209 protein-coding genes, 1 rRNA gene, 2 pseudogenes and 1 riboswitch are annotated in these 225,466 nt (G+C 66.1%); of the genes and pseudogenes, 121 read left to right on the forward strand and 91 right to left on the reverse strand.

Annotation, left to right across the window (positions count from 1 at the left end; genetic code table 11):
• The first annotated feature begins 140 nt into the window (after positions 1-140).
• A 5S ribosomal RNA gene (gene rrf, locus OC373_RS09325) occupies positions 141-255 on the forward strand.
• A gap of 645 nt (positions 256-900) precedes the next feature.
• Here rrf and OC373_RS09330 read toward each other — a convergent pair.
• Both OC373_RS09330 and OC373_RS09335 read right to left on the reverse strand, forming a co-directional pair.
• A complete protein-coding gene (locus OC373_RS09330; RefSeq protein WP_070426467.1) occupies positions 901-2,631 on the reverse strand; it encodes a M28 family metallopeptidase in 1,731 nt (576 codons plus the stop codon).
• Positions 2,632-2,685: 54 nt separating this feature from the next.
• On the reverse strand, positions 2,686-3,348 hold the full coding sequence (locus OC373_RS09335; RefSeq protein ID WP_046272917.1) for a hypothetical protein: 663 nt from the start codon (positions 3,346-3,348) through the stop codon (positions 2,686-2,688).
• Here OC373_RS09335 and OC373_RS09340 point away from each other — a divergent pair.
• From OC373_RS09340 to OC373_RS09350, 3 genes are all read left to right on the forward strand, one after another.
• A complete protein-coding gene (locus tag OC373_RS09340; protein ID WP_156785732.1) occupies positions 3,347-4,771 on the forward strand; it encodes a peptidoglycan DD-metalloendopeptidase family protein in 1,425 nt (474 codons plus the stop codon). The two genes, OC373_RS09335 and OC373_RS09340, sit on opposite strands and share 2 nt — an antisense overlap.
• A 127-nt stretch (positions 4,772-4,898) precedes the next feature.
• Positions 4,899-6,380 (forward strand): S41 family peptidase, encoded by a 1,482-nt coding sequence (locus OC373_RS09345; RefSeq protein ID WP_261997567.1) that lies wholly within the window; start codon positions 4,899-4,901, stop codon positions 6,378-6,380.
• A 21-nt stretch (positions 6,381-6,401) separates the two neighbouring features.
• Positions 6,402-6,839: a hypothetical protein gene (locus OC373_RS09350; protein ID WP_070426470.1), complete on the forward strand. Its 438-nt coding sequence runs from the start codon at positions 6,402-6,404 to the stop codon at positions 6,837-6,839.
• Between the two features lie 22 nt (positions 6,840-6,861).
• Here OC373_RS09350 and OC373_RS09355 read toward each other — a convergent pair whose 3' ends face one another.
• On the reverse strand, positions 6,862-7,554 hold the full coding sequence (locus tag OC373_RS09355) for a rhomboid family intramembrane serine protease (RefSeq protein WP_019186003.1): 693 nt from the start codon (positions 7,552-7,554) through the stop codon (positions 6,862-6,864).
• 226 nt (positions 7,555-7,780) lie between these two features.
• Between OC373_RS09355 and OC373_RS09360 the strand changes: the two genes are divergently transcribed.
• Both OC373_RS09360 and OC373_RS09365 read left to right on the forward strand, forming a co-directional pair.
• Positions 7,781-9,124 carry an outer membrane protein transport protein gene (locus tag OC373_RS09360; RefSeq protein WP_070426471.1) on the forward strand — a complete coding sequence of 448 codons (1,344 nt, stop codon included), beginning with the start codon at positions 7,781-7,783 and terminating at the stop codon, positions 9,122-9,124.
• 184 nt (positions 9,125-9,308) lie between these two features.
• Complete coding sequence (locus tag OC373_RS09365) at positions 9,309-9,953, forward strand: hypothetical protein (protein ID WP_019186001.1); 645 nt, start codon at positions 9,309-9,311, stop codon at positions 9,951-9,953.
• Between the two features lie 92 nt (positions 9,954-10,045).
• Here OC373_RS09365 and putA read toward each other — a convergent pair whose 3' ends face one another.
• Positions 10,046-13,285, reverse strand: a complete 3,240-nt coding sequence (gene putA, locus OC373_RS09370; RefSeq protein WP_261997568.1) for a bifunctional proline dehydrogenase/L-glutamate gamma-semialdehyde dehydrogenase PutA — start codon at positions 13,283-13,285, stop codon at positions 10,046-10,048.
• 276 nt (positions 13,286-13,561) lie between these two features.
• Between putA and OC373_RS09375 the strand changes: the two genes are divergently transcribed.
• The 6 genes from OC373_RS09375 (at position 13,562) to OC373_RS09400 (ending at position 18,286) form a co-directional block, all read left to right on the forward strand.
• A complete protein-coding gene (locus OC373_RS09375) occupies positions 13,562-14,038 on the forward strand; it encodes a DUF2244 domain-containing protein (protein ID WP_019185999.1) in 477 nt (158 codons plus the stop codon).
• An 11-nt stretch (positions 14,039-14,049) separates the two neighbouring features.
• Entirely contained in the window at positions 14,050-14,985 is a 936-nt protein-coding gene (gene coxB / locus OC373_RS09380; RefSeq protein WP_261997569.1) for a cytochrome c oxidase subunit II, read from the forward strand.
• A 64-nt stretch (positions 14,986-15,049) separates the two neighbouring features.
• A complete protein-coding gene (gene ctaD, locus OC373_RS09385) occupies positions 15,050-16,660 on the forward strand; it encodes a cytochrome c oxidase subunit I (protein WP_019185997.1) in 1,611 nt (536 codons plus the stop codon).
• A gap of 8 nt (positions 16,661-16,668) precedes the next feature.
• Complete coding sequence (locus tag OC373_RS09390) at positions 16,669-16,803, forward strand: hypothetical protein (protein ID WP_257785228.1); 135 nt, start codon at positions 16,669-16,671, stop codon at positions 16,801-16,803.
• Positions 16,800-17,390 (forward strand): cytochrome c oxidase assembly protein, encoded by a 591-nt coding sequence (locus tag OC373_RS09395; protein WP_019185995.1) that lies wholly within the window; start codon positions 16,800-16,802, stop codon positions 17,388-17,390. Before OC373_RS09390 ends, OC373_RS09395 begins: the two co-directional genes overlap by 4 nt.
• Before the next feature lie 20 nt (positions 17,391-17,410).
• A complete protein-coding gene (locus tag OC373_RS09400; RefSeq protein WP_019185994.1) occupies positions 17,411-18,286 on the forward strand; it encodes a cytochrome c oxidase subunit 3 in 876 nt (291 codons plus the stop codon).
• Positions 18,287-18,326: 40 nt separating this feature from the next.
• Here OC373_RS09400 and OC373_RS09405 read toward each other — a convergent pair whose 3' ends face one another.
• The gene (locus OC373_RS09405; RefSeq protein WP_019185993.1) at positions 18,327-18,545 is read right to left on the reverse strand and encodes a twin transmembrane helix small protein; all 219 of its coding nucleotides are present in this window, start codon (positions 18,543-18,545) and stop codon (positions 18,327-18,329) included.
• Positions 18,546-18,602: 57 nt separating this feature from the next.
• Between OC373_RS09405 and OC373_RS09410 the strand changes: the two genes are divergently transcribed.
• From OC373_RS09410 to OC373_RS09430, 5 genes are read left to right on the forward strand one after another with little or no spacing between them, the layout of a single operon-like run.
• Complete coding sequence (locus OC373_RS09410) at positions 18,603-19,337, forward strand: SURF1 family protein (protein ID WP_070426475.1); 735 nt, start codon at positions 18,603-18,605, stop codon at positions 19,335-19,337.
• A gap of 27 nt (positions 19,338-19,364) precedes the next feature.
• Entirely contained in the window at positions 19,365-19,940 is a 576-nt protein-coding gene (locus OC373_RS09415; RefSeq protein WP_026070219.1) for a hypothetical protein, read from the forward strand.
• Positions 19,941-19,950: 10 nt separating this feature from the next.
• A complete protein-coding gene (locus tag OC373_RS09420) occupies positions 19,951-21,162 on the forward strand; it encodes a COX15/CtaA family protein (RefSeq protein ID WP_261997570.1) in 1,212 nt (403 codons plus the stop codon).
• A 3-nt stretch (positions 21,163-21,165) separates the two neighbouring features.
• Positions 21,166-22,059, forward strand: coding sequence for a heme o synthase (gene cyoE / locus OC373_RS09425; RefSeq protein WP_261997571.1), 894 nt, complete (start codon positions 21,166-21,168; stop codon positions 22,057-22,059).
• A gap of 59 nt (positions 22,060-22,118) precedes the next feature.
• Positions 22,119-22,949, forward strand: coding sequence for a calcium-binding protein (locus OC373_RS09430; protein WP_261997572.1), 831 nt, complete (start codon positions 22,119-22,121; stop codon positions 22,947-22,949).
• A 53-nt stretch (positions 22,950-23,002) separates the two neighbouring features.
• On the opposite strand, the gene OC373_RS09435 is transcribed toward OC373_RS09430, so the two are convergent.
• From OC373_RS09435 to OC373_RS09450, 4 genes are all read right to left on the reverse strand, one after another.
• A complete protein-coding gene (locus OC373_RS09435) occupies positions 23,003-24,001 on the reverse strand; it encodes a bile acid:sodium symporter family protein (RefSeq protein ID WP_261997573.1) in 999 nt (332 codons plus the stop codon).
• Positions 24,002-24,053: 52 nt separating this feature from the next.
• Positions 24,054-24,524 carry a sulfur transferase domain-containing protein gene (locus OC373_RS09440; RefSeq protein WP_261997746.1) on the reverse strand — a complete coding sequence of 157 codons (471 nt, stop codon included), beginning with the start codon at positions 24,522-24,524 and terminating at the stop codon, positions 24,054-24,056.
• 74 nt (positions 24,525-24,598) lie between these two features.
• On the reverse strand, positions 24,599-26,329 hold the full coding sequence (gene dnaG / locus OC373_RS09445; RefSeq protein ID WP_019185985.1) for a DNA primase: 1,731 nt from the start codon (positions 26,327-26,329) through the stop codon (positions 24,599-24,601).
• 63 nt (positions 26,330-26,392) lie between these two features.
• Entirely contained in the window at positions 26,393-27,307 is a 915-nt protein-coding gene (locus OC373_RS09450; RefSeq protein ID WP_019185984.1) for a YihY/virulence factor BrkB family protein, read from the reverse strand.
• A 147-nt stretch (positions 27,308-27,454) separates the two neighbouring features.
• On the opposite strand from OC373_RS09450, the gene OC373_RS09455 reads away from it, so the two are divergent.
• Complete coding sequence (locus OC373_RS09455) at positions 27,455-28,390, forward strand: hypothetical protein (protein ID WP_235318883.1); 936 nt, start codon at positions 27,455-27,457, stop codon at positions 28,388-28,390.
• Between the two features lie 69 nt (positions 28,391-28,459).
• Here OC373_RS09455 and OC373_RS09460 read toward each other — a convergent pair whose 3' ends face one another.
• On the reverse strand, positions 28,460-28,906 hold the full coding sequence (locus OC373_RS09460; protein WP_070426478.1) for a GatB/YqeY domain-containing protein: 447 nt from the start codon (positions 28,904-28,906) through the stop codon (positions 28,460-28,462).
• Positions 28,907-29,042: 136 nt separating this feature from the next.
• Positions 29,043-29,258 carry a 30S ribosomal protein S21 gene (rpsU, locus tag OC373_RS09465; protein WP_002808376.1) on the reverse strand — a complete coding sequence of 72 codons (216 nt, stop codon included), beginning with the start codon at positions 29,256-29,258 and terminating at the stop codon, positions 29,043-29,045.
• Positions 29,259-29,425: 167 nt separating this feature from the next.
• Between rpsU and tsaD the strand changes: the two genes are divergently transcribed.
• A complete protein-coding gene (gene tsaD / locus OC373_RS09470) occupies positions 29,426-30,451 on the forward strand; it encodes a tRNA (adenosine(37)-N6)-threonylcarbamoyltransferase complex transferase subunit TsaD (RefSeq protein WP_070426479.1) in 1,026 nt (341 codons plus the stop codon).
• A 24-nt stretch (positions 30,452-30,475) separates the two neighbouring features.
• On the opposite strand, the gene OC373_RS09475 is transcribed toward tsaD, so the two are convergent.
• Complete coding sequence (locus OC373_RS09475) at positions 30,476-30,679, reverse strand: hypothetical protein (RefSeq protein ID WP_261997574.1); 204 nt, start codon at positions 30,677-30,679, stop codon at positions 30,476-30,478.
• A gap of 838 nt (positions 30,680-31,517) precedes the next feature.
• Here OC373_RS09475 and folB point away from each other — a divergent pair.
• From folB to OC373_RS09495, 4 genes are all read left to right on the forward strand, one after another.
• Positions 31,518-31,886, forward strand: a complete 369-nt coding sequence (folB, locus tag OC373_RS09480) for a dihydroneopterin aldolase (RefSeq protein ID WP_019185979.1) — start codon at positions 31,518-31,520, stop codon at positions 31,884-31,886.
• Positions 31,887-31,912: 26 nt separating this feature from the next.
• Complete coding sequence (locus tag OC373_RS09485; RefSeq protein WP_261997575.1) at positions 31,913-33,187, forward strand: mechanosensitive ion channel family protein; 1,275 nt, start codon at positions 31,913-31,915, stop codon at positions 33,185-33,187.
• Between the two features lie 137 nt (positions 33,188-33,324).
• The gene (locus OC373_RS09490) at positions 33,325-35,499 is read left to right on the forward strand and encodes a glycoside hydrolase family 3 N-terminal domain-containing protein (protein WP_070426483.1); all 2,175 of its coding nucleotides are present in this window, start codon (positions 33,325-33,327) and stop codon (positions 35,497-35,499) included.
• 115 nt (positions 35,500-35,614) lie between these two features.
• Positions 35,615-36,274 (forward strand): hypothetical protein, encoded by a 660-nt coding sequence (locus OC373_RS09495; protein WP_315985456.1) that lies wholly within the window; start codon positions 35,615-35,617, stop codon positions 36,272-36,274.
• Positions 36,275-36,343: 69 nt separating this feature from the next.
• Here OC373_RS09495 and OC373_RS09500 read toward each other — a convergent pair whose 3' ends face one another.
• The 7 genes from OC373_RS09500 to OC373_RS09530 all read right to left on the reverse strand — a co-directional run bounded on the left by OC373_RS09500 (position 36,344) and on the right by OC373_RS09530 (position 43,686).
• Positions 36,344-37,492, reverse strand: a complete 1,149-nt coding sequence (locus OC373_RS09500) for a PQQ-dependent sugar dehydrogenase (protein WP_070426484.1) — start codon at positions 37,490-37,492, stop codon at positions 36,344-36,346.
• A 136-nt stretch (positions 37,493-37,628) separates the two neighbouring features.
• On the reverse strand, positions 37,629-37,976 hold the full coding sequence (locus OC373_RS09505) for a hypothetical protein (protein ID WP_019185974.1): 348 nt from the start codon (positions 37,974-37,976) through the stop codon (positions 37,629-37,631).
• A 113-nt stretch (positions 37,977-38,089) separates the two neighbouring features.
• Positions 38,090-39,391 (reverse strand): amino acid permease, encoded by a 1,302-nt coding sequence (locus tag OC373_RS09510; protein ID WP_070426485.1) that lies wholly within the window; start codon positions 39,389-39,391, stop codon positions 38,090-38,092.
• Complete coding sequence (locus OC373_RS09515; protein WP_261997576.1) at positions 39,388-40,146, reverse strand: L,D-transpeptidase family protein; 759 nt, start codon at positions 40,144-40,146, stop codon at positions 39,388-39,390. Before OC373_RS09515 ends, OC373_RS09510 begins: the two co-directional genes overlap by 4 nt.
• Positions 40,147-40,163: 17 nt before the next feature.
• Positions 40,164-41,012, reverse strand: a complete 849-nt coding sequence (locus OC373_RS09520) for a MurR/RpiR family transcriptional regulator (protein ID WP_019185971.1) — start codon at positions 41,010-41,012, stop codon at positions 40,164-40,166.
• Between the two features lie 121 nt (positions 41,013-41,133).
• Positions 41,134-42,240 (reverse strand): dipeptide epimerase, encoded by a 1,107-nt coding sequence (locus tag OC373_RS09525; RefSeq protein ID WP_019185970.1) that lies wholly within the window; start codon positions 42,238-42,240, stop codon positions 41,134-41,136.
• Positions 42,241-43,686, reverse strand: coding sequence for an SH3 domain-containing protein (locus OC373_RS09530; protein WP_261997577.1), 1,446 nt, complete (start codon positions 43,684-43,686; stop codon positions 42,241-42,243).
• Positions 43,687-43,820: 134 nt separating this feature from the next.
• Here OC373_RS09530 and OC373_RS09535 point away from each other — a divergent pair, with 134 nt between their 5' ends.
• The 9 genes from OC373_RS09535 (at position 43,821) to OC373_RS09575 (ending at position 54,720) form a co-directional block, all read left to right on the forward strand.
• Positions 43,821-45,305: a transglutaminase domain-containing protein gene (locus OC373_RS09535; protein WP_261997578.1), complete on the forward strand. Its 1,485-nt coding sequence runs from the start codon at positions 43,821-43,823 to the stop codon at positions 45,303-45,305.
• Positions 45,306-45,348: 43 nt separating this feature from the next.
• Positions 45,349-48,375, forward strand: coding sequence for a TonB-dependent receptor (locus tag OC373_RS09540; protein WP_070426490.1), 3,027 nt, complete (start codon positions 45,349-45,351; stop codon positions 48,373-48,375).
• Positions 48,376-48,470: 95 nt separating this feature from the next.
• On the forward strand, positions 48,471-50,048 hold the full coding sequence (locus OC373_RS09545; protein ID WP_261997579.1) for a serine hydrolase domain-containing protein: 1,578 nt from the start codon (positions 48,471-48,473) through the stop codon (positions 50,046-50,048).
• On the forward strand, positions 50,002-50,736 hold the full coding sequence (locus OC373_RS09550; protein WP_261997580.1) for a M15 family metallopeptidase: 735 nt from the start codon (positions 50,002-50,004) through the stop codon (positions 50,734-50,736). Before OC373_RS09545 ends, OC373_RS09550 begins: the two co-directional genes overlap by 47 nt.
• A 43-nt stretch (positions 50,737-50,779) precedes the next feature.
• Positions 50,780-51,157, forward strand: coding sequence for a hypothetical protein (locus OC373_RS09555; RefSeq protein WP_088434576.1), 378 nt, complete (start codon positions 50,780-50,782; stop codon positions 51,155-51,157).
• 220 nt (positions 51,158-51,377) lie between these two features.
• Complete coding sequence (locus tag OC373_RS09560; protein ID WP_019185963.1) at positions 51,378-51,794, forward strand: EF-hand domain-containing protein; 417 nt, start codon at positions 51,378-51,380, stop codon at positions 51,792-51,794.
• A gap of 109 nt (positions 51,795-51,903) precedes the next feature.
• A complete protein-coding gene (locus OC373_RS09565) occupies positions 51,904-52,656 on the forward strand; it encodes an HAD family hydrolase (RefSeq protein WP_019185962.1) in 753 nt (250 codons plus the stop codon).
• Complete coding sequence (locus OC373_RS09570; RefSeq protein ID WP_261997581.1) at positions 52,653-53,204, forward strand: hypothetical protein; 552 nt, start codon at positions 52,653-52,655, stop codon at positions 53,202-53,204. The genes OC373_RS09565 and OC373_RS09570 overlap by 4 nt, the downstream gene beginning before the upstream one ends.
• 142 nt (positions 53,205-53,346) lie before the next feature.
• The gene (locus tag OC373_RS09575) at positions 53,347-54,720 is read left to right on the forward strand and encodes a VOC family protein (protein ID WP_261997582.1); all 1,374 of its coding nucleotides are present in this window, start codon (positions 53,347-53,349) and stop codon (positions 54,718-54,720) included.
• A gap of 177 nt (positions 54,721-54,897) precedes the next feature.
• Here the strand turns inward: OC373_RS09575 and OC373_RS09580 are convergent, their stop codons facing one another.
• Positions 54,898-56,412 (reverse strand): acetyl-CoA hydrolase/transferase family protein, encoded by a 1,515-nt coding sequence (locus tag OC373_RS09580; RefSeq protein ID WP_261997583.1) that lies wholly within the window; start codon positions 56,410-56,412, stop codon positions 54,898-54,900.
• Positions 56,413-56,785: 373 nt separating this feature from the next.
• Here OC373_RS09580 and glnE point away from each other — a divergent pair, with 373 nt between their 5' ends.
• Positions 56,786-59,620 (forward strand): bifunctional [glutamate--ammonia ligase]-adenylyl-L-tyrosine phosphorylase/[glutamate--ammonia-ligase] adenylyltransferase, encoded by a 2,835-nt coding sequence (gene glnE / locus OC373_RS09585; protein ID WP_261997584.1) that lies wholly within the window; start codon positions 56,786-56,788, stop codon positions 59,618-59,620.
• Between the two features lie 59 nt (positions 59,621-59,679).
• Here glnE and OC373_RS09590 read toward each other — a convergent pair whose 3' ends face one another.
• The 6 genes from OC373_RS09590 to OC373_RS09615 all read right to left on the reverse strand — a co-directional run bounded on the left by OC373_RS09590 (position 59,680) and on the right by OC373_RS09615 (position 63,995).
• Complete coding sequence (locus OC373_RS09590) at positions 59,680-60,306, reverse strand: hypothetical protein (protein ID WP_156785734.1); 627 nt, start codon at positions 60,304-60,306, stop codon at positions 59,680-59,682.
• A gap of 59 nt (positions 60,307-60,365) precedes the next feature.
• Positions 60,366-60,920, reverse strand: a complete 555-nt coding sequence (locus OC373_RS09595; protein ID WP_261997585.1) for a queuosine precursor transporter — start codon at positions 60,918-60,920, stop codon at positions 60,366-60,368.
• Positions 60,921-60,996: 76 nt separating this feature from the next.
• On the reverse strand, positions 60,997-61,521 hold the full coding sequence (locus OC373_RS09600) for a hypothetical protein (RefSeq protein WP_070426498.1): 525 nt from the start codon (positions 61,519-61,521) through the stop codon (positions 60,997-60,999).
• A gap of 42 nt (positions 61,522-61,563) precedes the next feature.
• Complete coding sequence (locus tag OC373_RS09605; protein WP_070426499.1) at positions 61,564-62,067, reverse strand: hypothetical protein; 504 nt, start codon at positions 62,065-62,067, stop codon at positions 61,564-61,566.
• Positions 62,068-62,102: 35 nt separating this feature from the next.
• Positions 62,103-62,966 carry a DUF2145 domain-containing protein gene (locus OC373_RS09610; protein ID WP_261997586.1) on the reverse strand — a complete coding sequence of 288 codons (864 nt, stop codon included), beginning with the start codon at positions 62,964-62,966 and terminating at the stop codon, positions 62,103-62,105.
• Positions 62,967-63,023: 57 nt separating this feature from the next.
• Positions 63,024-63,995, reverse strand: coding sequence for a mitochondrial fission ELM1 family protein (locus OC373_RS09615; RefSeq protein ID WP_261997587.1), 972 nt, complete (start codon positions 63,993-63,995; stop codon positions 63,024-63,026).
• 128 nt (positions 63,996-64,123) lie between these two features.
• On the opposite strand from OC373_RS09615, the gene OC373_RS09620 reads away from it, so the two are divergent.
• Both OC373_RS09620 and OC373_RS09625 read left to right on the forward strand, forming a co-directional pair.
• A complete protein-coding gene (locus OC373_RS09620; protein ID WP_019186197.1) occupies positions 64,124-64,714 on the forward strand; it encodes a malonic semialdehyde reductase in 591 nt (196 codons plus the stop codon).
• 86 nt (positions 64,715-64,800) lie between these two features.
• Positions 64,801-65,502 (forward strand): YceI family protein, encoded by a 702-nt coding sequence (locus tag OC373_RS09625; RefSeq protein ID WP_261997588.1) that lies wholly within the window; start codon positions 64,801-64,803, stop codon positions 65,500-65,502.
• Positions 65,503-65,727: 225 nt separating this feature from the next.
• Here OC373_RS09625 and OC373_RS09630 read toward each other — a convergent pair whose 3' ends face one another.
• From OC373_RS09630 to OC373_RS09645, 4 genes are all read right to left on the reverse strand, one after another.
• On the reverse strand, positions 65,728-66,165 hold the full coding sequence (locus OC373_RS09630; protein ID WP_046272874.1) for a hypothetical protein: 438 nt from the start codon (positions 66,163-66,165) through the stop codon (positions 65,728-65,730).
• Between the two features lie 57 nt (positions 66,166-66,222).
• Positions 66,223-67,020, reverse strand: coding sequence for a siderophore-interacting protein (locus tag OC373_RS09635; protein WP_046272875.1), 798 nt, complete (start codon positions 67,018-67,020; stop codon positions 66,223-66,225).
• A gap of 90 nt (positions 67,021-67,110) precedes the next feature.
• Positions 67,111-67,614, reverse strand: a complete 504-nt coding sequence (locus OC373_RS09640; RefSeq protein ID WP_019186201.1) for a PadR family transcriptional regulator — start codon at positions 67,612-67,614, stop codon at positions 67,111-67,113.
• Positions 67,615-67,779: 165 nt separating this feature from the next.
• The gene (locus OC373_RS09645) at positions 67,780-67,968 is read right to left on the reverse strand and encodes a hypothetical protein (RefSeq protein WP_261997589.1); all 189 of its coding nucleotides are present in this window, start codon (positions 67,966-67,968) and stop codon (positions 67,780-67,782) included.
• Positions 67,969-68,083: 115 nt separating this feature from the next.
• Between OC373_RS09645 and aceE the strand changes: the two genes are divergently transcribed.
• The 4 genes from aceE (at position 68,084) to OC373_RS09665 (ending at position 74,148) form a co-directional block, all read left to right on the forward strand.
• Positions 68,084-70,771, forward strand: a complete 2,688-nt coding sequence (aceE, locus tag OC373_RS09650; RefSeq protein ID WP_261997590.1) for a pyruvate dehydrogenase (acetyl-transferring), homodimeric type — start codon at positions 68,084-68,086, stop codon at positions 70,769-70,771.
• Between the two features lie 170 nt (positions 70,772-70,941).
• Positions 70,942-71,649, forward strand: a complete 708-nt coding sequence (locus OC373_RS09655; protein WP_261997591.1) for a hypothetical protein — start codon at positions 70,942-70,944, stop codon at positions 71,647-71,649.
• Between the two features lie 427 nt (positions 71,650-72,076).
• A complete protein-coding gene (locus tag OC373_RS09660; protein ID WP_261997592.1) occupies positions 72,077-72,679 on the forward strand; it encodes a DUF4326 domain-containing protein in 603 nt (200 codons plus the stop codon).
• A 329-nt stretch (positions 72,680-73,008) separates the two neighbouring features.
• On the forward strand, positions 73,009-74,148 hold the full coding sequence (locus tag OC373_RS09665; protein ID WP_261997593.1) for a YncE family protein: 1,140 nt from the start codon (positions 73,009-73,011) through the stop codon (positions 74,146-74,148).
• 84 nt (positions 74,149-74,232) lie between these two features.
• Here the strand turns inward: OC373_RS09665 and OC373_RS09670 are convergent, their stop codons facing one another.
• Entirely contained in the window at positions 74,233-74,991 is a 759-nt protein-coding gene (locus OC373_RS09670) for an HNH endonuclease (protein WP_261997594.1), read from the reverse strand.
• 116 nt (positions 74,992-75,107) lie between these two features.
• The gene (locus tag OC373_RS09675) at positions 75,108-75,962 is read right to left on the reverse strand and encodes a serine hydrolase domain-containing protein (protein WP_261997747.1); all 855 of its coding nucleotides are present in this window, start codon (positions 75,960-75,962) and stop codon (positions 75,108-75,110) included.
• Positions 75,963-75,973: 11 nt separating this feature from the next.
• Here OC373_RS09675 and OC373_RS09680 point away from each other — a divergent pair, with 11 nt between their 5' ends.
• From OC373_RS09680 to OC373_RS09700, 5 genes are all read left to right on the forward strand, one after another.
• On the forward strand, positions 75,974-76,231 hold the full coding sequence (locus OC373_RS09680) for a macro domain-containing protein (RefSeq protein ID WP_261997595.1): 258 nt from the start codon (positions 75,974-75,976) through the stop codon (positions 76,229-76,231).
• A 148-nt stretch (positions 76,232-76,379) separates the two neighbouring features.
• On the forward strand, positions 76,380-76,700 hold the full coding sequence (locus OC373_RS09685) for a hypothetical protein (protein WP_261997596.1): 321 nt from the start codon (positions 76,380-76,382) through the stop codon (positions 76,698-76,700).
• Positions 76,701-76,729: 29 nt separating this feature from the next.
• Positions 76,730-77,935 (forward strand): PfkB family carbohydrate kinase, encoded by a 1,206-nt coding sequence (locus OC373_RS09690; protein ID WP_261997597.1) that lies wholly within the window; start codon positions 76,730-76,732, stop codon positions 77,933-77,935.
• On the forward strand, positions 77,932-78,537 hold the full coding sequence (locus tag OC373_RS09695) for a 7-cyano-7-deazaguanine synthase (protein WP_261997598.1): 606 nt from the start codon (positions 77,932-77,934) through the stop codon (positions 78,535-78,537). Before OC373_RS09690 ends, OC373_RS09695 begins: the two co-directional genes overlap by 4 nt.
• A 214-nt stretch (positions 78,538-78,751) precedes the next feature.
• The gene (locus tag OC373_RS09700) at positions 78,752-79,189 is read left to right on the forward strand and encodes a hypothetical protein (protein WP_261997599.1); all 438 of its coding nucleotides are present in this window, start codon (positions 78,752-78,754) and stop codon (positions 79,187-79,189) included.
• On the opposite strand, the gene OC373_RS09705 is transcribed toward OC373_RS09700, so the two are convergent.
• Positions 79,130-79,975, reverse strand: a complete 846-nt coding sequence (locus tag OC373_RS09705) for an 8-oxoguanine DNA glycosylase (protein WP_261997600.1) — start codon at positions 79,973-79,975, stop codon at positions 79,130-79,132. The genes OC373_RS09700 and OC373_RS09705 overlap by 60 nt on opposite strands.
• 829 nt (positions 79,976-80,804) lie before the next feature.
• Here OC373_RS09705 and OC373_RS09710 point away from each other — a divergent pair.
• The 4 genes from OC373_RS09710 (at position 80,805) to OC373_RS09725 (ending at position 85,029) form a co-directional block, all read left to right on the forward strand.
• The gene (locus tag OC373_RS09710) at positions 80,805-81,317 is read left to right on the forward strand and encodes a hypothetical protein (protein ID WP_261997601.1); all 513 of its coding nucleotides are present in this window, start codon (positions 80,805-80,807) and stop codon (positions 81,315-81,317) included.
• 94 nt (positions 81,318-81,411) lie between these two features.
• A complete protein-coding gene (locus tag OC373_RS09715) occupies positions 81,412-81,882 on the forward strand; it encodes an NIF family HAD-type phosphatase (protein ID WP_261997602.1) in 471 nt (156 codons plus the stop codon).
• 2 nt (positions 81,883-81,884) lie between these two features.
• Complete coding sequence (locus OC373_RS09720) at positions 81,885-83,153, forward strand: metallophosphoesterase (protein WP_261997603.1); 1,269 nt, start codon at positions 81,885-81,887, stop codon at positions 83,151-83,153.
• 322 nt (positions 83,154-83,475) lie between these two features.
• Positions 83,476-85,029, forward strand: a complete 1,554-nt coding sequence (locus OC373_RS09725; protein WP_261997604.1) for an HNH endonuclease — start codon at positions 83,476-83,478, stop codon at positions 85,027-85,029.
• A gap of 166 nt (positions 85,030-85,195) precedes the next feature.
• On the opposite strand, the gene OC373_RS09730 is transcribed toward OC373_RS09725, so the two are convergent.
• Together OC373_RS09730 and OC373_RS09735 are read right to left on the reverse strand one after the other, a co-directional pair.
• Positions 85,196-86,200: a hypothetical protein gene (locus OC373_RS09730; protein WP_261997605.1), complete on the reverse strand. Its 1,005-nt coding sequence runs from the start codon at positions 86,198-86,200 to the stop codon at positions 85,196-85,198.
• A 288-nt stretch (positions 86,201-86,488) separates the two neighbouring features.
• Positions 86,489-87,472: a threonine/serine dehydratase gene (locus OC373_RS09735; RefSeq protein ID WP_261997606.1), complete on the reverse strand. Its 984-nt coding sequence runs from the start codon at positions 87,470-87,472 to the stop codon at positions 86,489-86,491.
• A 50-nt stretch (positions 87,473-87,522) separates the two neighbouring features.
• Here OC373_RS09735 and OC373_RS09740 point away from each other — a divergent pair, with 50 nt between their 5' ends.
• From OC373_RS09740 to OC373_RS09750, 3 genes are all read left to right on the forward strand, one after another.
• Positions 87,523-88,152: a PAS domain-containing protein gene (locus tag OC373_RS09740; protein ID WP_261997607.1), complete on the forward strand. Its 630-nt coding sequence runs from the start codon at positions 87,523-87,525 to the stop codon at positions 88,150-88,152.
• On the forward strand, positions 88,149-89,093 hold the full coding sequence (locus OC373_RS09745; protein WP_261997608.1) for a hypothetical protein: 945 nt from the start codon (positions 88,149-88,151) through the stop codon (positions 89,091-89,093). Before OC373_RS09740 ends, OC373_RS09745 begins: the two co-directional genes overlap by 4 nt.
• Before the next feature lie 306 nt (positions 89,094-89,399).
• Positions 89,400-90,407: a hypothetical protein gene (locus OC373_RS09750; RefSeq protein WP_261997609.1), complete on the forward strand. Its 1,008-nt coding sequence runs from the start codon at positions 89,400-89,402 to the stop codon at positions 90,405-90,407.
• A gap of 78 nt (positions 90,408-90,485) precedes the next feature.
• Here the strand turns inward: OC373_RS09750 and OC373_RS09755 are convergent, their stop codons facing one another.
• A complete protein-coding gene (locus OC373_RS09755) occupies positions 90,486-90,872 on the reverse strand; it encodes an MbcA/ParS/Xre antitoxin family protein (protein ID WP_261997610.1) in 387 nt (128 codons plus the stop codon).
• 258 nt (positions 90,873-91,130) lie between these two features.
• On the reverse strand, positions 91,131-91,793 hold the full coding sequence (locus tag OC373_RS09760; protein WP_261997611.1) for a hypothetical protein: 663 nt from the start codon (positions 91,791-91,793) through the stop codon (positions 91,131-91,133).
• A gap of 625 nt (positions 91,794-92,418) precedes the next feature.
• Between OC373_RS09760 and OC373_RS09765 the strand changes: the two genes are divergently transcribed.
• A complete protein-coding gene (locus OC373_RS09765; protein WP_261997612.1) occupies positions 92,419-93,726 on the forward strand; it encodes an RES family NAD+ phosphorylase in 1,308 nt (435 codons plus the stop codon).
• Positions 93,727-94,236: 510 nt separating this feature from the next.
• On the opposite strand, the gene OC373_RS09770 is transcribed toward OC373_RS09765, so the two are convergent.
• The 3 genes from OC373_RS09770 to OC373_RS09780 all read right to left on the reverse strand — a co-directional run bounded on the left by OC373_RS09770 (position 94,237) and on the right by OC373_RS09780 (position 96,811).
• Positions 94,237-94,707: a serine hydrolase domain-containing protein gene (locus tag OC373_RS09770; RefSeq protein WP_261997613.1), complete on the reverse strand. Its 471-nt coding sequence runs from the start codon at positions 94,705-94,707 to the stop codon at positions 94,237-94,239.
• A 155-nt stretch (positions 94,708-94,862) separates the two neighbouring features.
• Positions 94,863-96,419 carry a M56 family metallopeptidase gene (locus OC373_RS09775; RefSeq protein ID WP_070426510.1) on the reverse strand — a complete coding sequence of 519 codons (1,557 nt, stop codon included), beginning with the start codon at positions 96,417-96,419 and terminating at the stop codon, positions 94,863-94,865.
• Positions 96,416-96,811 carry a BlaI/MecI/CopY family transcriptional regulator gene (locus tag OC373_RS09780; RefSeq protein ID WP_070426511.1) on the reverse strand — a complete coding sequence of 132 codons (396 nt, stop codon included), beginning with the start codon at positions 96,809-96,811 and terminating at the stop codon, positions 96,416-96,418. The genes OC373_RS09775 and OC373_RS09780 overlap by 4 nt, the downstream gene beginning before the upstream one ends.
• Before the next feature lie 572 nt (positions 96,812-97,383).
• Between OC373_RS09780 and OC373_RS09785 the strand changes: the two genes are divergently transcribed.
• The gene (locus OC373_RS09785) at positions 97,384-98,196 is read left to right on the forward strand and encodes an alpha/beta hydrolase (RefSeq protein WP_070426512.1); all 813 of its coding nucleotides are present in this window, start codon (positions 97,384-97,386) and stop codon (positions 98,194-98,196) included.
• 114 nt (positions 98,197-98,310) lie between these two features.
• The gene (locus OC373_RS09790; protein WP_172838047.1) at positions 98,311-98,487 is read left to right on the forward strand and encodes a hypothetical protein; all 177 of its coding nucleotides are present in this window, start codon (positions 98,311-98,313) and stop codon (positions 98,485-98,487) included.
• A 12-nt stretch (positions 98,488-98,499) separates the two neighbouring features.
• Here the strand turns inward: OC373_RS09790 and OC373_RS09795 are convergent, their stop codons facing one another.
• Positions 98,500-99,342, reverse strand: coding sequence for an MnmC family methyltransferase (locus tag OC373_RS09795; RefSeq protein ID WP_261997614.1), 843 nt, complete (start codon positions 99,340-99,342; stop codon positions 98,500-98,502).
• A gap of 194 nt (positions 99,343-99,536) precedes the next feature.
• On the opposite strand from OC373_RS09795, the gene OC373_RS09800 reads away from it, so the two are divergent.
• Complete coding sequence (locus OC373_RS09800) at positions 99,537-100,022, forward strand: transposase (protein WP_019185716.1); 486 nt, start codon at positions 99,537-99,539, stop codon at positions 100,020-100,022.
• 154 nt (positions 100,023-100,176) lie between these two features.
• Here the strand turns inward: OC373_RS09800 and OC373_RS09805 are convergent, their stop codons facing one another.
• Entirely contained in the window at positions 100,177-100,596 is a 420-nt protein-coding gene (locus OC373_RS09805) for a hypothetical protein (protein ID WP_019185717.1), read from the reverse strand.
• A gap of 203 nt (positions 100,597-100,799) precedes the next feature.
• On the opposite strand from OC373_RS09805, the gene OC373_RS09810 reads away from it, so the two are divergent.
• Entirely contained in the window at positions 100,800-101,084 is a 285-nt protein-coding gene (locus OC373_RS09810; RefSeq protein WP_070426514.1) for a hypothetical protein, read from the forward strand.
• Positions 101,085-101,098: 14 nt separating this feature from the next.
• Here OC373_RS09810 and OC373_RS09815 read toward each other — a convergent pair whose 3' ends face one another.
• On the reverse strand, positions 101,099-101,470 hold the full coding sequence (locus tag OC373_RS09815; RefSeq protein ID WP_046272885.1) for a MerC domain-containing protein: 372 nt from the start codon (positions 101,468-101,470) through the stop codon (positions 101,099-101,101).
• A gap of 70 nt (positions 101,471-101,540) precedes the next feature.
• On the opposite strand from OC373_RS09815, the gene OC373_RS09820 reads away from it, so the two are divergent.
• Complete coding sequence (locus OC373_RS09820) at positions 101,541-102,869, forward strand: GTP-binding protein (RefSeq protein WP_070426515.1); 1,329 nt, start codon at positions 101,541-101,543, stop codon at positions 102,867-102,869.
• Between the two features lie 10 nt (positions 102,870-102,879).
• On the opposite strand, the gene OC373_RS09825 is transcribed toward OC373_RS09820, so the two are convergent.
• Positions 102,880-104,490 (reverse strand): ABC-F family ATP-binding cassette domain-containing protein, encoded by a 1,611-nt coding sequence (locus OC373_RS09825; protein WP_261997615.1) that lies wholly within the window; start codon positions 104,488-104,490, stop codon positions 102,880-102,882.
• Between the two features lie 175 nt (positions 104,491-104,665).
• Positions 104,666-105,568: a LysR family transcriptional regulator gene (locus tag OC373_RS09830; protein ID WP_261997616.1), complete on the reverse strand. Its 903-nt coding sequence runs from the start codon at positions 105,566-105,568 to the stop codon at positions 104,666-104,668.
• A 195-nt stretch (positions 105,569-105,763) separates the two neighbouring features.
• On the opposite strand from OC373_RS09830, the gene OC373_RS09835 reads away from it, so the two are divergent.
• The 3 genes from OC373_RS09835 to OC373_RS09845 all read left to right on the forward strand — a co-directional run bounded on the left by OC373_RS09835 (position 105,764) and on the right by OC373_RS09845 (position 108,733).
• Positions 105,764-106,231, forward strand: a complete 468-nt coding sequence (locus tag OC373_RS09835) for a hypothetical protein (protein ID WP_261997617.1) — start codon at positions 105,764-105,766, stop codon at positions 106,229-106,231.
• 245 nt (positions 106,232-106,476) lie between these two features.
• Positions 106,477-107,679: an MFS transporter gene (locus OC373_RS09840; RefSeq protein ID WP_261997618.1), complete on the forward strand. Its 1,203-nt coding sequence runs from the start codon at positions 106,477-106,479 to the stop codon at positions 107,677-107,679.
• 106 nt (positions 107,680-107,785) lie between these two features.
• A complete protein-coding gene (locus tag OC373_RS09845; protein WP_261997619.1) occupies positions 107,786-108,733 on the forward strand; it encodes a polysaccharide deacetylase family protein in 948 nt (315 codons plus the stop codon).
• A gap of 9 nt (positions 108,734-108,742) precedes the next feature.
• Here OC373_RS09845 and OC373_RS09850 read toward each other — a convergent pair whose 3' ends face one another.
• Positions 108,743-110,347 (reverse strand): EAL domain-containing protein, encoded by a 1,605-nt coding sequence (locus OC373_RS09850; RefSeq protein WP_261997620.1) that lies wholly within the window; start codon positions 110,345-110,347, stop codon positions 108,743-108,745.
• 236 nt (positions 110,348-110,583) lie between these two features.
• Between OC373_RS09850 and cycA the strand changes: the two genes are divergently transcribed.
• The 3 genes from cycA (at position 110,584) to OC373_RS09865 (ending at position 115,126) form a co-directional block, all read left to right on the forward strand.
• Positions 110,584-111,963, forward strand: coding sequence for a D-serine/D-alanine/glycine transporter (cycA, locus tag OC373_RS09855; protein WP_046272893.1), 1,380 nt, complete (start codon positions 110,584-110,586; stop codon positions 111,961-111,963).
• Positions 111,964-112,067: 104 nt separating this feature from the next.
• Positions 112,068-112,841, forward strand: a complete 774-nt coding sequence (locus OC373_RS09860) for a lytic transglycosylase domain-containing protein (RefSeq protein ID WP_070426523.1) — start codon at positions 112,068-112,070, stop codon at positions 112,839-112,841.
• A 245-nt stretch (positions 112,842-113,086) separates the two neighbouring features.
• A complete protein-coding gene (locus OC373_RS09865) occupies positions 113,087-115,126 on the forward strand; it encodes an SMP-30/gluconolactonase/LRE family protein (protein ID WP_261997748.1) in 2,040 nt (679 codons plus the stop codon).
• 6 nt (positions 115,127-115,132) lie between these two features.
• Here the strand turns inward: OC373_RS09865 and OC373_RS09870 are convergent, their stop codons facing one another.
• Positions 115,133-115,507 (reverse strand): YciI family protein, encoded by a 375-nt coding sequence (locus OC373_RS09870; protein ID WP_019185729.1) that lies wholly within the window; start codon positions 115,505-115,507, stop codon positions 115,133-115,135.
• 187 nt (positions 115,508-115,694) lie between these two features.
• Here OC373_RS09870 and OC373_RS09875 point away from each other — a divergent pair, with 187 nt between their 5' ends.
• The 7 genes from OC373_RS09875 to OC373_RS09905 all read left to right on the forward strand — a co-directional run bounded on the left by OC373_RS09875 (position 115,695) and on the right by OC373_RS09905 (position 122,248).
• Positions 115,695-116,114: a YciI family protein gene (locus tag OC373_RS09875; protein ID WP_019185730.1), complete on the forward strand. Its 420-nt coding sequence runs from the start codon at positions 115,695-115,697 to the stop codon at positions 116,112-116,114.
• Positions 116,115-116,141: 27 nt separating this feature from the next.
• On the forward strand, positions 116,142-116,564 hold the full coding sequence (locus OC373_RS09880; protein WP_261997621.1) for a VOC family protein: 423 nt from the start codon (positions 116,142-116,144) through the stop codon (positions 116,562-116,564).
• A 70-nt stretch (positions 116,565-116,634) separates the two neighbouring features.
• On the forward strand, positions 116,635-117,888 hold the full coding sequence (locus tag OC373_RS09885; RefSeq protein ID WP_261997622.1) for a sigma-70 family RNA polymerase sigma factor: 1,254 nt from the start codon (positions 116,635-116,637) through the stop codon (positions 117,886-117,888).
• A gap of 69 nt (positions 117,889-117,957) precedes the next feature.
• Complete coding sequence (locus OC373_RS09890; RefSeq protein WP_261997623.1) at positions 117,958-119,607, forward strand: M28 family metallopeptidase; 1,650 nt, start codon at positions 117,958-117,960, stop codon at positions 119,605-119,607.
• 244 nt (positions 119,608-119,851) lie between these two features.
• Positions 119,852-121,111 carry a histidine kinase gene (locus tag OC373_RS09895; protein ID WP_261997624.1) on the forward strand — a complete coding sequence of 420 codons (1,260 nt, stop codon included), beginning with the start codon at positions 119,852-119,854 and terminating at the stop codon, positions 121,109-121,111.
• Positions 121,101-121,874 (forward strand): LytTR family DNA-binding domain-containing protein, encoded by a 774-nt coding sequence (locus OC373_RS09900; RefSeq protein WP_019185736.1) that lies wholly within the window; start codon positions 121,101-121,103, stop codon positions 121,872-121,874. The genes OC373_RS09895 and OC373_RS09900 overlap by 11 nt, the downstream gene beginning before the upstream one ends.
• A gap of 29 nt (positions 121,875-121,903) precedes the next feature.
• Positions 121,904-122,248: a hypothetical protein gene (locus OC373_RS09905; protein WP_261997625.1), complete on the forward strand. Its 345-nt coding sequence runs from the start codon at positions 121,904-121,906 to the stop codon at positions 122,246-122,248.
• 39 nt (positions 122,249-122,287) lie between these two features.
• Here OC373_RS09905 and OC373_RS09910 read toward each other — a convergent pair whose 3' ends face one another.
• Complete coding sequence (locus OC373_RS09910) at positions 122,288-122,902, reverse strand: hypothetical protein (protein WP_026070179.1); 615 nt, start codon at positions 122,900-122,902, stop codon at positions 122,288-122,290.
• Between the two features lie 317 nt (positions 122,903-123,219).
• On the opposite strand from OC373_RS09910, the gene OC373_RS09915 reads away from it, so the two are divergent.
• Complete coding sequence (locus OC373_RS09915; RefSeq protein ID WP_261997626.1) at positions 123,220-124,137, forward strand: oxygenase MpaB family protein; 918 nt, start codon at positions 123,220-123,222, stop codon at positions 124,135-124,137.
• Positions 124,138-124,268: 131 nt separating this feature from the next.
• Here OC373_RS09915 and OC373_RS09920 read toward each other — a convergent pair whose 3' ends face one another.
• Complete coding sequence (locus OC373_RS09920) at positions 124,269-126,389, reverse strand: M13 family metallopeptidase (protein ID WP_261997627.1); 2,121 nt, start codon at positions 126,387-126,389, stop codon at positions 124,269-124,271.
• 306 nt (positions 126,390-126,695) lie between these two features.
• On the opposite strand from OC373_RS09920, the gene OC373_RS09925 reads away from it, so the two are divergent.
• Positions 126,696-129,644, forward strand: coding sequence for an EAL domain-containing protein (locus OC373_RS09925; protein ID WP_261997628.1), 2,949 nt, complete (start codon positions 126,696-126,698; stop codon positions 129,642-129,644).
• A 36-nt stretch (positions 129,645-129,680) separates the two neighbouring features.
• Here the strand turns inward: OC373_RS09925 and OC373_RS09930 are convergent, their stop codons facing one another.
• The gene (locus OC373_RS09930) at positions 129,681-130,562 is read right to left on the reverse strand and encodes a LysR family transcriptional regulator (protein WP_261997629.1); all 882 of its coding nucleotides are present in this window, start codon (positions 130,560-130,562) and stop codon (positions 129,681-129,683) included.
• 111 nt (positions 130,563-130,673) lie between these two features.
• On the opposite strand from OC373_RS09930, the gene OC373_RS09935 reads away from it, so the two are divergent.
• Both OC373_RS09935 and OC373_RS09940 read left to right on the forward strand, forming a co-directional pair.
• Positions 130,674-131,483 carry a class III extradiol ring-cleavage dioxygenase gene (locus OC373_RS09935; protein ID WP_261997630.1) on the forward strand — a complete coding sequence of 270 codons (810 nt, stop codon included), beginning with the start codon at positions 130,674-130,676 and terminating at the stop codon, positions 131,481-131,483.
• Between the two features lie 131 nt (positions 131,484-131,614).
• Positions 131,615-133,258 carry a Na+/H+ antiporter gene (locus OC373_RS09940; RefSeq protein ID WP_070426533.1) on the forward strand — a complete coding sequence of 548 codons (1,644 nt, stop codon included), beginning with the start codon at positions 131,615-131,617 and terminating at the stop codon, positions 133,256-133,258.
• A gap of 144 nt (positions 133,259-133,402) precedes the next feature.
• Here OC373_RS09940 and OC373_RS09945 read toward each other — a convergent pair whose 3' ends face one another.
• On the reverse strand, positions 133,403-133,654 hold the full coding sequence (locus tag OC373_RS09945) for a DUF3297 family protein (protein WP_019185745.1): 252 nt from the start codon (positions 133,652-133,654) through the stop codon (positions 133,403-133,405).
• A 136-nt stretch (positions 133,655-133,790) separates the two neighbouring features.
• Here OC373_RS09945 and OC373_RS09950 point away from each other — a divergent pair, with 136 nt between their 5' ends.
• Positions 133,791-134,333, forward strand: coding sequence for a hypothetical protein (locus OC373_RS09950; RefSeq protein ID WP_019185746.1), 543 nt, complete (start codon positions 133,791-133,793; stop codon positions 134,331-134,333).
• A gap of 42 nt (positions 134,334-134,375) precedes the next feature.
• Here the strand turns inward: OC373_RS09950 and OC373_RS09955 are convergent, their stop codons facing one another.
• The 5 genes from OC373_RS09955 to msrB (OC373_RS09975) all read right to left on the reverse strand — a co-directional run bounded on the left by OC373_RS09955 (position 134,376) and on the right by msrB (OC373_RS09975) (position 137,652).
• On the reverse strand, positions 134,376-134,651 hold the full coding sequence (locus OC373_RS09955) for a DUF4031 domain-containing protein (RefSeq protein ID WP_261997631.1): 276 nt from the start codon (positions 134,649-134,651) through the stop codon (positions 134,376-134,378).
• A gap of 14 nt (positions 134,652-134,665) precedes the next feature.
• Positions 134,666-135,178 carry a hypothetical protein gene (locus OC373_RS09960; protein WP_019185748.1) on the reverse strand — a complete coding sequence of 171 codons (513 nt, stop codon included), beginning with the start codon at positions 135,176-135,178 and terminating at the stop codon, positions 134,666-134,668.
• A 103-nt stretch (positions 135,179-135,281) separates the two neighbouring features.
• Positions 135,282-136,229 (reverse strand): flagellar motor protein MotB, encoded by a 948-nt coding sequence (gene motB / locus OC373_RS09965; protein WP_046272907.1) that lies wholly within the window; start codon positions 136,227-136,229, stop codon positions 135,282-135,284.
• Positions 136,230-136,238: 9 nt separating this feature from the next.
• Positions 136,239-137,093 carry a flagellar motor stator protein MotA gene (gene motA, locus OC373_RS09970; protein WP_019185750.1) on the reverse strand — a complete coding sequence of 285 codons (855 nt, stop codon included), beginning with the start codon at positions 137,091-137,093 and terminating at the stop codon, positions 136,239-136,241.
• A 91-nt stretch (positions 137,094-137,184) separates the two neighbouring features.
• Positions 137,185-137,652: a peptide-methionine (R)-S-oxide reductase MsrB gene (gene msrB, locus OC373_RS09975; protein WP_019185751.1), complete on the reverse strand. Its 468-nt coding sequence runs from the start codon at positions 137,650-137,652 to the stop codon at positions 137,185-137,187.
• Positions 137,653-137,717: 65 nt separating this feature from the next.
• On the opposite strand from msrB (OC373_RS09975), the gene OC373_RS09980 reads away from it, so the two are divergent.
• Together OC373_RS09980 and OC373_RS09985 are read left to right on the forward strand one after the other, a co-directional pair.
• Positions 137,718-138,200 (forward strand): classical arabinogalactan protein 4, encoded by a 483-nt coding sequence (locus tag OC373_RS09980; protein ID WP_261997632.1) that lies wholly within the window; start codon positions 137,718-137,720, stop codon positions 138,198-138,200.
• 174 nt (positions 138,201-138,374) lie between these two features.
• The gene (locus OC373_RS09985) at positions 138,375-138,545 is read left to right on the forward strand and encodes a lana protein (RefSeq protein WP_261997633.1); all 171 of its coding nucleotides are present in this window, start codon (positions 138,375-138,377) and stop codon (positions 138,543-138,545) included.
• A 68-nt stretch (positions 138,546-138,613) separates the two neighbouring features.
• On the opposite strand, the gene OC373_RS09990 is transcribed toward OC373_RS09985, so the two are convergent.
• Positions 138,614-139,093, reverse strand: a complete 480-nt coding sequence (locus OC373_RS09990) for an Lrp/AsnC ligand binding domain-containing protein (RefSeq protein WP_046272909.1) — start codon at positions 139,091-139,093, stop codon at positions 138,614-138,616.
• A gap of 149 nt (positions 139,094-139,242) precedes the next feature.
• Here OC373_RS09990 and OC373_RS09995 point away from each other — a divergent pair, with 149 nt between their 5' ends.
• Entirely contained in the window at positions 139,243-140,553 is a 1,311-nt protein-coding gene (locus tag OC373_RS09995; RefSeq protein WP_070426536.1) for a D-amino acid dehydrogenase, read from the forward strand.
• Complete coding sequence (gene alr, locus OC373_RS10000; protein WP_019185756.1) at positions 140,532-141,605, forward strand: alanine racemase; 1,074 nt, start codon at positions 140,532-140,534, stop codon at positions 141,603-141,605. The genes OC373_RS09995 and alr overlap by 22 nt, the downstream gene beginning before the upstream one ends.
• 75 nt (positions 141,606-141,680) lie before the next feature.
• On the opposite strand, the gene OC373_RS10005 is transcribed toward alr, so the two are convergent.
• Positions 141,681-142,247, reverse strand: coding sequence for a DUF3016 domain-containing protein (locus OC373_RS10005; protein WP_070471638.1), 567 nt, complete (start codon positions 142,245-142,247; stop codon positions 141,681-141,683).
• A gap of 232 nt (positions 142,248-142,479) precedes the next feature.
• Here OC373_RS10005 and OC373_RS10010 point away from each other — a divergent pair, with 232 nt between their 5' ends.
• Both OC373_RS10010 and OC373_RS10015 read left to right on the forward strand, forming a co-directional pair.
• On the forward strand, positions 142,480-144,465 hold the full coding sequence (locus OC373_RS10010) for an ATP-binding protein (RefSeq protein ID WP_261997634.1): 1,986 nt from the start codon (positions 142,480-142,482) through the stop codon (positions 144,463-144,465).
• A gap of 81 nt (positions 144,466-144,546) precedes the next feature.
• The gene (locus OC373_RS10015) at positions 144,547-144,837 is read left to right on the forward strand and encodes a DUF3247 family protein (RefSeq protein WP_046272912.1); all 291 of its coding nucleotides are present in this window, start codon (positions 144,547-144,549) and stop codon (positions 144,835-144,837) included.
• A 28-nt stretch (positions 144,838-144,865) separates the two neighbouring features.
• Here the strand turns inward: OC373_RS10015 and OC373_RS10020 are convergent, their stop codons facing one another.
• Entirely contained in the window at positions 144,866-145,129 is a 264-nt protein-coding gene (locus OC373_RS10020; protein WP_019185760.1) for a hypothetical protein, read from the reverse strand.
• Between the two features lie 142 nt (positions 145,130-145,271).
• Here OC373_RS10020 and OC373_RS10025 point away from each other — a divergent pair, with 142 nt between their 5' ends.
• The 3 genes from OC373_RS10025 to OC373_RS10035 are packed head-to-tail and all read left to right on the forward strand — an operon-like array spanning position 145,272 to position 147,774.
• Positions 145,272-146,393, forward strand: a complete 1,122-nt coding sequence (locus OC373_RS10025) for a class I SAM-dependent methyltransferase (protein WP_261997635.1) — start codon at positions 145,272-145,274, stop codon at positions 146,391-146,393.
• A complete protein-coding gene (locus OC373_RS10030; protein ID WP_070426539.1) occupies positions 146,390-147,094 on the forward strand; it encodes a pseudouridine synthase in 705 nt (234 codons plus the stop codon). The genes OC373_RS10025 and OC373_RS10030 overlap by 4 nt, the downstream gene beginning before the upstream one ends.
• Positions 147,091-147,774: an HAD family phosphatase gene (locus tag OC373_RS10035; RefSeq protein ID WP_261997636.1), complete on the forward strand. Its 684-nt coding sequence runs from the start codon at positions 147,091-147,093 to the stop codon at positions 147,772-147,774. The genes OC373_RS10030 and OC373_RS10035 overlap by 4 nt, the downstream gene beginning before the upstream one ends.
• Positions 147,775-147,880: 106 nt before the next feature.
• On the opposite strand, the gene fabB is transcribed toward OC373_RS10035, so the two are convergent.
• Both fabB and fabA read right to left on the reverse strand, forming a co-directional pair.
• Positions 147,881-149,089, reverse strand: coding sequence for a beta-ketoacyl-ACP synthase I (gene fabB, locus OC373_RS10040; RefSeq protein WP_019185764.1), 1,209 nt, complete (start codon positions 149,087-149,089; stop codon positions 147,881-147,883).
• Positions 149,089-149,604: a 3-hydroxyacyl-[acyl-carrier-protein] dehydratase FabA gene (fabA, locus tag OC373_RS10045; RefSeq protein ID WP_019185765.1), complete on the reverse strand. Its 516-nt coding sequence runs from the start codon at positions 149,602-149,604 to the stop codon at positions 149,089-149,091. Before fabA ends, fabB begins: the two co-directional genes overlap by 1 nt.
• A gap of 231 nt (positions 149,605-149,835) precedes the next feature.
• On the opposite strand from fabA, the gene dinB reads away from it, so the two are divergent.
• Positions 149,836-150,918 (forward strand): DNA polymerase IV, encoded by a 1,083-nt coding sequence (gene dinB / locus OC373_RS10050; protein ID WP_261997637.1) that lies wholly within the window; start codon positions 149,836-149,838, stop codon positions 150,916-150,918.
• Positions 150,919-151,305: 387 nt separating this feature from the next.
• On the opposite strand, the gene OC373_RS10055 is transcribed toward dinB, so the two are convergent.
• Both OC373_RS10055 and OC373_RS10060 read right to left on the reverse strand, forming a co-directional pair.
• On the reverse strand, positions 151,306-152,220 hold the full coding sequence (locus OC373_RS10055; protein WP_261997638.1) for an MBL fold metallo-hydrolase: 915 nt from the start codon (positions 152,218-152,220) through the stop codon (positions 151,306-151,308).
• Positions 152,221-152,336: 116 nt separating this feature from the next.
• Positions 152,337-152,975, reverse strand: coding sequence for an NAD(P)H-binding protein (locus OC373_RS10060; RefSeq protein ID WP_261997639.1), 639 nt, complete (start codon positions 152,973-152,975; stop codon positions 152,337-152,339).
• Between the two features lie 96 nt (positions 152,976-153,071).
• Here OC373_RS10060 and OC373_RS10065 point away from each other — a divergent pair, with 96 nt between their 5' ends.
• Complete coding sequence (locus OC373_RS10065; RefSeq protein ID WP_261997640.1) at positions 153,072-153,974, forward strand: LysR family transcriptional regulator; 903 nt, start codon at positions 153,072-153,074, stop codon at positions 153,972-153,974.
• 84 nt (positions 153,975-154,058) lie between these two features.
• Positions 154,059-154,709 carry a phosphoglycolate phosphatase gene (gene gph / locus OC373_RS10070; protein ID WP_261997641.1) on the forward strand — a complete coding sequence of 217 codons (651 nt, stop codon included), beginning with the start codon at positions 154,059-154,061 and terminating at the stop codon, positions 154,707-154,709.
• A 109-nt stretch (positions 154,710-154,818) separates the two neighbouring features.
• Here the strand turns inward: gph and btuB are convergent, their stop codons facing one another.
• Positions 154,819-156,660, reverse strand: coding sequence for a TonB-dependent vitamin B12 receptor (gene btuB, locus OC373_RS10075; protein WP_261997642.1), 1,842 nt, complete (start codon positions 156,658-156,660; stop codon positions 154,819-154,821).
• Positions 156,661-156,780: 120 nt separating this feature from the next.
• Positions 156,781-157,013, reverse strand: a riboswitch (cobalamin riboswitch).
• A 152-nt stretch (positions 157,014-157,165) separates the two neighbouring features.
• Here btuB and OC373_RS10080 point away from each other — a divergent pair.
• On the forward strand, positions 157,166-157,744 hold the full coding sequence (locus OC373_RS10080) for a histidine phosphatase family protein (RefSeq protein WP_261997643.1): 579 nt from the start codon (positions 157,166-157,168) through the stop codon (positions 157,742-157,744).
• 36 nt (positions 157,745-157,780) lie between these two features.
• Here OC373_RS10080 and OC373_RS10085 read toward each other — a convergent pair whose 3' ends face one another.
• A complete protein-coding gene (locus OC373_RS10085; protein ID WP_070426546.1) occupies positions 157,781-158,152 on the reverse strand; it encodes a TfoX/Sxy family protein in 372 nt (123 codons plus the stop codon).
• Positions 158,149-158,631 carry a GAF domain-containing protein gene (locus OC373_RS10090; protein ID WP_046273812.1) on the reverse strand — a complete coding sequence of 161 codons (483 nt, stop codon included), beginning with the start codon at positions 158,629-158,631 and terminating at the stop codon, positions 158,149-158,151. Before OC373_RS10090 ends, OC373_RS10085 begins: the two co-directional genes overlap by 4 nt.
• Before the next feature lie 119 nt (positions 158,632-158,750).
• Between OC373_RS10090 and bioD the strand changes: the two genes are divergently transcribed.
• Positions 158,751-159,434 carry a dethiobiotin synthase gene (gene bioD / locus OC373_RS10095; protein WP_261997644.1) on the forward strand — a complete coding sequence of 228 codons (684 nt, stop codon included), beginning with the start codon at positions 158,751-158,753 and terminating at the stop codon, positions 159,432-159,434.
• Between the two features lie 3 nt (positions 159,435-159,437).
• On the opposite strand, the gene OC373_RS10100 is transcribed toward bioD, so the two are convergent.
• The 4 genes from OC373_RS10100 to msrB (OC373_RS10115) form a co-directional block, all read right to left on the reverse strand.
• Positions 159,438-160,868, reverse strand: a complete 1,431-nt coding sequence (locus tag OC373_RS10100) for a PLP-dependent aminotransferase family protein (RefSeq protein ID WP_261997645.1) — start codon at positions 160,866-160,868, stop codon at positions 159,438-159,440.
• A 154-nt stretch (positions 160,869-161,022) separates the two neighbouring features.
• Entirely contained in the window at positions 161,023-161,766 is a 744-nt protein-coding gene (gene msrA, locus OC373_RS10105; protein ID WP_070426548.1) for a peptide-methionine (S)-S-oxide reductase MsrA, read from the reverse strand.
• 11 nt (positions 161,767-161,777) lie between these two features.
• On the reverse strand, positions 161,778-163,538 hold the full coding sequence (locus OC373_RS10110; RefSeq protein WP_261997646.1) for a cytochrome c biogenesis protein DipZ: 1,761 nt from the start codon (positions 163,536-163,538) through the stop codon (positions 161,778-161,780).
• A gap of 36 nt (positions 163,539-163,574) precedes the next feature.
• The gene (gene msrB, locus OC373_RS10115; RefSeq protein WP_070426550.1) at positions 163,575-164,081 is read right to left on the reverse strand and encodes a peptide-methionine (R)-S-oxide reductase MsrB; all 507 of its coding nucleotides are present in this window, start codon (positions 164,079-164,081) and stop codon (positions 163,575-163,577) included.
• Positions 164,082-164,226: 145 nt separating this feature from the next.
• Here msrB (OC373_RS10115) and OC373_RS10120 point away from each other — a divergent pair, with 145 nt between their 5' ends.
• Positions 164,227-164,949 carry a response regulator transcription factor gene (locus OC373_RS10120; RefSeq protein ID WP_070426551.1) on the forward strand — a complete coding sequence of 241 codons (723 nt, stop codon included), beginning with the start codon at positions 164,227-164,229 and terminating at the stop codon, positions 164,947-164,949.
• On the forward strand, positions 164,946-166,412 hold the full coding sequence (locus OC373_RS10125; protein ID WP_070426552.1) for a HAMP domain-containing sensor histidine kinase: 1,467 nt from the start codon (positions 164,946-164,948) through the stop codon (positions 166,410-166,412). The genes OC373_RS10120 and OC373_RS10125 overlap by 4 nt, the downstream gene beginning before the upstream one ends.
• 93 nt (positions 166,413-166,505) lie before the next feature.
• Here the strand turns inward: OC373_RS10125 and OC373_RS10130 are convergent, their stop codons facing one another.
• Together OC373_RS10130 and queD are read right to left on the reverse strand one after the other, a co-directional pair.
• Positions 166,506-166,871 (reverse strand): phasin family protein, encoded by a 366-nt coding sequence (locus OC373_RS10130; protein ID WP_070426553.1) that lies wholly within the window; start codon positions 166,869-166,871, stop codon positions 166,506-166,508.
• A gap of 199 nt (positions 166,872-167,070) precedes the next feature.
• Complete coding sequence (queD, locus tag OC373_RS10135) at positions 167,071-167,424, reverse strand: 6-carboxytetrahydropterin synthase QueD (RefSeq protein ID WP_046273820.1); 354 nt, start codon at positions 167,422-167,424, stop codon at positions 167,071-167,073.
• 188 nt (positions 167,425-167,612) lie between these two features.
• Here queD and OC373_RS10140 point away from each other — a divergent pair, with 188 nt between their 5' ends.
• The 4 genes and pseudogenes from OC373_RS10140 to OC373_RS10155 all read left to right on the forward strand — a co-directional run bounded on the left by OC373_RS10140 (position 167,613) and on the right by OC373_RS10155 (position 176,564).
• Positions 167,613-170,258 carry a TonB-dependent receptor gene (locus OC373_RS10140; protein ID WP_070426554.1) on the forward strand — a complete coding sequence of 882 codons (2,646 nt, stop codon included), beginning with the start codon at positions 167,613-167,615 and terminating at the stop codon, positions 170,256-170,258.
• A gap of 124 nt (positions 170,259-170,382) precedes the next feature.
• Positions 170,383-172,946 (forward strand): annotated as a pseudogene (locus OC373_RS10145) (M14 family zinc carboxypeptidase).
• A gap of 288 nt (positions 172,947-173,234) precedes the next feature.
• Complete coding sequence (locus OC373_RS10150) at positions 173,235-174,086, forward strand: EF-hand domain-containing protein (protein ID WP_261997647.1); 852 nt, start codon at positions 173,235-173,237, stop codon at positions 174,084-174,086.
• A 174-nt stretch (positions 174,087-174,260) separates the two neighbouring features.
• A complete protein-coding gene (locus tag OC373_RS10155) occupies positions 174,261-176,564 on the forward strand; it encodes a TonB-dependent hemoglobin/transferrin/lactoferrin family receptor (RefSeq protein ID WP_261997648.1) in 2,304 nt (767 codons plus the stop codon).
• A 138-nt stretch (positions 176,565-176,702) separates the two neighbouring features.
• Here the strand turns inward: OC373_RS10155 and OC373_RS10160 are convergent, their stop codons facing one another.
• Positions 176,703-178,091, reverse strand: a complete 1,389-nt coding sequence (locus tag OC373_RS10160; RefSeq protein ID WP_070426556.1) for a DEAD/DEAH box helicase — start codon at positions 178,089-178,091, stop codon at positions 176,703-176,705.
• Between the two features lie 443 nt (positions 178,092-178,534).
• Here OC373_RS10160 and OC373_RS10165 point away from each other — a divergent pair, with 443 nt between their 5' ends.
• Together OC373_RS10165 and maiA are read left to right on the forward strand one after the other, a co-directional pair.
• Positions 178,535-179,524, forward strand: a complete 990-nt coding sequence (locus tag OC373_RS10165) for a fumarylacetoacetate hydrolase family protein (RefSeq protein WP_046273781.1) — start codon at positions 178,535-178,537, stop codon at positions 179,522-179,524.
• Positions 179,525-179,544: 20 nt separating this feature from the next.
• Positions 179,545-180,198: a maleylacetoacetate isomerase gene (gene maiA, locus OC373_RS10170; RefSeq protein WP_070426557.1), complete on the forward strand. Its 654-nt coding sequence runs from the start codon at positions 179,545-179,547 to the stop codon at positions 180,196-180,198.
• A 95-nt stretch (positions 180,199-180,293) separates the two neighbouring features.
• On the opposite strand, the gene OC373_RS10175 is transcribed toward maiA, so the two are convergent.
• Positions 180,294-181,421: a PilT/PilU family type 4a pilus ATPase gene (locus OC373_RS10175; RefSeq protein ID WP_046273783.1), complete on the reverse strand. Its 1,128-nt coding sequence runs from the start codon at positions 181,419-181,421 to the stop codon at positions 180,294-180,296.
• A 97-nt stretch (positions 181,422-181,518) separates the two neighbouring features.
• Between OC373_RS10175 and OC373_RS10180 the strand changes: the two genes are divergently transcribed.
• The 11 genes from OC373_RS10180 (at position 181,519) to OC373_RS10230 (ending at position 195,550) form a co-directional block, all read left to right on the forward strand.
• On the forward strand, positions 181,519-181,902 hold the full coding sequence (locus tag OC373_RS10180; RefSeq protein ID WP_070426558.1) for a DUF4398 domain-containing protein: 384 nt from the start codon (positions 181,519-181,521) through the stop codon (positions 181,900-181,902).
• Positions 181,903-181,964: 62 nt separating this feature from the next.
• Entirely contained in the window at positions 181,965-182,798 is an 834-nt protein-coding gene (locus OC373_RS10185) for a hypothetical protein (RefSeq protein ID WP_237393598.1), read from the forward strand.
• Positions 182,799-183,162: 364 nt separating this feature from the next.
• Complete coding sequence (locus OC373_RS10190) at positions 183,163-183,381, forward strand: YdcH family protein (protein ID WP_019182593.1); 219 nt, start codon at positions 183,163-183,165, stop codon at positions 183,379-183,381.
• Between the two features lie 192 nt (positions 183,382-183,573).
• Positions 183,574-184,944, forward strand: a complete 1,371-nt coding sequence (locus OC373_RS10195) for a pyridoxal-phosphate dependent enzyme (protein ID WP_019182592.1) — start codon at positions 183,574-183,576, stop codon at positions 184,942-184,944.
• 118 nt (positions 184,945-185,062) lie between these two features.
• On the forward strand, positions 185,063-186,256 hold the full coding sequence (locus tag OC373_RS10200) for a cystathionine gamma-synthase (RefSeq protein ID WP_261997649.1): 1,194 nt from the start codon (positions 185,063-185,065) through the stop codon (positions 186,254-186,256).
• Between the two features lies 1 nt (position 186,257).
• Positions 186,258-187,052 carry an ABC transporter permease gene (locus OC373_RS10205; protein ID WP_046273785.1) on the forward strand — a complete coding sequence of 265 codons (795 nt, stop codon included), beginning with the start codon at positions 186,258-186,260 and terminating at the stop codon, positions 187,050-187,052.
• Positions 187,042-188,406, forward strand: a complete 1,365-nt coding sequence (locus OC373_RS10210) for an ABC transporter ATP-binding protein (protein ID WP_046273786.1) — start codon at positions 187,042-187,044, stop codon at positions 188,404-188,406. The genes OC373_RS10205 and OC373_RS10210 overlap by 11 nt, the downstream gene beginning before the upstream one ends.
• On the forward strand, positions 188,403-191,963 hold the full coding sequence (locus OC373_RS10215) for a glycosyltransferase (protein WP_261997650.1): 3,561 nt from the start codon (positions 188,403-188,405) through the stop codon (positions 191,961-191,963). Before OC373_RS10210 ends, OC373_RS10215 begins: the two co-directional genes overlap by 4 nt.
• A 97-nt stretch (positions 191,964-192,060) precedes the next feature.
• On the forward strand, positions 192,061-194,250 hold the full coding sequence (locus OC373_RS10220; RefSeq protein ID WP_261997651.1) for a hypothetical protein: 2,190 nt from the start codon (positions 192,061-192,063) through the stop codon (positions 194,248-194,250).
• On the forward strand, positions 194,247-194,714 hold the full coding sequence (locus OC373_RS10225) for a GtrA family protein (RefSeq protein WP_070426563.1): 468 nt from the start codon (positions 194,247-194,249) through the stop codon (positions 194,712-194,714). Before OC373_RS10220 ends, OC373_RS10225 begins: the two co-directional genes overlap by 4 nt.
• Positions 194,714-195,550, forward strand: coding sequence for a glycosyltransferase family A protein (locus OC373_RS10230; RefSeq protein ID WP_070426564.1), 837 nt, complete (start codon positions 194,714-194,716; stop codon positions 195,548-195,550). The genes OC373_RS10225 and OC373_RS10230 overlap by 1 nt, the downstream gene beginning before the upstream one ends.
• A gap of 97 nt (positions 195,551-195,647) precedes the next feature.
• On the opposite strand, the gene OC373_RS10235 is transcribed toward OC373_RS10230, so the two are convergent.
• From OC373_RS10235 to OC373_RS10250, 4 genes are all read right to left on the reverse strand, one after another.
• Positions 195,648-196,604 carry a glycosyltransferase family 2 protein gene (locus tag OC373_RS10235; RefSeq protein WP_261997652.1) on the reverse strand — a complete coding sequence of 319 codons (957 nt, stop codon included), beginning with the start codon at positions 196,602-196,604 and terminating at the stop codon, positions 195,648-195,650.
• On the reverse strand, positions 196,594-197,349 hold the full coding sequence (locus OC373_RS10240) for an NAD-dependent epimerase/dehydratase family protein (protein ID WP_261997653.1): 756 nt from the start codon (positions 197,347-197,349) through the stop codon (positions 196,594-196,596). The genes OC373_RS10235 and OC373_RS10240 overlap by 11 nt, the downstream gene beginning before the upstream one ends.
• A 118-nt stretch (positions 197,350-197,467) precedes the next feature.
• Entirely contained in the window at positions 197,468-198,409 is a 942-nt protein-coding gene (locus OC373_RS10245; protein WP_261997654.1) for an electron transfer flavoprotein subunit alpha/FixB family protein, read from the reverse strand.
• Positions 198,409-199,155 (reverse strand): electron transfer flavoprotein subunit beta/FixA family protein, encoded by a 747-nt coding sequence (locus OC373_RS10250; protein WP_070426566.1) that lies wholly within the window; start codon positions 199,153-199,155, stop codon positions 198,409-198,411. The genes OC373_RS10245 and OC373_RS10250 overlap by 1 nt, the downstream gene beginning before the upstream one ends.
• 260 nt (positions 199,156-199,415) lie before the next feature.
• Between OC373_RS10250 and rfbB the strand changes: the two genes are divergently transcribed.
• Genes rfbB through rfbD form a run of 4 tightly spaced genes read left to right on the forward strand, consistent with a single transcriptional unit; the run spans position 199,416 to position 202,831 of the window.
• A complete protein-coding gene (gene rfbB, locus OC373_RS10255) occupies positions 199,416-200,471 on the forward strand; it encodes a dTDP-glucose 4,6-dehydratase (RefSeq protein ID WP_070426567.1) in 1,056 nt (351 codons plus the stop codon).
• Between the two features lie 31 nt (positions 200,472-200,502).
• Entirely contained in the window at positions 200,503-201,390 is an 888-nt protein-coding gene (gene rfbA, locus OC373_RS10260; protein ID WP_070426568.1) for a glucose-1-phosphate thymidylyltransferase RfbA, read from the forward strand.
• On the forward strand, positions 201,387-201,944 hold the full coding sequence (rfbC, locus tag OC373_RS10265) for a dTDP-4-dehydrorhamnose 3,5-epimerase (RefSeq protein ID WP_070426569.1): 558 nt from the start codon (positions 201,387-201,389) through the stop codon (positions 201,942-201,944). Before rfbA ends, rfbC begins: the two co-directional genes overlap by 4 nt.
• Positions 201,941-202,831: a dTDP-4-dehydrorhamnose reductase gene (gene rfbD / locus OC373_RS10270; protein ID WP_070426570.1), complete on the forward strand. Its 891-nt coding sequence runs from the start codon at positions 201,941-201,943 to the stop codon at positions 202,829-202,831. Before rfbC ends, rfbD begins: the two co-directional genes overlap by 4 nt.
• Positions 202,832-202,968: 137 nt before the next feature.
• Here the strand turns inward: rfbD and OC373_RS10275 are convergent, their stop codons facing one another.
• Together OC373_RS10275 and OC373_RS10280 are read right to left on the reverse strand one after the other, a co-directional pair.
• Positions 202,969-204,372: a mannose-1-phosphate guanylyltransferase/mannose-6-phosphate isomerase gene (locus OC373_RS10275; protein WP_261997655.1), complete on the reverse strand. Its 1,404-nt coding sequence runs from the start codon at positions 204,370-204,372 to the stop codon at positions 202,969-202,971.
• A gap of 15 nt (positions 204,373-204,387) precedes the next feature.
• Positions 204,388-205,737, reverse strand: coding sequence for a phosphomannomutase/phosphoglucomutase (locus tag OC373_RS10280; protein WP_019182574.1), 1,350 nt, complete (start codon positions 205,735-205,737; stop codon positions 204,388-204,390).
• A 160-nt stretch (positions 205,738-205,897) separates the two neighbouring features.
• On the opposite strand from OC373_RS10280, the gene OC373_RS10285 reads away from it, so the two are divergent.
• Genes OC373_RS10285 through OC373_RS10295 form a run of 3 tightly spaced genes read left to right on the forward strand, consistent with a single transcriptional unit; the run spans position 205,898 to position 207,915 of the window.
• A complete protein-coding gene (locus tag OC373_RS10285) occupies positions 205,898-206,632 on the forward strand; it encodes a CoA transferase subunit A (protein WP_070426573.1) in 735 nt (244 codons plus the stop codon).
• 1 nt (position 206,633) lies between these two features.
• Positions 206,634-207,266, forward strand: coding sequence for a CoA transferase subunit B (locus OC373_RS10290; protein ID WP_019182572.1), 633 nt, complete (start codon positions 206,634-206,636; stop codon positions 207,264-207,266).
• A 58-nt stretch (positions 207,267-207,324) separates the two neighbouring features.
• Positions 207,325-207,915, forward strand: a complete 591-nt coding sequence (locus OC373_RS10295; protein ID WP_070426574.1) for an alpha-ketoglutarate-dependent dioxygenase AlkB — start codon at positions 207,325-207,327, stop codon at positions 207,913-207,915.
• Here the strand turns inward: OC373_RS10295 and OC373_RS10300 are convergent.
• Genes OC373_RS10300 through OC373_RS10315 form a run of 4 tightly spaced genes read right to left on the reverse strand, consistent with a single transcriptional unit; the run spans position 207,893 to position 211,425 of the window.
• Positions 207,893-208,552, reverse strand: a complete 660-nt coding sequence (locus tag OC373_RS10300; RefSeq protein WP_070426575.1) for an ABC-type transport auxiliary lipoprotein family protein — start codon at positions 208,550-208,552, stop codon at positions 207,893-207,895. The genes OC373_RS10295 and OC373_RS10300 overlap by 23 nt on opposite strands.
• Entirely contained in the window at positions 208,549-209,475 is a 927-nt protein-coding gene (locus tag OC373_RS10305; RefSeq protein WP_019182569.1) for an MlaD family protein, read from the reverse strand. Before OC373_RS10305 ends, OC373_RS10300 begins: the two co-directional genes overlap by 4 nt.
• 3 nt (positions 209,476-209,478) lie before the next feature.
• On the reverse strand, positions 209,479-210,309 hold the full coding sequence (locus OC373_RS10310) for an ABC transporter ATP-binding protein (RefSeq protein WP_019182568.1): 831 nt from the start codon (positions 210,307-210,309) through the stop codon (positions 209,479-209,481).
• Between the two features lie 3 nt (positions 210,310-210,312).
• On the reverse strand, positions 210,313-211,425 hold the full coding sequence (locus tag OC373_RS10315; protein WP_070426576.1) for an ABC transporter permease: 1,113 nt from the start codon (positions 211,423-211,425) through the stop codon (positions 210,313-210,315).
• Positions 211,426-211,584: 159 nt separating this feature from the next.
• On the opposite strand from OC373_RS10315, the gene OC373_RS10320 reads away from it, so the two are divergent.
• Entirely contained in the window at positions 211,585-212,844 is a 1,260-nt protein-coding gene (locus tag OC373_RS10320; protein ID WP_019182566.1) for a threonine/serine exporter family protein, read from the forward strand.
• A 90-nt stretch (positions 212,845-212,934) separates the two neighbouring features.
• Here the strand turns inward: OC373_RS10320 and OC373_RS10325 are convergent.
• The 3 genes and pseudogenes from OC373_RS10325 to OC373_RS10335 form a co-directional block, all read right to left on the reverse strand.
• Positions 212,935-213,309 (reverse strand): annotated as a pseudogene (locus tag OC373_RS10325) (H-NS histone family protein); the annotation flags it as partial.
• Positions 213,310-213,461: 152 nt separating this feature from the next.
• Positions 213,462-215,153, reverse strand: coding sequence for a proline--tRNA ligase (locus OC373_RS10330; protein ID WP_019182564.1), 1,692 nt, complete (start codon positions 215,151-215,153; stop codon positions 213,462-213,464).
• 96 nt (positions 215,154-215,249) lie between these two features.
• Positions 215,250-215,624 carry a DUF4124 domain-containing protein gene (locus tag OC373_RS10335; protein ID WP_070426577.1) on the reverse strand — a complete coding sequence of 125 codons (375 nt, stop codon included), beginning with the start codon at positions 215,622-215,624 and terminating at the stop codon, positions 215,250-215,252.
• Between the two features lie 135 nt (positions 215,625-215,759).
• Here OC373_RS10335 and pssA point away from each other — a divergent pair, with 135 nt between their 5' ends.
• Genes pssA through rimI form a run of 3 tightly spaced genes read left to right on the forward strand, consistent with a single transcriptional unit; the run spans position 215,760 to position 217,512 of the window.
• Complete coding sequence (pssA, locus tag OC373_RS10340) at positions 215,760-216,539, forward strand: CDP-diacylglycerol--serine O-phosphatidyltransferase (RefSeq protein WP_019182562.1); 780 nt, start codon at positions 215,760-215,762, stop codon at positions 216,537-216,539.
• Positions 216,536-217,018, forward strand: a complete 483-nt coding sequence (locus OC373_RS10345; protein ID WP_070426578.1) for a hypothetical protein — start codon at positions 216,536-216,538, stop codon at positions 217,016-217,018. Before pssA ends, OC373_RS10345 begins: the two co-directional genes overlap by 4 nt.
• The gene (rimI, locus tag OC373_RS10350; RefSeq protein ID WP_261997656.1) at positions 217,015-217,512 is read left to right on the forward strand and encodes a ribosomal protein S18-alanine N-acetyltransferase; all 498 of its coding nucleotides are present in this window, start codon (positions 217,015-217,017) and stop codon (positions 217,510-217,512) included. Before OC373_RS10345 ends, rimI begins: the two co-directional genes overlap by 4 nt.
• Before the next feature lie 92 nt (positions 217,513-217,604).
• On the opposite strand, the gene OC373_RS10355 is transcribed toward rimI, so the two are convergent.
• From OC373_RS10355 to OC373_RS10370, 4 genes are all read right to left on the reverse strand, one after another.
• A complete protein-coding gene (locus OC373_RS10355; RefSeq protein WP_070426580.1) occupies positions 217,605-220,373 on the reverse strand; it encodes a valine--tRNA ligase in 2,769 nt (922 codons plus the stop codon).
• A 43-nt stretch (positions 220,374-220,416) separates the two neighbouring features.
• On the reverse strand, positions 220,417-220,623 hold the full coding sequence (locus tag OC373_RS10360) for a proteolipid membrane potential modulator (protein ID WP_070426581.1): 207 nt from the start codon (positions 220,621-220,623) through the stop codon (positions 220,417-220,419).
• 45 nt (positions 220,624-220,668) lie between these two features.
• Positions 220,669-221,094 carry a DNA polymerase III subunit chi gene (locus tag OC373_RS10365; RefSeq protein ID WP_046273804.1) on the reverse strand — a complete coding sequence of 142 codons (426 nt, stop codon included), beginning with the start codon at positions 221,092-221,094 and terminating at the stop codon, positions 220,669-220,671.
• An 85-nt stretch (positions 221,095-221,179) separates the two neighbouring features.
• Entirely contained in the window at positions 221,180-222,658 is a 1,479-nt protein-coding gene (locus tag OC373_RS10370) for a leucyl aminopeptidase (protein WP_070426583.1), read from the reverse strand.
• 104 nt (positions 222,659-222,762) lie between these two features.
• Here OC373_RS10370 and lptF point away from each other — a divergent pair, with 104 nt between their 5' ends.
• Positions 222,763-223,842 (forward strand): LPS export ABC transporter permease LptF, encoded by a 1,080-nt coding sequence (gene lptF, locus OC373_RS10375; RefSeq protein WP_070426584.1) that lies wholly within the window; start codon positions 222,763-222,765, stop codon positions 223,840-223,842.
• Positions 223,843-223,856: 14 nt separating this feature from the next.
• Entirely contained in the window at positions 223,857-224,948 is a 1,092-nt protein-coding gene (gene lptG, locus OC373_RS10380; RefSeq protein ID WP_026069680.1) for an LPS export ABC transporter permease LptG, read from the forward strand.
• The last annotated feature ends 518 nt before the right edge of the window (positions 224,949-225,466 follow it).

Below are 225,466 nucleotides of genomic sequence, written 5' to 3' on the forward strand. Positions count from 1 at the left end.
ATCGCCAGGGTTTTTACCCGAAAACCCCGCTGCTCACGCAGCGGGGTTTTCTTTTATTGCAGGCACCTGGTTTTTGCAGGCATCTGTTTCTCGGAAGAGACCTCTGCTGAGCTGGCGCATCGCGCTGCTCCAACCGTCTCCCTGGTGAAATTAGCGCTGTGGCACCACCCGATCCCATCCCGAACTCGGAAGTGAAACGCAGCTGCGCCGATGGTAGTGTGGCCTAAGCCATGCGAGAGTAGGTCATCGCCAGGGTTTACACCCAGAACCCCGCTGCTCACGCAGCGGGGTTTTTTTTGTCCTTCTCCCAACGGATGGGAGCGTCTCATTTCACGTGCCACAGCAGATGAGCACGGTCATGCAGTAGTGCGGCGGGTCTCGCTGAGCAGTAGTGCGGCGGGTCTCGCTGGGCAGTTCTGCGGTTTGGGAATGGTGGCGTCTCCGCTTGCATCTTCCGCGAGCGTAAGGCCCGCGTAGCGACCGGCAGGCCCCTCGGCAAATGTCCCCCGGCCGCCGCCTGACGGCGACGCCCCCCTCCTTGATTTTGCCCAGGCGCCTACCGGCCGCTACGGCGCTCCGCGTGCTGTGTGAGGACTGACAAATCAATCCACACTCGCTGATCGCGCTGCTGCTGTGCGGCGCCAGTGGTCTCCACACGTGGGTCGCGATGCCCTTGTGGGCGAACTCAAGGAGGAGGGGGCGGCCACAGGCCGACCCCGGGGGACATTCGCCGGCAAGGGTATCGCGACCCACCGCCCGACCAACCCAGCCGCCGCTGCTCTTGGAGAGACGCACAGCTCGCCCACACTCGCTACGCGGAGAGGAAAAGACCCAAAAAAAACGGCGCCCCGAAAGGCGCCGTTTTCATGAAGCAAAGATCACGTCACTGCAACCAACCGCTCAGCGCGCAGACTCCGCGGCCGGCGCCTCAGCGCCCTTGCCCTTCATCATCGCATCGCGTGCCGCCTTGAACGGATTGCCTTCGTACCAGTTCGGCCAACGATCGCCGCCGGCCAGTTCCTTGCCAACCCCGTACAGCAGCTGCAGGTCCTCGACCGTGCCGTCCAGCTTCCAGGTGGCCGGATCGAACTCATCCTTGGGGCCGTGGTAACGGTGGCTGCCGTAGTCTTCGGCCGCCTTGCGGCCAGCCTCGACACCGCCGTCGCGCAGATCCTCACCACCGTCGGCATACAGCGCCGGCACCCCCGCCTTGGCGAAGTTGAAATGATCCGAACGGAAGTAGAAGCCGCTCTGCACCGCGGTCTCGCCGTGCAGGGTGCGGCCCTGATTCGCGGCCAGCGGCTTGAGGATGTCCTCCAGCTCGGAGCTGCCGAAACCGGTCACGGTCATGTCCTTGGCGCGGCCGGCCACCGACATCGCATCGATGTTGATCACGCCGGCGATCTTGTCCAGCGGGAAGGTCGGGTGGCTGACGTAGTACTTCGAGCCGAGCAGGCCGGACTCTTCCAGCGTCACCGCCAGGAACACCACCGAACGCTCCGGTGCCGGCTGCTGGTGGACCATCGCGTCAGCGACTTCCAGGATGCCGGCCACGCCGGTCGCGTTGTCGACGGCACCGTTGTAGATGTTGTCGCCCTGCTCACCCTCGTGCTTGCCCAGGTGATCCCAGTGCGCCATGTACAGCACGGCCTCGTCGGCCCGCTTGCTGCCGGGCAGGACGCCGACCACGTTGCGCGACTTCTTCTCGGCGATGGTGCTCTTCAGGTCGAAGGAGACCTTGGCCTTCAGCGGGACCGGCTTGAAGCCGCGCTTGCTGGCGTCCTTGTAGGCCTTGTCCAGGTCCAGGCCGGCCTCGGCGAACAGCTGACGCGCGGCCTCGGCGCTCAACCAGCCCTGTGCGGGCAGGCGCGCTTCCGGATCATCCTTGGCCGGCAGGTCGTACTGCGGGCCGGCCCACGAGTTCTTGACCACGTCCCAGCCGTACGACGCACCGGCGGTGTCGTGCACGATCAGTGCGGCAGCAGCGCCCTTGCGTGCGGCCTCCTCGAACTTGTAGGTCCAGCGGCCGTAATAGGTCATGCGCTTGCCGTCGAACAGCTTCTCGTCGTTGACGTGGAAGCCCGGGTCGTTGACGAACATCACGACCGTCTTGCCCTTCCAGTCCTGGCCGGCATAGTCGTTCCACTTCTGCTCCGGTGCGTCCACACCGTAGCCCACGAACACCAGATCGCTGTCCTGGACCTTCACCTCCGGCTGGCCGCTGCGGGTGCCGATCACCATGTCGGTGCCGAAGGTCAGCTCGCGGGTCTTGCCGGCCTGGTCCAGCTTGAGCACGGTCGACTCATCGGCGGTGGTCTCGGTCATCGCCACGTCCTGGAACCAGCTGTCGCCGTTGCCCGGCTGCAGGCCGATGCGCTGCATCTGGTCGCGGATGTAATTGACGGTCAACTCTTCGCCCTTGCTGCCCGGCGAACGGCCTTCGAACTCATCCGAGGCCAGGGTCTTGACCAGCTCGGCGAAGTCGCCGGCATTGATCTCGGGCGAGAACGCATGGCCCGGCGCGGTCGGTGCCGCGTCGGTGGCGGGGGCCGCGGTGGGCGCGGCGGATTCGCCCTTGCACGCGGTCAACGCAGCGGCAGCGGCAAGGCACAACAGAAGTTTGCGGGGCATCATCGGTTCCTGGAACGGGAAAGGCGGGTGCGTGCGGCACCAGCAGCCACAATATCAATCCTGCGGCGCGGTGTCGGTATCGAAGGGAACGGCCACCGCGCCACTGACCGGTCCGACGCGGGCCGTGCGGTGCACGTACAGGGTGACCTCGCGCTCGAACTGCAGCGGTCCGTTGACCGACGCGTTCGGGCCGATGATCACGCGCGGCTTGCGGCCGGGCGTCAGCGACAGGTTGAAGTTCGGTTTCTTGACCTCGATCCCGCCCTCCACCTGCGAGCCCACGCCAACGGTGATGTCTCCGTTGACGGTCTCGATGCCGCGCGCCACGCGCGTTTCGACCAGGCCGATGCTGCCGTTGACGGTTTCAAGGCTGCCGTCGATCTGGGTACCACGGTCCAGGAAGATGCCGCCGTTGACGGTGTCCACGCCGCCGCTGGCAATCACTTCGCGTCCGACCCGCACGCTGCCGTTGACCGTGGATATTCCCCCGGTGCGCGCGCGATCAGCCACGCGGATGCCGCCGTTGACGGTTTCGATACGACCCGTCACAGCGCCTTCGGCGACCTTGATGCCGCCGTTGACGGTCTCCAGATTGCCGTAGGTCTGACCGGCTTCGGCGGAGATGCTGCCGTTGACCTTGCTGATGTTGTCGCTTGCCAAGGCCGGCGCACAGGGCAGCGTCAGGGCCAGCAGCAGCGGGAGCAGGGAGCGTTTCATGGGAACCTCGATGGTGGAGCGCGGCTGGCAGGCCGCCTGCAGGAATGTCACCATGCATCGTTGCAATCCGCATCTGCCTGAAGTCACTGGAAAGCCCTTGCGCCACAACGCCTTTTCCTCACGCCGGGATAACAATCCGACCGATGGACGCGGTCGCACGCAGTGGCTGAGCCCGGCGTTGCGTGCCCTCGTGCTGGCAGTGGCCGTGCTCGGCGCCAGCCCGCTGGCCGCGCAATCGTCCAAGGAGGCCGAGCGCAAGCTGCAGAAGCTGCGCAGCGAGCTCAAGGGCGTGGCCCAGGAACGGCGGACGCTGGAAGGCCAGCGTGGGCAGGCATCGCGCCAGCTGCGCGAAGCCGATGAGAAGGTGGCCCGCACCGGGCGCGTACTGGCCCAGACCGAAACCGCGCTGCAGCGCGAAACCCGCGCCATGAACGAACTGCAGGCCAAGCGCGATGCGCTGCAGGCCGGGCTGGAACAGCAGCGCACGGAGCTGGCCTCGCTGCTGCGCGCGGCCTATCGCATCGGCAACAACGCACCGCTGAAGCTGCTGCTGTCGCAGGACCGTGTTGCCGATGCGAACCGCAGCCTGGCCTACCACCGCTACCTGCAGCGCGAGCGCGCGCAGCGGATCCAGTCGCTGACGGCCGACCTCACCGAACTGCAGCGCGTGGAGGCGGAGATCGTCGAGCGGCGCAAGGCGCTGGAAGGCACCCGCCAACAGCAGAAACAGCAGGTGGCCACGTTGGCCGATGACCGCCGCGAGCGGGCGGCCACGGTTGCCACGCTGGATGAGCGCTACAAGGACCGCAGCGAGCGTGAGAAGGCGCTGGGCCAGGACGCCAAGGCACTGGAAACGCTGCTCGCGAATCTGCGTGCCGCCGCTGCACGTGCCGAGGCGGAACGGCGCGCTGCCGCGCGCCGGGCCGCTGCGGAAAAAGCCGCTGCCGAGAAGGCTGATCGCGCTGCTGCCGCCAGTGGCACGCGGCCGCCGCCGCGGGCGACCAAGACGCCCCCTGCGGTCGCTTCCGCACCGGCCCCGAAGGTGGGCGGCCTGGGCTGGCCGCTGTCCGGCAATCTGCTCGCCCGCTATGGCGGCAAGCTGCCCGATGGCCGCACCAGCAGCGGCGTGCTGATCGGTGCGCCAGCGGGCAGCACGATCACCGCCGTCGCCGATGGCACCGTGGTGTTCTCCGACTGGATGACCGGCTACGGCATGATCCTGATCGTCGACCACGGCAACGGCTACATGAGCCTGTACGCCCACAACGACACCCTGCTGCGTGATGCCGGCGCCACGGTGAAGAAGGGCGAGGCCGTGGCCAAGGTCGGTAACTCGGGTGGGCAGGGCGTGACCGCGCTGTACTTCGAGCTGCGCCGCAATGGCCAGCCGGTCGACCCGGGCAGCTGGCTGCAGCGGCGATAAACCGCGCACAACAGCAGCGCACCGCCAGGGGCGGGGTTCAACGGGAATTTATCGTCGCTTCGCGCATAATCGGGCGACGCACCCCGGTGCGTGGCTCAACCGTCCCCCGCTCATCCTGGAGTGCTTCATGCGCGTAGCCCGTTCCGCCACCTTGCTGCTGGCCCTGTTGCCCGCGGTGTCCTGGGCGCAGCAGACCGCCGAAGCGCCGGCACGCGGGGCCGATGCGGCCACCACGGAAGAAGCGGTGACCTCACGGGTTCCGTTGGAAGAGATCCGCCGTTATGTGGCCGTGTACAACGCGGTGCGCGCCGCCTACGTCGACCCGGTCGATGACAAGAAGCTGATGCAGTCCGCCATCCGTGGCCTGCTGCTGGATCTGGATCCGCACAGCACCTATTTCGACAAGGAAGACGCCGAAGCCTTCGATGAGCAGGCCAACGGCGCCTACGACGGCATCGGCGTGGAGCTGCAGCAGCAGCCCGACAACAGCAGCCTGAAAGTGATCTCGCCGATCGACGACACCCCGGCCGCACGCGCGGGCATCCTCGCTGGCGACCTGATCATCGCCATCGACGGCAAGCCGATCAGTGCGATCGAGGCCACCGAGCCGCTGCGCGGCGTGGCCGGCACCAAGGTCGTGCTGACCCTGGTGCGCGAAGGCAAGCCCAAGCCGTTCGATGTCAGCGTCACCCGCGAGACGATCCGCGTGACCAGCGTGCGCAGCCGGATGCTTGAACCCGGTTACGGCTACATCCGCCTGAGCACCTTCCAGGCCGACACCGGTGCCGATTTCCAGAAGCACGTTGCCCAGTTGCAGCAGCAGGCCGGTGGCAAGCTCAAGGGGCTGGTGCTGGACCTGCGCAGCAACCCGGGTGGCCTACTGACCGCCGCCGTGCAGGTGGCCGACGACCTGCTCGAGAAGGGCAACATCGTCAGTACCCGTGGCCGCATCTCGATCAGCGATGCCCGTTTCGATGCAACGCCGGGCGATCTGCTCAAGGGCGCGCCGGTCGTGGTGCTGGCCGACGCCGGCTCGGCCAGTGCCTCCGAGGTGCTGGCCGGCGCCCTGCGCGACAACGGCCGCGCGCGCGTGGTCGGCAGCCGCACCTTCGGCAAGGGCTCGGTGCAGACCGTACTGCCGCTGGACAACGGGGACTCGGTGAAACTCACCACCGCGCGGTATTTCACGCCGAGCGGCAAGTCGATCCAGGCCACCGGCATCATTCCCGATGTGCTGCTGCAGCCGGAAAAGCGTGCTGGCGATGATGACCTGCCGGCCAGCCTGACCGACTACAGCGAAGCCACGCTGCCCGGGCACCTGCGCGGTGACGAGGAAGGCACCGAAGGCTACAAGGCCGGTGACGTGCTGCCGGGCGATGGCCCGATCAACGATGCCCTGGCCGAGTTGAAGCAACCCGGTTCGGTGCTGGCCAGGCAGAAGGCGGAGGCGGCGAAGAAGCCGGCGGCCAAGCCGTCAACGGCAGCGGTCAAGCCGGTAGAGGCGAAGCCGGCAGATACGAAGCCAGCCGAACAGCCTGCGGCTGCACCGGCTACGCCCGCACCGGCCGAGCCGGAAGCTCCGGCCTCGACGGCACCGATCAAGCCCTGACCAAGCCACCCAATACTCGCCATGACGGACCTGTTTGATCAGATCGCGGCATTGACCCGCTCCGCCGCGCTATCCGAAGACGAGAGGGCAATGCAATTGGGCACTGTGGCCGCGCTCCATGGCATCGATGGCGATCGCGTCTACTGGTGGGCCGGGCTCTCCCGCCCGCCCCGCAGGATGCCGTATGAAGATGGCAGCGCCGGATTGGCTCTCCTCAACGAAGTGCTGACCGCGCTGCCACTGGAAGAAGTAGTGCTGGTCGCAACCGACGAGGAACCCGCGCCTTGGCCGATGTGGGTGCTGGGTCGGGATGAGCTCATCGCGTTGCTGGAAGCACTACCGTTCTTCGAGTACTTCGTTGCGTCGCCAGATGGGCGCACGCTAGTTTTCGATACGCATCACAACGAATTGCTGATCGCTTCGCTCGACCCCTCGGGGGCTGTCTCTCGCTCGGACTGACGCGAACGCGCCGTCCCCGATATCAAAACCCGTGCCGCTTGCGCAGCCGCCGCGCGATCGCCGCACGCACATACACGCCATAGCCGAGCCCGAACACGAAGCCGGCGATGTGGGCCCACCAGGCGACCATGCCGAAGGTCGGGCCGATGTAGGCGAAGACCACCTGCAGCGCCGCCCAGACACCGATCAGCAGATAGGCCGGAGCACGCACGAATTCCAGGAACAGGCCCAGCGGAATCACCACGCCCAGCCGCGCGCCCGGGAACAGCGCCAGATAGGCGCCGATCAGGGCCGACACCGCGCCGCTGGCCCCGATGATGATCTGGTCCGGGCTGCCCATGGTGTAGATCGCGGTCAGATTCGAGATCGCCCCGCCGACCAGGAACAGCAGCATCAGCCGCCATGGGCCCAGCACGCGCTCGGCCGGCAGCCCGAAGATCAGCAGGAACACCAGGTTGCCCAGCAGGTGCGACCAGTCCGCATGCAGGAACAGCGCGGTGAACAGCCGCAGCACGCTGCCGTCCTGCAGGGTCGCCCACCAGTCCAGCGGGTGGGTCAGGCCGGTGGAAAGCGCGCCCCAGTCCATCCACAGGCTGCGCCGGGCGTCGTCCGGCCGGGAGATCGACCACAGGAACGCGACCCATAGCGCCGCGAACAGCAGGGGGGTGGCCCAGCGGTAGGCGGCTTTCTTGCGGGAGGGGGTCGACACGAACATGCGGGCACTAGCCTAGCGCGGAGGCTGACCTGACGGGGATATGTCGTGTTCAGCATGAATAGCCACAAGGGCGACGCACGTTATTGTTTCATTAACCGCTCTCGGTATACTCGCATACGGCGTCGTATGTCGGGAGGGGAATCCGGCGCGTTGTCCTGACCCATCAAGGGGAGGGGCGGCGCAGGCGCGCGTTGCCAACATCACCGCTTTCCGGAGAGAACCAACAATGCATACCGCTTCCACTCTTGCCCGCGTCACCGCCCTGGCCGTCGGCATTGCCGGTGTCCTGGCCGTGGGCCACGTCCACGCTGCCGCCTTCCAGCTGAAGGAAAACAGCGCCAAGGGCCTCGGCCGCGCCTTCGCCGGTTCCGGCAGCGCCGCCGGCGACGCCTCGATCATGGCCGTCAACCCGGCCGGCATGCGCCAGCTCGAGGGCATGCAGGTCCAGGGCGACCTGAGCGCCATCAGCTTCTCGGCCAAGTTCAAGGGCACCGGCCGCAAGCCGACCGGCCAGCCGCAGACCGGCGGTGACGGCGGCGACGCCGGCATGATCGCCCCGGTTCCGGCCGCCTACTTCCATATGCCGATCGGCGAAAAGGCCCACTTCGGCGTCTCGCTGACCGCCCCGTTCGGCTTCAAGACCGATTACGACAATGGCTGGGTCGGCCGTTACAGCGGCCTGAAGACCGACATGAAGGCCATCGACCTGGGCTTCGCGGCTTCGTATGACGTCAACCCGTACGTGTCCTTCGGTGCGTCCGTGTTCGTCGAGCACCTGACCATCGAGCTGAGCAACCAGATCGACTTCGGCACCGCGCTGGCGCAGTCGCGCGTGCCGGGCTTTGCCCCGGGCAGCGCCGACGGCAAGTTGACCGTGGAAGGTGACAACAATGCCGTGGGCTGGACCGTCGGTGGCTTGTTCAGCCCCGATGAGAACACCCACATCGGCATCAGCTACCGTTCCAAGGTCGAGCACAAGATCACCGGCGGCGATGCCACCTTCGATGTGCCGCAGAACGCTGCTGCCGTGCTGGCCGTCGCCCAGCCGGGCCGCTTCGTGAGCACCTCGGGCAAGGCCACGCTGACCCTGCCGGCCTCGGCTACCCTGAGCGTCACCCACAACGTCAACGACCGCTGGACCGTGATGGGTGATGTCACCCGCACTGCCTGGTCGACCGCGTTCGACCAGGTCACCATCGACTTCGCGTCGGCGCAACCCGATTCGGTGCTGGAGTTCGGCTACCGCGATACGACCTTCGTCTCGCTGGGTACCGATTACAAGCTGAGCGACACGGTGACCCTGCGTGGCGGTATCGCGCTGGACCAGACCCCGACCACCAACGCTCACCGCGACGTGCGCGTGCCCGATACCAGCCGCAAGTGGCTGTCGCTGGGCGTGGGCTGGACCCCGTCGGCGAACACCGAATACAACTTCGGTTACACCCACCTGTTCACCAAGGATCCGGACGTGATCATCGGTGGCACCACCAACAACCAGGGCAACTCGCTCAACGGCAAGTACAAGGTCCGTGGCGACGTGCTGGCCGCGTCGTTCAACTACAAGTTCTGATCGACGCAGCACTGAACGGTTGAACGCAGTAGCAGAAAACCCCGCGAAAGCGGGGTTTTTTGTTGGTCGCGTTGAGGCGCTTGCGGATCGACTGCCGCAGCACGGTGGGATCCGCGATCACGACGTACAATCCCCGCCCGGACTGCGCCCCTGCCGTCCCGTGCCTACTGACAAGGATCTGTATATGTCGTCTCTGCTGCTGCGCTCCACGCTTGCTCTTGGCCTGGCCGGTCTCTCGCTGCCCGCCATCGCCGCGCCGGAGTTCGCCGCCTGTTTTACCTTGACCCCGGGCCTGTCGTGGTCCAGCAGCGATGAAACGCTGACCATCGAGAAGGCCACGTTCGCCGGGCAGGAGGCGATCAAGGTGAGCAGCGCCGGTGGTGGGGTTGGCACGGCCAGCTATTACGACGCCAGCGGGCGCCAGCTTCTCGGCCAGGAGCGCCTGGGCATTTCCGCTTGGGGTGGCGACGCGTCCAGGCCGGTGATGACCGACATCTTCAAGCCCGCGCCGACGTTCCCGCAGAGCGCCAAGCCAGGCGATCGGTTCGAGGTCAACGGCAAGGGCGAGCGCACGAACCATGTCGACGAGACGGTCGAGCCGATCGACTACGACGGCTTCTCCGATTACACCTTCGTCGGCTTCGAAGATCTGGAGACGGAAGTCGGCGACCAGCCGCGGACGTTCAAGGATACCTGCCATGTCACGGCGACCTTCGAAGACAACCGTATCGAGGCGTGGTACGCCGCCGGCTTCGGCCGCATCAAGTTCGAGCGCTACATGGGCAGCGAACTGCTGATGCGCGATGAGATCGAGTCCATCGAGCAGTAGTGCCGGCCGCTGGCCGGCAATCTGTGCCAGCTTCCAGGCCACAAAAAACCCCGCTTTCGCGGGGTTTTTCGTTCAACGCATGTGCGCTGGAATCAGTCGCCCAGGGTCAGCAGCGAGGCATTGCCGCCGGCCGCCGTGGTGTTCACGGTGACGGTCTTTTCGGTGGCGAAGCGCAGCAGGTAGTGCGGGCCGCCGGCCTTCGGGCCGGTACCGGACAGGCCCTGGCCGCCGAACGGCTGCACGCCGACCACCGCGCCGATCTGGTTGCGGTTGACGTACACGTTGCCCACGTTGATGCGCGAGGAAATGCGGTCCACGGTTTCATCGATGCGCGAATGCACGCCCAGGGTGAGGCCGTAGCCGGTGGCGTTGATCTGGTCGATCACCGCATCGAGCTGGTCGCCCTTCCAGCGGATCACGTGCAGCACCGGCCCGAAGATTTCCCTGTGCAGCTGGTCCAGGTTCTTCAGCTCGTAAGCACGCGGTGCGAAGAAGGTGCCGTGTGCCGCTTCCTCGCTCAGCGAGGCGGCGGCGATCAGGCGCGCTTCCTTCTCCATGCGCACGGCATGGTCCTTGAGGATCTGCAGCGCATCGGCATCGATCACCGGGCCGACGTCCGTGGAGAGCAGGCCCGGGTCACCGACCTTCAGCTCGGCCATCGCGCCGGACAGCATGGTCATCACCTTGTCGGCGATGTCGTCCTGCACGAACAGCACGCGCGCGGCCGAGCAGCGCTGGCCGGCGGAGGTGAAGGCCGACCCGATCGCATCCTTGACCAGCTGCTCTGGCAGCGCCGAGGAGTCGGCGATGAAGGCGTTCTGGCCGCCGGTTTCGGCGATCAGCACACCGATCGCGGCGTCGCGCGCGGCCATCGCACGGTTGATCGCACGGGCGGTATCGGTCGAGCCGGTGAAGGCCACGCCGGCCACGCGCGGGTCGGCGGTCAGCGCGGCGCCGACGGTCGCACCGTCGCCCGGCAGGAACTGCACAACGCCTTCGGGCACGCCGGCGTCGAGCAGCAGCTTCACCGCGTAGTAGCCGATCAGGTTGGTCTGTTCGGCCGGCTTGGCGATCACGCTGTTGCCGGCCGCCAGTGCGGCGCTGACCTGGCCCAGGAAGATCGCCAGCGGGAAGTTCCACGGGCTGATGCAGACGAACACACCGCGGCCATGCAGCTGCAGTTCGTTGGATTCACCGGTCGGGCTCGGCAGCTTTTCGGCATGGCCGAACTGCTCGCGTGCCTGCTTGGCGTAATAGCGCAGGAAGTCGACCGCTTCGCGCACTTCGGCAATACCGTCGGGCAGGCTCTTGCCAGCTTCCTTGACGCACAGTGCCATGAACTCCGGCAGGCGTGCCTCGAGCTGGTCCGCCGCGTGTTCCAGGATTGCGGCGCGGCTGGCGGCCGGGGTGCGGTTCCAGGCCGGCTGCGCGGCCACGGCGTTGGCCAGGGCCTTCTCCACGGTGGCACTGTCGGCCGGCTGCCACTGGCCGACGACCTGGCGGGTGTCGGCCGGGTTGGTCACGTTCAACAGCGCAGCGGTCGGGTTGGCACCGGGCACCAGCGGCGCGGCGTGCCACCCGCTCTTACCCGGCGCGGGCACGGCCGCATTGAGCTGCTCGGCCAGAGCGCGCAGATCGTTGTCGTTGGCGAGATTGACGCCCATGGAGTTCTTCCTGTCATGGTTCTGGCTGCGCAGCAGATCGACCGGCAGCGGGATTTTCGGATGCGGGATGGACGCGAACGAGGAGACCACTTCCACCGGATCGCGGATCAGGTCGTCGATGGCCACGTTCTCGTCGGTGATGCGGTTGACGAAGCTGGAATTGGCGCCGTTTTCGAGCAGGCGGCGCACCAGGTACGGCAGCAGGTCTTCATGCGAACCGACCGGCGCGTACACGCGGCACGGCACGTTCAGACGGTCGGCCGGCACCACTTCGGCGTACAGGTCATCGCCCATGCCGTGCAGCTTCTGGTGCTCGTACTGGCCGCCCTTGGCGATCGCCTGCACCGCTGCGATGGTGTGCGCGTTGTGCGTGGCGAACATCGGGTAGATCGCATCGCTGTGCGTGAACAGGCGCTTGGCACAGGCCAGGTAGGACACGTCGGTGTTCTGCTTGCGGGTGAACACCGGGTACGCCGGCAGGCCCTCGATCTGCGCGCGCTTGATCTCCGCATCCCAGTACGCGCCCTTGACCAGGCGCACCTGCAGGCGACGACCGATGCGGCGGGCCAGATCGGCCAGGTAGTCGATCGTGTACGGGGTGCGCTTCTGGTACGACTGCACGACCACGCCGAAGCCTTCCCAGCCGGCGAGCGAGGCATCGCTGACCACCGTCTCGATGATGTCCAGCGACAGCTCCAGGCGGTCGGTTTCTTCGGCATCGACGGTGCAGCCGATCCCATAGGACTTGGCCAGCTGCGCCAGTTCCAGTACGCCCGGCACCAGGTCGGCCATCACGCGTGCGCGCTTGGCATGCTCGTAGCGCGGGTACAGCGCGGAGAGCTTGATCGAGATGCCCGGTGCCGAATTGACATCGCCGTCCGGGCGGCCGCCGCGGGCCTTGTGGTCACCGCCGATCGAATGGATCGCGCGACGGTAATCCTCCAGGTAACGCTTGGCGTCCTTCATGGTCAGCGCGCCTTCGCCGAGCATGTCGAACGAATAGCGGTAGCTGGCGTTGTCGCCCTTGTGCGAGCGCGACAGCGCTTCGTCGATGGTGCGGCCCATGACGAACTGGTGGCCCATGATCTTCATCGCCTGGCGCACTGCCAGGCGGATCACCGGCTCACCCACGCGACCGATCAGGCGCTTGAACGCGCCCGGCACATCGGCGCGGGTGGCATCGTTGATCTGGACCAGGCGCCCCGTCAGCATCAGGCCCCAGGTGGAGGCGTTGACCAGCACCGAGTCGCTGCCGCCCATGTGCTTCTTCCAGTCCGCATCGCCGAGCTTGTCGCGGATCAGCTTGTCGGCCGTCTCCTGGTCCGGAATGCGCAGCAACGCTTCGGCCACGCACATCAGCAGCACGCCTTCCTCGCTGCCCAGATCGTACTGGCGCATGAAGGCCTCGATCGCGCCCTGGTCCTGGGCACGCACGCGCACGCGCTTGACCAGGTCGGCGGCGGTGGCCTGTACCCTCGCCTGTTCGGCGGCGGGCAGGCGCGCCTGCTCCAGCAGCTCTCGCACGTGGGTGGCCTCGTCCTTCAACCAGGCATCGGTGATCGCCTGGCGGAACGCATTGGGAACCGCCGGCAGCTCAGGAGAGAGCAGCGGCGGGCGGGCAGCGCCGGACGATGCCGGGGCAGGGGGAAGGACAGAGGATGCAGTCATGCCGGTCGGCTCGTGGAGAACTTGACCATTTTAATCGTTTTCTGGGGGAGTCAAGCGGTTTTTGCGGTCACGCCCATGCGGCGCATAGCCTTTCATACAGGGGGATTCGGCGGATTCGAGCCGGCTGGTAGTTATTGTGCCGATTTCGTCAAAACGGCCGCCGCAGCCGATGCTGTGTTGCAACATTCCTGAAACTGTGAATGGACCCTTGCTACTCGCTGGAGAGCGGGGCTACCATCGAGACGTTTCCCGCGGCAGGAAAAACGCGGTTGCGACATGATCGAGGTGCTCATCGCTCCGGACGGATCAGGGACGCAACTGCGGCTGCGTCCCCCACGGGCGCTCGATGCCCGGCAGTTCGTCCTGTTGTTTGCAGTGTTGGCGGGGGTGATGTGGCTGGCGGCCGGCCTGGGCTGGTTCACCGGCAACGTATTCGCCCCCGTGTTTGCTCTGCTGTACAGCGTGTTGCTGGCAGTGGCGCTGCGCACGGTGTGGCGCAGTGGAGAACGGCAGGAAGAGATCCGGGTAGTGCCGGCGTGCGTGGAAGTGATTCCTGCACCCGGGCATTCGCCGGTGTTCAGCGCCCACCCGCACTGGGTGAGGCTGATCGCCGACGAACGCAGAGTCCGGCTGGCATCCAGCGGTAGGCAGGTGGACGTGGGGAGCTTCCTCGCACCGGCCGAACGCCAGGTACTGGCTCAGAAACTAGAAGGCTTGCTCGCGGCCACTGACGGCCGCAACCGACGACGCTAAGGGTCTAGGCAATGAAGCAATGCAGAAAGTGGGGCAGGACGTTCGGGAAGTCAGTGTTGAGCGGGGCCGCGCTGCTGGCGCCGGCCATGGCGTGGGCCCAGGCGGCCGACCCCAAACCGTGGCAATTGAACATGGGCAAGGGGGTGACCCAGAGCTCGCGGTTGGCGTGGGAGTCCAACCTGTTCTCGCTGTGGGTCTGTACCGTGATCGGGGTGCTGGTATTCGGCGCGCTGTTCTACGCGATCTTCAAGTTCCGCAAATCCAAGGGCGCGGTCGCCGCCACCTTCAGCCACAACACCAAGGCCGAGGTCATCTGGACCGTGATCCCGGTGATCATCCTGGTGGTGATGGCCTGGCCGGCCACGGCCAATCTGATCAAGTTCTACGACACCCGCGATTCGGAAATGACCGTCAAGGTCACCGGGTATCAGTGGATGTGGAAGTACGAATACCTCGGCGAGAACGTCAGCTTCACCAGCCGCCTGGACCGTGAGTCCGACCGTGTCCGCCAGAGTGGCGTGGTGCCGACCCGCGACAGCCATCCGCATTACCTGCTGGATGTCGACAATCGCCTGGTACTGCCGGTCGATACCAAGGTGCGCTTCGTAATCACCTCCGACGACGTCATCCATGCATGGTGGGTGCCGGCGCTGGGCTGGAAGCAGGATGCGATTCCCGGCTTCATCAACGAGGCCTGGACCAACATCGAGCAGCCCGGCGTGTACCGCGGTCAGTGCGCCGAACTGTGTGGCAAGGATCACGGCTTCATGCCGATCGTGGTCGAGGCGGTCTCCAAGGAGGATTACCAGAAATGGCTCGCCTCCAGGAAGCCTGCGCCGGCCCCTGCACCGGAGGCTGCACCGGCCCCTGCGCCGGCTGCCTCGGCCGAGGCCACTCCGGCACCGGCCAGCGAGCCGGCCGCGGCAGCAACAGACAGCAACGCCTGAAATCGAGCCGCGTCCGCCAGCCGGCGGATGCGGGTACCACCGGATACAGTGAGGTGTAGTTGCGATGGCGCATTCCGCAGTTGACCACGACGGGCATCACGGGCATCAGCAGGGGTTCTTCGAGCGTTGGTTCTTCTCGACCAACCACAAGGACATCGGCACGCTCTACCTGCTTTTCAGCTTCATCATGTTCATCATCGGTGCGGCGATGAGCGTGATCATCCGCGCTGAGCTGGCGCAACCGGGCCTGCAGTTCGTCAAGCCAGAGTTCTTCAACCAGATGACCACCGTGCATGCGCTGGTGATGATCTTCGGTGGCGTGATGCCGGCCTTCGTCGGCCTGGCCAACTGGATGATCCCGCTGCAGATCGGCGCGCCGGACATGGCCCTGCCGCGCATGAACAACTGGTCGTTCTGGCTGCTGCCGGTGGCCTTCAGCCTGCTGCTGCTGACCCTGTTCCTGCCGGGCGGCGCCCCCGCCGGTGGCTGGACGCTGTACCCGCCGCTGTCGCTGCAGGGCGGCTACAACGTGGCCTTCAGCGTATTCGCCATCCACGTGGCCGGCATCAGCTCGATCATGGGCGCGATCAACATCATCGCCACCGTGCTCAACATGCGCGCCCCCGGCATCGATCTGCTGAAGATGCCGATCTTCTGCTGGGCCTGGCTGATCACCGCGTTCCTGCTGATCGCGGTGATGCCGGTGCTCGCCGGCGCGGTGACGATGCTGCTCACCGACAAGTTCTTCGGCACCAGCTTCTTCAATGCCGCCGGTGGCGGTGACCCGGTGATGTACCAGCACATCTTCTGGTTCTTCGGGCACCCGGAGGTCTACATCATGATCCTGCCGGCGTTCGGCGTGGTCAGCGAGATCATCCCCACCTTCAGCCGCAAGCCGCTGTTCGGTTACCAGGCGATGGTCTACGCGATCGCCGCGATCGCCTTCCTGTCCTTCATCGTCTGGGCCCACCACATGTTCACCGTGGGCATGCCGCTGGGCGGCGAAATCTACTTCATGTTCGCCACGATGCTCATCTCCATCCCGACCGGGGTGAAGGTGTTCAACTGGGTCAGCACGATGTGGCGTGGCTCACTCACTTTCGAAGCGCCAATGCTGTGGGCGGTGGCCTTCGTCATCCTGTTCACCATCGGTGGCTTCTCCGGCCTGATGCTGGCGATCGTGGTGGCCGACTTCCAGTACCACGACACTTACTTCGTGGTCGCGCACTTCCACTATGTGCTGGTCACCGGCGCGGTGTTCGGGTTGATCGCTGCGGTGTACTACTGGTGGCCCAAGTGGACCGGGCGCATGTACAGCGAAACCTGGGCCAAGGTGCACTTCTGGTGGTCGATCGTGTTCGTGAACCTGCTGTTCTTCCCGCAGCACTTCCTCGGCCTGGCCGGCATGCCGCGGCGTATTCCGGATTACAGCGTGGCCTTCGCCGACTGGAACCTGATCAGTTCGATCGGTGCGTTCGGCATGTTCGTCACGCCCTTCATGATGGCCGCGATCCTGTGGCATTCGCTGCGCCACGGCGCGAAGGCCGCCGACCGTTGCTGGGAAGGAGCGCGTGGCCTGGAGTGGACGATTCCCTCGCCCGCGCCGGCCCATACGTTCACCACGCCGCCGACCATCCGTCCGGGTGATCTGGCCCATGACGACATCACCCATTGAGGCCGCTCATGACCACCACCACCCGCACGCCGGATGAGCAGGCCCTGCAACGCCGCCGCGCGCACCGCACCGCGTGGGCGGTCGGCATCGTCGCGGTGATGGTCTATGCCGGCTTCATCCTCAGCGGGGTGATCGGGCGATGAGCGATCCGCGCCCGGCTCCGCCCGCACGTCATGCGGGCCTGCCCCGCCTGATCGGGGTGGCCCTGGCGGTGTTCGTGCTGACCTTCTCGCTGGTGCCGCTGTACCGCATCGCCTGCGAGAAGGTGTTCGGCGTGCGCCTGGAACGTGGCCCGGGCGCGGCGGCGGGTACGGCGGCCGCCACCGGCAAGCGCACGGTGCGGGTGGAATTCGATGGCGGTGTGAATTCCAAGCTGCCGTGGGCGTTCCATCCCGAACAGCTGACGATGGACGTGGTGCCCGGCGAGCTCAACGAAGCGCTGTATTACGCGCGCAATGACAGCGACCGCGCGCTGGTCGGCAGCGCGGTGCCCTCGGTGGCACCGGCCAAGGCGTCGGGCTACTTCAGCAAGACCGAGTGTTTCTGCTTCACCGCGCAGACGCTGCAGGCCGGCGAGAAGCGCGACATGCCGGTGCGCTTCATCGTCGATCCCGACCTGCCGGCCAACATCACCACGATCACCCTGTCCTACACCTTCTACAAGAACGACGCTTTGTCCGCGCAGTTGGCCCCGGCCAGCCTGCCGACCGGCGCGCGTGCAGCTCCCTGATCCGGACCGGACCCAAGACCATGGCCCAGCAAAGCCCCGATGCGAACGTGTACTTCGTGCCCACGCACAGCAAATGGCCGTTCATCGGTTCCATCGCGATGATGGTGACGATGGTCGGCGTGGCCAGCTGGCTCAATGATTCCAGCTGGGGCAAGTGGACCTTCTACGCGGGCATCGCGATGCTGGTGCTGACCCTGTTCTGGTGGTTCAGCGACGTGGTGCGCGAATCGCAGGCCGGCAGCTACAACCGCCAGGTCGACGGCTCGTTCCGGATGGGGATGGTGTGGTTCATCTTCTCGGAAGTGATGTTCTTCGGCGCATTTTTCGGCGCGCTGTTCTATACCCGCAACCTGGGCCTGCCGTGGCTGGGCGGCGCGGGCGACGGCGTGATGACCAACGAGTTGCTGTGGGATGGCTACTCGGCGGCGTGGCCCACCAACGGCCCCGGGGCGATCGGCGGGCATTTCCAGACCATTCCGGCCTGGGGCCTGCCGCTGATCAACACGCTGATCCTGCTGACCTCCGGTGTCACCCTGACCATCGCGCACCACGCGCTCAAGGCCGGGCATCGGCGCCAGCTGCTGGTCTGGCTGGGCATCACCGTGCTGCTCGGCCTGGGCTTCCTCACCCTGCAGGCGGAGGAGTACATCCACGCCTACAAGGAACTCAACCTCACGTTGGGCTCGGGCATCTACGGCTCGACGTTCTTCATGCTCACCGGCTTCCACGGCGTGCACGTGCTGCTCGGCACGATCATGTTGGCGGTGATGTGGCTGCGTTCCTCGAAGGGGCATTTCACCCGCGACAACCATTTCGGTTTCGAAGCCGCCGCGTGGTACTGGCACTTCGTCGACGTGGTGTGGCTGATGCTGTTCCTGTTCGTCTACGTGCTGTAGCGTCGGTGCGACGTCCTGCCGCATCGACGCCGGTGCGGCTTCAGCCGCCGATGCCGTGGGGCTTGATCCAACCGCTGTAGATGCCGATGACCACCAGCACGATCAGCGCCACCGACACCGCGATGCGGCGGGTGAGGGCATTGACGGTGCGCTTGGTCTGGCCGCGATCGACCAGCAGGTAATACAGCCCGGCGCCCAGATTCCAGACGATGACGATCAGAAACGCGATTACCAGCAGGGTCTTCAACGAATCATTCATGCGCGGCTCGATGGCGTGGCGGGTGCGCCTATATCACCGCGTTTTGCCGGCGTTGTCATGATGCGCAAGCACACACGCCTGATCGGCTGGATCGCCGCGGTACTCGTCATCCTCGCGTTCTGCCAGCTCGGCCGCTGGCAACTGCAGCGCATGCATGAAAAAGAAGCGCTGCTGGCCCAGCAGGTGCCAGCGCGTGCGCAGTCACTCACGCTGCGCCAGGCGCTGGCGGCACCGCCGGTGCTGCGCTGGGTGGAGGACCGGGGCCGCTTCCTGCCGGGTACGCTGCTGCTCGACAACCAGACCCGCGATGGCCGGGCCGGGATCAAGGTCTACCAACCGTTCCAGAGTGATGACGGCGCACGGGTGCTGATCGACCTGGGCTGGCTGCCGATGCCGCCGGATCGTGTGATCCCGCCGATCACCCCGCATAGCGGCCCCACGGCCCTCAGCGGCCTGCTGGCGCCGCCGCCGGCTACCGGCCTGGCGCTGGGCCCGGCGCTGTCGCCCGCGCCGCAGCCGGGCGTATGGCTGGCCAGCCGGATGCCACCGGAAGAGATGGCGCGCGCGCTGTCGTTGCCGCCGGGCAGCCTGCAGGTGCGCGTGCTGCGGCTGGACCCTGCGCTGCCAGGCGGATATGCGCGGGATCTGGAGCTGCTGCCCAACACGCTGCCGCCCAGTCGCCATCTGGGCTATGCCGTGCAATGGTTCGGGCTGGCGTTGACCGTGCTGGTGGTCGCGCTGGTCCTGGAATTCCGACGCCATCGCCGCCGGCGTGGCACTTCCCGGCGCTGACCGGCTCAACATGAGAAAATGCCGCCCATGAATGCCACTTCCCCGGCACGGCTGCCGTCCCGTTCACGCGGCCGCTGGACCCTGATCGCCCTGTTCGGCGTGTTCTTCGGCGCCATGGCGTTGGCGGGCGTGCTGCGCTTCTCCGGCTGGCAGCCCACCGCGCACCGCAATACCGGGCAACTGCTGCAACCGCCGGCGGACCTGCGCGCGCTGCCGCCGACCCTGGCCGACGGCCAGCCGTACCCGTGGAATCCCAACGAACGGACCTGGCGGATCCTGGTGGCCCCGTCTGCCAGCTGTACCAGCGAGTGCGTCACTTTGTCGCAGGGATTGGGCAAGGTGTGGCAGCTGTTCGGCCATAACGCCGATAATGTCGAGATCCTGTGGCTGGGCACGCCGCCGGCCGAGGTCCAGGGCATGCCCGCACTGCGCGCGCTGCGCGCCCAACCGGACCTGCGTGCCGCTTTGCCCGCCGTGGATGACGCCGCCGGCACGCCTGTGTATGTGATCGATCCCAACGGTTTCGTGATCATGCGGTACGCGCCGGGATTCGATATGGCCGGTCTGCGCAAAGACCTGGCCACGCTGCTGAAACTGAAGTGAGTTCTGTTCGATGAGCCTCTCCGCACGCCCGGTGCTTCACCGCAATTTCCACCGTCTGGCGTGGTTTGCACTGATCATGACGGCCAGCACGATCATGTTCGGCTCGTTCGTGCGCTTGTCCGATGCGGGCCTGAGCTGCCCGGACTGGCCGACCTGCTATGGCCGTGTCACCTGGCCGCAGCACGCCCAGGAAGTGATCGGCCACGAGGCCGCCAAGATCCGCCCGCTGGAAACGCACAAGGCGTGGCGCGAGCAGGTGCACCGCTTCCTGGCCGGCGCACTCGGTATCGAGATCCTCACCCTGGCGCTGCTGGCTACGCGCCGCCGTCGCTGGGGCAGCACTGCGGTCATCACCGCCTGTGTGCTGGTGGCGACCGGCATACCGCTGTACATGATGGGCATGCACGTCCCGGCGAGCATCATCGCCCTGATCGGCGAGGCGATCCTGCTGATCGCCGCGTTGCGCTGGACCAATATCGACCTGGCCCGCGCCGCGTTGCTGACGCTGGCGGTCGTCATCTTCCAGGCGCTGCTCGGCATGTGGACGGTCACCTGGCTGCTCAAGCCGATCGTGGTGATGGGCCATCTGCTTGGCGGCATGCTGATGTTCGGCCTGCTGGTGTGGATGGCGTGGCGCGCCACGCACATGCCGATCACCCTGGCCGAAGCGCCCAAGCTGAAATGGCTGATCCGTGCCGGCGTGGCCGTGCTGGTCGCGCAGATCGCCCTCGGCGGCTGGGTCAGTGCCAACTACGCCGCACTCGCCTGCGGTGGCGGCAGCGCCTCGCTGGACAACTTCCCGCGCTGCGTCAGCCAATGGTGGCCGCCGCATGACTTCAAGGAAGGCTTCACCCTGTGGCGCGGCATCGGCGTGGATTACGAAGGGGGCGTGCTGGATGGCGCCTCGCGCATCGCGATCCAGATGGCACACCGGATGATGGCGATCGTGGTGGCCGTGTACCTGCTGTGGCTCTCGGTGCGCCTGTTCCGCCTGCCGAGCATGCGCGGCTGGGCCAGCGCACTGGGCCTGCTGGTGGTGCTGCAGATCACCCTGGGCATCCTCAACGTGAAGCTGGCGGTGCCGCTGGAAGTAGCCGTCGCGCACAGCGGTGGCGCGGTGGCGCTGCTGTTCGTGCTGGTGACGCTGCTGGCGCGCCTGCGCGCGCCGGATGCCGAGGGTGGCAAGGCCGGCGCTGCCTCCCCTGCCGTGCAGGCGGGCTGACGCATGGCCAATTACCGTCAGTACTGGGATCTGACCAAGCCCAAGGTCGTCGCCCTGATCGTGTTCACCGCGCTGGTGGGCATGTTCCTGGCCATCCCCGGGCTGCCGACCGCGCAGCAGGCGCTGGATGGCGCGCTGGGCTTCCTTGGCATCTGGCTGGCCGCCTCGGCCGCCGCGGCGATCAACCAGCTGCTGGACGCGCGCATCGATGCACAGATGGCGCGCACCTCGTGGCGCCCACTGGTGGTGGGCAAGGTCAAGCCCTGGCAGGTGCTGGTGTTCGCCGGCCTGCTGATCGCGTTGTCGATGACGATCCTGGTGGTCTGGGTCAACGTGATCACTGCCGTGCTGACCTTCGCCTCGCTGATCGGGTATGCGGTGATCTACACCGTGTACCTCAAGCGCGCGACCTCGCAGAACATCGTCATCGGTGGCCTTGCCGGCGCCACCCCGCCGATGCTCGGCTGGGCCGCGATTACCGGCATGCAGGGCCCGTGGGACTGGGCCTACGCATCGCTGCTGGTGCTGATCATCTTCATCTGGACCCCACCGCACTTCTGGGCCCTGGCGATCTTCCGTCGCGAGGATTACGCCAAGGCGGAGATCCCGATGCTGCCGGTGACCCATGGCGTGGCGTACACACGCAAGTCGATCATGGTCTATTCGATCGCCCTGGCCATCGTCAGCATCCTGCCGGTCGTGTTCGGCATGAGTGGCATGTTCTACCTGGGCGGTGCGATCGTGCTCAACGCGGTCTTCCTCTGGTACGCCTGGCGCATGCTGAATCCGCCGGATGAGATTTTCTCGATGAAGATGTTCGGCTACTCCATCGTCTACCTGATGGCGCTGTTCGCCTTCCTCATGGTGGACCACTGGATGCTGCCCTGGTTGCAGTAACGCCTTGAATCGGTGATTCGCCGTCGCCATTGCCTCTGTACCGAACAGGGAGTGACGGTATGAAGCGATGGCGTTGGATGGCAGGGTGGGTGATCGGGATGGCGTTGGGTGCGGCCAATGCGGCACCGGCACCGGTAACGCGAGTGGAGGACACGGCTGCGCAGATCATCCAGCATGCAGGCGATGCGCGCCTGATCGTACTCGGCGAATACCACGGCACCGCTGAAACGCCGCGGCTCGTGGCCGATCTGGTGGAGCGCTACAGCCGCGACAACGCCGCGGTTCGGCTGGGACTGGAGATGCCGATGAGCGAGAACGTCGCGCTCGCGCGCTACCTGCGCTCCAACGGTGATCCTGATGCGCGTGAAGCACTGCGGACCACCCCGTTCTGGTCCGTCAAGGATAACCAGCATGACGGGCGACGTAGCCGTGACATGCTCGATCTGATCGAATCCATTCGATCGCTGCGCGCACAGGGACGCGATGTGGGCGTCGCCGGCTATGACGTGGAGACCGGGTCGTCCACGGACAACGACATGCGCGACGCCGCCATGGCCACGCATCTGCACCAGCAGTTCAACGCGCTGCCGCCCGGCGCCCGGATGCTGGTGCTGACCGGCAACGTGCATGCGATGCGCAGCCCGCCCGCAGATGCGCCACCGGAGATGCAGCAGCGCACGATGGCCTCCCACCTGCTGGATCTGCCGCTGTACAGCGTGCGCCTGGAGGCGTTGCGCGGTCATTTCTGGGCCTGCGTGCAGCCTTGCCGCGCGCTGCCGCTGATCGAGCGCGCACCACGTGATCCCGAACTCAGTACTGACCAGGATCGGCAGTACGATCTGGTGGTGTTCCTGCCCGGACTCAGCGTCGGCACACTGACGGCGCTCTAGGGCTGGCTCTGCGGCCTGCGTGACGAGGCCCCGCAGGCTGCAGTATTGCCGTCTCAGTCCTGCCGGGTGACGGGCGTCGGTTCCACTGGATCACGCGCATACCGCTGCGCGATCATCGCGCAGACGATCAGCTGGATCTGGTGGTAGATCATGATCGGCAGCACGATCGCACCGAGGCTGCCGCCGGCGAACAGCACCTTGGCGATGGGCACGCCGGTGGCCAGGCTCTTCTTCGAGCCGCAGAACAGGATGGTGATTTCATCCTCGCGGTTGAAGCCCAACCGGCGCGCGATGAAGCGGATCAGCGGCATCGCGATGCCGAGCAGCACTGCTGCCACTACGGCCACACTGAGCAGCGACAACAGCGGCGTCTTGCTCCACAGCCCTTCGCTCACCGCTTCGCCGAAGGCGGAGTAGACCACCAGCAGGATCGTGCCCTGGTCGGTGTAGCGCAGCAGGGCGCGCTGCTTTTCGACCCAGCGGGCGATCCAGGGCCGCAGCAGGTGGCCGGCCACGAACGGCACCAGCAGCTGCAGCATGATGCTGACGATGGCCTGGCCGGAGTTGTGCATGCCGCCTTCGGTGCCGGCCAGCAGGGCCAGCAGCAGCGGGGTCAGGAACACGCCGAGGATGCTCGACAGCGAGGCGCTGCACACGGCCGCCGGAACGTTGCCCCGGGCGATCGAGGTGAATGCGATCGAGGACTGCACAGTGGACGGCAGCGCGCACAGGAACAGCACGCCGATGTACAGCTCGGGGGTGAGCAGCCAGCCATCCAGCGGTTTGAACATCAGCCCCAGCAACGGGAACATCACGAAGGTGCAGGCCAGGATGGTCAGGTGCAGGCGCCAGTGCAGCAGGCCGGCGACGATCGACTCACGCGGCAGGCGTGCGCCGTGCAGGAAGAACAGTGCGGCGATGGCGACGTCGGTGACATCGTCCAGGACCATCGCGGCGGCGCCGTGCATCGGCAGGAAGGACGCCAGCAGCACGGTGCAGAGCAGGGCGAGGGTGAAGTTGTCCGGTCGCAGGCGCGACCACCAGCGGGTCATGGTGGGCAGGCTCCTGTAGAGCAGGGAAGGGGGCGGGAGAAGAAGAGCGGGGTCAACGCGCGGCGTCCTGCTCCAGCAGGACACGGGTCGGCGCTTCCAGCGAGGTCATGCCGGCCTCGCGGCCGAACTGCAGCGCCTGGTCCACCGAGGCACCGTCACGCGCCTCCAGCACGGCCAGCAATGCACCGGCGCGGTTGCTGGAGGCGCAGTGCAGCAGCACCGGGCCCTGGCTCTGCGCCAAGGCGGTACGCAGCGCCTGCGCGTTGGCGTCGGTCAGGCCGGCGGCACCTGCAACGGGAATGCGCACGTAGCGCAGGCCCAGGCGCTCGGCCGCGGCGGTTTCATCGAAGCCACGCGCCTCGTCGGGCTGGCGCAGGTCGATCACGGTGGTGATCCCGGCCGCGGCCGCCTGCTGCAGCTCGGCCGCGCTGGGTTGCCCGGCGGTGTACAGCTGCGGCCGTGGCTGTGCGAATGGCAGTTCCGCCGCCCAGGTGGGCAGGCACGGCGCGAACAGCGCGGCCATGACGCCAGCGCGGAGCCAGCGGACGATCGGTGCGGTGGAACGTGCGATGTGGGATGCCACGGCGGCTCCGTCGGTCAGAAGCGGAGGGTGCTGCGCGCCTTGAGCAGTTCGCGCAGCTCGTACTTGTCAGTATCGTCCAGACCCTGCTGGCTCTGCTTTGCCTGAAGCTCATCCAGACGTTGCATCAGCAGCTGTTTCTCCAGCTGGGCCACGGCGTCATGCAGTTCCTGGGTCCACATCGCCTCGTCGCCGGGCAGGGTCTGTGCGGCCAGCTTGTGCAGCGCGTCCTGTTCCTCGCGCCCGTCGAAGTGCTCCAGCAGCGCGCCGGTGCTGATGTCCGGGCGCTGCTCGACCAGGGTCAGCAGTTCGGTCAGCAGTTCGATGCCGGGCAGGCGCAGGCCGGTGAAGTGGTGGCCTTCCAGGGTCATCGCCAGCGAGGGCTGCTGCAGCAGGATCGCGATGGCCGCACGCACCAGGCTGCGGCGCTGTGCCGGTGCGACCGCGCGCTGTGGCGGCCGCGAAGGAGCCGCGGATGCGCTGGGCTTGGCACCCAGTCCGGTCAGCGTGGTCAGCTGCTGCTTCATCAGGTCGCCGAAGGCGCCATCGGGAATCTGCGCCAGCATCGGCTTGGCCCGCTCGGCCAGGCGTGCCTTGCCGTCAAGCGTGCCCATGTTTACCTCACGGGTGAGCTCATCGAAGAAGAACTGCGACAGCGGCGTGGCCTGCTGCAGGCGGGCATCGAAGCCCTCGCGGCCTTCCTTGCGCACGATCGTGTCCGGGTCCTCGCCGTCGGGCAGGAACAGGAAGAATGCCTGGCGGCCGTCCTTCATGCGCGGCAGCACCGACTCCAGCGCACGCCAGCCGGCGCGACGGCCGGCGGCATCGCCGTCGAAGCAGAAGAACACGTCCGGCGCGTTGCGGAACAGCAGCTCGGCGTGGTCCGGCGTGGTCGCCGTGCCCAGCGTGGCCACTGCCTGGGTAACCCCGAACTGGAACAGCGAGACCACGTCCATGTAGCCCTCGACGACGATCAGCCGCTCGATCTTCTGGTTGGCCTGGCGTACCTGCCACAGGCCGTACAGCTCGCGCCCCTTGTGGAACAGCGCGGTCTCGGGCGAGTTGAGGTACTTCGGGCCGTCGTCCTTCTCCATCACGCGGCCGCCGTAGGCGATCACGCGGCCACGGCGGTCGAAGATCGGGAACATGACGCGGTCGCGGAACTTGTCGTAGACGTGGCCGCGGTCGTTCTTGGAGAACAGGCCGGCGCGGTCGAGCAGCTTCATCCGGCGCTCGTCCTTGCCCAGCGCGTCCTTCAACGCGCTGTAGCCGTCCGGTGCGTAACCGATGGCGAAGCGCTCGCGGTTCTCTTCATCGACACCGCGCTGGTCCAGGTAGGCGCGCGCCTTGTCGCTGCCCTTCAGCGCGGTCTGGAAGAAGCGTGTGGCCGCATCCAGGGCCGAGTACAGATCGCGGCTGTCGTCCTGCTGCTGGGCGGTGCGCGGCTGGGTATCGCGCGGCACTTCCATGCCCACGCGCTTGGCCAGCTCATCGACCGCGTCGAGAAACTCGAGGCGGTCGTAATTCATCAGGAAGCTGATCGCCGTGCCATGCGCGCCGCAGCCGAAGCAGTGATAGAACTGCTTGGTCGGCGAGACCGTGAACGAGGCCGAGCGCTCGTCATGGAACGGGCACCGTGCGGCGTATTCCTTGCCCTGGCGCTTCAACGGCACGCGGCTGCCCACCACCTCGACAATGTCGGAGCGGGCCAGCAGGTCGTCGATGAATGCGTCGGGGATACGGGCCATGGGCAGCAGGCGGGGGCATGGCCGGTCACGGCCACGCGCGGAAGCGGGGGTGCCGCTAGTCTACTAGCTGCCGGCCGTTTCGCCCGGTTTCGGCGGCGCGACACCGGCCTGGGCGAGGACGGCATGGGCGCGCAGGCGCTCATCGATCACCGAGGTCATCAGTGCACCGACGAAGAACACCACGGTGGCGTAGTAGATCCACACCAGCGAGATCACCAGGGCGCCCATCGAGCCATACGCGCTGCCCGGTGCGACGGTGGCGATGTACAGGCCGATGCCATAACGGCCCAGCGCGAACAACGCCGAGGTGATCGCACCGCCGATGAAGGCCTGTCGCCACGCCACGCGGCGGTCGGGCAGGTAGTGGTAGAGGAAGGCGAAGCCCACCGTGTACAGCGCCAGGCTGGTGAGATAGCCGATCGCCGGCAGGACCGAGGGCAGGTGCGCGAAGACCACCTGCAGCATGGTGGTGGCGGTCATCGACAGGATCAGCAGGAAGCCCAGCGCCAGGACCACGCCGAAGGAGAACACGCGCTTGCGCAGCCACGCCACGATCCCATCCAGGCGCTCGCCGCTGGTGTTGAAGATCAGATTCAGGGCGTTCTGCAGCTGGGCGAACACCGCCGTGGCGCCGATGAACAGCAACAAGGTGCTCCAGACCCCCGCCAGCGTGCCGATGTCCGGCTGGTTGTTGGCGTTGCTGAGCACGGTTTCGGCCACCGAGGCGGCACTGGTGCCGGCCACATCGTTGATCTGGCCCAGCAGCGCCTGCTGCGCCGGGGGATACAGCGAGGCCGTCAGCCACAGCAGCAGGACCAGCAGCGGCGCCATCGAGAGCAGGGCATAGAAGGCCAGCGCGGCGGCCTGGGTCATCACGTCCGCATCGATGAAACGGCGCACCAGTACGGCGGGAAAGCTCTTCTCCAGCCGCGCCATGTGCTTGCGGACCTTGGACAGGGAGGGGCTCGGTTGGTGCATGGACGGCGTCGGGTCGGGAGCGAGGCCCCTGTTCTAGCAAATGCCCGGGGTGCGCCGGGTGAAGCGGTCCGGTCACGGCGTGACCTTGACGGATATCGCGCTATCCTTTTTCCCGGTTTTCCACCTTCACAGCAGAAAGGACGCTTCATGAAAGGAATGGTCTACACGACGATGGCGCTGTTGGCGGCCGCAGGTCCGGCGATGGCGGCCGGGGCCTGCGACAAGGCCTTCAAGACGGTAGGGGACGCGCGCAACGGTGCGCTTTACATGGCCGATGTCACCGTACCGGGCCTGAAGGTGCAGAGCGCGCTGGACCAGTTGCGCAAGATTGGCGGCGATGACGAATTCGAAGTCGCCGGTCAGCTGGTGCAGGGCGATACCGGCGACCAGTACCTGATCCAGCGCAAAGGGCTGCGCACCCCGCTGGTACTGGTGGGCACCGCCGACCGTACCGGTCGGGTCACCCTGGCGACCAAGCTGGCCCGGGGGCAGTCGGTCGAGCCGGCGGCGGCCAAGCAGTCAATGTGCGGGATGCTGGACAAGCTCAAGGCGGGCAGCCAGGGCGACGCGGTTGCTGCAGCGGGACGCACCCAGTACCCGATGCCGGCCATGGAGGCCGTGGCGGCACCGGATCTGTCCAAGATGATGGGCAAGGAAGTCAAAGACACGATGGCCCTGTACCGCAGTGCCGGTGCCTTCAAGGACCTGATGCTGGGTACCACCACCAACAAGGAAGACAAGGGCGACCGCTCGGCCACGTTCCTGCCGCTGTACGCCAAGTATGTGGGGCGGCGCTACCAGATCGATGGCCAGATCTATACCGTCAATCCCAACACGTACTCGACCAAGCCTGGTGACATCGGCTCGATCAACTATCTGGTCACGCCAACCCGCGGCCTGCTGCGCGTCCGCCAGAGCGACAGCTACAACAACAACAACTACACCATCCGCTGCGAATTCGCGTCCGACCAGGCCGCCAACTTCACCATGCTGCGCGAGCGCGACTGGGCCAAGCTGGAAGGCGAGATCAGTTCGATCGAGGAAAGCTCGATGACACTGCGCAATTGCCGCCAGGCCTCCTGACAGCGGACCTGCTGAAACTGAAAAGGCCCGCGAAATGCGGGCCTTTTCATCGGCGGCGTGGCGGCGGGATCAGCCGGCCAGCTGCTGCTTGACCAGCTTGGACACCAGGCCCATGTCGGCCTGGCCGGCCAGGCGCGGCTTGAGCGCGCCCATCAGCTTGCCGATGTCGGCCGGGGTGGTCGCGCCGGTTTCGGCGATGGCGGCCTGGATGGCGGCCACGATCTCGGCTTCGCCCAGCTTGGCCGGCAGGTACTGGTCGATGACCACGATTTCCTCGCGCTCGATCACGGCCAGGTCTTCGCGACCGGCGGCCTCGAACTGGGTGACCGAGTCCTTGCGCTGCTTGACCATCTTTTCCAGCACGGCGAGCACGGCGGCGTCGTCCAGCTCGATGCGCTCATCGACTTCGCGCTGCTTGATCGCGGCGTTCATCAGGCGGATCACGCCCAGGCGGTGCTTCTCGCCGGCCTTCATGGCGGCCTTCATGTCATCGGTGAGCTGCTGCTTCAGGCTCATGGGAACACCTCGTGTCGGTGGAAATGGGAAGCGGGGCGCCGAAGCGCTGGAACGCAAAAAGCCGGTAACGCTCGCGCGTTCCGGCTTCGGCTCCGTCACGACAGGCCAGGGCCCGCCGTATCGAAGTTGCGTCCGATCAGTACAGGCGCTGACGCTTGGTAACGTCGCGCGACGAACGGCGCAGCTGACGCTTCACAGCAGCGGCAGCCTTACGCTTACGCTCCTGGGTCGGCTTTTCATAGAACTCGCGCTTGCGGGTTTCGGCCAGCACGCCGGCCTTTTCGCAGGTGCGCTTGAAGCGACGGAGCGCAAACTCGAAGGGCTCGTTCTCGCGGACTTTAACGCTGGGCATGGAATCTCCGGGACACAGTAGAACCGGGTCACGCCCGGTGAGAGCCGCACATTATAGCGGCGAGAAAAGAAGTTGCAACCCACCCCGGCGAACTTCTTGGCCACGGGTAATGCTGAGACAGGCCAGCGTACGTCTGCCGGGGCCTGAAGAGGTCCATAATACCCGTTATGCGAGTCCTTGGTATCGAATCTTCCTGCGATGAGACCGGCGTGGCGGTGTATGACACCTCCCTGTCCGGGATCGACGCCCTGCGCGCCCACGCGGTCTACAGCCAGATCGCCCTTCACGCCGAGTACGGCGGGGTGGTGCCCGAGCTGGCCAGCCGCGACCACGTGCGCAAGCTGCTGCCGCTGATCCGCCAGACCCTGGCCGACGCCGGCATGACCGTGGCCGACATCGACGGGGTGGCCTACACGGCCGGCCCCGGCCTGGTCGGCGCGCTGCTGGTCGGGGCGGGCGTGGCCCGTTCGCTGGCCTGGGCGCTGGAGGTGCCGGCGGTCGGGGTCCACCATATGGAAGGGCATCTGCTGGCCCCGCTGATGGAAGACGACCCGCCGCAGGCGCCGTTCGTGGCCCTGCTGGTGTCCGGCGGGCATACCCAGCTGGTGGCGGTGGACCGGATCGGCCAGTACCGCCTGCTCGGCGAAACCCTGGACGACGCCGCCGGCGAGGCCTTCGACAAGACCGCCAAGCTGATGGGCCTGCCGTACCCCGGTGGCCCGCAGCTGGCGGCCCTGGCCGAGCGCGGCACGCCGGGCCGGTTCAAGTTCACCCGGCCGATGACCGATCGCCCCGGGCTGGATTTCAGCTTCTCCGGGTTGAAGACCCAGGTCCTGCTGGCCTGGCGCGACAGCGACCAGAGCGAGCAGACCCGCGCCGACATCGCGCGCGGTTTTGAAGATGCGGTGGTCGACACCCTGGCGATCAAGTGCGAACGCGCGCTGGATGCGGCGGGCACCGATGTGATCGTGGTGGCTGGCGGCGTCGGGGCCAACAAGCGCCTGCGCGCCAAGCTGCAGCAGATGGCCGCCCGCCGCGGTGGCCGCGCCTGCTTCCCGCGCCCGGCGCTGTGCACCGACAACGGCGCGATGATCGCCTTCGCCGGCGCCCTGCGTCTGGAAGCGGGCCAGCACACCCCGCCGCAGGTGCAGGTCACCCCACGTTGGGACATGGCGACGCTGCCGGCGGTGTGAGGTTGGCCGAGCGTCGGCAACGACTCAGACCGGCCTCCGCTTCAGCAATGATGTCACCGACTCATGCCGGTTCATCCACCGCTCGATATGGGCGCAGCGCATCTGGACGATTCGTCCAATCGTGGCCAGATCCAGCGCAAGGTCACGCGCGAAGATCGGTTCGTGATGCGCAATCCGGTTGCGCAGCTGCCTCACCTGTTCGAGGTTGCCGTGCAGCTGCGCGCGCACAAGGTGCCCGGGTACGTCCGGATCCGCGCCTGGAAGGACGCGCCTCAGGGTCTTGGACCATAGCGTCGAATCGTTGGGTAAACAGGTGCTGCCAGAACGCGAATCTCAACGAGGCGATAACGGCCGCCGTTGACGTGTGCTTCGACGCTGCGCGGCGCAACTCTTCGCGCGCGTTGTAGCGCGCTGTGCCGCCGGGAAGACTGGTACGGAACCCTTCCTGCCATGGCCAGAGTGCACCATGCTGCTGGGCTACCGCTTCAGCCACCGCATTGCGGATGACGACCTCGCAGGTATGGAGCGGCAGTAAAAACGCGCCGCTGACCCTCATGTTCCATCGATACAGCTCGAATGGATGGGTGCGAAGTCGGGCGTGTGCGATGGCTCCTTCATACGTTGTCATGCGTGCTGCGGAGAATGAGCGGTGAATCAGGTGCTGATCGCGCACGTCAGAGCTTTGCGGGGTCCATGGGCCTCCACCGTAGAGGGTGGCTGTCGCGCGCGGTATCAGGGAAGTCGGTCAGTCGTGGCAGGTTTGATCTATCGAAAACACTTATCGGATCAATGATCTACCGAGTTCCAAGGGGGCTGAGCACTACGTCATAAATCCGGATTCAGACCGTTGACCCTATTTGGCAACACCGGTACCGTTGCCGCGTGTGCCACCGGGATCAGCTGATGGGTAAGCCCATCTCCCCCGGGGACAGTGGTGGTAAGCAAAGGGTCCCGCGCGGGGCCCTTTGTCTTTTCCGGCACCAGCGCGGACGCCCGCCGACCCCGATTCCCGGCACATTCCGGACAGCCCCGTTACCATGGTCGCCATCTTCCACGTGGCATGGCTATGGACAAGGTATTCATCGAGGGGCTCGAGATCGATGCCCTGATCGGGATCTACGACTGGGAACGGCGGATCCGCCAGACCCTGCGTTTCGATCTGGAAATGGGCTTCGACAACCGCCGTCCGGCGGCCAGCGACGACATCGCCGATACCCTCAATTACAAAGCCGTGAGCAAGCGCATCGAGCAGTTCGTGCGTGACTCGGACTATGGCCTGGTCGAAACCCTGGCCGAGCGCATCGCCGAGATCGTGCTGCGTGAATTCAAGGTGCAATGGCTGCGCCTGAAGCTCAGCAAGCCCGGCGCGGTGCGCGGTGCGCGCGCGGTCGGCGTGATCATCGAGCGCAGCGCGCAGGACCTGGCAACGCCCTGATACCCCGATTAGGAGATCGATACACGATGTTGGATGCGGTAGTGGCAACCCGATGGCTGGACGGTGTCCAGCAGACCCTGGAACCCTGGCCCTGGGCTTACACCCTGCTGGTGCTGGCAGCGCTGGCCCTGGCGGCCTGGCTGGCCAACTTCGTCACCAAGAAGATCCTGCTGCGCGGCCTGCGCAAGCTGGTCAGCCGCCTGCCTGGCCATAGCGCCGGCAATGAAGGCGGCAACAACCTGCGGGTGATTTCGCGGTTGTCCAACGTGGTGCCGAGCATGGTCATCGCCGCCGGCATCCGGATCGTGCCGGACCTGCCGCCGGAGCTGGTGGCGTTCGTGATCGGCGCCTGCCGGGCGTGGGCGGTGCTGACCGTGGCGCTGGCCGTCTCGCATGCGCTCGATGCCGCCAACGATCTGTACGAGCGGCGCCCGGATGCGCGCAACAAGCCGATCAAGGGCTACCTGCAGGTCGTGAAGATCATCGTCTTCGTGATCGCCGGCCTGTCGATCGTGGCGACCCTGCTGGGCGTGAAGCTCGGCCCGCTGGTGACCGGCCTGGGTGCGGCCACCGCGGTGCTGATGCTGATCTTCCAGGACACCATCCTCTCGTTGGTGGCCAGCGTGCAGATCAGCGGCGATGGCCGGGTGCGGCTGGGCGACTGGATCGAGATGCCGAGCCAGAACGCTGATGGTGACGTGATCGATATCGCGCTGCACACCATCACCGTGCAGAACTTCGACAAGACCATCACCACCATCCCGACCAAGAAGCTGGTGACCGAGTCGTTCAAGAACTGGCGTGGCATGCAGGAAGCGGGTGGGCGCCGGATCAAGCGCTCGCTGTACCTGGACCAGCACAGTGTCGGCTTCGTCGATGCGCCGATGCTGGCCGAGCTGGAGCAGTTCGCGGTGCTGGGCGATTACCTGCGCGGCAAGCAGGCCGAGCTGCAGCAGTACAACGCCGACCTGCAGGCCAAGGGCGTGGCCGCCGTGAACGCGCGCCGGGTGACCAACCTGGGCACCTTCCGCGCCTATGTCGAGCGCTACCTGCAGCACCATCCGGGCATCCATACCGAAATGACCCTGCTGGTACGGCAGCTGCAGCCCACCACCCAGGGCCTGCCGCTGGAGATCTACTGCTTCACCCGCAGCACGGCGTGGGCCGAGTACGAGGGCGTGCAGTCGGACGTGTTCGATCACCTGCTGGCGATCCTCCCGGCCTTCGGGCTGCGGGTTTTCCAGGAATCCAGCGACGCCATGTTGATGGCGGGGCAGCAGCGCCTGGCCGCTGCGGAGTAAGCTCCTGTGCCCCCGTCGCTGCCCGTGCGGTGGCGGGGGTCTTCCCTCCGGGAAGAAAAATGAACGCAAAAGTCATTCACAACGGCCTCGGGAACGCTAGAATCCCGGGCTTGTAAACGTTTTCATAAGGACAGCCGGTGGCCGCCGATCGTATCGAAACCCTCATTGCCCAGATGACCGTCGAAGAAAAAGTCGGCCAGCTGGGTGTGTTCGCCGACATGGTCCGCCCGTTCGCGCCGGATGTGAATCCGGAAGCCAACGTCAGCAATGCCGACCAGGTGCTGCAGCAGGTGCGCGAGGGCAAGGTGGGCTCGCTGTTCAATGGCGTGGGCGTGGAAGCCGGCCGCCGCATCCAGCAGGTCGCGCTGGAAGAAAGCCGCCTGAAGATTCCGGTCATCCTGGCCGCGGACGTGATCCACGGCATGCGCACCGTATTCCCGATCCCGCTGGGCGAGGCCGCCAGCTTCGAGCCGGACCTGGCCGAGCGCACCGCCCGCGCCACCGCGGTGGAAGCGACGGCAGCCGGTCTGCATTGGACCTATGCGCCGGCCGTGGATATCGCCCGCGACCAGCGCTGGGGCCGTGGCGCCGAGGGCGCCGGTGAAGACGTGGTGCTGGGCTGTGCGTTCGCCGCCGCCCGCGTGCGCGGTTTCCAGGGCCCGGACCTGCGCGCCGCCGATGCCCTGCTGGCCACCCCGAAGCATTTCGCCGCCTACGGCGCGGTGATGGCCGGCATGGAATACAACATGGTCGACATCTCGCCGCAGACCCTGCGCGACGTGCACCTGCCGCCGTTCAAGGCCGCTTTCGAAGCCGGTGCCCTGACCGTGATGTCCTCCTTCAACGACATCAACGGCGTGCCGGCCAGCGCCAATGCCGAGCTGTTGACCGACATCCTGCGCGGGGAGTGGAAGTTCCCGGGCGTGGTGATCTCCGACTACACCGCCGACATGGAACTGGTCGCGCACGGCTACGCCGCCGATGACCGCGACGCCACCGCCAAGGCCTTCACCGCCGGCCTGGACCTGAGCATGCAGAGCGGCTTCTATGCCGAACACCTGCCGGGCCTGATCGAGAGCGGCGAAGTCCCGATGGCCACGCTGGACGAGTCGGTGCGCCGCATCCTGCGCCTGAAGGAAGCGATCGGCCTGTTCGACGACCCGTACCGTTCGCTGGATCTGGCGCGCGAAGCGGACACCTCGCATATCGCCGCGCATGACGAACTCTCGCGCGATGCCGCGCGCCGTTCGATCGTGCTGCTCAAGAACGCCGAGTCGGTGCTGCCGCTGAAGAAGGCTGGGCAGAAGATCGCGCTGATCGGGCCGTTCGTGCAGGATCGCGACAACATCGAAGGCTGCTGGACGCTGTTCGGCGACAAGTCGCGCTACGTCACCCTGGAAGCCGGCGTACGCGCGGCGATCAGCGATGAAGCACTGCTGGAAATCGTGCCGGGCTGTGATCTGGAAGCCGCCGTGCAGGACGGCATCGAACAGGCCGTGGCCGCCGCGCTGCGTGCCGACGTGGTGGTGCTGGCCCTGGGCGAACCGCAGCGTTACAGCGGTGAGGCGCAGTCGCGCGTGGAGATCACGTTGCCGCCGGCACAGCTGGCGCTGGCCGAAGCGGTGGCGATGACCGGCAAGCCGCTGGTCGTGCTGCTGCGCAATGGCCGCGCGCTGGCCCTGCAGGGGGCGGTGCGCAATGCCCATGCCGTGGCGATCACCTGGTACCTGGGCACCCAGACCGGGCACGCCGTGGCCGATGTGCTGTTCGGCGATTACAACCCGTCCGGCCGCCTGCCGGTGAGCTTCCCGCAGGTGTCGGGCCAGCAGCCGTATTTCTACAACCACCCGCGCACCGGTCGCCCGGAACTGCCGACCATGTCGGAGTTCAAGGCCCGCTGGCGCGAAATTCCGAACGAGCCGGCATACGCGTTCGGCCACGGCATGGGCTACACCACCTTCGCCTATGGCGTGCCGCAGCTGAGCAACGCGCAGCTGGGCTGGGACGACACCCTGACCATCACCACCACGCTGACCAATACCGGTGCGGTGGCAGGTGAGGAAGTGGTGCAGCTGTATATCCACGATCGCGTGGCCAGCCGCGTGCGGCCGGTGCGCGAGCTGAAGGGCTTCGACAAGATCGCGCTGCAGCCGGGCCAGAGCACCGAGGTGACCTTCACCCTGGATCGCCATGCACTGGGCTTCACCGGCCGCGATGGCGTGTTCCGCGCCGAGCCGGGCCAGTTCGAGCTGTGGGTGTGCGCCTCGTCGGTCAGCGGCGAGCCGGTGATCTTCGAGCTGCTGGCTGCCTGAGCCGGCCTCGCTTCACCCGGTAGTGCCGGCCAGCGGCCGGCACTACCGTATCCATCATCGGCGGCTGACGTTCCGGCGGGTACGCTGGCTCCCCGTGAAACCGATGGAGCCACCCATGCGCCTGTCCCGTACTCCTTTGTTGCTGGCCTTGGCCAGCCCGCTGTGGCTGGCCGCCTGCAGCCCGTCGTCGCCGCCGCCGGCTGACACCGCCGCTGCGGATCCCGCCCAGGGCCCGGCCACCGCCATTCCCGAAGGCCGCCCGACGCCGGGTGACACCGTGCCGTCCTCGGGCCTGTCGCCGGATGCGGTCACGGCCGGCAGCCCCGCGCCGGATGCCGACGCGCCTTCCGCTGGCGGTGCCACGACACCTGCTGCGGACGCCGCCGCCACACCTGCCGCGCCGAACAGCGCTGGCACCGGCGATGTCCGCCAACGCATCGATCAGGTGCTTGGCGACGCGGCCCAGTACGAAGCTGTGTTCAATGCCTTCCAGAAGGCGGTCAACGGCGGCGATCGCGCGGCCGTGGTCGAGGAAGTGCGCTTCCCGTTGAACATCGCCAATGGCGCCAGGATCACCGGCCCCGGCGAGTTCCAGCGCAACTACGAGCGCATCCTGACCCCGGCCGTGCGCAAGGCCATCGCCGCGCAGAAGTTCGACGACGTCATGGTCAACCAGCAGGGCGTGATGATCGGCGACGGCCAGGTCTGGCTCAACGGCGCGTGCCTGGATCAGGCGTGCAGCCGCACCGAGGTCAAGGTCGTAACCATCCAGTAAGCACGTGCAGCGCTTGAACGCGCGTTGAGGTGTGCAGGCTGCCGGCGATGCGCCGGCAGCCTGTCTGGCTCAGGCTTTCGGCGTGAGCTTGAGCAGCTTGCCGTTGCTGCCGTCTTCGAGCAGCCAGATCGCGCCATCCGGACCCTGTTCGATCTCGCGGATGCGCTCGCCCATGTCGAAGCGCTCGGCCTCGCGGGCGTTGTCGCCATCGAAGGCCACGCGCACCAGCGCCTTGGAGGACAGGCCCCCGATGAAGCCACTGCCGTCCCACTTGGGGAACTGTTTGCCGTTGTAGATGATGAAACCGGCCGGCGAGATCACCGGGGTCCAGGTCACCTTGGGCGCGGCGAATTCCGGGCGGGTGGAATGGTCGGGAATGTCGCGGCCGTCGTAGTGATTGCCGTTGGAGACGATCGGATAGCCGTAGTTGGCCCCGCGCTCGATCAGATTCAGCTCATCGCCGCCGGCCGGGCCCATCTCATGCACCCACAGCTTGCCGCGCGCATCGAAGGCGATGCCCAGCGCATTGCGGTGGCCGAGCGACCACACCTGCGCGGCCACGCCGCCCTGCGAGGCGAACGGGTTGTCGGCGGGCACGCTGCCGTCGTCATTGAGGCGGACCAGCTTGCCGAGGTTGCCGCCCATGTCCTGGGCCGGATCGAACTTCTGGCGCTCGCTGGACGTGATCCACAGCTTGCCGTCCGGACCGAACGCGAGGCGATGGCCGTAATGCCCCTTGCCGCTCACTTTCGGGGTCTGGCGCCAGATCACCTTGAGGTCTTCCAGCGTGCCGCTGCCATCGGCCGCCAGCGCCAGCCGCGCACGGGCAACCGCAGCGCCACGGGTATCACCGTCGCCTTCTTCGGCGTAGCTGAGATAGATCCACTGGTTCTTCGCGAAGTCCGGGTGCGGCAGCACATCGCCGAAGCCGCCCTGGCCGCCGTAGGCGACGTCCGGGACGCCGGTGATGGTGGCGGTTTTGCGGGTCTGCACGTTGAAGTGCTTCAGCGCGCCTTTCTTCTCGGTGACCAGCAGGCTGCCGTCGGGCAGGAAACTCATCGCCCAGGGCTCGTTGAAGCGGGCGAATTCGGTGGCGGCGAACGGCCACTGCGCTTTTTCCACGGCCGGGGCGGCGGCCTTGTCGGCAGCAACACAGGCGGTGGTGAACAGGACGGGGGTGAGGCTGATGGCGAGGGTAAGCAAGAGCTTGCGGGTCATGGAAGTCTCCGTCGGGGAGGCGATGGCCAACCCCTGTTGTACACCATGCCCATCAACGCCGCGTGGACCAGAGGTACTGCCCACACGACAACGGCGACCCGAGGGCCGCCGCTGGTGGTGAATCGGGGAGTGCGCGTCAGGTGCCGCGCGGTACGCCCTTGTCCAGGTGCGCCTGGCGCAGCGCGGTGGACTCATCCCAGCCGCGGCGCACCGCATTGCGGGCCTGTTCCCAGCTCAGCTTGCTCTGGCCATGTTCCTGCGCCCAGCGGGCCTGCAGCTCGGCTTCCACTTCTTCATACGCGCGGATCATGTCGTCAGCGCGGGTGCGATGGCCGAGCTGGTAGGCCGGCTCGTAGTCATCGAAGAACTGGTTGTTGTCATAGTACGGTTCGCTTGGAAAGCGCTCACGCCAGTAATCCGATACGGCCTGGCGCGGGACACCGTCTTCCGGCACCCGGCCGGGAATCTGATAGTCAGTGCTCATGTGTTGGCTCCGGTTGGGTGAGGCTTCACCGTATCCAAAGCCGGGTTAACGCCATGGACCGGCGAGGTGAATGACACATCAAGTGCCATTCACCTGCACACCTGCACCCCTGCTCAGGCTTGGTGATCGCGGCGCGGGAATTTATAGATGACCGCGCCTACCGCAAAGGCGATGCCTGCCGCCGCGATGTTCTGCCAGCTCGCGCTGGCGAACAAGCCCAGGCACAACAGCAGTGCGAGGATCGGGATCAGCGGTCCGCCGGGCAGCTTCAACGCGCCAGGGCGATCACGGAACCGGCGCGCCAGCACCAGCACCGCCGCGGCCGTGCCGATGTAGGCGAACAGGCGCGTGGTCATCGACAGCAGCGCCAGCTGCACGAACGAACCGGACAGGGCCAGCGCCAGGGCGATCAGTCCCTGCGCGATGATCGCCGCCGCCGGGGTGCGGAAGCGCGGATGCACCTGCGCCAGGATCTTCGGCCCGTAGCCATCGCGCGCCAACGCAAACAGGAAGCGCGGACCCATCATCATCGTGTTGCTGTTGGTGCCGAGGATGGAGATCGTTGCGCCCACGGTGAGGATCAGGGCGAGGGTGAGCCCGCCGAAGCTGGCGGCGGCATCGGCCAGCGGCGTCGGCGAACTGGCCAGCCCGGCCAGCGTGCCCTGTGCGATGAACTGCACCGCGCCGTAGATCACGGTGACGGTGATGATCATGGTGATCAGGGCGAAGGGAATATCGCGGCGCGGGTTCTTGTACTCACCGGCAGCGGCCGGGATGTTTTCGAAACCGGCATAGGCATACAGCAGCAGGAGTGCTGCTTCGCCCATGCGCTGCAGATCGTGTGGGTCAGGGCGTACGCCGGAGAAGGCCAGGTCGGTATCCACGTAGAACGCGCCGATCGCCACGAACAGCACCAGCGGCAGCAGCTTGCCGATCACCAGGATCACACCGGTACGCGCGGCCGAGCGCACCCCGGCCACGTTCACCGCGGTGAGGAAGCCCAGCGAGACCACGATGACCGCGATACGGCCGATGTCATGCCCGGCCCAGGGCCAGAACCGCGCGACCGCATCGGCCAGTGCGTTGCTGAGCGCCGCCGCCGAGCTGATGCGGGTGAGCCAGATCATCCAGCCGATCTCGAACCCGGCAAACCGGCCGAATGCCTCGCGCGCATACAGATAGCTGCCGCCGGGCTCGTCGAAGTAGCTGGCCGCCTGCGCATAGCAGAGCACCAGCAGGGCGACCACGATGCCCGCCGCGACCACCCCCCACAGGCTGAAAGGACCGAGCAGGGCGACGGTGGCCGCCGGCAGCAGGTAGATGCCACTGCCGATCACATCGTTGATCGAAAGGCCGACGATCTGCCAGCGGCTGACCGCGCGTTCGAGTTGCGGGTCGGGCGGCGCGGTGCTCAATGCACGCTCCCGGCCAGCACGGGCAGCTGCCAGTCGGCCTGCAGGCGCTGGTATTCCGCGCGCGGCAACAGTACGAAGCGCGGCCGCGCGCTGGCGTCCAGCCAGGCCAGCAGCGTGGTCATGCGCGCCGGGTCCATCGCGGTGCAGCCGGCGGTCGCCTCACCGGGTGTGCGCCACAGGTGGGCGAAGATGCAGCTGCCACGGCCGGGCGTCGCTTTCGGGTTGTGCTCGATGACGAAGCCTTCGCGGTAGCGCACGTCGCCCTTGTTGTGCAGGTCCAGCCGCATCGGCTCGGTCGAGCCTTCCACCGCATCGGCACCGACCACCTCGGCATCGACGATACGGTTGTAGTACGGCGAGTCCGGCACATCCATGCAGTAACTGGTGTCGCGCATCGCCTGATAGGGCAGGCCGCTGGTGACGCCGCGCGCATAGCCGAAGGCCGGGCCGATCGCGAAGATGCCGGCCGGGCTGCGGCCATCGCCTTCCTGCTTCCGTGGCGTCCCGGACTGGGCCGGGTGCAGCCCGTCGCCCCATGCGCTGCCGCTGCGGCCCACGGCGACATCGAAGGCGGCGCCGTGCGGCTGCCAGCCCTTCGCGGTGCGCTCGAAGGCCTGCAGCTTGCCCTGGGTGGCATCCCAGCCCTCGGTGGTGACCACGACCAGCTGCGTGCTGCCCTCCAGCGCGGCGGCGAACACGGGGGCGGCGATGACCAGCATCACGGCGGCGGTGACGGAGCGGAACAGCGGCATCATCGTGGCGGACTCCAGGATCAGCTGTCGATCAAATGTTCGATCCGTTCCAGGTTCACCCCGAGCTGGCGGTGGCGGTCCGGGTTGGCGTGGCACAGCAGGACGAAGACGAAATCCAGCAGCGCCTGCAGAGAAGAACGGTACAGCAGTTGCGCCACGTGCGGCGCCGGGTCATGCGCGCACAGCACCAGGCTGGCATCGGCATGGGCGCGCAACGGGTTGGCGCTGTGGCGGGTGATCGACACCACCTTGCCGCCCATGTCCTGGAATTGGCGCGACAGCTGGAACAGCTGTGGCAGCTTGCCGAATTCGGAGAACACCAGCATCGCGTCCCCGGGCCGTGCGGCCGAGAGGTTGGCCATCATCAGGATCGGGTCGGCGTGGTGCACGGTAAGCATGCCCAGCAGCGACAGGCGCATGGCGAATTCGCGGGCGTACAGGCCGTCATCGCCCAGGCCGTAGACGAACACCTTGGGCGCGCCATCGATCAGCTGCACGATCGCTTCGATGTCGGCCTGGGGATTGGCCAGCCAGGTTTCTTCCTCGGCGGCGGCCTTGCTCACGCGCAGGCGCTCGGCGATCTGGGTGTAGTCGTTGGCGGCCTCTGGGAGCGGCGGGCGGCTGTGCGGGTCGCTGCCGGCGCGGGCGACGGCCTCGCCGATGGAGTACTTGAGGTCCGGATAGCCCTTGAAGCCCAGTTTCTGGCTGAACTTGACCACGCTGGACTGGCTGATGCCCAAGGCGCTGGCCAGCTGCTGGGAGGAGTAATCGCGCAGGAGGTGGGCGTTGTCGAGGATGAAGTCGGCGATGCGGCGTTCGATCGCCGACATGTGGTCACGCTCGGAGCGGATTTTCACCAGGGGCGGCATGGGGAGGGCGTCAGATCCGGTAGAGCCACCCCATGGGTGGCTGCGGCAGGTGGGATTGCGCGAACGGCAGCCACGCATGGCGTGGCTCTACCGTAGGCGACAGGCGAGGCGGATACAACGGTCACCACCGCCGCGGCGTGATCATCTCCAGCCCACGCACCTCGGTGATGCCCAACCCGGGCGCATCGCTGATGGTGATCTCCGATTCGTTGAAGTTTACCCCGCCGGTCACCGGGTTGAACTGGCCCAGCGACGGCCCATCCAGATCCACCTTGGTGATGATGTCGCTCTTGGCGACGGCCAGGTGCACGGCGGCGGCCACGGAGATGCTCGATTCGATCATGCAGCCGATCATGCATGGCACGCCGTAGATCGCGGCGATATCGGCGATGCGGATCGCATTGGAGAGGCCGCCGGTCTTCATCAGCTTGATGTTGATGATGTCGGCCGCGCGCTGCTGGATCAGGTCGAACACCTGGCCGGGATTGAACACGCTCTCATCGGCCATCACCGGGGTGTTGACCCGGTCGGTGACGTACTTCAGGCCGCTGATGTCGGCGGCCTTCACCGGCTGCTCCAGCAGTTCCAGCACCACGCCGGCCTCTTCCAGCGCCCGCATCGCGTGCACGGCCTGCTTGGCGGTCCAGCCCTGGTTGGCATCCAGGCGCAGCAGGGCGCGGCCCTGCACCGCGGCGTGGATCGCCTTGACCCGCTCGATATCCAGGCCGATGTCCTTGCCGACCTTGATCTTCAGCGACTCGAAGCCGCGCTCGATCGCCGAGAGCGAGTCGGCCACCATCTTGTCGATGTAGTCCACGCTGATGGTGATGTCGGTGGTGATCACCGGGTCGCCGCCACCCAGCATCCGGTACAGCGGCGCGTTGTGCAGCTGCGCCCACAGATCGTAGACCGCGATCTCCACCGCCGCCTTGGCGCTGGTGTTGCGTTCCATCGAGGTCTGGATCAGGCCGCAGAGCCGGTTGAGGTTGGCCACGTCCTCGCCGATCAGGCGCGGTTTGATGAAGCCGTCGATGGCCTCGATGATCGAGCCGTGCGTGTCGCCGGTGATCACCGCCGTGGCCGGCGCTTCACCGTAGCCGGTATGGCCGCTGTCGGTGCGGATCAGCACGACCACGTCTTCGACGGTGTCCACGGTGCGCAGCGCGGTCTTGAACGGGGTCTTCAACGGCACGCGCAGCATGCCGAGTTCGATGTCGGTGATCTTCATTCAGGGGGTCTGTGGCCGAAGGCGCTGGATGTTGGTGATGCGGTCGATGTAGCTCACGGTATCGCTGGCCATCATCGGCTCCAGCGGAGTGACCGACACGCCGTTGAGGTGGGCCTGCACGCGCTTGCCATCCGCGCCGATCCAGCCACCGCCGGCGGTATCGTGGATCAGCCAGGTGCGGCCGTCGATGTGGCCGATCGCCATCATCACGTGGCCGGGGATGTAGACCAGGTCGCCGACCTGCAGCTGCTGGACGGCCGTGTCGCGCGTGGATTTCCCGTCCTTCGCGCTGAAGGCGATGCGGTCCAGCGCCGGGCTGACCGCCTGTGCGCTGGTATTGCGGGGCATCAACACGCCGACGCTGCGGTAGATCTCAGAGACGAAGCCACTGCAGTCGCGGGCGTCGTAGTCGTGGCCCCAGCCGTAGCGCTCGCCGAGGAACTTGAAGGCCTGGGTCAGCAGCGTCCGCGGGGTCAAAGGCAGATAGTCGTCGGCGGTGTCCTGCGAGCGCGGCAGCAGTGCCGGCACCAGTGACAGGCGGCCATCGGCCTCGCGCACCGGCAACTGCACCACATGCGCGGCGTGCGCCTGCTGGCCGTTGACGGTCTTCTCCAGCGGCCAGTCGGCGATCACCGGCAGGCGCACGCCCATGTCCAGCTGCAGCCGCGACACGCGCGGCTCCTCCGGCGTGTACGCGGTGAACGCGGTGGCCCCGGTGACCACCCGGTACGGGCCATGCTGGCCGTAGCCGAGCACGGTGTCGGCGTCGCCGATGCCGACGAAGCGCTTCTCGATCCACGCCGAGTAGCGTTCGCTGGTGATGAACAGCCAGCGCCCGTCAGCGCTTTCATGCAGCACCGCCACCGCGTCGCCGGGGAACAGCGCAGACTCCTGGAAGCGGTCGATGTCGGTGTCGCCCTGGCTGCTGAACACCCGCAGCGCGGTCGGGAACGCGCGCAGCGCGGCGCGATGGGTGACCAGGCCATACTGCAGCGGGCGCTGCGCCGGAACCGCAACGAGTGCCAGGTTGGCCAGGGTCTCGCTGCGCTGCCGGTCGCTGATGGTCTTGCCATCCTGGCCGTACAAGGTGCGCTCGGGCCACCTGGAGAGCGATTGGATGCTGCCCAGCACCTGCTCGCGCGGCAGCTGCGCCGGCAACGCGCGCAGATCGTGGATCGAGGTGTCCTCGGCACGCATGCGGGCGTTCTGTGCGTCGATACCGGCGCGATCGAGGATCACGCGGTCCGGATCGGGCAGGCGGTCGGCCCAGAAGCCGGGCGCGAGATAGGCCTCGCGCAGGGCGATCACCCCGCCGAAGTCGGCGCCGGGTGCGGCACGCGGCGCCTCGGCCCAGGCAGGTGCCAGCGTGGCCGCAAGGACCGCCGCCAGCACGGCGCGCGACAGCCAGCGGGACCGCGCGGGGCGGTGGGGGGAAGCCTGGATCATCACGCGGTCACCCTCCTCGGAAGCGTCAGGAATATTTATTCCTTTTTTCGGCGAAAGCAAGAATAAATTATTGACCGGCTATCAGGCCCGTGTTACACAGCGATTACCCCACCCGCACCTTGGGAAGTGTCGCCGTGGATCCTGTGATGCGCAAACCGCGATTGCCTCTGCCTGCTGTCTGGTGCCTGTGCGCTGGTCTGCTGGCGATGCCGTGGGGGCTGGCCGCTGCGCCGGTCGCGCTGCCGACGGTGATCGCCGGCATCGACCGCGGTGCGTTCGCGCAGGCCGAGGCCGACATCGCTGCGGCGTTGCAGGATCCGAGCCTGTCGGATGCCGAGCGTCAGGCCTATGCCTTCGAGCGCGAGCGGATGCGCCGCATGCGACTGGACTTCACCCTGGACGCGGCGGCGGCCAAGGCGCAGCTGCGCAAGCAGATTCCCGACCTTCACGAGGACGAATTCGCGCGCTGGGATTCTGCCGGCCTGATCGAACACCTGGATATCGATGGCCAGCGCCGCTATTTCAAGCGCGCGCCGTCCAACCTGTTCCGGATCAGCGCCGAGGCGCGCGCCCGGCGGGCACCCGGGGTCCCGCTGCCGAAGGAGGGCCCCTATGAGCATCTGCACCCGCACCATGAGGAGATCGTCGCGGCCGCCCGTGCTACGGGCGCGACCAGCCTGGTGCCGCGCCGCATCGAGGTGACCCAGTCGCTGGTGGTCAAGCCCGATGCCGTGCCGGCCGGGGAAACCATCCGCGCATGGATTCCCTACCCGCGTGCCATCGCCGGCCAGCAGGAAGACATCACCTGGGTCGCGAGTACGCCTGCCGGCGCGCAGGTGGCGCCTGACAGTGCGTTGCAACGCACCGCCTACCTGGAACGCAAGGCGGTGGCCGGCACCCCGACCGAGTTCCAGATCCGTTACGCGGTCACCGTGTACGCGCGCCACATCACGATCGATCCTGCCAGGGTCCAGCCCACGCCGGACGACCCGGCGCTGAAGCCGTACCTCGCCGAGCAGGCGCCGCACGTGGTGTTTACCCCGGCGTTGCGCGCGTTCTCGCAGCAGGTGGTCGGCACCGAAACCGATCCCTTCCAGATCGTCCAGAAGCTGTTCGACGCCGTGGACCGGATTCCATGGGCCGGCGCCCGCGAGTACGCCACGATCTCCAACATCAGCGACTACGCGCTGCACGCCGGTCACGCCGATTGCGGGCAGCAGACGCTGCTGCTGATCGCGCTGTTGCGCCTGAACGGCATCCCCGCGCGCTGGCAGTCGGGCATGGTTTATTCCGACGATGCGGTCGGCTACAACAACCTGCATGACTGGGGCGCGGTGTACCTGGCGCCCTACGGCTGGGTACCGATGGATGTCACCACCGGGCGCCTGGACAGCCCGCAGCCCGCGCTGCGCGATTTCTATCTGGGTGGGCTGGATGCCTATCGCATCGCCTTCAACGACGACTACGCCCAGCCACTGGTGCCGGCCAAGCAGCACTTCCGGTCGGACACGGTGGATTCCCAGCGCGGCGAGGCCGAATGGTCCGGCGGCAACCTGTATTTCGATCAATGGAACTACGACGTCCAGTCGCACGTGGTGCCACTGGAGGCCAAGCGGTAAACGGCGGTATCCACGATTCCACATCTGCAGGAGAGAGCAGGGAATGAACGTAAATCGATTGAAGCGGGCAGCGCTGTGCGTTGCGCTCGGGGCGTGTCTGGGCAGCCTGGTACCGATGAGTGCTTCGGCACAGAATGTCAGCGGTGCCGTCGCGGGGCGTGCCACTGCGGGTGACCAGGTCACCGTCGTCAGCAACGCGACCGGCCTTACCCGGACTGTGACGGCCAGCGCCGACGGCAGCTATCGCCTGGGCCAGCTGCCGGTGGGCGACTACCAGCTGCAGGTGAGCCGCGATGGCCAGAAGCTCGGCGAGCCGTTCGCGGTCAGTGTTGCGGTCGGCGGTACGACCACCGTCAACCTGGCCAGCAGTGGCGGCGTGGTCAACCTCGATGCGCTGCAGGTGGTCGGCACCCGCGTCGTCAATCGCGTGGACGTGTATTCCACGGAAACCTCGTTCAACGTGAACCGCCAGGAGCTCTCGCGCCTGCCGGTCGCGCAGGATCTGTCGGCGGTGGCGCTGCTGGCGCCGGGCGTGGTGGGCGGTAATTCTTCGTTCGGCGGGCTGTCCTTCGCCGGCTCCTCGGTGGCCGAGAACGCGGTCTTCATCAACGGCCTGAACGTCACCGACATGTATACCCGCCGCGGCTTCTCCAGCGCGCCATTCGGCTTCTTCAACGAATTCCAGGTCAAGACCGGCGGCTATTCGGTCGAATTCGGCCGCTCCACCGGCGGTGTGATCAATGCCGTCACCCGCTCGGGCACCAACGAGTTCCAGGGCGGTGTGGAGGTGACGGCCGAGCCCAGCGCATGGCGGTCCAGCCCGCGTGATCACTTCCACCGCGATGGCACCCCGCACTCCTACGCAAGCCGCGACAACAACTCGTTCCTGAAGACCAACGTGTGGGGGTCCGGCCCGATCATCAAGGACAAGCTGTTCCTGTTCGCGATGTATGAGGACCGCAACGACACCGGCCACAACACCTCCTCCGATGCGCTGAGCTGGTTCAAGAACAAGAGCGACAACGGCTTCTGGGGCGCCAAGCTGGACTGGAACATCAACGACAACCACAGCCTGGCACTGCTGGCCTTCTCCGACGAAGGCGAGATCACCAATGGGGCGTACAACTACGACTGGGATGACGACCAGATCGGCGCGTGGGGCGGTGATTCGGTCACCGAGACCGGTGGCAAGAACTGGTCGGCGACGTACACCGGTCACTTCGGCGAAAACTTCACCGCGCGCGCCATGGTGGGCGAGAACAACCAGCGGGCCTTCACCAACTCCTCGCTCGATGAGGCGTGCAGCCCGGTGTTCACCGATGCCAGCTATGCCTCCCGCCTGGGCAAGCTCAACGGCCTGCGCGCAGGCTGCCACCCTACCGGTGCCGCGGTTGCCGAGCGCGACGACACGCGCGAGGTGGCCCGCCTGGACTTCGAATGGCAGCTGGGCACGCATCTGCTGCGCTTCGGCGTGGACCGTGAGTTGATGACCACCGAGCAGTCCACCCGCTACCCGGGCCCGACCCAGCTCAGCTATACCGCCTACGTGGCCCGCCCGGGTGATGAGGTATGGGACGGCGCCAATGCCTATGTTCCGGCCGGCGTGACCGAGATGCTGCGCGCGCGCAATCGTGTCTCCGGTGGCACCTTCGAGACCGAGGCCAACGCCTTCTACCTGGAAGACATCTGGAACATCACCCCGAACCTGATGTTGAACCTCGGCGTGCGCTGGGACCGCTTCGAGAACCGCACCGCCGATGGCGACGCCTTCATCAAGATGGATGACCTGATCGCACCGCGCTTCGGCTTCTCCTGGGACATGAAGGGCGATGGCAGCACCAAGCTGTTCGGCAACGCCGGCCGTTACTACCTGCCGGTGACCAACAACATCAACGTCAACTTCGCCGGCGGCCTCACCGACGAGTACTCCTACTACGTGCTCAACGGCTGGCAGCAGCAGGCCAACCCGGTCACCGGCGCGCCGTACATGGCCCCGGTCATCGGCCAGCAGATCGGCCCGGTCGATACCCGCATGAACACCGGCGCGGCCGACCTGCGCCAGAGCGTGGACAAGGACCTGAAGGCGGTCTACCAGGATGAGTACATCCTCGGCTTCCAGACCATGATCAACCAGGCCTGGTCGTGGGGCGTCAACGCGACCTACCGCAAGATGGACCGCGCGCTGGATGACATGCGCATCAACCACACCCCGTGCGGGCCGACCGGCACCACCCTGTGGCCGATCGCCAACCCGGGCGAGAGCCTGACGATCTGGGGCGACTCCAGCATCGGCTGCGCCACCGAGGGCTGGATCACCATCGATACCTCCAAGGATGGCTACCGCAAGGGCGGCAGCCTGGAGGTGGTCGGCTACTCCAAGCCCAAGCGCACCTACAAGGCCCTGGAGTTCCAGATCGACCGCGCGTGGGATGAAAAGTGGCTGTTCAACGCGTCTTACCTGTGGTCGCGCAGCGATGGCAACTTCGAAGGCCCGGTCAACTCGGACACCAACTACGGCGACACCGGCATGGTCCAGCATTGGGATCATCCGTCCAACAACCAGCGCTACGGGCCGTTGTTCAACGACTTCCGCCATCAGTTCAAGTTCCGCGCCGCCTATGCGCTGAACGAGCAGTGGTCGTTCGGCACCACGCTGCAGGTGCTGTCCGGTGGCCCGATCACGGCGTTCGGCGTGATGTGGCCCAACGATACGGTCGCCGGTGGCAGCACCTCCAGCGAAGGCAGCGGCGGCGGCACAGGCTGGCTGTGCGTGGCGAACTGTTCGGGGTCGTATGACCAGCGCCAGTTCGAGTACAGCCCCCGTGGTGCCTTCGGTCGCCTGCCCTGGACGTGGACCATGGGCGCCAACGTCACCTGGCGCCTGCCGGTGGAGGGCATCGACCTGAGCGCACGCCTGTCGGTCTACAACCTGTTCAACAACCAGACCGTCATCAACGTGCACCAGCGTTATGAAGCCCAGCCGGGCCAGGTGCGCGAGAACACCTTCAACACCGGCACCCGCTGGCAGGCACCGCGCTACACGCAGCTGATGGTGACCTGGAACTTCTGATCCGGCGCGTACGTGGCAGGTGCCGACAGTAGGTCGGCACCTGCCTTCCACGGGCGGCTTCGGTTGCACGCGCTCCGGTCATGACGAGGGACTCCATGCTGTCACGCACCTCACCGCGTACCCCATCCCGCCTTCTCACGCTTGGCCTGTCCTGCACCCTGGCCATCGCGCCCGGCGCATGGGCAGCCGATCGGGCCGACACCTTCAATCGGCTGCTCGATCAGGCTGTCACCCATGAACACCTGCCCGGCATCGCCATGGCCGTGGTCGAACACGGGGAAGTTGTCTTCACCGGCGCCCGTGGTGAGCTCCAGGCCGGCCAGGGCGAGGCCATCAACCCGGACACCCTGTTCAAGATCGCCTCCAACAGCAAGGCGATGACCGCCGCGCTGCTGGCCCGGCTGGTCGACCGCGGTCTCCTGCGCTGGGACGACCCGGTCATCAAGTACCTGCCGCAGTTCCGCATGCATGACCCGTGGGTGACGCAGCAGATGCAGGTGCGCGACCTGCTGATCCACAACAGCGGCCTGGGCCTGGGGGCGGGCGATCTGATGCCGTGGCCCGAGCCGAACCGCTTTACCCGGCAGGACATCATCGCCGGGCTGGCCCACCTCAAGCCGGTCACCAGCTTCCGCAGCGGCTATGCCTACGACAACCTGATGTATGTGGTGGCGGGTGAAGTCGCTGCCGCCGCCGGCGGCAAGCCCTACGATCAACTGCTGCGCGAGGAGGTCTTCGTGCCGTTGGGGATGGATCGCTGCCAGGTCGGCGCGTGGTCGGTCACGGCGGTCGGCAATGTTGCCCAGCCGCATACACGGAAGGACGGTCGCAGCGTGGTGCACGGTGCCGATGGTGGCCTCAGTCCCGATCTGACTTCGATGGCCGCCGGCGGCATCCGTTGCAGCCTGCGCGACATGATCCGCTGGATGCAGGTGCTGCTCGATCCCGCGCGCGTGCCCGGGTGGCTGGGCGCGGTGCAGCGCCGCGCGCTGTGGACCGCGCACATGCCGATGCCACTGGGCGAGCGGCAGCGCCGCTGGGACGACGCGCACGTCTCCGCCTATGGCTATGGGTGGCGCCTGTCGGACATGGACGGGCAGTGGAAGGTGGCCCATACCGGCACGCTGTCGGGCATGTACTCCTCGCTCGCGCTGCTGCCGGACCGCAAGGTGGGCGTGGTGATCCTGATCAACAGCGACGCCGAAGATGCACGCACCGCGCTGATGCAGGCGGCGTTGAAGCACTACACCGCGCCGGATGACGGTGCAGATGTGGAGCACTATCTGTCCCTGCTCGCGCAGGAGCGCGCCGGGCGCCGCGAGGCCGGGCAGGTGCGCCCGGATATCCGTGCGCGTCGTCCGGCCCCGCTTCGCACCACGGCGGCCGCGCAGGGCCGCTATCGCGACCCATGGCTGGGCGAGGCCCTGCTCTGCCCGCAGCAGGGCACGCTGCGCTTCAGCGTGGCCAAGTCGCCGAGGCTGCGTGGCCAGGTCATGCAGCTCGGGGAGCGCTGGCTGGTGCAGTGGGATACGCTCGGGGCCGATGCCGAGCCGTGGTTGCAACTGCAGCCGGGTGCGCCGCCCACCTTGACCTTGGCCGCGATCGATCCGGAGATCGACTTCAGTTATGACTACCAGGACCTGCACTTCTCCCGCGTCGGCGATTGCCCGTAGCACGCTGCTGTTGGCGCTGCTGGCAGGCAGTGCCCACGCGGCGGCGGCGGTCACCGTCTCGCCGGCCCGCGACGTGGCCGAGGCCGGGCTGGTCGATATCCGCACACTGGCACCGGCAATCGAGCAGGACATCCGCTACGCCGGGGTGGACAACTTCACCGGCCGGCGCGTGCCCGGCTATGACGCGCCCAAGTGCTATCTGCTCGCCCCGGCGGCCACCGCGCTGGCCCAGGTGGAGGCCGACCTGCGCGCCGAAGGCTTCGCGCTGCGTCTCTTTGATTGCTACCGCCCGGCCCACGCGGTGAAGGCCTTCGTGGCCTGGGCGCACGACCCGCACGAGCAGTCGCGCAAGGCCCTGCAGTATCCGGACATCGACAAGCCGGCCCTGCTGGGCGGTTACATCGCCGAGACTTCCGGCCACAGCCGCGCCGCCACCGTGGACCTGACCCTGCTCGATTGCCGCACGGGTCCCTGCGCCCCCATGGACATGGGCACCGACTTCGATTTCTTCGGCCCGCGTGCGCATACCGATGCGCCGGAGATCGGTGAGGTGCAGCGCCGCCACCGCCAGCAGCTGCGCCAGGCGATGGCCCGGCGCGGCTTCGCCAACTACCCGATGGAGTGGTGGCACTTCACCCTGCAGCCCGAGCCGGCGCCGACCACCGCCTACGACGTGCCGGTCCGCTGAGGCGCACCGCTACACTGTGCGCTGACCGCCTGATCGGACCACGATGAACCTGCCGCTGCATTTTGGATTGCTGGGAACGCTGGAAGCGGGCCTGATCGCGCTGCTGGTCGGGCTGCTGGTCTATGCGCTGTGGCATCGACTGTGCCGCTGGGCCGGGTGGACCGACGGGCACGCGATCGGCTGGGCCTGCGTGATCGCGGTCGTGGCCTCGGCCGGCATCGATGCGTGGAACCTGTTCTACATGGGCATGATGCGGCTGGAGTCGCCGCTGTACGCCCGGTTGTTCCTGGCCAGCATCCACGATCCGAACGAGCTGGGCTCACGCGTGGTGCTCGAAGTGGCCGGCGCGATCGGCGGTGTCGCACTGGGGTGGCTTGTGTTCAGTTCCCGCTCAGCCGGAAAAAACAGCAACGCCGCGTGAGATTGCGTTCGCATCCGGTTAAATCCGCCGCCGTTGAATGCCTGTGTTACCAACTGCTCACCTGCGGCTAACCACTGCGGTAATGCACGCGTTCGGGGAGGTGGTTAAGACGGCGTGCGCAGTGCGATCAAGGGGCAATATCGATTCACAAACGGGGTGGCAGTGTGGGGCCGTGCGGAAACAACAGGCCGCGCAACACATAACCAAGGAGACCACCCCAATGACTACTCGCATCCGCAAGCCCCTGATCGCCCTGATCGTCGCCGCAGGCAGTGTGCTGGCCATTCCGGCGATGGCCCAGTCGGCGCAGCACAGTGCCGCGCAGGCCCAGAATCAGGCCGCCCAGGCACAGCAGGCGGCGGCGCAGGCCGGTGACGCAGCAGATACCGCTGCCAACGCTGCAGCCCAGGCCTCCGCGCAGGCCAACGGGGGCGGTGGCCAGACCTGGGCCAGCGTTGATACCGACGGCAACGGCACCATCAGCAAGGCCGAGGCACAAGTGAACGCGGGCCTTGCCCAGGTGTTCGACCAGGCCGACACCAACAAGGACGGCGAGCTCTCGCCGGATGAATACAAGGCGTACGTGGCTGCCCAGCAGGGCAAGGCCGCAGATACCGGCGCCCAGCAGAGCAGGTAAGGACCGGGGACACCGGTAGCGCAGTGAGGGGGAAAGGGCGGCTTCGGCCGCCCTTTCTTTATGTGCCGCCGGGGTGGGGCCGCTGCGCCGCTGTTGGTATCCTTGGCCGATGATGACTTCCCTGCCCACGCCGCAAGGCGCTATCGGCCTGGTTGGTTTTGACGGTGATGACACGCTGTGGAAGAGCGAGGATTACTACCGCAAGGCCGAGCAGGACTACCTCGACATCCTGTCGCGCTATATCGACGTGCACGACACCCAGACCGCGCGCCACCTGCTGGAAGTGCAGCAGCGCAATCTCGGCGTGTTCGGCTATGGGGTGAAGGGCATGACCCTGTCGATGGTCGAAGCGGCCATCGAGATCACCAACCAGACCATCAGCGCCCGCGACCTGCAGCAGATGCTCGACATCGGCCATGACACCCTGCGCCACCCGGTGGAGCTGATCGATGGCGTGCGTGAGTCGGTCACCGAGATCGCCCGCGACTACCCGGTCGTGCTTATCACCAAGGGCGACCTGTTCCACCAGGAGGCCAAGATCAAGCTGGCCAACCTGCGCGACCTGTTCCCGCGCATCGAGATCGTCTCCGAGAAAGACCCGGAAACCTACGCCCGCGTGCTGGAGGAGTTCGATCTGCCGATCGAGCGCTTCGTGATGGTCGGCAATTCGCTGCGCTCGGACATCGAGCCGGTGATCACCCTGGGCGGCTGGGGCATCCACACCCCGTACGCGGTGACCTGGGCGCACGAAACCCAGCATGGCGTCGCCGACGATGAGCCGCGCATGGTCGATGCACCGACCGCCTTCGAGTGGCCGCAGGCGCTGCGCACCATCGAAGCCAAGGCGGCGCAGGCCGGATGATGCGCGCCGGGCTGCTCGCGCTGCTGTTGATGCTGCCTTGGGCGGCGGCGGCCGAGCAGACCCCGGAGAAGTCCGCCGCCTACGTGGTGGACACCGGGGATGCCTGGGTGGATACCCAACTGCAGGACATCAACCACTACGCCGAGCGCTACCCGGATAGTTTCCTGGATGAAGTCTCGCGCTACGCCGGGGTCTCGCGCGGCTACATCGCCGCGCTGATGCACACCCACGGCTGGCAGGCGGGCGACATCTACTTCGCCTGCTTCTGGGCCCACGTGATCGAACATTCCTGCCGCGAGAGCGTGCAGCAATGGTCGCGCGCGGTGCCGGAGGAGGGCGAGGCCAAGCGCTGGGAAGCCGTGGTCGCCGAGCTTCCGGTCACGCCGACCAACCTGCACTGGCGCGCGCTGCGCCATGCCATCGTCGCCAGCCACGATCACTGGGATCGCCCGGTAACCCTTGATGCCACGCTGCAGCGGCAGCTCGGCAACCGCGAGCAGCGCCAGCGTGCGGCGGCCAATCCGGAACCGGCCGCAGCGACGCGCTGACGCGATGATGCACCGCGCAGCCACGCATGGCGTGGCGCTACCCTGTCGCTCACCTTTGCTGCTGTGCAGATCGCCGCGCGCCACCGCCTCGGCGACAATGGCCGACTGCTGTCCCTCCCCGTGATCCGTTGCCGAGTACGTCATGAGCACCGACCGTTTCGTTTCACCCGACGATATCCGCAGCCTGTTCGCCCAGGCGATGTCCACCATGTACCGCACCGAAGTGCCGCTGTACGGCACGCTGGTCGACCTGGTGGCCGAGATCAACGACGCCGTGCTGACCGCCAGCCCGGCGCTGGCCGAACAGCTGGACCGCACCGACGAACGCGCCCGCCTCGACCAGGAGCGCCATGGCGCGATCCGGGTCGGCACTGCCGGGGAACTGGCGACGTTGGGCCGCCTGTTCGCGCTGATGGGCATGTACCCGGTGGGGTATTACGACCTCTCGGTGGCCGGCGTGCCGGTGCATTCCACCGCCTTCCGCCCACGCACCGCGCAGGCGCTGGCGCGCAACCCGTTCCGCGTGTTCACCTCGCTGCTGCGGCTGGAGCTGATCGAGAATGTCGCGCTGCGTGAGCAGTCCGCTGCCATCCTCGCCCAGCGCCGGATCTTCACCGATGCCGCGCTAGCCCTGATCGAACAGGCAGAACGCGAGGGTGGCCTGGATGAAGCCGATGCGCGCCGCTTCGTCATCGAAGCGCTGGAGACCTTCCGCTGGCATGGCGATGCGACGGTTTCGCTCGCCACTTACCACGCGCTGCACGACGCGCACCGGCTGATCGCCGATGTGGTCAGCTTCCGCGGCCCGCACATCAACCACCTGACCCCGCGCACGCTGGACATCGACGCTGCGCAGTCCGGCATGCTTGCACGCGGCATCGATGCCAAGGCCGTGATCGAAGGTCCGCCACCGCGCCGCTGCCCGATCCTCCTGCGCCAGACCAGCTTCAAGGCGCTGGAAGAAACCGTGCAGTTCCCCTCTGGCGATGCAGGCGACGCCGGCACGCATACCGCGCGTTTCGGTGAGATCGAACAGCGCGGCCTCGCGCTGACACCCAAGGGCCGCGCGCTGTATGACCAGCTGCTGGCACAGGCGCGCGACAGCGGCGGCGCCGGCAGTACCGGCCAGGACTATCCGACGCGCCTGGCGGCGGCATTCAGCGCCTTCCCGGATGACCACGACACCCTGCGCCGCGAAGGCCTGGGCTATTACCGGTACGCCCTGACCGATGCTGGGCGCGCCACCCCGGCCGCAGTCGGCGACCTGCCGGCCGAAGCGCTGATCGCCGCTGGCCTGGCCAGCGCCGATCCGATCGTCTACGAAGATTTCCTGCCGGTCAGCGCCGCAGGCATCTTCCAGTCCAACCTGGGCGGCGACGAACAGCGTGCCTATGCCGCGCATGCCAACCGCGATGCCTTCGAGCAGGCGCTGGGCATGAAGGTGGAGGACGAGTTCGCCATCTACGAGCGGCTGCAGGCCGAGTCGCTGGCGAGCCTGCGTACCGCCCTACGGTAGTGCCGGCCGTTGGCCGGCTCCTCCTGTACCAAACGCGCATCCGGGCTTGCGGACGGTAATGCGTGGAGCCGGCCAGCGGCCGGCACAACCCGGAAAGAGAACGTCGTGGTCCCTACATCGCGACCCGGAAACAGAACGCCCCGGTAGGTACCGACCGTTGGCCGGTACCGTGCACCATCACGCCTTCATCGTGCCGGTATCGAGCCAGCGCTGGTGCCACGACAGCGCTTCGGGCAGCAGATGCGGGGTGTGCTTGCCGTAACTCTCGCGGCTGGCGCGGTCGAAGTAATCGTTCAACTGATCGCGGAAATCCGGGTGCGCGCAGTTGTCGATCACCACCCGCGCACGCTTGCGCGGCGTCAGCCCGCGCAGATCAGCCAGGCCCTGTTCGGTGACGATCACCGAGACATCGTGCTCGGTGTGATCCACGTGGCTGACCATCGGCACGATCGCCGAGATGCTGCCGTTCTTCGCCGTCGAGGGGCTCAGGAACGCGGACAGGAAGCCGTTGCGCGCGAAGTCGCCCGAGCCGCCGATACCGTTCATGATGCGGCTGCCCATCACGTGGGTCGAGTTGACGTTGCCGTACAGGTCGGCCTCGATCATCCCGTTCATGCCGATGCAGCCCAGGCGGCGCACCAGCTCCGGGTGGTTCGAGATCTCCTGCGTGCGCATGATGATGCGCTCGCGGTAGAAATCGATGTGCTCCTTGAAGGTCTCGTTCGCCTGCGGGCTCAACGCGAAGCCGGTGCACGAGGCGTAGCTCAGCACCCCGTCGCGCAGCAGGTCGAGCATGCCGTCCTGGATCACCTCGGTGAACGCACTCAGATCGCGGAAGCCGCTCTTGGCCAGCCCGGCCAGCACCGCGTTCGGGATGTTGCCCACACCGCTCTGCAGCGGCAGCAGGTTGGCCGGCAGGCGGCCCTTGACCACTTCGTGCTTGAGGAACTCGATCAGGTACTGCGCGATCTGCTCGCTGGTGGTATCGATCGGGCTGAACGGGCTGTTGCGGTCCGGGCCGTTGGTGCGCACCACCGCCACGATCTTGTCCGGGTCGCAGCGCAGCGCGGTCTCGCCGATGCGGTCGTTGGCGTGCACCAAGGGGATCGGCTTGCGGTGCGGCGGCAGCGCGGTGCCGTAGTAGATGTCATGCATGCCATCCACGCCGGCCGGCTGCCACTCGTTGACCTCGACGATCACCTTCTTGGCCAGGTCCAGCCAGGTCTTGTTGTTGCCGACCGAGGTGGAGGGCACCAATGAGCCATCTTCGCGGATCGCCGAGACCTCGATCACCGCCGTGTCGATCTCGCCGTAAAAACCGAACCACACGTGCTGGGCGACATGGCTGAGGTGGATGTCGATGTAATCCAGCTTGCCCTCGTTGATGCGGTTGCGCGCATCCGGGTCGCTCTGGAACGGCATGCGCATCGCGATGCCATCGGCCTTGGCCAGCGCGCCATCCAGTTCCGGCGCGGTCGAGGCGCCGGTCATCAGGCTGATCTGGAAGGGCATTCCCTGGGCGTGCACCGCCTCGATGCGCTGCGCCAGCGCGACCGGCACCGCCTTGGGGTAGCCTGAACCGGTAAAGCCGCTCATGGCGACGGTTTCACCCGGCTGGATCAGGGCGGCGGCAGCTTCAGGGGAGACAACGCGGTCACGCAGACGCGCGTTTGCAATGCGATCGACAGACATGACGACAACGTTTCTGGGGGGATCCCCATTATCGGCGATCCATGCAGCCGCAGGGGTTCTACCTTGGTGGGATGGCGTTTTCACATCGCCGCCTCCCTGTTCAGCTTTGCCGCCTACTTCTGTACCCGCAAGTATTGTTTTGCAGTGCAGCGTGCAAGTTCTCCGCCGACCCTAGAAGATCGACCTGCATCCCGACGTGGGGGAGGGAGCAGAGCCCGCTGGCAGTTCGCTGCAAGCGGGCTTTTTTATTCCCGCCGTTCGGTGAAAGGTACGCGGCGCCGTTCGACGATGCGTCAACCGCTGGTGGATGACCGCGTTACCGCGATGGCACCTGGCCGGGGACCGCCACGCCGCGATGCCACATAATCCCCCCATGCCGATTTCCGATCTCGCCGCGCCTGCGCGCGTCCCCGACGCCCTTGTTCCCCTGGTTGATCGCGCGTTGGCGCGCCTGGCCCAGTCGCTGACCGAGGCCGTCCACTGGCCGCCGCCGGCTCCCGTACTGGACACCGTGCGCGCCCTGGCCGTCACCAGCGATTTCGCCATCGACACGCTGTGTCGCCAGCCGGCGCTGTTGTCCCACCTCACCCAGGACGGCTGCCCACCGCTGCCGCTGCCCGAGCTGGATCCGCTGCAGCCCAGCGAATGGCAGCAGCGCCTGCGCCGCTACCGCACCGCCGCCTCCACCCGCCTGATCTGGCGCGACCTGACCGGGCAGGATGACGTGCCTGCGACGCTGGCCGGCGCCACCCACCTGGCGGAGGCGTGCCTGCAACTGGCGCTGACCGCGCTGGAGCAGGAATTCACCGGCCGCCATGGCGTGGTCCGCGCTGCCGACGGAAGTGCACAGCAGCTGGTCGTGTTCGGGCTGGGCAAGCTCGGTGGTGGCGAACTCAATTTCAGCTCCGATGTGGATCTGGTCTACGCCTACCCGCAGGGCGGCGAATCCGATGGTGCGCGTCCGCTGGCGGCCGAAGAGTATTTCGCACGCCTCGGCCAGCGCCTGGCGCGGCTGCTGGATGACACCACCGTGGATGGCTTCAGCCACCGCGTCGATCTGCGCCTGCGCCCGTTCGGTAACGCCGGCCGCGTGGCGCTGTCGTTCGCCGGCATGGACCAATACTTCCAGCGCGAAGGCCGCGACTGGGAGCGCTATGCCTGGCTCAAGGCGCGCGCCGTCGCCGGGGATATCGCGGCGGGCGAAGCGTGGCTGCAGACACTGCGCCCGTTCGTCTACCGGCGCTATCTGGATTTCACCGCGCTCGATGGCCTGCGTGACATGAAGGCCGCGATCACCGCCGAAGTGTCGCGCCGCGAGATGCATGACGACATCAAGCGCGGCCCCGGCGGCATTCGCGAAATCGAATTCCTCGCACAGGCACTGCAGCTGATCCGTGGCGGTCGCGAAGCGCCGCTGCGCGAGCGCCGCCTGCTGCACGCGCTGCCGGCACTGGTCGCCTCCGGCCAGATGGCCGAACAGGACGGCGCCGACCTGCTGCATGCCTACGGCTTCCTGCGTCGCCTGGAGAACCGCCTGCAGATGCTGCGCGACGCGCAGACGCACGCGCTGCCCAGCGACGCCACGGACCGCCTGCGCATCGCCGCCGGGCTAGGTTACGAAGATTGGGAGGCGCTGGTTGCCGCGCTCGATGTGCAGCGCGCGCGGGTCAGCACCGAGTTCGCCGCGCTGCTTGCACCACGCCGTGGCCAGGCCGCGCCGGATGCACTGGCCAGCTACTGGCGGGGCCTGCCCGACAACGGCAGCGCCGAGGTGCTGGCCGAGGCCGGCTTCTTCGATGCCGGCAGTGCCGATCAATCCCTGCGCGACTTCGCGCAGAGTTCCGGGGTGAAGTCGCTGTCCGATGCCCCGCGTGCGCGCCTGGACCGCGTGCTGCCGGCACTGCTGCACGCCGCTACACGCTCCCCGCAGCCGGATGCCGCGCTCAAGCGCGTGCTCGGCCTGCTGCAGGCGGTCATGCGCCGTACCAGCTATCTGGCCCTGCTCGACGAACAACCCAGCGCGCTCGCACGCCTGGTCGATGTGCTCGCCCGCAGCGCCCTGCTCGCCGAGCGGCTGGCCGCCTATCCTCTGCTGCTCGACGAACTGCTTGATGTGCGCGTTTCCGGGCCGATGCCGGATGCGGCAGGCATGCAGGCCGAGTGCGATATCGCGCTGACCCTCGATGATCCCGAGGCCGCGCTGCGCCTGCTCAACGAGACACGGCTGGCGCTGAGCTTCCGCATGGCGATGGCCACGCTGGATGGCCGCCAGCGAGCGGTCGATACCACCCGGCAGCTGGCCGAGCTTGCCCAGGCGGTCGTGGTCACCGTACTTGCGCTGGTGCAGGCCGACATGCAGCGCCAGCATGGCGGCATTCCGGGCGGACGCTTCGCGATCATCGGCTACGGCAGCCTGGGGGGACTGGAGCTGGGCTTCGGCTCGGATCTGGATCTGGTCTTCCTCCACGACCACCCGGCCGGACAGGACAGCAGCGACGGCCCGCGTCCGCTCGATCCCGGCCGTTGGTATGCGCGCCTGGCACAGAAGGTGATGGCGATGCTCGGGGCGGTCACCGCTGCCGGCCGCCTGTACGACATCGACGTGCGCCTGCGCCCGGACGGTGGCAAGGGTGCGCTGGTCTCCTCCTTGGCCAGCTACACCGAATACCAGCGCGAACGCGCCTGGACCTGGGAGCACCAGGCACTGGTACGCGCCCGCGCGATCGCCGGTGATGCCTCGCTGCTGGCCGACTTCGAGCGGGTGCGCGCCGATACCCTCGCACGCCCGCGCGACAACGCCGTGCTCTACACCGACGTGCTGAAGATGCGCGCGCGCATGCGTGCCGAGCTGGACCGCAGCGACGCGGCACGGCTCGACCTCAAGCAGGGCGCGGGTGGGATCGTCGATCTGGAGTTCCTGCTGCAGACCGGCGTGCTCGATAGCGCCGGCACGCACCCGCAGGTGGTGGAACCGCGCGATACCCCCAGCCTGATCGACGCCCTGGCGGCGATTGCGTGGCTGCCTGGTGGCACCCGCGAGGGCCTGCACGAGGCGCATGCCGCGCTGCTGGACGTGGGCCTGGCCTGCACGCTGGACCGCCGCCCGCGCCTGGCGCCACCGACGCCCGCCCTGGAAGCCGCGCGCGCGATGATCACCGCGGCCAGCGATGCAGCAGGGCTGCCGTTCCAGGCCCCGCACCCCGCGTAGAGGCGGGCTCTGCCCGGCTGTCTATCGTCCCGCATCGCGCAGCTACCCATGGGGTGGCTCTACTCAGACAGCGCACGCTGCACCAGGGCCCGGTCGCGTTCACCACGGCGCAGGATCGCGCGGCGCTGAAGCGCGTCGCGCAGCATGGGGTCATCAGCCGCCAGGCCATTGCGCTGGGCGATGTACAGCACCGTCTGCAGCGGCCAAGCGTAGAACGCGCTGTGCGCAACCACGTCATCGATCAACGCAACCGGCACTGTGCGCCAGGCCAACGCGCGCGTCAGCGAGGCATCGGCCAAGCGGTCGACCAGCTGCTGGGCCAGTCCATGGGCATCGTGGTTGCCGGCCCGCACGATCACGCCACTGTGGCCGGCAAAGCCGGGCATGCCGCCGGCAGTCGACATCACCGCCATCAGCATGTCCGGGTTGGGCAACGCCGACGCGGTGCCGTCGGCCCACGTCCTGCAGAACGCCACTGCCGTGGGGCAGTACACGGTCAACGTTGCCGCCCAGCCACCTGCAGCCCGCAGCGGGTACAGTCCGGCGCTGGCCAGTTCCGTCTTCCCCTCACGTACCACCCAGTCCAGCCCGCGCGTACGCACGCCGGTGTGGGTGGCAGCACCGGCGGCCAGGCGTGCGCGCACTTGGCGCTCCACGGCAATTTTGTAGGTGGCATCTGTTTCCATCGCCATAGCCTGCTGCACCCGCGTGGGCACTGTCCAGCTAGTGCACGGCCGCAGCGCGCTTACGCCGTGCGCGGTGCCATCTTCCACAGCAACGCGCGGAACGGCGCCAGCAGAAACACGCCGATCGTCAGCTTCACCGCCAGATCGCCCAGCGCCCAGCTCACCCACGGCAGGCTGGAACCGGCGAACGCGATGCTCCAGAAAATCGTCGTATCCAGCGTCGCGCTGCAGGTCGTTGCCACCATCGGCGCGCGCCACCAATGCCCACGGCGCAGCCGGTCGAACACGGTGATGTCCAGCAGCTGCGCGGCGATGAAAGCCACGCACGAGGCCACCGCGATCCGCGGCGTGGCGATCCAGATCGACAGCAGCACGGCCAGCGCAAAGCCCGCCCAGGCCACCTTGCGCGCGGCCTGCGGGCCGAAGCGGCGATTGATGAGGTTGCTCACCAGGAACGCCACCGGGTAGCTGAAGGCACCCCAGGTCAGCCAATCGTTGATCGGGTACTGCACCAGTACATTGCTGCCCAGCACCACCACGCCCATGGCCAGCACCGCCAGCAGCAGCGACGGCACGGTCAACGGGGCAAAGGCAATGGCAGGACGCGCGGACATGGCGAGCCGGGGGAATAGGGGGAAGCGGCGGATTATCCGGGCTTGGCCGGCCCGGGGCCAGCCCGGGCCGGTTTGCCTACCAGCGTTCGCTCAGGTTGCTGGCGGCAGCGTCGGTGGTCGGCAGGAAGGCCAGGGCCGCGCCGTCGACCGCGGTCACCGTCCAGCCGGCACCGGCCGGCGTCGGCTCGAAGGCCAGCACATCGCCCACTGCCACGGCAGGCGCGGGCGTGTCGCTGCGGGCCGGCCACTGCAGCAGTGCCAGGTCGTCTGGCGCGTCGGGGTTCTTCAGCGCGACCTGAAAGCCGCCATCGGCCTGGGGCTCGACTCGCTCCACGGTCAGCGGCGGCAGCGGGCCGGCCTTTTCCGCGCGGGCGACGCGCGCCCGGCTGCGTTGGACAGATCCGTCGTGCAGCTTGCCGATCCCGGCCGAGGTCAGCCAGATCGGCGCGGTGACGACGACCAGGCTCACTACCGAGGTCACGGCCACGCTGCTGGCGACCGGGTGGCGGTAGACGGAGTACTGCGCCTGGGCCGGCAGGCTGGCGGCGAACAGTGCCACGACCAGTGCCGGGGCGATGACGCGCGGGGAGAGCTGTTTCATCTGATCACTCCGTTCACAGAAAGGGGAGAGGGCAACCGGCGCTTACCAGCGCTCGCTGGAGTGCCCGGCGGCCGCGTCCGGCGTCGGCAGGAACGCCAACGCCGCACCGTCGGCGGCCGTCACGGTCCAGCCTGCACCGACCTCGGTCGGCTCGAAATGCAGCACATCGCCCACCTTGAGCGTCGCGGCAGGATTGTCCGGGCGTGCCGGCCAGTCGATCAGCGCGGTCGCATCGGGGGCGTCAGGCCGCTGCAGCGCAACGTGGAAGCCGCCGTCGGGCTGGCGATCGATCTGCTGCACGGCCATCGGCGGCAGCGGTTCGGCCTTGCTTGCATCAGGCTTGGTGCGCTTGGAACCTTCGCGGACGCTCTGCGACCCCTTGGCCACCAGCAACACCGGCGAGGCGGCAATGAACGAGACGGTGTAGACGCTGATCACCGCGCTCACGCCCGAGGCCTGATTGCCGTTGAGATTGCCGGCCGATGCAGGCAGTACGGTAAGCGCAGACACAGCGAGCAGGCTCGCGCAGAGAAGGGATTTCGTCATGACGCAGTTCCTGGAGAGGGTAGGGGATGACGCGCTCATGGTTTCGGTGCCGCAGCGCCGTCCACCGGCACGTGGGCCACGCTGAGTTCCTGCTGCAGCGCGTGACGCTGCGCGAGGAAATCGAACACCGACTCGACGGTCACCACCGAGTAATTGCCCGAAATGCGTTCGCTGGCGGGATGATCGGTTACCGCAGCATTCGGCACGAAGAAGCGCGCGCCCAGCCGCTTGGCCACGCCGATATGCAGCGTACTGGGGCGATAGTCGCGCTCCTTCAGCCAGGCCTGCGCCTGTGCGCGCTTGATCAGCAATGTCCCGTCGTCCTCATGCGCCAGTGCAGCGGCCAGCACCTCAAGCACCCACTGATTGGAATTCTGGTACTCGTCGCGGAACGGGTAGGCAACCACGCTGTAGCGTGGCTCATGCAGCGCACGCGCTTGGATGGCAGGCGGGGTGAGCATCGCGATCAACGCCTTGCGAACCGCCGGCGTCGGCACCCCGATGCGCAGATCGGTATGGCTGCCACTTTCACCGATGAAGGTACTCAGCCCTTCCCGGAACAGCTCGGACTGCGGTGATTTGCAGTGGTTGAGCAGGTGCACCGCGCGCCAGTTGCCATCGGCCTCACGCAACAGGAAGGCCAGGTGGCTATGGCGCAGACCGTACTTGCTGAGGTCCTGGCCACCGCGGGCGATCATCACCACGTCCACGCCGTCCAGCGCGTCGAGTGTTTCCCCGGCGGTCAATGCCACATCGAACATCGCCGCCAATGATTGCGGCGTGGGATGACGCTCCACGCACTGCGGTTCGGCCTGCGCGGTCAGCGCAGCGCCAAGCAGGGCGCCACAAAGAAAAAGCGGGCGCAGGCGTTTGATCTGGGCAGCGAAAGGTACGTCCATGTCACACGGTCTCCGGCGGCACCGGCCGCGGCCGCATCATAGCGTTGTGCAAGGATGTCAGGCCTGAATCCCCAGCCGCGCACGCACGTCCTCGGCAACCCGCGTGGTCTCACGCAACGGTTCGATGCGGCCCTGCGTCTGCCAGTCCAGCCAGCGCGCCTGCAAGCGGCCACGTTCGCGCAGCGCGTGCTGGAAGTGCGCCAGCCGCCCCTGCGCCTGTTCGGCCAGGGCCACCGCGACCGGCATGCGCGTGGCACACGCTTCAGAGAGCAGGTTCACCGAATCCGGCGAGACCACCACGCGGTTGGCCCAGCCCAGCAGGCCGGCATACGGATTCACGCCGTCGCCGCCGTCGCCCCAGATCACGTTCGGCACATCGGCGAACGCACTGCGCAGCGCACCGACCAGGGCCGGTGGTGTGCGTCGCGAAGTCGTGGCCAGCAGGCTGCCCCCCTCGGCGCGCAGCTGCGAAGCGAGTTGCTGGAACACCTGCACCATGTCCGGCTCGTGCCAGGGCGCGTGCGGGGTCGGCCCGCCGACCAGCAACGCAGTGCGCGGGCCGGGCAAGGCGCTGAACGCAGCGAACGCGGCACGGCCGCAGGCCAGCCAGTCATCGTTGACCGGATTGAGGCTGCCGAGCAGGGTGAGCACGTTGCTGCCGCGCAGGCGATCGTGCTCGGGCACGACCAGCAGGTCCCAGTGGCGCGGGCTCAGGCGCGGGTCGAGGATCTGCACCACCTTGGTGCCACGGCGGCGCAGTTCGCGCAGTGCCCCGGCGGCCTGGCGGCCGCAGCCGACGGCCAGCTCCGGCGCTTGCGCGGTCAGTTCGGCAAAGGCCTCGCCGTAGCCGTTGGCCGCGCCCGGCAACCAGCGCGGGGCCAGCCAGCGCCAGGGCGCACGCGGGGTGAGCACCAGCGGACGATGCGCCCCCAGCTTCAATGCCGTGGCCAGGGCCACCGCCTGCCGCACATTGCCGGCACGGCCGTCAGTGATCGTCCAGGGTGGACTCCATCGTTTCACGTATGGCATTAATTCGTTTCAGTCAGGCTGGGTGTTGCAACTGTCGCGACACTCTACACTGCCAGCCTTCGCCGATCGCGCTGTCGCCCTGCCACGGTAGCCGATGCGCGAACGATTCCCTTATTTCCGGAGGCTTCATGTCCCACGTCCTTGACGATGCTGCGCTCGATCAGCTGTTCCGTACCGCCCGCACCCAGAACGCCTTCCTTGATAAGCCGGTGGACGACAGCCAGCTGAAGGCGCTGTACGAGCTGCTCAAGTGGGGGCCGACTGCCGCCAACGGCAGCCCGGCGCGCTTCGTGTTCGTAAAGTCTCCCGAAGCCAAGGCCAAGCTCGCCCCGGCGCTGTCGGAGGGCAACCACGACAAGACCCTGGCTGCCCCGGTCACGGTGATCGTCGGCTTCGACGAAGACTTCCACGAGAAGCTGCCCTTCCTGTTCCCGCACACCGATGCCAAGGCATGGTTCGATGGCCCGCGTGAAGGCCGCACCGAAGGCGCCTTCCGCAATGGCAGCCTGCAGGGCGCCTACCTGATCCTGGCCGCCCGCGCGCTGGGTCTGGATGCCGGCCCGATGTCCGGCTTCGACAACGCCAAGGTCGACGAAGCCTTCTTCAAGGGCACCGCGATCAAGTCGAATTTCCTCGTCAACCTGGGGTACGGTGACGCCTCGGGCCTGTTCCCGCGGCTGCCTCGCCTGTCCTTCGACGAAGCGGCCCGCATCGCATAAGCGTTACCGCCGGATCGTGGCCCGTCCGTGCGGATAGGCTGCATGAATTTTTTTTCTTTTCCCTTCGATTACGAGAGAGACCTGACATGACCGTGACCCGCGAACTGCTGCTGCCGCTCGCCCTGACCCTGGCCATTGCCGCCTGCTCCAAGCCGGCCGACGAAGCCGCTGCCCCGGCTGCCGATGCGCCGGCCGCCACCGAAACCGCCGCCCCCGCCACGGACGCTGCGGCTGCCGCCCCGGCCGCCGATGCGATTCAGATCGCCTCGGGCACCTACAAGCTCGACCCGACCCACACCGACGTGCTGGTCCAGTGGAGCCACTTCGGCTTCTCGCACCCGACCGCGCACTTCGGCGCCGCCGAAGGCACCCTGGTGTATGACGCCGCGGACGTGACCAAGTCCACCGTGGAAGTGAAGCTGCCGCTGACCGGCCTGAACAGCTTCACCGCCAAGTTTGACGAGCACCTCAAGAGCGCCGATTTCTTCGACGCCGCCAAGTTCCCGGCTGCCACCTTCAAGAGCACCAAGGTTGAAGCCAACGGCACCAACAAGCTGACCGTCACCGGCGACCTGACCATCAAGGACATCACCAAGCCGGTGACCCTGGATGTGACCATCAACGGCGGCGGCGAGCACCCGATGGCCAAGGTGCCGGCGGCGGGCTTCGATGCCACCACCACCCTCAAGCGCAGCGATTTCGGCGTCGGCGCGTACGCCCCGAACGTCAGCGATGAAGTGAACATCCGCATCACCACCGAGGCCACTGGCGAAAAGCCGGCTGCCTGAGTTTCTCCTCACTCGTCGTGAGAAGGCAGAAAGCCCGCCAATTGGCGGGCTTTCTTTTTGTGTGGCGGCCGATCGATACCCGGTAGTGCCGGCCGCTGGCCGGCAACCAGGAATTCCGCCGAAGCGCAGCCACGCATGGCGTGTCTCTACCGTTGACGGGACCGGGGTAGATCCACGCCATGCGTGGATACCAGCGCGATCAAGCCGCCGCCACCGGGGCGATGATCACCCCGCCGCCACCTGCGCGATCACCTTGCCCAGCCACAGCGTGGTGAAATCGGTCGGCGTGCGGCGTGCCGGGGCGGTCAGGCCGCTCTCGCGCAGGAACGCATGGGTCGCCTGGGCGAACGCCTGGCGGGCCAGCAGCGCGGCCTGCTTCACCGAGGCCTGCTGCTTGCGCAGCTGCACGATCTGCAGGCTCGGCTTACCGGGCATCGCGTACTTCTGGTAGCGGCGCAGCTCATCGGCGACCAGGTCGATATCGATGTTCGCCTGCACCAGCGCGGCCTGCGCGCGGGCCAGGGGCACCAGGGCGGTGCGCAGCGGGGCGATGTTCCCGCCCACGGAGGGCGCCAGCGCCGCCAGGGCGGCATCCAGCGCGGGATCGGCGCGCTCGGCGCGGTCGATCAGATCGGTCAGTGCCGAAAGAGAAGGGGCTTGCATGAAAGGCACCGGCACAAAACGCGATTGTCGCATTCGCGGCCGGTGCCCGTCGCGGGCTCAGTCGTCGTGGTGCTCGCTGCCGTGCGCCTTCCAGTAGCCGGTCGAGCGGATCCAGTCCTTGGGCACGCCCAGGTGACCCTCGATGTACTTGCGCATCATCCGGGCCCGGCGCGATTCGGCCGCGATCCAGTAGAAGGTGTCGCCGTCCGGTTCCTCGAAATCGGTCAGCACGTCTTCCAGCAGGGTGCTGGTGGCCGCGTCGAAGCCGTTGCGCTCCAGCCACGAGATGCGGATGCGGTCGTCCTCCGGCAGCTCCTGGCGGTCGCCGGATTCGGGGATCTCGATGTAGACATCGGCGTTGGCGCCTTCCGGCAGCGTCTCCAGCCAGCGGCCGATCGCCGGCAGCGCGGTTTCATCGCCGATCAGCACGTAGGTGTCGAAGTCATCGGCGGTCATGTGCGAGCCACGCGGGCCGCCCACGGCGATCGCATCGCCCGGCTGCGCGTTGGCCGCCCAGGTCGAGGCCAGGCCATCGCCGTGCATGACGAAGTCCAGCGCCAGCTCGTTGCTCTCCAGGTCCCACCAGCGCGGGGTGTAGTCGCGCGAGGGAGAGGGCGTCTGGCCTTCCGGGTAGCGCGGGCCTTCCGGGGTCATCGTCGGGACCACGAACTGGCCCTCGGCGTTGGGGAAGAACAGCTTGACGTGGTCGTCCGGCGAGGGCGAATCGAAGCCTTCCAGTGCCTCGCCACCGACGATCACCCGGCGCATGCACGGGCTGATCTCTTCGGTGCGCAGCACCTGCAGCGGGCGGAACTTCACGGTATGACGGAGCAGTCGGTTTTCATGCAGAGCCATGGGAATACCTGGATCAGTGCCGCAGCGCGGCGTTGAGAAAGAAGGACCTGGCGGGCGGTGGCTGGCTGGGTCTGAAACGAAGGAGGGGGGTCAGCGGCCCTGCGCCCGGATCCGCGCGGCGGCCTCGCGCAGCGCCTGGGCCACGGCGGCGGCGTTGTCGTCCTGCCAGCGGCCATGGCACAGGCCAAGCGCGTGCTTGAGCTCGCGCAGCGCATCGCGCACGGACGGCGGCAGGTTGGCCTTGGTGATCGTGCGCGCGCTGTCGCGTACCCGGTGCACCGCGGCATCGACCTCGTCGCGTTGTGCCTCCAGCTCGGCCTGGCCCAGCGCGCTGAGGGCGTAGCGCTTGCGCCCCCCGTCCTCGACCGCGCCGACCCAGCCGGCGGCCTCGAACTGCGCCAGCACCGGGTAGATCGAGCCGGCGCTGGGCGTGTAGACCCGCACGAACATGTCGCTGATCAGCTGGATCAGCTCATAGCCGTGGCGCGGCTGGTCGGCGAGCAGCGACAGCACCAGCAGGCGCAGATCACCGCGGCTGAGGGGCCGGGCGGTCAGCGGGCGGGCAGGGCGGTCGAGGTCGCGCGGAGAGGTCATTTCGATATATCGAATGCAGTGGCGGAACGATATATCGAAAACTCCGGTTCGGCCAGCAACTGCGCACGCATGGCAGGGATGCATTCAGGTCAATCCAGCGTGCGACGGTGCGTGCTTGTGGTGGAACACTGCGCTCCGTCCACGCCTTCCAGCGCGGCCGATGATTCACGCCGATGCGCGCTCAGCCTCCGTCGCATCGCGCACGAACTGCGCCAATCGCCCGCGCCGCAGCGCCTGCGCTGTCCATCGGTGTCCCGCTGACGCGCCGGTGTCATCGCCGCCGGGCAGGCTGAAATGCAGCGTGGAACCTTCCAGCGCGGCCCGCGCGCTGTCGCCGGCTGTCCTTCCGGACACGCCCGGATGGTTCCATACGCAACCGTAGCGAAGTAAGCAAACCCCTTGGTGCGCTACACTTTGCGGCTAGAAATCTAAAACAGTCGCGCGCGTGCGTGCGGTCATGGGAGCGCAAATGAACTGGTTGAACGAGGTGCTGAACAACGACCCGAATCCTGTGGAAACCCAGGAATGGATCGAGTCGCTGAAGGCCGTTATTGATGTCGAGGGCCCCGAGCGCGCGCATCAGCTGTTGGAAGGCATGGTGGAACTGACCCGTCGTTCGGGCGCGTACCTGCCGTTCTCTCCCACCACCGAGTACGTGAACACCATCGCGCCGACCCTGGAGGCCAAGAGCCCGGGCAACGCCGAACTGGAATGGCGCATTCGTTCCATCATCCGCTGGAACGCGATGGCGACCGTCGTGCGCGCCAACCGCAAGCCGGGCGACCTGGGTGGCCACATCGCCTCCTTCGCCTCCGGCGCCACGCTGTATGACGTGGGCTTCAACCACTTCTGGCGCGCCCCGAGCGACAACCACCCCGGCGACCTGCTCTTCATCCAGGGCCACAGCGCCCCGGGCATCTATGCGCGTTCCTTCCTGGAAGGCCGCATCGACGAAGCCCAGCTGGACAAGTTCCGCATGGAAGTGGACGGCGGTGGCCTCTCCAGCTACCCGCATCCGTGGCTGATGCCCGATTACTGGCAGACCCCCACCGTCTCGATGGGCCTGGGCCCGCTGGCCGCGATCTACCAGGCGCAGTTCCTGCGCTACCTGGAAAACCGTGGCCTGATCGAGAAGTCCGATCGCAAGGTGTGGTGCTTCATCGGCGACGGCGAGAGCGATGAGCCGGAAACCCTCGGCGCGATCGCGCTGGCCGGCCGCGAAGGCCTGGACAACCTGATCTTCGTGGTCAACTGCAACCTGCAGCGCCTCGACGGCCCGGTGCGTGGCAACGGCAAGATCATCCAGGAACTGGAAGGCGTCTTCCGTGGCGGCGGCTGGAATGTCATCAAGCTGCTGTGGGGCGGTTACTGGGATGCCCTGCTGGCCAAGGACACCAACGGCGTCCTGCGCAAGCTGATGATGGAAACCGTCGACGGCGAATACCAGAACTGCAAGGCCTTCGGCGGCGCATATACCCGCGAGCATTTCTTCGGCAAGTACCCGGAAACCGCTGCGATGGTCGCCGGCCTGAGCGACGATGACATCTGGCGCCTCAACCGTGGCGGCCACGACCCGCACAAGGTGTATGCCGCTTACCACGAAGCGGTGAACACCAAGGGCATGCCGACCGTGATCCTGGCCAAGACGGTCAAGGGCTACGGCATGGGCAGCGCGGGTGAAGCACTCAACCCGACCCACCAGACCAAGAAGCTGGATGACGACGCCGTTCGCCACTTCCGCGACCGCTTCAACATCCCGGTGACCGACGCCCAGCTGGCCGACGGCCAGGTGCCGTTCTACCACCCGGGCCCGGATTCGCCGGAAGTGAAGTACCTGCAGGAACGCCGCGCCGCCCTGGGTGGCTACCTGCCGCAGCGCCGCCGCAAGGCCGAAAAGAGCTTCAACGCGCCCAAGCTGGAAAGCTACGAGCGCCTGCTCAAGAGCAGCGGCGAGCGCAGCTACTCCACCACCATGGCCTTCGTGCAGAGCCTGAACATCACCCTGCGCGACAAGGAACTGGGCCCGCACATCGTGCCGATCGTGGCCGACGAAGCCCGTACCTTCGGCATGGAAGGCCTGTTCCGCCAGATCGGCATCTACGCGCCGTTCGGCCAGAAGTACAAGCCGGTCGATGCCGACCAGCTCATGTTCTACCGCGAAGACCAGAGCGGCCAGGTGCTGCAGCAGGGCATCAGCGAGCCGGGCGCCATCGCCTCGTGGATGGCCGCCGGCACCAGCTACTCGGTGAGCAACGTGCCGATGCTGCCGTTCTACATCTACTACAGCATGTTCGGCTTCCAGCGCGTGGGCGACCTTGCCTGGCAGGCCGCCGACATGCGTACCCGTGGCTTCCTGCTGGGCGGCACCGCCGGCCGCACCACGCTGAACGGTGAAGGCCTGCAGCACGAAGATGGCTTCAGCCATATCGTGGCCGGTGGCATTCCGAACGTGCGCAGCTATGACCCGACCTTCGGCTTCGAAGTGACGGTGATCCTGCAGCACGGCACCAAGGCCATGATGGAAGATCAGATTGATGAGTACTACTACATCACCCTGATGAACGAAAACTACACCCACCCGGAAATGCCGGAAGGCGCGGCCGACGGCATCGTCAAGGGCATGTACCTGCTCACCGACGCCGGCAAGCCGAAGAAGGGCGAGCTGCGCGTGCAGCTGCTGGGGTCGGGCACCATCCTGCGCGAAGCCATTGCTGCGGCCGAGCTGCTGGACAAGGACTTCGGCGTGACCGCCGACATCTGGAGCTGCCCGAGCTTCAACGAACTGCGCCGCGACGGCTTCGACGTGGAGCGTTACAACCGCTTCCACCCGGAAGGCGAGCAGCGCAAGGCGTTCGTGACCGAGCTGCTGGAAGGCCGCCAGGGCCCGGCGATTGCCGCCACCGACTACGTGCGTGCGTACGCGGACCAGATCCGCTCGTTCGTGCCGATGTCGTACACGGTGCTGGGTACCGATGGCTTTGGTCGTTCGGATACGCGTGCCAACCTGCGTCGCTTCTTCGAGGTTGACCGGTACTACATCGCGCATGCCGCGATTGCGGCGCTGGCGAAGGAAGGGAAGATGACCGCGAAGGATGTGGCCAGGGCGATCAAGCAGTACAAGATTGATCCTGAGAAGGCTAATCCTGTCGGAGTTTGACCGAAAGTTGTGAAGCAAGACGAAGGGGGGGGCATTCATTGTCCTCCCCTTTTTTCTTGCAGAAGAGGTGGTTCTTCCCTGGAGCCAATATTTTGTGCATCCTAACCTCAGTCCCTCGCGCAGGTGCGCGACGGACTTGGTGTACAACTCACGGCACAGGGGGCCAAGGAATGGGCAAGTACATTGTTACCGATTTAACTCGCTTTAAAGAAGGTAAGGCGGAGGTCTGTACTGCACTTATTAGTGAAGATTCCGGGCAATGCGTTAGGCCCATACCGTATTTCACCTTTGAACAGATGCGGAAGTACGGTGTTATCCCGGGAGCGGTGATAGAGGGTGATTTCACCCCGGCTGCGATCGCCGGGAAGCCTCATCGCGAAGATTGCTCATACGGAACGCTTCAGTTGACCGGCGCCGTTAGTGCAAGCGATTTTCGAGCGGTACTACAGCGCTCTATTTCGAATAGCGTGAAAGAGGGCTTTGGATCAGATTTCGACGGCATTAAACTTCTTCCCATCGATACTAAGGCGGAGCGGTCGATTATTACTGTCAAGGTGGGTCCTGATTGCTTTAAAGTCGAAAAGGATAGGTTCGAAAATTACAAGGTCCACTTTAGGGATTCTTCGGGTGTAAGTTATAGGTACATTCCAATCACAGATTTGGGTTTTCATCAGTACTTGAAGGGTGTTGACGCGAGTTCGATGAATCCAGTTGATGAGGTTAATTCGCACTTCAAGGAATCTCATGAAATTTATCTGCGTCTGGGAGTTAGTCGCGCGCATCAGTCTCAGGATGGTCGAAATGGATACTGGATGCAGGTTAACGGAATTTACTCATTCCCGGACAGACTTGATAAAATCAGAGGCTATGCTCCTTGAGAATATATACCATCGGCTTTACTAAGCGCACAGCGCAGGATTTTTTTGAAACTCTTGCGGCGGCCGGAGTGTCTAAGGTGGTCGACGTTCGGTTGCGTTCAAATTCTCAGCTTTCTGCGTTTGCGAAAGTTCCCGACCTCCCATATTTCCTCAATAGTTTATGTGGGATTGGATATGAAGCTGAAGAAATGTTCGCGCCAACTTCCGAGCTGCTTGATGCTTACAAAAGCAAGAGAATTAGTTGGGATAGCTATGCGAATGGCTATGGGTCGTTGATCGATGCAAGGGGCGCATCTCAGATTGATTTAAGCTCTCTAGATGGATCTTGCTTTCTTTGTAGTGAGTACTTGCCTCACAAATGTCACCGCCGAATCGCCGCGGAGTTCTTGCGTTCCACTTCAAGGGAAGAGGTTGAGATAATTCACCTGTGAATGAGTCGTTTGTTCTAGTTGGCGTTTCAGATGGCTTCAGAGACGAGGCTCTGGTGCGCGAAAAGTTGGATTTGTATCTTGCTAGGATACCGGACGTTGACGTTATCTTGCTCAACGATACGTCCGGGATTTTGGCTGGGTATTTTATGGGGCGTGAACAAGATTCCCTGTCGCCCTATATGACATTGCGAGAAAAGAGGCGCCTTGTTTCCAAGGCGTCTCACTTCGTCTATTTTTGGGATGGAGCTTCGCTTTCGGATTTCGTTCACATCTCAAACGTTTCCGGAAAGCCAGTGAAAACAGTTTTTGTCGAGACAACCCGCGTGGTCAACAAGGATAAGGGGGCTGAATATGACATATATATTGGGAGGGGGACTCCTTGGGGAAATCCATTTGCGATTGGCGAGAATGGAATGGATCGTAAGCAGGTCATATCTGCTTATCGCGAGTACTTTTTGAAGAAGTTCGTGAACGATCCTCAGGGGAATCGCGATATCAAAACTCTGCGTGGCCTCGTCCTCGGATGTCACTGCAAGCCCGAGGCTTGTCATGGTGACGTGATTGCGGAATACCTGAACTCCCTTCAAGATGAAGATTAGTTTTGATCCGTACGGATGGCTTCACGCTTTTGCTCTTTGCCATTACATTGGATAGATCACCTATAGGCAGTGGGGTACAAGGACAGTGGTAACGGAAGGTGCGCTGCGCCAGCGCTAGCGATTCGGCCCTCCCCCTCATCTGCGAAGGATCAAGGCGAATCCAATCGAGTCACGGCGTGCCATAGTCGTTACCAATGCCTCCAAGCGGCTCCTGTTAAGATGTCTCGAACAAGCCAGCCTGCCCCCTTCTCCCGATTGTGTGGCTGGCCGCTATCAGCGGCCACGCGAGCCAAGGAAATTCTCTCCTAGCCTTTCACAAGGAAGCTCGCATGTACCGCAATTCCGTAATCCGCTCTGCCGCTCTGTCCTTCGCCATCTCCCTGAGTCTTGGCGCGCCGTCTGCCTTCGCAGCTGACCAGGCCACCGCGTCGGCCAGCACCGTCGCCGTCCAGCGCAAAGCGGTTGCCCAAGGTGTCTATGAGCTGGCTTTCAGCCCCAAGCAGAGCGCCGTGTTCGTTGCCTCCTCGGGCGGCTTCGGTGATGCCGCCCGTCCGTCCCAGGTCCTGCGCCTGAACCCGGAAACTCTGGCCGTCGAAACCACCATCCCGCTGGAGCGCAAGGCGTTCGGCGTGGTGCTGGACGACGCCAACAACCGCCTGTACGTCGGTAACACCGTCGATACCTCGGTCACCGTGGTCGACACCGCCACCAACAAGTCGGTCGGCATCGTGCAGCTGATGGAAAAGAAGGTCGGCAAGGACGGCAAGGCCGCCTACACCCACGATCTGCGCGAGCTGGTCGTCGATGGCGCCAACAACCGCCTGTACGTCACCGGGCACTCGGGCGAGGGCAGCGTGCTGTTCGTGGTGGATACGCAGTCGCTGAAGGTCATCAACACCATTCCGGGCCTGGGCAACGCCAAGGCACCGGGTCTGGCGCTGGATGCCAAGGCCAAGCGCGTCTACACCTCCAACCTGCTGGCCGAGCTCGTCACCGTCGGCACCGACAGCGGCAAGGTCGAGCAGCGCTTCAAGGTCAGTGCCGAGCAGCCGATGAACATCTCGCTGGATCCGGCCGGCAAGCGCCTGTTCGTGACCGACCAGGGCTCGGAGATGATCCGCAAGTACCAGGCCAGCAGCTCGGGCTTCGAATCGAAGCATCCGGGCCAGCGTGTGCTGGTGCTGGACCGCACCACCGGCAAGGAACTGGCCAGCATTCCGACCGATGCCGGCCCGCTGGGCATCCTGCTGGATGCACCACGCAAGCGCCTGTACGTGACCAACCGCGATGGCGGCACGGTGACCGCATACAACAGCGACACCTACAAGCAGGTAGCGACCTACGCGGTGCCGACGCACCCGAACAGCTTGGCGCTGGATGCCAAGAAGAACGTGCTGTACGTGACCGTCAAGAACGGTGACAGCGAGCCGAAGGGCAGCGAAGAGTCTGTTGCCCGCATTGCGCTGTAACAAGAGACTGCGAGATGCCCGCCCGGTGAGGATTTCACCGGGCGGCGTCTGCGGATCTTCACCTTCGGACCATTGATTGGTCGATTACCAATCGCACTTCGCTCGGTGATAAATCAGCGCGTGCGGGCTAACACGGTCAACGGCTGCTGCTGGAGTCGCCAGCGAAACACCCTCCAGCGACGCATAGGTTGAGGCGCGCAAGCTAGGGGCGATTAGAACCGTGCGCGCATCAGGGTCAACGGCAATCAGACGAAGGTCGAACAGTGTATGGATGTCTGCCCTGAGTAGTAGCCCATTGCTTACTGCGTTTGTCTCGCCATCCAAGTACGGAAAGATGTGCGCGGCTTCGAGTGCATCCAGTACGTCACACCCTGTGACGGCACAGCGTCCGGTATATGCCTTGATCAACGCAGCACGAAATGCAGGCTGACCGCGTCGGCGGACAATGCTCGCGAGCACGCGCCTACGCTGATCTGAAGCGCCTCCTGGATCAAACGCGCCCTGTGTCTCTGCGTCTTGAGTTACCTGATCCAGGGTGGGCGTGTTCACCTGTGGCGGAAATCGACGTACGTCGATTAGCTTGATCAAACGCGCCGCAACGTCATTTCCCACATTCCTGGCCGGCTTCAGTCCGTCAACCCATCGCAGGCCCAGACCATCCAGAACGTAGGAAATGTTCTGCATGCGGAACTCCCACGACTTAGCGTTCCTCCCGACTTTCTCAGACAGCTCGCGATAGATGTGTGCCTTGACGACGCGGCGGCCATTCAATTCATCGGTCAACATAACGAGGTAAGCATCCACTGCTGCTTCCAGCTCACTGTCTGTCCAGTGCTCCACCATGGCGTCACCAACTCCAATGCGAATCTTTGATTCGATAGAGCCAGCGTATCGCAATTTATGTGGTCAATGAATGGAGTGGTTGCGATTGCCCTGACAGATAGGAGTCGATCCGGTGGCTACTGCGTTGCTAGCTTCCGCCGCACGTAATACCCCCGCGCCTCCCCAAGCACCAGACTCAACGCCTCCACGTTCCCGAACGCATCCCGATGGAACTCAATCTCCAGCCCATCGATATCCGGTGACACAAAACGATTCGGCGACACTGGCAGCACGCGCCCATCGCGTTTCGTCCCCGCCACACCCACGCGCACCTCCCCATCAGCCACCTTCACCTCCAGCGTCGGGATGTCGAAGATGTCCGCCAACGCGCGGCGCTGCGCCATCGGCACGTTTTCATCCTGTTCGAAGACCCCGGCATAGTCCGCATATCGCGGTTCACGAAGGTCCAGCGCAACCGTGCGCACGGCAGGATTCACCCCACGCCCGATCGCATCCGACAGTGCATTGCGGATCTCCTTCGCCAGCGCAGCACCGTTCTCGCCGTTGGTAAGAATGACGAAGCCGTCACCCGTCTCCAGATATCCCTCGATCCACGCCCGGTAGCTGTCGTTGGAGCCACCATGGTGGAAGATCCGGGCCTGCCCGGCACCGTCCAGACGCGGGCCAAGGCCGTGCCAGCTCGGCGAGACCTCGGTCATCATGTCGATCGCAAAGGGGTGCGGCAGGAACTTGCCTTGGCCGCGGTAGCTGGCGGTCAGGGCGGCGACGAACGCCGCCAGGTCGTTGGCGCTGGTCCACAGGCCCGAGGCGCCCTGTTCGGGGAAGGATTGCCAGCCGCGTGGCAGGGCGGTGGGCTTGCCGTCGCTGTCATGCGCTTTGGCAATGTTGTCGGTGGTGGCCGGCGGATCGGTGAAACGACTGCGCTGCATATGCAGTGGCTCGAAGACCTGCCTGCGTGCGAGTGTGTCCAGCGGCTGAGTTCATGATCAACTTCTGGGCAAACCTGCACAGCGTCTATGCGGGAGAGAACGTGTCAACCACGATCATGGGATCAGGCATAACTCATATCTCCCAGCACCGGGGCATTTCGCCTCACGAGCTGTTGAAGATCATGCTGTGGACCTACCGGGTCAGCGAAACTCGTGTGGCGCATCCAGCCATACTCTCCGTCATCGTGGCGCCTGACCTGATAGATCGGATCAACTTTGCCGAGATTGAGGCTGCAACCCACGGGTTGTAGAGTGCAGCCGTCGCTGCTCTGACGGCCTTTGCCTGTGCGTATGTCGGTGTCGTGACTAACAGCAGTTGGTGGTTGACTCAAGCATTGCCTGTGCGGGAACTCTTCCGAGGCGCTCTCAAGCCTCGTTCACTAGGGATAGGAGACGGAAATGTCTGGATCTGGTGGTGGTAATTTTGGGGGCGGTGGGGTTCAGGAGATTGCCTGTGACCGTCTCTCTTTTGAGACGCAGTTGAGTTCCCCTAAGCCCGCAGTCGTGGCTGGAATCAACGTCGGTGATGTCTTGTCGGTGGCCATCGAGCAGCAATTGGCTGCGCAGGTAGTGGTGATCAAGCACGGCAATCAGGTGGCCGGAGGTATTACCTCACCCAAGATGTCCCGCTTGCTCGAGTGTATGCGGCAGGGAACCCAGTACCAGGCCACGGTGCTGAGCAAGGATGGCGGCCACGTAACCATACGCATCTCGCCTTGAGACGCTAGGCAACGACAGGGGATAAATGGATGTTGACCATCGTCGGTGGTATTTACCGCGAGGTGTGTTTGCGCCCGCAATGGGACGAAGTGTATGGCTCGGCCGGACGTGCAGCGTCAGCGGTGGCACGTCTGGGTGGACAGGTGACGTTGCACGGTTATCTCGATGCTGGCCTCCAGCCGATTTTGGAGTGTCGTGCAGCAGATGAGGGCTTTGGCCTATCGATTACGCCGTTGCCACGGTCTGCCGCTTTCCACTACAGCCACGGATTGTCGGTGCCGTGGATCGAGCATCCAGAGCGGCAGTCGCCGCTTAGTGTTAAGGCTGATCACGTGCTTCGCTTTGGCATGTTGGAGAGCACGGCCATAGTCGACGCCGAGTACGCCGTATTCGATCCACAGAACGTTACCGGGACTGAAGCTTTTGGCGCTAATGGCTCAAAGGCCCAGCACCTGGCACTTGTGCTGAATCTGACCGAGGCAAGGGGCTTGCTCCGACGGTTCGATTTGACACCCGAGCAGATGGCTGCCGAGCTGGCTTCGCAGCACGGCGCAGAAGTGGTGGTGTTGAAGATGGGGCCGAAGGGGGCCTTGGTGCACCACGAGGGCGGCACTGAGTGTGTTCCGGCCTATGCCACCTCTCGGGTATGGAAGATCGGTAGCGGGGATCAGTTTGCGGCCAACTTTGCATACGCCTGGATGGAAGAGCGCCGCTCGCCCTTTGAGGCTGCGGACCGGGCATCGCGTTCGGCAGCCTTCTATGCTCAGCATCGCAGGTATCCTGATGTTGGGGAGCTAGATGCCTTCGCTCCGGCGCCGCTGCGGCTATCGGACACCTACCTGCAGGGGCAGGTGCCTACCGTTTACTTGGCCGGGCCCTTCTTCACCCTTGGACAGCTCTGGGTGGTCGAGCAGGCCCGCAACTGCCTCCTCGACATGGGCCTGGACGTGTTCTCCCCCTACCACGACGTGGGCCCTGGCCCAGCCGAGATGGTGGTGGGGAAGGATATTGAGGGCATCCACTGGAGCCAGGTCATGCTCGCCATCGCAGATGGGCTGGACTCAGGCACGATCTTCGAGGTGGGTTACGCGCGATCTCGGGGGATCCCGGTGGTGATGTATGCCGAGAACGTGTCGCCTGAGGACCTGAAGATGATGGAGGGTACCGACTGCTTCCTGCGCGACGACTTCGTCAGTGCCATCTATCAGACCGCTTGGAATGGTGTTTGCGTATGAAGAGTGCCCTCCTACTGTCTGGCGGGATGGACTCGATCGCTCTGGCCTGGTGGAAGCGTCCGGATATGGCGTTCACCGTGGACTATGGGCAACTCGCCGCGGCTGCGGAAGTGGTGGCGGCCAGCGCCGTGAGCGAGCGACTGCAGATCCCGCACTACGTCATTCGGTTTGACGGTCGTGAGCTGGGTTCTGGGGACATGGCAGGGTCTACCCCGGACGTCCACGCGCCTGCCAGTGACTGGTGGCCCTACCGAAACCAGCTGCTGCTTACTCTGGTTGGTATGAAGGCGATCGCCCTGGGCGCGCAGAGACTTTGGGTCGGTACCGTTGCTTCAGATGGTAGCCATCAGGATGGCACGCCGGGTTTCGTCGACCTGATCAGCAAGCTGATGCAAAGTCAGGAGGGCGGCATGGTGGTTGAGGCCCCGGCGATCCAACTGCAAACCAGCGATCTGGTGCGCACATCGGGGATACCTCGTGATCTGCTGTCCTGGGCTCACAGCTGCCACAAAGCGTCTGTCGCCTGCGGTAACTGCCGCGGCTGCAACAAGTACTTCCAGGTATGGCACGAGCTCGAAGGATATGTGGGCGACGCTGGGTAATCCGGTCCCTCGTCAGGACCCTGAGGCATATGCGCCTTGGCAGTGGCCGGTAGTGCGCTCGATCGCACTGCCGGCCGCCTCGGACGTAGTGAGTCAATGGCCAGAGGCACTCCTGCAGCGCCGAAGTCGTAGAGACTTTGCGCCCATCGATATGCACGCGCTGAGCACGCTGCTATGGCACACCGTGCGTTGCCAGCGCACTGCCGAGTCGCCAATGGGGTTCTCCCTGCAGCAGCGGCCGGTCCCCTCTGCAGGCGCTATCCATCCGGTGCACCTGCTGGTGCAGCTTCCGCTGGAGGGTGGGCAATGGGCACGCTACAACTCCATGACCCATGCCCTGGATGTCTTGGGCCATGCGTCCACCGTCCTGCACGGACTGTGCGAAGAGGCAGGTCAGGTGATTCGGACCGAGCCAGGCTCGCTGCTCTTGTTCGTGGCGGAGCCGGCAATGACCGCCGCCAAGTATGAGAATCCCTGCAGTCTGGTATGGCGCGATGCGGGTGTCATGCAAGGGGCTCTGGCCATTGCCGCGGAGGCCTTGGCGTTGAACTACTGCCTTCTTGGGATCACTGGTGACCCGTGGGTGGGGCGGCTATCCGAGCAGTGCCATCTGGTTGGAGTGGGGCTGGCGGCGCTGGGAGCGCGGCCGTGAGGGCGCGTGCTTGGCCTTGAACTTGCTTTCCGGCAGCGCGCTGAGTGTGGCGCCGACTGTCAGGGGGGAGGCCATCATGTCCAGCCAAATGACGGCATCGAGTTCGGACGCCCTCACGCCCAAGCCAACGCTGAACTTCAGGAACTGGTCCTCGAGCTGAAGGTAGTTCCGCTCCACTGTCAGCTCTGAATCCAGGAACCCGGCAAGAACGCCGGCGCGCAGGATATGGATGTCCAGAATCGCGACATCGTCTGCATCCAGCCAGTTGCGCGCAATCCAGGAGGCTGTCTTGTATCCGATCCCAGGGACAGAGGTCAGCCAGTCGCGTAGCGCGCGACCTGACTGATCCGGAGAAGGCTCTTGGGAGAGCTTGCGCATTGCTGCTGCCAGATAGCGTGCCTTCTGGCCGGCAAAGCGATACCGCACCAGGCGGCCTTCGTGCTCCATCGGCTCGGAGAGCCACTGAAGCAGATCCTCCTCGTCCGGCGCATCAGCCTCAAAGGCGCCCTTCGACTTGAGGTGGTTGTAAGCCAGCAATCCAATGCTCGCAGGGATCCCGTGACCGCCCAGAAGGCACGCGCCCACTTCCTCGCGAAGCGTCTTGCCCAGCTTGTACTTGATCGAGCGCGCCTCGATGCGCCTGGCCATGACCTGGTATGCCCAGTACGCCGGAGTGGGAAACGCTTCGACGGCGCCCCACGGCACCCCGGCAACTACCTCCGACTCTGCGGAGGGCAGTTCAACGTTCACCGTCATGGATTCGAGCATTACGCAGGCGCGCTGCATGGGGAGCCTCTTTGGTCGCCGAGCGTTGCATCTGCAACTCCGGACAAGCTGGGTTTACACCTGATCGGACTGGCAGGGCGTGTAGGGCGCGTTCCCGTTTCGTGGGAGTCCGCTTTCCTTTTATGCATCTTATACCATAAAGTATGCGTATATGCCTAAAAAACCCCAGAGCTTTCATCCCTTAATGCGCTTTCTTCCAGCGGCCCTGGGGGCTCGCATGATTGCGCTTGGGCACAGTCAAGTGGAGGTTTCAGCGTTCACTGGTGTCCCACAGCCGCAGATCAGTCGCGCACTGCAGGGCGCACGAAAGCGCCTTACGCCGGACATGGAAAAGCTATGCCGTTATGCGCTTTTGAGTGCGGAAGAACCGGAGGTTGTGGGTGATCCGGCTCTAGAGGTCACTTTGCTAATGCGTCAGCTGATTGGGGACAGCACGCTGGCAGCAGCGCACATGAAGGCCGTGCTTCGCAGTCTGGCTCCATTGATGGCCGACTATCGGCAGCGGACCTCGCCGTAGTACGGGTGCTGGTCTCAGCCGTCTACGCCACCAGGCAAGCGGCGAGGGGTGCAGTCGGCAGGCTCGGTACCAGGCATGGTCGGAATGGCGCAGGCGCTTGATACCTCGGCCGGTCGCGTTCTGTGAGATCGCCAAACGTATTCTGCCTGCATGTCGAACGTAGCCAATTCCCACGACCCCAACCAACGGGCTTGCCCTCACTCCGGATGGATTCATCGCGGTGATTGCTGGGCCTTGCGCTGGAATGGCCGGGACGTTGCTACGGTCAAGCGGGTGCCAGGTGCGGCGAGGGTATGGCTGGACTTGGGAAAGATGTGGGAGTCCCGAGAGGTCTATGCCGACAGCCCTGAGCAGGGGAGAAGCTATGCCCAGTCCTGCGCGGCTGCTGTCTTGCTTCCAGGTCAGTCTCCCGAAGTGGCAGCGATAGAACTTGGTGCGAACCTGAGCCTGCCGACGCTCCCTGAGTTGGCCGGCTTACCCCAAGGCTTTAGGTGGATCAGGCCGGCAAAACATGCCAAAGCCAAGACGGTAGTTTGTTACGGCGAGCAGTGGATTGCGGCCATTCACCAGGATGGACCCAATGAGCCGCTCAATGCGTTGCTTGCCTTGCACCTGGACTATCCGCACGGGCAGCGACCGACCCGGCTATGCACCACCCTTGAGACGGGAAGGAGAGGGCTCGAGCTTTGGGTCACCCGCAACCGCGCCCGGATCGTCGTTCAGTTGCAGCAGGCTAAAAGGCTAGAACAGGCGAGCAATAGTGCCCGCAAGCTTCTTGCTCCACTGGCGGCGCCTGGGGCGACGCTTTCGCGTCCGTACCAGTAGGCTCACGGCCTAGGCGTACCAGTAGGCTCACGCGATAGACAGCGATCCGGCAAGGGCGCATGGTGAGCGCACGCACCTAAGGCAGAGGCAGCCTATGAAGCCGACCATCTTGGCACTGGACCTTGAGGGGACGCTCATCTCCAATGCAATCAGCCAGATTCCCCGGCCGGGGCTCTACTCGTTTCTCCAGGACATCCACGCACTCTTTGATCAGTTGATGATGTTCACGACAGTGCCTGAGCAGCGCTTTCGCAGCATCGCTACGTTGTTGGTTGAAGAAGGCAGCGCGCCGGCTTGGTTCGCGGCATTGCCCTACATCAGCTGGTCGGGAAAGACGAAAGATCTGCGCCTTGCTTCGTCGCATATGGGCGATGCGCTACTGCTTGATGATCACGGGCCCTACGTCCATCCCGGACAGGAAGGCCTCTGGGTCCAGATACCGCTGTTCGGATCTCCGTACTCACCAACTGATGATGGTCTCAGCTTAGCGCTCCAACGACTGCTTGATCGGCTTGCAACGGTGGATGGCGGCGTACGGACGGTGGCTGGGCGTGATGGGGCGTAGCCATGCGCATCTTGATTCTGTCCGACCTTCACCATGAGGCATGGCGTGACGCTCCAAGGCAGGCGAAGGAGCTCCTGGCCACCACGCAGCCGGACCTCGCTGTCAGCCAGCCAGATGTAGTGGTCCTGGCCGGCGACATAGACGTGGCCGATCGGGCTGTGGCGTGGGCTGATCAAACCTTTCCGAGTCTCCCCGTGATCTATGTACATGGAAATCACGAGGCCTACGGACAGAAGTTGGACACGCTGAAAGGTCGAATAGCCGAGGCATGCTCCGCCACCGGTCACATTCACTTCCTGGACAAGAGGGAGCTGGTCATCGGCAACGTCCGCTTCTTGGGAGCAACGTTGTGGACCGATTTTCAGTTGCTGAGCCCCGAGGGGCCCCAAGAGGCTATGCAGGCGGCCGCCGCTGGCATGAACGACTACCGCAAGATCAGGCTTGCTAGCGCCGGCTATCGCAAGATCAGACCTTTAGATGTTGCTCAGTGGCATTGGGAGGACCGCACGTGGCTGGAGGCACGGCTGGCGAAGCCCTTCAGTGGCTCGACGGTTGTGGTGACGCACATGGGGCCGTCTGCACAATCAATCCCTGGCAGATACAAAGACCAGCTCCTATCGGCCGCGTATGCCTCAAACCTGGACTCCTTGGTCGTCAAGTCGGACCTGTGGGTGCATGGTCACATCCACGATTCGATGGACTACACGTTGGGCAACGCCAGAGTGGTGTGCAACCCTCTGGGCTACCCTCTACGTAACGATGACGGACGCTGGTTCATCGAGAACGGCAGGTTCGATCCGAACTTGGTAGTGGACCTGTGCCCGGTTACTCCTGCCCAGAGAGTTCTTCTTGATGCTGCCGCCCATCGCGAAGTGCTGGCTGCGCGGTGGCCCAGTGCCGCGCAAGTTGGGGAGAGACTCAGTTCGCAGCCAGACGGCACCGGCCAATTTGCAAGCCAGTTGCGGCGTGCAGGACAGCTCCTGGGGGTGTACATCGCAGATCCCGTTCCCAGCTACCGCTATCCGACCTGGCAATTCCGTCCCGACGGGCGGCCCGTCGACTGCTTGGCGGATCTGCTGACGGTGCTGCGCAACCGTGGGGCCATTCCACGCGAGCCGGATGGTCTGCGCCGCACGACTGGCTGGTCTGAGGTCGAGTGGTTCTTGTCGCCGCACGCGCTCCTCGACGGCGCGCAGCCAGCCGAAATTCTGGCTATCGATCCCGCGCGCGTACTACGGGCTGCCCTGGTCGAATTCGGGAAAGAGGTCTGAGAGACCGTTCGGTGAGGGGCCTCATATGGGCGACTCAGCCTGTGTGCTCTCGCGCCAATGGTCGGTATCTGCCCGCTCTACCGAACCCAGGTATCAGCCGACCCAGGATGCTTGCTAGCGCGACCACGACTTCTAGCGTCGGCTCTCGAACCAAAGCTGGGATCATCTGTCTCGATCCGGCCGCCCGAAAGCGCCTACAGGGATACGCACCGAATGAAACGACTATTTCATATCGCGTAAGCGGAGGTGAGAGTTGATGCCTGGTGTAGCATTGACTAACAAATTATCTGCGTACACAACTAGATAGCGAGGCCGAAAGAAGGTGACGACGAAAGACGACGATATTGAAGAGTTCGGAGCCGCTGCCTTGGTTCAAATGTCTCCTGAGCTTTTGCAATCATTCACCAAAAGTGCGCCTAAAACGGGAGAGTCCAAGAAGCTGTCCGTGAAGAAGGTGGGTAATCACCTCGCCTACTCGCGTAAGGAACTCCTCGAGTTTGATGAGTACTTGCGCAAACCATGGCCGTCTGCCCCTGGAAAGCGCCCGCACATCCCTAAAGCGATTAAAGATGAGGTTAAAAGCGAGACCTTTCTCCAGTGCGCGGTCTGTCACTCTCACCGGGACACTTGCGAAATCGCGCACATTGAACCTGTGGCATTAGGCAAGTGCAACCATCCCCATAACCTTATTAATTTGTGCGCAAACCACCATACCAAGTTTGATAAGACGGGTGTCCTAGGGCCTGCTGAAAAAGTGCAGGAGTTCGTCGCTGGCTTTAAGAAGACACTGCTGTATATCACTCGTACGAAGTGGGGGTCGCATGTGGACTCAATCTCGGAGTGCTTCGCCCTCGCGCAGCTGTGTCAGCGCTTGAAGAAGGAGATTGAAGCGATTGATGGCAAAGCGACCGAAGGTCAGTTGGACTCCTACAATAAACTCGCAGACGATGCGGTAGAGAGGTTGAGGGCGAGCACCGCTGAGGGCCAGCGGAAGCGCGGCAGTCAGAAAGACACCAGTACTCCTGAAGAACTTTGGGAAAAGCTCGAGCGTTCTGTTGGGAACACCACGTTGAATGCTCGATTGAACTCTGCCGCGGCGTTGGCGGATGACGAGGAATTCCGTGCGGCTGCCGGGTTTGTTGATTGCCCGCTCTGTGAGGGGCGCGGCACTCATGGCGCGTCAGATTGTCCAGTTTGCTACGGGGAACAGCAAGTCGATTCCGCATGGGCTGACAATATTGACCTTGAGCCCTACACGCTTGTCGATTGTCCGCTCTGCAAGGGAGATGGTCTGTACCAGGAGGAATACTGCCCGGTTTGCCATGGTGACCGGAAGATGGAGAGGCGCTTCGCGGAGCGGGTGGACTTAGCAGATTTCGACGAAGTTGACTGTCCTTTGTGCAAAGGCAAAGGACAGTGGAAGGGGGATGATTGTCCCGAGTGTTGCGGTGATTGCAAGATGCCTAAGCACATGGCTGATCGGGTTGATGTGAGTGCGTATGAAGAAGTTGAATGTCCTGTCTGCGATGGCGTTGGACAATGGGGAAATAATGATTGCCCTGCGTGTCGCGGCGAATGCAAGATGCCTAGACACATCGCTGATCGGATTGATCTGAGGGAGTATGACGGGGTTGACTGTCCGCTGTGCAAAGGCAAAGGACGATGGAAGTCGGAAGAATGCCTGGCGTGTCAAGGCGAAGGCAATATGCCGAGAGGCGACGCTGACCGGATTGATTTGAGGCGGTATGACGACGTGGATTGCCCCTCGTGTGACGGTAGTGGTCAAATCGACTACAGCGACGAGTACAGCGGCGATTGCGGGACCTGTGAAGGCAATGGCACTGTCCTCCGATATAGAGCGGAGGAGCTTGATTGAAAGTCTAGGTAACGGGCGAGCGTCAGTTCCACTTGCTGCGTAGCGAGTGTCAGATGTCGGCCGGAAGCGGACGTTGTGCTGGTAATGGATTGGCGCAACGTCCGTTGGTCGGCGCTTGGGGCTGTCACTACCGGGTTTCAGCCTGGATCAGTCGCCGAAGCAAAGATCAATCATCGTGCCAGACGGGGGATATCAAGCGAACATAGATGATGCCAAAGCCAGGATGCATCTCTTCTGAAAGACCCGGTGTTCCTTCGCGATCAGGCGGGGCGCTTTTCACAAAATCTAGGGTTTCATATCCTGTACAAGCCTTGTGCTCAAAAAACTGTCGTGCGTCGTATAAAGCGATGGAGGATTTAGAAAAATGAGGCAATTTATTCCCAGCGGCTGCAGCCTTGACGTCCGGCGGGGACCTGCCCAAATCGTCTCGCTTCGTCGCAACGTCCAACAAGTGTTGTACAAGGCGCTCCCACTCGCTGCCTGATGTAAGCTCGGCGCCAAGACTCCCTGTCAACATCTCATAGAGTGCTTGGCCCAGAGGGATGTCGGCGTTGTATTTGCCTGCGTAGTCAGACATCGCCTTGGGATTTTCTGGTGCAGTAGGTTGTTTTTTCTCAAGCCACCAGCCTGAGTCTGGCGTAGAGGCGACTACTTTGATGCCGGCGTACCTGCTTCCCAAGCAGGATCCATCAGTTGATGGCCTGATATCGAAATAATCAGGAGCCGAATCTAGACCAGTAAGCGTGAAGGGTGGTAGATGGACGTACAGATAGCGCTGAACATCTTCACCATCTTTCCCGATGATGAACCCCCCTAGATTCATTTTGGGGTCCGCGACCTTAGCTTGAATCATCAAGGCCCGTTTAGTGCGATCTCCGGCATTCTCGATATCAAATACTAGGAGTAAATCGCAAAGTTCGGGTTGATAGGTTTTTTGATCCAGCTTGCCGGTCCATGAAGTCTTCGGTGTCTTATGTGAGAACACCCCAATCACATCCAGCTCGCCCGTACTCAGATGCTTCGACCACTCGCGCGTGAGCTCCTGGGGTAGCTGTAGTACCAGCCGCGCTACTTCGGCTACTTCCCCCGAGCCGTGTACTGGACTTGTGGCGCCACGACAGGCGCGGATGGCCCTCTCAGCTGCAGCGGCAAGTTGGACTAGGGCTGTCATTGGTATCCGTTCCTTCGGATGTTTGGCCGGATGATATCAGCGACTGAGCGTACTACCAATGCAGTCGGTGCGAGGGGGGTGTGGCACCTATACGTGCGGTGCCGTGAATGCATGCTGCGTTCTTTTCAGCTGCTGTAGATATGATTTCACTCACAGCTCTATTGGCATCATCGCTTGGCCGTGCCGGTCCATAGGCATTGATGTATGTCCTCAACTGGCCGTGTACAGATATAGGGCGCGTGTAAGGGATCTATCCTCTGTCACAGCCGCTAGCGGATAGCGCATGGCCTATAGTGAACCCGCATTCGTGAGAACTTCGGAGAACTTGGCTGCCGAGATGTTGCGGCCACAGAGCACGATGGCAACGGTCTTGCCGCGCATTTCCTCACGCAGATTTGCTAGCCCGGCCAGCGCGACGCCTGCTGCACCCTCTACCATCCAACGCTCTGTGTCGGCCAAGGTACGCATGGCGGCTGCAATTTCGGCCTCGCTCACGGCCACCTTCCGACCCATGACCTTGCTGCAGATGGGGAGCGTGATCGCGTCTTCTTCGACGCCACCAGCAGTCCCATCGGAAAGGGTTTGCGATTCCGCCACGTCATGGACATAGCCGAGCTCGAGCGCCCTCAGCAGAGCGGGCGAGTTTGCGGGCCAGCAGCCGATAAGCTCGGTGGTCGGAGATTCACTGTGGAGCGCCGTGCCAACGCCAGCGGCGAGCCCGCCACCGCCAACGGAAAGGAACACGGCGTCGAGGCGCTCACCGGGCTCCAGGAGCTCCAAGCCGAGGGTGCCTTGCCCGGCAATGATGTCCAGATCATTGTAGGGCGATACATAGGTCAGCCCGGCCTCCTTCGCCGCTCGAAGTGCAGCGAGCTCTGCGTCGTAGCTGGAACCATCCACAAGCTCAAGCTCAGCCCCGTAGCCACGGATGGCCGCAAGCTTTGTGGGCGACGCAGCCTTCGATGCAAACACCCGAACCGGTACCCCTGCGTTCTGGGCGGCCAGCGCCAGTGCCTGGCCATGATTGCCCGACGATGCAGTCACGACGCCGGCGCCGCGATCGGCGTCGCTGAGTAGTCGAACCTTGTTGGAAGCCCCCCGGTACTTGAAGGAGCCGGTCGTTTGTAGATGCTCGAGCTTGAGTAGCACGCGACAGCCCAGCAGGTCCGAGAGCGCTGGGCTGTGTACGAGCGGCGTGCGCTGCATCTGAGGGTCGCGAGATGCAGACGCTTCGCGGATGGCTGAACTCAACGACTCGAGGGTAGTGGTCATGACTGGACTATGTGTCTAGAATGGACAAAGTGTATAGAAAGAGTCTGCCCATGTCTCCCTCACAGGTTGTGGCCGCGTCCTACGCCGCCTTGGCTGATGGTCTCGCTCAGCTCCTTAGCCCTCTTGGTGAAGTGATCCTCCACAACATCGATAAAGACGAGGTCGCATACGTTGCCGGCGCTCTATCTCCTAGAGAGATAGGTGATCCCTCTAACCTTCGCGAGCTTGGCCCGAGTAGTGATGGGAAAGCGATTGGGCCCTACGAGAAGATCAACTGGGACGGTCGTCGGATTCGATCGCTCTCTGTCGCTCTGCCAGGCGATGTTCCCTTGATGCTCTGCATCAACGTCGACGTGTCGCACTTTGAAGCCATGCGAGGACTGCTCGACACGTTCCTGCGCTCTCCGAGCCAGTCCACAGTCGACGCTGCAGAGCCGCTGTTGAGAGCGGACTGGCACGAGACTCTCAATCGGTTTATTGCTGCGTGGACATCGGAGCGCGCCTTGGATTTGCGTACGTTGGGCCGGGTGGATCGTCAGGCGCTGATTCAAGCCATCCACAAAAGCGGCGGCTTTGACGGCCGTCGATCGGTTCCTTACGTGGCAAACCTGCTGGGCGTCAGTCGCGCCACGGTCTACAGCCAGTTGGCGGAACTCAAGGATTTAGGAGAGCAAGCATGAGAGTCATTGGCCTGGACGAGATCCGATCCACGCTCGAAATGAACACTGCTATTGAGGCGATTCGGGCTGGCTTCGTCGCCTTCTCTCGAGGAGACGTACAGCTGGGAAAGGTCGGTCATCTGGCGTTCCCGCAATTCTCCGATGACTGTCACATCAAGTCCGCGGCGAGCGCGTCGAACGATCTATTCGTTGTGAAGGTGGCTAGTGGCTTCACCCGCAACCAGGAGCGCGGGCTGCCGGTGAATAGCGGCTTGATGATGCTGTTCGACGCAAAGACTGGCTTCCCTGTTTGCTTGCTGAAGGACGAAGGCTGGCTGACAGACCTTCGTACGGGCATAGCCGGCATGCTGGCGGCCCAATTGATCAAGCCTGAGCATGGCACGTGCGTGGGCATTGTTGGCACAGGCGTGCAGGCACGTCTGCAGGCTCAGTTGGCGCTGCAGTTCGGCGGATTCGAGCGTGCCGTGGTCTGGGGGCGCAGCCCTGAGAGTGCTGAGCGACTCGCGGCTGAGCTGCGTGGAGCTGGCTTGGATGTGCTTGCATCGGCAAGCCCGAGCGCGCTCGGCGGAGATGCAGATGTCATCGTCACGACGACTCCTGCTCGATCCCCTGTGCTCAACGAAACGATGGTCCGCAGCAATGCACGGATCGTAGCGGTAGGCGCAGACACGCCTGGCAAGCAGGAGCTCTCCACTGAACTGACGCTTTGGATGAACGTGGTTCTCGCCGATAGTCGGGAGCAGTGCATTGAGCAGGGCGAGATTGCGACTGCGTACAACACGGGACACATGGAGATGGACCGCATTGGTAGCTTTGGCGAAGCGCTTGCTACGCAGAGAGCGCTACTTGGCGACGCTTCTGCTCTTGTCGATCTGACCGGACTGGGTGTGCAAGACTTGTCCATTGCTACCGTAGCGGCGCAAGGCGTGTTGGCAGCTTGACCTACAGGCAACACAAGACTTGATCGAGAGTGGGGAGCAGGGTCAGGCTGGTCACTACAGGTCCGCTCCTTTCCGAGAGCGGCCTTCAGGCATGCATTGAGGAAATCACTGGTCGTCTCGCCAACCAGCGTGTGTCGGCGCCGTATCAGCTCACTTGTTAGGCGATTGGAACGGTTCTAAGCTCCAGTAAGATCGTCGGGAGCGGTCTGCAAGGCATTCGGTCCATTGCGGAAGCCCAATGCTCCCACTTCCCGGGCATCAGGCATTCGTTCTTTTACCGAGCAGGGGGCATTGATGGGCGGCGGCATGGAACTCTTCGACTTGAAGGTTGAGCCATCTGATCTGCATCCAGGCTTCAAGCGCTTGCTTGATCCCAACTTGGCCGCTGAGCGTGCGGTACTCTCGGCCTGGGCCAGCGGGTTTCACGATCGAGATAAGAAGTTCGTAAAGGAGTTTCAGACCACCTTCGAGTCTAGCTTGTGGGAACTGTACCTACACGCTGTCTTGAAGGAGCTCCGGCTGGGGACAGACTTTACTCACCACGCACCGGATTTCCTCGTTACAAACCCTTGCTGCTTCACCATGGAGGCCACGATCGCAGCGCCTCCACTGGGTGGTGCGCCAGCCATTGGCACCGGTGTTCCCGAGATCCCAGCCGACTTGAACGAGTTCAATCGGGAAGCAACGCTGCGAGCATGCAATGCCATCAGCTCCAAGCTAAAGCGCTACCGTCAGCATTACTCTACGTTGGACCACGTGAAAGATCGCCCTTTTGTTCTGGCGCTCGCTCCGTTTGATCGCCCTCTTGCCTTTTTGGAGTACGACCGGCCTATCCAGGCTGCTCTTTATGGACGTCACATTGATGAAGAGCGGACTATGGCGGAGGGCTTGTCAACGGTGATCGAGCGGGAGATTGTCGCTGTATCGAAGCGACCTGGCGTCGATGTTCCCGTTGGGCTCTTCTGTTCGGATGTCTGCAAGGAAATCTCGGCAGTTGTCTATAGCGCTGTCGCTGGCTGGGGAAAAGTGCGGGCTCTGGCCGACTCCCCAGACCAAGCCTCGACCTACACAACGCTCCATGAATCGACAAGCTCGCCCGAAGTACGACGTGCGCGAAAGCGGGACTACAGCGAGCATCTGTTAGATGGATTGCACGTGTTGCACAATCCCTTTGCAACACATCCGCTGTCAGTTGACGTGTTCAAGCATCCAAGCGTCTCGCAAGAGCGGATAGAGCGAGACGGCAGCCATCATCGAATAAGGGAAGAAGGTTTCCTGATGACTCGACAGATCAACTCCGTCATGCCCGTCTGACTAATGCAGCAGTCGTTTCGTGCAGTGGCTGGCTGCCGAAGAGCGTAGGAACGTAGCATCAGCCCCGGTCTATGACGGCTAATACGTCCCTTGGCCGTCCAGGTACTCACGAACAATCTCCAGGTCGCCAAGCCGGCCGGTGCACATGAGCGCCAACGCTGGCTCACCCTTGAAGGGTGCCCCTGCATTTGGGCGGCGTATCCAGCCGTCTGCTTGCTGCTGGTCGGGAAAGAGTGTGTGTAGTGCGGCATAGATGCCGAGAACGAAGCTGATTCTCTGGAGCATCTCAGGCCAGTCGCTGTCCATCGCTCCTGCGTCCAGTTGTGAGCAAGCAACGTCGACGGGCCTTCCTAGGATTGCCGACTGCTCTTGGGCGGTCAGAGACCAAGCGCTGGCAATGCGTGTGAATACGCGCAGGGCTGGCGCCGCAAGGCGGAGATCATCATTACCGAACGACTTGCTCATGGCATCGGACAACGGGGGCATCACAAGCATGCTAATCCCGTTCTGGACAGGATGACCGGGGCGGCTTCTGTATGGTCGGAAGGAGGGGCCGGCGAGTGACGGTCCCTTGGCCGGGCGCACTCAACCGTCTACCTATGGCTGATCGGGAAGTAGGCCCACTACAGCGGCGTGGCCTGGCATGGGAATGCGGGTCCACTCAAAAAAAGGCCCCGAAATCGGTGGATTTCGGGGCCCGGCCTTCTTGTGCGATGACTATGGCTATCTCCTTTGCGACATGGCCTGAATCATTTCTGCCACGACCGACTCATTTTCATCAAACAGCTTCTCGTACTCATCCGTGCCGGGCTTTGCCTCCCGAAGGCGTTTACGCACGCCCTCTGCCCTTTGCTTCAAGTCCGAAATGTCGGGGTTGTTCAGATGCGTTTCCAGTGACTTTCTTGTTATCCACCGGCGCATGTGCATTTCCTCGGTGTCACCGGCTTCAGCCATTCTTTGCTGTTCCCACCGCCCCAGAATGACGGGCGCATGCGGGTTGGCAGCCAATAAGAACTCTTGCCGGTGCAGACCGTGTTCGCCATTGCGGTCCACTGTGTACGAAGCCACCATCGCCCGTTCGCGGTCCGCTGCGATAGCAAAGCCAGCAAAGTTGTTGTAGGAAACGACGTCGATCAAGGTAAAGCCATCACTGGCGTTGATGAACACTAAGCCACCGGAGTCCGGGCCATAGCGGAGCTCTTGGGCAACTTCGAGCAAGAACAGTCGCCAGCGGCTCTCCGGCACCATACCTCCACTCTCATCGCTACTGAGAGTTCGTGTCGTAATAGACAGGCGGCGAGCTGTGTCGGCAGAACTCCAGCCCAACAATGTTCGCCACCTCCGCATGGTGTCACCACGCGCTTCCTGCTTAACGCAGGTGTTCATAAATCTCCTCTTTGTCATGGCCGGCCATTCCGGCAGGGAGAGTATTTCACTATAGGAAATAAGTGTCAATGGGTGCGCTCGCATCTTCATGCGAAATGTGTCTTGTCGACTCGAGACTAGCCCGGCCCCAGGGGGGGGGAGGGGACGCTTGCCAAAGGCCTCCCCCATTGAGATCCAGGGGGGGCATAGAGGCATCATGAAGGGCGCGTATGAGGCACTATCGCAAGGCTGATTTGCCTTGTCTCCCGGGGCGATCTGCGTAGGTTCTTCGCGGCGCCGCTGAGCTTCCCGGCGCTGCGGGATCGAATCCCGAGGATCGTGCAGGGTCTTCCGCAGGTGATGGCCACTTGCCTGTCACCACTGCGAAGGACTGGAGTGCCGCGCTGGTGCGGCGTGCACAGGGTGGGCGATTGACCGGCCTTACCGCTGGTGATGCTCATTGCCGCCTCGGAGAACAACGCGCATCCGTAGCTCAGCTCGGCAACTGTCAACGAACATGCGTTCACCGGAGACAGTTGGCGCGCGATGGTGATCCGTGCCACAGCTAGGGGGCGAAGATGCAATCACCGACGATCTCTATGCACTCCGGGCGGAGTTAGAATTACCTCAGTATCCAGGAGGGTCTATGCGCCAGTTGTCTTTCCAAGATCGTGGGCAGCCTTTGCTGGACATCATGACTTCAGCACCCGACTGGGCATGCTCATCTTGTCTGAAGGATGAATTCATAAGAGAGATCTGTACGTCCAATAGCCTGCAGTTTCGCTGCTGTGGATGCGGCATGCACGGGCAGAGTGGGGCCTCGATTTATCAGATCGCAGAGCGCATCCGTGGCGCCCTTCAGCAGCACTACGAGCTGGACATCGGGCTCTATCGAGGCTACGAGCTAAGCTTGTCGCAGATCGTCTCACGCGCTATCGGTTGTGAAAGTCAGGCTGTGAATGAAGCGGTTTCTTCTGTTCTAGAGGATGAGGAGTCTGGCGAAGAGTCCGGCGACTCGCTCGACGAAGAGTCCTTTTACTTTCCGGGGCAGAGCTACAGGAGGATGCAGAGTCCTTTCGATTCGGAGGATCATGAGCGCTGGTATGTGGTGAGTGATTGGGACCACGTTGCTCGCGATCTGGTTCACGGTCGTCGGTTCTTCAACGACAAAGCACGAGAATTCTTCACTCGTCTTCTGAATGAGGCTATGACGGCTACCACGCTCGAGGCGCCGGACGTCGCAGCTGTCATGCAAATCCTGCCGGAAGGAACGCCAATCTATCGTTCTCGGGTATCCCGCGATGAAAATCAGACGAGTCTGTTCCGAGATTGCCCCGCTAAGGAACTGGGTGCCGCCCCGCGAAGTATTGCGGCAAATAACCGAATGAGCGCTGCTGGGGTGCCGGTCTTCTACGGGTCTGCCGAGGTTGAGACCTGCATTGCCGAGGTACGACCGTCAATTGGCGATACTGTTGTTGCTGGCCAGTTCCGTACGTCTAGAACGCTGAAGCTGTTTGACTTCACGAAGCTAGACTATCGGCTTAGGCACGAGCCGCTTAGCCTTTTGGATCCCAAGCACGAGCAGCGCTCTATGGACAGGACGTTGCTGTCATATTTGCATGAAGAGATTGCAAAGCCCATGCGCTCTAACGACACAGGGTACGTAGTGACTCAGGCCCTGACCGAGTTCATTCGGTACGGAAGGATCGAGAACTTCGACGGAGTCGTTTTCCAGTCTGTCCAGCGACAGAACGGTTTGAATTACGCATTGTTTGATGAAGATGATCCGTCTGCTCCCCAGTCGCTGGATGGCCGATCGCGCTTCCCTGTAGACATCCTTGCAGGGGCCGTGACCGAGCACGTAGTGGACTCTCTGAGCTATTTGACGACGAATCCTGCATGTGGAGTTCAGTCTCCATCTCCAAATGTGGGGTCTGCTTTTAGCTGGAAGTGACACATAACCAGGAAGGCAGGATGGAATTGTCGCCTACAGGTCAAACGGACCCTGCGCGTCCAAATACTGTCTCACTGAGTCCAAGTCGCAGACTCGTCCTGTGCACATTAGCGCCAGCGCCGGCAGGCTGCCAAAGGGGGAAGCCTGGTTAGCTCGACGAATCCATCTGTCAGCCTGATCGTCAATGGGGGAAAATTGCGTGTAGCGCGCGATGTATCCCAATTAGGTAGCTGACTCTCTCTAATGTCTCGGTCTGTATGTCGCCGGAGACGTCGTCGATCTGAAAGGCCACTCCAACAGGTTGGCCAAGTATGGAGGCTTGCTCCTCCTCGCTTAGAGACCAAACGTCCGCGATTCGGGCGAAAACACGCCGAGCAGGACCGCTAACCGAAAACTCATTGCTCATGAGCCTATCCGTCACCGCATCTCTGGGGGGATGCTGCAATAGTACCTCCGCGGCGCGAAACTCATTGTTTCATAAGAAGAATTTGGGGTGCAGATAACCTGGCTTCAGTCGCATGCCTTTGATCGAGTCGCGCCGACTCTGAAAATTGTCACGAGGGTGCCATCGGCCACCAAGCGCAGTGATGTGGCGGCTGTAACCACCTTGCTGACCGAGCCGACCGAGAACAACGTGTCGGCATTCACGGCAGCCTGCGTGCCCATCTCGCGCGTCCCGTAGCCGGCGCTGTGCACGAGCTTGCCATCCCGTAGAACGGCGATGGCCACACCGGGCACATTGTGCTGGGACATGCGTTGCTGCAGCGACCAGTGCGGCAGCGCGGTATCGGCTGGCACCACGGTGGGGCGCAGGCCGGAGGCGAGCGCCGTGCGGATCGCCGCGTCTTCGCGGTCCGCCGCCGATGCGGGGACGGCAAGCAGCAGTACCAGCGCGGCACACAGCGACGCGCGCAGCAGGCCAATCTGAACGCTGCGGGTTCGCGAGTGTAGGGATGCCTGCGGAGTGGATGCGTAAGCCATGCGATACCTCATGAAGGAGCGATGCGCGAAAGACAGGCGCGCGTGCACGCCGCAGAGAGGGGCAATACGGTTCAGCGAAAGGCAGTATTGAGTGGCGGGCGATGGCGGCGGAGGCTATCGCACCGATCAGCGTCAACCTTGGGCAATGCGTCCGCTCACCGTCTGCCGGCGACCGCACCACGCTGGGTGAGGTACTCACGGACGCGATCGTTGCGTGCCTGATTCAGCGGCGAGCGCCACTGCCCGAAATCGGCCACCACGCCCAGGTTGACGTCGGCACCGTGCTCGACCAGATAGGCCACGGTCTCTACATCGCCGGAGCGTGCAGCGTTGATCAGCGGGGTTTCGTCCAAGGCGACGATGCGGTTGACGTCGGCCCCGGCGCCGACCAGGCGCTCGACGACCGGCAGATGACCGCGACGTGCCGCAGCGATCAGCGGATTGCCATCGCCGCGCGAGGCCAGGTCGGGCTGCGCGCCTAGCACGAGCAGGGCGTCGACCATCGCCAGTTCGCCTTGCTTGGCGGCGATGATCAACGCGGTGCCGTCGCCACTGACCTGCGTGTCCACGGCAACACCCGTCTTGACCAGCTGTTGCACGCGGGAGATGTCGCCTTTGCTGGCCGCGCTGAGCAGCTGCTCGGCGTGCGGCGAGACGGTGCGCGACGTGGTGGCGGTTTCGTTCTCTGCAACGATGATCGTTTTGCCCAACCGCGGCGTAGCGGCCACGGTGACACCAACATGCGCGACCAGCGCAACCGCACACAGCGCGCCCCAGCCGAAGCGCGTTGTCCGGCGGGCCGAGCGCGTGTCCAGACGCAGCAGCCCATCGATGCGCTGGCTCAAGCCACTGCGGGTGGCAGACATACCGACGGCCAGTGGCGCGCTGCGCCTGCGCTGTGTCGTCAGGCCGGCGATACCGGCTAGGAGGGAATCGGCATAGCCGCGGCCACTCCCGGTGCGCAGGGCCGCCCGTTCATCGCAAGCCATCTCGCGGGCGAGATCCAGCCGACGGCCCAGCAGGCGCAGGAACGGGCTCCACCAGTACACAGCGAGCAGTGCACGCTGTGCAGCCGTGATCCACAGATCATGCCGACGAACATGCGCGGCTTCATGCAGCAGCAGATCACGCAGCGCGGCCGGGGGCAGGGTGGATGCCATCGTGGTCGGCACCAGAATGTGCGGCGACCACAGGCCAACCACCATCGGGCCCGGGGCGATATCGGATAGTGCAATGCTGGCACCCGCAGGCAGTTCTCCACCCAGCAGCGCTTCGTGCTGGGGCGAATGCCGCGCGCTGCGATGCAGGCGACGCGCTTGCCATGCGCCTTGGCCCAAGCGGGTCAGACCCCATAGCGTGCCGAGCAGCCAGATCAGCACGGCGCCGTGCAGCAGCGTCGGCGTGGTGGAGGCGGGGATCGTGTTGGTGATGCCGTCCACTTTCTGCGCGGCAACCGCCACTGGAGCCCCAGTGGGTGAGGGCAGTACGGCCTGCTGCGTGACCTCAACAGTCGTCGGCGCGGTGCGAGGCAGCAGGACCAACAGCGGTGACGCCGCGGCCAGCACAAAGGCCACGCAGAGCGCCCAGGAGCGCGCTTCCGCACTGAGCCGGCTGCGCCCCAGCACCAAGGCCGCAAGTGCGAACAGCAGGGCACTCTGCCAGAGATGTTGCGCGGCCATCGTTGCCAGGGCCTGGGTCCAATGCACGGTCATTTGGGCGTCCTCGAAGGAGATGCGTCGTCCACGCGTTGCTGCAGCGCTTTGAGCTCGTCAGCGTCCATGTCGTGCTCATCGATCAGGTGCTGGGCCAGCACGCTGGGCGAATCGTTGAAGAAGGACTTGAGCAGATTCTCCAACGCCTGTTTGCGCGCCTCGCTGCGGGTGATCGCGGCGCTGTAGATGAAGGCGCGACCCTCGCTGCGATGGTGGACCAGGCCTTTCTTGTCCAGCACCTTGAACATGGTCAGCACGGTCGTATAGGCGACCGGCTTCTTCTTGGACAGCTCGTCGGCGACCTCGCGCACGGACGCCTCCTTCTTCTTCCAGAGCACCTCCAGAATGCGGCGTTCGGCGTCGGTCAGGGCAGGCGATACGGGGCGGGCCATGGCTATCTACTGGTTCGTTAGTTGATGGCCGCATCGTGCGCCCGACGGATCGGTCGTGTCAACTATGTAATTAGTAATGGACGACCTGCGCGGCGAGCCATGGCTCCGCCGGCCACGTCGCCGGCACGCATCTATGGGTTGTCATGGCCACGCAACAGCGCGCAGCTGGCACAGCACTCGCTCTCCGGCCTCTGCCGCAGGGCAGCACGCAATGCCGCATGGGCTGCAGGATGCGCACCAAGGCCATGCAACAACAACGTAAGTGCCAGCCCACAGCAGGCGTTTCCGGACGCGCTGGGTTCCACACGATGCGCAGCCTCCGGTGTGATCTCATGACAGTCCATGTACCGGTTCCCAGCGTCGACGATGCCCCATGGCAACTATCGTCCGCTGGCGTCTCAGAGGCTGAGATCGTGGCCGAGTGATGCCAGCTTCGCACCGCTGAACGCACCGGTGGGTATCAGTCAGCCCTGTGCACGCCACGTCAGCGCCCTGCCGATTTCTTTCACAGCTCACCAAACCCCCCCTGCCTAGGATCGAACCTCCTTTCCCCATCGCTCCAAGGAGTTCCCATGGCTGCTTCCCGCGTTCGCCTGCACGTTGAAGATTCCGGTGGTACCGGCCGCCCGGTGGTGCTGATCCATGGCTGGCCGCTGTCGGCCGAATCGTGGAAGGCCCAGGTCCCCGCGCTGCGCGATGCGGGCTACCGCGTGGTGGCCTACGACCGCCGTGGTTTCGGTCGCTCGGATAAGCCGGCCGATGGCTACGAGTACGACACACTCGCCGATGATCTGGCCGGTGTCCTCGAGGATCTCGATCTGAAGGACGCCACCCTGGTGGGCTTCTCGATGGGCGGTGGAGAAGTGGCGCGCTATGTCGCCAAGCACGGTGAATCGCGCCTGCACAGCGTGGTGTTCGCCTCGGCGGTGCCGCCGTACATGCTCAAGACCAGCGATAACCCCGAGGGCCCGCTGACCCAGGAAAAGGCCGATGAAATGCGCAAAGGCCTGGAGAAGGACCGCGACACGTTCTTCGATGGCTTCACCAAGGATTTCTTCAGCGCCAACGGCGAGCTCAAGGTCAGTGAGGAAGAGCGCCAAGCCGCCATCAAGCTCTGCCAGCAGTCCGACCAGACCGCGGCGCTGGGCTGCATGAAGGCCTTCGGTACGACCGACTTCCGCGACGACCTCAAGAAGGTGACGGTGCCGACCCTGGTGCTGCACGGTGACAGTGATGGCACGGTCCCGTTCGAGGGCTCGGGCAAGCGCACGCATGCGGCCATCGCGGGCAGTGAGGTGGTGGTGCTGAAGGACGCACCGCACGGCTGCAATGCCAGCCACGCCGATGCGTTCAACAAAGCACTGTTGGACTTCCTGAAGAAGTAAGTCGCAGGTCGTTATGCGCTGTACGCGCCCGGCACGTTGAACTCACGTGCCGGGCGTTCTTGTACGCTGTCCCCGCGCAGCAAAACTGTAGCGCCAGTCCACACGAGACCGCCCATGCGCCAGACCCAGACACCGCCCTGGAAGAAACCCAGTCCCAATGGGAACAAGAAGTCGCAGCCGCTCTCCGAGGCGCAGAAGGATGCGGCACGTCAGCGCGCCGAGGAAAACGGGCGGCGCTATCCCAATCTTGTCGACAACATGTGGGCGGCCAAACTGCCACGCGGCAGTTGACCATCACCTCGCTCAGCGCTTGACCGCGAGTACCCCATCCATTGCCAGCTCGGCCTTGAAGCCTGCCTTTTCCAAACGCTTGGCGACCTCGCGCGGCACATCGCGGCCGCTGGTCAGCTTGTTCGGCGCTCCGGTGTAATGGAACATCCGGCCGCCCTTGCGGATGACACGCGCCAGCTGGTCGTAGAACACCTGTGAGTACAGCTCGCCGGCGATGCCGAAGCGCGGCGGATCATGCAGGATCGCGTCCACCGAGGCGGTCTCCAGCCCTTCGATCTCCTGCGACACGTCACCCTGGCTCAGCGCCAGCCGGCCGCCGCTGCTCTCCGCGTCCGGATCGGGCGACCACGGGTTGAGGGTGCGCAGCCACAGCACATCCGGGTTCTTCTCGAACGAGCGGATACGCGAGACGCCGCCTTCCAGGCAGCATGCCGCGAAGTAGCCCAGGCCGCCACAGGTATCCAGCACCGTCTTGCCGGCCGGCGCGATCAGCGCGACCTTGCGGCGGGCATCCTCGAACGGGGAGACCTGCGCGCTGGGCAGCATCTTGATGCCGTCGATCTCGAAGGTCGGTGCGTCCCAGTCGGTCGGCACCAGCTTGATCAGCGCCGAGCCGAAGCGCGAGATGGCCAGGAACTCCTCGCCGTCCCAGTAGTACAGGGTGCGGTCCTTGGTCTTGCCGGGATAGGCGTAGGTCTCGCCCTTCCACTGCCAGTGGTCGGCCGCCAGCGTGGCGGTGCCGGTGGAGCGGCCGAGGTCGAGCGAACCGGTCCATTCACCGGTGCCGGCATCGCGGGCGCGGGTCAGGCTCTCGGCGAGCGGGCGGGTCAGCAGGGGGCCGGTGTAATGGGGCACGGGATCCAGGGCCGCGGCGCAGACGCCAGGCGGCATGTCAGTCAGGGGTGGGCATCGTACCTGAGATGCCCCTGGCCGGCCCTCATGCGACCGGTTCATGACCGGGAGTCCGACCCGCGCATGCGCTGGTGTCCGAGGTGCGCACGGGGAGTGCGCTGATCGCGGTGCGGCCGGCAGCTTTGGATACTTTGGCCATGTCCTACGACCACCTCCTCTGGCCTACCGGCACCGCCTACTTCTTCAGCGCGCACCTGCGCGATCGCAGCAGCAGCCTGCTGGTGGAACAGGCGCAGACCCTGCGGCTGGCGTTCCGGGTGGCGCAGCAGGCGCGGCCGTTCCGGATCAACGCGATCGTGGTGCTGCCGGACCATCTGCATGGGGTGTGGACATTGCCGGAGGGCGATGAGGAGGGGCATCGCCGTTGGGCGCAGGTCCAGGCGATCTTCGACAGGCAGCTGCCGATGGTTGATCCGCGGCTGCAGCTGCGGCGGGACCGCAGCCTGCGGCCCCTATGGCACAACGGCTTCCGCGAGCACCGGATCGTTGACGCCGAGGACCTGCAACGGCACGTGGCCTATGTGCACCACAACCCGGTCAAGCACGGGCACGTGCGGGATGCCACGCAATGGCCCTACAGCTCGATCCACCGCGGTCGCCGGGAGCCGGAGGAGCCAGGCTGAGGGTTGGAGATGGGGATGGGGATGGGGTTCCCGCCTGTGTACGACCGCGGGCGGGGATGTTGGGGATGGGTGTCGCGGACCGGGCCACCGGTGCGGGCGGGCGGTTGCCGCCTGTATCAGTGGCCCGGTGGGCGGGATCCGGAAACCTTGCCCATCAGGGGCACTTCACCGGAAAGACCGGGCCGGCGCCGATCAGCACCAGCGCCATGTAGTCGCTGTCCTTGGCCTTGCCCTTGAGCGTGGCGCCCGGGTTGAACTTGAAGATGCCGAAGCCGCCACCGGGGCGGACCAGCGCTTTGTTGATCTGGTCGGCATCGTCGCGGAAGAACTGGGCGATCTCCGCGCGGCTGGATTCCTGCAGCGGCGTGGCATCGCGCTGCCATTGCTCATCGCGGTTGAAGGACACGTAGTACTGGCCGCTCTGCTGCTCGATGCGGAATTCGGCGGGCTTGCGCGCGTGGGTGGCATAGCAGCCGAGCATCGGATCGGAGGAGAACACGCCGGCGCTGTTGTCCTTGCCGCAGCCGGTCAACAGCAGCGGCGACAGGAAGAGCAGGCTGGGCAGTACACGCATGGCAGATCCTTGGCGGCGGGTGTGGGAGCATTGTCCAACACGGCGTGAAAAGATGCCGTCTGCGTGCCCCGTGCCCCGTGCCCCGTGCCCCGTGCCCCGTGCCCCGTCGCCGGCAGGCAATGGTGTACGGTGACGCGATTCTCAGGAGACCCCTCGTGCCGCCAGATTCTCCGCAAGCGCCGCGCCCATCGTCTGTCGCACCCATGTCGGCTCAACGGCTACCGCTGCTTGGCCTGGTCAGCTTCCTCGGCCTTCCCGTCGGGGCGGCCGCCGCGCATATCGCCACGGCCGCCAACCACGGGGTCACCGCCGGCGCCAGCACCACCGGCGTCTCGATCGGCGTACTTGCTTCAGCAGCCGTGGGCCTGATCGCCACGGTCGGCTCGCGCGTCCGTCAGGAGCGCTGGCCGTGGCTGGGCATCGTCGGTGCGGTGCTCAGTGCGGCGCCGCTGGTGCTGTTCCTGGTCGGGATGATGTTCAAGCACTGAGCCGGGCCGTCCGCTCAATGCCGGTGCCGCCGCCAGGCATTCCACACATGCGTGCTGGCCAGCAGCAGGCTGCCGACCACGGTCATCGGGGTCTCGGCGTCGTGGCTCGGCCATCCCATGGCGCCGGCCAGCAGCAACAGGAGTCCGATCGCCGCGCCGGCCATCGCCAGCACGGGCAGGCGATGCTGGCGGTGGGCGCGCCACAACGCGAAGCCGGTCACCGGCGCGGCGATGGCCACGAACAGGGCATGCACCCACTCGGCCTGGGCCCACACGCCCATCAGCGGGAGCATCGCCGCGAGCAGCGGCAGGGCCAGGCAGTGCAGCAGGCATAGGCCGGAAAGCGCAATGGCGCCGGCATCCAACAGGGCAGAGGATCGCTTCATGGGGCGTGGGGGCCTTGGTCAGTGAATGTTATATAGTAACATTTCATTCCCCTTCCTGACCTGCTCTGCCATGACTGCCTCTGCCTCCTTTGATTCGCGTCTGCCGGTGACCGTGCTGTCCGGCTTCCTGGGTGCCGGCAAGACCACCTTGCTCAATCAGCTGCTGCGCAACCGCGAGGGCCGCCGGGTCGCGGTGATCGTCAACGACATGAGCGAGATCAACGTCGATGCGCAGCTGGTGCGCGAGGGTGGCGCCGCGCTGAGCCGCACCGAGGAAACGCTGGTGGAGTTCAGCAACGGCTGCATCTGCTGCACGCTGCGCGATGACCTGCTGCAGGAGGTGCGCCGGCTCGCGGCGGAGGGGCGCTACGACTACCTGCTGATCGAGTCGACCGGGATCGCCGAGCCGATGCCGGTCGCGGCAACCTTCTCGGTGCGCGATGAGGATGGCTTCAGCCTCAGCGACATCGCGCGGCTGGATACGCTGGTGACGGTGGTCGATGGCGCGCGGTTCCTGCACGACTTCGGCTCAAGTGACCGGCTGATCGACCGCGGCCAGCAGGCCGGTGAGGACGACGACCGCGGTGTGGTGAATCTGCTCGCCGAGCAGATCGAGTTCGCCAACGTGCTCGTGGTGAGCAAGTGCGATCTGATCGACGATGACACGCTGCAGTCCACGCTCGCCGTGCTGCGTGCGATGAACCGCGATGCGCGGCTGGTGCTGTCCGAGCAGGGCAATGTGCCGCTGCACGAGGTGCTTGATACCGGCCGCTACGATTTCGTCAAAGCGCAGCTGGCGCCGGGCTGGATGCAGGCGCTGCGTGGCCAGCACACGCCCGAGACCGAGGAGTACGGCATCACCAGCTTCGTCTACCGCTCGCGCCGGCCGTTCCACCCGCAGCGTTTCGCACGGCTGCTGGAGACCGGGCTGGGCAGTGTGATCCGCAGCAAGGGTTTCTTCTGGCTGGCCAACCGCATGGACTGGGTGGGCGAGCTCTCCAGCGTCGGTGCCGCCACCCAGACCTCGGCTGCCGGCTTCTGGTATGCCTCGCGCGAGCGCATGGAGGCCGGTCTGGAAAACACCTCGCCGCTGCTGCCGCCCACGCGCGTGCCCTATACGGATATCGGCTGGGCCCGCCAGCAGGCGGCGTGCTGGACCGCGCCGATGCCGAGCGTGGAACAGGTCGGCGATGCCGGCGAGTACCAGGCGATGCGTAAACTGTGGCATCCCTGGTGGGGCGACCGCCGCCAGGAGCTGGCGGTGATCGGGGTGGCGATGGACGAACCCGCGGTGCGCGCCGAGCTGGATGCCTGCCTGCTCAACGATGAGGAACTGCGTGCCGGGCCGCTGCTGTGGCAGCTGCTGCCGGATGCGTTTCCGGCGTGGGCGCGCACGTAGCCGCGCGGCGTTACACCGGCGTCAGCCGCCACCCCGCATCGGTTGCGCGCAGGGTGTGGGTCAGGCCCACCGCCTCCAGCAGCGCGCTATCGTGCGAGACGATCATCAACGTGCCGGTGTACTGACCGAGCATCTGCTCCAGCGCGCCCAGCGAGGGCAGGTCGAGGTGATTGCCGGGTTCGTCGAGCAGCAGCAGCTGCGGCGGCGTCCGGGCGTACAGCACCGATGCCAGCGCCGCTTTCAAGCGTTCGCCACCGCTGAGCGTGGCCAACGGCCGCAGGCTGCGCTCGGCATCCAGGCCGAGCAGGGCCAGCTGCGTGCGCAGCGTGCCTTCGTCGGCCAACGGATGCGCGCGCTGCAGTAGTGACAAGGCCGAGGCGTCGCCCGGCAGCAGCGTGAGTGACTGGTCGAGCAGGGCGACGCTGGCCGCTACCTCGACCTGCCCCGAGAGCGGTGCCAGTGTGCCGGCGAGCAGCCGCAGCAGCGTGGATTTGCCGCTGCCGTTGCGGCCCTGCACGCCGATCCGCTGGCCGCGCTGCACGGTGAGATCCAGCGTGTTCCAGGGCGCTTGCACCCATGGCAGCTCGGCGGCGATGAGCTCGGCCGCGCGCTGCGGCCCGGGCTGTTGGATCACCGGGGCGAGCAGGGCGATCTCGATGTCCTGCTCCACCTCGCCGGCAGCCTCGCGCACGCGCGCATCCAGTTCGGTACGGCGCTCGTTCTGCTGTGCCTGCCAGCGGCCGGCAGTGTGCTCGCTGCGGTTCTTCATGCCACCGAGCAGGATCGGTGCCTGGTTGGCGGTGCGTGCATCGCGTGTAGCGCGCGCCTGCCGATGCGCCATCTTCTCGCGCTGATCGCGCAGCTCGGTCTGCTGCTGGCGGCGCTCGCGCTTGCGCAGGGCCAGCTCGGCCTGGGCGCTGCGCCGCTCGCCGTGTTTCTGATCGGCGTAGAGATCGTAGTTGCCGCCGTATTGGCGCAGTCCGCTGGGCGTCAATTCGACGATGCGCGCCATGTGGCGCAGCAGCGTGCGGTCGTGGCTGATCACGATCAGGCCGCCGTGCCAGCGCTGCAGCGCGTCGATCAGGCGCTCGCGATGGTCGGCATCGAGATGGTTGCTGGGTTCATCCAGGATCAGCCCCTCGGCACCGGACAGGAACGCACCGGCCAGTGCGACCTGCATCGCCTGGCCACCGCTGAGCGTCGCCGCCGGCTGCAGGGGATCGAGCGCGGGCAGCCCGAGCAGGTGCCACTGTGCCTGCAGCTGCTCGCGCAGATCCCAGCGCTCACCCACGCAGCTGAAATCGTCCGGATCGACGCTGACGGCTTCGATGCGGAGCAGGGCATCGAGCACCGCACCGACCCCGGCCAGGTCGGCAATGCGGTCCTCGGGTACGCCGCTGTGCTGGGTGAGCAGGTGCACCGGCCCACTGCGCAGGATGCGGCCGGAGGTGGGCGCGAGATCGCCGCTGAGCAAGCGTGCGAGCACGCTTTTGCCCACGCCGTTGCGCCCGACCATACCGGTCGGGGTGCCGTCGAACGCGGCGGACAGTTCGGAAAACAGGACCCGACCGTCGGGCAGGGTCTGCGTCACGCGGTCGAGCGTGAGAGCGAATGCGGTCATGCGACCTCCATTGGATGCCAAAGACTCCCCTCCTGCGGAACAGGCGGGTGGAGACGGGCCGTCAGACGACGGCGGCATCAATGGCGCATGTAGGCCTACCTCGGCAACAAAGGCGGCTGGCTGCCGCGCGGGCAGTATAGAACCGCGCAGCGGCAGGGCGATGAACGCCGCCTGCTCAGCAGCTCACGCCGGTCAGCCGCGCGCTGATGAAATCGATGAAGACCCGCAGCTTGGGCAGCACATGGCGGCCGGAGGGCCACAGCAGGTAGAAGGTGCCGCAGGCATGGATGCGCTCGGCCATCACCCGCTGCAGCCGGCCGTCGGCCAGTGCCTCGCGCACCGAGTGCTCGGGGATGTAGGCGATGCCGCGCCCGGCCAGCGCGAAGGCCAGCCGCGCTTCGATGGTGTTGCTGACCATCGAGACCGGCAGTGCGAGCGGCGCGGCGCCCGGCATCTGCGGCAGCGGCCACGGCTCCAGCTTGCCGCTGCTGGGGAAGCGGTAGTGCAGGCAGTCGTGCTGCAGCAGGTCCTCGGGCACGCGAGGCGTACCGCGCCGGGCGAGGTAGTCCGGCGAAGCGACCAGGTAGCGCGGGAACACGCCGAGCTGCCGGGCACTGAGGCGCGAGTCGGTCGGCGCGCTGACCCGCAGCACGGCGTCGAAGCCTTCCTCGATCACATCGACCAGGCGGTCATCGAAATCCAGCTCCAGGCGGATGCCGGGATAAGCCGCCATGAACTCGGTGAGCAGCGGCAGCGAGATGTCGCCGACCAGCGGCAGGCTGACCCGCAGCACCCCCGTGGGTGCCTCGGTCTGCTGGACCAGCTCGTCACGGGCGGCGTCACGCTCATCCAGGATGCGCCGGCATCGGACCAGGAAGCGCTCTCCCTCGGCGGTGAGGGTGATGCTGCGGGTGCTGCGGTGGAACAGCCGCACGCCCAGTGCCTGTTCCAGCCGCGACACGGTCTTGCCGGCGGCCGAGGCGGAGATGCCGAGCATGCGGCCGGTCTCGACGAAGCTGCGGGTGTCGGCGACCTGCACGAAGGTCTGCAGGTTGCCGAGGTTGTCCAGGGCTGACATGGGCGGGCACACAGGAAAAGAGCCTTCACTGTAGCGGGCGTCATGGCCTGCGGGGACGGGCGTGGTGCGATGCTGCTGCAACAGTGAGGATCGCAGGTGGCCGGTGGCCACCAGTGGCCCGATTGACGCGCATCGGCGCCGCACGCGACCATCCGTCAGCCCTGCTGTGGGGCCTGCTCAGCGCCAGGGGACGTCATGCAACTCGTATTTACCAAGGGGTCTGGAAAGCACGACCGGATGGACCTGATCCGCGACGGGCATATAGCCGAAAGCATCGAGTGCCCCAAGCAGGGCATCATTCCCCACGACATGGTCCACTTCGCTGTCGAAAGTGTGCTCCACAAGCGCGGGTTCATCGGTCGCGTGCTGGAAGGTGAGGCGGCGTCATTCCAGATGCAGGCCGATTCTGAAAGCGATGGCGTGGAGCGGCTGGTGGAGGTGTTCCAGGCCGATGGCTGGTCGGGCTGGAGCACGGCTGCGGCGGACATGCTGGATCTGTATCAGGTGACCTGCACCGCGCGTCACTGCGCTCCGCTGGAGGTACTGGCAGCGGATATCGAAGAGGTTCGCGGGAAGATCCTTGAATTGACCGCGCAATGGCAGTCGGTTCCGGTGGGCAAGTCGTTGACGCTGCAGTTCGTGCATGGCGCCAGTGCACACTGACGCGCGGGGCGGCAATCCCGTCACCCTTACGTGACCCGTTGGCCTGCTGTGTGAGGCAGCCGGGGGAGCATGAGCGCGATTGCGGAGCTGGTAGTCCGGAATGTACGGAGCGCTGACCCGCTGTTTCCCCAGCGGCTCAGCCCCTACGGTGGCGCTCCCCCCACTTACGGCGCCTCCATGTCTTTCTTCCCTGACGTCAGCGGTTCCACTGTCGCGCTGGATGCGGCCGCCACCCGGGTGCACCCATGAGCGGTCACGCGGTCGATACCAGCGCCGTGCCCGTGCCCAACGCGGCCACCCGATTGCCTTTCGGCGGTCTGCTGGCGCTGGCCTGCGCGGGCTTCATCACCATCCTCACCGAGGCATTGCCGGCGGGCCTGCTGTCACCGATGAGCGCCGATCTGGGCGTGAGCCGCGCGCTGGTCGGGCAGCTGGTCACCATCTACGCCCTGGGCTCGCTGGTTGCCGCACTGCCGATGACCGCATTGACGCGGCGCTGGCCACGCCGCCCGCTGCTGCTCACCGCGATCGCCGGTTTCGTGGTGGTCAATACCATCACCGCGATGACACACCACTACGGCCTGATGCTGGTCGCACGTTTCTGCGCCGGCATCAGCGCGGGCCTGCTGTGGTCGCTGGTGGCGGGGTACGCCAGCCGCATGGTGGTGCCGCAGCTGCAGGGCCGGGCGATCGCGGTGGCGATGGTCGGCACGCCACTGGCGCTGTCGCTGGGCATACCGGCCGGTACGCTGCTCGGCCAGACCATCGGCTGGCGCTGGGCGTTCGGGTTGATGTCGCTGCTCAGCGTGGGCCTGCTGGTGTGGGCGCGGCTGGCGCTGCCGCCGTTGCCGGCCCCGGGCGCGGCGGCCCAGCAGCCGTTGGGCAACGTGCTGCGCCTGCGCGGCATGCGCACCGCGCTGATGACGATGTTCCTCTACGTGTTGGCGCACAACGTGCTCTACACCTACATCGAGCCCTTCGCGGCGCTGTCCGGCGCGGCGGCGTGGCTGGATCGCCTGTTGCTGGTGTTCGGCGTGGCCGCGCTGGTCGGCATCTGGATCACCGGGCTGCTGGTGGATCGCTGGCTGCGCGCGCTGGTGATCGCAAGCACCGTGGCCTTCGCACTCTCGGCAGTGGCGTTTGGCCTGTGGCCCGGCTCGCCGTGGGTGCTGGTGATCGGGACGGTGGTGTGGGGCATATCCTTCGGTGGCGTTCCCACGCTGTTCCAGACCGCAGTGGCGCGCCGTGCGGCCGAGGCCGGGGACATCGCGCAGTCCTTCGTGGTGACCGGCTGGAACCTGGCCATCGCACTGGCGGGCATCCTCGGCGGCGTGATGCTGGAAACCGTCGGCGAACGCTGGCTGCCAGCGGTCCTGCTGGTGCTGCTGCTGGCCACGTTGATGGTGGTGTTGCGCCAGCCGCGCGCCTGGGCACCGATCACGCACTGAGCCCAGCCGCCGCACCCGGCAACATGGACCGTGATGCCCGGCGCTATGCTGGGGCCGGGTATCGCGATGGGAGCAGCGGGTGCGCAAGGGAGTTCTTCGAAGTGCTGTGCTGGCCCTGCTGTGCCTGGCCGGCATCGCCCACGCGGCGGCGCCGGAGCGGCGCATCGCGCTGACCATCGATGATCTGCCCTGGCAGCGCCTGGACGAACGCGCCGAGCCCGAGCTTGCCGCCCGGCATGCGCAGCTGATCGCGGCCCTGAAGCGGGCCGACGTGCCGGTGGTGGGCTTCGTCAACGAGGTCAAGCTGGAGGTGGACGGGCAGGTGCAACCGGCGCGGGTGCAGATGCTGCGCGACTGGCGCGATGCCGGCGTAGAGCTGGGCAACCACACCTATGGGCATGTCGACCTGCATGCGATCGGGCTGGCTGCCTACGAGCAGGACATCCTGCGCGGCGAGGTGACGCTGCGTCCGTTGCTGGCCGAGACCGGGCAGGCGCCGCGCTGGTTCCGGCATCCGTACCTGCGTGCCGGGCAGTCGCCGCAGGAACGCGCGGCGCTCGGGGAGTTCCTGCAGCAGCACGGGTATCGGGTTGCACCGGTCACGGTCGACAACAGCGAGTGGATCTGGGCGTTCGCCTACGATCATGTGCGCGATACCGACACCGATCCTATCTCGCGCGAGGCACGCCTGCGCCAGCTGCGCCGTGGCTACGTGCCTTACATGCTCAAGAAACTGGACTACTACGAACAGCAGGGCCAGCAGCTGCTGGGCCGGCTGCCGGCGCAGGTGTGGCTGATCCACGCCAACGCGCTCAGTGCCGACTGCGTGGAGGAGCTGGTCGCGGCCACGCGCCGGCGGGGCTATCGCTTCATCTCGCTGGAGGCCGCCTTGCAGGATCCGGCCTATCAGCATCCCGATGGCTACAACGGCGCCGGTGGCATCAGCTGGATCCAGCGCTGGGCGATGGCGGAAAACAAACCGAAGGCCTTCTACGCAGGCGAGCCGCCGGTGCCGGCATGGGTGATGACGCTGGCCGGGCTCGAGGGGGAATGATGCGCCGGCTCAGGCCACGGGGTCGCTGTTGGGGTTCTGCATGTTTTCGCGTGCCTGGCCGTACTGCTGCTTGCGCTGCTGGTGGAAGGCCATGAACTCGGCCGGGGCCAGCGCCTTGGAGAACAGCCAGCCCTGCCCGAACTCCACCTGGCGCGCCTGCAGATAGGCCAGCTGCGCCGGGGTTTCCACGCCTTCGGCCACGGTGAACAGGCCCAGGGTCTTGGCCATGTCGATGATGTGCGAGGTGACCGGGCTGGTCGCGCTGTCGGTGCCGATCGCATCGATGAAGGATTTGTCGATCTTCAATGCATCCAGCGGCAGCTGCTGCAGGTACTGCAGGCTGGAGTAACCGACACCGAAATCATCGATCGCCACGCAGTGCCCCAGCCGCCGCGCATTGGCCAGGCTGGTGCGGGCGCGGCGGACGTCGATGAAGCCACGCTCGGTGGCCTCCAGCCAGATCTGCTGCGGATGGATGCCGGTGCCGTGCAGCTTGCTGGAGAGCACCTTCAGCGCGCGGCCGCTGCTGACATCCTCGGCGGCCAGGTTGATCGCGATGTGGGCGGTGCGGTCCTGCACCAGCAGCTCGCGCATGTCGGTGATCACATGGTCGATGACCTGGTCGGTCAGCGCTTCGATCAGGCCGGCCTCTTCGGCCAGCGGAATGAACAGGTCCGGACGCACCAGCGTGCCGTCGGCACGGCGCCAGCGCACCAGCGATTCGGCGCCCACGCAGATGCCGGTGTCCAGTTCGATGATGGGCTGGTAGTGCATGAAGAACTCACGCCGGCGCACCGCCGTGGCCAGCTCGCCCCGCAGCGACAGCCGCCGCCGCGACAGCCACACTACGCCGCCGATCATCGCCAGCGCGCCGAGCACGCCCAACGGGATGAACTGCCCGATCTGGTGGCGGAACGCGGCGACCAGATCGGTCCGCGGCGCCATGGCGATCGCCAGCCACTCCTGGTCCTGCGCGCTGGCATACAGCGTCTGGCCTTCCAGGCCGCTGGCCGGTTCACGCAGCAGGCGCTGCAGCAAGGCCTCGTCGGGGATGTCCTGCTGGGCGATCAGGCGCCCATCGGGGCTGGCCACCGCCAGGCGCACGTTCGGGTCGACGATCACGTCGACCAACCGGGCCGGGTCCATGAGGATGTCGTAGCGTCCCAGTTGCAGGGCCAGCAGCGGTTGCTGGGGAGTGCCTGCCAGCGGCCGCACGTCCAGGGTGATGCCCGCGCCTTCGGCGGTGACATAGGCCGGCGGGCGCTGGATGATCTGCGCGTCCATCGGGCCCCAGGACGTGCAGGCCAGCCGGCCGTTCTCGAAATAGCCCACCTGTTCGGCCGAGTGGGTGCGTATCACCAGGCTGCGCATCAGCTGCAGGTGCTCGGGCGAGCACGGGGCCAACGTGCTCTGGTTGAGCTCGCGCAGGGTGGCCAGCGCCGTCTCGTAGGCGCGGTGCGCGCGCTGCAGGGTGCGCTCGGCGGTGGTCTGCAGCCGCACCTGCTCGGATTCGCTGGCGCGGCTCCAGGTGAAATAGAACACGGTGGCGATCGGCACCAGGGCGCCGAGCAGGGCAAGCACTACGGTGGCGGCAATGATCCTGGCGCGGTTCAAGCAGACCTCGATGCCCTGGCGGAGCCCTATATGACCATCAGCGGGCAGGGATTGGAACCATCCGGCCGGGGCGCAATCGTCCTGCCGGCATCACGCGCGGTGGAGCGAGGTGAATCCGTCACATCATCGCCCCGGGCAGTGCCCGGCCACGGCCCCCGCGAACGGCCCGATGGCGACTGGCGCAACGCCTCGCGGAGGTCTATGTTCGGACGCTTCGCCCCTGCCGACGCTGCCCCATGACCGATCCTGCCGTCCCGCCGGAACACCTCCGGCGCAGCCTCTCCAACCGCCACCTGCAGCTGATCGCCATCGGCGGTGCCATCGGCACCGGTCTGTTCATGGGCTCGGGCAAGACCATCAGTCTGGCCGGCCCGTCCATCGTGCTGGTGTACCTGATCATCGGCGCGATGCTGTTCTTCGTCATGCGCGCGATGGGCGAGCTGCTGCTTTCCAACCTGCAGTACAAATCCTTCATCGACTTCTCCACCGACCTGCTCGGGCCGTGGGCCGGGTTCTTCTGCGGGTGGACGTACTGGTTCTGCTGGATCATCACCGCCATCGCCGATGTGATCGCCATCGCCGCGTATGCGCAGTTCTGGTTCCCCGAGCTGGCACCGTGGATACCGGCGCTGCTGTGCGTGATCCTGCTGCTCAGCCTCAATCTGGTCACGGTGAAGCTGTTCGGTGAAATGGAATTCTGGTTCGCGCTGATCAAGATCATCGCCATCTGCGCGCTGATCATCACCGGCTTCGGGCTGGTCGCATGGGGGTTCACCGCCCCCTCCGGGCACGTGGCGTCGTTCTCCAACCTGTGGAACGACGGTGGCGTGTTCCCGATGGGCATGGCCGGTTTCTTCGCCGGCTTCCAGATCGCGGTGTTCGCCTTCGTCGGCATCGAACTGGTCGGTACCACCGCGGCCGAAACCGCTGATCCGGAGCGCAACCTGCCCAAGGCGATCAACTCGATCCCGGTGCGCATCCTGGTGTTCTACGTGCTGGCGCTGATCGCGATCATGGCCGTCACCCCATGGCGTGAGGTGGTGCCCGGCAAGAGCCCCTTCGTGGAACTGTTCGTGCTGGCCGGCATTCCCGCCGCGGCCAGCCTGATCAACTTCGTGGTGCTGACCTCGGCCACGTCGTCGGCCAACAGCGGCATCTTCTCAACCAGCCGGATGATGTATGGCCTGGCCGAAGAGGGGCACGCACCGAGCGCGTTCCGGCGCCTGTCGCGCGCGGCGGTGCCGGCGCTGGGGCTGGTGTTTTCCTGCGTGTGCCTGTTGCTGGGCGCGATGCTGATCTATCTGATCCCGAACCTGGTGACCGCGTTCACCCTGGTCACTACGCTGGCCGCGGTGTTGTTCATGTTCGTGTGGTCGTTGATCCTGTGCTCGTACATCGTCTACCGCCGCAAGCGCCCGCACCTGCACGCCGCCTCGGCGTTCAAGATGCCCGGTGGCGTGCTGATGTGCGGGGTGTGCCTGGCCTTCTTCGCCTTCGTGCTGGTGCTGCTGACCCTGCAGCCGGACACGCTGTACGCGCTGGCGATCAGTCCGCTGTGGTTCGCCCTGCTCGGCCTGGGCTACGCCGGCAAGCGGCTGCTGGCCCGCCGCCACTGAGTCAGCGCCGGGCCTGCCAGCGCGGCAGGCCCGGTATTCACCTTCGGTTCGCGCCCCCGGCCGGATGATCGCGCCGCACCCTTCCGTGCCCCGATCCGAGCCCGATGAATCCGACCCTGCCTGCCGCGTTGGCTCTGTTGTCGTTGCTGCTGCCTGGCCTGGCATCGGCGCGCACGGTCTATCGCTGCGTGCAGAGCAACACGGTCAGCCTGGCCACGGCACCCGAGCCCGGCTCCAGGTGCACCCCGCAGCAGATCGACGACAACGCCGTGCAGACCCCCAACCTGTGGGGCAACATGGGCGTCTTCAGCGGCACGTTGTATGAGCGCGAACAGGACGGTGCACTGGTCTACTCGACCCGCAACCTGCCGGGCTCGCGCGTGTTCCTGAAGTTCACCGTGGCCACCCCACCGGGCGAACCGGCGCACGAAGGGCTGGGCAAGGTCGGCACGCCGCAGTTGAACCGGCACGCCAAGCAGTTCAAGGCGGCGGCCAAGGCCACCGGCGTGGACGATGCCTGGCTGCGTGCGATCGCCCATGCCGAAAGCGGTTTCGATGCCGGCGCGATCTCACCCAAGGGCGCGCAGGGCGTGATGCAGCTGATGCCCGATACCGCCACCGAATACGGCGTGGCCGATCCGCTCTCGGCCGAGCAGTCGATCAGCGGGGGCGCGCGCTACATGAAGGCGTTGTTGCGCCGGTACAAAGGCGACCGCGTGCTGGCGGCCGCCGCGTACAACGCCGGGATCGGAGCGGTGACCCGCTACAAGGGCGTGCCGCCGTATGCGGAAACGCTGGCCTACGTGGAGAAGGTCAGCGCGCTGTATGTGCGCTATCGCGAGGCGATGGGATTCAAGGTGGAGACGCCGGCGAAGTAGGCGCTGCTCCGGGGCGAAACGTCACGCGCTGTACCGCGCATGGGTCGCCACGCGGCCCACCGTGTTCACCGCCGCCTTGGCCTCGGCACGCTGCGTGGCGGCTGCCAGCGCGCGTGGACCATGAGCGCTCCCGGCGTGCAGGGTTTGCAGGCACGCCACGAGCGGCTAAGGTCGTGTCCCGAACAGCAGCAAGGACAGCGATGACGCGCGGACGATGGACGATGGTGGTGCTGATCGCCGCTCTGATGGCGGCAGCGCTGGTTTGGACCTTCCTGCGTGAACCGGCCGCGCCGGCACCGCCACCGGGCCCTGTGGCGACGGCCCTGGGCTGGACGCCGGCAATCAGCGTGCTGGCCGGCGACGGCGTGGGCGGCAGTACGGAGGGCCCCGCAGCCCAGGCACGCTTTGCCGATCCGTACGGCCTGGCCGTGGATGCACACGGCGTGGTCTACATCGCCGATGCCGGCGACAACAACCGCATCCGCCGCGTCCATCCCGACGGTCGCGTGGACACGCTGGCCGGGCAGGGTGAGGGTTGGCGCGATGGCGCCGCCCTGCAGGCGCAGTTCAACACGCCCTCCGGGATCGCACTGGATGCGGGCGGCAATGTCTATGTTGCCGATACAGGCAACCACGTGATCCGCCGCATCGCGGTGGATGGCACGGCAAGCACGCTGGCCGGTGATGGTCAGCGGGGGTTCGTCGATGGCCCGGCCGCCCAGGCGCGCTTCGATGGGCCGATGGGCGTGGCGGTGGATGCGGGCGGCCGCGTCTATGTGGCCGATACCTACAACGACCGTATCCGCGTCATCGAACCCGATGGACGGGTGCACACCGTCGCCGGTGGCGAGCGCCCGGGCCTGGTCGATGGCATCGGGGCGGCCACCCGCCTGGATACGCCGGTGGCGCTGGCACTGGATCCGCACGGCAACCTGCTGATCGCCGATCTGTTCAACAACGCGATCCGCCAACTCGCCCCGGATGGCACGCTGGGCACCCGTGTCGCCGATGGCGGCCTGCTCAGCGGACCCATGGCGCTGGCGGTGACCCATGACGGGGTGGTCTACGCCAGCGACATCAACGGCAAGGTGGTGCAGATCTCGGCCCAGGGCCATCAGCTGGCACTGGCCGGGGTACCGCCGCAGCCCCGCTTTGCGCGGCCCACCGCACTCGCGCTGGATGCCGAGGGCGGCCTCTATCTCGCCGATGCCGCCTCCTACCGCGTGCACCGGCTGCGTGCCCTCGGGCCTGGGCAGACGGCGCCGCCGGCGTTGATCGGCCCGGCACCGGAGGCTCCCTTGCCCGACACCGCCGGCCGGTGGCCGCTGGCCCCGCAGGACGGGTGGCACGAAGTGGTCGGCACGTTGGGTGAGGTGCGCGGGGACTTCAAAGGCGAGAGTCGGCACCATCTGCATGGCGGGTTCGATATCCGCGGCGATGTCGGCCAGCCGGTGCTGGCGATCGCCGATGGCAAGGTCGATACGCCGTTCGCGGCGTGGTCGGTCGGCGGCCAGGCCGAAGGCCTTTCGCTGGGCCGGCTCAAATACATCCATATGAAGGTGGGCCGCGATCCGCGTGATCGGCCGTTCGATGCGCGCTGGCAGCAGCTGTCCGGTGAGGACGGCAAGCTCGAACGCATCCGCGTGCGTCGCGGCACCCGGTTCGCCGCCGGCGAAGCACTGGGCAGCATCAACCGGATGGCGCATGTCCACCTGAGCGTGGGTGCCAGTGGTTTCGAGCGCAATGCGGTGGCACTGGGCTTCACCGGTTACGCCGATACGTTCGCGCCGCGCATCACCGAGGTCGCCGTGCTGGACGATCTGGACCAGCCGGTCAAGGCGGGGGCCGACGGGCGCGTCGCGATCCCGCGCCAGGGGCCGGGCGTGCAGATCGTGGTGGAGGCGTGGGACCAGGTGGACCGCAATCTGCCACGGCGCCGGCTGGGCCTGTACCAGGTCGGCTACCAGGTTCTGGATGCGCAGGGCCAGCCACTGGCCGGCTACGAGCAGCCGCGCTTCAACATCGTGTTCAACCGGATGCCGCGCGAAGACAGCGCCACCCGCGTGGCCTACGCACCGGACAGCGGCATCACCGTGCATGGCAGCGCGGTCACCCGGTTCCGCTACCTGGTCACCAACACGGTGCGCGATGGGTTGGTCGAGACCGGACGCTGGCAACCGGATGCATTACCGGCCGGCGAGTACATCCTGCGGGCCAGTGCGCGCGACTACAGCGGCAATGAGGCCATCGGCCCGCGCGATCTGAAGATCACGCTGTTGCCTTGAGCGGTGTCAGGCGCCGACGCGCACGCGTTCGGCGTCCATGTCGGCCAGCGGGCGTACCTCGATGCTGCCGAAGCGCGACCACGGGAACTGCTGGGCGATGCGCATCGCCTCGGCGTGGTCGGGCGCGTTGATGAGGTTGAAGCCGGCCAGCAGTTCGTGGGTTTCGGCGAACGGGCCATCGGTGATGCGGGTCTGGCCCTGGCGCACGCGCAACGTGCGCGCGCTGTCCACCGGTTCCAGCTTCTGGGCGAGCACCAGGGTGCCCTCGGCCTGCAGGCGATCGGCGTGGTGCAGGCAGTCATGCATCAGGCGGTCGTATTCGTCGCCGGGCAGGGCCTGCAACAGGCCCTCGTCGATATAGATCAGCAGAAGAAATTGCATGGCCGGACCAGGGTTGGCGGGGAAACCGCATGATGCCCCAGCCCGCGGTCGTGGCGTGTTGCAGCGCCGCAGCGCGGCCCTGTTCAGCGACGAAAAAATAGTTCGTCGTGCGTGTCGATTTCCATCCCCTTGGCACGTTGTATCCAGTGAACGGCCCGGGTTCCGGGCTGGCACACAGGAGCACCCCGTGAAAGTCATGGTACTGGTCAAGGCAACCGCCGCCACCGAGGCCGGTCAATTGCCGACCGAGCAGGAAATCCGCGCGATGGGCGCGTACAACGAGCAGTTGGTCCAGGCCGGGATCATGCTGGCCGGCGAGGGCCTGCACCCGACCTCGCGCGCCCGCCGCGTGGCCTTCGGCAGCGAGCCGCCGCGGGTGATCGATGGGCCGTTCGCCGAAACCCGCGAGCTGGTCTGCGGGTTCTGGCTGTGGCAGGTGCGCTCGCTGGATGAGGCCACTGAATGGCTCAAGCGCGCACCGTTCGCTGCCGGGGATGTGGTCGAGCTGCGGCCGATCCTCAGTGCCGAGGATTTCGGCGCGGCCTTCACTCCCGAATTGCAGGCGCAGGAACAGCGTCTGCGCGACCAGATCGGCACTGCCGACTAATCCACCCCGCATCCCTGGAGCATTCCCATGAAACTGATTCCGTTCCTCGGCTTCAACGGCAAGACCCATGAGGCCATGGCCTTCTACGCGCAGGTGCTCGGCGGCAAGGTCACCTCTGAAATGAAGTACCGCGACATGCCGCCCATGGAAAGCCAGGAGGGCTGTGGCGAGATGCCGCCGGAGACACTGGACCACGTCGCGCACAGCCAGCTGGAAGTGGGGTCGGCGATCCTGATGGCCGCCGATGGCCCGTCTTCCGACGGGCAGGGCAGTACCACGATCAACATCGATGTGGATTCGATCGAGGAGGCCGAGCGCGTGTTCAACGCGCTCGCCGATGGGGGCGAGATCAAGATGCCGATCACCGAAACCTTCTGGGCCCACCGTTGGGGCTTTCTGATCGACCGTTACGGCAAGCCGTGGATGGTCAACTGCATGAAGCAGCCTTGATCTGGGCCGGCGTGATGGCACCCCCCCGCGCGGCTTGTCCCCGCGTCGTACCGGTGGTTTGATCAGCCGCATGGACACGGCACTGACGCAACGACTGGAGACGATCTGGCGCATGGAGTCGCCAGTGGTGACCGCCCGCCTGACCCGCCTGCTCGGCGGCGATGTCGGCCGTGCCGAAGAGCTGGTCCAGGACACCTGGCTGGCCGCGCTGGAGCGCTGGCCCAGCCAGGGCGTGCCGGACAATCCCGGAGCGTGGCTGATGACCACTGCGCGCAACCGCGCCATCGATGTGCTGCGCCAGCACCAGCGCGTCGCCGGCCAGCACGCGCAGTTCGGCAGCGCGCTGGAGCCGCTGCCGCTGCCGGCGCCGGACGACAGCGATGCGCTGGAAGATGACATCGGCGATGACCTGCTGCGGTTGATGTTCGTTGCCTGTCATCCGGTGCTGGCCGCCGACGCGAGGGTGGCGCTGACCCTGCGCCTTCTCGGCGGACTCACCACCGATGAGATCGCACGCGCGTTCCTCGCGCCGGAGCCCACCATTGCCCAGCGCATCGTGCGCGCCAAGCGCACGTTGGCACAGAAGCAGGTCCCGTTCGAAGTGCCGCGCCAGGCGGCGTTGCCGGAGCGCCTGGCCTCGGTGCTGGAGGTGGTCTACCTGATCTTCAACGAAGGCTATGCGGCCAGTGCCGGCGATGACTGGATGCGCCCGGCCCTGTGCGACGAAGCGCTGCGGCTCGGCCGCGTGCTCGCCAGTCGGTTGCCGACCTGGCCGCAGGTGCACGGGCTGCTCGCCCTGATGGAGTTGCAGGCATCGCGCACCGCCGCACGTACGGATGCGACGGGCACACCGATCCTGCTGCCCGACCAGGACCGCACGCGCTGGGACTGGCTGCAGATCGCCCGTGGCCAGGCCGCCCTGCAGCAGGCGATGGCACTCGGTGGCGGTGACGATCCCTATGCATTGCAGGCGGCCATCGCCGAGTGCCACGCACGCGCGCGCCGTGCCGACGACACCGACTGGGCGCGGATGACCGCGCTGTACGCACGGCTGGCACAGCGCCAGCCCTCGCCGGTGGTGGCGTTGAACCATGCGGTGGCGCTGTCGCGGGCCCAGGGCGCGGCGGCCGCGTGGCCGCTGGTCGATGCGCTCGGTGACGATGCGCGGCTGCGCGACTATGCGCCGCTGGCTGCGGTGCAGGGCGACCTGCTGGCCCAGCTGGGGCGGCACGCCGAAGCACGGGCGGCATTCCAGCGTGCGGCCGCGCTGACCGCCAATGCGCGTGAGAAGGCGATGCTGCTGGCCCGTGCGGCAGCCGTGTAGACCGGCACTGCACTGCGCGGCGGCTCTGGCCTACACTCGGGCGATTGTCGGTCAGTCATGAGGTGCAGCGTGAAGCGTGTGGTAATCAGCCTGTTGGCGTTGTCGGTGTCGTCGGCCTTGATGGCCGCCACCCCCAAATTCGATGGCGCGCGGATCTCCGCCGACGTCAAGGAACTGGCGTCGGACGCCTACGAAGGCCGCTCGCCGGCCACTGCCGGTGAAGAGAAGACGATCGCCTTCCTGAGCAAACAGTTCGCGGCGGCGGGCCTGCAGCCGGGCGGCGACCTCAAGGATGGCAAGCGCCTGTGGACCCAGGCCGTGCCGCTGCTCAAGGGCGATATCGTCGGCACCCCGAGCCTGTCGTTGAGCAGCAAGGGCACGCCGCAGACGCTGAGCCAGGGCAAGGAAATCGCCGTGCGCGCCGCGATGAACGGTGCCAGCGCGGTGGACATCAAGAACGCGCCGCTGGTCTTCCTCGGCTACGGCGTCAAGGCCGCCGAGCGCAACTGGGACGATTTCAAGGGCGTGGACCTGAAGGGCAAGATCGCCGTCGTGCTGATCAACGATCCGGACTTCGAAAGCGGCCAGGGCGACTTCGACGGCAAGGGCATGACCTACTACGGCCGCTGGACCTACAAGTACGAAGAAGGTGCGCGCCAGGGTGCCCTCGGCGTGCTGATCGTGCACGAGACCGCGCCGGCCTCGTACGGCTGGGCCACCGTGGCCGGCTCCAACACCAACACCATGTTCGATGTGGTCCGCGACAACCCGGCCGAGGCGCATCCGCTGCTGGAAGGCTGGATCCAGCGCGATCTGGCGGTGGAGCTGTTCAAGCGTTCGGGCCTGGATTTCGAGGCGCTCAAGAAGCAGGCGCAGACCCGTGATTTCAAGCCGGTGGAGCTGAAGGGCGAGACCTTCTCGGCCAAGTACGCGGTCAAGACCGAGGTGATCACCTCGCACAACGTGGCCGCGCGCCTGGAAGGCAGCAAGCATCCTGACGAGACGGTGATCTACAGCGCCCACTGGGACCACATCGGCGTGGGCAAGCCGGACGCGAACGGTGACACCATCTTCAACGGCGCGCTGGACAACGCCAGCGGCACCGCCTCGCTGATCGAACTGGCCCGTGGCTTCGCCAAGGGCAAGCGCCCGGAGCGGTCGGTGCTGTTCCTGGCCGTGACCGCCGAGGAAAAGGGCCTGCTGGGCTCGGAGTACTACGCCACCCACCCGCTGTACCCGCTGGGCAAGACCGTTGCGCTGATCAACATGGACGGCATGGCGCCCTTCAGCCCCTCGCGTGACTTCGGGATCTACGGCTCGGCGAAGCTGGAACTGCTGGACCAGCTCAAGGACGTGGCCCAGGGCTGGGACATCCGCTACACGCCGGACCCGAAGCCGGAAGCCGGCCTGTTCTTCCGCTCCGATCACTTCCCGTTCGCCAAGCGTGGCGTGCCGGCAGTGTCGTACTCGGCGGGCCAGGACTGGGTGGAGGGGGGCGTGGCGGCCGGCAAGGCCGCTTCGGATGACTACACCGCCAAGCGCTATCACCAGCAGGGCGATGAGTGGCAGCCGGACTGGACCTTCGCCGGTGCCTCGCGCGATCTGGAAGTGCTGTACACGCTGGGCAACCAGCTGGCCAACTCGCGCGCCTGGCCGAACTGGAGCGAAGACTCCCAGTTCCGCGCCCCGCGTGACGCCAGCGCCGCCGAGCGGAAATAAGACGCGTCCGGCCGGCACGCCGGCCGGACCCCCGCTGTAGAGCCACGCCATGCGTGGCTTCGCGGTCTCGAACCCAGACGTAGAGCCACGCCATGCGTGGCTTCGCGGTTCCGGAAGAAGGCCAGCCACCCATGGGGTGGCTCTACACCGCTTCGTCCCACCATTCCCTGCCTTCGTCGCATGCCGCTTGTTCCCGCTGGCGGCGGGGCTATGCTCGCCTCACTCCCTATGTGATGACGCCGCCGTGTTCGCCAGCCTCTCCCTGATCTTCCGCATTCTGTTGGCCTGGGCCGCCGCCATCGTGGTGGCGGGGTTCGTCTGGAGTGGCTTCTTCCACGGTATGGATGAAGGCCCCGGCTGGGTGTTCGGCCTGTTGGCCCTGTTCGTGATGGTGACCGCCCTGGGCAGCTGCATCGCCCATATCCGCCGCGTGCAGCACGTCGCCGGCCGCCTGGACGCGGCCACCCTGTCCAGCCGCCAGCGCCGCCAGATCGAGGTGCCGATGGATGCCGGCCCGGCCTTTGCCCTGGTGGAAGCCGCCATCGCCGAGCTGCCACGCGTGGAAGACATCGAAAGTGCGCCGGGCAGCCTGCAGGTGCGTGCCTACGTGCGCCGCGTGGATCCCTACAACGGCCGCCCGCCGTCCCGCTGGAACCTGCCTGCGCGGCTGGCGATCAAGCGCAACAGCGTGCTCGCCACGGTCACGCCGGGGCAGGGCACCAGCAGCGTGACCCTGCTGTTCGAACCCGATGCCGGGGTCTGGGCCGATCTGCTCGCGGTCGACGAAGGCAGCAACCATGAGAACGCCGAAGCGGTCGGCCGTGCGATCACCCGCCGGGTGGCCGAGCAGCGCCGCGACGAACAGGCCGCCGCCGAACAGACCGCGACCGAGAAGGAACTGTCGGTGGCCAGACTCAACCTGCTGCACGCCCAGGTCGAGCCGCACTTCCTCTACAACACGCTGGCCAACGCGCAGGTGCTGACCCGGACCGATCCGCCGCGTGCCGACCAGATGCTCGGGCACCTGATCCAGTACCTGCGCAGCTCGCTGCCCAGCGTGGAGGAATCGATGTCGACCCTGGGCGTGGAGCTGGAGCGCACCCAGGCCTACCTGGAAATCCTCAAGATCCGCATGGGCGCCCGCTTGGCCCTGCAGGTGGACGTGCCCCCGGCCCTGCTCAGCCTGCCGCTGCCCTCGATGGCGCTGCAGACCCTGGTCGAGAACGCGATCAAACACGGCCTGGAACCCAAACCCGGCGGCGGCACGGTGTGGATCATCGCGCGCGCCTTCGAGGACCATGTCACCCTCACCGTGGCCGACGACGGCCTCGGGTTCGGGCAGGGCACCAGTGGTACCGGGATCGGCCTGAAGAACCTGCGCGAACGCCTGCGCCTGACCTGCGGTGAGCACGCTGGCGTGGCGATCGTGTCCAATTTCCCCACCGGCGTGGCAGCGACGATCACCCTGCCGCGCGATGCCCGCGAGGCGATCCATGCAGCTTGACGCCCTCATTGCCGAAGACGAAGACCTGCTGCGCCAGTCGCTGGTGGCACAGCTGCAGCGGTTGTGGCCGGAACTGCGGCTGGTGGCCGAATGCGAGGATGGTGCCAGTGCGCTGGAGCGCCTGGCCGAGCTGAAGCCGGACCTGGCCCTGCTCGACATCCGCATGCCCGGCATCACCGGTATCGAGGTGGCCCGCGCGCTGCCGGAGATCAGCCCGCGCACCCAGGTGGTGTTCGTCACCGCCTACGACCAGTATGCGATCGACGCCTTCGAACAGGGCGCGATCGACTACCTGCTCAAGCCGGTCAGCGATGAGCGCCTGCTGGCCACGCGCGAGCGGATCCTGGCGCGCATGCAGTTGGGCCGCCCGGACAGCGGCATGCTCGAGCAGCTGCTGCAGCGCCTCGGCAATCAGCCCGCCGCCGCCTCAAGCGCGCCGCCTTTGGCCTGGATCACCGCCAGCAACGGCCGCGACACGCAGCTGATCATGCTCGAAGATGTGATCTACTTCCGTGCGGACAGCAAATACACCACGGTGGTGACCGAGCAGGGCGAAAGCCTGCTGCGCACCTCGCTGCGTGAACTGCTGGATGCGCTCGATCCGCAACGGTTCCGCCAGATCCACCGCTCCACCATCGTGAACATGAAGGCGGTCGCCGCAGTCACACGCGACGACACCGGCCGCGGCCAGCTGCGCTTGAAGCACCGCACCGAAGTGCTCAACGTCAGCCAGCCCTTCATGAGCCTGTTCCGCGGGATGTAACGCGCCTTTCCTTTCGTCTGGAGCCTGCCATGCGTACCGCCGTTGTCGCCAGTCTCTGCGTGTTGATGCTGGCGGCCTGCCAGCAATCGAACGACACCTCCGTCACCCGCATCCGCGCCAACGGGGTGGATACGCTGTACAGCAAAACCACGGTCGACAACGGCGTGGCCAACTTCTACTGCATCGCCAGCAGCAGCGGCCGCTGCCATTACCTGGTGCTGGATGCGCGCTGCACGAAGGACACCGACTGCCCCTATCCGCCGCTGCACCGGTTGGCGGTGGCGGTGGGCAAGACGGAGCAGATGGCCGGGCTCCCGGCCGGCTTCCAGCACTGCGTCAGCGCCGTCCAGAAAGAACAATGCCACCGTGAGTGATCACAGTGGCATCGTGGCTCCCCCCGCTTTTCAGTAGGGTCAGAACGCGGGCTGCAGATGCAGGTTGGTGCCGTTGGGCTGCTCGCCGACATGATTGAGCTGGCCCACCAGTTCGGTGTGCTGCTTCATCCGGCCGATCTCGCGCATGATGCGGATATCCTCGTGGCGCAGCTCGCGCTTGGCGCTCACCGCCTGCTTGTAATCCAGGACTTCCGGATAGTGCTGGGCCATGTCCAGCGCCTCGGCCACGCATTCGACCGTATCGGCATCGGAGGTGATGCGGGCGCGGCTGTTGAAGGCCTTCATCCAGCGCTCGAAGCCGGCGGTGTGATCGAACATGTTGGCCATGAACCAGATCACGAACAGGATCGACACCCATGAACCGAACACGATCACCACGCGGGTGAAGGTGATATGGAAGTCATCCTTCCACAGGTAGTTGCTGATCAGGCCGAGGATGAGCAGGGAGGACGCCTGCCAGCCCACGATCGAGGCCATCAGCCACTGGCCCTTGGCTTTGGCCAGTACCGCGACTTCTTCGCGGATCTGCTGTTCACTCTTGTTACGCCAATGCGCGACCTGTTTTTCGAACGGGCTGCTGTACAGCTCGTTGTCCTGCAACAGCAGACCCAAACCTTTGAACAAAGCGATCATGACGAGCTCCTTCTGGAACGTGCGGCAGCGCATTGGACGACGTTGTGGCACGTCCAGTTCTAGCACTTTCACCGCGCTTGGCAATGGGCAAAGCGCAAAGATCCGGCGTCATTCCTGCCTGAATGGGCAAACTCGCAGCGGATTTGCGCACTGCGGCACGTAAATCGCCGGGTAAATACGGCTCGGACGGCGGCTCCCATGCTGCATCTGCACATTGCGCAGACCCTGGCGGGCACCTGCCTGGCCAGCCCCATCGGTATCACGCAGAATTGACGCATCCGCGCGAAATGCCGGTCCGCTCGCCCTCGGTACTGCTGATGTCCTCCCTGCTGCGCTCGCTTGCCCGCCCTGCCACCGCCCCCATACGCCGCTGGGTGCTGGGCGCCTTCCCCCGCGGCCAGAGCGGGATCGACTACGACCACCCGCTGGGCGACCCCGGCTGGTTCGGCCCCGACAGCATCACCTGGCGGGTGCATGCCGAGTTTCCCGGCATGCTCGCCGGCGGCCTGTGCGCCCTGATGCTGCAGACCCTGCATCCATTGGCACTGGCCGGGGTGTACGACCACTCCAACTTCCGCGATGACCTGGTCGGCCGCCTGCGCCGCACCACCGCGTTCGTCGCTGGAACCACCTACGCACCCACCGCGGAAGTGGAGGCGTTGATCGCCAGGGTGACCCGCATCCATGCACAGGTGCGCGGTCACACCGCTGATGGCCGCGCGTATTCCGCCGACGATCCCGCGCTGCTCACCTGGGTGCACGTCACTGAAGCGTACGGTTTCCTGCAGGGCTGCCGACGCTATTGCCGGGACGTGCCTACGGCGGTCGCCGACCAGTACTACCGTGAGTACAAGCGCGTGGCCGAGGCGCTTGGCGCTGTAGACGTTCCCGCGTCGGAAGCGGAGGTGGACGCGTACTTCGCGCGCCAGCAATCGCAGCTGGTGTTCGATGCGCGCTCGCGCGAGGTGCTGGCGGTGCTGTCAGGCATCCGCCTGCCGGTGCCGATGGCGGGTCTCTCGCGTGAGCTGTTCCTCGGTGCAGGTGCAGCGCTGCTGCCGGACTGGGCGACCGCGATGATCCAGCGCACGCCGATGCAGCGTGCGCAGTCGCGGGCATCGGCGGTGATGCTCAAAGGCATGGCACCGTTGTTCCGGCGTGCGTTGCAGGATGGGCTGGCGACGCGGGCGTGCACGCGGATGGGTGTGTCGGCTGGGGTGCTTGCTGATTGGCCTTGAAGCGGCAAGTGCCCTGTGCCCGCTGGTTGGGTCGGGCACGCACAGGCTTCCGGGACCCGCTGCTCTACAGCGAAAAAAAACGGGCGCCGAAGCGCCCGTTCTCTCAGCTCAGCAACGTGCGGTGACGCACCTCACCACACCTTGACCCGCTTCTCCGGCGCCAGGTACAGCTTCTGGCCTTCCTTCACCTCGAAGGCCGGATACCACGCATCCAGATTGCGCACCGTCAACGCACGGAACTGGCCCGGCGCATGCACATTGGTCAACAGCGAATTGCGCAGCGCCTGCTCACGCGCCTTGCTCCGCCATGCCTGCGCAAAGCCCAGGAAGAACCGCTGATCCGGTGTGAAGCCTTCCAGCGTCTGGCCCGGCTTGCCCTGCAGCGACAACTGATACGCATCGTAGGCCGTCGAAAGACCTGCCACGTCCGCAATGTTCTCGCCCAGCGTCAGACGACCATTCACCGATACCCCCGGGAACGGGCTGTAGCTGCTGAACTGCGCCGCCAGTGCATCGCCGGCCGCGTTGAACTTCTTCAGATCTTCCGGCGTCCACCAGTTCTGCAGCTTGCCCGTCTCATCGAACAGCGCACCGGCGTTGTCGAAACCGTGGCTGATCTCATGGCCGATCACCGCACCGATCGCGCCGTAGTTCACCGCATCATCGGCTGCGCCGTCGAAGAACGGCGGCTGCAGGATCGCGGCCGGGAACACCAGGCGGTTTTCCAGCGGCACGTTCATCGCATTGATGGTCTGCGGGAGCATCGCCCACTCGCTGTGATCCACCGGCTTGCCCAGCTTGGCGATGTTGCGGCGGTACTCGAACAGCTCCGCACGCTCGGCATTGCCCAGCGCGTCATCGCGCTTGATCTCAAGACCGGCGTAGTCGCGCCACTTGTCCGGGTAGCCCATGCCCACGGTCAGGCCATCCACCTTGGCCTTGGCACGCGCCTTGGTCTGCGGCGACATCCACTCCAGCGCATCGATGCGCTTGGCGAACGCAGCGATGATGTTCTTGGCCATCGCGTCCGCGCGCGCCTTGGTGGCCGGATCGAAATGACGTTCGACGTACAGCTTGCCGATCGCTTCGCCCACGGCATGGTTGCTGTCATCCACCGCACGCTTCCAGCGCTCGCTCTGCTGCGGGGTGCCGTTGAGCGTGGTGCCGTGGAAGGCGAAGCGCGCATCGGCAAACGACTTGGGCAGGTACGGCGCGGCGCGGTCCAGCGCATGGAAGGCCAGGTAGTCCTTCCAGACCTCCAGCGGCTCGGTGGCGACCAGGCGCGAGATGCCCGCGACGGCCTTGGGCTGCCACACGATGAAGTCCTGCTGGGCGTCCAGCCCGGCCGAGGCCAGGAACGCGTTCCAGTCCATGCCCGGGGCCTTGGCGCTCAGGTCGGCCTGCTTCCAGGCGTTGGCGCCCTTGGCGACGTCGTTGGTGTCTTCCTGGGTGGCGTGGGCCTGGGCGATCCTGGTCTCCAGCGCGAGGATGCGCTGCGCCTTGGCGGCCGGATCGGCGACGCCGGCCAGCTGCAGGACCTGGGCGATGTAGGCCTGGTACTGCTTGCGGATCTCGGCCATGCGGCCGCCCTGCAGGTAGAAGTCGCGGTCCGGCAGGCCCAGGCCGCCCTGCACCAGGTACGGCGCGGTGCGGTCCGGCTGCAGCAGATCTACCGAGACCCAGACGCCGAACAGGCGGTCGGTGTAGAAGTTGGTGGCGTTGAGCAGGTCCACGTCGGCGCGCAGCGTGCCGCCGAGCGCGGTGGCCAGCGCGGCCTTGTCGCTGATCCCGGCGATGGCGTCCAGTTCCGGTTTGACCGGGGCGACGCCGCGCGACTCGATGCCGCTCTCGTCCATGAAGGCGGCGTAGTAATCGCCGATCAGCTTGGCCTCGCCCTCGGCCTTGGTGTCGGCCGCGGCGCCTTCGAGGATCGCGCGGGTGTCGGCCAGGGTTTTTTCGGAGATGACATTGAAGCTGCCGTAGCTGGAGCGGTCGGCCGGGATCTCGGTGTTCTTGACCCAGGTGCCGTTGGCGAAGCCGAAGAAGTCATCGCCGGCGGCGACGCTGCGGTCCATGCCGGCGGCGTCGAAGCCGAAGCTGCCCAGCTGCGGCTTGGGCGCGGCCGGTTCGGCCGGGGTGGTCTCGGGGGCGGACGCGGCCGGTGCAGTGGCCTCGCGGTCGCAGGCGGCCAGGCTCAGCGACAGGCTGGCGGCAATGGCGAGCATCAGGGTGGGGCGGCGCAGCTTGGACATTGAGCTTCTCAGCAACGGAAACACCCAAGTCTAATCCCGTACCGGGCGCGCGGTTATGCCGGCTTCGGCGGCATCGGGTACCGGGTGTGCCGGTCTTCCGGGTTCACTGATGTGAACCCTGGCCGCGGTGCTTCCCGTGCCGTACGCGCTGGTGCATGCTGGGGCCTGCACGGATTCCGCGGGCGCCGGCTGGCGCCGGTGTGACGAGCAAGGCGTCAAGAATCCCGGGCAGCGGCCGCTCAGGTTTGGGGAAACCAGGAAGCGTTTACAGATGAAGTCAGCCTGTCGTTCGGGAAAAGGGTTGCGATGCCCGCGTTGAACCGTGCCCTGGCACGGCCACTGCGGACGTTCGTGTGGCTCGGGGTATCCCTGGGCGTGCTGCTGGGCGCCGGGCTGGTGGCGACGCTGCTCAATGACTGCCAGCGCCGGCAGGAAGCCGCGCAGCGCCAGAGCTCGGCGCTGGCCACCGGCGCCCAGCGCCTGCTGCGGCTGGAACTGCGCAACCTGGAGCGGGTGATGCAGGGCATCTCCCGCGATGGCGCGCTGCTCTTCCAGCGGGTGCCGGCGCAGGCACCGGACCTGCTCGATGCCAGCATCGCCGGGGCGCTGCAGCGGCATGCCGAACTGCACAGCATCGTGGTGGTCGACCAGTACGGGCGGGCCCTGACCAGTGGCAGCGGCGACCTGCAACTGCCGCTGTGGGCGGTGGATGGCAATCGCGGCCTGGGCAGCCAGATTTTCCTCGGGCCGCCGCAGGCGCTGGATGCCGCGCACTGGATCCTGCCGCTGGCGCTGCCGATGGGCGGTGACCGCTGGCTGTTGGCACGGCTGCGCACGGCGGAACTGCAGGCCATCATCGGCGGCATGGATACCGGCGATGCCGGGGTGGTCTCGATCACCGACCCGCATGGCTACGTGCTGGCGCGCAGCCCGGATCCCGGCGCCGTGGCGGGGCGTCGCTTCGGGCTGGCCAAGCGCGAGCTGCTGCGCCGCGACGCACTGACCCCGCTGGGCACCGAGACCAGTGCCGTGGATGGCATCGAGCGCATTTCCAGCCTGAGCACGCTGGCCCAGTACCCGCTGGCGGTCTACGCCGGACTGGGCCGGCGCGATGTGCTGGCGGCCTGGTGGCCGTATGTGCAGGCCTCGATCGGGGTCTACCTGCTGTACTGGGCGCTGTTTGCCGCGGTGTATGTCAGCCTGCGCCGCGCCACCCGCGACCAGGACAGCCTGAGCGAGGAACTGCGCACCGGCCATGCCGAGCTGCGCATGGCCCATCAGGTCGGCAAGGTGTGTACCTGGTACGTGGACGAGGATGCCTGCCTGCTGCGCTGGTCGCCGCTGGCCCGTGAGATCTTCGGCATCGACATCGAGAGCCTGCCCGTCGCGGATTTCTTCGCGCGCGTGCACCACGACGACACCGCGCGCATGCAGCAGGCCTTCGATGCCGCCTTTGCCGGCAGCGGCGTGCTCGATGAGATGTTCCGCCTGGTGCTGCCGGGTGGCGCGACCCGCTGGGTTGCCGCGCGCGGCCAGCGCGTGGCGGTGGTGGACCGCCAGCGCCGCATGATCGGTGCGTTGACCGATGTCAGCGAGCGGGTCGATGCGCTGGCCCGGGTGCAGCAGGCCGAGCGCCAGTTCCGGCTGCTGTTCGACCGCAATCCGGCGCCGTTCTGGGTGTTCGATCCAGACACGCTGCGCTTCCTGGAGGTCAACGAAGCGGCGGTGCGCCAGTACGGCTACAGCCGCGATGAGTTCCTGGCGATGAGCATCCTGGACATCCGCCCGCGCGAGGGTTGGGAGGAGATCCGCGGGGCGATCGCGCAGGCGCGCATCGGCGACGTGCAGGATGCGCAGGTCCGCCTGCACCAGCGCAAGGACGGCAGCGTCTTTGAAGTGCGTGCGCATCTGGCGCGGCTGGATTTCGATGGCCGCCAGGCCTGCCTGGTGCTGGCCGAGGACGTCAGCGAGCGTTTGGCTTACGAGCGCGATCTGGCGTACCACGCCACCCACAACCCGGCGACCGGTCTGCTCAATACGCGCGCGCTGGCCGCGCAGCTGGATGAAGAGGGGGGCGCCTACACGATTGCCTACGTGCAGTTCCGCGGCCTGCAGCTGGTCTCGGACACGCTCGGCCGCGAGGTCGGCGACGTGGTGCTGCAGGCGATGGCCAAGCGCCTGGGCGGGCTCGGCGTGCGCTACGGGCTGCTGGCGTTCCAGCCCGCCGAGGATTTCATCTTCGCCATCCGCGACGACCATCAGCGCCAGACCGCGCTGGACACCCTGGTGCAGACTGTTTCCGAACCGGTGCGGGGGCAGGATTGGCTGCACCAGTTCGAGCCGCGCATCGGTGTCGCGGTGAAGGCCGGCGACGATGCCAGCACCGCCGAACAGGTGGTCGGCATGGCCGCGCAGGCCGCCCACGCGGCGCGCGACGAAGGCAACGTCATCGCCTGGTACGACGCGACCGTAAGTTCGCGCCTGGCCGAGCGGCTGCGCCTGGCCGGGCGCATCCACAGTGCGATCGACACCGAGTTCGAGCTGTATTACCAGCCGATCTGCCACGCCAGCGACGGCAGCCCGGCCGCGCTGGAAGCCCTGCTGCGCTGGCCCCAGGCCGATGGCAGTTTCATTCCGCCCGGCGAGTTCATCCAGCTGTGCGAAGACACCGGTCTGATTCTCGCCCTGGGCCGCTGGGTGATCCGCGCCGCGGCGCAGGCACAGCGGCAGCTGGTCGACGCGGGCTGGGACCTGCCGATCGCGGTGAATGTCTCGGCGGTGCAGTTCTTCAACAGCGACCTGGTGGCCGAGTTCACCCGCGCCAGCCACGAATTCGGGCTGGCCCGTGGTGCGCTGCAGGTCGAGCTGACCGAAAGCAGCCTGATGCGCAAGCCGGGCCAGGCCAAACAGACCATGCAGCGCCTGCACGAGCAGGGCATCTGCATTTCGCTGGATGATTTCGGCACCGGCTATTCCAACATGTCCTACCTGCAGCACCTGCCACTGGACATCCTGAAGATCGACCGCAGCTTCGTGGCCGACGTGGAAACCAACCCGCGCAACGCCTCGATCTGCCGCGCGCTGCTGTCACTGGGGCACAGCATGGGGCTGACCATCATCGCCGAAGGCGTGGAAACCCCGGGCCAGCTGCAGTGGCTGGCCGCGCATGGCTGCGACCAGGTGCAGGGCTATCTGCTCGGCCGGCCGATGCCGTTGGCCAGGGTGATCGCGCAGCTGGATTCGGTGGAGGCCTAGCGCCGGGTGGTGTCTGGTGGCGGGGGCCGCGCGGCATCACGCCAGGGCGTCCACCAGGTAATCGATGAAACTGCGCACCTTCGGGGCCAGGTGGCTGCGGCTGGTGTATACCGCATGGATGCCGATGCCCGGCACCTGCCACTCGGGCAGGACGCGCTCCAGCCGCCCATCGGCCAGCGCCTCGGCCACCAGGAAATCCGGCTGCACGATGATGCCCATCCCGGCGATCGCGGCCTCGCGCAGCACATCGCCGTTGTTGGCACGCACGCCGCCGTGCACGGGCACCGAGACCTCCCCGCGCGGACCGTGCAACTGCCATGCATCGCCGCCGGCCCAGTAGCTGTAGCTCAGGCACTCGTGCGCGGACAGGTCTTCCGGCTGCTGCGGGCGGCCGTGCGCGTCCAGGTACGACGGCGCGGCGCACAGGCTGATCTGTGCGTCGCCCAGCTTGCGCGCGATCAGGGCCGGGCTGGGCTGGCGGGTGATGCGGATGGCCACGTCATAGCCTTCTTCGACCATGTCCACCAGACGGTCGGACAGCGACAGGTCCAGTTCCACCTGCGGGTAGCGCGCGCGGTAACCGGCCAGCAGCGGGCCCAGCCGGGCGATGCCATAGCTGACCGGCGCGTTGATCCGCAGCCTCCCCGAGGGCTCCAGCGCCTGCGCGCTGATGCCGGCTTCCAGCGCATCGAACTCGGCCAGCAGCCGCACGCACTCGGCGTAGTAGGCCGCGCCCGTGCTCGTGGGGCTCACGCGGCGGGTCGTCCGGTTGAGCAGCCGGGTCGAGAGGCGCTTTTCCAGCGCCGCGATCTGCCGGGTCACCCCGGCGGTGGACAGGTCCAGGGCCTGCGCGGCGGCACTGAAGCCGTTGCGCTCGACCACGGCGACAAACACACGCATGGCGTCCAGAGTGTCCATTGTTTCTTTTTCCGAAATAAACAGCGTCGATGCATCGTATTTATTGGCCGATCTGTTCGCAATACGCTGATCTGCAGATCGACCCGTTGGGTCCTGCCATTGGAGTCCGTGATGTCCCGCTTGCCGTCCCTTTATATCTCCCATGGCTCGCCGATGACCGCACTCCATCCCGGTCTGGTGGGCGAGCGCCTGGCCGCGCTGGCGGCGCGCCTGCCGCGCCCGCGCGCGATCGTGATGGCCTCGGCGCACTGGCTGACCCATCAGCCGGCGGTCGGCGGCCACGCCCAACCGCCCACCCTTCACGATTTCGGCGGTTTCCCGCAGGCACTGTTCGACCTGCAGTATCCGGCCCCGGGCGACCCCGCGCTGGCGCAGGAGGTCGCGCAGCGGCTGGGCGCTGCCGGTCTGCCGGCCGCGATCGATCCGCAGCGCGGTCTCGATCACGGTGCATGGGTGCCGCTGCGGTTCCTGTATCCGCAGGCGGACATCCCGGTGGTGCCGCTGGCGATCCAGCCACTGCTCGGGCCGGCCCACCAGTTCGCGCTGGGGCGCGCGCTGGCGCCGCTGCGCGAGCAGGGCGTGCTGTTGATCGGCTCGGGCAGCATCACCCACAACCTGCACGATTGGCGCAGCTACCCGGACGGCAAGGAGGCGCCTTATGTGCGGCCCTTCATCGAATGGGTCGAGCAGCGCCTGGCCGCCGATGACAGCGCCGCGTTGATCGATTACCGCCGCCAGGCCCCGCACGCGGTGCAGGCGCACCCCAGCGACGAGCACCTGCAGCCGCTGCACTTTGCGATGGGCGCCGCCGGTGGCGAAGCGCTCGGTGCGCAGCGCATCGATGCCGGGATCGATGCCGGCTTCCTGGCGATGGACATCTATCGCTTCGATGGCGCCGACGCGCAGCAGCGCGCCGCATGAGGGGCCTGCTGTCCGCCGACTGAGCCTGCCGTGCCCCGCGCATTCGCGTGGCGGCGCACGTGTGGTACGTTTTTTCCTGTTTCCGGCGCCGGCTGTCCGCAGCCTCCCCCGCGCTGCTTACTGGAAAATGCATGCATACCATTGAAGTCGTTCTGGCGATGCTGGTGGCGGTGGTCGCCAGCGGCTACCTGGTCCGCGTATTGCCGTTGTCGCTGCCGTTGCCGCTGGTGCAGATCGGGCTGGGCGCGGTCATTGCCGGGGTGTTCAACCGCGGCCACGCGCTCGAGCCGGAGATGTTCTTCCTGCTGTTCCTGCCGCCGCTGCTGTTCCTGGATGGCTGGCGCATCCCCAAGCAGGGCCTGTTCCGCGACAAGGGCGTAATCCTGGAACTGGCCTTCGGGCTGGTCGTATTCACCGTGATCGGTGCCGGCTTCCTGATCCACTGGATGATCCCGGTGATGCCGCTGGCGGTGGCCTTCGCGCTGGCGGCGATCATCTCCCCGACCGACCCGGTGGCGGTCAGCTCGATCGCCTCGCGCGCGCCGATTCCCAAGCGGCTGATGCACATCCTGGAAGGCGAGTCGCTGCTCAACGATGCGTCCGGCCTGGTCTGTTTCCGCTTCGCGGTGGCGGCGGTGATGACCGGGACCTTCTCGCTGGCGAATGCCTCGCTGACCTTCCTGTGGGTGGCGGTGGCCGGACTGGCGATCGGCGTGGCGGTGACGCTGGGCGTGTCCACCTTCCAGCGCTGGCTGTGGCGGCGCTTTGGCGAGGAGCCGGGTGCGGCGCTGCTGGTCAACCTGCTGATCCCGTTCGCGGCCTACCTGCTGGCCGAAGAACTCAATGCGTCGGGCATTCTCTCGGCGGTCGCCGCGGGTGTCACGATGAGCTACGTGGAGCTCACCGGCCGCGTCTCGGGCAGCATGCGCGTGCAGCGCACGGCGGTCTGGAACATGCTGCAGTTCAGCTTCAACGGGATCATGTTCGTGCTGCTGGGCGAACAGTTGCCGGGCATCGTGGAACGCGCGATCAAGACCGTCAGCGAGAGCGGGCACCACAGTGCGTGGTGGCTGCTGGTCTATGTGGTGGTGATCAACCTGGCGCTGGTGCTGCTGCGCCTGGCCTGGGTGTGGCTGTCGCTGCGCTGGAGCCTGCTGCGTGCGCGCCATCGGGGCGAGGCCCGGCAGGGCACCTCCTGGCGGATCGTGGTGGCGACTTCGGTGGCGGGCGTGCGCGGTGCGATCACCCTGGCCGGCGTGCTGACCCTGCCGTTGTTCCTGCCCGACGGCAGTGCCTTCCCGGCACGCGACCTGGTGATCTTCCTGGCCGCGGCGGTGATCCTGATTTCGCTGGTCGGTGCCAGCATCGCGCTGCCGCGCCTGCTCAAAGGCCTGGAACTGCCGGCCGATTCGGGCGAGCGGAAGGAAGAGGACCTGGCCCGCAAGCTGGCCGCCAAGGCCGCGCTGGCCGGCGTGGAGCGCACGCGCCAGCAGCTGGTGCAGAACCAGACCACCGAGAACGTGCAGCTCTACAACGACGCCGCCTCGCGGGTCAGCCTGCTGTACCAGCGCAACCTGGAGAAGGAAGCCGGGCCGGATGCGGATCCGGAGAAGGTCAAGCGCATGGAGCAGGGCTATCGCCAGCTGCGCACCGCGGGACTGACCGCCGAGCGTGAAGAGCTGTTCCGCCTGACCCGGCGGGGCAAGATCTCCGATGAGATCTCGCGCAGGCTGATCCGCAATCTGGACCTGCTGGAGACGCGGCAACGCGATTGAGGCCGCACCGTGCCACGGGTAGAGCCACCCCATGGGTGGCTGCCCTTCGTCCCTGACGCGAGGGTTCCAGTGGGTCCGCGTAGCCACCCGTGGGGTGGCTCTACCCCGCCACACGTGGATCAGACGTCTCCGGCAGACGTTGGATCAGGCGTCCGGCTTCTGATCCAGGAAGTAGGCCACCACGGTGCCCTTGACCTTGATCGTCATCGGGTTGCCGCGGCGGTCGCGGGCCTTGCCGGCCTGCACGCGGATCCAGCCTTCGCTGACCGAATACTCTTCAACGTTGTCGCGCTCGACATCGTTGAAACGGATGCCCACGCCGCGCTCCAGCGCAGCGGCATCGTGGAAGGGGCTGGCCGGGTTGATCGCCAGGTGATCGGGAGGGGTATCGCTCATGGTCACAGGATGCTGACGACCACCAAGGCCGTCTTCTGCCGCACAGGATAAACCGCAGCGGGCCCCGCGCCGAATTTCGCTTCCTGCCAACGCCCTTGCACGGCAGAATGCGCCCCTGTCTCCAGGATTACCGGCCATGCCCGACAACAGCGATTATTTCGACTTCGAAGAAGAAGAGCGCGATTTCGACGAGGACGATTTCGAGGCGCGGATCTGGAATCTGTTCGTGCTGATCAACCCGGGCGATGAAGAACTGGCGCTGCAGCAGTTCAACCGCTGGCGCGAGGCGCTGCTGGAAAGCGGCGAGGGCATCGATGAGGACGCCGACTGGCTGCCGCCGATGATGGCCGCGATTGCCTGGCAGTCCGGGTTCGAGGTGGAGCGGGGCGATGCCGATGCGCTGATGTCGGCGGTGAACGAGCTGTCCGCGCGCTGGAACCTGCAGATCGACTGGGGCGGCGACCTGGACGATGAAGACTTCGCGGCGGAGGTGGATGCGCCGATGTTGATGACCACCGCCCACGACCGGCTGCGCGAGCACAACTACGCGCTGTGGAGCGTGGATACCGGCAATGACACGCTGGCCGGCTGGATGGCGCTCAACCGCGATGACGATGCGATGCTGGCGCTGTGCTCGCTGCTGGGCGTGGAAGTGCGGCCGGGCAGCGATCCGTTCTGAGGGCGCGATTGCGGCCTGCGCATGCCGACCCACGGTCGGCAGCTACGCCTGATACTGCCTTCTTGCGTTGGCGATCACGGCTTTGACCCGTTCGCGGTCCGTATGCCGTGAGATGGCCTGTGCGCCCAGGGCAATCGCCTGCAGGCGCAGCGGGGCGGGCACGTCGTAGTGCGCGCCGCTGCGGCGGTTCTGGAACGCCCGCCGTGGAATCCCGAGCTGCGCCGCCATGGCGTGCAGCTCGGGCAGGGTGTCGGCCATCAGATGCGCCCAGCGCTCGCCGCGCCAGGGATGTACCGCATCGTCGATATAGACCGTCACCGGATCGCCGTGGCTCAGGCCTGCGGCTTGTCGTCGCTGGCGGCCGGGGCGGCGTCGGCGGCGGCATCGGTGCCGGCCTCGTCTGCGACCTTGGCGTCGTCGCCGGCGTCGGCAGCGGTTTCGGCGTCTTCGCCTTCCTCGCCTTCCACACCTTCAAACTCGGAGACCAGCTGGGCCAGGTACTCGTCGGCGGTCTTGCCTTCGTCGGCGGCCAGGTCGTCGATCAGCTGCTGCAGCTGGGTCGAGTACTCCAGGTTGACCTTGCGGCCTTCCTTTTCCTGGACGTTGGACAGGTGCTTGAGCATGGCCAGCATCGGCACCGGGTTGTCGGCGTTGCCCATGGTCTGGCCGCCGATGGCCAGCAGCCACTCGGTGCCCTGCAGGCCGATCGCAGCGACGACCTGGCCCTCTTCGTTGGTCAGCACGGCATGGTTCTGCACCGGCTGCTGGGCGTTGAGGCGGTTGATCGGGCGCTTGGGCTGCTGCTTCTTGCGCTTGTCGCGCTTGGCCTTGGACTGCTTGGACATGGGTGCGGTCTATCTACAAAAGGAAAGACCCATTGTAGTGCCGGCCGCTGGCCGGCTCCACGGATTCCCTGAATTCCCTCTGTTGCCGCCTTCGTCGCGCCCCTCAGGGCGCGACAGCCGGCGCGAGCGTCGCCTGGATATCGGCGTCGGCAGCGGTGGGCGACAGGGCCACTTCCTGCCCGGCGCCGGCCAACGCCGCCGCTTCGGCTGCCTTGGTCATCACCACGATGCTGATCCGGCGGTTGATGGGGTTGTCCGGCTGCGTGCGGTCGAACAGCACCGAGGAGGACAGCCCGACCACCCGGGTCACCTTGTCCTCGGTCATGCCGCCATCAAGCAGCGCCCGCCGGGCGGCATTGGCGCGGTCGGCGCTGAGCTCCCAGTTGCTGTAGCCGTGGGCCGCGTTGTAGGCGGTGGTGTCGGTATGGCCGGTGATGCTGATCCGGTTCGGCACGTGGTTGATGAACTGCGACAGCTCGCGAAGGATCGCGCGCGTGTAGGGCTTGAGCGAGGCACTGCCCATGTCGAACATCGGCCGGTTCTGCTTGTCCACGATCTGGATGCGCAGCCCCTCCGGAGTGAGGTCGAGCAGCAGCTGATCCTTGAACGGTTCCAGCGCCTGGCTCTTGCTGATCGCTTCTTCCAGCTCCTGCTTGAGCGCTTCAAGCTGGCGTTTCTCGCGCTCGCGCTCGTCCTGCTGCGGCACGGGCCGGGAGGCCTGCTGGTTCTGGAAGGGATCGTTGCTGTTGCCGCGCGAGATGTCGGTGGCGCCGCCCAGCTTGATCATCGAGGTGCTGGCGCCGCCCGGTCCGGCCATGCCCGGGGCCGGGGTGGAGCTGCTGCCGGCCAGCGGGCTGGGGTTGCGGAAGTATTCGGAAATCGCCGCGCGCTCGGGCTTGCTGGTGGCGGCCATCAGCCACAGCACCAGGAAGAAGGCCATCATCGCGGTCACGAAGTCGGCGTAGGCCACTTTCCAGGCACCGCCATGGTGCGCGGCATGACCGGCCTTCTTGACCCGGCGGACGATGACGGTGGGTTTGGTCTCGGCCATGGCGCTGCCTTACTTGACCGTCTTGAGGTGCTGTTCGAACTCGCTGAAGCCCGGGCGCACGTTGGACGGCAGGGTCTTGCGGGCGAATTCCAGGGCGATCTTCGGGTTGTAGCCGCGCAGGCAGGCCAGCAGGGCGGTCTTGACCGATTCGTAGATGCGTGCGTCCTGTTCGGCGCGCGCTTCCACGGCCGAGGCCAGCGGGCCGACGAAGCCATAGGCCAGCAGGATGCCCAGGAAGGTGCCGACCAGGGCGCCGGCGACGTGCGCGCCGACTTCCGTGATTTCCCCGCCGATCGAGCCCATGGTGATCACGATGCCCAGCACCGCGGCGACGATGCCGAAGCCGGGCAGGCCGTCGGCGACCTTGTTGAGCACTGCGGCCGGCTGCATCGCCTCGCCATGGTGCTTCTCCAGTTCCAGCTCCAGCAGCGGCTCCAGCTCGTGCGGCTCGATGTTGCTGCCGATCATCAGGCGCAGGCAGTCGGTGATGAAATCGACCAGGTGGTGGTCGGCCTGCACCTTGGGGTAGTTGGCGAAGATGCTGCTTTCGGCCGGGCGCTCGACGTGGTCTTCCAGCGCCATGAATCCTTCGCGGCGGGCCTTGTTGAGCAGCTCATAGAGCAGGCTGAGGACGTCGATGTAGTCCTGCTGCTTGTAGCGTGGCCCCTTGAACACGCCCACGGTGGCCGCCAGGGTCTGCTTCACGGTTTTGACCGGTGTGCCGACCAGGAATGCACCCAGCGCCGCACCGCCGATGATCACCAGTTCATAGGGCTGCCACAGCGCGCCGAGTTTGCCGTGCGCCCCGACGTAACCGCCGAGCACGCTGAGGATGACGACGAGAAGTCCAACGATAATGAGCATGGGGCCGACGCGGGAAGGGGATACCTCCATGTCGGCCCCTTCACACCCTTTCTGAAGGGGGGCGTTCGCTCGACGTCACACTTTCCCGGATTCAGCCTGCCGGGCCAGCCTCGGCACCACCGCGTTGCAGCGGGTCCGGATAGGCCTGCCCATTGGGGGTGAACGACAACGAGACCGAGTTCAGGCAGTGGCGTTCATGGGTCGGCGGCGGGCCATCGGGGAAGACATGGCCGAGATGGCTGTCACACCGTGCACAGACGATTTCGGTGCGGACCATGCCATGGCTGGCATCGCGGATCTCGCGGACATGGGCCGGATCGAAGGGGGCAAAGAAGCTCGGCCAGCCGGTGCCGGAGTCGAATTTGGTGCTGGAGCGGAACAGCGGCAGGCCGCACAACCGGCAGCCGTAGACCCCGTCCTGCTTGTTGTCCAGGAACACCCCGCAGAACGGCGCCTCGGTGCCGTGGTGCAGCAGGACACGCTGCTCATCGGCGCTGAGGCCGGCCACCAGGGCTTGGCGCTGGGCGTCGGTAGGTGGGGACAGGTCAAAAGCCGTCATAAAGGTTCCCTATTGGCATGGCAGTTAGATTGGGCTCTTGCCTCTCAAGGTACAAGCCGGCGTTCATGGTGCTGATACCCGTGCAGGTGCATGGTGAAGACCTGAACCGCCGCCGGGAGATCACCATGTACCGCCCACGCCGCCTTGCCGCTGCCCTGCTGGCGTTGCTCCCATTGGGCGCGGCCGCGCAGATCGGGCCGCCACCCAGCCCCACCGCGACCCGCCCGGTCGTGGCCCCGCCGCCGACCCCCGCGCCCCTGCCGATCCCCGCGCAGCCGGCCCCGGCCGACAGCCTGTCCGGGCAGATGGCGCCGGTGAAATCGTCCTCGCAGACCCAACAGCAGCTGCGCACGCACCCGATCCAGAGCAAAGGCCCGTCGCAGCCGGCGCCGATGCAGGGGCCTGCCGTGCAGAGCAAGGTCTACGACCGGAACGGCCGGATCATTCCGGGGGTCAAGCAAGTGGGCCCCAACCGCGTGCTCGATACCCGTACGGGGCGTTACTACGACGCGGTGCCCAGTGGCGATGGCCAGCAGATAAAACCGTGAGGGCTGCGGCGCTGGGCCGCGGAGCATGAATGGTTTACATCGGGCTGCCCGCAGTCATCGCCGTCAACGCACCACCTCACTGTTTTTTCGCCTGTGATTAACCGGATCGGCGGGACCCTGTACCCGCGCCGCAACCCAGCGCATCCCCCGAGGTTTTTCGAGAAGAGTGCAATCATGGCTAACCAGCAGAACCGCAGTCCCGGCAAATCGCCGCAGGAGCAGCAGGGCAGTCAGCAGCAGAACCAGAAGCCCGGCCAGCAGAACCAGCAGCAGTGGGACCAGCAGAGTCAGAAGGGCGGCAAGCAGCAGGACCAGAAGCACCAGGACCAGAAGCAGCAGCGCTGATGCGCTTGACGCAATGAACGAAGGCGGTGCGCACACGCGCGCCGCCTTTCTGCGTTATCGGGCCGGCATCAATCCGGGATCGGCAGGGTCAGGGTTTCCTTGACCTCTTCCATCACGATGTAGCTCTTGGATTCACGCACGTGCGGCAAGGTCAGCAACGTGCTGCCGAGCAGCTTGCGGTAAGAGGCCATCTCACTGATGCGTGCCTTGAGCAGATAGTCGAAATCGCCCGACACCAGGTGGCACTCCAGCACGTTGGGCAGCTTCAGCGCCGCGCGCCGGAACTCCTCGAAGATATCGCCGGATTTGTAGGCCAGGCTGATCTCCACGAACACCAGCAGGCTGGCCTTGAGGTAATGCGGATCCAGCTTGGCGTAATAGCCGGTGATCGCGCCGTCGCGCTCCAGCCGCCGCACGCGCTCGGTGCAGGGCGTGGTCGACAGCCCGACCCGCTCGCCCAGTTCGGTGAAGGAAATGCGACCCTCGGCCTGCAGGATGCGCAGGATCTTGCGGTCGATCTTGTCCAGTTCACGGGCACGCGTGGCCATCGGCGTCAGCCTCTCGAGGATGTTGGCGGGACAATATCCTGCCTGATACAGGAAAAACAGGCGAATTGATTGGTTGTGGCTGACTATACTTCCTCAATTATGGTCCCGGCGTGTTCCTGCGCAGGGAATGATCGGGTTGGAGAGGTGTCATGCGCGTTCTAGTCCTTGGCAGCGGTGTGATCGGCACGACCAGTGCCTGGTACCTGCGGCAGGCCGGGTTTGAAGTCACGGTCGTCGACCGCCAGCCCGGTCCGGCGCTGGAAACCAGTTTCGCCAACGCAGGCCAGCTGTCGTTCGGCTATACCTCGCCGTGGGCCGCCCCCGGCGTGCCGCTCAAAGCGGTCAAATGGCTGTTCTCCGAGCATGCGCCGCTGGCGATCCGCCCGGGCCTGGACTGGCACCAGTACCGCTGGCTGGCGCAGATGCTGCGCAACTGCACGCACGAGCGCTACGCGATCAACAAGGCGCGCATGGTGCGCATGTCCGAGTACAGCCGCGACTGCCTCAACGAGCTGCGCCGCGAGACCGGCATCGAATTCGAGGGCCGCGACCTGGGCACCACCCAGTTGTTCCGCACCCAGCAGCAGCTGGATGCCTCCGCGCAGGACATCGAAGTGCTGGCCCAGTACGGCGTGCCGTACCAGGTGCTCGACCGCGCGGGCATCATCGCCCATGAGCCGGCGCTGGCCGGCGTGGCCGACAAGCTGGTCGGCGCGTTGCGCCTGCCGCGCGACCAGACCGGTGATTGCCAGCTGTTCACCCGTCGCCTGGCCCAGATGTGCGTCGATGCCGGGGTCGAATTCCGTTTCGACCAGGATATCGCCGGCCTGCACAGCGATGGCGACCGCATCACTGGCGTGCGCATCGATGGCAAGCTGGAAACCGCCGATCACTACGTGGTCGCGCTGGGCAGTTACTCGCCGTCGCTGGTCGCACCGCTGGGCATGCAGCTGCCGGTGTACCCGCTCAAGGGCTACTCGCTGACGCTGCCGATCACCGATCCGGCAATGGCGCCGACCTCGACCATCCTGGATGAAAGCTACAAGGTGGCCGTGACCCGTTTCGACGATCGCATCCGCGTCGGTGGCATGGCCGAGGTGGGCGGGTTCGACCTGTCGCTCTCGCCGCGCCGCCGCGCCACGCTGGAGAAAGTGGTGCGTGATCTGTATCCGGAGGGCGGCGATCTCTCGCGCGCCGAGTTCTGGACCGGCCTGCGCCCGGCCACGCCGGACGGCACCCCGGTGGTCGGTGCCACGCCGTACCGCAACCTGTTCCTCAATACCGGCCACGGCACCCTGGGCTGGACCATGGCGTGCGGCTCCGGCCGCTACCTGGCCGACCTGATGGATGCCCGCCAGCCGCAGATCAGCACCGAAGGCCTGGATATTTTCCGTTACACCCACCACGCCGCCTCTGTCCGTCACCGTGAGCCGAGTTCATGCGCCCAGCCCGTGCGTTGATTGATCTGGACGCGCTGCGCAGCAATTACCGGCTGGCGCGCGAACTGGGGGGCGGCAAGGCCGTTGCGGTGATCAAGGCCGACGCCTACGGGCACGGCGCGGTGCGCTGCGCCCGGGCGCTGCAGGCCGAGGCCGATGCCTTTGGCGTGGCCTGCATCGAGGAAGCACTGGAGCTGCGCGCGGCCGGCATCACCGGCCCGATCCTGCTGCTGGAAGGCTTCTTCGACGCCAGTGAGTTGCCGCTGATCGTGCAGCACGACCTGTGGTTCGCGGTCGGCGCGCCGTGGCAGGTCGAGGCGGTGGCCGCGTTCCAGACCACCGCCACGCTCAACGTGTGGTTGAAGCTGGACAGCGGCATGCATCGCCTGGGCCTGTGGCCGGACGAGTTCCGTGCCGCGCACGCCACGTTGAGCGCGCTGGCGCATGTCGGGCCGATGGTGCTGATGACCCACATGGCGCGGGCCGACGAACTGGACAGCCCGCGCACCCGCGAGCAGGCCGACGTCTTCGCGGCCACCATCGACGGCTTGGCCGGGCAGACCAGCCTGTGCAACTCGCCAGCGCTGCTGGGGTGGCCGGACGTACGCAGCGACTGGGTGCGCCCGGGCCTGATGCTGTACGGGATCAACCCGATGCCGGCGCATACCGCGCTGACCGGGCGCCTGCGGCCGGTGATGAGCATGCGTTCGAAGATCTTCGCCGTCCGTGACATCGCGGTGGGCGAGCCGGTCGGTTACGGCGCGCGCTTCGTCGCGCAGCGCCCGACCCGGGTTGGCGTGGTTGCGCTCGGTTACGCCGACGGTTACCCGCAGTTCGCGCCGAACGGCACCCCGGTGCGGATCGACGATCAGCCGGGCATCGTGATCGGCCGGGTCTCGATGGACATGCTCACGGTGGACCTGACCCACCTGCCGCAGGCCGGCATCGGCAGCACGGTGACGCTGTGGGGCGATGCCCCCCGCATCGAGGCGCTGGCACCGCTGTGCGGGGTCAGTGCTTACCAGCTGCCGTGTGGGGTGAAGCGGGTCGTGCGCGAGTACGTCGACGTCTGAACCGCCACCGGCGATACCGCGTGCATGAAAAAAGGCGGCGCTGATGCGCCGCCTTTCTCATGTGGGCCCAAGGGCTCAGGTGCTGGCCGTGGCCTCGTTGCGCAGGTCGCGCCGGATCCAGTCATCCAGCAGGCGCTTCTCATAGCGCAGCGGGTCGGTGTCGCTCTGTCGCCCGATATTGTGCAGGTAGCCGGTGTCCTGCAGCTTGCGTTCCCCTTCGCTGATCACCTGGCCCTGCGCATCCTTCAGGGTGTAGGTGAGGGTCACGCGCGGGGGGTAGATATCGCGCATCACCCGGATGTCGTTGGCGCGAGGGCCATGCCAGGGCTCGTAATCGCCGGCGCGCTTGATATCGGTAAAGGTGACCTGCAGCGTCTGGCCGGGCTGCAGCGCCTTGCTGGCCGTGGTCTGCACATACTTGGCCAGTTGCTGCACCCAGTCGCCGCGTTCGGCCTCGAAGCGGTTGTTGCTCAGCCGGATCTCGGTGAACTGTGCCGGGTCGGTCCAGGTCACCTGGACAGGGCCTTCGGTCTTGAGCGCGCGCGGGGCCTGCGGGTCGGTCACGGTACGCGGGGCGGCCGCGGCGCTGCCGATGAGCAGCAGCCCGGCCAGGGCCCCGGCGATCAGGGAGGTGCGGTTCATGACAATGCCTGGGTCGCGATCACAAGTGGGATCAGGTACCAGTGTGATCCCGATCCGGGTGGCGGACAATCCACGCGTGTATGCTCCGCGTCTGCGGTTGGCGCCAATTCACCCAGGCCCGCCCCAGACCCCCGGCGCTTGACGCTGCGAATACGCGCGTTGGCCGATCCTGTCCTCCTCTGTTTCGCCAGTTGCCTCATTGAAGCCCTTGCCCAGCCTGCCCACTTCGACGTTGGAACGCGCCTCTTTCCTGGCTTCATCGCCGGATCCGGCCCTGTATCGCACGGTCCTTGAGCGCCTGAATGCGGGGTTCTGCATCATCGAGGTGATCTTCGACGATGCCGGGGTGGGCGTGGATTACCGGTTCGTGGAGGTCAACGAGGCGTTTTCGCGCAATACCGGCTTGAACAATGTCTGCGGGCAGCGGATGACCAGCCTGCAGCCCGGCCATGAGACGGACTGGTACCGCACCTATGGCGAGGTGGCGCGGAGCGGCCAGGCCCGGCAGTTCGAGATGGAAGCACGCGCGCTGAACCGGTGGTACTCGGTCGAGGCGGTCAGCGTTGGCGAACCGGACGAGCATCTGGTGGCCGTGGTGTTCTTCGACATCACCAACCGCAAGCACATCGAGGTGGAGCTGGCCGAAAGCGAGGCGCGCTTCAGTGCGCTGGCCGATGGCCTGCCGATGCCGGTGTGGGTCCTGGATGAGCGCGGGCATTCGCGCTTCGTCAACAGTGCCTTCAGCGAGTTCTTCGGCGGTGACGAGCAGCGCGTACCGGACGATGTGTGGCGTGGCCTGGTGCATCCCGACGATGCCTCGGTGTTCGATTACGAACTGCAGGAGGCACTGAAGTCGCAGCGCTCGATGCATGCGCTGGTGCGCGGCCGTCGCGCCGATGGCCAATGGCGCTGGCTGGAAATGAACGCGCGGCCCCGCTTTTCCAGGATGGGCCGTTTCATCGGCTTGGCCGGCAGCAGCCCGGACGTGACCGAGCGTCGCGAAATCGAAATGGCGCGCGAAGAACTGCTGCAGTCCGAGCGTGCCGCGCGCAGCGCCGCCGAGAACATGGCGCGGCTGAAGGATGAGTTCCTGGCCACGCTTTCGCACGAGCTGCGCACCCCGCTCACCACCATCCTGGGCTGGAGCGAACTGCTGCTGCAGCGCATCGACAACACCAGCCCGATGTACAAGGGGCTGGGCGTGATCGCCAACAGTGCGATGGCGCAGAAGCGGCTGATCTCGGACATGCTGGACCTGAGCAGCATGCTGCTGGGCAAGGTCCAGCTGGAAGTGGAAATGCTGGATCTGCGTGCGCAGCTGGAAGAGGCCATGCGTGCACAGGAGCTGGTCGCCGAAGGCAAAGCGCTTTCGATGGAACTGGTGATGCCCGACGAGCCGTGCCTGGTGCTCGGCGATGCCACGCGCCTGCAGCAGGTGCTGTGGAACCTGCTGTCCAACGCCATCAAATTCACCCCGGCCGAAGGGCGCGTGGTGCTCACCCTGGCCGCCGATGGCGGGCACTGGTCGATCACCGTGACCGACTCCGGCGACGGCATCGCGCCGGAGTTCCTGCGCCATCTGTTCAGCCGCTTCCGCCAGGCCGACGGCACCACCACGCGTCGCCATGGGGGCCTGGGGCTGGGGCTGGCGATCGTCCAGCAGCTGGTGGAACTGCATGGTGGCGTGGTTGCGGCCAGTAGCGAAGGCCACGGCCAGGGTGCCAGCTTCAACGTGCGCCTGCCGCGCTATCAGCCGCAGGCCGATGGCCGCCCGCTGCGCGAAGTGTTCAGCGGGCCGATCACCGAACAGATCATCGAGCCGTATCCGCTCAAGGGCCTGCACCTGCTGGCTGTGGAAGACCAGCCCGAAGTGCTGGAGTACCTGCGGCGGCTGTTGGAAGAGCAGGGCGCTTCGGTCACCACGGCGTCCTCTGCCGGCGAAGCGCTGGCACTGCTCAACGAAAACGGCCACAGCGGTATCGATGCCCTGCTGACCGACATCGGCATGCCGGGCATGGATGGGTACGGCCTAGTACGCACATTGCGCGACAACATGGGCGTCGAGCCAGAGGCGTTGCCGGCGGTGGCGGTGACGGCGCTGGCACGTGCGGACGACCGCAAGCGCGCATTGGCGTCAGGCTTCCAGGAGCACGTGGCCAAGCCCTATTCGGTTGCCCAGCTGGTGGCCGCGGTGCGTGGCGTACTCGCCAGCCGCTGAGCCGGCGCCGCTGCCGGCAGCCGTTGGCAATGTGTTGACGCCGCGGCGGGCACACTGAGGGCGTACGCCACAGGAGTTGCCATGTCACGTTACGCCCCCCGCATCCACACCGATCCGGCCGCCATCGCGGCCCTGGAAGCGCTGCTGCCGCAGCTGCACGGCCAGACCCAGGTCGAGCTCACGCTTGATGACGGCAGCCGCCTGCTGGGCACCGTGGCAGTGCAGCCGACGCTGCAGCAGTACCGCGATGCCGACGAACATGAAGGCAGCAACGGCCAGCTGCGATTGGACGATCTGGATACGCCGGTCCAGCAGCACCTCATCTGGCTCGATCAGATCAGGGCCATCCGGCAGCTGCCCTACCGCGAGTGATCGCGGCGGGCAGTGCCTCGGCGCCGGCTCAGTGGGTGAATTCGCTGGGCTCGGCTTCGAAGCGACGCGCGTAGGCGCGCTCATCGGCGATCCGCGCCACCTCTTCATCGGCCATGTCCGGCGCCCCATAGACCGCATAGGCTACGTTGCCATCGGAGGTCTTCCCGATCTGGTGCAGGCGGTAGCGCGAATGGCCGCCGCCGGTGTCTTCGGGGTAATGCACCGGTGGTTGGCTGCCCTCCATGTCCATTTCGCTGTTGTCGACTACGCCACCGACGAACAATGCACGCATGAGCCATCTCCACGGGAAGTGAGGCTCCACCCTGCCGGTTTGGATGTTGTCAGGGCATCAACAGGACGTTGAATAAACGCAAATCCGGGTCCGGCGGGGCGAACCGGTAGAATGGCGGCCTCTTTTCAAGATGTGCCCCCGCATGGCTGCCCAGCACGACGCTCCCCTGGAAACCCTGTTCCTGCCCTTCGCCAGTGGCGCACTGTCCTGGCCGGCCGGCCCCGTGCTGTTCCTGCGCGCCCGCGACGGCGCGCCGCTGCGCGAGCACGCCCAGCCGGCCCAGCTGGTCTGCGAGCAGAGCTTCCGCCCGTTCGCCGATGCGCTGGAAGCCAGTGGCTGGACCGTACGCGACGAGCAGCAGCTGGCCAGCGACGCCACCCGCTACGCCGTGGTGCTGGTCCTGCCGCCGCGCCAGCGCGAGGAGGCCAAGGCCCTGTTCGCCCGTGCGCTGGCGCTGGCCGCGCCCGGCGGCATCGTGGTGGCCTGCCAGCACAACAACGAAGGTGCCCGCTCCGGCGAAGGCGACCTGCAGCAGTTGGCCGGCCTGGGCGGCAAGCTGACCAAGAACCACTGCCGCGCCTACTGGACTGCGCCGCTCAATGGCCAGCACGACGCCGCGCTGGCGCAGCGCTGGGCGTCGCTGGACGCGCCGCGCGCGATCCTGGGCGGCCGCTTCCAGAGCCGCCCCGGCATCTTCGCCTGGGACCGCATCGACCCGGCCTCGGCGCTGCTGGTGGAGCAGCTGCCGGCCGACCTGGCCGGCCGTGGCGCTGACCTGGGGGCCGGCTTCGGCTACCTCTCCGCTGAAGTGCTGGCCCGCTGCCCGAACGTGAGCGCGCTGGACCTGTACGAGGCCGAAGGCCGCGCCCTGGCCCTGGCCCGCGAGAACCTTGCCGCGCTGGGCAAGCCGGCGGCGCTGGGCTTCCACTGGCAGGACGTCACCGCCGGGATCGAGGGCGAGTACGACTTCATCGTGACCAACCCGCCGTTCCACACGCCCTCGCGCGCCGACCGTCCTGACATCGGCCAGCGCTTCATCGCCGTGGCCGCGCAGGCGCTGCGCCCGGGCGGGCGGATGTGGCTGGTGGCCAACCGCCATCTGCCGTACGAGCAGATCCTCAACGAAAGCTTCGGCCAGGTCCGCGTGGCCGCCGAGCGCGATGGCTTCAAGCTGATCGAAGCGACCAAGGCGAGCAAGGGCGCGACCCCGGCCCGTGCCCCGCGCAGCACCGAGCCGAAGTGGGGCCGCGGAGGCCGCGCATGAAGCTGGTCAAGCTGTTGGCCAACCTGGGCTATGGCAGCCGCAAGCAGGTGCAGGGGATGTTCCGCGCTGGCCTGATCACCGATGCCGACGGCGAGGTGCTGTACGCCGACGACGCGGTCGCGCATGAGGCGATCCGGGTCGAGGGCGAGCCGCTGGATCCGCCGCAGGGGCTGACCCTGATGCTGCACAAGCCGCGCGGTTACACCTGTTCCACCAAGGACAAAGGCCGGCTGATCTACGACCTGCTGCCGCCGCGTTACCGCGAGCGTGCGCCGGTGCTGTCCTCGGTGGGCCGCCTGGACCGCGACACCAGCGGCCTGCTGCTGATGACCGATGACGGCGCGCTGCTGCACCGGATCGTGTCGCCGAAGTCGCGCCTGGACAAGGCCTACGAGGTCACCCTGGCCGAGGACCTGCGCGGCGATGAAACCGCGCGTTTCGCCAGCGGCGGGCTGCTGCTGGAAGCGGACGACAAGCCGTTGCTGCCGGCCGAGCTGCACGTGAACGGCCCGCGCCAGGCGCAGCTGGTCCTGCACGAGGGCCGCTACCACCAGGCGCGCCGGATGTTCGCGGCGGTCGGCAACCACGTCGAGGCGCTGCACCGCAGCCGCATCGGCGGGCTCTCGCTGGGCGATCTGCCGGAAGGCGAGTGGCGCATGCTCGATGCCGCCGATCTCGAGACACTGTTCAACGTCCCATGAGTGCTTTTGCCGCGCTGCCGTTCCTGCCCGACGCCGTCATCTTCGACATGGACGGCCTGATGATCGACAGCGAGCGGGTCTCGATCGCGTGCTGGTCGCAGGCGGCGCAGGAACTGGCGCTGCCGTTCCCGGAGGGGTTCTGGCTGCGCATGGTGGGCCTGGGTGACCGCGACTGCGAGTGCCTGCTGCTGCAGACGGTGAATGCCGAGCAGGTCGCTGCGCTGTTCGCGCGCTGCCATGACCTGTATGAAGCGCGCACGCAGCAGGGCCTGCCGCTGCGCCCGGGCATCCTGGAGATCCTGCAGCTGCTGCACGATCACCGTGTGCCGCGCGCGGTCGCAACCTCCACGCGCCAGCCGCGCGCCTCGCGCAAGTTGGCCGCCGCCGGCCTGCTGCCGTTCTTCGAGGTGGTGGTGACCAGCAGTGACGTGTCGCGTCCCAAGCCGGCGCCGGACATCTACCTGCTCGCGGCGCAGAAGCTGGGCAAGGACCCGGCGCGCTGCCTGGCGCTGGAAGATTCCCCGGCCGGCATCCGCGCGGCGGTGGGTGCGGGCATGACCGCGATCCAGGTGCCGGACCTGGTGCACCCGGATGAGGAACTGCGTGCACTGGGGCATCGCATCGTGGGTTCGCTGCTGGATGCGCGGGCGTTGTTGATGCCGTTGTTGCCTCCTCCTTGAGTTTGCCCAACGGCCTGCCAGCGGCAGCGGGGCTCGGCTCGCCGATACACCGGCATAAAAAAGCCCGGCACATGGCCGGGCTTTTTCGTGTACGTCGCCGCTGCAATCAGATGCGGCTGAACACCAGCGCTGCGTTCGTGCCACCAAAGCCGAAGCTGTTGGACATCACGGTGTTCAGCTGTGCCGGCTGCGTCTCGCGCACGATCGGGAAGCCTTCCACCAGCGGGTCCAGCTCGCCGATGTTGGCCGAGCCGGCGATGAAGCCGTCACGCATCATCAGCAGGCAGTAGATCGCTTCGTGCACGCTTGCTGCGCCCAGCGAGTGGCCGGACAGCGCCTTGGTCGAGGACAGCGGCGGGATGGTCTCGCCGAACACTTCACGGACCGCCTTCAGCTCGGTGACATCGCCCAGCGGGGTCGAGGTGCCATGCGTGTTGAGGTAGTCGATCGGGCCGGTGAGGTGCTCCATCGCCATGTTCATGCAGCGCACCGCGCCTTCACCGGACGGGGCGACCATGTCGGCACCGTCGGAGGTGACGCCGTAGCCGACCAGTTCGGCGTAGATGCGCGCGCCACGGGCCACGGCGTGGTCGTAGTCTTCCAGCACCAGCATGCCGCCGCCACCGGCGATGACGAAGCCGTCGCGGTCCTTGTCGTACGGGCGCGACGCCGAGGCCGGGGTCTCGTTGAAACGGGTCGACAGCGCGCCCATCGCATCGAACATCACGCTCATCGACCAGTGCAGGTCTTCACCACCACCGGCGAACATCACGTCCTGTGCGCCGTGGCGGATCAGGTCGGCGGCGGCGCCGATGCAGTGCGCCGAGGTAGCGCAGGCGGCCGACAGCGAGTAGCTCAGGCCCTTGATCTGGAACGCGGTGGCCAGGCAGGCCGACACGGTGGAGCACATCGTGCGCGGCACCATGTACGGGCCGACCTTGCGCACGCCACGGGCGCGCAGGATATCGGCCGATTCCACCTGCCACTGGCTGGAGCCGCCACCGGAGCCGGCGATCAGGCCGGTACGCGGGTTGGCGACCTGCGCCTCGTCCAGGCCGGCATCGGCGATGGCGTCGCGCATGGCGATGTAGGCGTAGGCCGAGGCATCGCTCATGAAGCGCTTCACCTTGCGGTCGATCTGCGCATCCAGGTCCAGTTCGATGTTGCCGCCGACGTGGCTGCGCAGGCCGGCTTCGGCGTGGTCGGGCAGGTGACGGATGCCGGCGCGGCCTTCACGCAGTGCCGAGGACACGGTGTCCAGATCGTTGCCCAGGCACGAGGTGATGCCCATTCCGGTAATGACGACGCGACGCATCAGAAGTTCTCAGTGGAAGTGAACAGACCTACACGCAGGTCTTTGGCAGCGTAGATTTCGCGGCCATCGACGAGCATGCGGGCGTCGGACTGGGCCATCACCAGCTTGCGGTTGATGACGCGCGAGATATCGATTTCGTAAGTGACCAGCTTGGCGTTCGGCAGCACCTGCCCGGTGAACTTCACTTCACCGCAACCCAGGGCGCGGCCACGGCCGGGCGCACCGATCCAGGTCAGGAAGAAGCCGGTCAGCTGCCACATGGCATCCAGGCCGAGGCAGCCGGGCATGACCGGGTCGCCGAGGAAATGGCAGTCGAAGAACCACAGGTCAGGGCGGATATCCAGTTCGGCGCGTACCATGCCTTTGCCGTGCGGGCCGCCGTCCTCGCGGATATCGGTGATGCGATCGAACATCAGCATCGGATCATTGGGCAGGCGACCGCTGCCCGGGCCGAACAGTTCACCGCGGGCGCTGGCCAGCAGCTGGTCGCGCGAGAACGCGTTGAGACGAGTCATGGAAAACGCAATCCTGAAGAAGTTGTCGTCGGGGTGAGCCGACCACAGGTCGACTGCTCTTGCATGAAGCAAGTGCTCAAGAGTGCATGAGAAAAAGTGATTCAATCAAACGTTTTAACCGTACGCCGCCGTAGTGTTTTCAGGTTCAAAAACGCATGTTGTTGTTATCCAACAACCATACTGCGGCGTGTGGCTGTAATCTTGTTCATCTGAATTCGAGTACCGACGACCGTGTCCCGCCCCCGCAAGATCATTCACGTCGACATGGATGCGTTTTACGCGTCCGTGGAGCAGCGCGACGATCCCTCGTTGCGGGGCAAACCGGTGGTGGTGGCGTGGCGCGGCATGCGCTCGGTGGTGTGCGCGGCCTCCTACGAAGCGCGCGTGTTCGGCGTGCGCTCGGCGATGCCCGCGGTACGCGCCGAGCGGCTGTGTCCGGATGCGGTGTTCGTGCCCCCGGATTTCGTGCGCTACAAGGCGGTGTCACGTCATGTGCGCGAGATTTTCCTGCGGCATACGGAGCTGGTGGAACCGCTCTCGCTGGATGAGGCGTATCTGGATGTGACCGAGCACAAGGGCGGGATGACGGTGGCAACGGAGATCGCGCAGATCATCCGCGCGCAGATCCGCGAGGAGACGCAGCTGACGGCGTCGGCGGGGATCGCGCCGAACAAGTTCCTGGCCAAGATCGCCTCGGATTGGCGCAAGCCGGATGGGCAGTTCGTGGTGCCGCCGCATCGCATCGAGCAGTTCCTGACGCCGTTGCCGGTGAACCGCGTGCCGGGCGTGGGCAAGGTGATGGCGGCCAAGCTGGCCGAGCTGGGCATCGCCACGGTGGGCGATCTGCGTTCGCTGCCGCTGGAGGAACTGGAGGCGCGGTTCGGTACGTTCGGCGGGCGCTTGTTCAATCGTGCGCGCGGCATCGATGAGCGACCGGTGGAGCCGGATCAGCCGGTGCAGTCGATTTCGTCGGAAGACACGTTCGCGGAGGATCTGCTGCTGGAGGATCTGGCGCCGGCGATCGTGCAGTTGGCGGAGAAGACGTGGCAGGCGACGCGCAAGACCGACCGGGTGGGGCATACGGTGGTGTTGAAGTTGAAGACCTCGCAGTTCCGGATCATTACGCGCAGTTTCACGCCGGAGTCGCCGCCGGATTCGATGGAGGAACTGCGGGATATTGCGCTGGGGTTGCGGGCGCGGGTGGAGCTGCCGCTGGAGACGCGGTATCGGTTGGTGGGGGTGGGGTTGGGGGGATTCCGGGAGCGGGAGGTGGTGCGCCAGCCGGGGTTGTTTGATCATCTGGGCGATGTGTAGTTGGTCGTTTTTTTGGCCTTTTTCAAGATCGATATCAGCGTTGACCCCAACGCTAACGCTAACGCCAACGCCAACGTCAACGGCGGATGCGCTGGTGTTCGGGTGATGAGGGTTTGGGACGACGCGGGTGGGGTAGCGGGACCCGCTGCAAGTCCCGCTCCGCGGCCCGGCCCAGCCGCTGGCGGCTGTGCGTTCAGTCGCATGCGAGGCAGTGCCTCGCAAGCAATGCGCCTTCAGCCATGTAAGCTCGTGTGTTGCCATCCATGGCAACACACGGTCCCGATACCCCACCCGCGCCGTCCCTCCGACACTGGGTCGGTGCGCAGAAAGGAAACGCGTCGCGCTTTTCAATGTGCGCAATGACGTTGGGCTTCTACGAATGCGCCCTTACGGCCACTGCATTTCACCCTTGGCTACTTTTGCGCTCAGTTCCAGCGAGCTCTCGCCCGCCAGGGTCGGATAGCGTTTTTTCATCGCGGCAATCAGTGCGTTGGCGTCGTTGCTGCGTGCCGTTTCTTCGTCGAAGGCGCGGATGTAGTCGGCGGTGAAATCCACGGCGCTGATGTCCAGGGCGGCACCCGTTGCGTAGTGGCCCGGGATGACGCGCGTCGGCTTCAGGGCTTTGAGGGTGGCCAGTGTCTGCAGCCAGTGCGCGTGCGATTGGGCGCTTTGGGTGTCGGCCATCCAGACGTGTTCGCCGGCGACGATCGGGATGCCGCCGAGGATGGTGCGCAGGGCGGGGATCCACAGAACGGTGCGGTCCGGGGTGGGACCGGTGAGGCCGATGATCCTGATCGGTTGGCCTTCGAGGGTGAGGGTGTCGCCGTCGAGGGTGTTGGGGATGACGATGCGGGTGGGTTTGCCTGCACCCATCTGCGGGCCCCAGTACGCGAGTTTGGCGGCCTGGGTGGCGTTGATGTGGGCAACGGTTGCGGGGGTGGCGAGGACTTGGGCGTCGGGGAAGGCGTCCTGCAGGGTGGCCAGGCCGAAGTAGCAGTCGGGGTCGCCGTGGCTGATGTAGATCGTGGTCAGCCGTTTGCCCGAGGCGCGGATGCGCTGCACCAGCTGGGCGGCGTCGGATGCGGCGAACTGGGCGTCGACCAGGATGGCGTCGTGTCGGCCGGTGATCAGGGTGGAGGCGACCGAAAACAGCGCCTTGTCGCCGGGGTGGTAGGGCTGCACCTGCAGCGCGTGGGCTTCGGCGGTGGCCGCAGCGGCGTGGCTGATGGCCGGTGGGCTGACGGCGAGCGCGGTACCGAGCGCCAACGCCAGGGACAGGGTGGTGCGGGAAACGTTCGGCATTTCAAGAAGTCCTGTGCAGTGCGGCCCCGGCATCACCCCGGGGCGATACGGCCCCGACATGACCCCGGGGCCGGTAGAGCCGACCGTTGGTCGGCTGCTTCACATCGGCGGCCTGGTCAGTACGCAACCGTGGCGATCTGCCGCACGTACTGCGGGGTTTCGATCTCGCTGACGAAGGCGTCGGCGTAGTCGGCGTAGCTGATCCGGCTGTGGCCGTCGGCACCGACCAGGAAATTCGTCGCCTGGGTGCGGAAGCCGCCGCGCTGCGGGCCGGGGCCGATCTCGGCGGCGGGCGAGTAGAAGGTCCAGTCCAGGTCGTCGACGGCCTGCAGCTGCTTCAGCGTCTCGCGCGCGGCCAGGGCGACCGGCTTGTAGGCATCCGGGAAGCCCTCGGTGTCCACCAGTTGCACACCCGGGGCGACTTCCAGGCTGCCGGCACCGCCGACCATGATGAAGCGCGGTACGCCGGCCTGGCGGGCTGCCTTGACCAGCGCGGCGCTGGTGGTGGTCACGGTGCTCGGCGCATCACCCGGGCGCGGGCCGAAGGCGCTGGCCAGCACGTCGTGGCCGGCGATCACGGCTGCCAGGGCATCGGTATCGTCCAGCGCGGCGACGGCCAGCTGGGCGCCCTCCAGTTCGGCCGGCAGGTCGGTCTCGCGGCGCACGATGGCGGTGACCTGGTGGCCGCGGGCGAGGGCCTGGCGGGCGATTTCACGGCCGATGTTGCCGGTGGCACCAACAAGCGCGATTTTCATGGGGGAGGTCCGTTTAGGAAGGAAGGCCAGCGTATGCCTCTGGAATCGAACGAAAAACCACGTATAACGGCCTAATTTGTTGCACGGATCGATCAAATGGACCGGATGACCGCCATGAACGTGTTCGTCGAGGTCGCCGAGCGCGGCAGCCTGACCGCAGCGGCCGAGGCACTGGAGATGTCGCGGGCGATGGTGACCCGTTATCTGGCCGAGGTGGAGCGCTGGCTGGGCGCGCGGCTGCTGCACCGGACCACGCGCCGGATCAGTTTGACCGGCCCTGGCGAAGCCGCGCTGCTGCGGTTCCGGCAGATGCTGGCGATCGGCGATGAGCTGCGCGGTGAGCTGGCCGCGGACAACCCCGAGCCGCACGGGCTGCTGCGGGTCACCGCGAGTGTCTCCTTCGGGCAGATCCACCTGGCGGCGGCGGTGGCGGCGTTCGTCAAGCGGCATCCGCTCACGCGCGTGGAACTGCTGCTGGTGGATAGGGTGGTGAATCTGGTCGAAGAGCGCGTGGACATCGCGGTGCGCATTTCGCGCGCGATCGATCCGAGTCTGATCGCGCGGCCGTTGGCGCCGTGCCGTTCGGTGCTGTGCGCGGCGCCGTCGTACCTGACCGAGCACGGCACGCCGACCACCGCCGACGCACTGGCCGCGCACAACTGCCTGACGCACCACTATGTCGGCAAGAGCGTGTGGCACCTGCAACGTGACGGACGGAAGATCGCGGTGGCGGTGGGCGGCAACATCAGTGCCAATGAAGCGTCGCTGCTGCTCGAAGCGGTGCGTGCCGGCGCCGGCATCGCGATGTTGCCGACGTACCAGATCGCCCCGTTGCTCCGCAGTGGCGAGCTGATCGAGGTGCTGCCTGATTACGAAGTGGAAGGCTTGGGCATCCACGCGGTATATGCGTCACGCCGGCAGCTGCCGACAATCATGCGCAGCTTCCTGGATTTCCTGGTGGAACGTTTTGCCAGCACGGAATTCCTGGCGCAGCTGTAAGCGCGGCGCTACCCGGGCGTGCATCGGCATCACACACGCGCCTCCGTACAATGGCCCTTCCCTGCTGTGGAAGTGAGCATTGCCTTGTCTTACCCGTATCCGTTGGTGGTGTTCGATCTGGATGGCACGCTGGTGGACAGCGCAGCCGATATCGCCGAGGCGTTGAACCGCACGCTGCAGGACTGGCAGTTGCCGCGCGTGCCCGAGGCCACCGTGCTGACCTGGATCGGCGATGGTGTGCGCCGGTTGGTGGAGCAGGCATTCGATGCGGCTGGCAGCGCCGTCGATCTGGACAAGGTGATGCCCGGTTTCATGCGGCACTACGAGGCGTGCCTGTTGCGCAGCCCACGTCTGTTTGATGGTGTGACCGACACGTTGGCCGCATTGCGCGAACGCGCGGTGACGCTGGCGATCTGCACCAACAAGCCGTCGGCGCTGGTGGCGCCGTTGCTGCAGCATTTCGGGTTGCAGGATCAGTTCGCGCTGGTGCTGGGCGGAGATTCGCTGCCGGAACGCAAGCCCAGTGGTGCGCCGTTGCGGCATATCGCGGCGCACTTCGAGGTGGCCGTCGAGGCGGCCCTGATGGTGGGCGATTCGATCACCGATTACCGCGCCGCGGTGGATGCAGGCATGCCGGTGGCGCTGGTGCGCTATGGGTATCCGCGCGGGCTCGATCTAAACAACGTCGCGGCGGTGGCCGTGATGGACGATCTGCGGGAACTGCTGGCGCTCTAATGCGCGTGTGCCGACCAACGGTCGGCACCTACCAGGGTCAATGGTTGTGCCGACCAATGGTCGGCAGCTGCCGAGGGTGGGACGGCAGCGGTGCCGCCGTCCCGTGCGCTTATTTCGGCTGGTAACGCACGCTCAGGCGGTACTCGCGGCCCGGCTGGTTGTACCAGGCAACGGTTTCGTAATCGCGGTCGAACACATTGCTGACGCGGCCCAGTACCGACCAGTCGCGGCTCAGCGCGTATTCCAGGCGCAGGTCCACGGTGCCATAGCCACCCAGGCGCACGGTGTTGGCCGCATCGTCGTAACGCTTGCCGGCGCCGTTGGCGGTGAGGCCGGCGCGGAAGTCACCGAAGCGGCGATCTACGTCCAGGCGCGCGGTGTTCTGGGCGCGGCGGGCCAGCCAGTTGTCGAACTGCGCGCTGCCGTCGGTACGGTTGCGCGGGTCGGTGTGGCTGAGCTGTGCATTGAGGTCGAACCCGGCCACGGTGATCGCACCGGTCAATTCGGCGCCGCGGATGCGGGCCTTCTCGACCTGCGACATCATGAAGGTCGTCGCGTCGTACGTGATCAGGTCATCGATGCGCGTTTCGTACACGTCCAGGCCCCAGCGCCAGCCGTCGCCCTGCTGGGCAATGCCGACGTTCGCGCTCTTGGATTTTTCCGGGTCCAGGGTCGGCACGCCGCTCCACGGGTCGTAGAGGTCGCTGAAGGTCGGGGCCTTGAACGCGGTGCCGTAGCTGGCGTTGAGGCGGAAGCCGCCGCCCAGCTCCAGGCCCCAGCCGAGGCTGCCGGTGGTGTGGTTGCCGAACTGCTCGTTGTCGTCGTTGCGCACGCTGGCCTGCAGGTGGTGCGCGCCGAAGCGGCCCTGGTACTGCACGAACACGCCGGTGTTGTCGCGGCTGTCGACCAGATAGCCGGCGCTGCTGCCGTCCAGGTTGTCCTGGCTCCAGTCCACGCCGGCGCTCAGCAGCTGGCCATCGGCGATGCCGATATCGGCCTGCACCGAGGCGCTGTCACGGTGGGTCTGCGCGTTGCCCAGCCAGGTATCACCGTTGAAGTTGTCCGATTCGTTGTCGGCCCGGCCGACATTGACGGTCAGGTTGAAGCGCGCGCTGGGCGTGTAGCGCAGCTTGCCACCGAGCACCTGCTGCAGGGTCTCGGAGTAGTTGTAGTAGCCGTCGTAGTGGTTCTCGCCTTCGGCGCGCAGCGCGGTGCCTTCCAGGCTCAGCGTATCGGTCAGCGCATAGCCGCCGCGCAGGCTCATCGACAGGTTGCGGTAGCCATCGCGGTCGGGCTCATTGGCGCCACAGCCGGCGAACGGCGAGACGGAGCCGCGGCAGGCGTTGATGCCGTCGGTGTGCTGGTAGGCGATGTCGGTGCCGAACCAGCCACGCTCGCCACTGCCACCGAAGCCACCGCTGGCCTCGCGCAGGCCGTTGCTGCCGCCGCCGAGCTGCAGGTGCGGGGCGAACTGGCCGGCATTGCGGCGGGTGAAGATCTGGATCACGCCACCGATCGCGTCGGCGCCGTACAGGCTGGACTGCGGGCCACGCACGATCTCGATGCGCTCGATCTGCGCCAGCGGAAGGTCCTGGATCATGGCCAGGCCGAGGTCACCGGTGTTGATGCGCACGCCGTCGATCAGCACCAGGGTGTGGGCCGAGTTGGTGCCGCGCAGGAACAGCGAGCTCTGCTTGCCCAGGCCACCGCTGTTGTTGAGGTTGATGCCGGCCCGGCCGCGCAGCAGGTCCTGCAGCGACGGTGCCTGGCTGCGCTCGATCTCGGCGCGGTCGATCACCTGGGCCGGCGAGATGCTGTCCTGCAGGGCGATCGGGGTGCGGGTGGCGGTGACCAGTACCTGGTCCAGCGCGGTCGCCTCGTCCTGGGCCGACGCCAGCAGGGGCAGGGCCGACAACACGGCCAGGGAAAGGACTTGGATCTGCAGCTTCATCGATGACTCCATGCACCGCGCACGCCCGCGCGGCAAGGGGTGGGGATGATCGCGCTGCAGGGAGTTCGACGGTGGGCGGACGCGCAGGCGCCTGCTTGCCGCCGCCATGCCCGCCGCATCGCAACCAGTCGTCTTCCAGGCCGGTCTCCGGGCTCGCGGGTCGATGGCCGTGCCATCGTGCCAGGCGCCTTCCCATGCCGGAGCACAGTGGCGTGTTGCCTGGTGTTTCCTCGCTTACCGTTGCGGGGGCAGCGCCGGAGTGGCGGCGGGGCACGAGGCCTGACGCGTCACCGGCTTCCCGTTTCAACCCGGCGGCATTGCAGCCCCGGGTCACCTGAAAGTGGGCGCAGTCTAAGCCATCGGCCGGGCCGGTGGAGCGCACCGGTTAGAATGCGCCTCGCTTTTTCGATGTGATCTCCATGACCCCGACGTGGTTGCAGCACCCCGGTACCGACGCCCGTGATCCTCACCGGCCGGCCGCAGCGGGCAGCAGAGGGGGGCCGGCATGATCCTCGACCTGATCCGCCACGCCAGCACCGGCCGCGACGACCATCTCGATGGCCGTACCGATCCACCGCTGCATGAGGGCGCCACCGACGCGCTGTGCGCGCGCTACGCGGCGCTGTCCTGGGAGCGCGTGCTGTGCTCGCCACGGCAGCGCGCCGTGCGCACCGCCGAAGCGCTGGCGGCCCCGCTCGGGCGGGGGGTGGACACTGACGAGGAATGGGAAGAGCTGGATTTCGGCGACTGGGATGGTGTCGCGCTGGAGGCGCTGCCGATGGACGCGCTGTCGGCGTTCCATCTGGACCCGCACGCCAACCCGCCGCCGCACGGGGAAAGCTGGGGCCACTTCGAGCGCCGCATCGCGCGTGGGCTGCATCGGCTGCTGGATGATCCGGACCCGGTGCCGACCCTGATCGTCAGTCATGGCGGGCCGCTGCGCATGGTGCTGTCGCAGGCCTGCGGGTTGCCGATGGCGATGTGCTGGGCGCTGCGCATCGACCACGGCACGCGGCTGCGGCTGCGCGTGGAGCGCGAAGACGATCAACTCTGGGGCGAGCTGCTGGAACTGCAGCAGGTATGAAGCGCGCAGGACCGACGATGCGTCGGTCCGTGCGGATCAGCGAGGCTCGTCGTCGCTCTCGAACGGCGGTGCCTCATCGCCCTCATCGTCGCGATGCTCGACCGTGCGGTCGTAGACCGGGCCGGACGCGGGCGGCGCCTTCTTCAGCGGCTGCTCGGCGATGATGGCCTCGTACTCGGCCACCAGCACGGTGCGGCGTGCTTCCGGCAGTTCCTGCCAGTGGCAGTCCTGCAGCGCGCCTTCCAGCGAATAGAGCAGGTTCAGGCTCGGCTTGAAGCCGGCACGGCGCACCTTGACGAAGGCACCCACGGCGCCGACCGCCACCAGGTCTTCCGGCGTACGCAGACCGACCTGGCGCAGCCATGCTGCGCTCTTCGGGCCGATGTTGCGCAGCTTGGCGCCACTCATCCCAGGGCCTCGACGAACACGGCGGCGATCGCTTCAAGGCCGGCCTGGTCCTCTGCGTCGAAGCGCGCCAGCGACGGGCTGTCCAGATCGAATACACCGACCAGGTTGCCGTTGTGGACCAGCGGCACCACCAGCTCCGAGCGCGAGGCCGAGTCGCAGGCGATGTGGCCCGGGAAGGCGTCCACGTCTTCGATGCGCTGGGTAACCCGCTGCGAGGCGGCGGCGCCACACACGCCCTTGTCGAGCGGAATGCGCACGCAGGCGGGCAGGCCCTGGAACGGGCCGACGACCAGCTCCTTGCCATCGAAGAAGTAGAAGCCGACCCAGTTCAGGTGCGGCAGGGCGTGGTAGACCAGCGCCGACAGGTTGGCCGCATTGGCGATGCGGTCGCGCTCGCCATGCACCAGGGCACGGGCCTGGGCCAGCAGCTGGCCGTACTGTTCCGGCTTGCTGCCGGTAAGCGTGGAGGTATCGAACATGGCCGCAGTCTACCAAGCCGCACGCCCGCCTGCGCCGGGGCCGGCGGAACGCAGCAGACCGCACCGCGGCGCTGCCGGGACGGCGGATAATGACGCGTTTCCAGCCCTGGTCGTCCTTCATGTCCCTGCCTGCGCCGTTGCCCGCCGCCCTGTTCGTCACCGGTACCGATACCGGCATCGGCAAGACCTTCAGCAGCTGCGTGCTGCTGCATGCCCTGCGCCGGCATGGCGGCACGGCCGTGGGCATGAAGCCGGTCGCCAGCGGCTGTGAGCGCACCCCGCAGGGCCTGCGCAACGAGGATGCCACCGCCCTGCTGGCCGCCAGCGTGCCGACGCCCGGGTACGACGACCTGAACCCCTTCGCGCTGGAGCAGCCGCTCGCGCCGGAGATCGCCGCGGCAGAAGCGGGCGTGCAACTGTCGCTGGCGCCGATCGAAGCTGCCTTCGCGCGCCTGCGTGCCAGCGCGGACACGGTGGTGGTGGAGGGCGTCGGCGGCTGGCTGGCGCCGCTGTCGGCCGCGCTGGACCAGAGTGATCTGGTGCAGGCGCTGAAGCTGCCGGTGGTGATGGTGGTCGGGCTGCGGCTGGGTTGCCTCAACCACGCACGGCTGACCGCCGAGGCGATCACGGCCCGCGGCGCGCACTGCATCGGTTGGATCGCCAACGAGGTGGACCCGGCGATGGCGCGCCGCGATGAGAATGTCGCGCTGCTCAAGGCGCGGTTGCCGATGCCGTGCTGGGGCCGCCTGCCGTATGCGCCGGGTGCGGATCCGGCGAGCCTGGCAGACCGCCTGGTGTTCTGAGCGTCAGCCCGCCGCGCGCGCCTGCAGCGCGTTGGCCAGCCGGCCGACGGTGGCGATGGCACCGACGAAGCGCGCATCCAGTTCCTGGCAGCACGACAGGCGCAGGCAATGCCGGTATCGCGCACCGCGTGAGTACACCTGGCCGGGCATGAACACCACGCCCTCGGCCAGCGCTTGCTCGAACAGGTCCCCGGCATCGATCGCCGCCGGCAGTTCCACCCACAGCAGGAAGCCACCGGTCGGCTGGGTGGCCGAGGTGCCGGACGGAAAATGCTGGGCGATCAGCCCACGCACGTGGGCCACCTGGTCGCTGTAGAGCCGGCGCAGCCCACGCAGGTGGTGCTCGTAGTTTCCGGCCTCCAGGAATGCGGCCACCGCATCGCCGAGCAGGCGTGATTCGGCGCCGGAGGAATGGAATTTCAGCAGCTGGATATCGGCAGCGAAGCGACCTCCGTCGAGCCAGCCGATCCGGTAATCCGGGGCCAGTGTCTTGGAGAAACCACTGCAGACCATGATCCAGCCATCGCGATCAAAGCTCTTGGCCAGCGGTTCCAGCGGCTCCTTGAACTGCAGTTCGGCGTAGACCGCATCTTCGATCAGCGGCACCTGGTAGTGATTCACCAGTGCGGCCAGGCGCTGCTTGTTCGGCACCGGCATGCTGCCGCCGAGCGGATTGTGCACGGTCGGCATGGCCATGATCGCGGCGATGCCCCCGGCCTCGAGCAGGGCTTCCAGCGCATCCAGATCGAGCCCGTCGCGTGGATGGGTCGGCAGCTCGATCGCGCGCAGGCCCAGGCTGCGCAGCAGCGGGTAGATGTTGAAGTACGAGGGCGCTTCGATCGCCACCGCATCTCCGGGTTTTGTCACCACGCGCAGGGCCAGCTGCAGGGCTTCCATCGCGCCATGGGTCAGCACCAGCCGATCCACCGTGGTGTGCAGCCCCAGCCGCGGCCCACGTTGCACGATCTGCGCCAGCAACCGCGCCGCACCGTTGGGACGTGCGTAGGTCTCCACCGTGGTGGCGGCACGACGCAGCACCTGAGCGGTACTGCGGGCCAGCTGCGCGCCGGGATAGAAGCGCTTGCCGCGCGGGCCGGCGAAGGCCAGATCGACGATGCCCGGCTGCTGCTGCGCGGCCAGCACGCGCGCCATCATCGCCTGCTGGGCGGGTGCGCTCGGCGGCGACGGTGCCTGCCGCAGCGACTGCGTGGGTTCGGGCAGGCGCGGGCTGACCACGAAGCCGGCCTTGGGCCGCGGCAGCACCAGCCCGGCGTCTTCCAGCTGCCGATAGGCCGCGATCACCGTGTTGAGGCTGAGGCTGCGCTGCGTGGCCAGCCCGCGCAGCGAGGGCAGGCGGGCGCCGACCGGCAAGCGACCGCTGCGGATCGCGTCGGCCATTTCATCGGCCAGGGATTGGTAGAGGTTGGTCGCCATCGCCAGCTGCATCCACAGAATCTGTAACCGTGCGGATGCCAGTCATCTGCATCTGTATCCGCGCCTGGCGCCAGCCTACCATGCGGTCTTGCGACTTCCCCCGCGCACGGCAGGGCATTGTGTGCCGTGCGTTTTTTCTCCTTCCCGAGCGCGCTCAGCGGGCCGAAATCGTGGTGCTCACCAGGCGCGGCTGCTCGCGGTACAGCGCCGGGTACTGCTGCTTCAGCGCGACCACCTTGGGCAGGTCGTTGATACGGATGTACAGCGATTCGGGGTGCAGCGTGAGGTAGTTCTGGTGGTAGCCCTCGGCGGCGAAGAACGGCTTGCCGCCGTCGACCTGGGTGACCACCGGCGCGGCGTAGGTCCTGGCCTGTTGCAGCTGGGCGATGTAGGCGCGGGTGGCATCGCGCTGGGCGGCGTCGTCTGCATAGACCGCAGAGCGGTACTGGGTGCCGCGGTCCGGGCCCTGCCGGTTGAGCTGGGTCGGATCGTGCGCCACCGAGAAGAACACCTGCATCAACTGGCCGTAGCTCACCTGCGAGGGGTCGTAGGTCACCTGCACCGCCTCGGCATGCCCGGTACCGCCGCTGCCGACGCGCGGGTAGGTCGCGTTCGCCGCGCTGCCGCCGATGTAACCGGAGAGCGCACTATCCACGCCCTTGATGTGCTGGAACACGCCCTGCACGCCCCAGAAGCAGCCGCCGGCGAATACCACCTGGGCGCGCTTCACGCCCGGCTGGCGCAGGTCCGCCTTGCCGGCCGGTGCGGGCACGGCCACCGTCGCAGCGGCCGCGGCAGCCTGTGCGGGCCGATCCAGGCCCACCACCACGCTGGCGGTGAGTGCCGCGATGGCAACGGCGATGCCGCCGGCCACGAGTTTGTCGAATGCGATCTTCATGCGATGGCTCCTCAACCAAACGTAAAGGCGTAGGCGCGCACGCCTGGATCGAGGAACTCGATCTCGAAGGTGCGCTCCTGCACGTCGCCGGACTGGCGGATCAGCTGATACAGGCGGTTTTCATCCACGACGCCGTCGCCGTCGGCGGAAACATCGCCACCGGCCGCAGGGCCCGGCGCGTGCCCATCGATGCGCACGCGGAACCGCACGGGCTTGCCGTCTTCGCCCGGGGCCAGCACGAGGTGCAGGTCGCGCGCATGGAAGCGGAAGGCGATGCGGCCGCCGCCCGTTTCCAGCCGGGCATCTTCGTTGCCCACGGTCCAGCGCCCGGCCAGGGCCCACTGGTTGTGCTGCAGCGTCGCAGGCACGGCGTAGTCGGCGGGTTGATCCTGGCGCTGGCCGCCGGGCGAGGCGAAGTTCTCGGCACGCGCATGGCCGAGGTAGGTCTCCGGCGATTTGAGGTTGCCCATGTCGGCCTGGCGCGCCACGCCATCCAGCGTCATCGCCACCGGTGCATCGTCACCGGGCAGCGTGTTGCCGGCCTCGCGCAGCAGCTGGCGGATGATCTGCTCGGACTGTGCGTAGTTGCCCTCACCGAAGTGATGCGCACGGATCCGGCCCTGCGCGTCGATGAAGTAGTGGGCCGGCCAGTACTTGTTGTTGAAGCCGCGCCAGATGGCGAAGTCGTTGTCGATCGCCACCGGGTAGGTGACCTTCAGATCCTTCACCGCGCGCTGCACGTTGGCCAGATTGCGCTCGAAGGCAAACTCCGGCGCATGCACGCCGATCACCACCAGCCCGTGGTCGCGGTAGCGCTCGGCCCACTCGCGCACGTAGGGCATGGCACGCAGGCAGTTGATGCAGGAGTAGGTCCAGAAGTCGACCAGCACCACCTTGCCGCGCAGCGCCTGCGCATCCAACGGCGGGCTGTTGAGCCAGCCGGTGGCGCCGGCCAGCGGGGGCAGGGTGCCTTCCACCGGCAGCGGCTGCCCGGGCGTGCTCGCAGCGGCACGCATCATCGCCGCGCCGGCGACCGGCTCCTGTGCTGGCAGCACGTCGAGCAGGCCCTGTTCCAGCTTGGCGGTGCTGACCGTGGAGAGCCGGGTCAGCACGCCGGTGTCCCAGCCCATCGCGATGGCGACCACCGCCAGCAATGCGGCGATGCCCAGCCCGCGGCGTACCCACTCCCCCACCCCGAGGCGACGCTTGAGCGCGGCGAACACACGCCCGCCGATCCAGATCGCCAGGGCCAGCGAGGTGGCCGCGCCCAGTGCATAGGCGAGCAGCAGCCCGCTGGTGCCGACACTGGCCCCCTGCAGCGCCGCGCCGGTGAGGATCAGGCCGAGGATCGGGCCCGCGCACGGCGCCCACAGCAGGCCGGTGGCGATGCCGATCAGCAGCGAGGTGCCAACGCCCCCGCGTCCGGCATCACTGGCCGCATCGGCCGAGGCGCTCAGCCGCGCGCCCAGCCGCTGGAACGGCGACAGCAGGCGGTCGGCCAGCGCCGGCCACAGCAGCGCCAGCGCAAACACCGCCATCACCACCAGCGCGATCCAGCGTCCGATCTGGTTGGCCTGCGCCACCCACTGGCTGCTCACCGCCGCCAGGCTGGCGACCACGGCGAACATCAGCGCCATGCCGATCAGCAGCGGCAGCCCACTGCGCAGGAAAGGGCGGTCGGACCGTGCGAACACGAACGGCAGCACCGGCAGGATGCAGGGGCTGAGGATGGTGAGCACGCCACCGAGGTAGGCCAGCACGAGCAGAAGCATGGAGAGGTCCTTCTATGACGCAGGGGAGTGCGGCACTCAGGCCGCGACGAAATTCATGGCCACGCCGTTCATGCAATAGCGCAGTCCGGTCGGGCGCGGGCCGTCATCGAAGACGTGGCCGAGGTGGCCACCGCAACGCCGGCAGTGCGCCTCGACCCGGACCATGCCCAGCGTGGTGTCGCGGTCTTCGCCGACGGCATCGTGCAGCGGCGCCCAGAAGCTGGGCCAGCCGGTGCCGCTGTCGAACTTGGTGGAGGAGGAGAACAGCGGCAGCGCGCACCCCGCACAGGTGAAGGTGCCGCGCCGGTGTTCCTTGTTGAGCGGGCTGCTGAACGGCCGCTCGGTGCCCTGCCGGCGCAGCACGCTGTACTGGCCCGGGGTGAGCTGCTCGCGCCACTGCGCATCGCTGCGCATGACCTCGAACTGGCGCGCAGGCGCGGCAGGGGCCGCCGGGGCGGGCCCGCTGCAGGCGGTCAGGCCGAACAGACCGGCGGCGGCCGCCATGCCACCCATTCCAAGCACATTGCGACGTGTGTAGCGCATGGCCGATCTCCGGGTACGGGAACGATGCGGCCATGCTGCGCCCGGCCCGGTCAACGAATCCTCACGCAGGGTTAAATTTTCCGTGACACATTCCGGTCGCGATCCGCCGACAATGCCTCATGCCCTCCTGCCGCCCCCCGAGCCGATGAGCAGCGCCAAGCGTGTCCTGATCGTCGAAGACGATGTCCACATCGCCAACCTGCTGCGCATGCACCTGCGCGACGAGGGCTATGAGGTCACCCATGCCGCCACCGGCGACGAGGGGTTGGCCCTGCTCGAAGGCCAGCCCTGGAGCGCGCTGGTACTGGACCTGATGCTGCCCGGCGTGGACGGCCTGGAGATCTGCAAGCGCGCCCGCGCGATGACGCGCTACACCCCGATCATCATCACCAGTGCGCGCGCCAGCGAAGTGCACCGCATCCTGGGGCTGGAGCTGGGCGCGGATGACTACCTGGCCAAACCGTTCTCGATGCTGGAACTGGTCGCCCGCGTGAAAGCACTGCTGCGCCGCGTGGAAGCGATGGCGCAGAACGCGCGCATTGATGCCGGTGAAACCGAGGTGGCCGGGCTGCGCATCGACCCGGTCGCACGCACGGCGCAGGTGGAGGGCAGGCCACTGGAACTGACCCCGCGCGAATTCGACCTGCTCTACTTCTTCGCCCGTCACCCAGGCCAGGTGTATTCGCGCATGGACCTGCTCAACCAGGTCTGGGGCTACCAGCACGACGGCTACGAACACACCGTCAACACCCACATCAACCGGCTGCGCAACAAGATCGAGCGCGATGCGGCCAATCCGCAGCGCATCCAGACGGTCTGGGGGCGCGGCTACAAACTGGTCGATGGCAACGAAGGGGGCGGCGCATGATCCGGCTCACGTTGTCGCAGCGCCTGTCCGCGGTGTTCTTCGCGCTGCTGCTGTTGTGCTGTGGCGCGCTGGTGTGGATCCAGATGCGCAGCACCACGGTGCATGAGCAGGAAACCGTACAGCGCCTCTCGCGCGGGCTGGCCGAACACATCGCGCGCAGTGGTGAGTTGATGGATGGCCGCGGCATGCGCAACGGCGAAGTGCGCGCGCTGTTCGGCAAGCTGATGGCGGTCAACCCGAGCGTGGAGGTATACCTGCTCGACGACCAGGGCCGCATCCTCGGCCACGATGCTCCGGACGGTCATCTCAAGCGCAGCCGGGTCGATCTGGCACCGGTAAAGGCGCTGCTGCGCGACGAGCCGCTGCCGATCCTCGGCGATGACCCGCGCAGCGCCACTGGCCGCAAGGTGTTCAACGCGGCGCCGCTGTGGGTGCAGGGGCATCAGGCCGGCTACATCTACGTGGTGCTGGTCGGTGAACAGCGCGAAGCACTGGCGGCCAACATCGCCGCCAACAGTACGCTGCGCACCACGCTGTGGTCGTTGGCGATCGTCGCGGTGGTGGGCCTGCTGGCCGGCCTGGTCGCGTTCCGTTGGGTCACCCGCCCGCTGCGCCAGCTGACCCGGCGCATCCAGTCCTTCGATGTCGATGCCGCCACCCCCGATGCCGCCCCGCCGCCGGCGCCGCTGCGCAGCGGCGAGCGCGATGAACTGGCCATCCTGCAGCACAGCTTTGGTCACATGGCCCAGCGCCTGGGCGAGCAATGGCAACAGTTGCGCCAACAGGACCTGCAGCGGCGCGAGCTGGTGGCCAATATCTCCCACGACCTGCGCACGCCGCTGTCCTCGCTGCACGGGTATCTGGAAACGCTGGCCCTCAAAGACGCCACGCTGGGCGCCGACGAGCGCCAGCGCTATCTCTCGATCGCGCTGTCGCAGAGCCACAAGGTCGGGCGCCTGGCCCAGGCGTTGTTCGAGCTGGCCCGGCTCGAACACGGCGGTGTCGTACTGGACCGCCAGGCGTTCTCGCTGCCGGATCTGATCCAGGATGTGTTCCAGAAATTCGAGCTGGCGGCCGAGTCGCGCCGGCAGACTCTCAGCGCCGACATTCCGCCGGGTATCCCGCCGGTGATCGCGGACCTGGCATTGATCGAGCGGGTGCTGACCAACCTGCTCGACAACGCGATCCGCCATACGCCGGAAGGCGGGCGCATCACGGTCACCCTGCGCGCGGCCGATGGCCAGGTGCAGGTCAGCGTGGCCGATACCGGCCCGGGCATTGCCGCCGAACGCCGCGCCACCCTGTTTACCGCGATGCCGGCGTTGAGCAGCCAGCGGCCGGACAGCGGTGGTCTGGGCCTGCTGATCGTGCATCGCATCGTGCAGCTGCACGGGCGTGAGATCCGCCTGCTGGAGAGCCCGGAAGGGGCGTTGTTCGTGTTCTCGTTGCCGGCGGCGCGGTAACAGCGCCCAAAAAAAGACCCGACAGAGGGAGGGTTCTGTCGGGTCTGGGATTGCGTGGGGGGAGGGACCCACGCAAATTCGATGTTGTCCGGCTCAGCCGCGGGTCTTGCCCGCGCTGGGCGTGGCGGCCGCGAACGGCTGCCGGGCGAGTTCGCTGAAGGCTTCGGAGGCCTTCAACCCCAGGCCGGCCACTTCCTGGCTAGCGCTGGTCCAACGGGCGAGGTTGTCACGTGCCAGTTGCGCGCCCTTGGGCAGCAGCGACTGCAGCGTGCCGGAGTCCTGTGACTGCACGACTTCACCGAAGAACCCGCTGGTGGCGGTGATGTTCTTCTCCAGCGTCTTCAACTGCACCCCGAACATGCTTTCGGCATTTTCCAGCGCGAGCCGGTTGGCGCGCGTGGCCGTGGCGGCCAGCTGGCGGGTGTAGTCGCTGAAGGAATCGGTGAACGCGGACGCCATGGTCAGGACGGCTCGAGAACGTTGATGCAATGCAGCATACGCCGAAAATATTGCATTGCAACATTTCGTTGCCAGTTGTGGTCCGGTTTCACCTGAACCGCTTTCCGATCAATGGGTTGCATGGGTCGGGGGCCGCGATGACCGGCGGACAGCCGACCAACGGTCGGCTCTACCGCGCTGTGCACCCGCGCGCCGCCAATCAACCGCGATAGCGGCAGCCGGACGTGCAGGTTTCGTGCACGGTGACTTCGCTCAGCTCGGGCAGGGCCGGCTTGAGTTCGTTCCAGATCCAGACCGCCAGCCGCTCGCTGGTCGGGTTCTCCAGACCGGGGATGTCATTGAGGTAGTGGTGGTCCAGGCGGTCATAGATCGGCTGGAAGGCGGCTTTGACGTCGCCGAAATCCATGATCCAGCCGGTCTGCTCACCTGGCTCGCCCTCCACTTTCAGTTCCACCCGGAACGAGTGGCCGTGCAGGCGCGCGCACTTGTGGCCCGGCGGCACATTGGGGAGGTGGTGAGCGGCCTCGAGGGTAAAGACTTTGAAGATTTCCATGGCCGCATTGTAGCGGTGGGCCGGGGGTGCGGCAGCGCCAGGCCGTTAATTGTTGCTAACGAAAACATTTCCATCCGGATGAAGAGATGTTAGTTTCTCTTATATCCGTATGAAGAGATGTTATTGGCCGTGGTTCAGCCAGACATGGACTACTGCGGAACTTGTCGTCCACCACCCCACTGAAGTTCATGCCCAAGCCCACTCTTCTTGTAGCGGCGTTGTCCGTCGCTCTGGCCACGCCTTTGACCGCGTTCGCCGACGCCGCCCCCGATGCCGCCGCCGCCGGCGACAGCAAGACCCTCGCCGCCGTACGGGTCACCGGGTCCAACATCAAGCGCACCGATACCGAGTCGGCCAACCCGGTGCAGGTGATCGAGCGCCAGCAGCTGGAGGAGACCGGCAAGGCCACCGTCGCCGACCTGCTGCGCTCGATCTCGGCCAACACCGGCAACGCCAACAACGAAACCACCAACAACGGCTGGGCCTCCGGTTCGGCCGGCATCGGCCTGCGCGGCCTGTCGCAGAAGAACACGCTGGTGCTGCTCAACGGCCGTCGCCTGGCCAACTACGGCTTCCCGGCCGGCGGCCTGTCGGACACCTTCGTCAACCTCAACGCGCTGCCGCTGGTCGCCGTGGAGCGCATCGAAGTGCTCAAGGACGGCGCGTCGGCCGTGTATGGCTCCGATGCGGTGGCCGGCGTGGTCAACATCATCACCCGGCAGAATTTCGAAGGCGCCGAACTCGGTGGCAGCCTCGGCACCGCCGACCAGGGCGGGCTGGACGAGCAGAACCTGAAGTTCATCGGCGGTATCGGTGATCTGGACACGGATGGCTACAACATCCTGGTCAGCCTGGAAGGCTACAACCGCGAGCGCCTGGACCAGGACCAGCGCGACCTGACCAAGTCGGGCATCTACACCGACAAGCCCGGCGGCCGCTGGAACGGCTGGTCGGCCAAGGGCGCGCGGTATCTGGTCAACGGCACCTCGGTGCCGATGCTCGATTCCAACGGCAACTGCCCGGAGGGCACCACCCTGGTCGCCAGCGCGCCGATCGATGGCCTGGCCGGCAACACCTGCGGCTTCAACCAGGCGCCGTACACCACGCTGATCCCCTCGACCAAGCGTTACCAGGCCTATGTCAACGGCACCTTCCGGGTGAACGACAACGTCGAAGCCTTCGGTGAAGTGCTCTACAGCGACATCAAGGGCGTCTCCTGGTTCGGCAGCAGCCCGTTCTTCACCCTGGAAAGCGGTCGCTTCGCGCTCAACGCCGATACCGGGCTGGCCGAGCCGGTCTCCTCCAATCTGCCGGCGAGCAGCCCTTACAACCCCTACGGCCGCGCCGTGCCGATCGAGTACACCTTCTTCAACCTCGGTGCGACCATCAAGACCAACCGCTCGCAGGCTTACCGCGGCCTGGTCGGGCTGCGCGGCAGCCTGCAGAACTGGGACTGGGAAGTGGGTGCATTCGGTGCGCGCAGCAGTGAGCGCGAGACCGTCTCCGGCGGCTTCGCCAATCGCTATGCGCTGGCCGATGCGCTGGCCACCGGCAGCTACAACCTGCTCAATCCCGCGGCCACCCCGCAGGACGTGCTCAACGCGATCAACATCAGCACGCTGCGCCCGGCCGAGTCGGTGCTGCAGGGCGTGGATGCCAAGATCTCCGGTGCGATCGGGCACACCTGGGCCGGCGAGATCGGCTTTGCCGCCGGTGCCGAGTGGCGCCGCGAAAAACTCGATTCCAACAACCCCTGGCAGATCGATGCGGGCCTGCAGATCCGCCCGGCGATCGCCGAAGTGCACGGTGAGCGCAAGGTGACCGCGGCCTATGCCGAAGTGAACGTGCCGCTGGCCGAGCGCCTGGAGCTGCAGGCCGCTGCGCGCGCCGATCATTACAGCGATTTTGGCGATGCCTTCTCGCCCAAGCTGAGCCTGCGCTGGCAGCCGTGGGACATCCTGCTGGTGCGCGCGGCCGCCTCCAAGGGCTTCCGTGCGCCGTCGCTGTCGGAGAATTCCAACAGCACCAGCATCGCCTACGGCAGCGTGATCGATCCGCGCGATCCGGACGTGCCGGGCTCGCGGCAGAACCCGACCTTCTTCACCGTGGGCAACAACGACCTCAAGCCCGAGCGCACCAAGAGCTTCAACGCCGGCATCGTGCTCTCGCCGTGGTCCAACACCAGCCTGAGCGTGGACTACTACCGTATCGAGCTGGAGAACCTGGTAGGCACCAACAACACCCAGACCCTGGTCACCGATGACGTGCCCGGTGCGGTGCTGCGCGATGAGCGTGGCAAGCTGCTGGCGGTCTACAACCGCTATCAGAACCTGAGCGAGCTGAAGACATCCGGCTTCGATGTCGAACTGCGCCAGCGCTTCCCGACCGAGCGTGCCGGCAACTTCGGCCTGAGCACCGCCTTCACCCACGTGCGCGACTACAGCCGCCCCACCGTGGTCGGTGGCCCGCTGGTGGATTACGCCGGCAGCAACCTCGGCGCCACCCTGCCCAAGAACAAGGCAACCACCACCTTCGATTGGAGCTATGGCGATTTCCGCACCGCGCTGACCTGGTACTACACCAGCGGCTACGACCAGAAGGCCAGCGCCGCGGCCACCGCCGTGCAGGACCGCGTGGATGCCTACAACCAGTTCGACCTGTACGTGGGCTACACCGGCATCGACAAGCTGACCCTGTACGCGAAGATCCAGAACCTGGCCGATGAGGAACCGCCGTACGACGCCTCGTTCCCGGGCATCCGCGCGCCGTACGACTTCAGTCAGTACGACCTGCGCGGCCGCTACTTCACGGTCGGCTTCGACTACCGCTTCTGAACCTGCGGGCCGGTCGCCTTCGCGCCGGCCCGGCACCTGGCTGCACCGGAGCGTGCGCATCCAACGGGGCCGGCGGAGATGCCGGCCCGCTTCATGGGGAACTGCTGTGTCTTTGCATCGTGTCGTGTCACGTCCCATCACCTGGCTGGTGGGCGCGTTGTGGTTGCTGGCCGCGCCAGCGTTCGCGCAGAGCGCGTACTTCTTCCCGCAGGGCGGCGAGTTCGATCCGTCCATTCCCACCCCGCAGCAGTTCCTCGGCTATGAGATCGGCAGCCGCTACACGCGGCACGATCAGCTGGTGGCGTATTTCAACGAACTGGCCAAACACTCCGACAAGATCAAGGTGGAAGAGATCGGGCGCAGTTACGAGGGCCGCCCGCTGCTGATCGCCACGGTCACCTCGGCACAGAATCTGCAGAACCTGGAGGCGCTGCGGCGCCAGCACGTCACCCTGGCCGATCCGGCGCAGCCGCTCTCGGCCGCCGGCAGCAGCCCGGTGGTGGTGTGGCTGGGCTACAGCGTGCACGGCAATGAAACCTCCAGCGGTGAAGCAGCGATGCTCACCGCCTACTATCTGGTCGCCAACCGCAGTGTGGAAACCGCGCAGTGGCTGCAGCAGGCGGTGGTGCTGTTCGATCCGGCGCAGAACCCGGACGGGCGTGACCGCGCGGCGAGCTGGCACAATGCGTATGCGTCCTCGCCGGCCTCGGCCGACCCGGCGACAAGGAACATGTCGAACCGTTCCCGCAGGGCCGCACCAATCACTACTTCACCGACCTCAACCGCGACTGGCTGGCGCTGACCCAGCAGGACACGCGGCCGAAGATCGCGTACTTCCACCAGTGGTATCCCAACGTCCAGATCGATTTCCACGAGATGGGCAAGGACAGCACCTACTACTTCGAACCGTCGCCGGCCAGCATGCACAGCCCGCTCATCCCGGCCTCGTCGTATGCGTTCAACAAGACCCTGGCCAAGTACCACGCACAGTCGCTGGATGCGCTGGGCTCGCTGTACTACACCGGGGAGAACTTCGATAACTTCTCGCCGGTCTATGGCTCGACCTACCCGGACTTCCACGGTGCGGTGGGGGTGACCGTGGAGCAGGCCAGCTCGCGCGGCCGCGTGCAGGAATCGGTCAACGGCCTGCTGACCTTCGGCTTCACCATCCGCAACCAGGTGGCCACCGGCCTGGGCACCGTGCGCGGCGCGGTCACCGAGCGCGACGGGCTCCTGAAGCTGCAGAAGGATTTCTTCCAGTCGGCCCTGAAGCAGGCCAACCAGCAGCCGGTGAAGTCGTTCGTGTTCGGCGACGCGGCCGATCCGGGCCTGACCCGGCGCCTGCTGGATCTGCTGCTGCAGCACCAGATCACCGTGCAGGCATTGAGCGCCCCGGTGACGGTGGACGGCCAACGCTTCGAGCCGGGCAGCGCCTACGTGGTCCAGGCCGCGCAGCCGCAGTTCCGCCTCGTCCATTCGATCTTCGCCGACACCCCGCCGATCAAGGGCGATGTGTTCTACGGCAGCACCTCCTATGCGATCGCACCAGCCTACGGCGTCGCGTTCGCCGCCAGCCGCAGCCGGATTGCCGGTGGCGAGCGCGTGGCCAGCGTGCCGGATGCGAACGGTGGCGTGGCCGGTGGCCAGGCGGGCTATGCCTACGTGTTTGACTGGCGCGATTACAACGCCAGCCGCGCGCTGTACGCGCTGCAGGCCAAGGGCCTGCTGACCCGCGCCGCGTTCCAGCCGTTCACGGCAGCCACCGCGCAGGGCGAGCAGTCGTTCGGCTACGGCAGCGTGGTGGTGCCGGTGGCGGGCCAGCCGCTGGCCGGTGCCGAACTGCTCGCGGCGGTCGACGCCGCGGCACGCAGCAGTGGCGTGCACATCCAGGCGCTGTCCAGCGGGCAGAGCCGTGGGGGTATCGATCTGGGCAGCGACAGTGTCAAGGCACTGCGCAAGCCGGCGGTCGCGCTGGTGATGGGCGAGGGCGTGAGTGCCACCGAGATCGGCTCGGCCTGGTTCCTGCTTGATCAGCACCTGCAACTGCCGGCCAGCAAGATCGATCCGGCCCAGCTCGGCAAGGTCGCTCTGGATCGCTACACCACCATTGTCCTGGCCGGGGGCACCTACGGTGGCGTCGATGCCACCGCCGTGGCCGCGCTCAAGCGCTGGATCAATGCTGGCGGCACGTTGATCACCTACGGCACCGCCGCGCGCTGGGCGATCGAGCAGAAGCTCAGCGACGAAGTGCTGGGGCCGGAGGAGAAGGAACCGGAGGCGGCACGACGCGCCTTTGGCGATCAGCGCGACATCGCCGCGATCGAGCGCGTGAGCGGCAACATCCTCAGCGCCGACGTGGACACCACGCATCCGCTGGGCTTCGGCGTGCCGCGCCGGCAGCTGGCGGTGAACAAGGAAAACGGCCTGAGCTTCCAGCCCAGCCGCAACCCGTTCTCCACGGTGGTACGCATCGACGAAGCGCCCAAGGTCAATGGGTATCTGTCCGAGCGCAACCGCAGCCGTGTCGCCGGTGCGGCCTGGCTGCTGGTATCGCCGCAGGGGCAGGGCAACGTGGTGCTGTTCGCCGATGACCCGGCGCACCGCAAGTACTGGCATGGCACCGAGCGCCTGCTGTTGAACGCGATCTTCTTCGGCAACCAGCTCAACCCGACCAAGCCGCGCGGCTGACGCCTTCGGCAGCGGTAGTGCCGGCCGCTGGCCGGCTCCCGACCACACCCGGGGTGACACGCAGGCCTCCTCTGCAATGCGTCCGAAACAGCCGACCAACGTCGGCTGTTTTCGGTTGCTGGACACCCATCACACCCCTTGTGAAAATTCCGTATTGCGAATCATTCGCAATAAGAATAGGATGGCGCCCGCCGGGATCGCCCGGCTGTTTCCGCGAGAAGCCGCCCGCCTGATCGCTGCGCGTCCACGTTGTCGAACCGTAACCGTCCTTTCTCCAGGGGAACCACCATGAAGATCGTCCCGCTCACCGCGGCCCTGCTGGCACTGGTGCTGGCGCCGGCCGCCCATGCACAGCCGGCCACCAAGGCCACCCCTGTGTCCCCGACCGCAGCCGCCTTCCTGGCGCAGTTCGCCACCGAAGGGACCGACAGCGTCAGCTGGGCCCAGTTCGAGGCCTTCCGCAAGCAGCGTTACACCGACACCGACCGCAACCAGGACGGCCACGTCGACGAACAGGAATACGTCGATGAGTACCTGCAGCGCTTCGATGTGCGCCTGGCCGACGCGCGCACCGGCCACCTGCGCCAGACCGACATCCGTTTCAAGGCACTGGATCGCGACGGGAACGGGGCGATCAGCCGCGCCGAGTACGATGCCGCCGGCGAACGCACCTGGGCCGGCTACGAGGCCTCGCAGAACGCCACGCAGGAGACGGCCGCGGCGTCTTCGCGCGATCCGCTGAAGATGCCGACCTCGCACACCGCCAACGGCATGCTGGAACTGTACGACCGCAACCAGGATGGCGCGGTGGATCGCGACGAGTTCGATGCAGTGCGTGCCGCGGGCTTCGCCGCCACCGATGCCGACGGCAACGGTACGCTGTCGCTGGCCGAATACACCGCCGAGTTCAGCGGCCGCCTGGAGCAGCAGCGCCAGCGTGTGCGTGCCGATGCCGCGCGCCAGGCCCGCGTGCGCTTCGCCTCGCTGGACAAGGACACCGATGGCCGCATGACCTTTGCCGAGTACCAGCTCTCGGGCAAGCGCATGTTCGACCGCGCCGACAGCAATGGCGACGGCATCGTCGATGCACGCGATCCCGAGCCGGTCGCCGGCGCGCACTCGGCCAACGGCAACCGCTAGCGGCCTGGACGTGCGCTGCACGTCGCCCGCCTGCACCCACGGATGAACCCGGCGCGCGCCCCCTGCGCGCCCTTGCCCCCCAGCCCCGCTCGATCCACCGATCGCCGCAGCCAGGAACGGCCCGCCGCCACCGCGGCCTCACGCCATTTCCTTCCCCTCCTGCGGAGCTTGATCATGAAGTCGTCCCTCACCCTGCTGGCGCTGGCGGTTGGCGCCAGCCTGTCCGTCACCGTGCATGCTGAAACCGCTGCCGATGCCAGCACGCTCGATACCGTGCGCGTGCAGGCCGAGCGCGCCAAGAAAACCCGTTCGGCCAACCAGAACGTCACCGTCCTTACCGCGGCCGATCTCGACAACGAGATGGCCAACACGATGGAAGAAGCGATCCGCTACATCCCCGGTGTCAGCATCGTGGACATGGGTCGCTTCGGCGACAACGGCTTCAATATCCGCGGCCTGGAAAGCGACCGCGTCGCGATCACCGTCGATGGCCTGAGCCTGGGCGAATCGGTGGAAACCGCGCGGTCCTACGAGTTCTTCCGCGGTGGCCGCGGCGATGTGGACATCGATACCCTCAAAAGCCTGGCCGTGATCAAGGGCGCCGACTCGATCAGCGCCGGCAGCGGTGCGCTGGGGGGTGCGGTGGTGTTCACCACCAAGGACCCGGCCGACTACCTCACGCCCACCGGCAACGACACCCACCTGGGCTTCAAGGCGGGTTACTCGGGTGCCAATGACGAAACCATGGGCACGCTGACCTTTGCCAACCGTACCGGCATCGTCGAATCGATGCTGGTCTACACCCGCCGCGAAGGCCATGAATCCGAGTCGTGGTATGACACCACCAACGACCGCATCGGGGTCGGTCGCCGCACGCCGGATCCGGTGGACAGCACCCGCGACAACCTGCTGGGCAAGCTCGACCTGCAGCTCGACGAGGCCAACACGCTGGGCTTCCTCTACGAGCGTGGCCGCGCCACCAACGACGTGGACAACCTCTCGCGCGTCTACGCGCCGGGTTACCTGTCGCGCAAAGGTCATGACACCAACGACCGTGACCGCTACGGGGTGAACTACCAGTGGCGCGCTGACAACGCGCTGTTCGATACGCTGGATGCACAGCTGGACCGCCAGGTCACCGACAGCCGTGGCATCACCACCATCGTGGCCGGCAGCGGCTGCCCCGGCGGCACGACGCCATGCCTGCGCAGCGAGAACCGCTCGACCAAGCAGACCCTGGACCGCGCCGCGGCCGACTTCAGCAAGGTCTTCGCCACTGCCGGCGCGCGCCATGACGTGGTCTACGGCCTGGCCTGGCAGCAGCGCGACATCGATTTCACTGCGGTTGATACGCGCTGGAACGCGGCCGGCGCGGTCGCCTCGGTGGAGATCGACCCGCGGCAGGTGCCCAAGACCGACGTGACTGCCTGGAACCTGTACCTGCGCGACAGCGTGCAGTTGCTGGACGAACGGCTGACGCTCAGCGCCGGTGCGCGCTACGACCGTTACGATTACTCACCGCACGTGGATGCCACCTTCGTGGACCGCACCGGCACCGTGCGCGATGTGAGCTTCGCTTCGCCGAGCTGGCAGCTGGGCGCCGAGTACCGCTTCCTGCCCGATCACGCGCTGTGGGCGCAGGTGGGTCGTGGCTTCCGCGCCCCGACCGTGGCGGACATGTATTCGCCGACCAGCGCCACCCAGGTCATCAACGCGCAGAACGGCCAGCCGCTGCTGCTCAACGACACCGTCTCCAACCCGGACCTGGAGGCGGAGAAGAGCCTGAATCTGGAGTTCGGCTACCGCTGGAGCACCGATCGCGCGCAGCTGGGCCTGTCGGTGTTCCGCGACCGCTACGAGAACTTCATCGAGTACACCAACCTGGTCCAGTCGGTACCCGGCGGCTTCCGCACCACCGCCACCGGCCCGGTGCTGTATTCGCGCAACTACACGATGCCGACCAACGCGGGCGAAGTGACGGTGAAGGGCGTGGAGCTGGAAGGGCGCTGGCAGATCAGCGACGCCTGGTCCTCGCGCCTGGCGGCCTCCTACAGCGAAGGCGAGAAGCGCAACGGCGACCCGCTGGAGAGCATCGTGCCGGCCAGTGCGGTACTGGGCGTGCGCTACGCGCCGTCGCCGGTGTGGAACCTCACCGCCAGCGTGACCCACGCCGTGGCCAAGAAAGCGAAGGACGCCTACACCACCGACGCCACCGGCAAGGTCATCACGCCCGCCTTCGTCGACAAGGCCGATGGCTACACCGTGCTGGATCTGTACGGCACCTGGAACGTCACCCCGCAGTGGAAGCTCAGCGCCGGTATCTACAACCTGACCAATGAGGAGTACTACCTCTGGCAGCGCGTGCGCAACATCAACAAGGGCACCAACACGCTGTACGGCTACGTCAACGATGAGGGCATCGGCCGCTACAGCGAGCCCGGCCGCAATGCGCGGATCACGGTGGCCTACAGTTTCTGAGTCGGGGCGCCGAGCCACTGCCGGACAGGCGCCAACGACCGGGCCGGTAGTGCCGGCCGCTGGCCGGCTCCCGAGACACACAAAAAAGGGCGACGCAGATGCGTCGCCCTTTTTGCGTTTCAGCGATGCCCGGAGGAATCAGCTGGCGCGACCGCCGCCGCCACCCTGGCTGCGACCGGCACCGCCACGGCGCTGGCCCTGCGGCTGGCCACCGCGCGGTGCACCGCGACCGGCGCCATCACGCTGGCCGCCACCGGCCTTCTTCGGGCCGGCATGGGCGTGGCGCGGGGCCTCGCTGTGCGGACGACGCGCATGCTTGCGCGGCGAACGATCGCCACCCGGCACTTCGGCCTTGCCCGGCGCACTGTTGCCCCAGCGGATCGGGGTCTGCGGCTCGAAGCCCGGCACGTCGCGGATGTCCATGTCCTTGTCGAGCAGGCGCACGATCTGGCGCAGCAGCTTGGCTTCGTCCTGGGCCACCAGCGAAATCGCCTGGCCGGTCGAACCGTTACGGCCGGTACGGCCGATGCGGTGCACGTAATCCTCGGCCACCATCGGCAGGTCGTAGTTGATGACCTTCGGCAGCTCGTTGATGTCGATACCGCGCGCGGCGATGTCGGTGGCCACCAGCACGGTCACGCGGCCGGCCTTGAAGTCACCCAGGGCACGCAGGCGCTGGCCCTGGCTCTTGTTGCCATGGATCGCCGCGGTCTTGATGCCGGACTTGTCCAGGAACATCGCCAGCTTGTCGCAGCCATGCTTGGTACGGCCGAACACCAGGGTCTGCTCACGGCTGTCCTGCGCCAGCAGGTGCAGCAGCAGTTCGCGCTTGCGCGCGCCATCGACCGGATGCACGCGGTGGGTGATGGTCTCGGCGACGGTGTTCTTCGGGGTCACCTGGATCTGCGCCGGATCGCGCATGAACTCCAGGGCCAACTGCTTGATGCTCTCTTCGAAGGTGGCCGAGAACAGCAGGGTCTGGCGGTTCTGGCGCGGCAGCTTGGCGAGGATCTTCTTGATCGACGGCAGGAAGCCCATGTCGAGCATGCGGTCGGCTTCGTCCAGGACCAGGATCTCGATGCCGGACAGGTCGACGCTGCGACGCTCGATGTGATCGATCAGGCGGCCCGGGCAGGCGACCAGCAGGTCCACGCCACGGCGCAGCACGTCGAACTGGTTGCCCATGCCGACGCCGCCGTAGATGCAGGCGCTCGGGATGCGCAGATACTTACTGTAGCCGCGCAGGCTGTCATGTACCTGGGTGGCCAGTTCGCGGGTGGGGGCGAGCACCAGTGCACGCGGCTTGCGCGGGCCATTGACGGCCTGCGGGTTGGTACCCAGGTGCTGCAGCAGCGGCAGGCCGAAGGCGGCGGTCTTGCCGGTACCGGTCTGTGCGCCGGCCAGCAGGTCGCGACCTTCCAGGGCGAGCGGGATGGCCTGCTCCTGGATCGGCGTGGGGGTATCGTAGCCCTGCTCGGTCAACGCGCGCAGCAGGAACGGGGCAAGGCCCAAGGATTCAAAAGACATCGGGTGGAAGCTCCAAAGACAAAGTAACGCCAGGCCGAATGGCCGGACGCGAGGCAGATCAATGTGATCGGCTGACTCGGAGCGTTCCCGTGAACCGCGCTGCGAGAATTGGGTGCAGTCGACGCGGTGCGAAGACTGGAATGCATGACGAATGGCGTCGGAGTGGGGGCGGGCGACGGATCGTTGATCCATATCGCCGGCGATCCCGAAGGGAAACGGACGGCCGCTGCAGACCCCGATAGTCTAACGGATGTTTGAGACCCATACCAAACCTCCCTGTTCAGCTTGGGAGGAGGGGGCGGAACGATAGCGCCACGCCATGCGTGGCTGCTCCTGCGCGTAGGCAATGCATTACGGTAAGGCGATGCGGCGGTGCAGCTGGTCGGTCCGCCAACCATTTGATTACACTTGAAACCTATTTTCGCGATCCCGGATACCCACCCATGAAGCTTGGTTCTTTGAAGGAAGGCGGCCGCGACGGCACCCTGATCGTGGTCTCGCGCGACCTGCGCCAGGGCGTGCGCGCCACCGGCATCGCCGCGACCCTGCAGCAGGCCCTGGAAGACTGGAGCCACCTGGCCCCGCGCCTGAATGCCCTGTACGAATCGCTGAACGATGGCGACGCCGACGGCGTGTTCGACATCGACCTGCAGGCGCTGGCTGCGCCGCTGCCGCGTGCCTATGAATTCGTCGATGGCAGCGCCTACCTGCCGCACGTGGCCCGCGTGCGCCGCGCCCGTGGCGCCGAAGTGCCGGAGAGCTTCTACACCGACCCGCTGATGTACCAGGCCACCAGTGCCGGTTTTTACGGCCCGCGCGACGCGGTCAAGGTGGTCAGCGAGGAATACGGCATCGATCTGGAAGCCGAGCTGGTGGTGATCACCGACGACGTGCCGATGGCGGTGACGCCGGAGCAGGCTGCCGGCCATATCCAGCTGATCGGCCTGGTCAATGATGTCTCGCTGCGCAACCTGATCCCGGGCGAACTGGCCAAGGGCTTCGGCTTCCTGCAGTCCAAGCCGCGCTCGGCGCTGTCACCGGTGTTCGTCACCCCCGATGAGCTGGGTGACGCCTGGCAGGACAGCAAGGTCCACCTGCCGCTGCTCACCCATATCAATGGGGAATGGTTCGGCGCGCCGGAAGCCGGCGTGGACATGCAGTTCAACTTCGCCCAGCTGGTCGCGCACGCCGCCAAGACCCGTCCGCTGGGCGCCGGTGCAATCGTCGGCTCGGGCACCATCGCCAACGAGGACACCAGCAAGGGTGCGTCCTGCTTCGCCGAACAGCGCACCGTGGAAACCCTGCGCGATGGCAAGCCGAGCACGCCGTTCATGTCCTTCGGCGATGTGGTGCGGATCGAGATGTTCGATGCGGCCGGCGAGAGCATCTTCGGTGCGATCGAACAGCGCATCGAGCAGGCGGCCAAGCCCTGAGCACTGGCCGGGAGACCGCCATGGAACCGATCGAGCTGTTCAGTTACTGGCGCTCCAGCGCAGCCTACCGCGTGCGCATCGGGCTGAATCTCAAGGGCCTGCCGCACCGGATCACCCCGGTGCACCTGGTCCGCGAGGGCGGCGAACAGCACGGCGCGGCCTATGCCGCGCTCAACCCGCAGGAGCTGGTACCGACCCTGCGCCATGGCGAGCGCGTGCTGCAGCAGTCGATGGCGATCCTGGAGTATCTGGACGAGGTGTTCCCGGCCCCGCCGTTGCTGCCCGCCGATGCGGAGGGCAGGGCACGGGTGCGTGCGCTGGCGCAGCTGGTGGCCTGCGACATCCACCCGCTCAACAACCTGCGGGTGATGCAGTATCTGGAGCGCACGCTGCAGGCCGGCGCCGAGGCACGCACCCAGTGGACGCTGCACTGGATGGCGGAGGGGTTCGCGGCGATGGAAACGCTGTTGGCCGGCGATGCCAGGACGGGTACGTTCTGTCATGGCGACCAGCCCGGCCTGGCCGATGCCTGCCTGGTGCCGCAGCTGTACAACGCGCACCGGTTCGGGCTGGATCTGGCGCCGTACCCGACGTTGCAGCGTATCGAAGCCGCGTGCCTGGCCCTGCCGGCATTCGATGCAGCCAGGCCCGAGCATCAGATCGACGCAGGATGACGGTGGGCATCGACAGATCGACGCGGGGAGACGGGTAGGCATCGACCGTTGGTCGATGCGCCGTGTCAATTGCCCCCACCAACGGTGGGGGACTGCTAGAACCCGTGCGTGATCGCCGGGGCGGAGGCAGCCGAGTAATCCGCGTACGGATCGTGTTCGCTGCCGCCTTCGGACAGCCGGAATTTCAACGCCAGGCCATCGCGCGAGTCGGCCGCGCGCAGCGCCTCCTCCTGCTCGATGATGCCGTTCTTGGCCATCCGGAACAGGCACTGGTCGAAGCTCTCCATGCCTTCTTCCAGCGAGGCCTCCATCGCCGCCTTGATCTCGTGCACCTGGCCGCGGCGCAGCAGGTCGCGGATCATCGGCGTGTTGATGAGCACTTCGGTGGCCGGCAGGCGGCGCCCGTCCTTGCCCTTGACCAGGCGCTGGGAGACGACCGCGCGCAGGTTCAGGGAGAGGTTCATCAGCACGTTGCGGTGTGCGCTCTCGGGGAAGAAGTTGAGGATGCGCTCGATGGTCTGGTCGGCGTTGTTGGAGTGCAGGGTGGCCAGGCACAGGTGCCCGGTTTCAGCGAACGCGATGGCCGCCTCCATGGTTTCCGCATCCAGGATCTCGCCGATCAGGATCACGTCGGGCGCTTCACGCATCGCGTTCTTCAACGCGTCGTGGAAGGTGTGCGTGTCCAGCCCGACCTCGCGCTGGTTCACGATCGACATCTTGTGTTTGTGCAGGTACTCGATCGGGTCCTCGATGGTGAGGATGTGCCCGGTCGTGGTGCTGTTGCGGTGGTCGATCATCGAGGCCAGCGAGGTCGACTTTCCCGAGCCGGTCGAGCCGACCACCAACACCAGCCCGCGCGGGGTCATGATGACGTCCTTCAGGACCTGGGGCAGGTTGAGTTCTTCGATGCTGGGGATCTTGCTGCGGATCGCGCGGATCACCATGCCGACCTCGCCGCGCTGCTTGAACACGTTGACGCGGAAGCGCCCGGCGTCGGGCAGGGCAATGGCCATGTTGAGCTCGAGCTCGCGCTCGAACTGCGGGGCCTGGCCCTCATCCATCAGCGAGTAGGCGATCTTCTTGACCATCCCGGGCGGCAACCCGGTATTGCCCAGCGGATAGAGTTTCCCCTCGATCTTGATGTATACCGGTGCTCCGGTCGTCAAGAACATGTCCGACGCGTTCTTTTCGGTCATCAGCTTCAGGAAATAGCCGATATCCATGCGAAATGTTTCCCCAACAATCAGCGGCTTGCCATTGCAAGCGCACCGCAGGCTTCCGACAATGGCCGCGCACACAACTCTGGCGACGGCACCCCCAATGAAACCTAGCTTCGCACAAATACGACGGGCCCTGTATGTGACGGTGTGCGCATTCGCGCTCTCTGGTGCCGTACAGGCGCAGGATGGCGCGCTGGAACTGATGCAGGCCCGGCAGGCGGTCGACAAGGCCACCCAGGCCGATGCCGACCAGTACGCCCCGGACCTGATCGCCGTGGCCCGGCAGGGCCTGGAGCAGGCCCAGCGCGCCGCCGGTGACCGCCGCGAGCGCAAGAACGCGCCGATGCTGGCCGTTCGCGCCACGGTCGACGCCGACCTGGCCCGCGCCCGCAGCGAGGAAGCCACCGCTACGGCCCAGCTGCAGCTGCGCCGCAATGAAGTCACCCAGCTGCAGCGCCAGCTCGCCACCGGGGAAGACCGCTGATGCTCTCCACCAAGATGCGCATGCCCTGCCTGCTGCTGGCCGCCAGCCTCAGCCTGCCGCTGATGGCCCAGGCCGCCGATGACCCGGCGGTGGCCCAGCTCACCCAGCGCCTGATGGCGATCCAGGCCAACCCGGATGCCGCCCAGCTGGCCGCCTTCGAGCGCCTGCAGGCCCAGCAGGCCGTGGCGGATCTGGCCAAGGCCAAGCGCCGGGATCTGGACCAGGCCCGTTACCTGGCCGAGCGCCGGGTCGAGATCGCCGAGACCAGCGTCCGTGCCGCGTTGGCCCAGCGTGAGGTCGACCAGCTCGAGCGCACCCGCAGCGAGCTGTTGATCGAAGCCAGCCGCCGCGATGCCCAGCGGGCGCGCCAGGAAGCCGAGCGCCTGCGCGTGCAGGCTCAGATCCAGGCCGAGGAAAGCGAGCGCCTGCGCCAGGCGGCCGAGCAGGAAGCGTTGGCCCGCCAGGACGCCGAAACCGCGCTGACCAGCGTGGCCGGCAAGCAGACCGCGCGCCTGAGTGCGGCCCAGCAGAATGCCGCCAAGCTGGCCCGTGAAGAAGCCGAGCTGGTGTCGGGCAGCAAGCTGCCGGGCTCGAAGTTCGAATCCCGCGGGGAAGTGTTCACCTTCAGCGGCGACGCCTTTGCCGCCGGCAAGGGCAGCCTGTCCGGCGGGGCCAAGGGCCAGGCCAAGGCGCTGGCCGAGTACCTGAACATCGGCAAGAAGGGCCGGGTCCGGATCGAAGCCTATGACGCGGCCGCCGGCGTCGGCCAGCAGCGTGCCGAGGCGCTGCGCGATGCACTCGTGGCCGCCGGTGTCAGTGCCAGCCGGCTGCAGGTCAGCGGCAAGAAGGCCGCGGCGACCAAGGCCCGTTCGGCGGAAGTCATCATCGCGCCCTGATGCCGGGCCGGTGTTGCGTCATGACCACGGGTCATGACGCAACTGGTTGTTTTTGTTTAATTTCCGTTGTTCTGCGCGTTCAGCCTGAACCCCGCCTAGGCGCGGTCGACGATATCGTTTGAAAGGGTTGAACCGGTTCCGAAGCAAGCGTAGGGTCAGTTGTCCGGGTCGCCTTCCGCGGCCTGGACGATTGGAGGGCCGGCAATGCACCAGCGCCACGAATCACAGCAGTCGCAGGTCCAGTACGCACTGGACGCCGCCGCGGGTTCGCAGGTCACGGTTGCCCGGCACTCCGCCCCAAGCAGCGCCCCGTGCCGTCAGGCCGGGGCGTTCTTGTTTCTGCAGAAGCGATAGGAGGTTCATCATGTTTGAAGGTCAGCCCCAGAGCGATATCGACGCACGGCGCAAGCAGGATCCCGAATTCAAGGCGCTTTACGAACGGCACCAGAAGTTGAACAAGAAGTGCATGGATGCCGAGCTGGGTGTGCTCCCGATAGACAGCCTCACCCTGGGACAGATGAAGCGTGAAAAGCTGCTGGCCAAGCAGAAACTGGAACGGATGTACGCCTCCCCCGTGCACTGACCCCCTCTTGCCACCCTACGTCGCGGGCGGTTCCGGTCTCCTCGTCGACCGGTGCCGTCCGCGCCGCTCCGGGTCCGTTCCCGCAGCGGCAAACCGGCCGCAAGGCTGATGAACGCGGCAACCTGACTTTCGCCGCCAACCGTCGGATAATCACCGGTCCGGCCGCATTGCGGCGCGAATCGATGTGAACCGATGGCAATCCACTCCTCCGTACTCGAACTCATTGGCCAGACCCCGATCGTCAAGGCCCAGCGCCTGGATACGGGGGTCTGCGAGCTTTACCTGAAGCTCGAGAGTGCCAATCCCGGAGGATCGATCAAGGACCGCATCGGCCTGTCGATGATCGAAGCCGCCGAGAAGCGTGGCGACCTCAAGCCGGGCGCGACCCTGGTCGAGGGCACCGCCGGCAACACCGGCCTGGGCCTGGCGCTGGTCGCCCAGCAGAAGGGCTACAAGCTGATCCTGGTCGTGCCGGACAAGATGAGCCGCGAGAAGATCTTCAACCTCAAGGCGATGGGTGCCGAAGTGCGCCTGACCCGTTCGGACGTGGCCAAGGGCCACCCGGAGTACTACCAGGACATGGCCAAGCGCGTGGCCGAGGAAACCCCCGGCGCGTACTTCATCAACCAGTTCGGCAACCCGGACAACCCGGCCGCGCACGAATTCGGCACCGGCCCGGAAATCCTGGCGCAGATGGACGGCGACCTGGACGCGATCGTGTTCGGCTGTGGCAGCTCGGGCACCATGACCGGCCTGTCGCGCGCCTTCGCCACCCTCTCGCCGAAGACCGAGCTGGTCCTGGCCGATCCGGTCGGCTCGATCCTGGCCGAGTACATCAATGATGGCGTGCTCAACGACAAGTCGGGCAGCTGGCTGGTGGAAGGCATCGGCGAAGACTTCCTGCCCTCGATCGCCGATTTCAGCCGCGTCACCAAGGCCTACGCGATCAGCGATGCCGAGAGCTTCCACACCGCCCGTGAACTGCTGGGCAAGGAAGGCATCCTCGGCGGGTCCTCCACCGGCACCCTGCTGGCCGCGGCGCTGAAGTACTGCAAGGAGCAGACCACCCCGAAGAAGGTGCTGGTGCTGGTCTGCGACACCGGCAACAAGTACCTGTCCAAGATGTACAACGACTACTGGATGCTGGACAACGGCTTCTTGGAGCGCCCGCAGTCGGGCGACCTGCGCGACCTGATCCTGCGCCCGTACGGCCAGCGCGACACTGTCGTGATCGGCCCGAACGACCTGCTGACCACCGCCTACCAGCGCATGAAGCTGTATGACGTGTCGCAGCTGCCGGTGATGGACGGCGACCAGCTGGTCGGCATCGTGGATGAAAGCGACGTGCTGCTGCATGTCTACGGCGATGAAGCCCGTTTCCGCGACCCGGTGGCCACCGCGATGGTCAGCAAGCTGGACCGCCTGGACGTGAAATCCCCGATCGAGGCCCTGCTGCCGGTGTTCGACCGTGGCCAGGTGGCCATCGTGATGGACGGCGCCAATTTCCTTGGCCTGATAACCCGGATCGACCTGCTGAACTACCTGCGTCGCCGCGTACAGTAAGCCGTAGTGTCGCAATGAACCCATGTTTATCCGCGTCAACGGCCGATTAAGCCACCGCTGATAGACTTCCGCTCCTTTTGCGGGGGCCCCTTGGGGGCTCCTCTTGCTGGGAAACAACATGTCCGATCACGCTTCTTCCGGGCACGGCGACCGCTCGCTCGCCCTGGCTACCCTGGCCATCCACGGCGGCCAATCGCCGGACCCGAGCACCGGCGCGGTGATGCCGCCGATCTACGCGACCTCCACCTACGCCCAGTCCAGCCCCGGTGAGCACCAGGGCTTCGAGTACTCGCGTACCCACAATCCCACCCGCTTCGCCTACGAGCGTTGCGTGGCCTCCCTGGAAGGCGGCAGCCGCGGCTACGCGTTCGCCTCGGGCATGGCCGCCAGCTCCACGGTGATGGAACTGCTGGATGCCGGCAGCCACGTGGTGGCGATGGACGACATCTACGGCGGCACCTTCCGCCTGTTCGAGCGCGTGCGTAAGCGTACCGCCGGCCTGCAGTTCAGCTTCGTCGATCTGACCGACCTGGCCGCGTTCGAAGCCTCGATCACCCCGCAGACCAGGATGGTCTGGATCGAGACCCCGACCAACCCGATGCTCAAGATCGTGGACATCGCGGCAGTGGCGGCGATCGCCAAGCGCCACAACCTGCTGGTGGTGGTCGACAACACCTTCGCCTCGCCGATGCTGCAGCGCCCGCTGGAGCAGGGCGCGGACCTGGTCCTGCACTCGGCCACCAAGTACCTCAACGGGCACTCGGACATGGTCGGCGGCATGGTCGTGGTCGGCGACAATGCCGAACTGGCCGAGCAGATGGCCTTCCTTCAGAACTCCATCGGCGCCGTGCAGGGGCCCTTCGACAGCTTCCTGGCCCTGCGCGGCCTGAAGACCCTGCCGCTGCGCATGAAGGCGCATTGCGCCAACGCGCTGGCCCTGGCGCAGTGGCTGGAAAAGCACCCGGCCGTCGAGAAGGTCATCTACCCCGGCCTGACCTCGCACCCGCAGCACGAACTGGCGACGCGCCAGATGAACGGCTACGGCGGCATCGTCTCGATCGTCCTCAAGGGCGGGTTCGATGCAGCCAAGCGTTTCTGCGAGAAGACCGAACTGTTCACCCTGGCCGAGTCGCTGGGTGGCGTGGAAAGCCTGGTCAACCATCCTTCGGTGATGACGCATGCCTCGATCCCGGTCGAGCGCCGCGAGAAGCTGGGGATCAGCGATGCGCTGGTGCGGCTGAGCGTGGGGGTGGAGGAACTGGGGGATCTGCAGGTGGATCTGGAGCGGGCCCTGGGTGCCGAGGCCGCTTGAGATGGGCATCCTGTCGGTATTCGGAAAGAACCGCTCGCTTGCCTACGAACTGACCCAGCGCGAAGTGCTGGGCCGGTACCGTGGCGCGAGCTTCGGTCTGCTGTGGTCGTTGATCAGTCCATTCCTGATGTTGCTGGTCTACACGCTGGCCTTCGGCTTCGTGATGAAGGGGCGCTGGCCCGGTTCGAGTGGTTCCACCACGGATTTCGCCCTGATCCTGTTTGCCGGCCTCACCGTGCACGGGTTCTTCGCCGAATGCTTCATCCGCGCACCGCAGCTGATCGTGGGCAATACCGGCTATGTGAAGCGCGTGGTGTTCCCGCTGGACATCCTGGTCTGGAGCATGACGTTCTCGGCGTTATTCCACCTCGCCATGAACATGGTGGTGCTGCTGATCCTGTACGTGTGCGTGAAGGGCAACATCCATCCCACCGCGCTGCTGCTGCCGGTGGTGCTGGCACCCCTGGTGATCCTGACCGTGGGCGTGGGCTGGGCGGTATCGGCGCTGGGCGTGTACCTGCGCGACATCGGGCAGATCGCCGGCGTCGTCGCCACCGCCATGCTGTTCCTGTCGTCGGCCATCATCCCGGTCGAATCGGTGCCGGAGAGCTACCGCATCGTGTTCGAACTCAATCCGCTGACCTTCATCATCAACCAGGTGCGTGAAGTGGTGATCTGGGGCCGTCTGCCGGATTGGACCGGATTGGCGATCTATACCGTGATTGCCTGCGCGATCGCATTCATCGGGCATCGCATTTTCACCAAGCTGCGCGTGGGGTTCGCCGATGTCCTCTGAAATCACTCCGGCGGAAACCGTCATCGAGGTCCAGGGCGTCGGCAAGGCGTACCACATGTACGAGCGGCCCTCGCATCGCCTGTGGCAGGCGCTGGCCGGCAAGCGCAAGTCGTTCTACAAGGATTTCTGGGCGTTGCGCGGGGTCAGCTTCTCGATCCGTCGTGGCCAGACCGTGGGTATCGTCGGTCGCAACGGCTCAGGCAAATCGACCCTGCTGCAGATGATCGCCGGCACCTTGAACCCCACCGAAGGCCATATCTCGGTCAAGGGGCGCGTAGCAGCCCTGCTGGAACTGGGCAGCGGCTTCAACCCGGAGTTCACCGGGCGCGAGAACGTCCTGCTCAACGCCACCATCCTCGGGTTGCGCCGTGAGCAGATCGAGCAGCGGATGGAAAGCATCCTGGCGTTCGCCGACATCGGCGAGTTCATCGATCAGCCGGTACGCAGTTACTCCAGCGGCATGTCCGTGCGCCTGGCGTTCGCGGTGATCGCGCATGTGGACGCAGACATCCTGATCATCGATGAGGCGCTTGCGGTCGGTGATGCGTTCTTCTCGCAGAAGTGCATGCGTTTCCTGCGCGAGTTCCAGAAACACGGCACCCTGCTGTTCGTGAGCCACGATGCCGCGGCCGTCACCAACCTCTGCGAGAACGCGGTATGGCTGGAGAACGGCAAGATGCGCCTGGCCGGGACCTCGCAGGAGGTGGTCGAGGCCTACATGACCGAACAGCACGTCGTCGGCCGGCGCGAAGCAGCGGCCGAAGACATCGTCGTGGCGGCGAAGAAGAAGCCCCGCCGGCTGTCGACCGATCATGCCGATTTCCGCCAGGACGCCTTCAATGACGCGGGCGTGCAGAATCGCATCGCGCTCTTCGAGTTCGATCCGGAGAATGTGGGCCAGGAGTTCGGTGCTGACGGTGCGCGCATTGTCGATGTGCGCATGACCGATGCCGAAGGCACGCCGCTGTCGATCCTGGAAGGCGGCGAGCTGGTGCGCCTGGAGGTGCGGGTCGCCCTGCGCGAAACCCTGGACAACCTGATCGTCGGCTTCTACGTGAAGGATCGACTGGGCCAGCGCCTGTTCGGCGACAACAGTTACTTCGCCTGCAAGGATGCGCCCGTGTCCGGCGAGGCGGGCGAGACCGTGGTGGGGGCATTCGTCTTCCGGATGCCGATCATGCCGTCCGGTTCCTACATGGTCGATGTTGCCGTGGCCTCAGGCGACCAGCACGACCATACACAGCAGCATTGGATCCACGACGCGCTGGAGTTCCGCGCGCTGGATGAAACCATGCGGTTCGGCCTGATCGGGTTGCCGATGCTGTCCATTGAAGTTTCCAAGGAGTCGCGATGATCGAGTTTACCGGCGAGCGCTTTGTGCCCACTGAGCACGGCGTGATCAGGCAGGAACACCTGCATCGCTATGCGTGGTGCCTGCCGCTGGTGGAAGGCAAGGACGTGCTCGATGTCGCCAGTGGCGAAGGCTATGGCAGCGCCATGCTGGCCTCCAAAGCGCGCTCGGTGCGCGGCGTGGATATTTCCCACGATGCAGTGAACCATGCTGCCGAGCGGTATGCCGCGCTCGGCAACCTGCAGTATCTGCAGGGTTCGGCAGCGGCCATTCCGCTTGCCGATGACAGCGTGGATGTCGTGGTGTCCTTCGAGACCATCGAGCACCTGCTGGAGCAGGATGAAATGATGGCCGAGATCCGGCGCGTGCTGCGCCCGGACGGCATTCTGGTCATGTCCTCGCCGAACAAGGAGGTCTACTCCGACCAGGCTGGCTACCACAACGATTATCACGTCAAGGAGCTCTATCTCAACGAGTTCCAGGCCCTGCTGGAGAAGTACTTCCCGGCAGTGGAACTGTCCGGCCACCGGATGGCGGTCTGCTCCACGATCACGCCCCTGGATGGCGCGCCGGAACAGCAGGTGTTCCAGGCGTTGGCCGATACCGGCGAACGCGTGGAGCAGCGCGTGGCGCACATGCCGGCCGCGGTCTACTTCGTGGCTATCGCCGCGGCGGACCGTGGGCTGATCCCGGTGCTGCCTGCCTCGGTGCTGTATGCCGAAGGCGAAGATCTTTACAACCATCATCATGAAGTGGCCCGGTGGGCGAAGGCGCAGGATGCGGAAATCGCGTCGTTGCGCGGTCACGTGCAGCGTGAGCAGGCCGAGGTCGCGTCGTTGCGCGGTCACGTGCAGCGCGAGCAGGCCGAGGTCGGGTCGTTGCACGGGCACCTGTCCCAGCAGCAGAACGCGCTGGAGAAGCTCGCAGGCGAATTCGAGCGGCAGCGACAGACGGTCGAGAGCCTCGCAGGGGAGCTCGAACATCAGCGCCAATGGATGAACTCACGGGGGATTGAGCTTCAGCAACAGCAGCATCATGCTGAAGTCCTCGAGCGCAACCTGGCGCACGCGCAGAATGTGCTGAGCGCCGAGCGCGATCACGCCCGCCGGCTTGAAAGCGCCATCGCGGCGCTGTGGGAAGCGAAGATCCAGCTGGAAGTCGAACTGTCCACTCTCCTGGGCAGCGCACGGGATGACCTCCACAGGCATCACCTTGATATCGGCCAGTTGATGGCCTCGGCGGGGGGAGTACCCACTGAATCGCCCGCCGCGGACGTGACCGCTGATCGTCGGCGCGAACAGGAACTGGCCGACGTCGTGCAGCGCTATCGTGGTGAGTTGTCGTCGCTGCAGGCGTTCACCAGCACGTTGTTGCAGTCGAAATCGTGGAAGGTCACGCGGCCGCTGCGGTTCCTGTCCCGTGTCGTGCGGGGTGACAGCGATGCGGTGTTGAATTCACTGCGTGCCACTGGCCTGGCACGGCATCGCCTGCTCGCGCCCCTGGTGCCGACGATAAAGCGGTTCTTGATGCGTCGCCGGGACGCTGTCGTGGTTCCGGTAGAGGGCCTCAAGCTGGATCAGATTCTCCAGAATCCCGACCAGGCGCTGCAGGACCTGCGTTTCGAGCCGGTCGAAGCGCCGGTGGTCAGTATCGTCATCCCCACCTACGGCAATTACGAACAGAGCCTGGCGTGCGTCGCATCGATCGCCCGTGCCGGTGCGGAGGTGTCGTTCGAGGTGCTGGTCCTGGAGGATGCTTCCGGCGATCAGGACATCAAGAAGCTCGCCCGGATTCCGGGCCTGCGGTTCCACGACAACCCGACGAACCTCGGCTTCCTGCTGTCATGCAATCAGTCCTTGACCCTGGCCAAGGGCGAGTTCATCTACCTTCTCAACAACGACACCGAAGTGACACCCGGCTGGCTGGACGCGCTGGTGCAGGTCTTCCGGACCCACCCGGACGCCGGCATGGTCGGCTCCAAACTCGTCTATCCGGACGGGCGGCTGCAGGAGGCCGGTGGCATTGTCTGGGCCGACGGCAGTGCCTGGAATTTCGGCCGTCTGGATGTTCCCGGCAGAGCGGCCTATTCCTACCTGAAGGAAGTGGACTACGTCTCGGGTGCATCGATCATGCTGCCGGCGACCTTGTTCCGGACGCTCGGCGGCTTCGATGAGCGCTACGTACCGGCCTACTATGAAGATACGGACCTGGCCTTCCGGATCCGCGAACAGGGGTTGAAGGTCTATCTCCAGCCGGCATCGGTGGTCGTGCATTACGAAGGTCTGTCCAGCGGCACCGATGAAACGACTGGCGTGAAGGCGTTCCAGGCGATCAACCGCGAGAAGTTCCTGGCACGCTGGGGAAACACGCTGCGCGACGAACAGTTCCCGAATGCCCAGGATGTGTTCCTGGCGCGCGACCGTTCCCGCAACCGCCGACACGTGCTGGTCGTGGACCATTACGTGCCGCAGCCGGACCGCGATGCGGGGTCACGGGCCACCTGGCAGGTGATCCAGACCCTCGTCCGCCAAGGCTGCCAGGTGTCGTTCTGGCCCGCCAATGCGTACGAAGACCCGATCTATACCCCGCCGCTGCAGCAGCTCGGCGTCGAGGTGCTGTGTGGCTCGGAGTATGTCGGACGCTTCGACGCATGGCTGACCGAGCACGGAGGCTACCTTGATGCGGTGGTGCTGAACCGGCCGCATATCTCGGCCGAACTGGTGGGCAGCGTACGCCGGCACAGCCGCGCGAAGGTCGTCTACTACGGGCACGATATCCATCACCTGCGCATGCAGCAGCAGCTGGCGCTGCATCCGGATCGTGAACTCGAGGAAGAGACTCGCCGCTTCCGCGATTTTGAACACGGTCTGTGGAAGCAGGCAGATGTGGTGCTGTATCCATCCACTGACGAAACGGCCCATGTCCGCAGCTGGCTGGCCGAGCATGAGCCGGGTGTCGACATCCGTGCGGAAACCATTCCGCTGTACGCCTATGACCCTGTGCCCGAGGCTGATATGGCCGGGCCGGAGGGCCGCGAGGGCATCCTCTTCGTTGCCGGTTTCGCTCACGCGCCCAACGTCGATGCGGCGTTGTGGTTCGTTCGCGAGGTCCTTCCGCTGGTCCACCGTGAGGTCCCCGGCGTCCGGTTGAGCCTGGTCGGCTCCAATCCGCGGCCGGAGGTCCTGGCGATGGCATCGGCGCATATCGAAGTCACCGGTTACGTCAGCGATCAGGTCCTGACCCAGCGATACCAGCACGCACGCGTCGCGGTGGCTCCGCTGCGTTTCGGCGGTGGCGTGAAGGGGAAAGTGCTGGAAAGCCTGCAGCATGGTCTCCCCTGTGTCACCACCTCGATCGGCATGCAGGGCCTCGGCGCTGCGTCTTCTTTCATGCCGGTGGGTGATGCGGCGGAGGAAATGGCGGCCCATATTGTCACGCTGCTGCGTGATGACGAGGCTTGGCGGCAGGTCTCTGATGCAGAACGGATGTTCATCCGGAGCTTCTACTCGCACGACGCTCTTTGGCGTGTACTGTCTGCGGCCATCGAGCCGCGCTTGTAACCAACCTGGGCGCATTGGCTGGCCGGGGTACGCGATGTCGCGCTGTGTGATGGCTGACGATCAGTCAGGAATTGATGTGACAGGAGTAAAAATTGGCATGAACAAGGCGACGCGCAACCTCATGGGTGCGGCGACGGTGGCGGTGATCGTACTGGTGGTTGCTGTCGCAAGGTTCTCCGGCATCGCGATCCTGCATGGTCCGGACGCCGACGACGTGCTTGTACCGATGTACTTCGACATCAGTCGATCGATAGGTGAGCACGGGCTGTTTGCCGGCATGTACGACTCCGGCCTGGTGGCAGGCCTGTCGTACTGGGGCAGCCCGAGTTTTCATCCCCTGTATCCGTTGTATTTCAACTGGCTGGGCAGTGATTCAACGATTCTCGATACGCTGGATCGCCTGAAGCTGGTTTTCATTCTCCACATGGGGATCTACGGCGTCGGCAGCTATCTGCTCGGGCGTTGCCTGGGCCTGCGGCAGCTGCTGGCGATCTCCGTTGGCCTCGTCGCTCCCTTCCTGCCTGCGTTCCAGAGCGTCGGAGTGTGGCCGCCCATTTCTGCTTCACTGGCATGGTTGCCGTGGATCCTGTTCTTCCAGGCGCGGATCTACCAGCGAGGTTGGGCGCCCGGGGCGGCCATCGGCCTTGCGGCCTCGGTGACGCTACTTATCTATGCGCAGCCGGCGCAGAATCTGGTGCTGGCGTTCATTGGCTCGGCAATCGTCGGGGCGGTCTACAGCATCGTCGTGCTGAGGCAGCGGGGGTGGCAGGAAGCTCACGTCCACCTTCGGCCTATCTATGCGTCACTTGCGTTGGCCGCGGCGGTGATCGTCGTCGCTTGTTATCCGTACCTGTCCGGGGTGATGGACTTCCACAGCGATTCGATCCGGTGGCTGGGTGATGGTCGGGACATCAGCGGAAAGGACAAACTGCCCCTGTCCGCGCTGACGGCCCATGGGCTGGGCTGGAAGGCTGTTTTTGCACCCTTCGCCTTCGCTCATCAGTACAGCATGGTGGTGGGCAACCTTTATCTGGGCGCTCCCCTTGCACTGGCCTGTCTGTCCTATCCATGGTTGTTCAGGACGAGGCCGCTGATTACTGCCCTGCTTGCATCAATCGCAATCAGCGCCATCTTCTGTTTTGCTGCATTCGGCTGGCTGCTGTATCTGTTGCCGATTGCCAACAAGGTGCGCGAAGTAAACTGGTGGTCGCTGTACGTCGTCATGCTGGCTGTTCCGGTGGGTGCGCTGTGTCTGCAGCGGCTTGTGTCGTTGATCCGCCGCAAACAGCAGCGTCAGTGGATCTGGTGGCCCGAGATCTCGGCAGCGGCCATTGTTGTCATGGCATTGCTGGGCGTGCTGGTCAGTGGCGAGTTCTATTGGCAAATAATCCCGGTGTTGCTGGGCGCTGCGCTGTTGTGGTGGTCGGCCAGCAGAGGTGTCGTGATCAACAAGGCGCTGCTGAGCTTGGTCGTCATTGTTTCGGCTGCGGTACCGGTTGTCGTTGCCAAGACGCCGAGCCTGGGGCAATCGATGATCGTGCGGGGCGAACGGATAGAACAACGCCATTCGATGGCGGCCGTGTTTGCAGCCTTGGAGAGTCCGGAGAACTACCGCGTCGCCGTAAGCGAGAAGCTGCCTGATTTCAAAATCCTTGGCCACCAGCTGGCCAATCTCGGTGCCCGGGGCATTCGCGGCGACCTGAATCCACAGCGGCGTTCAAAGTTCGAACTGCTTTACTTCCCCAAGCCTGCGGTGGCCCAGCTCTATGGCGTCCGCTACACGGTGGTTGCGGCAGGCACCGAGGGCGCGCGAGCCATTGATGATCGCTACGCGCTGCTCGACGATCCTTCGGCGCTGCCTCGTCTCTTCGTTGCGGAGGGTGGCCTGGCGGTCGTCCCTTCGCCTGCTGCATCACTTCAGGCAGCGGACGGCGCTCAGGTCGACCACATCTATGCCACCCCCAGGGCGGTCGAGAGACTGGGAGTAGGGCAGACGACGCTTGGCGAAGGGACATTCTCGGCGCGTCCGGTTGCTGCCTGGCATAACTCGGCTGTGATGCTGCAGGCGATGGTGGTGACCAGTGGTCCTGCCTTGCTGGTCTTGAACGAAGACAGCGACGGCAGGTGGTATGCCATCGTTGATGGCGACGTTCGACCAGGGGTGGCCGTGAATGGCTTCCAGACGGCATTCGCATTGCCGGCGGCGGGAAAGCATAGCGTCATCATCCGTCGACCTGCCGGCTTTGCCGATTACTTTGCCGGGCTGCCCGTGGGTGGACAGCAGTGAACGGTGAGCGCTCGCCGCTCGCTGGATCGGGCGCTCCCGGCCCACTGCAGCGCTTCTTCAAGGATCAGCGCGTCCTCTTCCTGATCGTCGGTGGAGCAAATACAGCGTTCAGCACGGCGCTGTTCGCGGGCCTGGTGCTGCTGCTTGGCCCCAGCGTTCCCTCCGTGACCAGCCTGGTGATCGCATGGGTTGTGTCGCTGGTGCTGGTGTTTTTCGTCTATCGCCGTTTGGTGTTCCGGGTATCAGGTCATGCGTGGCGTGACTTCGCCCGCTTCGCCAGTGTCAACCTCGGCAGTCTGATGATCAACATGGCAGCCCTGGCACTCCTCGCGGATGTGCTGGGTCTGCCCCCCATTCCGACGCAGATCCTCATCACGGTGGTCGTGGTGATCTTCAATTATGTCGGTCACAAGTATTTCTCGTTCCGGCGACGCCCGGAGCCTGGTTCCAAGGAGGAACGTTGATGACTCCTCGAGTGTCGGTCGTTGTACCTGCCTACAAGAATGCGGACTACCTGCAGCAGACCCTGGATTCGATCCTGGCGCAGGATTATCAGGATTACGAACTGGTCATTGCCGATCATTCATCTGCTGATGGAACCGAGACACTGTTGGCGCAGTATGCCGAGCACCCGCGCGTACGTGTTCTGTCACCGACCCCGCCGGGCGGCGGTGCCAAGGCCAACTGGGACCGGGTAACTCAGGCCGCACGTGGTGAGCTGTTGAAGCTGGTGTGTGGTGACGACCTCATCGCACCGGATGCGCTCAGCAAGCAGGTCGCCGCGCTTGATGCCCACCCTTCTGCGGTGTTCGTCGCCTGTAAGCGGGATCTCATCGACGCACAGGGGAAGGTGGTGATCGGTGCCCGTGGGCTCGGCGCTCTCAATGGCCTGGTCTCGGGCCGTGACGCCGTGCGCGCTTCGGTGATGGCCGGAACAAATCTGTTCGGCGAGCCCGGGTGCGTGATGTTCCGGCGCGAGCTGCTGCCTGCCAGCGGGTGGGACAACAGTCACCCCTACCTCATCGATCAGGCAAGCTACACCAGCGTGATGCTGCAGGGGGACATGGTGGCGCTACGCGAAAGTCTGGCCAGCTTCAGGATCAACGCCGGGCAGTGGAGCGTGCGTCTGATGCATGAACAGGCGAATCAGGCCATCGCATTCCACAACGCGTTGGCTGCGGCAGATCCCACGCTGTTGCCAGGCCTGACGCTTCGCGTGGGGAATCTCAAGGCGCGCTTGATGGCCCATGCGCGCCGCTTGACCTATGTCTGGCTGGGTCGCCGAATGCAGGCCGGTTGAGGCCGGTTGCCGGAGTGAAGCCCCTGAGGGATGAGCGGATGACCTGCTTGCTCTCCAGGGGCGCAGTGACGACGTTCCGCCGGCAACGTCAACGCGCTCAGCTCTCTGGCGCGTCATCCACGTTGGCGGTTTCGCCGATGATGTACTGGGGGCGATTATTGATGTTCAGCAGGATTCTGCCGGTGTACTCGCCAATCGCACCCAACGCCAGCAACTGCAGACCGCCCATGAAGAGAATGGTGATGATCAGCGAAGGCCACCCGACAGCAACCTGGGGGGAGTGCAGTTTCTGCCACAGGACGATGATCGCAAGCAGAAAGGCGATGCACGAGGCCAAGATACCTGCGAGGGATACGAACCTCAGCGGAACGATCGAGAAGCTGGTGGCCATCTGCAACCACAGCGAGATGGACTTGCTGAAGCTGTAACCGGACTGCCCATCCCCACGTGCATGGTGCTGCGCGGTGACTGTTGCGATGCGTTTGTGGCTGGTGCTCTGGATCAGCAGCCCATCAAGGTAGACAAACGGTCCGTTGTACCTCCGTGCCTCTTCGCCGAGTTCGCGGACGAATCCGCGGAACGGAGAGAGGTACAGGCCCTTTGGCTTCTTGAGCAGGCGCGCGGCAACCATGTCGTTGAAGCGGCTGCCGAGCCGCTTCCATAGCGCGTGCTGCTTTTCCGGGAACTGCGCGTAGCACAGGTCTGCGCCTTCACGCAGTTTGGCGACGATCCGAGGAATGTCGGCAGGGTCGTGCTGGAGGTCGTCGTCCATCGTCACGATGTATCGACCGCGCGCTATGCCCAACCCCGCCATGATCGCATTGTGCTGCCCTGCGTTTCGTCGTAGATCCAGGCCACGCAGCCAAGGGCGTGCCTGGGCCTGCTGCACGATGACGGACCATGCGTCATCGGGGCCGGCGTCATGCACCAGAATGACTTCAAAGCCGCCGTCCCCGAACGCCGGGAACAGTGTCTCCTCCAGTCTGGCCACCAGGTTGGGCAGGATGCCAGCGCTGCCATAGACAGGTATGACGACGGAGATTTCAGGATTCATGGGGCTGGCCGTAGTACTTGTGGATCACGCGGAGAGGGTAGTCTGGACCAAAATCCAGCCCGATGTCGCGCGCCGTGCGCTCGGCCAGCGCGGTATCAATCACCATCTCCTCACCCCTGTCCACCGCGATGACCTGCGCGCGGCGTCCCAGTACGGACTCGAACAGGCTCACGATCTCCGTCATCGGCAGCGACCATGGGGATGCGATCGAGACCACCTTGGGCACCGGTCCCGCGCCGGAAAGCAGCTGCGCGGCGATGCGGACGACGTCGTCGATATCGATCAGATTGCGGCAGGCGCGTGTCCAGACGGTCACCGGATCGCCGGCCAGGATGCGGTCACGCAGGAAGTTGGTGAGGGTGTTCGGATTGCGGGTATGCCCGACCACCTGCGGAAGGCGCAGCACGATACCGGCCGGATGCGCGGCGACCAGCGCTTCCATGGCACGTTTGTGACGGAAATAGGGGGAGTCCTGCAGCGGGTTGACCACATTGCAGCTGCCGAAATAGACCAGCCGGGTGATGTCGCCGGCCAGGTACTGCGCCAGCATGGCACGCTCGCGTGCGAAGGCGGCCGGATCTGTTTCGCTGGAGTTGGAGACCCCGGAGGCGAATATGACGGTTCTTGCGTCGTCTGCGAACAGGGGCGTGAACGCTCGGGCCACCAGTCCCGAACCGACGATCATCGCAGGTCCCCGGTCGGTAGGCAGTGGCGGAAAGGTACGGGCATATCGAATCACGTCCATGCTGGGCGGCCGGTGGCAGCGCTGTGGCCACCCGGGGGGCTTACCTTACGCGGCCTGGACGGCCCGCGGAAAGAGGCAGGGCGTGAGGGACGAGGCCATCACGCCCTGCGGGGCGGGCTCAGCCCAGCGCCGCTTCCAGCTCCGGCAGCAGGGTGAACAGGTCGCCCACCAGGCCGATATCGGCGATCTCAAAGATCGGCGAGTCCGGATCCTTGTTGATCGCCACGATGGTGCCGGCGTCCTTGATCCCGGTCAGATGCTGGATGGCACCGCTGATGCCCACGGCCACGTACAGCTCCGGCGAGATGATCTTGCCGGTCTGGCCCACCTGCAGGTCGCTCGGCACATAGCCGGCGTCCACGGCGGCGCGCGAGGCACCCACGGCGGCGCCGAGCTTGTCGGCGAGCTGGAAGATCACCTTGAAGTTCTCTTCCGAACCCACGCCACGGCCGCCGGAGACCACGCGCTTGGCGCTCTGCAGGTCCGGTCGGTCGGTCGCGCCGGCGGCCAGGCCGATGAAGCGGGTGTGGCTCGGCAGGGCCGCATCCACGTTGGCCGCTTCCACGGAGGCGGTGCCGCCCTTGGCCGCTTCCGGCCACGAGGCAGCGCGCACGGTGGCGACCACGATCTGGTCGGCCGGCACCTCGACGGTGATGATGGCGTTGCCCGCATAGATCGGGCGCTTGAAGGTGTGGCTGCCTTCGACGGTCATCAGGTCGGAGACCTGGTTGACGCCCAGCAGGGCGGCCACGCACGGCATCAGGTCCTTGCCGAAGGTGGTGGAGGGGCCGAACACGTGGGTGTAGCCGGTGGCCAGCTGCGCGATCTGCGGGGCCAGGACCTGGGCCAGCGCCTGCGCGTTGGCGGCGTTGGTCACGGTCAGCACCTTGGCGACGCCGGCCAGCTGCGCTGCTTCAGCGGCGGCTGCGGTCGCGTCGGCGGCCAGCACCAGCACATCGATGCTGGCGCCGCTGATCGCAGCGGCCGCACTGACGGTCTTGGCGGTGGCGGCGTTGAGCTTGCCGTCGTGGTGTTCAGCGACAACGAGGATCTTGGTCATTACAGCAACCCCTTCTGCTTGAGTGCAGCGACCAGTTCGGCCGCGTCCTTGACCATCACGCCCTTGCTGCGCTTGACCGGCGCGGCGTACTGGGTGGTCTTGAAGGTATCGGCGGCTTCAACGCCGAGGTCGGCCAGCTGCAGGGTTTCCAGCGGCTTGGCCTTGGCCTTCATGATGTCGGGCAGCTTGATGAAGCGCGGCTCGTTCAGGCGCAGGTCCGTGGTGACCACGGCCGGCAGGTCGACTTCCAGCGTTTCCAGGCCGGCGTCGACTTCACGGGTCACCGTGGCCTTGCCGTCGGCGATCTCCAGCTTGCTGGCGAAGGTCGCCTGCGGGCGCCCCCACAGCGTGGCCAGCATCTGGCCGGTCTGGTTGGCATCGTCGTCGATGGCCTGCTTGCCGAGGATCACCAGGTCCGGCTGTTCCTTCTCGACCAGCTTGAGCAGGGTGCGGGCGGCCGTCAGCGGCTGGATCGCCTGGTCGGTCACGACATGGATGGCGCGGTTGGCGCCCATGGCCAGGCCGTTGCGCAGGTGCGCCTGGGCATCGGCCGGTGCGATCGTGGCGACCACGACCTCGGTGGCGATGCCCTTGTCGCGCAGGCGCAGCGCTTCTTCCAGGGCGATTTCATCGAACGGGTTGGGGGACAGCTTGACGCCGTCGGTGACCACGCCGGAACCGTCCGGCTTGACCTGAATGCGGACGTTGTAGTCCACCACGCGCTTGTACGCGACGAGGATTTTCATCTGGTGCTGGATCCTTCAATAACGGGAGAACGTCCGGTTCTTTGAGTAGCAACCGGTTCGGGGGTGGGACCGCGATTCTAACTGGCCCGGGGGGACCATGCGAATGCGTATGGTTATGCTGCATTGCGACATGAAATTGCGGGGTGAGGTCTGTCGTTCACACTGCGCGGGCAGTCGTGAAGACGGCCGCCATGTATCCTGTGGCGCTGAGTCGGGGCGCCATCAGGCCCCTGCGCGCATATCGAACAGGAGAATGGGTAGTGCCCACATGGCTTGTCACCGGCGGAGCCGGATTCATTGGCGGTAACTTTGTCCTCGAAGCGGTCGCCAAAGGCGTGCGCGTCATCAACCTCGATGCGCTGACCTACGCGGGCAACCTCAAGACCCTGGCCACGCTTGAGGGCAATCCGGACCACGTGTTCGTCGAGGGCGACATCGGCGACCAGGCGCTGGTATCGCGCCTGCTGGCCGAGCACCAGCCCGATGCGGTGCTGAACTTCGCCGCCGAAAGCCACGTGGACCGTTCCATCGACGGCCCGGGCGCGTTCATCCAGACCAACGTGGTCGGCACCCTGGCCCTGCTGGAAGCCGTGCGCGATTACTGGAAGGCGCTGCCGGCCGACAAGGGCCAGGCGTTCCGCTTCCTGCACGTATCCACCGATGAGGTCTACGGCACCCTCGGCGAGACCGGCAAGTTCAGCGAGACCACCCCGTATGCGCCGAACTCGCCGTACTCGGCGTCCAAGGCGGCCTCGGACCATCTGGTGCGTGCGTTCCACCACACCTACGGGCTGCCGGTGCTGACCACCAACTGCTCCAACAACTACGGCCCGTACCACTTCCCCGAGAAGCTGATTCCGCTGGTGATCGCCAAGGCCCTGGCCGGCGAACCGCTGCCGGTCTACGGCGATGGCAAGCAGGTGCGCGACTGGCTGTTCGTGAGCGACCACTGCGAAGCGATCCGCACCGTGCTGGCCAAGGGCCAGGTCGGCGAGACCTACAACGTCGGCGGCAACTCCGAGAAGCAGAACATCGAAGTGGTGCAGGCGATCTGCGCACTGCTCGATGCACGCCGCCCGCGTGAGGATGGCCAGCCGCGCAGCAGCCAGATCACCTACGTCGCCGACCGTCCGGGGCATGACCGCCGCTACGCGATCGATGCCAGCAAGTTGAAGGACCAGCTGGGCTGGGAGCCGAAGCACACCTTCGAGCAGGGCATCGGCTTCACCGTGGACTGGTACCTGGACAACCAGGACTGGGTCAACGGCGTACTCGACGGCAGCTACCGCCTGCAGCGCATCGGCACCACCGCCTGAGTGCGGTGATCACCAGACAGAGGACAACCGCATGACTCAACGCAAGGGCATCATCCTCGCGGGTGGTTCGGGCACGCGCCTGTATCCGATCACCAAGGGCGTCAGCAAGCAGCTGCTGCCCGTGTACGACAAGCCGATGATCTATTACCCGCTCAGCGTGCTGATGCTGGCCGGGATCCGCGACGTGCTGATCATCAACACGCCGCACGAGCAGGCGCTGTTCCAGAGCCTGCTCGGCGATGGCTCGCAGTGGGGCATGAACATCGAGTACGCCGTGCAGCCGAGTCCGGACGGGCTGGCGCAGGCCTACCTGATCGGCAAGGAGTTCATCGGCGGCAAGCCGAGCTGCCTGGTGCTGGGCGACAACATCTTCCACGGCCATGGCCTGCGTGAGGTGCTGCGCAATGCCGACCAGCGCGATACCGGTGCCACGGTGTTCGGTTACTGGGTCAATGATCCGGAGCGCTACGGCGTGGCCGAATTCGACGCCGCCGGCAAGGTCATCGACCTGGTCGAGAAGCCGGAGAAGCCGCGGTCGAACTATGCCGTCACCGGGCTGTACTTCTACGACGGCAACGCCAGCGATTACGCCGCCGAACTGAAGCCCTCGCCGCGTGGCGAGCTGGAAATCACCGACCTCAACCAGCGTTACCTGCGCGAGGGCAACCTGCATCTGGAAGCGCTGGGTCGTGGCTATGCGTGGCTGGATACCGGTACCCACCAGTCGCTGCTGGAAGCCTCCAACTTCATCGAGACCATCCAGACCCGCCAGGGCCTGCAGGTCTGCTGCCCGGAAGAAATCGCCTTCGGCCAGGGCTGGATCAATGCCGAGCAGCTGGAGAAGCTGGCAGCGCCGTTGATCAAGAACGGCTACGGCCAGTACCTGCACACGCTGGCTGTGCGAGGAGTAGTGCCGTGAAGATTGTCGAAACCAAGCTGCCCGGTTGCGTGGTGATCGAGCCTGCCGTCTTTGGCGACGAGCGCGGGTTCTTCTTCGAGACCTGGAACGCCGAGCGTTTCGCCGAGCACGGGCTGCCGAGCAGATTCGTACAGAGCAACGTCTCCAGCTCGTCCAAGGGCGTGCTGCGCGGCCTGCACTATCAGTGGCCGCGGCCACAGGGCAAGCTGGTCAGCGTGCTTGAAGGCGAAGTCTACGACGTGGCCGTGGACATCCGTCGCGGCTCGCCGACCTTCGGCCAGTGGGCCGCCGTGGTGCTGAGCGCGGAGAACAAAAAGCAGTTCTGGATTCCGGAAGGCTTCGCGCACGGTTTCGCCGTGCTCTCCGAACGCGCGATCTTCAGCTATCTGTGCACCGAGGTGTACCTGAAGGACTTCGACGCGGGCGTCCGCTGGAACGATGCCGACATCGCCGTCGACTGGCCGATCAGCGCACCCACGCTGTCGGCCAAGGACGAGTCCGCGCCGTTCCTGAAGGACATCGCCGAGGACCGCCTGCCGGTCTACCAGCCGTGACGATCCTGCTGCTGGGGGCCAATGGCCAGCTTGGCCAGGAACTGCAACGCGCGCTGGCTCCGCTGGGGACGATCGTGGCGACCACGCGCAGCGGCGCGCTGCCCGACGGCAGCGCGTGCGAAGTGGCCGACTTCGACCAGCCCGCCTCGCTGGCCGCATTGCTGGACCGCGTCCAGCCGACGGTGGTGGTCAATGCCGCCGCTTACACGGCGGTCGACCGCGCCGAGGGCGACCGCGATGCCGCGTTCCGCGCCAATGCAGAAGCGCCGGGCGTGCTGGCGCAGTGGTGCGCGCAGGCCGGCGTCCCATTGGTGCATTACTCCACCGATTACGTGTTCGACGGGCAGGGCACGCGCCCGTACCGGGAAGACGATGCGACCGCCCCGCTGGGCGTGTATGGCGCCAGCAAGCTGGCCGGTGAGCAGGCCATCCGTGCGGCCGGTGGACGCCACCTGATCTTCCGCACGGCCTGGGTATACGCCTCGCACAGCGCCAACTTCCTGCGCACGATGCTGCGGGTAGGGGCCGAGCGCGACGTCCTGCGTGTGGTGGCTGATCAGGTCGGTACGCCGACGCCGGCAGCGTTGATTGCCGATGTGACCGCGCAGGCGCTGCGGCACGACGGCGCACTGTCGGGCACGTGGCACCTGACCGCCAAGGGCGAGACCAGCTGGCACGGCTTTGCCGAGGCGATCTTTGCGGAGGCGGTGGCAACAGGCGTGCTGCCGCGGGCGCCGAAAGTCGAGGCGATCACTACGGCCGAGTACCCGACGCCGGCCAAGCGCCCCGCCTATTCGCACCTGGATGTGGCGAAGCTGGAGCAGGACTTCGGCGTCGTGCTGCCGAGCTGGCAGGACGGCCTGAAGCGGGTCATCGCAGACTGTTGAGCCAGACGTGGAGCCACGCCATGCGTGGCTGACGCGGTGTCAGGATCCCAGGCAGGGCAGCCACGCATGGCGTGGCTCTACCCGCAATAAAAAAACCCGGCCTTGGCCGGGTTTTCTGTTTATCTGCCTACCGTCGATCAGGTACGGCCGTACGTGTCCTCGAACCGCACGATATCGTCCTCGCCCAGATAGCTGCCAGACTGCACTTCGATCAGTTCCAGCGGCAGCTTGCCCGGGTTCTTCAGGCGATGGGTCACGCCCAGCGGAATGTACGTGCTCTGGTTCTCGGTGAGTAGCAGCACTTCCTCGCCGCGGGTCACTTCGGCCGTGCCGCTGACCACGATCCAGTGCTCGGCACGGTGGTGGTGCATCTGCAGGCTCAGCGTTGCACCCGGCTTGACGGTGATGCGCTTGACTTGGAAGCGGGCACCATTGTCGATCGAGTCGTACGCGCCCCAGGGGCGGTACACCTTGCGGTGCCAGGTTGCTTCGGGGCGCCCATCGGCCTTGATCTGCGCGACCACCTGCTTGATCTCCTGCATGCGGTCGCTCTTGCCGACCATCACCGCATCATCGGTTTCCACCACGATCACATCGTCCAGGCCGACCAGGGCGATCAGCCGCTCGCCGTAGGCGAAGGTGTTGCGGCAATCGATCGCGATCACATCGCCGTGGTGCGCGTTGCCATTCCCATCCTGTTCGGATACATCACGCAGCGCGGTCCACGAGCCCACATCGTTCCAGCCGGCATCCAGCGGCACGACCACGGCATCAGCGGTCTTTTCCATCACTGCATAGTCGATGGAATCCGACGGCACGGCGGCGAAGGCGTCCTTGTCCAGGCGGGTGAAATCGCTGTCACGACGCGCCTGCTGCCAGGCGGTGCGGCTGCCGGCCAGCATGGCGGGGTGGAACGTCTCCAGCTCGGCCAGGAATCGGGATGCCTTGAACAGGAACATGCCGCTGTTCCAGAAGTATTCGCCCGACTGCACGTAAGCGGTCGCGGTCTGTGCATCCGGCTTCTCGACAAACCGGTCCACGGCACGGACATCGCCGCCGGAGGCCGCCTTGATGTAGCCATAGCCGGTTTCCGGGCCGGTCGGCACGATGCCGAAGGTCACCAGCTTGCCGGACTCCGCGGCCGGCACCGCACGCAGCACCGCAGCGCGGAACGCATTCTCGTCGGCAATCACGTGGTCTGAAGGAAGCACCAGCAGCAGCGCATCATCGCCATCACGGGTCGCTTCCAGCGCCGCCACCGCGATGGCAGGTGCGGTATTGCGGCCGACCGGCTCCAGCAGGATCGCCTGCGGCTGCACGCCCAGCTGCTGCAGCTGCTCGGCGGCCACGAAGCGGTGTTCCTCGTTGGCGACGATCAGCGGCGCGCGGCCGGCGATCTGGGCCACGCGCTGCCAGGTCGCCTGCAGCATGGTCTGTTCGCCGGCCAGGGCCAGGAACTGCTTGGGGTAGGACTCGCGCGACAGCGGCCACAGGCGGGGGCCGGAACCACCGGAAAGGATGACGGGAAGAAGGTTCTGCATGGTGGGGTATTCGCCTCAGGCGTCCTTGAGCAACTGGGAAATTTCGTCGGTGCGTGCGCGCAGCAGCGCTGCGTCGCCGCGGGTTTCAACATTCAGGCGCAGCAGCGGCTCGGTATTGGAGCTGCGCAGGTTGAAGCGCCAGTCGCCGAAATCGGCGCTGATGCCATCGGTGTGGTCCAGCGACGGCGCCTGCGCGGCGTAGTGCTCCATCACGCGGGCAACGGAACGCTTGGCGTCGGCCACCTTGAAGTTGATCTCGCCGCTGCACGGGAACTTCTGCATGCGCGCCTCGACCAGGTCGGCCAGCGAGCGGCCGGACTCGGAGACCAGCGCGGCGATCAGCAGCCACGGGATCATCCCGGAATCGGCGTAGGCGAACTCGCGGAAATAGTGATGCGCACTCATCTCGCCGCCGTAGACGGCATTTTCCGAGCGCATCTTTTCCTTGATGAAGGCGTGGCCGCTCTTGCACAGCACCGGCTGGCCACCGGCTTCCTCCACCATTTCCACCGTGTTCCAGGTCAGGCGCGGGTCGTGCACGATCTTGCCGCCGGGCTGGCGCGCCAGGATCGCCTGGGCGAGCAGGCCGACCAGGTAATAGCCTTCGATGAAGCGGCCGTTGTGGTCGAAGAAGAAGCAGCGGTCGAAATCGCCATCCCAGGCGATGCCGAAGTCCGCGCCATGCTCGCGCACGGCCTGCGCGGTGAGCTCGCGGTTCTCCGGCAGCAGCGGGTTGGGGATGCCGTTGGGGAAGCTGCCGTCGGGTTCATGGCAGATGCGGATGAACTCCAGCGGCAGGTGCGGGGCGAGCAGATCCACGATCGTGCCGGCGCCGCCGTTGCCGGCATTGACCACCAGCTTCAGCGGCTTGAGCGCCTTGGGCTCGATGTAGCTCAGCAGGTGGGCGATGTAGGCGCTCTTGTCCGGATGCGACTGCAGGCCGGCGCTCGGCTCGGCCGCGGGGGCCTGGTCGGCCTCGACCGCGTCGGAGATCGCGAACAGGCCGGTATCGGAGCTGATCGGACGGGCCTGCTCCTTGACCAGCTTCATGCCGTTGTAATCCATCGGATTATGGCTGGCGGTGACCATTACCCCGCCGGCCGCCTTCAGGTGGTCGACCTGGAAATAGACTTCTTCAGTCCCGCACAGCCCGATGTCGAGCACCTCGCGGCCGGCGCCGCGCAGGCCGGCTGCCAGGGCATCCTGCAGGGCCCCGCTGGTCAGGCGGACATCGTGGCCCACCACCACCGTGCCGGGCGACAGCTGGGCGGCCAGGGCCACGCCGATGCGGCGGGCCAGATCTTCGTTCAGTTCATCCGGAACCCGGCCGCGGATGTCGTACGCCTTGAATGCGGGGAGCGTCATCTATTCAGTCCTTCTGACAGTCAGCGCACTAGTTTAGCCGCTGCCGTGTATGGGAATCGTTTTCACCGGTGCGGGCCGGGTCAACGCCGGACCCCGGGGGCAGGGAAAGCCCCGGGCAATGGCTACAATGGCCGCTTACATCAACGAGGTGAGGGCGTAGATGAGCAAGTCCCCAGACAACGCCGGGCGACGTGGCAAGCAGTACGCCAGTGCGGCTGAAGCGCTGCAAGGCGCCATCGCCGATGGCCAGACCCTGGCGGTCGGCGGGTTCGGCCTGTGCGGTATTCCCGAGGCCCTGATCGCCGCGCTGCGCGATACCGGTGCCAAGGACCTGACTGTGATCTCCAACAATGCGGGCGTGGATGGCTTCGGCCTCGGCCAGCTGCTGGCGACCCGCCAGATCCGCAAGATGATCTCCTCCTACGTGGGCGAGAACAAGGAGTTCGAGCGTCAGTACCTGGCCGGCGAGCTGGAGCTGGAGTTCAACCCGCAGGGCACCCTGGCCGAGCGGCTGCGCGCCGGCGGTGCGGGCATTCCGGCCTTCTTCACCGCGACCGGCTACGGCACGGTGGTGGCCGAAGGCAAGGAAACCCGCGAGTTCGACGGCAAGCACTACGTGATGGAGACCGCGCTGCGGGCCGACGTAGCGCTGGTCAAGGCCTGGAAGGCCGACGAGGCCGGCAACCTGGTGTTCCGCAAGACCGCGCGCAACTTCAACCCGGCCTGCGCGATGGCCGGCAAGCTGTGCATCGTGGAAGTGGAAGAGGTGGTGCCGGTGGGCAGCATCGACCCAGACCAGGTGCACCTGCCGGGCATCTACGTGCACCGCATCGTGCACAACCCGCACCCCGAGAAGCGTATCGAACAGCGTACCGTGCGCCAGGAGGCGAACTGAGATGGCCTGGACCCGCGATGAAATGGCACAGCGCGCCGCGCGCGAACTGACCGACGGCGCCTACGTGAACCTGGGCATCGGCCTGCCCACCCTGGTCGCCAACCACATTCCCGACGGCGTGGATGTCTGGCTGCAGTCCGAAAATGGTCTGCTCGGCATCGGCCCGTTCCCGACCGAAGCCGAAGTGGATGCCGACCTGATCAACGCCGGCAAGCAGACGGTGACCGCACGCGCGGGCGCCAGCTACTTTGGCAGCCACGACAGCTTCGCGATGATCCGTGGCGGTCATATCAACCTGGCCATCCTCGGCGCGATGCAGGTCACCGACAAGGGCGATCTGGCCAACTGGATGGTGCCCGGCAAGATGGTCAAGGGCATGGGCGGGGCGATGGATCTGGTCGCCGGCGTTCAGCGCGTGGTGGTGCTGATGGAGCACACCGCCAAGAACGGCGAGCACAAGATCCTGTCCGAGTGCAATCTGCCGCTGACCGGGGTTGGCGTGGTCGATCGCATCATCACCGACCTGGCCGTGTTCGATGTCACCGACAAGGGCCTGGTGCTGATCGAGTCCGCGCCGGGCGTGGGTATCGATGAGCTGAAGGAAAAGACCGGCGTGGCCTTCGGCCAGGCCTGATCGCTGTCGCCGCCGTGGTGCCCGTGCGACGGGCACCACGATAGTCGTTGAGGATTCCATGGATCTGCATCTGCGCGAGGCTGAGGTGCACTGGCACCGCCACTGGCTGCCCCGCGACGCCGCCGACACCCTCCAGCGCACGCTGCGCGAGGATGTCCCGTGGGAGGTGCACAGGATCCGCATGTTCGGCCGCCAGGTCGATTCCCCGCGGCTGAGCTGCTGGATGGGCGACCCGGCCGCCCGCTACCGCTATTCCGGTACCGAGTTCGTGCCGCAGCCGTGGCATCCGGCGCTGCTGCCGCTGCGCGATCAGCTGGCCGCATTCTGTGGCCACGCGTTCAACAGCGTGCTGCTCAACCGTTACCGCGACGGCGATGATGGGATGGGCTGGCACAGTGACAACGAGCCCGAGCTGGGGCCGGCGCCGGTGATCGCGTCACTGAGCCTGGGCGCGGGGCGGCGGTTCCTGCTGCGGCGACGGGACGACCATGCGAAAAAGGCCGAGGTGCTGCTGGACCATGGCGATCTGCTGGTGATGGGTGGGCAGACCCAGCGCCTTTACCAGCATTCCCTGCCCAAAAGCGCGCGACCGCTGGCCGAGCGCCTCAATCTGACCTTCCGCTGGATCAACGCATCCGGGCAGGGGTAACCGCGCTGCGGGCGTGATCCTGCTCGCCGGTCACCAGCGTCCAGCCCACCACGTTCGTGGTCAGTGTCTGCAGCCCCTGTTCCAGCGCGGCGGTGACCTGGGCGACGTCGGTGCTGCCCACCGGGTTTTCCTGGCGGAAGGTGCGGTCGGCGACCACGCGCTGGTCGATCACGTGGATCAGTTTGGCGTTCACTTCGATCAGCGCGGTCGGCGTGGCCTGGCCGCGGTAATCGGCTTCGAAGCGGCGCACGTCCATGGCCAGCTTGTAGTCGGCGCGGATGCCGGTGGTAACCCGGGCCACGCCGTTGATGCGGCCGGAATCCTCGAAGCCGCGCACCAGCGCGTCGTCGAGCATGTCGGTGGCCGGCTGGGCCCAGCTCACGCCCTTGTAGACCTCCAGCTCGGAGGGGGTCGGACGCACGTTGATGCGCGGGCTGTCGACCACGCGGGCGGCGCTGGGCTTGACCAGCACCAGCTGCCAATCGACGGTCGGCCAGCTCGGGTCGGCCTGGATGCGCACCACGGGCGAATAGATCGTCACCGCGCTGCGTTCGTTGCTGCCCAGCAGCGAGCAGCCGCCAAGCGCGGCGATCAGGGCGATCGGCAGCAGGGGCCGGAAGAAGGTCGCGTGGCTCATTTGGGTTCGAACTCCTTGGGTGCGTCACGGCCGAGCAGATAGCGTGCCGGGTTGTTGTCCAGCCGGTCGCTGACCCGGCGCAGGTCGCGGATCAGGCCGCGCAGCTCGGTGAGGGTCGGGCCGAGCTGGGCCAGGCCATCATTGGCGAAGCTGTTGATCGCGGCCCGGTTCTCGCCAAGGATCGAGTCGGCATTGCCGGCCGCCGAGTCCAGCTTGCTCAGCGTGGTTTCCAGCTTGTCCAGGATCGGCGGCAGCTGCTGCACCAGATTCTTGTCCAGCCGCTGGATGGTGCCGTTGGTGCTCTTGAGGGTCACATCCAGGCTGCGGGCGGCATCACGCGCGCTCAGCAGCAGCGCCTGGGTACCCTGGTCGCGGTCGGCCAGGCCGCCGCTGATGGTTTCCAGGTTGGCCAGGGTGGCGTTGATGCTGGCCACGTTGCGGTCGCTGAGCACCTGGTCCATGCGCTCGACGATGCGGTTGGCCACGTCGGTGATGTTCTGCAGCGCCGAGGGGGTGGTCGGGATGATCGGGGCCGGATCCTTGTTGACCGCGGTCAGCGCGGGCGACTGCGGCGTGCCGCCACTGAGCTGGATGATCGACGGGCCGGTCAGGCTGGTGATCGCCAGCTTGGCGCGGGTGTCGGTCTTGACCGGCGTATTGGAGTTCAGGCGGATCCGTGCGACCACCTGGCGCGGATCGTCCGGTACCAGGTTCAGTTCGGTGATCGAGCCGACCGCGATGCCGTTGTACTGCACCGGGCTGCCGACTGACAGGCCGGTGACGGCCTCGCGGAACACCACGCGGTACTCGGTCCAGGTGCGATCGGAGGAGTACTTGGCGGCCCACAGGCCGAAGGCCAGCAGCGCCAGGCCCACTATCAGGGTGAAGGCGCCGATCAGGACGTAATTGGCTTTGGTTTCCATGGCTTACTCGCTCTCGTGCTTTGCATCGCGCGCAGCACGCGCGCGCGGTCCGTGGAAGTACTCCTGGATCCACGGGTGGTCCAGTTGTTCGATCTCGTGCAGCGGGGCATTGGCGATGACTTTCTTGTCGGCCAGCACCGCCACCCGGTCACAGATCGCATACAGCGTGTCCAGATCATGTGTGATCAGGAAGACCGTCAGGCCCAGCGCTTCCTGCAGGGTCTTGATCAGGCGGTCGAAGGCGGCCGCACCGATCGGATCCAGCCCGGCGGTGGGCTCGTCCAGGAACAGCAGCGGCGGGTCCAGCGCCAGCGCCCGGGCCAGGCCGGCGCGCTTGCGCATGCCGCCGGACAGCTGCGAGGGGAGCTTGTTGATCGCATCGGCCGGCAGGCCGGCCAGCTTCACCTTGAGCAGGGCCAGCTCGTAATGCCAGCGCTCGGGCAGCTCGCCGTGGTGTTCCTTCAGCGGCACCTGCACGTTCTCGCCCACGGTGAGCGAGGAGAACAGGGCGCCATCCTGGAACAGCACGCCGGTATTGCGTTCGATATGCAGGCGGTTGGCCGGGTCACTGGAGCGGGCGTCGACGCCGAGCACCTCGATCTGGCCGTCATCGGGCGTGCGCAGGCCGAGGATGCTGCGCATCAACACCGATTTGCCGGTACCCGAGCCGCCGACCACGCCGAGAATCTCGCCGCGGCGCACGTCCAGGTCCAGCCCGTCGTGCACGACCTGCGCGCCGAAACGGTTGGTCAGTCCGCGCACGCGGATCAGCAGTTCACCATCACCGGTGGCGGCGTCGTCGCGGTCGATGGCCGGGGCGGTATCGGTGCTCATCGGTTACCAGCCCATCTTCATGAACCACAGCGCGGCGAACGCGTCGAGGATGATCACCAGCGAAATCGCCTGTACCACGCTGGAGGTGGTGCGCTCACCGACCGACTGCGCGGTGCCTTCAACCTTGAGGCCTTCCAGGCAGCCGATCAGGCCGATCACCAGCGCGAACACCGGGGCCTTGGACAGGCCGACCAGCATGTTGCGCACTTCCATGGTGTCGTGCATCCGCGCGATGTACATCTGCGGCGGGATATCCAGATCGAACGCGCCGACGGTGATGCCGCCGGCCAGGCCGGCGACCATGGCGATGAAGGTCAGCAGCGGCAGGGTGATCAGCAGGGCGATCAGGCGCGGCAGCACCAGCAGGTCGACCGGGTCCAGGCCGAGCGTCTTCATCGCGTCGATTTCTTCGCGGGCCTTCATCGCGCCGATCTGCGCGGTGAACGCACTGGCGGTGCGGCCGGCCAGCACGATGGCGGTCAACAGCACCGCGAACTCGCGCAGGAAGGCGATGCTGACCAGTTCGACTACATAGATCTCCGCGCCGAAGTCGCGCAGGATCGTGGAGCCGAGGAAGGCGATCACCGCGCCGACCAGATACGACAGCAGGGCCACCAGCGGCACCGCGTCCAGGCCGACCTGCTCCATCTGCGCGACGGTGGCAGTAAGACGGAAGCGGCGCGGTTCCTTGATCAGGCGCGCGCCCTTGACCAGGTTCTCGCCCAGGAAACTGGCCAACGCCACGATGTTGTGGCCCATGCCGTGCACGCTGACACCGAGTCGTTCCAGCGCGGCCAGCACGCCGAAGTCGCGTTTGGCCTTGGGCCGGTCGTCGGCGACTTCCTCGATGGTGGAGACCAGCGCGCGATGCTCCTCGCGGAACGTCACCGCGTCCTCGCCCAGGTCGGCGCGGTGCGCGACACGCAGCAGCTGCAGCACGCCGGCCGAATCGAGCAGGGTGATGCCGCTGGCGTCCAGGCCGGTCACTTTCTCCGGGAGGCCGCGCAGCACTTCGGCCGCGTCCAGCGCGGTGCGTAATGTCCAATGGCCAGACAACCGGATCAGGCCGGGGTCCTGGGCATCCTGCTCGAGATGGGGGGCTTGGTCTGAGGTCATGTAGGCGTCCTGCGCGCAGCATACCCTGTCCGGGTGCATGGCTCGCGTATGCGCCGGACCGGTCCATGCACGCCGCTCGGCACTGCCGGGCATGCGCGCGGCTGCATCATGGCACCGGGATTCTTCAGGCCGGGGCGTGTTCGGGTAATACTACGGCGCATGTCTGCCGACGCCCCCACCATCGTTGCACCACCGGCCACCTACGCTCAGCGCGTGGCCTTCGTTTCGGAAATGGCCGGGCGCCTGCACAGCTATGGCACCACCGCGCAGCGGCTGGAGGCGGCGGTGGTCGCCCTGGCGCAGAGGCTGGACCTGGATTGCGAGCCGTGGTCGAACCCGACCGGCCTGATCCTGAGTTTCAGCGACCCGACCAAGGCGATCGGTTCGTCGGACATCACCCGCGTGATCCGCCTGGCCCCGGGCGAAAACGATCTGCATAAACTCAGCATCGCCGACCAGATCACCGATGCGGTTGCCAACGGCACCATGAGCATCGCGCAGGGGCATACCGCGCTGCGGCAGCTGGACAAGGACCCCGGGCGCTGGGGCAAGGTCCGCACGATTCTCTCCTACAGCCTCGGCGCGGCCGGCGTGGCCGGGCTGTGGAAACTGCCGTGGCTGGATATCGCCACCGCCGGCGTGATCGGGCTGCTGATCGGCGTCATGGGCATGTACACCGACCGCCGCCCGGCCACGCGCGAGGCCAACGAAGCCCTGGCGGCGCTGCTGGCCGGTTCGGTGGCAACGCTGGTGGCCTCGTTCATCGGCGCGCTCAACCTCAATACGGTGATCATCGCCTCGCTGGTGGTGCTGCTGCCCGGGATGTCGCTGACCAATGCGGTCAACGAACTGGCCAGCCAGCACTGGGTCTCGGGGACGGCACGCTTCGCCGGGGCGGTGACCACGATTCTGAAATTGACGGTGGGCGCGGTGATCGCGGTGACCCTGTCCGGCATCGTCGGGCTGGAACCGCTGGTGCGCGCGTCGCGTCCACAGGCCGATTGGGTCGAGTGGGGTGCGTTGCTGCTGGCCGCCTTCGCGTTCGCGATGCTGTTCAAGGCCAACCGGCGCGATTTTCCGTGGGTGATGGCCGCGGCGGTGGCCGGCTATGCGATTTCAAAATTCGCGGGCCAGGCCTGGGGCATACCGGCCGGCATTTTCATGTCGGCGATGCTGCTCACGGCCGCAGGCAACCTGTTTGGTCGCCTGGCGCAGCGCCCGGGCGCGATCATCCGCTTGCCCGGCATCATCATGCTGGTGCCCGGCAGTACCAGCCTGCGTGGCGTGCTGACCCTGGTCCAGCAGCAGGACATGAGCGCCGGCCAGACCGTGCTGATGACTGTGCTCAACGTGGTGATGGCACTGGTGGCCGGGCTGCTGTTCGGCAATCTGCTGATCCCGGCACGCAAGAATCTCTGACCGCCGCGGCCATCGCGCAGGGGTGCACCAGGAACGAAAACGCCGGCGCGAGGCCGGCGTTTCCATGTGCGTCAGTAACTGACCGGCTTACTTCTTGATCAGGAACTCTTCGACCTTCTTGCCCTTGGCGGTATGCGCGGCCAGCCAGCGCGGCTGCTTGCCACGGCCGGTCCAGGTTTCCTTCGGGTTGGCCGGATTGCGGTACTTCGGGGCCACCTTGCCAAGCTTGCGCACGGCCTTGGCCGGGGCCTTGGTCGCCTTGCCCGCGGCACGACCGCGTGCGGCCGGGGCGGCGCCGCCGAACAGTTCTTCCACCGAATAGCCCTGGGCCTTGGCCAGCTTGGTCAGCTGCGCGCGGACCTTGCTGATCGCCGGACGCTTGGCCACGATGGTCTGCTGCTTCTTGGCGTTCTTGATCAGCGCGCCCAGCTCTTTGGCGGACAGGCCGCTCAGGTCAATGCTCATCTACTACTCCGCAATATATTAAGGACAGGGTGAGCCGGTCCTTGGCATCGGAAACAGCATACATTCTCTTTTGCGAAATACACAAACAAACCGGAGATATTGAAACCGGGTCCGCCATTGAAAAGGCCGGGTTATTCACCCGGCCTTTGTCATTACTGCGTCAACTTCGCCAGCAGTGCGTCCTTGTCCAGGACTTCGGCTTCGGCGGCGCTGCGCGCGCGGTACTCGAACGTGCCGGCGGCGACACCACGTTCGGACACCACGATCCGGTGCGGCACGCCGATCAGTTCCATGTCGGCAAACATCGCGCCCGGGCGCAGGCCGCGGTCGTCCAGGGCCACGTCCAGGCCGGCGGCCTGCAGCTGTGCAAGCAGCTCGGCGGCAGTGGCCGACACGGTCTCGTCCTGCTTCGGGTTGATCATGCAGACCACCACCTGCCACGGCGCCATCGCGTCGGGCCAGATAATGCCGGCGTCGTCATGATTCTGTTCAATCGCTGCAGCCACGATGCGCGAAATGCCGATGCCGTAGCAGCCCATCGCCAATACCGCGGCCTTGCCGTTCTCGTCGAGCACGGTCGCATTCAACGCCTGCGCATACTGGCGGCCGAGCTGGAACACGTGGCCGACCTCGATGCCGCGCGCGATCTTCAGCTCACCCCCATCGGCGGCACGATCACCGGCCTTGGCGTTGCGGATGTCCGCCACTTCCGGTTCGGGCAGGTCACGGCCCCAGTTCACGCCGGCGATGTGGAAACCGGCTTCGTTGGCGCCGACGACGAAATCGGCCAGCGCGGCGACGTCGCGGTCGGCGACGATGCGGATCGGCTGGGCCGGATTGAGCGGGCCGAGGAAACCGGGCTGGCTGCCCAGGTGCGTGGCGATCTCCGCCTCGCTGGCCATGCGGTAGCCCTGCAGGCCCTCGACTTTACCGAGTTTGATTTCATTGACGTCGTGATCGCCACGCACCAGCGCCAGCACGAAGCCGCCCTCGCTCATGATCGCGATCGACTTGACCGTGCGCTCCAGGCCCAGGCCGAGCAGGGCGGCCACGGCTTCACAGGTTTTCTGCGTGGGCGTGTCGACCTTGCGCAGTGCTTCGCTGGCGGCCGGGCGCTCGCCCGGAGCCGCGGCGATGGCCGCTTCCATGTTCGCGGCGTAATCCGAGCCGGTGGAAAACACCAGCGCGTCTTCGCCGGACTCGGCGATCACGTGGAATTCCTGCGAGGCGTCGCCACCGATCGCGCCGGAGTCGGCCTGCACCATGCGGAAATCCAGGCCGAGGCGGGTGAAGATGCGGGCATAGGCCGACTTCATGTTTTCGTACTCGCGCACCAGGCACTCATCGTGCAGGTGGAAGGAGTACGCATCCTTCATCAGGAACTCGCGCGCGCGCATCACGCCGAAACGCGGGCGGATCTCGTCGCGGAACTTGGTCTGGATCTGGAAGAAATTGACCGGCAGCTGCTTGTAGCTGGACAGCTCCTGGCGCGCGAAATCGGCAGCGGCCTCTTCGGCGGTCGGGCTGTAGCAGAACACCTGCTCCTTGCGGTCCTTGATCTTCAGCAGCTGCGGGCCGAACTTTTCCCAGCGGCCGGTGGCTTCCCACAGTTCCTTGGGCTGGATGGTCGGAATCTGGAATTCCACCGCGCCGGCACGCTCCATTTCCTCACGCACGATGCGCTCGACCTTGCGCAGCACGCGCAGGCCCAGCGGCGACCAGGTGTACAGCCCCGAGGCCAGCTTGCGGATCATGCCCGCGCGCAGCATCAAGCGGTGGCTGGTCAGCTCCGCGTCGCTGGGGGTTTCCTTGGTGGTGTGCAGGTGGAACTGGGAGAGGCGCATCGTCGGCTTCGCTGAACGGCAGAAGCCGATATTCTGCCAGTCCGGCCGCCGCGATGGGTGCTGGCGGTGGTTTTGGCCCTTGCCGGGACCGGCGGCTCAGGCCTTGGGCGTGCAGTACGCCTGGATGGCGGCCTCGGCCAGGGTCCTCTGGGCGCTGCGCTGCGCATCGGTCAGGGCGGTATCGGCCTTGCCGTCGCCATCGGTGTCCTGCATGACCTTGCCCGGCCCATCGAGCAGGACGATATTGCCGCGGGCGGTGGTGCAGTCGCTGTTCTCGGCCGGGGCGGCCGCCGCCTCGCGCGGGGCCGGGTCGCGGTGTTGGACCTGGCGGGCCTCGTAGTTCTGCCCGGTGGGCGGCTTCTCCGAATACTGGGTCACGCCATGGGCGTCTTTCCACTTATAGACGGTGCCGGCACTGGCCGTCGCACTGGCGAGCAGCAGCAGGGCGCTCAGACGGGACAGGGCACGCATGGCGACTCCGGAGACGGGGCAGAAGCGCGATTGCAGCACCCCGGGCCGGCGCTGGCAAGCCGATCACGGCAGCAATGGCAGGGCGCGGCGCGCTGGCACTGCCCCAAAGGGCACCGCAGCCACTAAACTGGCCGCATGGATCAACTGAAACCCCCGCCGCGCTCGCGCAGCATCTACCTGCTGCCCAACCTGTTCACCACCGCAGGCCTGTTCGCCGGCTTCTACGCGATCATCGCCGCGGCCAACGGCGACTTCGTCAATGCCGCCATCGCCGTGTTCGTCGCGGCGGTCATGGACGGCCTGGACGGCCGCGTGGCCCGGCTGACCGGGACCAGCAGCGAATTCGGCGTGCAGTACGACTCGCTGGCCGACCTGGTCAGCTTCGGCATGGCCCCGGCCCTGGTGATGTACCACTGGTCGCTGTCCTGGCTGAAGTTCGACGACCCGGTACTCGGCCGCGTCGGCTGGGCGGTCGCCTTCCTGTATGCCGCCTGCGCCGCGTTGCGCCTGGCCCGCTTCAATACCCAGGTCACGGTGGTCGACAAGCGCTGGTTCATCGGGCTGGCCAGCCCGGCTGCCGCCGGCCTGATGATGTCCTTCGTCTGGGCCTTCGCCGATGGCAACCTGGGCTGGGACGGCAACCAGCTGCGCTACGTCGCCCTCGGCGTGACCCTGGTCTCGGCCCTGCTGATGGTCAGCCGGATCCGCTTCTGGAGCTTCAAGGGCAGTGGCGAGAAGGGGCCGCGCGCGGACCGCGTGCCGTTCCTGGCGCTGGCCCTGGTGCCGATCGCCATCGCGATCATGGTCATCGATCTGCCGCGCGTGCTGTTCGCGGTGGGCCTGGTGTATGCCCTGTCCGGCCCGTGCTACTGGGTGTGGCAACGCACCCGCAGGCCGGTCGAGCCGAACGCGTGAGCGGGCGGGCGCTGCCGCCATTGTGGTCGCCGGCGCAGCAGTCCTGGCTGCAGGCCATGGGCTACACGGTGTTCGTCGACGGCAGTGTCGCGCCCGAGGCGGTGGTGATGCCCGAGATCGAGCTGCGCGCGGCCCCGGTGGCCGAGCCGCCGGTGCCCGTACGCCCCGCACGGCCGGCGCCATCGGCGGACGCGCCCGCACCGGTACGGCGCAGTGCCCCGCGCACGGTGGAAGCAGGCGCGCCCGGCAGCCCGCCGGCCGCGACACCCGTGCGCGCGAGCGGTGGCCGCCGCGCCGCGGTGCGGATGCCTGATCGCCTGCAGATCGCGCTGCTGCGTGCCTCCGGCTGCAACCCCGCCGAACCGGATACCCAGGCCTTGATGGCCAGCTGGAACCTGGATGAACTGCGCGGCAGTGCGGCCGCCAAGCGTGCGCTGTGGCCGCAGTTGCGTGCCCTGCGCAGGAAGAACCGCCCGTGAGCGCGGTGAGCTCGCCACGGCCGTTGTCGCTGCGCGCGCTGCGCGAAAGCGACCTCAATGCGGTGATGGCGATCGAAGTGCGCGGGTATCCGTACCCGTGGACCCGCGGCATCTTCCAGGACTGCCTGCGTGCCGGTTATCCCGGCCTGGCGATGGAAGAGGACGGCCTGCTGATGGGCTACGGCCTGCTCAGCATCGCCGCCGATGAAGCCCACATCCTCAATATCTGCGTGGACTCGCTGTGCCAGTCGCGCGGCCACGGCCGGCATCTGCTGCGCGCGCTGGTGAAGCTGGCCCGCGACCACGGCGCGCACCGCGTGTTCCTGGAAGTGCGCCCGTCCAATACCCCGGCGGTGGCGCTGTACCACAGCGAGGGCTTCAACGAGATCGGCCGCCGGCCCCGCTATTACCCCGCCCGAGAGGGGCGCGAGGATGCGCTGGTGATGGCCATCGAGCTGGTCGACGACGACATCCAGGTGATGCCGCCGCTCTGACCGCGTGGTGTAGAGCCACCCCATGGGTGGCTGCGCGTCATCCCGCCCCGGAAGGCAGCCACGCATGGCGTGGCACTACCTCCCCCCAGCGCTTACAGCTTCGCGCGCTGCGAACGCAGGCCATCCAGCTGCGCGGTCCATTCGACCAGGCGCACGCGCTCCTGCTCGACCACGGCCGCCGGCACCTTGTCGGTGAACTTGGCCAGCTTGGTCCCGCTCTTTTCCTTTTCCGATTCCACCCGGGCGATTTCCTTGTCCAGGCGCGCGCGTTCGGCGCCCAGATCGACCAGGCCTTCCAGCGGCACCAGCAGGGTCAGGTCGCCCACGATCGCGGTGGCGGCTGGCGGCGTGTCGCTGCCGTTGGCCAGCCACTCGATGCGCTCCAGCTTGAGCAGGAACGACAGCGAGGCGGTGAAGCGGGTCATGCGCGCGCGGTCGTCGTCATTGCCGCCCTGCAGCAGCAGCGGCACCAGCTTGGACGGCGGCACGTTCAACTCGCTGCGCACGCGGCGCAGCGCATTGACCATCGACTTCAGCCATTCCACGTCTGATTCGGCGCGGGCGAAGTCACCAGCGAATTCCTCCGCGGTCGGATACGGGCGCTGGGAGATGGTGTCATCGGTGATGCCCAGGCGCGGGGCGACCTGGCCCCACAGCTGCTCGGTGACGAACGGAATCAACGGGTGCAGCAGGCGCAGCAGCGCTTCGAGCACGTACAGCAGGGTGTGGCGGGTGCTGTTGGCATCCTCGGCGTCGGCGCCGTTGAGGGCCGGCTTGGTCAGCTCCAGGAACCAGTCGCAGAACTCGTTCCAGGCGAATTCGTACAGGCACTGCGCCAGCAGGTCGAAGCGGTAGTTGGCGAAATGCGTCTGGGCTTCGGCCGAGACCGCCGCCAGGCGCGCGAGAATCCAGCGCTCGGCGTCGGTACGCGGCTGAGGCACACCGGTGAACGTGCTGCCCTCGGTGTTCATCAGGGTGAAGCGGCTGGCGTTCCACAGCTTGTTGCAGAAATTCTTGTAGCCCTCGGCGCGGTTCATGTCGAACTTGATGTCGCGGCCGTGGGTGGCCAGGGCCGCGATGGTGAAGCGCAGCGCATCGGCACCGTGGGCGATGATGCCATCGGGGAACTCGCGGCGGGTCGCCTTCTCGATCTTCGGCGCATCCTTGGGCTTCATCAGGCCGGTGGTGCGCTTGGCGACCAGGTCTTCGATGGAAATACCATCGATGATGTCCAGCGGGTCGAGCACGTTGCCCTTGGACTTGGACATCTTCTGACCCTGCGCATCGCGGATCAGGCCGGTCATGTAGATGTCCTTGAACGGAATCTTCCCGGTGAAGCTGTCGGTGGCCATGATCATGCGGGCCACCCAGAAGAAGATGATGTCAAAGCCGGTGACCAGCACCGCAGACGGCAGGTAGCGCTCGAAACCGCGCTCGGCCATCGCCTGTTCGTTCGGCCAGCCCAGCGTGGAGAACGGCCACAGCTGCGAGGAGAACCAGGTCTCCAGCACGTCGCTGTCCTGGTGCAGGGCGAGGTCGGCGGCGAGGTTGTTCTTCGCGCGCGCTTCGGCTTCGTCGCGGCCGACATAGCAGTTGCCCGCGTCGTCGAACCACGCCGGAATGCGATGGCCCCACCACAGCTGGCGGCTGATGCACCAATCCTGGATGTTCTCCATCCAGTGGCGATAGGTGTTGATCCAGTTGGCCGGCACGAACTGGATGCTGCCGTTCTCGACCAGCTCCAGGCCGCGCTTGGCCAGCACGTCCATCTTCACGAACCACTGGTCGGTCAGGTAGGGCTCGATCACCTGCTGGGTGCGGTCGCCACGGGGCACCTGCAGCTTGTGTGCCTTGGTCTCGACCAGGATGCCGAGGTCTTCCAGCTCAGCCAGGATCACCTTGCGCGCGTCGTAACGGTCCAGCCCGCGGTACTTCTCCGGGGCGTTGTCGTTGATCGCCGCGTCCGGGGTGAACAGGTTGATCATCGGCAGGTTGTGGCGCAGGCCAACCTGGTAATCGTTGAAATCGTGGGCGGGGGTTACCTTGACCACGCCGGTACCGAACTCGCGGTCGACGTAATCATCGGCGATCACCGGAATCTCGCGATCGGTCAGCGGCAGCTTCACCTTCTTGCCGATCAGGTGCGCGTAGCGCTCATCGTCCGGGTGCACCATCACCGCGGTGTCGCCCAGCATGGTTTCCGGGCGGGTGGTGGCCACGGTCAGGGTGCCGCTGCCATCGGCCAGCGGGTAGCTGATCGACCACAGGAAACCGTCTTCCTCCACGCTCTCCACTTCCAGATCGGAAATGGCGGTCTTGAGCACCGGATCCCAGTTGACCAGGCGCTGGCCACGGTAGATCAGGCCCTGCTCGTGCCAGCGCACGAAGGCCTCTATCACCGCTTCGGACGGCTGCGGGTCCATGGTGAAGGTGCTGCGCGACCAGTCGCTGGAGGTGCCCAGGCGGCGCATCTGGCGCTCGATGGTGTCACCGGACTGCGCCTTCCACTCCCACACCTTTTCGATGAAGCCGTCGCGGCCCAGCGAATCGCGGGTTTCGCCCTGGCCGGCCAGCGCCAGGTTGCGCGACACCACCATTTCGGTGGCGATGCCGGCGTGGTCGGTACCCACCTGCCACAAGGTGTCGTAGCCGCGCATGCGGTGGTAGCGCACCAGCGCATCCATCAGGGTCTGCTGGAAGGCATGGCCCATGTGCAGCGTACCGGTCACGTTCGGCGGCGGCAGCAGGATGGTGTACGGCTCGCCCTTGCCGGACGGCTTGAAATGGCCGGCCTTCTCCCACGCGTCGTACAACGCGGTTTCAAAGGATTTGGGGTCGTAGCTGGAGGCGAGTTGGGTCATGCGGGAACCAGGATCGAATACGGAAGGTGGGGGTGCCGGAAGCTCAGCGCCCTAAGGCGCGACGGATCTTCTGGCCGGTATGGAACGGTGAGACCGCGCAGGCGGCCCAGATCGCGGCGGGCCGCCAGCCAGACAAGGACAGCCGACTGACAGTCGGCGCTCCCTTCGAGACGTTGAGGATGCCTGCGATCGGGCGGCCGATGGTGAAGAAGGCGGACCAGGAAAAGATCAGGGCGATCAACAGGCGCATCAAGGGTCTCCGGGGCCGGCGGCGACCGGACGGCCGCCACGCGGGTTACATGTCGTACTTGTTCAGCTCAAAGCCCAGCGCCTTGTACTGGCGCCAGCGCTCGCGCAGCGGTTCGCGCGCCTCCGGGTCGGCCGGGACCACTTCCAGCACGCGGTCGCAGGCGGCCAGGTAAGGATCGTCACGCAGGTTGATGACCAGCGGCCGGGCCGGGGCCTCGGTACCGGGAACGGCGATCAGCACCAGCGCCTCTTCCTCGTCCATGTCTTCGCCGGCGATCTGGTGCGGGATGTAGGCATCGTTGTCGAACGCCCACAGCAGTTCGTCCAGTTCTTCGGCCTGGGCCTGGTCGCGTGCCAGCACCAGGGTGAACAGCCCGGCGTCGTTGGCCTTGCGGGCCAGCTCACAGACCAGCCGCAACGGCTCGGTCAGGAAGCGGGGCTTGGCGATCAGGTAGAAATCAGCACGGGACATGGCAGGGCCTGGAGCGAAGGGAGAACCCGGCGCCAGGCCGGGCGGGATCGCGGCCACCGATGGGCAGCCGCGATCGGGCAGGGCATCAGGCGCGGGCGACCTGGTCCAGCAGCCACTGGCTCAGCAGGCCGACCGGGCGACCCGTGGCCATGCCGCGCTTGCCTTCATCGCTGGCCACGCCGGCGATGTCCAGATGGGCCCAGCGCTGGCCTTCGGTGAAGCGCGACAGGAAGCAGCCGGCGGTGATCGCACCGGCCCAGCGGCCGCCGATGTTGTAGATGTCGGCGAAGCTGGAATCCAGCATCGGCTGGTACTCGTCCCACAGCGGCAGGCGCCAGGCGCGGTCGAACACGTGCTCGCCGGCGGCCAGCAGTTCGTTGGCCAGGTCGTCGTGCTTGGTCATCAGGCCGGCGGTCTGGTGGCCCAGGGCAACCAGGCAGGCACCGGTCAGGGTGGCCACGTCGATCAGCGCGGCCGGCTCGAAGCGCTGCGCGTAGGTCAGCGCGTCGCACAGGATCAGGCGGCCTTCGGCGTCGGTGTTGCCCACTTCGATGGTCTTGCCCGACATCGAGGTGATCACGTCCGAGGGGCGGTAGGCGTTGCCGTCGATGGCGTTTTCCACCGCCGGCACCACCACCACCAGGTTCAACCGCAGCTTGGCCGTGACGGCCGCGACGAAGGTGCCGATGACGTTGGCGCCGCCGCACATGTCGTACTTCATCTCTTCGATGCCGCCCTGGGTCTTCAGGTTGACGCCACCGGTATCGAAGGTGATGCCCTTGCCGACCAGCACGTAGGGCTTGGCGGCCCCGCCGTTGCTCCACTTCAGCACCACCAGGCGCGGGCGGTTGGCCGAGCCACGGGCCACGGCCAGCAGCGAGCCCATGCCCAGCGCTTCCATCTGCTGCTCGTCCAGGATCTCCGCTTCGGCGCCGTCATGGGCCTGGGCGAAGGCGACCGAGGACTCGGCCAGGTAGGCCGGAGTGCAGACGTTCGGCGGCAGGTTGCCCAGTTCGCGGGCGTACTGCACGCCGGCGGCGATCGCCTGGCCCTGGGCCAGCGCCTGGGTGTCGGTGCCGGCGATGGCCAGCGTGGTCAGGCCGGGTTCGTCGGCCTTCTTCTTGCCCAGCGTGGCGCTGTAGCGGTAGGCGGCGTGGTCGGCGGTGATGATGGCCTGGCGGATGTTCCAGGCGGCATCGCGGCCCTTGACCTCGATCTCGGTCAGGGTGAACAGCGCGTGGTGGTTGACCCCGCTCTTCAGGGCGCGGCTGGCATCGCCCACGGCCTTGAGGTACTGCGGCACGCCGAACTTGGCCGGCTCACCGAGCCCGACCACCAGCACGCGTGCGGCGGCGACGCCGGGCAGATCGTGCAGTACGGTGGTGTTGCCGGTCTTGCCGCCCACGTCGCCGCGGGCGATCAGGGCCGACAGGCGGCCGCCGGACGCGGTGTCCAGGGCCTGTGCCGCCGGGCTCAGGGTCTGGTCGGCATAGGCGCCGACGATGACGCAATCGCACTCGGCCGAGGCCGGGGCTGCGTGGTTCAGGGTGAATTCCAGGGCCATTGATCAGATTCCGTTGGCAAATCCGTACAATCGCGAGCTGTTTACGTCCCGTCAGTAGACTGGGCAGCACCGCGAACGAATCCGAGAGTTTAAACCACCGCCCCATGTCGAAGCTCGATCGCTATCTCCTGCGTGATTTCGTCCAGAGTTTCCTGGCCACCCTGATCGTGCTGCTGGTGGTGAGCGTCGGTGGTGTCCTGGTGGACATCCTCGGCAACATCGCCGACGGCCGCCTGCCTGCCCGCCTGCTGTTCTCCCAGCTGGGCCTGCAGTTCATCGTCTATATGCCGCTGATCCTGCCGCTGGCGCTGATGCTGGGCCTGCTTCTGGCCACGGCCCGGCTGTACCGGGACTCGGAAATGGCGGTCATCACCGCCATCGGGGTCGGCCCCAAGCGCCTGCTGCGCCCGGTGCTGATGCTGGTGGTGCCGGTGGTCGGGCTGATCGCCCTGTGCTCGCTGTGGCTGGGCCCCTGGGCCGACCGCACCGGCGAGACGATGATCGACGAGGCCAACCGCAGCGTGGTCATGGCCGGCCTGGAGGCGGGCAAGTTCACCCCGCTGCCCAATGGCGGCGTGGTCTACCTTTCCTCGGTCTCCCCGGATGGCACCCAGCTGGGCAAAGTCTTCCTGCAGCGCCAGAAGGAGGACCGCCTCGAAGTGATCTCCGCCGATCACGGCCGGATGTACTTCGAAGGCGCCAAGCAGCGCTATCTGGAACTGGACGATGGCCACCAGGTGGAAGGCCCGGCCAATGGTGCGCTGGACTACAAGCTGATGACCTTCGCCCGCAACGACGTGGCCATGCCCGACGGTGCCGAGACCCGCAAGGACGATGACCCCGAGCTGCTGCGCACCACCCAGCTGTTCGGCGATGAACGCCCCGAGGCGCAGGCCCAGCTGCACTCGCGCATCGCCCCGCCGCTGATCGCACTGGCCTTCGCCCTGATGACCCTGCCGCTGGCCCGCAGCTCGCCACGCCAGCAGCGCTATGGCCGGATGATGCTGGCCTTCCTGGCCTACATGGTCGGCATGAACCTGATGTTCATCGGCACCCGCTGGATCGCCGATGGCAAGATCCCCGCCGTGGCGGGCCTGTGGTGGCTGACCCTGCCGCTGCTGGGCCTGGCCCTGTGGATGTATTTCCGCGACGGCAAGCTGTCGCGCCCCCGGAGGACCGCATGAACGTGTTGCGCCCCATGCGGTTTGATCTGTACCTGGGCCGTGCCGTGTTCGGCACCGTCCTGCTGACCTGGGCGGTGCTGGTCGGCCTGGACGTGGTGATGGCCTTCTCCGGCGAGTTCAAGGATGTCGGCAAGGGCAGCTATACCCTTGGCCACGCCGCCGCCTGGGTGCTGTACACCGTGCCCCGCCGTGCCTACACCTTCTTCCCGACCGCCGCCGTGATCGGCGCGCTGATGGGGCTCGGCCAGCTGGCCGCCACCTCCGAACTGACCGCGCTGCGTGCGCTGGGCCTGTCGCGCAAGCGGCTGAGCGTTTCGGTGGCGATCGCGCTGTCGCTGATGACCGCGGTGATGGTGTTCAGCGGCGAAACGCTGGGCCCCTGGGGTCAGAGCAAGGCCGACGACATCAAGATCAGCGCCAAGTGGGGCAGCAGCCTCAGCGCGGCCCGCTACTCGGGCGTATGGGCGCGCGAAGGCGATACCTTCCTCAACGCACAGAGCGGCGATGAGCAGTTGCAGGCCGGCGGTGGCACGCGCCTGATCCTGCACGACGTGCGCCTGTACAAGATCGCCGACGACGGCCGCCTGGCCTCGCTCACCTATGCGACCACCGCCGAGCATGGCGCCGACGGCTGGGTGTTGAACAAAGTCCGCCGCGACACGTTCGGTGAGCGTTCGGCCACCCGCGAGACGGCCGAGTCCGAGCCGTGGGATTCACGCCTGGATGCGGCGGCGCTGGCCAGCGGCATTTCCAAGCCGCGCAATCTGACGGCGATGGATCTGCGCACCAGCATCGAGTACCGCAAGCGCAATGGGCTGGATGCGCGCGATTACGAGGATGTGTACTGGAGCCGCTGGTTCTATCCGATCAATGTGCTGGCGCTGTGCCTGGCGGCGGTGCCGTTCGCGTTCGGTTCGCTGCGCAGCGGTGGCATGGGCAAGCGGTTGTTCCTGGGCATTCTGTTCGCGCTGGGCTTCTGGTTGCTGCAGTTGTTCTTCGGGCGCATGGCAGGTGCGTTGAAGTTCGATTATCGGATTGCGTATGCGTTGCCGCCGATCGTGATGATGGTGGTATCCGGGTTGTTGTTCCGACGTAAGTCGGGCTGATTCCTCTGCTCGAACGCTGGACGCTAGACGCGGAAGTCAAAAGCCGAAGCCGAAGCGGCCTCCATGTGCTCTCGAGCCAGGCGCGACGGGCTCGCCATTCCGGGACCCGCCGCAAGTCCCGCTCCGCGGCCCGGCCCAGCCGCTGGCGGCTGTGCGTTCGATCGGATGCGAGGCAGTGCCTCGCGAGCCATCCGCTCTCACCCACGTAGGCTCGTGTGCTGCCATCCATGGCAGCACACGGTCCCGGCCTGGTAATCCCGCCGCGCCTCCGATCATGTGCTGGTGGGGGGGAGAGCAGCCGGGCATGGCCCGGCTCTACCCGTTCTGATGGAATGCGCAGGCGCCTTTGCTCGTGTCGAATCCTGTTGGTCGAGCGGCAGAGCGGCAGAGCGGCGAATGAATTTATCGATTGAGCCAACGTTCGACTTCGCGATGAAGGTTGCGCTCCTTGAGGCATCTTGATCGCGACACTCGGTGTTCAGCGCGATACCTCAGGCACGCAGTAATTCCGCTTCTAC

Source organism: Stenotrophomonas sp. Ste96, assembly GCF_024519495.1.
Classification (GTDB): Bacteria; Pseudomonadota; Gammaproteobacteria; order Xanthomonadales; family Xanthomonadaceae; genus Stenotrophomonas; species Stenotrophomonas bentonitica_A.

Excerpts from the sequence above, each read along its gene's own strand:
- OC373_RS09755 (WP_261997610.1), bottom strand. The coding sequence starts at position 90,872 with ATGAGCAAGTCGTTCGGTAATGATGATCTCCGCCTTGCGGCGCCAGCC.
- OC373_RS10235 (WP_261997652.1), bottom strand. The coding sequence starts at position 196,604 with ATGAATCCTGAAATCTCCGTCGTCATACCTGTCTATGGCAGCGCTGGC.
- OC373_RS09930 (WP_261997629.1), bottom strand. The coding sequence starts at position 130,562 with ATGGACACTCTGGACGCCATGCGTGTGTTTGTCGCCGTGGTCGAGCGC.
- OC373_RS10130 (WP_070426553.1), bottom strand. The coding sequence starts at position 166,871 with ATGGCGTCCGCGTTCACCGATTCCTTCAGCGACTACACCCGCCAGCTG.
- OC373_RS09540 (WP_070426490.1), top strand. The coding sequence starts at position 45,349 with ATGAACGTAAATCGATTGAAGCGGGCAGCGCTGTGCGTTGCGCTCGGG.
- tsaD (WP_070426479.1), top strand. The coding sequence starts at position 29,426 with ATGCGAGTCCTTGGTATCGAATCTTCCTGCGATGAGACCGGCGTGGCG.
- OC373_RS09695 (WP_261997598.1), top strand. The coding sequence starts at position 77,932 with ATGAAGAGTGCCCTCCTACTGTCTGGCGGGATGGACTCGATCGCTCTG.
- OC373_RS10090 (WP_046273812.1), bottom strand. The coding sequence starts at position 158,631 with ATGTTCGATACCTCCACGCTTACCGGCAGCAAGCCGGAACAGTACGGC.
- OC373_RS09560 (WP_019185963.1), top strand. The coding sequence starts at position 51,378 with ATGACTACTCGCATCCGCAAGCCCCTGATCGCCCTGATCGTCGCCGCA.
- OC373_RS10275 (WP_261997655.1), bottom strand. The coding sequence starts at position 204,372 with ATGCAGAACCTTCTTCCCGTCATCCTTTCCGGTGGTTCCGGCCCCCGC.
- OC373_RS09865 (WP_261997748.1), top strand. The coding sequence starts at position 113,087 with ATGGCGGCAGCGCTGGTTTGGACCTTCCTGCGTGAACCGGCCGCGCCG.
- OC373_RS10185 (WP_237393598.1), top strand. The coding sequence starts at position 181,965 with ATGGCCCAGGCCGCCGATGACCCGGCGGTGGCCCAGCTCACCCAGCGC.
- OC373_RS10065 (WP_261997640.1), top strand. The coding sequence starts at position 153,072 with ATGGACCGGATGACCGCCATGAACGTGTTCGTCGAGGTCGCCGAGCGC.
- OC373_RS09940 (WP_070426533.1), top strand. The coding sequence starts at position 131,615 with ATGCATACCATTGAAGTCGTTCTGGCGATGCTGGTGGCGGTGGTCGCC.
- OC373_RS10205 (WP_046273785.1), top strand. The coding sequence starts at position 186,258 with ATGGGCATCCTGTCGGTATTCGGAAAGAACCGCTCGCTTGCCTACGAA.
- OC373_RS09705 (WP_261997600.1), bottom strand. The coding sequence starts at position 79,975 with ATGCAGCGCGCCTGCGTAATGCTCGAATCCATGACGGTGAACGTTGAA.
- OC373_RS09685 (WP_261997596.1), top strand. The coding sequence starts at position 76,380 with ATGTCTGGATCTGGTGGTGGTAATTTTGGGGGCGGTGGGGTTCAGGAG.
- folB (WP_019185979.1), top strand. The coding sequence starts at position 31,518 with ATGGACAAGGTATTCATCGAGGGGCTCGAGATCGATGCCCTGATCGGG.
- glnE (WP_261997584.1), top strand. The coding sequence starts at position 56,786 with ATGCCGATTTCCGATCTCGCCGCGCCTGCGCGCGTCCCCGACGCCCTT.
- OC373_RS09420 (WP_261997570.1), top strand. The coding sequence starts at position 19,951 with ATGAGCCTCTCCGCACGCCCGGTGCTTCACCGCAATTTCCACCGTCTG.
- OC373_RS09775 (WP_070426510.1), bottom strand. The coding sequence starts at position 96,419 with ATGACCGTGCATTGGACCCAGGCCCTGGCAACGATGGCCGCGCAACAT.
- dnaG (WP_019185985.1), bottom strand. The coding sequence starts at position 26,329 with ATGGCCCGTATCCCCGACGCATTCATCGACGACCTGCTGGCCCGCTCC.
- OC373_RS09360 (WP_070426471.1), top strand. The coding sequence starts at position 7,781 with ATGCATACCGCTTCCACTCTTGCCCGCGTCACCGCCCTGGCCGTCGGC.
- OC373_RS09835 (WP_261997617.1), top strand. The coding sequence starts at position 105,764 with ATGCAACTCGTATTTACCAAGGGGTCTGGAAAGCACGACCGGATGGAC.
- OC373_RS09825 (WP_261997615.1), bottom strand. The coding sequence starts at position 104,490 with ATGACCGCATTCGCTCTCACGCTCGACCGCGTGACGCAGACCCTGCCC.
- OC373_RS09570 (WP_261997581.1), top strand. The coding sequence starts at position 52,653 with ATGATGCGCGCCGGGCTGCTCGCGCTGCTGTTGATGCTGCCTTGGGCG.
- OC373_RS10015 (WP_046272912.1), top strand. The coding sequence starts at position 144,547 with ATGTCACGTTACGCCCCCCGCATCCACACCGATCCGGCCGCCATCGCG.
- OC373_RS09365 (WP_019186001.1), top strand. The coding sequence starts at position 9,309 with ATGTCGTCTCTGCTGCTGCGCTCCACGCTTGCTCTTGGCCTGGCCGGT.
- OC373_RS10190 (WP_019182593.1), top strand. The coding sequence starts at position 183,163 with ATGTTTGAAGGTCAGCCCCAGAGCGATATCGACGCACGGCGCAAGCAG.
- putA (WP_261997568.1), bottom strand. The coding sequence starts at position 13,285 with ATGACTGCATCCTCTGTCCTTCCCCCTGCCCCGGCATCGTCCGGCGCT.
- OC373_RS10085 (WP_070426546.1), bottom strand. The coding sequence starts at position 158,152 with ATGAGTGGCGCCAAGCTGCGCAACATCGGCCCGAAGAGCGCAGCATGG.
- OC373_RS09950 (WP_019185746.1), top strand. The coding sequence starts at position 133,791 with ATGCCCGACAACAGCGATTATTTCGACTTCGAAGAAGAAGAGCGCGAT.
- OC373_RS09730 (WP_261997605.1), bottom strand. The coding sequence starts at position 86,200 with ATGACAGCCCTAGTCCAACTTGCCGCTGCAGCTGAGAGGGCCATCCGC.
- OC373_RS09735 (WP_261997606.1), bottom strand. The coding sequence starts at position 87,472 with ATGACCACTACCCTCGAGTCGTTGAGTTCAGCCATCCGCGAAGCGTCT.
- OC373_RS09920 (WP_261997627.1), bottom strand. The coding sequence starts at position 126,389 with ATGTCCAAGCTGCGCCGCCCCACCCTGATGCTCGCCATTGCCGCCAGC.
- OC373_RS09545 (WP_261997579.1), top strand. The coding sequence starts at position 48,471 with ATGCTGTCACGCACCTCACCGCGTACCCCATCCCGCCTTCTCACGCTT.
- OC373_RS10220 (WP_261997651.1), top strand. The coding sequence starts at position 192,061 with ATGAACAAGGCGACGCGCAACCTCATGGGTGCGGCGACGGTGGCGGTG.
- OC373_RS10195 (WP_019182592.1), top strand. The coding sequence starts at position 183,574 with ATGGCAATCCACTCCTCCGTACTCGAACTCATTGGCCAGACCCCGATC.
- OC373_RS10305 (WP_019182569.1), bottom strand. The coding sequence starts at position 209,475 with ATGGAAACCAAAGCCAATTACGTCCTGATCGGCGCCTTCACCCTGATA.
- OC373_RS09980 (WP_261997632.1), top strand. The coding sequence starts at position 137,718 with ATGGTGCTGATACCCGTGCAGGTGCATGGTGAAGACCTGAACCGCCGC.
- OC373_RS10120 (WP_070426551.1), top strand. The coding sequence starts at position 164,227 with ATGAGCAGCGCCAAGCGTGTCCTGATCGTCGAAGACGATGTCCACATC.
- OC373_RS10285 (WP_070426573.1), top strand. The coding sequence starts at position 205,898 with ATGAGCAAGTCCCCAGACAACGCCGGGCGACGTGGCAAGCAGTACGCC.
- OC373_RS09410 (WP_070426475.1), top strand. The coding sequence starts at position 18,603 with ATGATGCGCAAGCACACACGCCTGATCGGCTGGATCGCCGCGGTACTC.
- aceE (WP_261997590.1), top strand. The coding sequence starts at position 68,084 with ATGAACTGGTTGAACGAGGTGCTGAACAACGACCCGAATCCTGTGGAA.
- OC373_RS09780 (WP_070426511.1), bottom strand. The coding sequence starts at position 96,811 with ATGGCCCGCCCCGTATCGCCTGCCCTGACCGACGCCGAACGCCGCATT.
- cyoE (WP_261997571.1), top strand. The coding sequence starts at position 21,166 with ATGGCCAATTACCGTCAGTACTGGGATCTGACCAAGCCCAAGGTCGTC.
- OC373_RS09600 (WP_070426498.1), bottom strand. The coding sequence starts at position 61,521 with ATGAAACAGCTCTCCCCGCGCGTCATCGCCCCGGCACTGGTCGTGGCA.
- OC373_RS10300 (WP_070426575.1), bottom strand. The coding sequence starts at position 208,552 with ATGAGCCACGCGACCTTCTTCCGGCCCCTGCTGCCGATCGCCCTGATC.
- OC373_RS09550 (WP_261997580.1), top strand. The coding sequence starts at position 50,002 with ATGACTACCAGGACCTGCACTTCTCCCGCGTCGGCGATTGCCCGTAGC.
- OC373_RS10370 (WP_070426583.1), bottom strand. The coding sequence starts at position 222,658 with ATGGCCCTGGAATTCACCCTGAACCACGCAGCCCCGGCCTCGGCCGAG.
- OC373_RS09505 (WP_019185974.1), bottom strand. The coding sequence starts at position 37,976 with ATGAGCACTGACTATCAGATTCCCGGCCGGGTGCCGGAAGACGGTGTC.
- OC373_RS09395 (WP_019185995.1), top strand. The coding sequence starts at position 16,800 with ATGAGCGATCCGCGCCCGGCTCCGCCCGCACGTCATGCGGGCCTGCCC.
- OC373_RS09620 (WP_019186197.1), top strand. The coding sequence starts at position 64,124 with ATGTCCCACGTCCTTGACGATGCTGCGCTCGATCAGCTGTTCCGTACC.
- msrB (WP_070426550.1), bottom strand. The coding sequence starts at position 164,081 with ATGCGCTACACACGTCGCAATGTGCTTGGAATGGGTGGCATGGCGGCC.
- OC373_RS09790 (WP_172838047.1), top strand. The coding sequence starts at position 98,311 with ATGCGCCAGACCCAGACACCGCCCTGGAAGAAACCCAGTCCCAATGGG.
- OC373_RS09760 (WP_261997611.1), bottom strand. The coding sequence starts at position 91,793 with ATGAACACCTGCGTTAAGCAGGAAGCGCGTGGTGACACCATGCGGAGG.
- OC373_RS09860 (WP_070426523.1), top strand. The coding sequence starts at position 112,068 with ATGAATCCGACCCTGCCTGCCGCGTTGGCTCTGTTGTCGTTGCTGCTG.
- OC373_RS09435 (WP_261997573.1), bottom strand. The coding sequence starts at position 24,001 with ATGACCCGCTGGTGGTCGCGCCTGCGACCGGACAACTTCACCCTCGCC.
- OC373_RS09400 (WP_019185994.1), top strand. The coding sequence starts at position 17,411 with ATGGCCCAGCAAAGCCCCGATGCGAACGTGTACTTCGTGCCCACGCAC.
- OC373_RS09495 (WP_315985456.1), top strand. The coding sequence starts at position 35,615 with ATGCGCCTGTCCCGTACTCCTTTGTTGCTGGCCTTGGCCAGCCCGCTG.
- OC373_RS09655 (WP_261997591.1), top strand. The coding sequence starts at position 70,942 with ATGGGCAAGTACATTGTTACCGATTTAACTCGCTTTAAAGAAGGTAAG.
- btuB (WP_261997642.1), bottom strand. The coding sequence starts at position 156,660 with ATGAAGCTGCAGATCCAAGTCCTTTCCCTGGCCGTGTTGTCGGCCCTG.
- OC373_RS09905 (WP_261997625.1), top strand. The coding sequence starts at position 121,904 with ATGCGTACCGCCGTTGTCGCCAGTCTCTGCGTGTTGATGCTGGCGGCC.
- OC373_RS10055 (WP_261997638.1), bottom strand. The coding sequence starts at position 152,220 with ATGCCGAACGTTTCCCGCACCACCCTGTCCCTGGCGTTGGCGCTCGGT.
- OC373_RS10035 (WP_261997636.1), top strand. The coding sequence starts at position 147,091 with ATGAGTGCTTTTGCCGCGCTGCCGTTCCTGCCCGACGCCGTCATCTTC.
- cycA (WP_046272893.1), top strand. The coding sequence starts at position 110,584 with ATGACCGATCCTGCCGTCCCGCCGGAACACCTCCGGCGCAGCCTCTCC.
- alr (WP_019185756.1), top strand. The coding sequence starts at position 140,532 with ATGCGCCCAGCCCGTGCGTTGATTGATCTGGACGCGCTGCGCAGCAAT.
- motA (WP_019185750.1), bottom strand. The coding sequence starts at position 137,093 with ATGCTCATTATCGTTGGACTTCTCGTCGTCATCCTCAGCGTGCTCGGC.
- OC373_RS09355 (WP_019186003.1), bottom strand. The coding sequence starts at position 7,554 with ATGTTCGTGTCGACCCCCTCCCGCAAGAAAGCCGCCTACCGCTGGGCC.
- OC373_RS09565 (WP_019185962.1), top strand. The coding sequence starts at position 51,904 with ATGATGACTTCCCTGCCCACGCCGCAAGGCGCTATCGGCCTGGTTGGT.
- OC373_RS09805 (WP_019185717.1), bottom strand. The coding sequence starts at position 100,596 with ATGCGTGTACTGCCCAGCCTGCTCTTCCTGTCGCCGCTGCTGTTGACC.
- OC373_RS10250 (WP_070426566.1), bottom strand. The coding sequence starts at position 199,155 with ATGAAAATCCTCGTCGCGTACAAGCGCGTGGTGGACTACAACGTCCGC.
- rpsU (WP_002808376.1), bottom strand. The coding sequence starts at position 29,258 with ATGCCCAGCGTTAAAGTCCGCGAGAACGAGCCCTTCGAGTTTGCGCTC.
- OC373_RS09450 (WP_019185984.1), bottom strand. The coding sequence starts at position 27,307 with ATGCACCAACCGAGCCCCTCCCTGTCCAAGGTCCGCAAGCACATGGCG.
- OC373_RS09500 (WP_070426484.1), bottom strand. The coding sequence starts at position 37,492 with ATGACCCGCAAGCTCTTGCTTACCCTCGCCATCAGCCTCACCCCCGTC.
- OC373_RS09815 (WP_046272885.1), bottom strand. The coding sequence starts at position 101,470 with ATGAAGCGATCCTCTGCCCTGTTGGATGCCGGCGCCATTGCGCTTTCC.
- fabB (WP_019185764.1), bottom strand. The coding sequence starts at position 149,089 with ATGCGTCGCGTCGTCATTACCGGAATGGGCATCACCTCGTGCCTGGGC.
- pssA (WP_019182562.1), top strand. The coding sequence starts at position 215,760 with ATGGATCAACTGAAACCCCCGCCGCGCTCGCGCAGCATCTACCTGCTG.
- OC373_RS09745 (WP_261997608.1), top strand. The coding sequence starts at position 88,149 with ATGAGAGTCATTGGCCTGGACGAGATCCGATCCACGCTCGAAATGAAC.
- OC373_RS09590 (WP_156785734.1), bottom strand. The coding sequence starts at position 60,306 with ATGGAAACAGATGCCACCTACAAAATTGCCGTGGAGCGCCAAGTGCGC.
- OC373_RS09335 (WP_046272917.1), bottom strand. The coding sequence starts at position 3,348 with ATGAAACGCTCCCTGCTCCCGCTGCTGCTGGCCCTGACGCTGCCCTGT.
- OC373_RS09430 (WP_261997572.1), top strand. The coding sequence starts at position 22,119 with ATGAAGCGATGGCGTTGGATGGCAGGGTGGGTGATCGGGATGGCGTTG.
- OC373_RS09960 (WP_019185748.1), bottom strand. The coding sequence starts at position 135,178 with ATGTCCAAGCAGTCCAAGGCCAAGCGCGACAAGCGCAAGAAGCAGCAG.
- OC373_RS09995 (WP_070426536.1), top strand. The coding sequence starts at position 139,243 with ATGCGCGTTCTAGTCCTTGGCAGCGGTGTGATCGGCACGACCAGTGCC.
- OC373_RS09630 (WP_046272874.1), bottom strand. The coding sequence starts at position 66,165 with ATGCAAGCCCCTTCTCTTTCGGCACTGACCGATCTGATCGACCGCGCC.
- OC373_RS09615 (WP_261997587.1), bottom strand. The coding sequence starts at position 63,995 with ATGCCATACGTGAAACGATGGAGTCCACCCTGGACGATCACTGACGGC.
- OC373_RS10165 (WP_046273781.1), top strand. The coding sequence starts at position 178,535 with ATGAAGCTTGGTTCTTTGAAGGAAGGCGGCCGCGACGGCACCCTGATC.
- OC373_RS09345 (WP_261997567.1), top strand. The coding sequence starts at position 4,899 with ATGCGCGTAGCCCGTTCCGCCACCTTGCTGCTGGCCCTGTTGCCCGCG.
- OC373_RS09935 (WP_261997630.1), top strand. The coding sequence starts at position 130,674 with ATGTCCCGCTTGCCGTCCCTTTATATCTCCCATGGCTCGCCGATGACC.
- motB (WP_046272907.1), bottom strand. The coding sequence starts at position 136,229 with ATGGCCGAGACCAAACCCACCGTCATCGTCCGCCGGGTCAAGAAGGCC.
- OC373_RS09740 (WP_261997607.1), top strand. The coding sequence starts at position 87,523 with ATGTCTCCCTCACAGGTTGTGGCCGCGTCCTACGCCGCCTTGGCTGAT.
- OC373_RS09915 (WP_261997626.1), top strand. The coding sequence starts at position 123,220 with ATGTCCTCCCTGCTGCGCTCGCTTGCCCGCCCTGCCACCGCCCCCATA.
- OC373_RS10025 (WP_261997635.1), top strand. The coding sequence starts at position 145,272 with ATGGCTGCCCAGCACGACGCTCCCCTGGAAACCCTGTTCCTGCCCTTC.
- OC373_RS10140 (WP_070426554.1), top strand. The coding sequence starts at position 167,613 with ATGCCCAAGCCCACTCTTCTTGTAGCGGCGTTGTCCGTCGCTCTGGCC.
- OC373_RS09765 (WP_261997612.1), top strand. The coding sequence starts at position 92,419 with ATGCGCCAGTTGTCTTTCCAAGATCGTGGGCAGCCTTTGCTGGACATC.
- OC373_RS09440 (WP_261997746.1), bottom strand. The coding sequence starts at position 24,524 with ATGGCCGCGCTGTTCGCGCCGTGCCTGCCCACCTGGGCGGCGGAACTG.
- OC373_RS10245 (WP_261997654.1), bottom strand. The coding sequence starts at position 198,409 with ATGACCAAGATCCTCGTTGTCGCTGAACACCACGACGGCAAGCTCAAC.
- ctaD (WP_019185997.1), top strand. The coding sequence starts at position 15,050 with ATGGCGCATTCCGCAGTTGACCACGACGGGCATCACGGGCATCAGCAG.
- rfbA (WP_070426568.1), top strand. The coding sequence starts at position 200,503 with ATGACTCAACGCAAGGGCATCATCCTCGCGGGTGGTTCGGGCACGCGC.
- OC373_RS10060 (WP_261997639.1), bottom strand. The coding sequence starts at position 152,975 with ATGAAAATCGCGCTTGTTGGTGCCACCGGCAACATCGGCCGTGAAATC.
- OC373_RS09945 (WP_019185745.1), bottom strand. The coding sequence starts at position 133,654 with ATGAGCGATACCCCTCCCGATCACCTGGCGATCAACCCGGCCAGCCCC.
- OC373_RS09800 (WP_019185716.1), top strand. The coding sequence starts at position 99,537 with ATGTCCTACGACCACCTCCTCTGGCCTACCGGCACCGCCTACTTCTTC.
- OC373_RS10360 (WP_070426581.1), bottom strand. The coding sequence starts at position 220,623 with ATGCGCCTGTTGATCGCCCTGATCTTTTCCTGGTCCGCCTTCTTCACC.
- OC373_RS09700 (WP_261997599.1), top strand. The coding sequence starts at position 78,752 with ATGGGGTTCTCCCTGCAGCAGCGGCCGGTCCCCTCTGCAGGCGCTATC.
- OC373_RS09605 (WP_070426499.1), bottom strand. The coding sequence starts at position 62,067 with ATGACGAAATCCCTTCTCTGCGCGAGCCTGCTCGCTGTGTCTGCGCTT.
- OC373_RS09555 (WP_088434576.1), top strand. The coding sequence starts at position 50,780 with ATGAACCTGCCGCTGCATTTTGGATTGCTGGGAACGCTGGAAGCGGGC.
- OC373_RS10290 (WP_019182572.1), top strand. The coding sequence starts at position 206,634 with ATGGCCTGGACCCGCGATGAAATGGCACAGCGCGCCGCGCGCGAACTG.
- OC373_RS10080 (WP_261997643.1), top strand. The coding sequence starts at position 157,166 with ATGATCCTCGACCTGATCCGCCACGCCAGCACCGGCCGCGACGACCAT.
- OC373_RS09390 (WP_257785228.1), top strand. The coding sequence starts at position 16,669 with ATGACCACCACCACCCGCACGCCGGATGAGCAGGCCCTGCAACGCCGC.
- maiA (WP_070426557.1), top strand. The coding sequence starts at position 179,545 with ATGGAACCGATCGAGCTGTTCAGTTACTGGCGCTCCAGCGCAGCCTAC.
- OC373_RS09690 (WP_261997597.1), top strand. The coding sequence starts at position 76,730 with ATGTTGACCATCGTCGGTGGTATTTACCGCGAGGTGTGTTTGCGCCCG.
- OC373_RS09670 (WP_261997594.1), bottom strand. The coding sequence starts at position 74,991 with ATGGTGGAGCACTGGACAGACAGTGAGCTGGAAGCAGCAGTGGATGCT.
- OC373_RS09455 (WP_235318883.1), top strand. The coding sequence starts at position 27,455 with ATGAAAGGAATGGTCTACACGACGATGGCGCTGTTGGCGGCCGCAGGT.
- queD (WP_046273820.1), bottom strand. The coding sequence starts at position 167,424 with ATGGAAATCTTCAAAGTCTTTACCCTCGAGGCCGCTCACCACCTCCCC.
- OC373_RS10320 (WP_019182566.1), top strand. The coding sequence starts at position 211,585 with ATGTCTGCCGACGCCCCCACCATCGTTGCACCACCGGCCACCTACGCT.
- OC373_RS10355 (WP_070426580.1), bottom strand. The coding sequence starts at position 220,373 with ATGACCCAACTCGCCTCCAGCTACGACCCCAAATCCTTTGAAACCGCG.
- OC373_RS09520 (WP_019185971.1), bottom strand. The coding sequence starts at position 41,012 with ATGCCGCCCCTGGTGAAAATCCGCTCCGAGCGTGACCACATGTCGGCG.
- OC373_RS09640 (WP_019186201.1), bottom strand. The coding sequence starts at position 67,614 with ATGACCTCTCCGCGCGACCTCGACCGCCCTGCCCGCCCGCTGACCGCC.
- OC373_RS09750 (WP_261997609.1), top strand. The coding sequence starts at position 89,400 with ATGGAACTCTTCGACTTGAAGGTTGAGCCATCTGATCTGCATCCAGGC.
- OC373_RS09575 (WP_261997582.1), top strand. The coding sequence starts at position 53,347 with ATGAGCACCGACCGTTTCGTTTCACCCGACGATATCCGCAGCCTGTTC.
- OC373_RS10330 (WP_019182564.1), bottom strand. The coding sequence starts at position 215,153 with ATGCGCCTCTCCCAGTTCCACCTGCACACCACCAAGGAAACCCCCAGC.
- OC373_RS10125 (WP_070426552.1), top strand. The coding sequence starts at position 164,946 with ATGATCCGGCTCACGTTGTCGCAGCGCCTGTCCGCGGTGTTCTTCGCG.
- OC373_RS09885 (WP_261997622.1), top strand. The coding sequence starts at position 116,635 with ATGGACACGGCACTGACGCAACGACTGGAGACGATCTGGCGCATGGAG.
- OC373_RS09525 (WP_019185970.1), bottom strand. The coding sequence starts at position 42,240 with ATGAAGATCACCGACATCGAACTCGGCATGCTGCGCGTGCCGTTGAAG.
- OC373_RS10230 (WP_070426564.1), top strand. The coding sequence starts at position 194,714 with ATGACTCCTCGAGTGTCGGTCGTTGTACCTGCCTACAAGAATGCGGAC.
- OC373_RS09350 (WP_070426470.1), top strand. The coding sequence starts at position 6,402 with ATGACGGACCTGTTTGATCAGATCGCGGCATTGACCCGCTCCGCCGCG.
- OC373_RS09595 (WP_261997585.1), bottom strand. The coding sequence starts at position 60,920 with ATGTCCGCGCGTCCTGCCATTGCCTTTGCCCCGTTGACCGTGCCGTCG.
- OC373_RS09785 (WP_070426512.1), top strand. The coding sequence starts at position 97,384 with ATGGCTGCTTCCCGCGTTCGCCTGCACGTTGAAGATTCCGGTGGTACC.
- OC373_RS10240 (WP_261997653.1), bottom strand. The coding sequence starts at position 197,349 with ATGGACGTGATTCGATATGCCCGTACCTTTCCGCCACTGCCTACCGAC.
- OC373_RS09770 (WP_261997613.1), bottom strand. The coding sequence starts at position 94,707 with ATGGCTTACGCATCCACTCCGCAGGCATCCCTACACTCGCGAACCCGC.
- OC373_RS09830 (WP_261997616.1), bottom strand. The coding sequence starts at position 105,568 with ATGTCAGCCCTGGACAACCTCGGCAACCTGCAGACCTTCGTGCAGGTC.
- OC373_RS10005 (WP_070471638.1), bottom strand. The coding sequence starts at position 142,247 with ATGAACCGCACCTCCCTGATCGCCGGGGCCCTGGCCGGGCTGCTGCTC.
- OC373_RS09485 (WP_261997575.1), top strand. The coding sequence starts at position 31,913 with ATGTTGGATGCGGTAGTGGCAACCCGATGGCTGGACGGTGTCCAGCAG.
- lptF (WP_070426584.1), top strand. The coding sequence starts at position 222,763 with ATGTCGAAGCTCGATCGCTATCTCCTGCGTGATTTCGTCCAGAGTTTC.
- OC373_RS09415 (WP_026070219.1), top strand. The coding sequence starts at position 19,365 with ATGAATGCCACTTCCCCGGCACGGCTGCCGTCCCGTTCACGCGGCCGC.
- OC373_RS09405 (WP_019185993.1), bottom strand. The coding sequence starts at position 18,545 with ATGAATGATTCGTTGAAGACCCTGCTGGTAATCGCGTTTCTGATCGTC.
- OC373_RS09530 (WP_261997577.1), bottom strand. The coding sequence starts at position 43,686 with ATGATCCAGGCTTCCCCCCACCGCCCCGCGCGGTCCCGCTGGCTGTCG.
- OC373_RS10215 (WP_261997650.1), top strand. The coding sequence starts at position 188,403 with ATGATCGAGTTTACCGGCGAGCGCTTTGTGCCCACTGAGCACGGCGTG.
- OC373_RS09810 (WP_070426514.1), top strand. The coding sequence starts at position 100,800 with ATGTCGGCTCAACGGCTACCGCTGCTTGGCCTGGTCAGCTTCCTCGGC.
- OC373_RS09515 (WP_261997576.1), bottom strand. The coding sequence starts at position 40,146 with ATGATGCCGCTGTTCCGCTCCGTCACCGCCGCCGTGATGCTGGTCATC.
- OC373_RS10175 (WP_046273783.1), bottom strand. The coding sequence starts at position 181,421 with ATGGATATCGGCTATTTCCTGAAGCTGATGACCGAAAAGAACGCGTCG.
- OC373_RS09340 (WP_156785732.1), top strand. The coding sequence starts at position 3,347 with ATGGGAACCTCGATGGTGGAGCGCGGCTGGCAGGCCGCCTGCAGGAAT.
- OC373_RS09625 (WP_261997588.1), top strand. The coding sequence starts at position 64,801 with ATGACCGTGACCCGCGAACTGCTGCTGCCGCTCGCCCTGACCCTGGCC.
- OC373_RS09680 (WP_261997595.1), top strand. The coding sequence starts at position 75,974 with ATGATCAACTTCTGGGCAAACCTGCACAGCGTCTATGCGGGAGAGAAC.
- OC373_RS10160 (WP_070426556.1), bottom strand. The coding sequence starts at position 178,091 with ATGTCTTTTGAATCCTTGGGCCTTGCCCCGTTCCTGCTGCGCGCGTTG.
- OC373_RS09710 (WP_261997601.1), top strand. The coding sequence starts at position 80,805 with ATGTGGGAGTCCCGAGAGGTCTATGCCGACAGCCCTGAGCAGGGGAGA.
- OC373_RS10110 (WP_261997646.1), bottom strand. The coding sequence starts at position 163,538 with ATGCTTCTGCTCGTGCTGGCCTACCTCGGTGGCGTGCTCACCATCCTC.
- coxB (WP_261997569.1), top strand. The coding sequence starts at position 14,050 with ATGAAGCAATGCAGAAAGTGGGGCAGGACGTTCGGGAAGTCAGTGTTG.
- OC373_RS09910 (WP_026070179.1), bottom strand. The coding sequence starts at position 122,902 with ATGATCGCTTTGTTCAAAGGTTTGGGTCTGCTGTTGCAGGACAACGAG.
- msrA (WP_070426548.1), bottom strand. The coding sequence starts at position 161,766 with ATGAAGATCGCATTCGACAAACTCGTGGCCGGCGGCATCGCCGTTGCC.
- OC373_RS09925 (WP_261997628.1), top strand. The coding sequence starts at position 126,696 with ATGCCCGCGTTGAACCGTGCCCTGGCACGGCCACTGCGGACGTTCGTG.
- OC373_RS10155 (WP_261997648.1), top strand. The coding sequence starts at position 174,261 with ATGAAGTCGTCCCTCACCCTGCTGGCGCTGGCGGTTGGCGCCAGCCTG.
- bioD (WP_261997644.1), top strand. The coding sequence starts at position 158,751 with ATGTCCCTGCCTGCGCCGTTGCCCGCCGCCCTGTTCGTCACCGGTACC.
- OC373_RS10310 (WP_019182568.1), bottom strand. The coding sequence starts at position 210,309 with ATGAGCACCGATACCGCCCCGGCCATCGACCGCGACGACGCCGCCACC.
- OC373_RS09635 (WP_046272875.1), bottom strand. The coding sequence starts at position 67,020 with ATGGCTCTGCATGAAAACCGACTGCTCCGTCATACCGTGAAGTTCCGC.
- OC373_RS10365 (WP_046273804.1), bottom strand. The coding sequence starts at position 221,094 with ATGTCCCGTGCTGATTTCTACCTGATCGCCAAGCCCCGCTTCCTGACC.
- OC373_RS09715 (WP_261997602.1), top strand. The coding sequence starts at position 81,412 with ATGAAGCCGACCATCTTGGCACTGGACCTTGAGGGGACGCTCATCTCC.
- OC373_RS09820 (WP_070426515.1), top strand. The coding sequence starts at position 101,541 with ATGACTGCCTCTGCCTCCTTTGATTCGCGTCTGCCGGTGACCGTGCTG.
- OC373_RS09330 (WP_070426467.1), bottom strand. The coding sequence starts at position 2,631 with ATGCCCCGCAAACTTCTGTTGTGCCTTGCCGCTGCCGCTGCGTTGACC.
- OC373_RS09990 (WP_046272909.1), bottom strand. The coding sequence starts at position 139,093 with ATGGCCACGCGTGCCCGTGAACTGGACAAGATCGACCGCAAGATCCTG.
- OC373_RS09985 (WP_261997633.1), top strand. The coding sequence starts at position 138,375 with ATGGCTAACCAGCAGAACCGCAGTCCCGGCAAATCGCCGCAGGAGCAG.
- OC373_RS09375 (WP_019185999.1), top strand. The coding sequence starts at position 13,562 with ATGATCGAGGTGCTCATCGCTCCGGACGGATCAGGGACGCAACTGCGG.
- OC373_RS09880 (WP_261997621.1), top strand. The coding sequence starts at position 116,142 with ATGAAACTGATTCCGTTCCTCGGCTTCAACGGCAAGACCCATGAGGCC.
- OC373_RS09900 (WP_019185736.1), top strand. The coding sequence starts at position 121,101 with ATGCAGCTTGACGCCCTCATTGCCGAAGACGAAGACCTGCTGCGCCAG.
- OC373_RS09720 (WP_261997603.1), top strand. The coding sequence starts at position 81,885 with ATGCGCATCTTGATTCTGTCCGACCTTCACCATGAGGCATGGCGTGAC.
- OC373_RS10280 (WP_019182574.1), bottom strand. The coding sequence starts at position 205,737 with ATGACGCTCCCCGCATTCAAGGCGTACGACATCCGCGGCCGGGTTCCG.
- OC373_RS10295 (WP_070426574.1), top strand. The coding sequence starts at position 207,325 with ATGGATCTGCATCTGCGCGAGGCTGAGGTGCACTGGCACCGCCACTGG.
- OC373_RS10020 (WP_019185760.1), bottom strand. The coding sequence starts at position 145,129 with ATGCGTGCATTGTTCGTCGGTGGCGTAGTCGACAACAGCGAAATGGAC.
- OC373_RS10200 (WP_261997649.1), top strand. The coding sequence starts at position 185,063 with ATGTCCGATCACGCTTCTTCCGGGCACGGCGACCGCTCGCTCGCCCTG.
- OC373_RS09610 (WP_261997586.1), bottom strand. The coding sequence starts at position 62,966 with ATGGACGTACCTTTCGCTGCCCAGATCAAACGCCTGCGCCCGCTTTTT.
- lptG (WP_026069680.1), top strand. The coding sequence starts at position 223,857 with ATGCGGTTTGATCTGTACCTGGGCCGTGCCGTGTTCGGCACCGTCCTG.
- OC373_RS10180 (WP_070426558.1), top strand. The coding sequence starts at position 181,519 with ATGAAACCTAGCTTCGCACAAATACGACGGGCCCTGTATGTGACGGTG.
- OC373_RS09870 (WP_019185729.1), bottom strand. The coding sequence starts at position 115,507 with ATGCAATTTCTTCTGCTGATCTATATCGACGAGGGCCTGTTGCAGGCC.
- OC373_RS10315 (WP_070426576.1), bottom strand. The coding sequence starts at position 211,425 with ATGACCTCAGACCAAGCCCCCCATCTCGAGCAGGATGCCCAGGACCCC.
- OC373_RS10150 (WP_261997647.1), top strand. The coding sequence starts at position 173,235 with ATGAAGATCGTCCCGCTCACCGCGGCCCTGCTGGCACTGGTGCTGGCG.
- msrB (WP_019185751.1), bottom strand. The coding sequence starts at position 137,652 with ATGACGGCTTTTGACCTGTCCCCACCTACCGACGCCCAGCGCCAAGCC.
- OC373_RS10100 (WP_261997645.1), bottom strand. The coding sequence starts at position 160,868 with ATGGCGACCAACCTCTACCAATCCCTGGCCGATGAAATGGCCGACGCG.
- OC373_RS09840 (WP_261997618.1), top strand. The coding sequence starts at position 106,477 with ATGAGCGGTCACGCGGTCGATACCAGCGCCGTGCCCGTGCCCAACGCG.
- OC373_RS10030 (WP_070426539.1), top strand. The coding sequence starts at position 146,390 with ATGAAGCTGGTCAAGCTGTTGGCCAACCTGGGCTATGGCAGCCGCAAG.
- OC373_RS09665 (WP_261997593.1), top strand. The coding sequence starts at position 73,009 with ATGTACCGCAATTCCGTAATCCGCTCTGCCGCTCTGTCCTTCGCCATC.
- OC373_RS09460 (WP_070426478.1), bottom strand. The coding sequence starts at position 28,906 with ATGAGCCTGAAGCAGCAGCTCACCGATGACATGAAGGCCGCCATGAAG.
- OC373_RS09580 (WP_261997583.1), bottom strand. The coding sequence starts at position 56,412 with ATGTCTGTCGATCGCATTGCAAACGCGCGTCTGCGTGACCGCGTTGTC.
- OC373_RS10210 (WP_046273786.1), top strand. The coding sequence starts at position 187,042 with ATGTCCTCTGAAATCACTCCGGCGGAAACCGTCATCGAGGTCCAGGGC.
- OC373_RS10335 (WP_070426577.1), bottom strand. The coding sequence starts at position 215,624 with ATGCGTGCCCTGTCCCGTCTGAGCGCCCTGCTGCTGCTCGCCAGTGCG.
- fabA (WP_019185765.1), bottom strand. The coding sequence starts at position 149,604 with ATGACTCGTCTCAACGCGTTCTCGCGCGACCAGCTGCTGGCCAGCGCC.